The sequence below is a fragment of the Enterobacter sp. CRENT-193 genome, from assembly GCF_002787395.1.
GTDB lineage: Bacteria > Pseudomonadota > Gammaproteobacteria > Enterobacterales > Enterobacteriaceae > Enterobacter > Enterobacter hormaechei_C.
In genome coordinates this window covers 4,162,587-4,392,240 of sequence record NZ_CP024812.1, presented here as the reverse complement: position 1 = coordinate 4,392,240, position 229,654 = coordinate 4,162,587, and the positions used below count along the sequence as shown (strand labels likewise).

General features: G+C 56.4%; 214 protein-coding genes, 12 tRNA genes and 1 riboswitch (2 of these 227 only partly in view). Of the genes, 108 read left to right on the top strand and 118 right to left on the bottom strand.

Annotated elements, in window-relative coordinates:
* The 3 genes in view from sitB to CU081_RS21935 are tightly spaced (each overlapping or abutting the next) and all read left to right on the top strand, a layout consistent with a single transcriptional unit that may run on beyond the window.
* Positions 1–473, top strand: partial view of an iron/manganese ABC transporter ATP-binding protein SitB gene (gene sitB / locus CU081_RS21945; RefSeq protein ID WP_022650559.1) — the 3' portion only. Its footprint begins 334 nt before the window's first position; 473 of the gene's 807 nt are visible here — the last part of the coding sequence; its start codon lies off the left edge, out of view; the stop codon is at positions 471–473.
* A complete protein-coding gene (gene sitC, locus CU081_RS21940) occupies positions 470–1,318 on the top strand; it encodes an iron/manganese ABC transporter permease subunit SitC (RefSeq protein ID WP_022647369.1) in 849 nt (282 codons plus the stop codon). Before sitB ends, sitC begins: the two co-directional genes overlap by 4 nt.
* On the top strand, positions 1,315–2,154 hold the full coding sequence (locus CU081_RS21935; RefSeq protein ID WP_022650560.1) for a metal ABC transporter permease: 840 nt from the start codon (positions 1,315–1,317) through the stop codon (positions 2,152–2,154). Before sitC ends, CU081_RS21935 begins: the two co-directional genes overlap by 4 nt.
* Here the strand turns inward: CU081_RS21935 and entD are convergent.
* On the bottom strand, positions 2,090–2,779 hold the full coding sequence (gene entD, locus CU081_RS21930) for an enterobactin synthase subunit EntD (protein ID WP_022650561.1): 690 nt from the start codon (positions 2,777–2,779) through the stop codon (positions 2,090–2,092). The two genes, CU081_RS21935 and entD, sit on opposite strands and share 65 nt — an antisense overlap.
* 162 nt (positions 2,780–2,941) lie before the next feature.
* On the bottom strand, positions 2,942–5,182 hold the full coding sequence (locus CU081_RS21925) for a TonB-dependent siderophore receptor (protein WP_022650562.1): 2,241 nt from the start codon (positions 5,180–5,182) through the stop codon (positions 2,942–2,944).
* Positions 5,183–5,328: 146 nt separating this feature from the next.
* Here CU081_RS21925 and fes point away from each other — a divergent pair, with 146 nt between their 5' ends.
* From fes to entF, 3 genes are read left to right on the top strand one after another with little or no spacing between them, the layout of a single operon-like run.
* The gene (fes, locus tag CU081_RS21920; protein WP_032645860.1) at positions 5,329–6,528 is read left to right on the top strand and encodes an enterochelin esterase; all 1,200 of its coding nucleotides are present in this window, start codon (positions 5,329–5,331) and stop codon (positions 6,526–6,528) included.
* 10 nt (positions 6,529–6,538) lie between these two features.
* The gene (locus CU081_RS21915) at positions 6,539–6,751 is read left to right on the top strand and encodes an MbtH family protein (RefSeq protein WP_003858806.1); all 213 of its coding nucleotides are present in this window, start codon (positions 6,539–6,541) and stop codon (positions 6,749–6,751) included.
* The gene (gene entF / locus CU081_RS21910; RefSeq protein WP_022650564.1) at positions 6,748–10,605 is read left to right on the top strand and encodes an enterobactin non-ribosomal peptide synthetase EntF; all 3,858 of its coding nucleotides are present in this window, start codon (positions 6,748–6,750) and stop codon (positions 10,603–10,605) included. Before CU081_RS21915 ends, entF begins: the two co-directional genes overlap by 4 nt.
* A 56-nt stretch (positions 10,606–10,661) precedes the next feature.
* Here the strand turns inward: entF and fepC are convergent, their stop codons facing one another.
* Genes fepC through fepD form a run of 3 tightly spaced genes read right to left on the bottom strand, consistent with a single transcriptional unit; the run spans position 10,662 to position 13,452 of the window.
* On the bottom strand, positions 10,662–11,462 hold the full coding sequence (gene fepC / locus CU081_RS21905; protein ID WP_022650565.1) for an iron-enterobactin ABC transporter ATP-binding protein: 801 nt from the start codon (positions 11,460–11,462) through the stop codon (positions 10,662–10,664).
* Positions 11,459–12,448, bottom strand: coding sequence for an iron-enterobactin ABC transporter permease (gene fepG, locus CU081_RS21900; RefSeq protein WP_072139725.1), 990 nt, complete (start codon positions 12,446–12,448; stop codon positions 11,459–11,461). The genes fepC and fepG overlap by 4 nt, the downstream gene beginning before the upstream one ends.
* Positions 12,448–13,452 (bottom strand): Fe(3+)-siderophore ABC transporter permease, encoded by a 1,005-nt coding sequence (gene fepD / locus CU081_RS21895; protein ID WP_022650567.1) that lies wholly within the window; start codon positions 13,450–13,452, stop codon positions 12,448–12,450. Before fepD ends, fepG begins: the two co-directional genes overlap by 1 nt.
* Positions 13,453–13,560: 108 nt before the next feature.
* Here fepD and entS point away from each other — a divergent pair, with 108 nt between their 5' ends.
* Positions 13,561–14,808 (top strand): enterobactin transporter EntS, encoded by a 1,248-nt coding sequence (entS, locus tag CU081_RS21890; RefSeq protein WP_022650568.1) that lies wholly within the window; start codon positions 13,561–13,563, stop codon positions 14,806–14,808.
* A 46-nt stretch (positions 14,809–14,854) separates the two neighbouring features.
* On the opposite strand, the gene fepB is transcribed toward entS, so the two are convergent.
* Entirely contained in the window at positions 14,855–15,814 is a 960-nt protein-coding gene (fepB, locus tag CU081_RS21885; protein ID WP_022650569.1) for a Fe2+-enterobactin ABC transporter substrate-binding protein, read from the bottom strand.
* A 188-nt stretch (positions 15,815–16,002) separates the two neighbouring features.
* Between fepB and entC the strand changes: the two genes are divergently transcribed.
* From entC to CU081_RS21850, 7 genes are all read left to right on the top strand, one after another.
* Positions 16,003–17,178 carry an isochorismate synthase EntC gene (gene entC / locus CU081_RS21880; RefSeq protein ID WP_058647479.1) on the top strand — a complete coding sequence of 392 codons (1,176 nt, stop codon included), beginning with the start codon at positions 16,003–16,005 and terminating at the stop codon, positions 17,176–17,178.
* Positions 17,179–17,187: 9 nt separating this feature from the next.
* Entirely contained in the window at positions 17,188–18,798 is a 1,611-nt protein-coding gene (entE, locus tag CU081_RS21875; protein WP_022650571.1) for a (2,3-dihydroxybenzoyl)adenylate synthase EntE, read from the top strand.
* A gap of 10 nt (positions 18,799–18,808) precedes the next feature.
* Entirely contained in the window at positions 18,809–19,663 is an 855-nt protein-coding gene (locus CU081_RS21870) for an isochorismatase (protein WP_022650572.1), read from the top strand.
* A complete protein-coding gene (entA, locus tag CU081_RS21865) occupies positions 19,663–20,415 on the top strand; it encodes a 2,3-dihydro-2,3-dihydroxybenzoate dehydrogenase EntA (RefSeq protein WP_022650573.1) in 753 nt (250 codons plus the stop codon). The genes CU081_RS21870 and entA overlap by 1 nt, the downstream gene beginning before the upstream one ends.
* Positions 20,415–20,828 (top strand): proofreading thioesterase EntH, encoded by a 414-nt coding sequence (entH, locus tag CU081_RS21860; protein WP_015571173.1) that lies wholly within the window; start codon positions 20,415–20,417, stop codon positions 20,826–20,828. Before entA ends, entH begins: the two co-directional genes overlap by 1 nt.
* Positions 20,829–20,977: 149 nt before the next feature.
* On the top strand, positions 20,978–23,083 hold the full coding sequence (gene cstA, locus CU081_RS21855; RefSeq protein ID WP_015571172.1) for a pyruvate/proton symporter CstA: 2,106 nt from the start codon (positions 20,978–20,980) through the stop codon (positions 23,081–23,083).
* A gap of 114 nt (positions 23,084–23,197) precedes the next feature.
* Positions 23,198–23,395, top strand: a complete 198-nt coding sequence (locus CU081_RS21850) for a YbdD/YjiX family protein (protein ID WP_006809671.1) — start codon at positions 23,198–23,200, stop codon at positions 23,393–23,395.
* Here CU081_RS21850 and CU081_RS21845 read toward each other — a convergent pair.
* From CU081_RS21845 to CU081_RS21830, 4 genes are all read right to left on the bottom strand, one after another.
* Entirely contained in the window at positions 23,392–23,796 is a 405-nt protein-coding gene (locus tag CU081_RS21845; RefSeq protein WP_022647392.1) for a helix-turn-helix domain-containing protein, read from the bottom strand. The two genes, CU081_RS21850 and CU081_RS21845, sit on opposite strands and share 4 nt — an antisense overlap.
* On the bottom strand, positions 23,771–24,073 hold the full coding sequence (locus tag CU081_RS21840) for a type II toxin-antitoxin system RelE family toxin (RefSeq protein WP_022650574.1): 303 nt from the start codon (positions 24,071–24,073) through the stop codon (positions 23,771–23,773). Before CU081_RS21840 ends, CU081_RS21845 begins: the two co-directional genes overlap by 26 nt.
* A 183-nt stretch (positions 24,074–24,256) precedes the next feature.
* Positions 24,257–25,000, bottom strand: a complete 744-nt coding sequence (locus tag CU081_RS21835; protein ID WP_017382507.1) for an SDR family NAD(P)-dependent oxidoreductase — start codon at positions 24,998–25,000, stop codon at positions 24,257–24,259.
* Positions 25,001–25,057: 57 nt separating this feature from the next.
* On the bottom strand, positions 25,058–26,146 hold the full coding sequence (locus tag CU081_RS21830; RefSeq protein ID WP_003858784.1) for an oxidoreductase: 1,089 nt from the start codon (positions 26,144–26,146) through the stop codon (positions 25,058–25,060).
* 159 nt (positions 26,147–26,305) lie between these two features.
* Between CU081_RS21830 and CU081_RS21825 the strand changes: the two genes are divergently transcribed.
* Genes CU081_RS21825 through CU081_RS21810 form a run of 4 tightly spaced genes read left to right on the top strand, consistent with a single transcriptional unit; the run spans position 26,306 to position 31,122 of the window.
* Positions 26,306–27,808 (top strand): sugar ABC transporter ATP-binding protein, encoded by a 1,503-nt coding sequence (locus CU081_RS21825; RefSeq protein WP_022650575.1) that lies wholly within the window; start codon positions 26,306–26,308, stop codon positions 27,806–27,808.
* A complete protein-coding gene (locus tag CU081_RS21820; RefSeq protein ID WP_022650576.1) occupies positions 27,805–28,800 on the top strand; it encodes an ABC transporter permease in 996 nt (331 codons plus the stop codon). Before CU081_RS21825 ends, CU081_RS21820 begins: the two co-directional genes overlap by 4 nt.
* Positions 28,801–28,819: 19 nt before the next feature.
* Positions 28,820–29,884, top strand: coding sequence for a sugar ABC transporter substrate-binding protein (locus CU081_RS21815; RefSeq protein ID WP_022650577.1), 1,065 nt, complete (start codon positions 28,820–28,822; stop codon positions 29,882–29,884).
* Positions 29,881–31,122, top strand: coding sequence for an LVIVD repeat-containing protein (locus CU081_RS21810; RefSeq protein WP_022650578.1), 1,242 nt, complete (start codon positions 29,881–29,883; stop codon positions 31,120–31,122). Before CU081_RS21815 ends, CU081_RS21810 begins: the two co-directional genes overlap by 4 nt.
* A gap of 52 nt (positions 31,123–31,174) precedes the next feature.
* Here CU081_RS21810 and mtnK read toward each other — a convergent pair whose 3' ends face one another.
* Positions 31,175–32,374 carry an S-methyl-5-thioribose kinase gene (gene mtnK / locus CU081_RS21805; RefSeq protein ID WP_022650579.1) on the bottom strand — a complete coding sequence of 400 codons (1,200 nt, stop codon included), beginning with the start codon at positions 32,372–32,374 and terminating at the stop codon, positions 31,175–31,177.
* 102 nt (positions 32,375–32,476) lie between these two features.
* On the opposite strand from mtnK, the gene mtnA reads away from it, so the two are divergent.
* Together mtnA and CU081_RS21795 are read left to right on the top strand one after the other, a co-directional pair.
* Positions 32,477–33,493, top strand: coding sequence for an S-methyl-5-thioribose-1-phosphate isomerase (gene mtnA, locus CU081_RS21800; protein ID WP_022650580.1), 1,017 nt, complete (start codon positions 32,477–32,479; stop codon positions 33,491–33,493).
* A gap of 42 nt (positions 33,494–33,535) precedes the next feature.
* Positions 33,536–34,006: an SRPBCC family protein gene (locus CU081_RS21795; protein ID WP_022650581.1), complete on the top strand. Its 471-nt coding sequence runs from the start codon at positions 33,536–33,538 to the stop codon at positions 34,004–34,006.
* 53 nt (positions 34,007–34,059) lie between these two features.
* Here CU081_RS21795 and CU081_RS21790 read toward each other — a convergent pair whose 3' ends face one another.
* From CU081_RS21790 to CU081_RS21780, 3 genes are read right to left on the bottom strand one after another with little or no spacing between them, the layout of a single operon-like run.
* A complete protein-coding gene (locus tag CU081_RS21790; RefSeq protein ID WP_022650582.1) occupies positions 34,060–34,602 on the bottom strand; it encodes a 1,2-dihydroxy-3-keto-5-methylthiopentene dioxygenase in 543 nt (180 codons plus the stop codon).
* Positions 34,599–35,288, bottom strand: a complete 690-nt coding sequence (mtnC, locus tag CU081_RS21785) for an acireductone synthase (protein ID WP_006809660.1) — start codon at positions 35,286–35,288, stop codon at positions 34,599–34,601. Before mtnC ends, CU081_RS21790 begins: the two co-directional genes overlap by 4 nt.
* Positions 35,285–35,899, bottom strand: a complete 615-nt coding sequence (locus tag CU081_RS21780; RefSeq protein WP_022650583.1) for a methylthioribulose 1-phosphate dehydratase — start codon at positions 35,897–35,899, stop codon at positions 35,285–35,287. Before CU081_RS21780 ends, mtnC begins: the two co-directional genes overlap by 4 nt.
* 122 nt (positions 35,900–36,021) lie before the next feature.
* Between CU081_RS21780 and CU081_RS21775 the strand changes: the two genes are divergently transcribed.
* On the top strand, positions 36,022–37,182 hold the full coding sequence (locus tag CU081_RS21775) for a pyridoxal phosphate-dependent aminotransferase (protein WP_003858773.1): 1,161 nt from the start codon (positions 36,022–36,024) through the stop codon (positions 37,180–37,182).
* On the opposite strand, the gene CU081_RS21770 is transcribed toward CU081_RS21775, so the two are convergent.
* From CU081_RS21770 to citR, 3 genes are all read right to left on the bottom strand, one after another.
* Positions 37,183–37,809, bottom strand: coding sequence for an IbrB-like domain-containing protein (locus CU081_RS21770; RefSeq protein ID WP_022650584.1), 627 nt, complete (start codon positions 37,807–37,809; stop codon positions 37,183–37,185).
* Positions 37,794–39,017, bottom strand: coding sequence for a phosphoadenosine phosphosulfate reductase (locus CU081_RS21765; RefSeq protein ID WP_023315608.1), 1,224 nt, complete (start codon positions 39,015–39,017; stop codon positions 37,794–37,796). Before CU081_RS21765 ends, CU081_RS21770 begins: the two co-directional genes overlap by 16 nt.
* Before the next feature lie 128 nt (positions 39,018–39,145).
* On the bottom strand, positions 39,146–40,066 hold the full coding sequence (citR, locus tag CU081_RS21760; protein ID WP_022650586.1) for a DNA-binding transcriptional repressor CitR: 921 nt from the start codon (positions 40,064–40,066) through the stop codon (positions 39,146–39,148).
* Between the two features lie 621 nt (positions 40,067–40,687).
* Between citR and ahpC the strand changes: the two genes are divergently transcribed.
* Both ahpC and ahpF read left to right on the top strand, forming a co-directional pair.
* Positions 40,688–41,251: an alkyl hydroperoxide reductase subunit C gene (gene ahpC, locus CU081_RS21755; protein WP_003858764.1), complete on the top strand. Its 564-nt coding sequence runs from the start codon at positions 40,688–40,690 to the stop codon at positions 41,249–41,251.
* A gap of 242 nt (positions 41,252–41,493) precedes the next feature.
* Positions 41,494–43,059: an alkyl hydroperoxide reductase subunit F gene (ahpF, locus tag CU081_RS21750; protein ID WP_022650587.1), complete on the top strand. Its 1,566-nt coding sequence runs from the start codon at positions 41,494–41,496 to the stop codon at positions 43,057–43,059.
* A 59-nt stretch (positions 43,060–43,118) separates the two neighbouring features.
* Here ahpF and uspG read toward each other — a convergent pair whose 3' ends face one another.
* Entirely contained in the window at positions 43,119–43,547 is a 429-nt protein-coding gene (uspG, locus tag CU081_RS21745; RefSeq protein ID WP_022650588.1) for a universal stress protein UspG, read from the bottom strand.
* Positions 43,548–43,728: 181 nt separating this feature from the next.
* On the opposite strand from uspG, the gene CU081_RS21740 reads away from it, so the two are divergent.
* Positions 43,729–44,967, top strand: coding sequence for a zinc-dependent alcohol dehydrogenase (locus CU081_RS21740; RefSeq protein ID WP_022650589.1), 1,239 nt, complete (start codon positions 43,729–43,731; stop codon positions 44,965–44,967).
* A gap of 10 nt (positions 44,968–44,977) precedes the next feature.
* Here CU081_RS21740 and yldA read toward each other — a convergent pair whose 3' ends face one another.
* The gene (gene yldA / locus CU081_RS26780) at positions 44,978–45,067 is read right to left on the bottom strand and encodes a small membrane protein YldA (RefSeq protein ID WP_015571155.1); all 90 of its coding nucleotides are present in this window, start codon (positions 45,065–45,067) and stop codon (positions 44,978–44,980) included.
* A 137-nt stretch (positions 45,068–45,204) separates the two neighbouring features.
* Positions 45,205–45,615, bottom strand: coding sequence for a nucleoside diphosphate kinase regulator (rnk, locus tag CU081_RS21735; protein ID WP_003858757.1), 411 nt, complete (start codon positions 45,613–45,615; stop codon positions 45,205–45,207).
* A gap of 262 nt (positions 45,616–45,877) precedes the next feature.
* Between rnk and CU081_RS21730 the strand changes: the two genes are divergently transcribed.
* A complete protein-coding gene (locus tag CU081_RS21730; RefSeq protein WP_003858756.1) occupies positions 45,878–46,498 on the top strand; it encodes a flavin reductase family protein in 621 nt (206 codons plus the stop codon).
* Between the two features lies 1 nt (position 46,499).
* On the top strand, positions 46,500–47,354 hold the full coding sequence (locus tag CU081_RS21725) for a helix-turn-helix domain-containing protein (protein ID WP_022650590.1): 855 nt from the start codon (positions 46,500–46,502) through the stop codon (positions 47,352–47,354).
* Positions 47,355–47,357: 3 nt separating this feature from the next.
* On the opposite strand, the gene ptsP is transcribed toward CU081_RS21725, so the two are convergent.
* The 7 genes from ptsP to dcuC all read right to left on the bottom strand — a co-directional run bounded on the left by ptsP (position 47,358) and on the right by dcuC (position 56,059).
* Positions 47,358–49,853 carry a phosphoenolpyruvate--protein phosphotransferase gene (ptsP, locus tag CU081_RS21720; RefSeq protein WP_022650591.1) on the bottom strand — a complete coding sequence of 832 codons (2,496 nt, stop codon included), beginning with the start codon at positions 49,851–49,853 and terminating at the stop codon, positions 47,358–47,360.
* Positions 49,854–49,875: 22 nt separating this feature from the next.
* A complete protein-coding gene (ypdE, locus tag CU081_RS21715) occupies positions 49,876–50,916 on the bottom strand; it encodes an aminopeptidase (RefSeq protein ID WP_022650592.1) in 1,041 nt (346 codons plus the stop codon).
* Positions 50,917–50,918: 2 nt separating this feature from the next.
* On the bottom strand, positions 50,919–52,001 hold the full coding sequence (ypdF, locus tag CU081_RS21710) for an aminopeptidase (protein WP_022650593.1): 1,083 nt from the start codon (positions 51,999–52,001) through the stop codon (positions 50,919–50,921).
* Positions 52,002–52,012: 11 nt separating this feature from the next.
* The gene (locus CU081_RS21705) at positions 52,013–53,263 is read right to left on the bottom strand and encodes a PTS fructose transporter subunit IIC (protein WP_003858745.1); all 1,251 of its coding nucleotides are present in this window, start codon (positions 53,261–53,263) and stop codon (positions 52,013–52,015) included.
* Positions 53,264–53,290: 27 nt separating this feature from the next.
* Positions 53,291–53,614: a PTS fructose transporter subunit IIB gene (locus tag CU081_RS21700; RefSeq protein ID WP_017382483.1), complete on the bottom strand. Its 324-nt coding sequence runs from the start codon at positions 53,612–53,614 to the stop codon at positions 53,291–53,293.
* A 173-nt stretch (positions 53,615–53,787) separates the two neighbouring features.
* Positions 53,788–54,597: a ribonuclease I gene (rna, locus tag CU081_RS21695; RefSeq protein ID WP_003858741.1), complete on the bottom strand. Its 810-nt coding sequence runs from the start codon at positions 54,595–54,597 to the stop codon at positions 53,788–53,790.
* A gap of 94 nt (positions 54,598–54,691) precedes the next feature.
* On the bottom strand, positions 54,692–56,059 hold the full coding sequence (gene dcuC, locus CU081_RS21690; protein WP_017382481.1) for an anaerobic C4-dicarboxylate transporter DcuC: 1,368 nt from the start codon (positions 56,057–56,059) through the stop codon (positions 54,692–54,694).
* Positions 56,060–56,398: 339 nt separating this feature from the next.
* Between dcuC and CU081_RS21685 the strand changes: the two genes are divergently transcribed.
* The 7 genes from CU081_RS21685 to cspE all read left to right on the top strand — a co-directional run bounded on the left by CU081_RS21685 (position 56,399) and on the right by cspE (position 63,861).
* Positions 56,399–56,800, top strand: coding sequence for a hypothetical protein (locus CU081_RS21685; RefSeq protein WP_022650594.1), 402 nt, complete (start codon positions 56,399–56,401; stop codon positions 56,798–56,800).
* A gap of 53 nt (positions 56,801–56,853) precedes the next feature.
* Positions 56,854–57,147: a copper-binding protein gene (locus tag CU081_RS21680; RefSeq protein WP_003858733.1), complete on the top strand. Its 294-nt coding sequence runs from the start codon at positions 56,854–56,856 to the stop codon at positions 57,145–57,147.
* Positions 57,148–57,158: 11 nt separating this feature from the next.
* The gene (locus CU081_RS21675) at positions 57,159–58,415 is read left to right on the top strand and encodes a TolC family protein (RefSeq protein WP_022650595.1); all 1,257 of its coding nucleotides are present in this window, start codon (positions 57,159–57,161) and stop codon (positions 58,413–58,415) included.
* Complete coding sequence (locus CU081_RS21670) at positions 58,412–59,611, top strand: efflux RND transporter periplasmic adaptor subunit (RefSeq protein ID WP_022650596.1); 1,200 nt, start codon at positions 58,412–58,414, stop codon at positions 59,609–59,611. Before CU081_RS21675 ends, CU081_RS21670 begins: the two co-directional genes overlap by 4 nt.
* On the top strand, positions 59,608–62,724 hold the full coding sequence (locus CU081_RS21665) for an efflux RND transporter permease subunit (RefSeq protein WP_039268737.1): 3,117 nt from the start codon (positions 59,608–59,610) through the stop codon (positions 62,722–62,724). Before CU081_RS21670 ends, CU081_RS21665 begins: the two co-directional genes overlap by 4 nt.
* 161 nt (positions 62,725–62,885) lie before the next feature.
* Positions 62,886–63,461, top strand: a complete 576-nt coding sequence (gene pagP, locus CU081_RS21660; RefSeq protein ID WP_017382475.1) for a lipid IV(A) palmitoyltransferase PagP — start codon at positions 62,886–62,888, stop codon at positions 63,459–63,461.
* 190 nt (positions 63,462–63,651) lie between these two features.
* On the top strand, positions 63,652–63,861 hold the full coding sequence (gene cspE, locus CU081_RS21655) for a transcription antiterminator/RNA stability regulator CspE (RefSeq protein WP_002439184.1): 210 nt from the start codon (positions 63,652–63,654) through the stop codon (positions 63,859–63,861).
* A 220-nt stretch (positions 63,862–64,081) separates the two neighbouring features.
* Here cspE and crcB read toward each other — a convergent pair whose 3' ends face one another.
* Positions 64,082–64,465, bottom strand: a complete 384-nt coding sequence (crcB, locus tag CU081_RS21650; RefSeq protein WP_017382474.1) for a fluoride efflux transporter CrcB — start codon at positions 64,463–64,465, stop codon at positions 64,082–64,084.
* Between the two features lie 67 nt (positions 64,466–64,532).
* Here crcB and CU081_RS21645 point away from each other — a divergent pair, with 67 nt between their 5' ends.
* Complete coding sequence (locus CU081_RS21645) at positions 64,533–65,321, top strand: deaminated glutathione amidase (protein WP_022650599.1); 789 nt, start codon at positions 64,533–64,535, stop codon at positions 65,319–65,321.
* A gap of 125 nt (positions 65,322–65,446) precedes the next feature.
* Positions 65,447–65,650 (top strand): twin-arginine translocase subunit TatE, encoded by a 204-nt coding sequence (gene tatE / locus CU081_RS21640; RefSeq protein WP_003858723.1) that lies wholly within the window; start codon positions 65,447–65,449, stop codon positions 65,648–65,650.
* Between the two features lie 80 nt (positions 65,651–65,730).
* On the opposite strand, the gene lipA is transcribed toward tatE, so the two are convergent.
* From lipA to leuS, 14 genes are all read right to left on the bottom strand, one after another.
* On the bottom strand, positions 65,731–66,696 hold the full coding sequence (gene lipA, locus CU081_RS21635; RefSeq protein WP_006809637.1) for a lipoyl synthase: 966 nt from the start codon (positions 66,694–66,696) through the stop codon (positions 65,731–65,733).
* A 207-nt stretch (positions 66,697–66,903) separates the two neighbouring features.
* Positions 66,904–67,857: a YbeF family transcriptional regulator gene (locus tag CU081_RS21630; protein ID WP_022650600.1), complete on the bottom strand. Its 954-nt coding sequence runs from the start codon at positions 67,855–67,857 to the stop codon at positions 66,904–66,906.
* Between the two features lie 291 nt (positions 67,858–68,148).
* Positions 68,149–68,790 carry a lipoyl(octanoyl) transferase LipB gene (gene lipB / locus CU081_RS21625; protein WP_022650601.1) on the bottom strand — a complete coding sequence of 214 codons (642 nt, stop codon included), beginning with the start codon at positions 68,788–68,790 and terminating at the stop codon, positions 68,149–68,151.
* Between the two features lie 94 nt (positions 68,791–68,884).
* Positions 68,885–69,148: a DUF493 family protein YbeD gene (ybeD, locus tag CU081_RS21620; RefSeq protein WP_003858718.1), complete on the bottom strand. Its 264-nt coding sequence runs from the start codon at positions 69,146–69,148 to the stop codon at positions 68,885–68,887.
* 107 nt (positions 69,149–69,255) lie between these two features.
* Positions 69,256–70,467, bottom strand: a complete 1,212-nt coding sequence (gene dacA / locus CU081_RS21615) for a D-alanyl-D-alanine carboxypeptidase DacA (protein WP_003858714.1) — start codon at positions 70,465–70,467, stop codon at positions 69,256–69,258.
* Between the two features lie 138 nt (positions 70,468–70,605).
* Entirely contained in the window at positions 70,606–71,712 is a 1,107-nt protein-coding gene (gene rlpA, locus CU081_RS21610) for an endolytic peptidoglycan transglycosylase RlpA (protein WP_003858712.1), read from the bottom strand.
* Between the two features lie 16 nt (positions 71,713–71,728).
* Positions 71,729–72,841: a peptidoglycan glycosyltransferase MrdB gene (mrdB, locus tag CU081_RS21605; protein WP_015571139.1), complete on the bottom strand. Its 1,113-nt coding sequence runs from the start codon at positions 72,839–72,841 to the stop codon at positions 71,729–71,731.
* Between the two features lie 2 nt (positions 72,842–72,843).
* Entirely contained in the window at positions 72,844–74,745 is a 1,902-nt protein-coding gene (gene mrdA, locus CU081_RS21600) for a peptidoglycan DD-transpeptidase MrdA (protein ID WP_015571138.1), read from the bottom strand.
* Between the two features lie 28 nt (positions 74,746–74,773).
* Positions 74,774–75,241, bottom strand: coding sequence for a 23S rRNA (pseudouridine(1915)-N(3))-methyltransferase RlmH (rlmH, locus tag CU081_RS21595; RefSeq protein WP_003858701.1), 468 nt, complete (start codon positions 75,239–75,241; stop codon positions 74,774–74,776).
* A gap of 3 nt (positions 75,242–75,244) precedes the next feature.
* Positions 75,245–75,562, bottom strand: a complete 318-nt coding sequence (gene rsfS / locus CU081_RS21590; protein WP_003858696.1) for a ribosome silencing factor — start codon at positions 75,560–75,562, stop codon at positions 75,245–75,247.
* A 268-nt stretch (positions 75,563–75,830) separates the two neighbouring features.
* The gene (gene nadD / locus CU081_RS21585; protein WP_003858694.1) at positions 75,831–76,496 is read right to left on the bottom strand and encodes a nicotinate-nucleotide adenylyltransferase; all 666 of its coding nucleotides are present in this window, start codon (positions 76,494–76,496) and stop codon (positions 75,831–75,833) included.
* On the bottom strand, positions 76,489–77,520 hold the full coding sequence (gene holA / locus CU081_RS21580) for a DNA polymerase III subunit delta (RefSeq protein ID WP_022650603.1): 1,032 nt from the start codon (positions 77,518–77,520) through the stop codon (positions 76,489–76,491). The genes nadD and holA overlap by 8 nt, the downstream gene beginning before the upstream one ends.
* A complete protein-coding gene (gene lptE, locus CU081_RS21575; RefSeq protein WP_022650604.1) occupies positions 77,520–78,089 on the bottom strand; it encodes an LPS assembly lipoprotein LptE in 570 nt (189 codons plus the stop codon). Before lptE ends, holA begins: the two co-directional genes overlap by 1 nt.
* 14 nt (positions 78,090–78,103) lie before the next feature.
* The gene (gene leuS / locus CU081_RS21570; RefSeq protein WP_022650605.1) at positions 78,104–80,686 is read right to left on the bottom strand and encodes a leucine--tRNA ligase; all 2,583 of its coding nucleotides are present in this window, start codon (positions 80,684–80,686) and stop codon (positions 78,104–78,106) included.
* Between the two features lie 214 nt (positions 80,687–80,900).
* Here leuS and CU081_RS21565 point away from each other — a divergent pair, with 214 nt between their 5' ends.
* Positions 80,901–81,383: a zinc ribbon-containing protein gene (locus tag CU081_RS21565; protein WP_003858689.1), complete on the top strand. Its 483-nt coding sequence runs from the start codon at positions 80,901–80,903 to the stop codon at positions 81,381–81,383.
* Positions 81,384–81,439: 56 nt separating this feature from the next.
* Here the strand turns inward: CU081_RS21565 and rihA are convergent, their stop codons facing one another.
* The 10 genes from rihA to miaB form a co-directional block, all read right to left on the bottom strand.
* Positions 81,440–82,381, bottom strand: coding sequence for a pyrimidine-specific ribonucleoside hydrolase RihA (rihA, locus tag CU081_RS21560; RefSeq protein ID WP_003858688.1), 942 nt, complete (start codon positions 82,379–82,381; stop codon positions 81,440–81,442).
* 119 nt (positions 82,382–82,500) lie between these two features.
* On the bottom strand, positions 82,501–83,226 hold the full coding sequence (locus tag CU081_RS21555) for an amino acid ABC transporter ATP-binding protein (RefSeq protein WP_006809622.1): 726 nt from the start codon (positions 83,224–83,226) through the stop codon (positions 82,501–82,503).
* Positions 83,226–83,900 (bottom strand): glutamate/aspartate ABC transporter permease GltK, encoded by a 675-nt coding sequence (gene gltK, locus CU081_RS21550; protein ID WP_003858686.1) that lies wholly within the window; start codon positions 83,898–83,900, stop codon positions 83,226–83,228. Before gltK ends, CU081_RS21555 begins: the two co-directional genes overlap by 1 nt.
* A complete protein-coding gene (gltJ, locus tag CU081_RS21545) occupies positions 83,901–84,641 on the bottom strand; it encodes a glutamate/aspartate ABC transporter permease GltJ (protein WP_015571133.1) in 741 nt (246 codons plus the stop codon). It lies immediately after the preceding gene.
* A gap of 155 nt (positions 84,642–84,796) precedes the next feature.
* On the bottom strand, positions 84,797–85,702 hold the full coding sequence (locus CU081_RS21540) for an amino acid ABC transporter substrate-binding protein (protein ID WP_003858681.1): 906 nt from the start codon (positions 85,700–85,702) through the stop codon (positions 84,797–84,799).
* Positions 85,703–86,085: 383 nt separating this feature from the next.
* Entirely contained in the window at positions 86,086–87,624 is a 1,539-nt protein-coding gene (gene lnt, locus CU081_RS21535; RefSeq protein ID WP_003858680.1) for an apolipoprotein N-acyltransferase, read from the bottom strand.
* A gap of 5 nt (positions 87,625–87,629) precedes the next feature.
* Complete coding sequence (gene corC, locus CU081_RS21530; protein ID WP_003858679.1) at positions 87,630–88,508, bottom strand: CNNM family magnesium/cobalt transport protein CorC; 879 nt, start codon at positions 88,506–88,508, stop codon at positions 87,630–87,632.
* 84 nt (positions 88,509–88,592) lie between these two features.
* A complete protein-coding gene (gene ybeY, locus CU081_RS21525; protein WP_003858677.1) occupies positions 88,593–89,060 on the bottom strand; it encodes an rRNA maturation RNase YbeY in 468 nt (155 codons plus the stop codon).
* Positions 89,057–90,103 carry a PhoH family protein gene (locus CU081_RS21520; RefSeq protein WP_003858674.1) on the bottom strand — a complete coding sequence of 349 codons (1,047 nt, stop codon included), beginning with the start codon at positions 90,101–90,103 and terminating at the stop codon, positions 89,057–89,059. The genes ybeY and CU081_RS21520 overlap by 4 nt, the downstream gene beginning before the upstream one ends.
* Before the next feature lie 163 nt (positions 90,104–90,266).
* Positions 90,267–91,691 (bottom strand): tRNA (N6-isopentenyl adenosine(37)-C2)-methylthiotransferase MiaB, encoded by a 1,425-nt coding sequence (gene miaB / locus CU081_RS21515; RefSeq protein ID WP_003858672.1) that lies wholly within the window; start codon positions 91,689–91,691, stop codon positions 90,267–90,269.
* Between the two features lie 135 nt (positions 91,692–91,826).
* Here miaB and ubiF point away from each other — a divergent pair, with 135 nt between their 5' ends.
* The gene (ubiF, locus tag CU081_RS21505) at positions 91,827–93,002 is read left to right on the top strand and encodes a 3-demethoxyubiquinol 3-hydroxylase (RefSeq protein ID WP_003858670.1); all 1,176 of its coding nucleotides are present in this window, start codon (positions 91,827–91,829) and stop codon (positions 93,000–93,002) included.
* A gap of 108 nt (positions 93,003–93,110) precedes the next feature.
* On the opposite strand, the gene CU081_RS21500 is transcribed toward ubiF, so the two are convergent.
* From CU081_RS21500 to nagB, 12 genes are all read right to left on the bottom strand, one after another.
* Positions 93,111–93,185: transfer RNA gene (locus CU081_RS21500), tRNA-Gln, on the bottom strand.
* A 34-nt stretch (positions 93,186–93,219) separates the two neighbouring features.
* Positions 93,220–93,294, bottom strand: a tRNA-Gln gene (locus tag CU081_RS21495).
* 41 nt (positions 93,295–93,335) lie between these two features.
* Positions 93,336–93,412 (bottom strand) — tRNA-Met (locus CU081_RS21490).
* A gap of 17 nt (positions 93,413–93,429) precedes the next feature.
* Positions 93,430–93,504 (bottom strand) — tRNA-Gln (locus tag CU081_RS21485).
* A 32-nt stretch (positions 93,505–93,536) separates the two neighbouring features.
* Positions 93,537–93,611, bottom strand: a tRNA-Gln gene (locus tag CU081_RS21480).
* A 23-nt stretch (positions 93,612–93,634) separates the two neighbouring features.
* A tRNA-Leu gene (locus CU081_RS21475) sits at positions 93,635–93,719 on the bottom strand.
* A gap of 8 nt (positions 93,720–93,727) precedes the next feature.
* A tRNA-Met gene (locus tag CU081_RS21470) sits at positions 93,728–93,804 on the bottom strand.
* Positions 93,805–94,029: 225 nt separating this feature from the next.
* Positions 94,030–95,694: an asparagine synthase B gene (gene asnB, locus CU081_RS21460; protein ID WP_003858669.1), complete on the bottom strand. Its 1,665-nt coding sequence runs from the start codon at positions 95,692–95,694 to the stop codon at positions 94,030–94,032.
* 250 nt (positions 95,695–95,944) lie between these two features.
* Positions 95,945–96,697, bottom strand: a complete 753-nt coding sequence (nagD, locus tag CU081_RS21455; protein WP_003858667.1) for a ribonucleotide monophosphatase NagD — start codon at positions 96,695–96,697, stop codon at positions 95,945–95,947.
* Positions 96,698–96,742: 45 nt separating this feature from the next.
* Positions 96,743–97,963, bottom strand: a complete 1,221-nt coding sequence (nagC, locus tag CU081_RS21450; protein WP_003858665.1) for a DNA-binding transcriptional regulator NagC — start codon at positions 97,961–97,963, stop codon at positions 96,743–96,745.
* 8 nt (positions 97,964–97,971) lie between these two features.
* Complete coding sequence (nagA, locus tag CU081_RS21445; RefSeq protein WP_003858664.1) at positions 97,972–99,120, bottom strand: N-acetylglucosamine-6-phosphate deacetylase; 1,149 nt, start codon at positions 99,118–99,120, stop codon at positions 97,972–97,974.
* Positions 99,121–99,175: 55 nt separating this feature from the next.
* On the bottom strand, positions 99,176–99,976 hold the full coding sequence (gene nagB, locus CU081_RS21440; RefSeq protein ID WP_003858663.1) for a glucosamine-6-phosphate deaminase: 801 nt from the start codon (positions 99,974–99,976) through the stop codon (positions 99,176–99,178).
* A 325-nt stretch (positions 99,977–100,301) separates the two neighbouring features.
* Between nagB and nagE the strand changes: the two genes are divergently transcribed.
* The 4 genes from nagE to chiQ all read left to right on the top strand — a co-directional run bounded on the left by nagE (position 100,302) and on the right by chiQ (position 106,307).
* Positions 100,302–102,251: a PTS N-acetyl glucosamine transporter subunit IIABC gene (gene nagE / locus CU081_RS21435; RefSeq protein ID WP_003858662.1), complete on the top strand. Its 1,950-nt coding sequence runs from the start codon at positions 100,302–100,304 to the stop codon at positions 102,249–102,251.
* A gap of 169 nt (positions 102,252–102,420) precedes the next feature.
* Positions 102,421–104,088, top strand: a complete 1,668-nt coding sequence (gene glnS / locus CU081_RS21430; RefSeq protein WP_022650606.1) for a glutamine--tRNA ligase — start codon at positions 102,421–102,423, stop codon at positions 104,086–104,088.
* Positions 104,089–104,535: 447 nt separating this feature from the next.
* Positions 104,536–105,933 carry a chitoporin ChiP gene (gene chiP / locus CU081_RS21425; RefSeq protein WP_017694280.1) on the top strand — a complete coding sequence of 466 codons (1,398 nt, stop codon included), beginning with the start codon at positions 104,536–104,538 and terminating at the stop codon, positions 105,931–105,933.
* Positions 105,934–105,980: 47 nt separating this feature from the next.
* Positions 105,981–106,307 carry a ChiQ/YbfN family lipoprotein gene (gene chiQ, locus CU081_RS21420; RefSeq protein WP_003858658.1) on the top strand — a complete coding sequence of 109 codons (327 nt, stop codon included), beginning with the start codon at positions 105,981–105,983 and terminating at the stop codon, positions 106,305–106,307.
* Positions 106,308–106,398: 91 nt separating this feature from the next.
* On the opposite strand, the gene fur is transcribed toward chiQ, so the two are convergent.
* The 4 genes from fur to ybfF form a co-directional block, all read right to left on the bottom strand.
* Positions 106,399–106,845, bottom strand: coding sequence for a ferric iron uptake transcriptional regulator (gene fur, locus CU081_RS21415; RefSeq protein ID WP_003858655.1), 447 nt, complete (start codon positions 106,843–106,845; stop codon positions 106,399–106,401).
* A gap of 291 nt (positions 106,846–107,136) precedes the next feature.
* Complete coding sequence (fldA, locus tag CU081_RS21405) at positions 107,137–107,667, bottom strand: flavodoxin FldA (RefSeq protein ID WP_003858653.1); 531 nt, start codon at positions 107,665–107,667, stop codon at positions 107,137–107,139.
* A gap of 155 nt (positions 107,668–107,822) precedes the next feature.
* Entirely contained in the window at positions 107,823–108,110 is a 288-nt protein-coding gene (gene ybfE, locus CU081_RS21400; protein WP_003858652.1) for a LexA regulated protein, read from the bottom strand.
* A gap of 128 nt (positions 108,111–108,238) precedes the next feature.
* Entirely contained in the window at positions 108,239–109,012 is a 774-nt protein-coding gene (ybfF, locus tag CU081_RS21395; protein ID WP_003858651.1) for an esterase, read from the bottom strand.
* A gap of 183 nt (positions 109,013–109,195) precedes the next feature.
* Here ybfF and seqA point away from each other — a divergent pair, with 183 nt between their 5' ends.
* On the top strand, positions 109,196–109,741 hold the full coding sequence (seqA, locus tag CU081_RS21390; protein WP_003858650.1) for a replication initiation negative regulator SeqA: 546 nt from the start codon (positions 109,196–109,198) through the stop codon (positions 109,739–109,741).
* A gap of 24 nt (positions 109,742–109,765) precedes the next feature.
* The gene (pgm, locus tag CU081_RS21385; protein WP_022650608.1) at positions 109,766–111,406 is read left to right on the top strand and encodes a phosphoglucomutase (alpha-D-glucose-1,6-bisphosphate-dependent); all 1,641 of its coding nucleotides are present in this window, start codon (positions 109,766–109,768) and stop codon (positions 111,404–111,406) included.
* Between the two features lie 103 nt (positions 111,407–111,509).
* Here pgm and potE read toward each other — a convergent pair whose 3' ends face one another.
* The 9 genes from potE to kdpF all read right to left on the bottom strand — a co-directional run bounded on the left by potE (position 111,510) and on the right by kdpF (position 123,442).
* On the bottom strand, positions 111,510–112,823 hold the full coding sequence (potE, locus tag CU081_RS21380; RefSeq protein WP_003858648.1) for a putrescine-ornithine antiporter: 1,314 nt from the start codon (positions 112,821–112,823) through the stop codon (positions 111,510–111,512).
* The gene (gene speF / locus CU081_RS21375; protein ID WP_022650609.1) at positions 112,820–115,018 is read right to left on the bottom strand and encodes an ornithine decarboxylase SpeF; all 2,199 of its coding nucleotides are present in this window, start codon (positions 115,016–115,018) and stop codon (positions 112,820–112,822) included. Before speF ends, potE begins: the two co-directional genes overlap by 4 nt.
* Before the next feature lie 256 nt (positions 115,019–115,274).
* Positions 115,275–115,379 (bottom strand): leader peptide SpeFL, encoded by a 105-nt coding sequence (gene speFL / locus CU081_RS21370; protein WP_003858645.1) that lies wholly within the window; start codon positions 115,377–115,379, stop codon positions 115,275–115,277.
* 277 nt (positions 115,380–115,656) lie between these two features.
* Complete coding sequence (kdpE, locus tag CU081_RS21365) at positions 115,657–116,334, bottom strand: two-component system response regulator KdpE (protein WP_003858643.1); 678 nt, start codon at positions 116,332–116,334, stop codon at positions 115,657–115,659.
* Positions 116,331–119,018 (bottom strand): two-component system sensor histidine kinase KdpD, encoded by a 2,688-nt coding sequence (kdpD, locus tag CU081_RS21360; RefSeq protein WP_022650610.1) that lies wholly within the window; start codon positions 119,016–119,018, stop codon positions 116,331–116,333. The genes kdpE and kdpD overlap by 4 nt, the downstream gene beginning before the upstream one ends.
* Entirely contained in the window at positions 119,019–119,594 is a 576-nt protein-coding gene (gene kdpC / locus CU081_RS21355) for a potassium-transporting ATPase subunit KdpC (RefSeq protein WP_003858641.1), read from the bottom strand.
* A 12-nt stretch (positions 119,595–119,606) separates the two neighbouring features.
* Positions 119,607–121,655, bottom strand: coding sequence for a potassium-transporting ATPase subunit KdpB (gene kdpB / locus CU081_RS21350; RefSeq protein ID WP_022650611.1), 2,049 nt, complete (start codon positions 121,653–121,655; stop codon positions 119,607–119,609).
* Between the two features lie 18 nt (positions 121,656–121,673).
* Entirely contained in the window at positions 121,674–123,353 is a 1,680-nt protein-coding gene (kdpA, locus tag CU081_RS21345) for a potassium-transporting ATPase subunit KdpA (protein ID WP_022650612.1), read from the bottom strand.
* Positions 123,353–123,442 (bottom strand): K(+)-transporting ATPase subunit F, encoded by a 90-nt coding sequence (gene kdpF / locus CU081_RS21340; protein ID WP_003858638.1) that lies wholly within the window; start codon positions 123,440–123,442, stop codon positions 123,353–123,355. Before kdpF ends, kdpA begins: the two co-directional genes overlap by 1 nt.
* A gap of 310 nt (positions 123,443–123,752) precedes the next feature.
* On the opposite strand from kdpF, the gene CU081_RS21335 reads away from it, so the two are divergent.
* From CU081_RS21335 to nei, 7 genes are all read left to right on the top strand, one after another.
* On the top strand, positions 123,753–123,959 hold the full coding sequence (locus tag CU081_RS21335; protein ID WP_003858637.1) for a YbfA family protein: 207 nt from the start codon (positions 123,753–123,755) through the stop codon (positions 123,957–123,959).
* A gap of 598 nt (positions 123,960–124,557) precedes the next feature.
* Positions 124,558–125,970, top strand: coding sequence for a deoxyribodipyrimidine photo-lyase (gene phrB / locus CU081_RS21330; protein ID WP_058647482.1), 1,413 nt, complete (start codon positions 124,558–124,560; stop codon positions 125,968–125,970).
* A gap of 10 nt (positions 125,971–125,980) precedes the next feature.
* On the top strand, positions 125,981–126,724 hold the full coding sequence (locus CU081_RS21325) for a type 2 GTP cyclohydrolase I (RefSeq protein ID WP_003858635.1): 744 nt from the start codon (positions 125,981–125,983) through the stop codon (positions 126,722–126,724).
* A gap of 14 nt (positions 126,725–126,738) precedes the next feature.
* Positions 126,739–127,395, top strand: a complete 657-nt coding sequence (gene pxpB, locus CU081_RS21320; protein WP_003858633.1) for a 5-oxoprolinase subunit PxpB — start codon at positions 126,739–126,741, stop codon at positions 127,393–127,395.
* Positions 127,389–128,321, top strand: coding sequence for a 5-oxoprolinase subunit PxpC (gene pxpC, locus CU081_RS21315; RefSeq protein ID WP_022650615.1), 933 nt, complete (start codon positions 127,389–127,391; stop codon positions 128,319–128,321). The genes pxpB and pxpC overlap by 7 nt, the downstream gene beginning before the upstream one ends.
* Entirely contained in the window at positions 128,308–129,048 is a 741-nt protein-coding gene (gene pxpA / locus CU081_RS21310) for a 5-oxoprolinase subunit PxpA (protein ID WP_022650616.1), read from the top strand. The genes pxpC and pxpA overlap by 14 nt, the downstream gene beginning before the upstream one ends.
* An 18-nt stretch (positions 129,049–129,066) precedes the next feature.
* Positions 129,067–129,858 (top strand): endonuclease VIII, encoded by a 792-nt coding sequence (gene nei / locus CU081_RS21305; protein ID WP_022650617.1) that lies wholly within the window; start codon positions 129,067–129,069, stop codon positions 129,856–129,858.
* A gap of 85 nt (positions 129,859–129,943) precedes the next feature.
* Here the strand turns inward: nei and CU081_RS21300 are convergent, their stop codons facing one another.
* Positions 129,944–131,227, bottom strand: coding sequence for a citrate synthase (locus CU081_RS21300; protein WP_003858624.1), 1,284 nt, complete (start codon positions 131,225–131,227; stop codon positions 129,944–129,946).
* A 639-nt stretch (positions 131,228–131,866) separates the two neighbouring features.
* Between CU081_RS21300 and sdhC the strand changes: the two genes are divergently transcribed.
* The 8 genes from sdhC (at position 131,867) to sucD (ending at position 141,503) form a co-directional block, all read left to right on the top strand.
* Complete coding sequence (sdhC, locus tag CU081_RS21285; protein WP_026080740.1) at positions 131,867–132,271, top strand: succinate dehydrogenase cytochrome b556 subunit; 405 nt, start codon at positions 131,867–131,869, stop codon at positions 132,269–132,271.
* Positions 132,265–132,612, top strand: coding sequence for a succinate dehydrogenase membrane anchor subunit (gene sdhD / locus CU081_RS21280; protein ID WP_003858621.1), 348 nt, complete (start codon positions 132,265–132,267; stop codon positions 132,610–132,612). Before sdhC ends, sdhD begins: the two co-directional genes overlap by 7 nt.
* A complete protein-coding gene (gene sdhA / locus CU081_RS21275) occupies positions 132,612–134,378 on the top strand; it encodes a succinate dehydrogenase flavoprotein subunit (RefSeq protein ID WP_022650618.1) in 1,767 nt (588 codons plus the stop codon). The genes sdhD and sdhA overlap by 1 nt, the downstream gene beginning before the upstream one ends.
* Positions 134,379–134,393: 15 nt before the next feature.
* On the top strand, positions 134,394–135,110 hold the full coding sequence (gene sdhB, locus CU081_RS21270; RefSeq protein ID WP_003858617.1) for a succinate dehydrogenase iron-sulfur subunit SdhB: 717 nt from the start codon (positions 134,394–134,396) through the stop codon (positions 135,108–135,110).
* 223 nt (positions 135,111–135,333) lie between these two features.
* The gene (gene sucA, locus CU081_RS21265; RefSeq protein WP_003858615.1) at positions 135,334–138,141 is read left to right on the top strand and encodes a 2-oxoglutarate dehydrogenase E1 component; all 2,808 of its coding nucleotides are present in this window, start codon (positions 135,334–135,336) and stop codon (positions 138,139–138,141) included.
* Positions 138,142–138,155: 14 nt separating this feature from the next.
* Positions 138,156–139,382: a 2-oxoglutarate dehydrogenase complex dihydrolipoyllysine-residue succinyltransferase gene (gene odhB / locus CU081_RS21260; RefSeq protein ID WP_003858613.1), complete on the top strand. Its 1,227-nt coding sequence runs from the start codon at positions 138,156–138,158 to the stop codon at positions 139,380–139,382.
* 85 nt (positions 139,383–139,467) lie between these two features.
* Complete coding sequence (gene sucC / locus CU081_RS21255) at positions 139,468–140,634, top strand: ADP-forming succinate--CoA ligase subunit beta (RefSeq protein WP_003858611.1); 1,167 nt, start codon at positions 139,468–139,470, stop codon at positions 140,632–140,634.
* Positions 140,634–141,503: a succinate--CoA ligase subunit alpha gene (sucD, locus tag CU081_RS21250; RefSeq protein ID WP_003858609.1), complete on the top strand. Its 870-nt coding sequence runs from the start codon at positions 140,634–140,636 to the stop codon at positions 141,501–141,503. Before sucC ends, sucD begins: the two co-directional genes overlap by 1 nt.
* Before the next feature lie 85 nt (positions 141,504–141,588).
* Here sucD and CU081_RS21245 read toward each other — a convergent pair whose 3' ends face one another.
* Positions 141,589–142,305 carry a GntR family transcriptional regulator gene (locus CU081_RS21245; RefSeq protein ID WP_022650619.1) on the bottom strand — a complete coding sequence of 239 codons (717 nt, stop codon included), beginning with the start codon at positions 142,303–142,305 and terminating at the stop codon, positions 141,589–141,591.
* Between the two features lie 171 nt (positions 142,306–142,476).
* Here CU081_RS21245 and mngA point away from each other — a divergent pair, with 171 nt between their 5' ends.
* The 20 genes from mngA (at position 142,477) to pnuC (ending at position 159,231) form a co-directional block, all read left to right on the top strand.
* Positions 142,477–144,393, top strand: a complete 1,917-nt coding sequence (mngA, locus tag CU081_RS21240) for a PTS 2-O-a-mannosyl-D-glycerate transporter subunit IIABC (protein ID WP_022650620.1) — start codon at positions 142,477–142,479, stop codon at positions 144,391–144,393.
* Positions 144,394–144,416: 23 nt separating this feature from the next.
* Positions 144,417–147,053 (top strand): mannosylglycerate hydrolase, encoded by a 2,637-nt coding sequence (gene mngB, locus CU081_RS21235; RefSeq protein ID WP_022650621.1) that lies wholly within the window; start codon positions 144,417–144,419, stop codon positions 147,051–147,053.
* Between the two features lie 679 nt (positions 147,054–147,732).
* A complete protein-coding gene (gene cydA, locus CU081_RS21230; protein WP_003858601.1) occupies positions 147,733–149,301 on the top strand; it encodes a cytochrome ubiquinol oxidase subunit I in 1,569 nt (522 codons plus the stop codon).
* Positions 149,302–149,316: 15 nt separating this feature from the next.
* Complete coding sequence (cydB, locus tag CU081_RS21225; protein ID WP_058647483.1) at positions 149,317–150,456, top strand: cytochrome d ubiquinol oxidase subunit II; 1,140 nt, start codon at positions 149,317–149,319, stop codon at positions 150,454–150,456.
* Positions 150,457–150,470: 14 nt separating this feature from the next.
* Complete coding sequence (gene cydX, locus CU081_RS21220; protein WP_003858598.1) at positions 150,471–150,584, top strand: cytochrome bd-I oxidase subunit CydX; 114 nt, start codon at positions 150,471–150,473, stop codon at positions 150,582–150,584.
* Positions 150,584–150,874 carry a cyd operon protein YbgE gene (gene ybgE, locus CU081_RS21215; protein WP_003858596.1) on the top strand — a complete coding sequence of 97 codons (291 nt, stop codon included), beginning with the start codon at positions 150,584–150,586 and terminating at the stop codon, positions 150,872–150,874. The genes cydX and ybgE overlap by 1 nt, the downstream gene beginning before the upstream one ends.
* Before the next feature lie 148 nt (positions 150,875–151,022).
* Positions 151,023–151,427 (top strand): tol-pal system-associated acyl-CoA thioesterase, encoded by a 405-nt coding sequence (gene ybgC / locus CU081_RS21210; RefSeq protein ID WP_003858593.1) that lies wholly within the window; start codon positions 151,023–151,025, stop codon positions 151,425–151,427.
* A complete protein-coding gene (gene tolQ, locus CU081_RS21205; protein WP_003858590.1) occupies positions 151,424–152,116 on the top strand; it encodes a Tol-Pal system protein TolQ in 693 nt (230 codons plus the stop codon). Before ybgC ends, tolQ begins: the two co-directional genes overlap by 4 nt.
* A 3-nt stretch (positions 152,117–152,119) precedes the next feature.
* Complete coding sequence (gene tolR / locus CU081_RS21200; protein ID WP_003858589.1) at positions 152,120–152,548, top strand: colicin uptake protein TolR; 429 nt, start codon at positions 152,120–152,122, stop codon at positions 152,546–152,548.
* A gap of 28 nt (positions 152,549–152,576) precedes the next feature.
* A complete protein-coding gene (gene tolA / locus CU081_RS21195; RefSeq protein ID WP_003858583.1) occupies positions 152,577–153,824 on the top strand; it encodes a cell envelope integrity protein TolA in 1,248 nt (415 codons plus the stop codon).
* A gap of 100 nt (positions 153,825–153,924) precedes the next feature.
* Positions 153,925–155,217, top strand: coding sequence for a Tol-Pal system beta propeller repeat protein TolB (gene tolB / locus CU081_RS21190; protein ID WP_017384962.1), 1,293 nt, complete (start codon positions 153,925–153,927; stop codon positions 155,215–155,217).
* 34 nt (positions 155,218–155,251) lie between these two features.
* Entirely contained in the window at positions 155,252–155,773 is a 522-nt protein-coding gene (gene pal, locus CU081_RS21185; RefSeq protein WP_003858578.1) for a peptidoglycan-associated lipoprotein Pal, read from the top strand.
* A 9-nt stretch (positions 155,774–155,782) separates the two neighbouring features.
* Complete coding sequence (gene cpoB / locus CU081_RS21180; protein WP_003858574.1) at positions 155,783–156,571, top strand: cell division protein CpoB; 789 nt, start codon at positions 155,783–155,785, stop codon at positions 156,569–156,571.
* A 161-nt stretch (positions 156,572–156,732) separates the two neighbouring features.
* Positions 156,733–156,808: transfer RNA gene (locus tag CU081_RS21175), tRNA-Lys, on the top strand.
* A gap of 27 nt (positions 156,809–156,835) precedes the next feature.
* A tRNA-Val gene (locus CU081_RS21170) sits at positions 156,836–156,911 on the top strand.
* 3 nt (positions 156,912–156,914) lie between these two features.
* Positions 156,915–156,990: transfer RNA gene (locus CU081_RS21165), tRNA-Lys, on the top strand.
* A 41-nt stretch (positions 156,991–157,031) separates the two neighbouring features.
* Positions 157,032–157,107, top strand: a tRNA-Lys gene (locus tag CU081_RS21160).
* Positions 157,108–157,138: 31 nt separating this feature from the next.
* Positions 157,139–157,214: transfer RNA gene (locus CU081_RS21155), tRNA-Lys, on the top strand.
* 231 nt (positions 157,215–157,445) lie between these two features.
* Positions 157,446–158,489, top strand: coding sequence for a quinolinate synthase NadA (gene nadA / locus CU081_RS21150; protein WP_022650622.1), 1,044 nt, complete (start codon positions 157,446–157,448; stop codon positions 158,487–158,489).
* A 22-nt stretch (positions 158,490–158,511) separates the two neighbouring features.
* Positions 158,512–159,231 (top strand): nicotinamide riboside transporter PnuC, encoded by a 720-nt coding sequence (gene pnuC, locus CU081_RS21145; protein WP_022650623.1) that lies wholly within the window; start codon positions 158,512–158,514, stop codon positions 159,229–159,231.
* On the opposite strand, the gene zitB is transcribed toward pnuC, so the two are convergent.
* Both zitB and CU081_RS21135 read right to left on the bottom strand, forming a co-directional pair.
* Positions 159,228–160,166 (bottom strand): CDF family zinc transporter ZitB, encoded by a 939-nt coding sequence (gene zitB, locus CU081_RS21140; protein WP_022650624.1) that lies wholly within the window; start codon positions 160,164–160,166, stop codon positions 159,228–159,230. The two genes, pnuC and zitB, sit on opposite strands and share 4 nt — an antisense overlap.
* 99 nt (positions 160,167–160,265) lie before the next feature.
* Positions 160,266–160,625, bottom strand: coding sequence for a protein YbgS (locus tag CU081_RS21135; RefSeq protein WP_022650625.1), 360 nt, complete (start codon positions 160,623–160,625; stop codon positions 160,266–160,268).
* A 304-nt stretch (positions 160,626–160,929) separates the two neighbouring features.
* Between CU081_RS21135 and aroG the strand changes: the two genes are divergently transcribed.
* The gene (gene aroG / locus CU081_RS21130) at positions 160,930–161,982 is read left to right on the top strand and encodes a 3-deoxy-7-phosphoheptulonate synthase AroG (protein WP_003858564.1); all 1,053 of its coding nucleotides are present in this window, start codon (positions 160,930–160,932) and stop codon (positions 161,980–161,982) included.
* Between the two features lie 61 nt (positions 161,983–162,043).
* Here aroG and gpmA read toward each other — a convergent pair whose 3' ends face one another.
* The 7 genes from gpmA to modE form a co-directional block, all read right to left on the bottom strand.
* The gene (gene gpmA, locus CU081_RS21125) at positions 162,044–162,796 is read right to left on the bottom strand and encodes a 2,3-diphosphoglycerate-dependent phosphoglycerate mutase (protein WP_003858562.1); all 753 of its coding nucleotides are present in this window, start codon (positions 162,794–162,796) and stop codon (positions 162,044–162,046) included.
* 265 nt (positions 162,797–163,061) lie between these two features.
* Positions 163,062–164,105 (bottom strand): galactose-1-epimerase, encoded by a 1,044-nt coding sequence (gene galM / locus CU081_RS21120; protein WP_022650626.1) that lies wholly within the window; start codon positions 164,103–164,105, stop codon positions 163,062–163,064.
* Entirely contained in the window at positions 164,099–165,247 is a 1,149-nt protein-coding gene (galK, locus tag CU081_RS21115; protein WP_003858559.1) for a galactokinase, read from the bottom strand. The genes galM and galK overlap by 7 nt, the downstream gene beginning before the upstream one ends.
* 2 nt (positions 165,248–165,249) lie before the next feature.
* Positions 165,250–166,296, bottom strand: a complete 1,047-nt coding sequence (gene galT, locus CU081_RS21110; protein ID WP_022650627.1) for a galactose-1-phosphate uridylyltransferase — start codon at positions 166,294–166,296, stop codon at positions 165,250–165,252.
* A 9-nt stretch (positions 166,297–166,305) separates the two neighbouring features.
* Positions 166,306–167,322: a UDP-glucose 4-epimerase GalE gene (galE, locus tag CU081_RS21105; RefSeq protein ID WP_022650628.1), complete on the bottom strand. Its 1,017-nt coding sequence runs from the start codon at positions 167,320–167,322 to the stop codon at positions 166,306–166,308.
* A 201-nt stretch (positions 167,323–167,523) separates the two neighbouring features.
* Entirely contained in the window at positions 167,524–168,996 is a 1,473-nt protein-coding gene (gene modF / locus CU081_RS21100) for a molybdate ABC transporter ATP-binding protein ModF (RefSeq protein ID WP_022650629.1), read from the bottom strand.
* 67 nt (positions 168,997–169,063) lie between these two features.
* Positions 169,064–169,852, bottom strand: coding sequence for a molybdenum-dependent transcriptional regulator (gene modE / locus CU081_RS21095; protein WP_022650630.1), 789 nt, complete (start codon positions 169,850–169,852; stop codon positions 169,064–169,066).
* 127 nt (positions 169,853–169,979) lie between these two features.
* On the opposite strand from modE, the gene CU081_RS21090 reads away from it, so the two are divergent.
* The 4 genes from CU081_RS21090 to modC all read left to right on the top strand — a co-directional run bounded on the left by CU081_RS21090 (position 169,980) and on the right by modC (position 172,834).
* Positions 169,980–170,132 (top strand): AcrZ family multidrug efflux pump-associated protein, encoded by a 153-nt coding sequence (locus CU081_RS21090; protein ID WP_003858549.1) that lies wholly within the window; start codon positions 169,980–169,982, stop codon positions 170,130–170,132.
* Positions 170,133–170,310: 178 nt separating this feature from the next.
* Complete coding sequence (modA, locus tag CU081_RS21085; protein WP_022650631.1) at positions 170,311–171,087, top strand: molybdate ABC transporter substrate-binding protein; 777 nt, start codon at positions 170,311–170,313, stop codon at positions 171,085–171,087.
* A complete protein-coding gene (gene modB / locus CU081_RS21080) occupies positions 171,084–171,776 on the top strand; it encodes a molybdate ABC transporter permease subunit (RefSeq protein ID WP_022650632.1) in 693 nt (230 codons plus the stop codon). The genes modA and modB overlap by 4 nt, the downstream gene beginning before the upstream one ends.
* Positions 171,776–172,834 (top strand): molybdenum ABC transporter ATP-binding protein ModC, encoded by a 1,059-nt coding sequence (gene modC / locus CU081_RS21075; RefSeq protein ID WP_003858541.1) that lies wholly within the window; start codon positions 171,776–171,778, stop codon positions 172,832–172,834. Before modB ends, modC begins: the two co-directional genes overlap by 1 nt.
* On the opposite strand, the gene CU081_RS21070 is transcribed toward modC, so the two are convergent.
* Positions 172,835–173,653 carry a pyridoxal phosphatase gene (locus CU081_RS21070; protein WP_022650633.1) on the bottom strand — a complete coding sequence of 273 codons (819 nt, stop codon included), beginning with the start codon at positions 173,651–173,653 and terminating at the stop codon, positions 172,835–172,837.
* Positions 173,654–173,772: 119 nt separating this feature from the next.
* Between CU081_RS21070 and pgl the strand changes: the two genes are divergently transcribed.
* A complete protein-coding gene (pgl, locus tag CU081_RS21065) occupies positions 173,773–174,768 on the top strand; it encodes a 6-phosphogluconolactonase (protein ID WP_022650634.1) in 996 nt (331 codons plus the stop codon).
* Positions 174,769–174,870: 102 nt separating this feature from the next.
* On the opposite strand, the gene CU081_RS21060 is transcribed toward pgl, so the two are convergent.
* Entirely contained in the window at positions 174,871–176,154 is a 1,284-nt protein-coding gene (locus CU081_RS21060) for a putative acyl-CoA thioester hydrolase (RefSeq protein WP_003858537.1), read from the bottom strand.
* Positions 176,155–176,377: 223 nt separating this feature from the next.
* Here CU081_RS21060 and hutI point away from each other — a divergent pair, with 223 nt between their 5' ends.
* From hutI to hutH, 5 genes are all read left to right on the top strand, one after another.
* Entirely contained in the window at positions 176,378–177,601 is a 1,224-nt protein-coding gene (gene hutI, locus CU081_RS21055; RefSeq protein WP_022650635.1) for an imidazolonepropionase, read from the top strand.
* Positions 177,598–178,536 carry a formimidoylglutamase gene (gene hutG, locus CU081_RS21050; RefSeq protein WP_003858535.1) on the top strand — a complete coding sequence of 313 codons (939 nt, stop codon included), beginning with the start codon at positions 177,598–177,600 and terminating at the stop codon, positions 178,534–178,536. Before hutI ends, hutG begins: the two co-directional genes overlap by 4 nt.
* A gap of 19 nt (positions 178,537–178,555) precedes the next feature.
* Positions 178,556–179,290 (top strand): histidine utilization repressor, encoded by a 735-nt coding sequence (locus CU081_RS21045; protein ID WP_003858534.1) that lies wholly within the window; start codon positions 178,556–178,558, stop codon positions 179,288–179,290.
* Between the two features lie 127 nt (positions 179,291–179,417).
* On the top strand, positions 179,418–181,106 hold the full coding sequence (gene hutU, locus CU081_RS21040) for a urocanate hydratase (protein WP_003858533.1): 1,689 nt from the start codon (positions 179,418–179,420) through the stop codon (positions 181,104–181,106).
* Positions 181,103–182,623: a histidine ammonia-lyase gene (gene hutH, locus CU081_RS21035; RefSeq protein ID WP_022650636.1), complete on the top strand. Its 1,521-nt coding sequence runs from the start codon at positions 181,103–181,105 to the stop codon at positions 182,621–182,623. The genes hutU and hutH overlap by 4 nt, the downstream gene beginning before the upstream one ends.
* A 66-nt stretch (positions 182,624–182,689) precedes the next feature.
* Here hutH and CU081_RS21030 read toward each other — a convergent pair whose 3' ends face one another.
* Both CU081_RS21030 and bioA read right to left on the bottom strand, forming a co-directional pair.
* Positions 182,690–183,166 (bottom strand): kinase inhibitor, encoded by a 477-nt coding sequence (locus tag CU081_RS21030; protein ID WP_022650637.1) that lies wholly within the window; start codon positions 183,164–183,166, stop codon positions 182,690–182,692.
* Positions 183,167–183,213: 47 nt separating this feature from the next.
* Positions 183,214–184,521: an adenosylmethionine--8-amino-7-oxononanoate transaminase gene (gene bioA, locus CU081_RS21025; RefSeq protein ID WP_022650638.1), complete on the bottom strand. Its 1,308-nt coding sequence runs from the start codon at positions 184,519–184,521 to the stop codon at positions 183,214–183,216.
* A gap of 68 nt (positions 184,522–184,589) precedes the next feature.
* On the opposite strand from bioA, the gene bioB reads away from it, so the two are divergent.
* The 4 genes from bioB to bioD are packed head-to-tail and all read left to right on the top strand — an operon-like array spanning position 184,590 to position 188,217.
* Entirely contained in the window at positions 184,590–185,630 is a 1,041-nt protein-coding gene (gene bioB / locus CU081_RS21020) for a biotin synthase BioB (protein ID WP_039268745.1), read from the top strand.
* The gene (gene bioF, locus CU081_RS21015) at positions 185,627–186,784 is read left to right on the top strand and encodes an 8-amino-7-oxononanoate synthase (RefSeq protein ID WP_022650640.1); all 1,158 of its coding nucleotides are present in this window, start codon (positions 185,627–185,629) and stop codon (positions 186,782–186,784) included. The genes bioB and bioF overlap by 4 nt, the downstream gene beginning before the upstream one ends.
* Positions 186,768–187,523: a malonyl-ACP O-methyltransferase BioC gene (bioC, locus tag CU081_RS21010; protein WP_022650641.1), complete on the top strand. Its 756-nt coding sequence runs from the start codon at positions 186,768–186,770 to the stop codon at positions 187,521–187,523. Before bioF ends, bioC begins: the two co-directional genes overlap by 17 nt.
* Positions 187,516–188,217: a dethiobiotin synthase gene (bioD, locus tag CU081_RS21005; protein WP_003858523.1), complete on the top strand. Its 702-nt coding sequence runs from the start codon at positions 187,516–187,518 to the stop codon at positions 188,215–188,217. The genes bioC and bioD overlap by 8 nt, the downstream gene beginning before the upstream one ends.
* Here the strand turns inward: bioD and CU081_RS21000 are convergent.
* Positions 188,180–188,902 carry an ABC transporter ATP-binding protein gene (locus CU081_RS21000; protein ID WP_003858522.1) on the bottom strand — a complete coding sequence of 241 codons (723 nt, stop codon included), beginning with the start codon at positions 188,900–188,902 and terminating at the stop codon, positions 188,180–188,182. The two genes, bioD and CU081_RS21000, sit on opposite strands and share 38 nt — an antisense overlap.
* 749 nt (positions 188,903–189,651) lie before the next feature.
* Between CU081_RS21000 and uvrB the strand changes: the two genes are divergently transcribed.
* Entirely contained in the window at positions 189,652–191,667 is a 2,016-nt protein-coding gene (uvrB, locus tag CU081_RS20990; RefSeq protein ID WP_003858519.1) for an excinuclease ABC subunit UvrB, read from the top strand.
* A 79-nt stretch (positions 191,668–191,746) separates the two neighbouring features.
* Here uvrB and yvcK read toward each other — a convergent pair whose 3' ends face one another.
* Complete coding sequence (yvcK, locus tag CU081_RS20985; protein ID WP_003858517.1) at positions 191,747–192,655, bottom strand: uridine diphosphate-N-acetylglucosamine-binding protein YvcK; 909 nt, start codon at positions 192,653–192,655, stop codon at positions 191,747–191,749.
* A 226-nt stretch (positions 192,656–192,881) separates the two neighbouring features.
* A riboswitch (molybdenum cofactor riboswitch) is annotated at positions 192,882–193,015 on the top strand.
* On the opposite strand from yvcK, the gene moaA reads away from it, so the two are divergent.
* The 6 genes from moaA to CU081_RS20955 all read left to right on the top strand — a co-directional run bounded on the left by moaA (position 193,003) and on the right by CU081_RS20955 (position 196,476).
* Positions 193,003–193,992, top strand: coding sequence for a GTP 3',8-cyclase MoaA (gene moaA / locus CU081_RS20980; RefSeq protein ID WP_003858516.1), 990 nt, complete (start codon positions 193,003–193,005; stop codon positions 193,990–193,992). It overlaps the preceding riboswitch by 13 nt.
* Positions 193,993–194,016: 24 nt before the next feature.
* On the top strand, positions 194,017–194,529 hold the full coding sequence (gene moaB, locus CU081_RS20975) for a molybdenum cofactor biosynthesis protein B (protein WP_003858514.1): 513 nt from the start codon (positions 194,017–194,019) through the stop codon (positions 194,527–194,529).
* 3 nt (positions 194,530–194,532) lie between these two features.
* The gene (gene moaC, locus CU081_RS20970; RefSeq protein WP_003858511.1) at positions 194,533–195,018 is read left to right on the top strand and encodes a cyclic pyranopterin monophosphate synthase MoaC; all 486 of its coding nucleotides are present in this window, start codon (positions 194,533–194,535) and stop codon (positions 195,016–195,018) included.
* Positions 195,011–195,256, top strand: coding sequence for a molybdopterin synthase sulfur carrier subunit (moaD, locus tag CU081_RS20965; protein WP_003858510.1), 246 nt, complete (start codon positions 195,011–195,013; stop codon positions 195,254–195,256). The genes moaC and moaD overlap by 8 nt, the downstream gene beginning before the upstream one ends.
* A gap of 1 nt (position 195,257) precedes the next feature.
* On the top strand, positions 195,258–195,710 hold the full coding sequence (gene moaE / locus CU081_RS20960; RefSeq protein WP_003858509.1) for a molybdopterin synthase catalytic subunit MoaE: 453 nt from the start codon (positions 195,258–195,260) through the stop codon (positions 195,708–195,710).
* A gap of 58 nt (positions 195,711–195,768) precedes the next feature.
* Entirely contained in the window at positions 195,769–196,476 is a 708-nt protein-coding gene (locus tag CU081_RS20955) for a Bax inhibitor-1/YccA family protein (RefSeq protein WP_003858508.1), read from the top strand.
* A 94-nt stretch (positions 196,477–196,570) separates the two neighbouring features.
* Here the strand turns inward: CU081_RS20955 and CU081_RS20950 are convergent, their stop codons facing one another.
* The 3 genes from CU081_RS20950 to CU081_RS20940 are packed head-to-tail and all read right to left on the bottom strand — an operon-like array spanning position 196,571 to position 199,529.
* Complete coding sequence (locus CU081_RS20950; RefSeq protein WP_003858505.1) at positions 196,571–197,533, bottom strand: lysylphosphatidylglycerol synthase domain-containing protein; 963 nt, start codon at positions 197,531–197,533, stop codon at positions 196,571–196,573.
* Complete coding sequence (gene clsB, locus CU081_RS20945; RefSeq protein ID WP_003858503.1) at positions 197,533–198,771, bottom strand: cardiolipin synthase ClsB; 1,239 nt, start codon at positions 198,769–198,771, stop codon at positions 197,533–197,535. The genes CU081_RS20950 and clsB overlap by 1 nt, the downstream gene beginning before the upstream one ends.
* Positions 198,768–199,529, bottom strand: a complete 762-nt coding sequence (locus CU081_RS20940) for an endonuclease/exonuclease/phosphatase family protein (RefSeq protein ID WP_003858502.1) — start codon at positions 199,527–199,529, stop codon at positions 198,768–198,770. The genes clsB and CU081_RS20940 overlap by 4 nt, the downstream gene beginning before the upstream one ends.
* 133 nt (positions 199,530–199,662) lie before the next feature.
* Between CU081_RS20940 and CU081_RS20935 the strand changes: the two genes are divergently transcribed.
* Entirely contained in the window at positions 199,663–200,073 is a 411-nt protein-coding gene (locus tag CU081_RS20935; RefSeq protein ID WP_003858499.1) for a YbhQ family protein, read from the top strand.
* Here the strand turns inward: CU081_RS20935 and CU081_RS20930 are convergent.
* Genes CU081_RS20930 through cecR form a run of 5 tightly spaced genes read right to left on the bottom strand, consistent with a single transcriptional unit; the run spans position 200,035 to position 205,675 of the window.
* Entirely contained in the window at positions 200,035–201,141 is a 1,107-nt protein-coding gene (locus CU081_RS20930) for an ABC transporter permease (RefSeq protein WP_022647506.1), read from the bottom strand. The genes CU081_RS20935 and CU081_RS20930 overlap by 39 nt on opposite strands.
* Positions 201,142–201,150: 9 nt before the next feature.
* A complete protein-coding gene (locus CU081_RS20925) occupies positions 201,151–202,284 on the bottom strand; it encodes an ABC transporter permease (protein WP_100185517.1) in 1,134 nt (377 codons plus the stop codon).
* A complete protein-coding gene (locus CU081_RS20920; RefSeq protein ID WP_022650644.1) occupies positions 202,274–204,013 on the bottom strand; it encodes an ATP-binding cassette domain-containing protein in 1,740 nt (579 codons plus the stop codon). The genes CU081_RS20925 and CU081_RS20920 overlap by 11 nt, the downstream gene beginning before the upstream one ends.
* Complete coding sequence (hlyD, locus tag CU081_RS20915) at positions 204,006–205,001, bottom strand: secretion protein HlyD (RefSeq protein ID WP_022650645.1); 996 nt, start codon at positions 204,999–205,001, stop codon at positions 204,006–204,008. The genes CU081_RS20920 and hlyD overlap by 8 nt, the downstream gene beginning before the upstream one ends.
* Positions 204,998–205,675, bottom strand: coding sequence for a transcriptional regulator CecR (gene cecR, locus CU081_RS20910; protein ID WP_003858489.1), 678 nt, complete (start codon positions 205,673–205,675; stop codon positions 204,998–205,000). The genes hlyD and cecR overlap by 4 nt, the downstream gene beginning before the upstream one ends.
* Positions 205,676–205,879: 204 nt before the next feature.
* Between cecR and rhlE the strand changes: the two genes are divergently transcribed.
* Positions 205,880–207,262 (top strand): ATP-dependent RNA helicase RhlE, encoded by a 1,383-nt coding sequence (gene rhlE, locus CU081_RS20905; RefSeq protein WP_003858487.1) that lies wholly within the window; start codon positions 205,880–205,882, stop codon positions 207,260–207,262.
* A gap of 97 nt (positions 207,263–207,359) precedes the next feature.
* Positions 207,360–209,537, top strand: a complete 2,178-nt coding sequence (dinG, locus tag CU081_RS20900) for an ATP-dependent DNA helicase DinG (protein WP_022650647.1) — start codon at positions 207,360–207,362, stop codon at positions 209,535–209,537.
* On the opposite strand, the gene CU081_RS20895 is transcribed toward dinG, so the two are convergent.
* The 5 genes from CU081_RS20895 to CU081_RS20875 all read right to left on the bottom strand — a co-directional run bounded on the left by CU081_RS20895 (position 209,524) and on the right by CU081_RS20875 (position 214,895).
* On the bottom strand, positions 209,524–210,027 hold the full coding sequence (locus tag CU081_RS20895; RefSeq protein ID WP_022650648.1) for a fimbrial protein: 504 nt from the start codon (positions 210,025–210,027) through the stop codon (positions 209,524–209,526). The two genes, dinG and CU081_RS20895, sit on opposite strands and share 14 nt — an antisense overlap.
* Positions 210,028–210,032: 5 nt before the next feature.
* Positions 210,033–211,022: a fimbrial protein gene (locus CU081_RS20890; RefSeq protein WP_023292952.1), complete on the bottom strand. Its 990-nt coding sequence runs from the start codon at positions 211,020–211,022 to the stop codon at positions 210,033–210,035.
* 22 nt (positions 211,023–211,044) lie between these two features.
* Entirely contained in the window at positions 211,045–213,588 is a 2,544-nt protein-coding gene (locus CU081_RS20885; RefSeq protein WP_072202875.1) for a fimbria/pilus outer membrane usher protein, read from the bottom strand.
* 26 nt (positions 213,589–213,614) lie between these two features.
* On the bottom strand, positions 213,615–214,289 hold the full coding sequence (locus CU081_RS20880; RefSeq protein WP_023324355.1) for a fimbrial biogenesis chaperone: 675 nt from the start codon (positions 214,287–214,289) through the stop codon (positions 213,615–213,617).
* A gap of 69 nt (positions 214,290–214,358) precedes the next feature.
* Positions 214,359–214,895: a fimbrial protein gene (locus CU081_RS20875; RefSeq protein ID WP_003858476.1), complete on the bottom strand. Its 537-nt coding sequence runs from the start codon at positions 214,893–214,895 to the stop codon at positions 214,359–214,361.
* 255 nt (positions 214,896–215,150) lie between these two features.
* Between CU081_RS20875 and ybiB the strand changes: the two genes are divergently transcribed.
* Positions 215,151–216,116, top strand: coding sequence for a DNA-binding protein YbiB (gene ybiB, locus CU081_RS20870; RefSeq protein ID WP_022650652.1), 966 nt, complete (start codon positions 215,151–215,153; stop codon positions 216,114–216,116).
* Positions 216,117–216,228: 112 nt separating this feature from the next.
* On the opposite strand, the gene ybiJ is transcribed toward ybiB, so the two are convergent.
* The 3 genes from ybiJ to mcbA form a co-directional block, all read right to left on the bottom strand.
* Positions 216,229–216,489, bottom strand: coding sequence for a DUF1471 family protein YbiJ (gene ybiJ, locus CU081_RS20865; protein WP_003858474.1), 261 nt, complete (start codon positions 216,487–216,489; stop codon positions 216,229–216,231).
* A 285-nt stretch (positions 216,490–216,774) separates the two neighbouring features.
* A complete protein-coding gene (locus CU081_RS20860; protein ID WP_003858472.1) occupies positions 216,775–217,041 on the bottom strand; it encodes a DksA/TraR family C4-type zinc finger protein in 267 nt (88 codons plus the stop codon).
* Between the two features lie 123 nt (positions 217,042–217,164).
* A complete protein-coding gene (gene mcbA, locus CU081_RS20855; RefSeq protein ID WP_003858470.1) occupies positions 217,165–217,428 on the bottom strand; it encodes a DUF1471 family periplasmic protein McbA in 264 nt (87 codons plus the stop codon).
* 242 nt (positions 217,429–217,670) lie between these two features.
* On the opposite strand from mcbA, the gene rlmF reads away from it, so the two are divergent.
* Positions 217,671–218,582 (top strand): 23S rRNA (adenine(1618)-N(6))-methyltransferase RlmF, encoded by a 912-nt coding sequence (gene rlmF / locus CU081_RS20845; protein WP_023315680.1) that lies wholly within the window; start codon positions 217,671–217,673, stop codon positions 218,580–218,582.
* A gap of 43 nt (positions 218,583–218,625) precedes the next feature.
* Here the strand turns inward: rlmF and ybiO are convergent, their stop codons facing one another.
* The 6 genes from ybiO to rhtA all read right to left on the bottom strand — a co-directional run bounded on the left by ybiO (position 218,626) and on the right by rhtA (position 225,223).
* Positions 218,626–220,836: a mechanosensitive channel protein gene (gene ybiO / locus CU081_RS20840; RefSeq protein ID WP_022650654.1), complete on the bottom strand. Its 2,211-nt coding sequence runs from the start codon at positions 220,834–220,836 to the stop codon at positions 218,626–218,628.
* 120 nt (positions 220,837–220,956) lie between these two features.
* Complete coding sequence (glnQ, locus tag CU081_RS20835) at positions 220,957–221,679, bottom strand: glutamine ABC transporter ATP-binding protein GlnQ (RefSeq protein WP_003858465.1); 723 nt, start codon at positions 221,677–221,679, stop codon at positions 220,957–220,959.
* A complete protein-coding gene (glnP, locus tag CU081_RS20830; protein WP_003858462.1) occupies positions 221,676–222,335 on the bottom strand; it encodes a glutamine ABC transporter permease GlnP in 660 nt (219 codons plus the stop codon). Before glnP ends, glnQ begins: the two co-directional genes overlap by 4 nt.
* 93 nt (positions 222,336–222,428) lie before the next feature.
* Complete coding sequence (gene glnH, locus CU081_RS20825; protein ID WP_003858455.1) at positions 222,429–223,172, bottom strand: glutamine ABC transporter substrate-binding protein GlnH; 744 nt, start codon at positions 223,170–223,172, stop codon at positions 222,429–222,431.
* 361 nt (positions 223,173–223,533) lie between these two features.
* A complete protein-coding gene (gene dps / locus CU081_RS20815; RefSeq protein ID WP_000100801.1) occupies positions 223,534–224,037 on the bottom strand; it encodes a DNA starvation/stationary phase protection protein Dps in 504 nt (167 codons plus the stop codon).
* A gap of 298 nt (positions 224,038–224,335) precedes the next feature.
* A complete protein-coding gene (rhtA, locus tag CU081_RS20810; protein WP_022650655.1) occupies positions 224,336–225,223 on the bottom strand; it encodes a threonine/homoserine exporter RhtA in 888 nt (295 codons plus the stop codon).
* A 354-nt stretch (positions 225,224–225,577) separates the two neighbouring features.
* On the opposite strand from rhtA, the gene ompX reads away from it, so the two are divergent.
* Positions 225,578–226,096, top strand: a complete 519-nt coding sequence (ompX, locus tag CU081_RS20805) for an outer membrane protein OmpX (protein ID WP_003858450.1) — start codon at positions 225,578–225,580, stop codon at positions 226,094–226,096.
* 115 nt (positions 226,097–226,211) lie between these two features.
* Here the strand turns inward: ompX and CU081_RS20800 are convergent, their stop codons facing one another.
* Together CU081_RS20800 and mntS are read right to left on the bottom strand one after the other, a co-directional pair.
* Complete coding sequence (locus CU081_RS20800) at positions 226,212–227,795, bottom strand: phosphoethanolamine transferase (protein WP_022650656.1); 1,584 nt, start codon at positions 227,793–227,795, stop codon at positions 226,212–226,214.
* A 269-nt stretch (positions 227,796–228,064) separates the two neighbouring features.
* Positions 228,065–228,193, bottom strand: a complete 129-nt coding sequence (gene mntS, locus CU081_RS20795; RefSeq protein ID WP_100185516.1) for a manganase accumulation protein MntS — start codon at positions 228,191–228,193, stop codon at positions 228,065–228,067.
* 183 nt (positions 228,194–228,376) lie between these two features.
* Here mntS and mntR point away from each other — a divergent pair, with 183 nt between their 5' ends.
* Positions 228,377–228,850, top strand: a complete 474-nt coding sequence (gene mntR / locus CU081_RS20790) for a manganese-binding transcriptional regulator MntR (protein WP_022650657.1) — start codon at positions 228,377–228,379, stop codon at positions 228,848–228,850.
* Positions 228,847–229,654, top strand: partial view of an anion transporter gene (locus tag CU081_RS20785; protein WP_022650658.1) — the 5' portion only. 302 nt of this gene lie beyond the right edge of the window; 808 of the gene's 1,110 nt are visible here — the first part of the coding sequence; it begins with the start codon at positions 228,847–228,849; the stop codon falls past the right edge of the window. Before mntR ends, CU081_RS20785 begins: the two co-directional genes overlap by 4 nt.

Sequence of the window (229,654 nt, the reverse complement as noted above, 5' to 3'; positions counted from 1 at the left end):
GCCCCAAAGAATGCGATAAGCAGATCGTCACCGACGCCCTGAAGCGCGTGGACATGCTTGAGCTGCGTCATCGGCAGATTGGCGAACTGTCCGGCGGCCAAAAGAAGCGCGTGTTTCTGGCCCGTGCGATTGCCCAGCAGGGCGAGGTGATCCTGCTCGACGAGCCGTTTACCGGCGTGGACGTCAAAACCGAAGCCAGGATCATCAGCCTGCTGCGGGAGCTGCGTGACGAGGGTAAAACGATGCTGGTCTCGACCCACAATCTGGGCTCGGTCACGGAATTCTGCGATTACACGGTGATGGTCAAAGGCACCGTGCTGGCGAGCGGCCCGACGGATATCACCTTTACCGCCGAGAATCTTGAGCGCGCCTTCAGCGGCGTGCTGCGCCACGTGGTGCTCAGCGGCTCGGAAGATCGCATTATTACCGACGACGAACGCCCCTTCGTGGCGCACCGACAGGAGGCCAAATGAACGCGCTTCTCGAACCCTTCGGCTACGAGTACATGCTCAACGCGATGTGGGTCTCGGCGATGGTGGGCGGGCTGTGCGCGTTTCTCTCCTGCTATCTGATGCTTAAAGGCTGGTCGCTGATCGGCGATGCGCTGTCGCACTCCATCGTGCCGGGCGTAGCGGGCGCTTACATGCTCGGGCTGCCGTTCTCGCTGGGGGCGTTTTTATCGGGCGGGCTGGCGGCGGGCAGCATGCTGTTTCTCAACCAGCGCAGCCGCCTGAAGGAGGACGCCATTATCGGGCTGATCTTCTCCTCCTTTTTCGGGCTGGGGCTGTTTATGGTCTCGCTCAACCCGACCTCGGTGAACATTCAGACCATCGTCCTCGGCAATATTCTGGCTATCGCCCCGGAAGATATCGTCCAGCTGGCGATTATCGGCGTGGTGTCGATAGTTATCCTGCTGTTCAAATGGAAAGATCTGATGGTGACCTTTTTTGATGAGAACCACGCCCGCGCCATCGGTCTGCGTCCTGAACGCCTGAAAATTCTCTTCTTCACGCTGCTGGCGGTCTCTACCGTGGCGGCGCTGCAAACCGTCGGCGCGTTTCTGGTGATCTGTCTGGTAGTCACGCCCGGCGCGACCGCGTGGCTGCTGACCGACCGCTTCCCGCGCCTGCTGATGATTGCCGTCGCCATTGGCAGCATCACCAGCTTCCTCGGCGCGTGGGCCAGCTATTACCTGGACGGCGCCACCGGCGGCATTATCGTGGTCGCCCAGACGCTGCTGTTTTTGCTGGCGTTCGTCTTTGCGCCGAAGCACGGACTGCTTGCCAGCCGTCGTCGGGCGCGGGAGGCACACCCATGATGACGCTGCTCCTCGAACCCTTCCAGTTTGCGTTTATGAACAACGCGCTGCTGATTTCACTCCTGGTGGCCGTGCCCTGCGCGCTGCTGTCGGTTTTTCTGGTGCTGAAAGGCTGGGCGTTGATGGGCGACGCCATGAGCCACGCGGTGTTTCCCGGCGTCGTGCTGGCCTGGATGATGGGCCTGCCGCTGGCGCTGGGCGCGTTCGTGGCCGGTCTGTTCTGCGCGGTCGCCACCGGATACCTGAAGGATAACAGCCGCATCAAACAGGATACGGTCATGGGGATCGTCTTTTCCGGCATGTTCGGCGCCGGGCTGATCCTCTATATCGCCGTCAAACCCGAGGTGCATCTCGACCACATTCTGTTCGGCGATATGCTGGGTATTAACGTGATGGACATTCTGCAAAGCGGTCTCGTCGCGGGGCTGATTGCGCTGGTGATTGGCCTGAAGTGGCGCGATTTTCTGCTGTTTTGCTTTGACTATCAGCAGGCGCAGGCGAGTGGCCTGCGCACCCGCTGGCTGCACTACGGCTTACTGTGCATGGTTTCGCTGACCATCGTCGCGACGCTGAAAGCGGTGGGGATCATTCTGTCGATTTCCCTGCTGATTGCCCCCGGCGCCGTGGCGGTGCTGATTACCCGACGCTTTCACATGGCGCTGCTGGTGGCGGTCGCCGTTTCAGCGCTGGTGTCGGTAAGCGGCGTTTATGCCTCGTTTTATCTCGACAGCGCGCCTGCGCCGACCATTGTGGTCCTGTTCGCGATGGTGTTTATCGTGACGTTTGTGGTGACCAGCGTGAAGGCTCGTCGCCAGGAGCGTGTGACAGCAGAGTGATGACCTGTTCGCCGTGCTGCTGCCAGTGCAGGGGGAAGGCGGTGCCTTCTTGAAAGTCTGCTAGTTGACAGGTCAATGCCAGCGTAAGCGTCTTATCGTCGAGCATGGTAACGCGGGCGCAGTCAAAACCCATCCAGGCCTGTACCTGCGGAAAGAGGGCCTTAAACAGGCTCTCTTTGGCGCTGAAGACCAGCGTCAGGGCGAGGGCGAACGGGTATCCCAGGCGGAAAAGCACAGGTTCTTCCTGTGTATCAATGATGCCGTCTTTGATTTCCCTGGCTTCGTTTTCGGAGAGGATCGTTTCACAATCGATGCCGATAAGCGCCGGGTATTGCGTGACGACGGCTATCGCCTGCGTGCCGCTGTGGGTGATGCTGCCGGAAATTCCTTGCGGCCAGAGCGGTTCCCCGCTGGGGCCGATGGCGGGCATGGTGTAGTCAGGTAAGGCGTGCGCGGCGGCGATGCGGCCTGCGAGGTGGTCGGCCTTGCGTTTGCGTCCGGCGTTAGCCAACTGGGCGTGGTGGGGGAGCCAGAGGAGATCGGCATCCGTAAAGGTGGTGGGGTCGAAGGTGATGCGGTGGAGGGTGTGGCCAGCGAGAGAAAATGTGCTGTGGGTGGTGTGCATGGTTTTCCCTTCAGTATTGTGCGGCCTGATGCCCTCACCCCAGCCCTCTCCCACAGGGAGAGGGAGCAAACACTAAAAACGGCAACGGGGTTGCCGTTTTGCTTTTACCTCGCCCTCACCCCGGCCCTCTCCCACAGGGAGAGGGGGAAGTCACTGCCTGTATCAGAACCTCGTATTTACGCTCATGTACCAGGTGCGACCCGGTTCATTATACGTATACGCACCCGCGCCGTACATATACGCACCCGTCGTGGTATTACCCGTGGTCTGGGCGTTACCCGCGCGCCACTGGCGCTTGTCGAAGACGTTGTCCACGCCGCCGGTCAGGCTGACGTTTTTGGTCACGTCCCAGGTCGCGCTCAGACCAACGATGCTGTACGGGCTGACTTCGTCTTTCTCAGACCCGGTCACCGGCTGACCTTTGTAGTTGTACTTCTTCGGCTGCTGCTTGCCGTACCAGGTGAAGGTCGACTGCAATGAGACATCCTGACGTACCTGCCAGCTCAAGGTAGAGTTCAGCGTATACTCCGGGATGATCGACAGACGATCGCCGGTCTCCTTGTTCTTACTTTGCAGCATGTAGGTGATGTTGTTGGTCCAGTTGATGGTGTCGCTGACCGGCACGTTCAGGGAGCCTTCCAGACCTTCCACTACCGCCTTCGGCACGTTTTCCCACTGGTAGATGTCGGTGGTGACTTTGCCGGTGGACGTCTGGCCAATCGGCGCGTAGCCCGCTTCAATCTTGTTGCGATAGTCGTTGCGGAACCAGGTCACGCCAGCCAGCCAGCCGTCGCGTTTCCACTCCAGGCCAATCTCTTTGTTGATACTGGTTTCCGCTTTCAGATCGTCGTTACCCATCATGTAGCAGCCCACGCCGTCGGAGCTGGCGTAGCAGCCCTGGCCTTTACTGTACAGCAGGTAGTTCGGGTTGGTCTGATACAGGCTTGGCGCTTTATAGGCGCGCGCGATGCCCATCTTCAGGGTGAAGTCATCCCCCAGACCTTGCGACAGGTTCAGGGACGGGCTCCAGTTATTACCCACAATAGTATGGTGGTCGAAGCGCAGGGCAGGGGTCAGCATGGTGCTGTCGGTCAGCTCCATGTTGTTTTCGGCAAACAGGGAGAAGATCTCCGCTGACGTGTACGGGCTACGATCTTCGCTCATGCCCGGGATGGTGCCCCCCTGCTGGGTTTGTGTAAAGGAGGTTGAGTCCTTCATGCGCTGCTGGTTCCACTCGGTGCCGAGCGTCAGGTTCTGGTTCACAATGAAATCAATCGGCAGGTTGATTTCGCTGTGCAGCATCACGTCGGCCAGATCGGTATCGGTGAATTTATTGCTGTTGAACAGGCCTTCCAGACCGCCCGCCAACCCTTCACCCAGACGAGAGTTGCGGGTGTGCTCGTACTGCGCCCAGTTGCTGGTGGTGATGCCGTTATCCCAGCCGCCGTTCCAGGTCACGGCGAAGTTCTGACGATAGATACGGTTAGTCTCTTTACCGTAGTTCTTCTTCACCAGCGCGTTGTCGTTGTTGGTGTTCTGCGTGTCGCCCGCATACAGGTTGTTCTGGCGGCTGTAGCCCGCTTCAAACTCCAGCGACTGCATCGGCGCGAAGTCCCAGCGCACCACGCCGTTGATGTCTTTATTTTCCACACCTTCACGGCCTGCGGGCAGGGTGTTGGCGTAAGCGCCCGTGCGGTCAGACTGGTGACCCTGGTTGATATCCCACGCGTCGGCCTGGGTTTTATCCAGGTTACCGTACATGCGGAAGCTGAAATCCCCGCCCAGCGGGCCGCTCAGGCTGAAGTTGGTGCGTTTGGTGGAACCTTCGTCTTTATGCTCTGGCGCGTTCAGGTAGGTGTTCCAGGAGCCGTGCCACTGGTCGTCAAATTTTTTGGTGATGATGTTCACCACGCCGCCCGCCGCACCATTACCGTAGCGGGCAGCAGCCGGGCCACGGATCACTTCGATGCGCTCGATCATCTCCGGCGGGACCCAGCCGGTATCGCCGCGGGTATCACGCTCGCCGCGCCAGCCCAGACGGATGGAGTTGCGGCTGGTGACCGGCTTGCCGTCGATCAGGATCAGGGTGTTTTCCGGGCCCATGCCGCGAATGTCAATCTGACGGTTGTTCCCGCGCTGGCCGCTGGTGGAGTTGCCGGTCAGGTTAACGCCCGGCATGGTGCGGATGATTTCCGCCACGTCGCGCGCTGGAGGGTTTTTGCGGATCTCATCGGCGGTGATGGTCGACACGCCCGGCGCCTGCAAATTCTGCTCGGCGGCGGTGATCACCATGGTGTCTTCGTTCTGCGCGGAGGCGGTGTTATCGTCTGCCATGGCGGGCAGCGCGACACCATAAATCCCTAAATTGACCAGCAAGGCCAGAGAGTGAATCTTCTTATTCATTGTACGTCCCGCTTTTATGGTTATTTAATGAGCGCGCTTCCCACAGCGCGGGCATTACGCTATTGCAAATGCAAATAGTTATCAATAATATTATCAATAAAATTTGCTCTGAAACAAAAAAGTCTGTTAAACATGGGGTTATAAGGGTGACGGCGTTAACAACCGGAAGTGAAGCGTGGTGGCAGACGAAAAACGGGCCGGAACGGGAACGTCATCAGGAAAACTATCGCGTGACATTCTGGTGGCGGGACCCGGCGGGAACGCAGAAAACCTCGACGGTGAAACGCGTCTGGCTCTACGTCACCGGCGTGACCGATCATCATCAAAATGCCCGTCCGCAATCCCTTGAACGTATCCCGGATACCGACGTCTGGCAGTGGCAGGGCGAGTTCAGTCCCGAATGGCGCGGCAGCTACTGTTTTATCCCCTCCGATAACGAAAACGATTTTGCCGATGCAGTGTTTGAAGGCGAGCAGCCGGACCGCATGGCGCTGCGCGAAGGCTGGCGTAAACTGTTGCCGCACGCGGTGTCCGACCCGCTGAATCCGCAAAGCTGGCGCGGCGGGCGCGGGCACGCCGTCTCGGCGCTGGAGATGCCGGAGGCGCCCGTACAGCCCGGCTGGAACCATCCCGATACCCCTTACAATAAGCCTGTCTGTATTGATTGGCACAGCGCGCGTCTGAAGAACCGTCGTCGCGTGTGGATTTTTACCACCGGGGATGAAAGCCCCGAGCGCCCGCTGGCGGTGCTCCTTGACGGGCAGTTCTGGGCCGAAAGCATGCCCGTCTGGCCTGCTCTGGCGTCGCTCACCCATGAAGGCAAACTGCCGCCTGCGGTTTATGTCTTAATTGACGTCATTGACACCGCACACCGCAGCCGCGAGCTGCCGTGCAACCCTGATTTCTGGCTGGCAGTGCAGGAAGAACTTCTCCCGCAAGTGAAAAGCATGGCCCCGTTCAGCGACCGCGCCGACCATACCGTGGTGGCGGGTCAGAGCTTCGGCGGACTCTCTTCCCTCTATGCGGGCCTCAACTGGCCGCAGCGTTTTGGCTGCATCCTCAGCCAGTCCGGATCCTACTGGTGGCCGCACCGCGGCGCGCAGCAGGACGGGCTGCTCATCGAACAACTCAAAGCGGGTGAAAAAACCGCTCGCGGGCTGCGCATTGTCCTTGAGGCCGGGCGCAACGAGCCGCTTATTTTGCGCGCCAACCAGGCGATCTTCGCCGAACTACACACTCAGCAACCGGTTTTCTGGCGTCAGGTTGACGGCGGACACGATGCGCTTTGCTGGCGCGGTGGGCTGACGCAGGGGCTGATGACCCTCTGGCAGCCGCTTATTCAATAACGGAGTCTGTATGGAATTCAGCAATCCTTTCGATAATCCGCAGGGACAGTTCGCCATTTTGCAAAATGACCAGGGGCAGTACAGCCTGTGGCCGCAGCAGTGCGAGTTGCCCGCGGGCTGGCGCGTGGTCTGCGAACCGCAATCTCAGGAGGCGTGCCAGCAGTGGCTGGCGGAACAGTGGCAGACGCTTGAGCCGTTTTATTTTGCGGGGGAGCGCGCATGAACCGTCTCCCTCTTGTCGCCGCCCAGCCGGGGATTTGGATGGCAGAGCAGCTTTCCTCCCTGCCAAACGCCTGGAGCGCCGCGCACTATACCGAGCTGAAAGGCGCTATCGATGCGCCATTGCTGGCAAAAGCCATCGCTGAAGGCATGATGCAGGCCGACACCCTGCGGATGCGTTTTGCCGAAGATCACGGTGAGGTGTGGCAGTGGATCGATGAGGCCATGCTCCTGCCGGAGCCGTCCATCGTGCGCGTTGACTCCCACGACGCCGCCGTGGCGCTGATGGAAGCCGATCTCAAGCAGAACCTGCGCGTCGACAGCGGTCAGCCGCTGGCGTTTCACCAGCTGATCCAGGTGGGAGAAAGCCACTGGTACTGGTATCAGCGGTATCATCATCTGGTGGTAGATGGCTTCAGTTTCCCGGCCATTACGCGTCAGATCGCCGCCATTTACGCTGCGTGGCAGAAAGGGGAACCCGCGCCCGCCTCCCCGTTTACTCCGTTCGCCGAGGTGGTGGAGGAGTATCAGCGCTATCGCGACAGTGAGGCGTATCAGCGCGACGGTGCTTTCTGGGCCGAACAGCGCCAACAGCTTCCTTCTCCGGTCTCGCTCTCTTCCGCGCCCCTGCCTGGACACGCCGCCACCACCGACATCCTGCGCCTGAAAATGGCGATGGACGGACGTGCTTTCAGCCAGCTTGCACAGATGGCAGGCCAGGCGCAGCGTACCGATCTGGCGCTTGCGCTGGTGGTGCTGTGGCTGGGCCGCCTGACCGGACGGCTGGACTACGCCGCCGGGTTTATCTTTATGCGCCGCATGGGCTCCGCCGCGCTGACCGCGACCGGACCGGTGCTCAACGTCCTGCCGCTGGCGGTGAATATTCGCCCGCACGAGAGCCTGCCGGAACTGGCGCTGCGCCTGGCGAACCAGCTGAAAAAGATGCGTCGCCATCAGCGTTACGACGCCGAACAGATCGTGCGCAACAGCGGACGTGCCGCAGGCGATGAAGCCCTGTTTGGTCCGGTGCTGAACGTCAAGGTGTTCGATTATCAGCTGGATATCGACGGCGTGGAGGCCATTACCCACACGCTGGCGACCGGCCCGGTGAACGATCTGGAGCTTGCGCTGTTCCCGGACGAGCAGGGCGGACTGAGCATTGAGATCCTCGCCAACGGGCAGCGTTACGACGAGGCGACGCTAAAGGGTCACGCGGCGCGGCTGAACGCAATGCTGACGCAGTTTGCCGCCAACCCGGACCTGCGCTGTGGCGACGTGGACACCGTATCAGAGCAGGAATACGCCCGGCTGGCGCGCATCAACGATACCGGGCTGGCGCTGCCGTCCACCACGCTGGCGGATCTGGTCGCGGAGCAGGCGAGCAAAACGCCGGACGCCCCCGCGCTGGCGGATGCCCATACTGAACTGAACTACCGCCAGATGCGCGAGCAGGTGGTCGCGCTGGCAAACCTGCTGCGCGCGCGCGGCGTGAAGCCGGGCGACAGCGTGGCGGTGGCGCTCCCGCGCTCGGTGTTCCTGACCCTGGCGCTGCACGGGATTGTTGAAGCTGGCGCCGCCTGGCTGCCGCTGGATACCGGTTACCCGGATGACCGTCTGCGGATGATGCTGGAGGACGCGAAGCCGTCGCTGCTCATTACCACCGACGAGCAGCTTCCGCGCTTTAGCGATCTCTCCGTCGAGACGTTTAGTTACAACACACTATTACCGACCTCGGGTGCTGAACCGCTGCGCCTGGCGAAGCCGGAGCAAACCGCGTACATCATCTTTACCTCCGGTTCGACGGGACGTCCAAAAGGGGTGATGGTCGGCCATACCGCCATCGTTAACCGCCTGAAGTGGATGCAGGATCATTATCCACTGACGGCGCATGACGTGGTGGCGCAGAAAACCCCGTGCAGCTTTGACGTGTCGGTGTGGGAGTTCTGGTGGCCGTTTATCGCCGGGGCAAAGCTGGTGATGGCGGAGCCGGACGCGCACCGCGATCCGCAGGCGATGCAGAGCTTCTTCGCAGAATATGGCGTAACCACCACCCACTTCGTGCCGTCGATGCTGGCGGCGTTCGTCGCCTCGCTGACGCCGGAAAACGCCCACTGTTGCAGGACGCTGAAGCAGGTGTTCTGTAGCGGCGAGGCGTTGCCGACTGCGCTGTGTCGCGAGTGGGAACAGCTCACCCATGCGCCGCTGCACAACCTCTATGGCCCGACCGAAGCAGCGGTGGACGTCAGCTGGTATCCGGCGTACGGCCCCGAGCTGGCGGCGGTGGAGGGTAACAGCGTGCCGATCGGTTTCCCGGTATGGAATACGGGGCTGCGCATTCTGGATGCGATGATGCGCCCGGTACCGTTCGGCGTGGCGGGGGATCTGTATCTCACCGGCATCCAGCTGGCGCAGGGGTATCTGGGACGCCCCGACCTTACCGCCAGCCGCTTTATCGCCGACCCGTTCGCGCCGGGCGAGCGGATGTACCGCACCGGTGACGTTGCCCGCTGGCTGGATAACGGCGCGGTGGAATATCTGGGCCGCAGCGACGACCAGCTGAAAATCCGCGGACAGCGCATCGAGCTGGGTGAAATCGACCGGGCGATGCTGTCGCTGCCGGACGTGGCGCAGGCCGTGGCGCACGCCTGCGTGTTCAACCAGGCAGCGGCGACGGGTGGCGATGCCCGCCAGCTGGTGGGGTACGTGGTTTCTGAATCTGGCTTACCGCTGGACCGCGACGCGCTGCTTGCATCACTCAAAGCCCAGCTGCCACCGCATATGGTGCCGGTGGTGCTGCTGCAAATCAGCGCGCTGCCGTTAAGCGCCAACGGCAAGCTGGATCGCAAGGCGCTGCCGCTGCCGGAGCTGACCAGCAGAACTTCCGGTCGCGCACCTGAGACGCAAACCGAAGTGGCCGTGGCGCAGGCGTTTTCTTCCCTGCTGGGCTGCGCGGTGAACGATATCGAGGCCGATTTCTTTGCCCTCGGCGGCCACTCGCTGCTGGCGATGCGCCTCGCGGCTCAGCTCAGCCGTGCGTTCAGCCGTAAGGTCACGCCGGGGCAGATTATGGTCGCCTCGACGGTAAGCAAGCTTAGCGCCCTGCTGGACTCGCAGATGAGCGACGAGCAGGCGCAGCGTCTGGGGTATGAAACCCTTCTGCCGCTGCGTGAAAGCAACGGCCCGACGCTGTTCTGCTTCCATCCGGCGTCCGGCTTTGCCTGGCAGTTTAGCGTCCTGGCGCGCTACCTCAGCCCGCGCTGGTCCATCGTCGGCATTCAGTCGCCGCGGCCAAACGGCCCGATGCAGCAGTGCGCGGATCTCGATGGGGTGATCGAACATCATCTGAACACGTTGCGTAAGCAGCAGCCGCAGGGGCCGTATTACCTGTTCGGCTATTCCCTCGGCGGCACGCTGGCGCAGGGCATTGCGGCCCGCCTGCGCGAGCAGGGTGAAGCGGTGGCGTTCCTCGGCCTGCTGGATACCTGGCCGCCGGAAACCCAGAACTGGGCGGAGAAAGAGGCCAACGGCCTCGACCCGGCGGTGCTGGCAGAAATCGAGCGCGAGCGTCAGGCGTTTATCGCCGCCCAGCAGGGGCAGGGCTCCAGCGAGCTGTTTAACGCCATTGAGGGCAACTACGCCGACGCGGTGCGGCTGCTCACCACCGCACACAGCGCGCGCTTTGACGGTAAAGCGACGCTGTTTGTCGCCGAGCGAACGCGAACCCAGGATCCTCAGGCCGCGTGGGCGCCGTGGGTGGGCGAGCTGGAGGTCTACAGCCAGGACTGCGCCCACGTGGATATTATTTCACCGCAGGCGTTTGAGAAAATTGGGCCGGTACTGAAGGAAATTTTAGGATAGTGCAAATGCCCCTCACCCTAACCCTCTCCCTGTGGGAGAGGGCCGGGGTGAGGGCATCAGACCGCACGTTTTCCAAGCGGCACCACCAACGGCGTACCCGCCACCGGATCGTCAATAATCATGCAGCGCATGCCGTAGATCCGCGCGATCAGCTCTGGCGTAACAATCTCCTTCGGCGCGCCCTGCGCCACAATCTCGCCGTCGCGCAGCGCAATCAGATGCGTCGCGTAGCGGCACGCCTGGTTTAAGTCGTGCAACACCGCCGCCAGGGTGTACCCCTGCGTACGGTTCAGCTCGCTCAGCAGCTCCAGCAGGTCAATCTGATGGCTGATATCCAGCCAGGTCGTCGGCTCGTCCAGCAGCATGATCGAGGTTTCCTGCGCCAGCACCATTGCGATCCACGCGCGCTGGCGCTGTCCGCCGGAGAGGGTATCGACGCTTTGCTGGGCCAGCTCGGTGATGCCCGTCGCCTGCATCGCGCGCTTCACGGCCTCGTCGTCCTCCTTGCGCCAGCGGGTAAACAGCGGCTGGTGCGGATAGCGCCCGCGGGAGACCAGCTCCTGCACGGTAATATCCCCCGGCGTGGTGGCGTTTTGCGCCAGCAGCCCAATTCGGCGCGCCACCTCTTTGCTGGCGAAGCGCTGGATCTGCTCCCCGTCGAGGAACACGCTGCCCTCAACCGGCGACATCAGGCGGCTCAGCGTGCGCAGCAATGTTGATTTGCCGCAGCCGTTTGGCCCGATAATGGCGGTGAAGTGGCCGTCCGGAATGGCGACGGATAAGTCCCGGGCAATGATTTTTTTGCCGTAGCCGAGGGTCAAGTTTTCGCCGCGCAAGCGGGTGGTTAAATCTGTCATTTCTTGCGTGACTCCTGAACGAGCAAGACGATGAGGTAAATCCCGCCGAGGCTGACGGTCACCACGCCCACCGGCAGTTGATAAGGCGTAAACAGCCGCTGGGCGCAGAGATCGGCGGCCAGCAGTAATACTGCACCGCACAGCGCCGCCTGGGTTAATCCCCAGCGCGCGGTGCCGCTAAGTCGCCGCGCGATATGCGGCGCGACAAGGGCAATAAACGAGATCGGCCCGGCGATGGCGGTAGACGCTGCGGTCAGCAAGACCGCCACCAGCATCAGCATCAGGCGCGAGCGCTCTACGCTCACGCCCAGCGCGCAGGCGCTGTCGTCGCCCATCTCCAGCAGCCGCATGCGCCTGACCAGCAGCAACGCGCCGATAAACATCAGGATAATCAGCGGCGCGGCGGGCCAGGTTTTTACCCACGTCAGACCGTTGAGGGAACCGGCGTACCACAGTCCGGCGGAGAGTGCGGTTTCCAGCGACGCCTGTAGCAGAAGCCAGGTGTTAAACGCCATCAGCATCGCGCGGATGCCGATCCCGATGATGATCAGGCGGAAGGTGTCGATGCCGTTGCGCCAGGCCAGGGCCCAGATAAGCAGGGAGGTGAGAATGCCGCCCGCCATCGCCGTAAAGGTAATGGCCGTGAGATGCTGCCCGAACAGCACCATCGCCACCAGCACGCCGCTCCACGCGCCGGTATTCAGGCCCATCACGTCCGGGCTGCCGAGGGGGTTACGCATCAGCGACTGGAATATCGCGCCGCTGACGCCAAGCGCCGCGCCAACCAGGATCGCCATTGCCACGCGCGGCAGTCGCCATTCGGTGACCACCATGGTGATGTTACGCGGCGCGCTGCCGGTGAGAGCGTGAAAGACCTGCGCGAAATCAAGCGTTACGGCACCGCTTTGCAGGCTCCAGACCGCCAGCAGCAGACAGGCGACGACCAGCAGGGCGACGCTGGTGAGTAAACGACGTGACGGGGCCATCATGCGCCACCCCCGCGTCTGCGTCGTACCAGGAAGATCAGCACCGGCGCGCCGATAAAGGCGCTGACCACCGAGACACGCAGTTCGCCCGGCACCAGCAGGCGGCCCAGCACGTCGGCAAACAGCAGCAGGGCAGGGGTCGCCAGCAGCGTTACCGGGAGGGACCAGCGGTGATCCGCCCCCACCAGCCAGCGCGCCATGTGCGGCATCATCAGGCCGATAAAGGCAATCGGGCCGACCACGGCGGTCGCGCTGCCGCACAGCACGGTGATGGCAAGCAGGCCCGTCAGCTGCGTACGCGCCACGCGGTTGCCGAGGGCGGTCGCGGTGTCACTGCCGAGGCTCAGGCTGTTCAGCGCCCGGCTTAAACAGAGCGCCACGGCGGCAGCGACGCTCGCCGGGATCACCACCACTTTTAAGGTTTCAAGGGTACGAATATCCAGCGAACCCGCCTGCCAGAAGCGCAGCTGGTCATACACGTCCGGGTTGAGCAGGGCGATGCCGTTGGACAAGCCTTCCAGTACCGCCGCGAGCGCTACGCCCGCCAGCGTTAAGCGTACCGGGCTGAGCTGTCCGCCGCCCTGGCTGCCGGTAAACGCCACCACCAGCGAGGCGGCCAGCGCGCCGCAGAAGGCCATCACCAGCTGTTCAGACGGAGAGGTGAAACCAAACAGCGCCGCGCCGAGCACAATGGCGAAACTGGCACCAGAGTTCACGCCGAGAATGCCAGGGTCCGCCAGCGGGTTGCGGGTGAGGGTTTGCATCAGGGCACCGGCAAGGCCGAGCGCACCACCGGCCAGCAGGCCGGCAAGGGTGCGGGGCAGGCGAGCGTCGAGCACGATGGTGCAGTCGGCGCTCTGACAGGTACCGGATAGCGCATCGACAATAACGGACGCGGGCAGCGGTTTTGCGCCGACCAGCAGGCTGAGTGCAATCGCAAGGATTAGCAGTAGCAATAAAACGGGCACGGCAAGGGCGCGCACCGCAGAAGAGGAAAACGACATAGCAACATCCATGATTCGATAATGATAGTGATTATCGTTATCTATCTTATTTGGCTATGTTAGCATGTGCGCCCATGGAATGGGTAGAAATAGACTCAAGGCTTTGTCATGAATCAAAAATCCTGGCTGCTTAACCTCAGCCTGCTCAAAACACACCCGGCGTATCGCGCCGTTTTTATCGCTCGCTTTATCTCCATTTTGTCCCTCGGTTTGCTTGGTGTGGCCGTGCCGGTGCAAATCCAGACCATCACTCACTCCAGCTGGCTGGTAGGGTTATCCGTCACCTTAACCGGCGGGGCGATGTTTATCGGCCTGATGGTGGGCGGCGTGCTGGCGGACCGATACGAGCGTAAAAAGCTTATCCTGCTGGCGCGCGGCACCTGCGGGGTGGGCTTTGTCGGGCTGTGTCTGAACGCCATGCTGCCGGAGCCGTCGCTGGTGGCCATTTACGTGCTGGGATTGTGGGACGGCTTTTTTGCTTCGTTAGGCGTGACGGCACTGCTGGCGGCCACGCCCGCGCTGGTCGGGCGCGAGAACCTGATGCAGGCGGGGGCGATCACCATGCTCACCGTGCGCCTCGGCTCGGTGATTTCGCCGATGGTCGGCGGTCTGCTGCTGGCGACCGGCAACGTGGCGTGGAACTACGGCCTTGCCGCAGCCGGAACCTTTATCACCACCCTGACGCTGCTGCGTCTGCCGCTCCTGCCACCGCCGCCGCAGCCGCGCGAGCATCCGCTGAAGTCCCTGATGGCCGCGATTCGTTTTCTGTTCAGCAACCCGTTGATTGGCGGCATTGCGCTGCTCGGCGGCCTGCTGACGATGGCGAGCGCCGTGCGCGTGCTGTACCCGGCGCTGGCGGGCGAGTGGCAGATGAGCGCCTCAGAGATTGGCGTGCTGTACGCCGCCATTCCGCTCGGCGCCGCGTGTGGGGCGCTGACCAGCGGCAACCTGGCGCAGAGCGCGAGACCGGGGCTGATCATGCTGGTGGCGACGCTGGCCTCGTTTATCGCGATTGGTTTCTTCAGCCTGATGCCGGTGTGGGCGCTGGGGGTGATGTGTCTGGTGATTTTTGGCTGGCTGAGCGCGGTCAGCTCGCTTTTACAGTACACCCTGATCCAGACCCAGACGCCGGAAGGGATGCTCGGGCGCATTAACGGCCTGTGGACCGCGCAGAACGTGACGGGCGATGCAATTGGCGCGGCGATCCTCGGCGGGATGGGGGCGATAATGACCCCGGTGGCGTCGGCGAGCAGCAGCGGGTTTGTGTTAGCGATGATTGGCGCGATCTTACTGGTGACGCTGGTGGAATTGCGGCGGTTCAGGCAGGAGGTTGCGTTGAACGACGGTGCGGCCTGATGCCCTCACCCCGGCCCTCTCCCACGGGGAGAGGGAGGAAAAATGCCTACTTAAACAACGCATTCAATCTGTCTAACACCAGCATCGCGCTGTAATAATCCAGGCGGAACGTCTCCGTTCCCAGCGCCCAGACGCGCTTGTTCTTCACCGACGGCAGATGCGCCAGCAGCGGATTGGCGTAAATCGCATTCACGTCTTTCTGGTCGCCGGCAAACACGAACAGCCCTTCGCCGTTCAGCCCCGTCGCCAGATTTTCTCCACCCAGCTGAATAATGTCGTGGCGCTTGCCCTGGCTTGTTGAGGTCTGCAAACCGGCAGGCAGGTCCGCCAGCGTAAAGCCCAGCTGGTGCAGCAGCTTGCCCTGCGCGGAGTCTGTCGTCCACAGGTTCGCCGTGTGTGCCGCGGCGGTGTAAACGATGGCATTCACCGGCTGTGGCGGCAGCTTCATCTGCTGCTTCACCTGGGCGAGCTGTTTATCGAAGGCAGCGATGCGCTCTGCGGCCTGTCTCTCCTGCCCGGTGATCGTCCCCAGCTGGGTCAGCAGTTCCTGCCAGCTTTTGTCGTCGTAATTGATGATAAGCGTCGGCGCGATGGCGGAAAGCTGATCGTAGAGCGCAAGCGCGGAATCCCCGCCGGTGGCGCTGATCAAAATCAGGTCCGGCATCTGGGCCGCGACCGCTTCGGCGCTCGGCTCGCCGATGTACAGCCGGGCAACCTTACGCTGCTTCGCGATATCGCCCCACTGACGTAAAAAGCCCTGCGCATCCGCCACGCGGTTGTTCGGCGTGGTCGCTCCGCTGGCAATGACCGGCGCGTCAATGGCCAGCAGGGAGCCGGTTAAGGTCACGCTGGTGGAGACAATGCGCGTCGGTTTGCTCTCAAGCGTGTGAACGCCGCGGCTGTCGGAGACCTGGCGCGGCCAGTCGTCGGCGGCGGCTGAGGTTAGTCCTAAAACAAAAAGTCCTGTTAAAAGAAGGGCATTGCGGCAAACGGCAGCGATTTTCACAGAGCGGCATCCTGATTTTATTGAAGATAATGCTTCTCATTTTCAGGGCTGTAGGGAAGGGATGCAAGCGTTTGTCGCACAAGTTATTTGCCCGACGGTTGACAGCGGGGCGATGTGGGATTAGGTTAGCCGACGAAAATATAAATGATAATCATTATTGCTTCTTTTATCATTTTAAGGAGGATGATATGGACACGTCCCTGGCTGAGGAAGTTCAGCACACCGCGACTACGCTGCAAGCAGATATCTTTTTCTTTATGTCGCCTTACCGCAGTTTTACCACGTCCGGCTGTTTTGCCCGTTTTTCTGAACCCGCCGTCGGCGGTGACGATCCGGCGGGTCCCTTTCAGCAGAAATTAGCTCAGGCTTTCCGGAATGCGAAAAACAGCGGCATTGCCCATCCGGTGATGGTAGGGGCGATCCCCTTCGATACCCGCAAACCGTCATCGCTGTTTATTCCGCAACGCTGGCAAACCTTCTCCCGCCCGGCGCGTCAGCAGTCCGCACGCTACGCCTCCGGCGCGCAGACGCTGAACGTGCAACAACGCAGCGAGATCCCGCCGCAGCCGGTTTTCGAGGAGATGGTTGCTCGCGCCGCGTCGCTCACCGCCACGCCGCAGGTGAATAAGGTGGTGCTGTCGCGCCTGATTGATATTGCCACCGACAAACAGATTGATAGCAGCGCGCTGATGGAGCGTCTTATCGCCCAGAACCCGGCGAGCTTTAACTTCCACGTACCGCTGGAAGACGGCGGCGTGCTGCTGGGCGCCAGCCCGGAACTGCTGTTGCGTAAAGAGGGCGCGCACTTTAGTTCGCTGCCGCTGGCGGGCTCTGCGCGCCGTCAGCCGGACGATGTGCTGGATCGCGAAGCGGGCACTAAGCTGCTGGCCTCCGAAAAAGACCGTCACGAGCACGACCTGGTAACCCAGGCGATGAAAACCATTCTGGAACCGCGCAGCCATCATCTGAGCATGCCGGCTTCCCCGCAGCTCATTACCACCCCAACGCTGTGGCATCTGGCCACGCCGGTTGAGGGTGACGCGCGTGAAAACGAGAACGCCCTGACGCTGGCCTGCCTGCTGCACCCGACCCCGGCCCTGAGCGGTTTCCCGCATCAGGCGGCAAAAGAACTCATTGCCGAGCTGGAGCCCTTCGACCGCGAACTGTTCGGCGGCATTGTTGGCTGGTGCGACAGCGAAGGTAACGGCGAGTGGGTGGTAACTATCCGCTGCGCGCGGCTGCATCAAAATACCGTTCGCCTGTTTGCCGGCGCGGGCATTGTGCCTGCTTCCTCCCCGGTGGGCGAGTGGCGCGAGACGGGCGTGAAGCTCTCCACCATGCTCAACGTGTTTGGTTTGCACTAAGGAATACTCATGACCATCCCTTTTACCCGCTGGCCTGAGGATTTTGCCCGGCGCTACCGTGAAAAAGGCTACTGGCAGGATCTGCCGCTGACCCACATCCTGACGGACCATGCGGACAGCGATGCGGTCGCGATAATTGACGGCGATCGCCGCATTACCTACCGCGCGTTTAATCAGGCGGTGACGAATCTGGCGTCCGCCCTTCAGGCGCAGGGGCTGCATCGCGGCGAGACCGCGCTGGTGCAGCTCGGCAACGTGGCCGAGTTCTACATCACCTTCTTCGCGCTACTGCAAATCGGCGTCGCGCCGGTCAACGCGCTCTTTAGCCATCAGCGCAGTGAACTCAACGCCTACGCGGAGCAGATCAAACCCGCCGTGCTGATTGCCGATCGCGACCACGCGCTGTTCGCGGGTGATGATTTTCTCAATACCTTTGTGGATACGCATCGCTCGTTACGCGTCGTGCTGCTGCGCGGTGACAAGGGCGAACACGCGCTGGAAGCGGCGATTGCGCGCCCGGCGGACAACTTCATCCCGAACCCGACGCCCGCAGACGAAGTGGCGTTCTTCCAGCTCTCCGGCGGCAGCACCGGCACGCCGAAGCTGATCCCGCGTACGCACAACGACTACGACTACAGCATTCGCCGCAGCAACGAAATCTGCGGTATCACTGCGCACACCCGCTATCTGAACGCGCTTCCCGCGGCGCACAACTACGCCATGAGTTCGCCGGGATCGTTAGGCGTTTTCACGGCGGGCGGCTGCGTGGTGCTGGCGAACGATCCGAGCGCCACGCTCTGCTTCCCGCTGATTGAGCAGCATCAGATCAACGTCACCTCGCTGGTGCCGCCCGCGGTCAGCCTGTGGTTGCAGGCGATTGCCGACGGCGCGGGGAACGCCCAGCTGAAATCCCTCGAACTGCTCCAGGTAGGCGGCGCACGTCTCTCCGCCACGCTTGCGGCGCGCATTCCGGCGGAAATTGGCTGCCAGCTTCAGCAGGTGTTTGGCATGGCGGAAGGGCTGGTGAACTACACCGCCCTCGACGATGCGCCGGAGCGCATCATCAATACCCAGGGCCGCCCGATGTGCCCGGACGATGAAGTGTGGGTGGCGGATGAGGACGGCAACCCGCTGCCGCGCGGGGAAGTCGGGCGTCTGATGACGCGCGGCCCGTATACCTTCCGCGGCTATTTCAACAGCCCGGAACACAACGCCAGCGCCTTTGATGCCAACGGTTTCTACTGCTCGGGCGATCTGATCGCCATCGACGAGCAGGGTTACATCACCGTGCAGGGGCGCGAGAAAGATCAGATCAACCGCGGTGGCGAGAAGATCGCCGCCGAAGAGATCGAAAACCTGCTGCTGCGCCACGACGCGGTGATCCACGCCGCGCTGGTGAGCATGGAGGACAGCCTGCTGGGCGAAAAAAGCTGCGCGTACCTGGTGGTGAAACAGCCCCTGCGCGCGGTGGAGGTGCGCCGCTTCCTGCGCGAGCAGGGCGTTGCCGAATTTAAGCTGCCGGACCGCGTGGAGAGCGTGGATGCGCTTCCGCTCACGCCGGTAGGCAAAGTTGATAAGAAACAGTTGCGCCTGTGGCTTGCTGAACGCGCCCGGGGCTGAGGAACAGAGAATGGCCATTCCAAAATTAACCGCTTACGCGTTGCCAACCGCCGCAGAGCTGCCGACCAACAAGGTGAACTGGGCATTTGAACCGGAGCGCGCCGCGCTGCTGATCCACGATATGCAGGAGTACTTCCTGAACTTCTGGGGCGAAAATAGCGACATGATGCAGCAGGTAGTGGCGAACATCGCTAAACTGCGCGCGTACTGCAAAGAGCACAATATTCCGGTGTATTACACCGCGCAGCCGAAAGATCAGAGCGATGAAGACCGTGCCCTGCTGAACGACATGTGGGGGCCGGGCCTGACCCGTTCGCCGGAGCAGCAGCGCATCGTCGCTGAGCTGACCCCGGATGAAGCGGACACCGTGCTGGTGAAGTGGCGCTACAGCGCGTTTCACCGCTCGCCGCTGGAGCAGATGCTGAAAGAGACCGGGCGCAACCAGCTTTTGATCACCGGCGTATACGCCCACATCGGCTGCATGACCACCGCCACCGACGCCTTTATGCGCGACATCAAGCCGTTCTTTATTGCCGACGCGCTGGCGGACTTCACCCGCGACGAGCACCTGATGTCGCTGAAATACGTGGCCGGACGTTCGGGCCGCGTGGTGATGACCGACGAGCTGCTGCCGTCCGTTCCGGCAACGAAAGCCGCACTGCGTGAGCTGATCCTGCCGCTGCTGGACGAGTCCGACGAGCCGATGGATGACGAAAACCTGATCGACTACGGTCTGGATTCAGTACGGATGATGGCGCTCGCCGCCCGCTGGCGCAAAGCGCACGGCGACATCGACTTCGTGATGCTGGCGAAAAATCCGACCCTCGATGCCTGGTGGGCGCTGCTCTCCCGCGAGGTGAAGTGATGGCTTTTGATTTTACCGGTAAAACCGTCTGGGTGACGGGCGCGGGTAAGGGCATTGGCTATGCGACCGCGCTGGCATTTGTGGAGGCCGGGGCGCAGGTGACCGGGTTCGATCTGGCTTTCCCTCACGGCGAATATCCGTTTGCTACCGAAACGCTGGACGTGGCGGATGCGGCGCAGGCGAGTGACGTCTGTGGGCATTTGCTCAGCAGCCTTGAGCGGCTCGACGTGCTGGTTAACGCAGCGGGCATTCTGCGTATGGGCGCGACGGATCAGCTTTCGCCGGAGGACTGGCAGCAGACCTTTGCGGTCAACGTCGGCGGCGCGTTCAACCTGTTCCAGCAGACGATGGGCCAGTTCCGTCGTCAGCAGGGCGGGGCGATTGTGACCGTAGCCTCTGACGCGGCGCACACGCCGCGCATAGGCATGAGCGCCTACGGCGCGTCGAAAGCGGCGCTGAAAAGCCTGGCGCTGACCGTCGGGCTGGAACTGGCGGGCAGCGGCGTACGCTGTAACCTGGTGTCGCCGGGTTCAACGGATACCGACATGCAGCGCACCCTGTGGACCAGCGACGATGCGGAACAGCGGCGCATTCGCGGCTTTGGCGAGCAGTTCAAGCTTGGCATTCCGCTCGGTAAAATTGCCCGTCCGCAGGAGATTGCTGCGACCGTGCTGTTCCTGGCATCCGATGCCGCCAGCCATATCACCTTGCAGGATATCGTGGTGGACGGCGGCTCCACGCTGGGGGCGTAATGATCTGGAAACGTCATTTAACGCTCGAGGAGCTGAACGCCACCAGCCTGAATACGATGGTGGGGCACCTTGGCATCGTCTATACCCGCCTCGGGGACGATACGCTGGAAGCGGAGATGCCGGTGGATGCGCGCACCCATCAGCCGTTTGGCCTGCTGCACGGCGGCGCCTCGGCGGCGCTGGCGGAAACGCTGGGCTCGATGGCCGGTTTTCTGATGACCCGTGACGGGCAGAACGTGGTGGGTACGGAACTGAATGCCACGCACCACCGCGCAGTCTCACACGGTAAGGTACGCGGCGTGTGTCAGCCGCTGCATCTGGGCCGTTCCAGCCAGAGCTGGGAGATCGTGGTGTTCGACGAGCAGGGGCGGCGGTGCTGTACCTGTCGGTTGAGTACGATGGTGTTGGGGTAAGTCATTCAGCTGAAAGTGATCGGCTTAACACTGTGGTGTAAATCTCTGGTTTGACCACGCATTATTGCGTTTCAAAGTTGTTAAATTTTATCCGTTGTTCTAGAAACAAAATGTAACATCTCACTGTTTCACAACAACGGACAACAACTATGAACAACTCAGGGAAATACCTTACGTGGGCGGTGCTCTCCGTGGTGGGAGCCTTTGCCCTGGGCTATATCGCCCTCAACCGGGGGGAGCAGATCAACGCGCTGTGGATCGTCGTCGCCTCCGTCTGCATTTATCTGATCGCATACCGTTTTTATGGCCGCTATATCGCAAAGACGGTGCTGGGCGTAGACGGCACGCGCATGACGCCGGCCGTGCGTCATAACGACGGTCTGGACTACGTGCCGACCGATAAAAAAGTGCTGTTCGGTCACCATTTCGCGGCGATTGCCGGGGCAGGCCCGCTGGTGGGGCCGGTACTGGCCGCGCAGATGGGCTACCTGCCGGGGATGATCTGGATCCTCGCGGGGGTGGTGCTGGCGGGCGCGGTGCAGGACTTCATGGTGCTGTTCGTCTCCACCCGTCGCGACGGTCGTTCGCTGGGTGAGCTGGTGAAAGAAGAGATGGGGGCAACCGCCGGGGTGATTGCGCTGGTGGCGACCTTTATGATCATGGTGATCATCCTCGCGGTGCTGGCGATGATCGTGGTGAAAGCCTTGACCCACAGCCCGTGGGGAACCTATACCGTCGCCTTCACCATACCGCTGGCGCTGTTCATGGGGATCTACATTCGCTACCTGCGTCCGGGGCGCATTGGTGAAGTGTCAGTCATTGGCCTGGTGTTCCTGGTGTTTGCCATTATCTCCGGCGGCTGGGTGGCGGAAAGCCCGACCTGGGCACCGTTCTTCGACTTCACCGGCGTGCAGCTGACCTGGATGCTGGTAGGCTACGGCTTCGTGGCGGCGGTGCTGCCGGTATGGCTGCTGCTGGCCCCGCGTGACTACCTCTCTACCTTCCTGAAAATCGGCACCATCGTCGGGCTGGCGATCGGCATTCTGATTATGCGCCCGACCCTGACCATGCCTGCGCTGACCAAATTTATTGACGGCACCGGCCCGGTCTGGACCGGCAATCTGTTCCCGTTCCTGTTTATCACCATCGCCTGTGGGGCGGTGTCGGGCTTCCACGCGCTGATTGCCTCCGGGACCACGCCGAAGATGCTGGCGAATGAAAATCAGGCCTGCCTGATTGGCTACGGCGGCATGCTGATGGAGTCCTTCGTGGCGATTATGGCGCTGGTTTCGGCCTGTATTATTGACCCGGGCGTTTACTTTGCGATGAACAGCCCGATGGCGGTGCTGGCCCCGGCCGGCACCGTTGACGTGGTCGCCTCTGCCGCGCAGGTGGTGAGCGGCTGGGGCTTTGCGATTACCCCTGAAACGTTGACGCATATCGCTAATGAGGTCGGCGAGCAGTCGATTATCTCCCGTGCGGGCGGGGCGCCAACGCTGGCGGTGGGCATGGCCTACATCCTGCACGGCGCGCTGGGCGGGCTGATGGATGTCTCGTTCTGGTATCACTTCGCCATTCTGTTCGAGGCGCTGTTTATCCTGACGGCGGTGGATGCGGGTACGCGTGCGGCGCGCTTTATGTTGCAGGATCTGCTGGGGGTGATCTCCCCGAACCTGAAACGTACCGACTCACTCCCGGCTAACCTGCTGGCGACGGCGCTGTGCGTGCTGGCGTGGGGCTACTTCCTGCATCAGGGCGTGGTCGACCCGCTGGGCGGGATTAACACCCTGTGGCCGCTGTTCGGTATCGCCAACCAGATGCTGGCGGGCATGGCCCTGATGCTCTGCGCGGTAGTGCTGTTCAAGATGAAGCGCCAGCGTTACGCATGGGTGGCGCTGGTGCCAACGGCGTGGCTGCTGATCTGTACCCTGACCGCGGGCTGGCAGAAAGCCTTCAGCCCGGACAACAAGGTGGGCTTCCTGGCGATCGCCAACAAGTTCCAGGCGATGATCGACAGCGGTAAGATCCCGGCACAGTACACCGAATCTCAGCTGTCGCAGCTGGTGTTTAACAACCGTCTGGACGCCGGGCTGACCATCTTCTTTATGGTGGTGGTTGTGGTGCTGGCGTTGTATTCTCTGAAAACCGCGCTGGCGGCGTTGAAAGTCGACAAACCGACGGCGAAAGAGACGCCGTATGAGCCAATGCCTGAGAACCTGGACGAGATTGTCACCCAGGCGAAAGGGGCGCATTAACATTACCAAACCCCCTCACCCCAGCCCTCTCCCCAAAGGGGAGAGGGTGTTAAAGTTCCCTCTCCCCTTTGGGGAGAGGGTCAGGGTGAGGGGAATACAAACGAGAAACTGATTATGTTCGACACCCTTTCCAAAGCAGGTAAATACCTGGGCCAGGCCGCTAAAATGATGATTGGCGTGCCGGATTACGACAACTACGTCGAGCATATGCGCGTCAACCACCCGGACCAGACGCCGATGACCTACGAAGAATTTTTCCGCGACCGCCAGGACGCCCGCTACGGTGGCAAGGGCGGGGCGAAGTGCTGTTAACCCTCTTTCGGTAAATAGAGGCTGATCTGCTCCTGTTTACAGCCGTAAATTGCCGCCAGCTTTTCGCGGGTGCGCTTTTGCGGTCGGGAGTCCAGCGCTTCAAGCTGTGACACGGCGGACTGGCTGATGCCAAGCTTCTCCGCCACCTCCTGCTGGGACATACCGCGTAAAATGCGCCAGGCAGCCTGTAGGCTGACGTTCTCGTTATGCATGATGTCGCACACTTCACCCGGTAAACCTACGTTATCGTAGATGTCTGATTCGTAAGGGATGTCTTCCCAGTCGTTTTCATCATCGTCATCGTACTCAAGCATGGCTAAACGCATGCGAAAATATTCACCGTAGGGTATGACAACATACTGTTTTTTTCCTTCTTCATCCTTGATGAACTGAATAGTCATATTCCGTATGCTCCTCATGAAGGTAGGTAGTGGTTGTCCGGCGTTTTACTGCCACTACGTAGCAGATATCACCCGGCGGGTCTCCGAAGGTGTAAATGACCCTGTAATCACCTAATCGCAACCTGTAGTGGTTTTCGGGAGAAGATAATTTCTTGATATCCGCGACAGGTGATGTTTTATCGTCCATCTTCTTCAGCCTGAATTTAATGCGGTTCTGATATCGAGGATCGATTTTAGAAAACTGCTTCTCTGTTGTTTTAGACCACACAATCTTCATCCGTACCTCCACTGTACGCCCATACAAAATATAAGGAAATAATAAGACTATTAGATAAATTCCGAATTTCTAATGGGGTACTGTAGAGCGGAGAATAACCGCGAGAAAGCGGCAAAACGCGAATCGTCGAGGCGGCTCGAACAGGCCTCTGCCGGGCGACAGAGGCATACAGTAAATTTGCGATCAGGCGTTCAGACCGCCGTCGACATCCAGACCGGTGCCGGAAATTTGCCCCGCAGCCGGGCTGGCGAGGAAGGTGACTGCCGCTGCGATATCCTCCGGCTGGCCGTAATGGCCCAGGGCAATAAGCTGACGCTGAGAGTCAGCCTGCTCGCCGTCTTCCGGGTTCATATCGCTGTTGGTCGGGCCGGGGTGGACCAGGTTGACGGTAATGCCGCGCGGGCCTAAATCACGGGCCAGACCTCGGGTGAGAGAGTTAAGGGCAGACTTGGTCATCGAGTAGACGGCGATCCCCGGCTGCGCCACGCGGTTCGCCAGACAGCTGCCGATGTTGATGATGCGTCCGCCGTCCGACATGTGCACCAGCGCTTCCTGAATGGCGATCACCACGCCGCGGATGTTGACGTTGATCAGAGCGTCGATGTCCGCCAGGGTCATGGACTCCAGCGGGCCGCCGCGCGCAATCCCGGCGTTATTGACCAGAATATCCAGCCCGCCGAGGGAGCGCGCCGCCTGCGTGACCGCATCCTGAATCGCCTGCGCGCTGGCGCTGTCGGCCTGAATCGCCTCGCCGTGTCGCCCCAGCGCGTTGATCTCATCGACGACCTGCTGGGCTTTATCGACGGATTTTTCGTAGGTGATAACCACATCGGCACCGGCGCGCGCCAGCGACAGCGCAATCGCCCGACCCAGCCCGCGGCTGGCGCCGGTAACCAGCGCCTTTTTACCTGTTAAATCGATCTGCATGATGACCTCGTTGCAAGAGTGGAGAGAATCATCATTAGGTATAGCCCGTCGGCGCAATTAACGGCTGAAGGATTCCACCTTCGCAAACGCGGCGCGCAGCACCTCAGGCGTTAACGTCACCGGCAGATAGTGAATCGACTCCACCGGGCGCAGGGTGTGGGCAATGACCTTATCCAGCTCGTCGCGGTTGTGAATATCGACGTCCAGCTCGCGAAGCGTGATTGGCAGGTTAAAGCGCCGGTACGCCGCCACCAGCTGCGCCAGCACGTCGTCCTGGCCGAGCAGGGCGCTCTGGACCAGAATGCCGTAGGCCACCTTGGTGCCGTGCAGGTATTTTTCCGTCTGCGGCAGCACGGTTAAGCCGTTGTGCACCGCGTGCGCCGCCGCCACGCGGGTATAGCGCTCACCCAGACCGCCGACCATTCCGCCTCCGGCAATAATCGCATCCACCACGTCCCGGAACGCCTGCGTCTGTTCGCCGCGCTGCTGATCTGCAAGCGCCTCTTCGCTGCGTTCCAGCAGCACGTCGCGGATCGCCAGCGCACCGTTCAGGCCAAGACGCACGGTCAGCGGCAGACTCTCAGGTTGAGGGGCGAGCACCGCCGCTTCGTACCACTTCGCCAGCGTATCGCCGATGCCCGCCAGCAGGTATTCCGCCGGGGCGTTAAGGATGATCTGCGGCTCCACCAGCACCAGAAAGTTGGCGTCGTCAAAAATCTCAAACTGTAGCGCCTGACCGGCATCGTTGTACCACACGGAGAGCGGGGTCCACGCCGCGCAGGTGGCGGCGATAGTGGGAATGCCCACGAACGGCACGCCCAGACAACGCGCCACGGCCTTGACGGTATCCATTACCGCACCGCCGCCCACGCCAATCACCACGCTGGTTTCACTTCCCGACTCGTTTACCAGATGAGTGACGTCACGCTCGCTGCAATGGCCCTTAAACAACAGATGTTTTGCCCCCGTCGCGTTAAAACTCTGCGGCAGATAAGGGCGTGCGCCCTCGATTGCCCGCTCGCCGTAGATCCACACCGCGCGGGAAAGTTGTTCCGGAGTAAAGAAATTATCCAGGTGTGCAAGGCTTCCCGGATGAGAGAAGTAGTTCGCCGGGCCGGGTACGACGCGGATATCGGTGTTGCTCATGAAGTTGTCCTTTTTTAGCAAGCGCTAACCCGATGTTATGTCTGGACATCCGGATGGCTAATAATATTTCGCTTTATCTTATGCCTTTTCCGTCGTTGTCAGTCAACCGGAGCTGTGAAAAATTCGCTAAATCAGAAGAGTAATGAAGGATTTACGCGGATGGTTTCCAGTCGCCTTGAGATGCGCGGTATCAGCCTGGCCTTTTCCGGCTTTCAGGCGCTGTCGCGCGTGGACTTCACGCTGAACGGCGGGTCGGTGCATGCGCTGACCGGCGCCAACGGCGCGGGGAAATCGACGCTGATGGCGGTGCTGTGCGGGACGCACGACCACTATGAAGGCGAAATCTGCATTAACAACCAGCCGGTAAGCATCCGCGAGCCGCTGGACGCCAAACGGCTGGGCATCCACCTCGTGCAGCAGGAGGTGGACGTGGCGCTGATCCCGGGGTTAAGCATTGCTGAAAACATCATGCTCGACCAGCTGGCGCAGCCAGGGCACCGCTACCGCTGGCGCGACATCCGCCAGCAGGCGCGGCAGGCGCTGGCGCAGCTGGATGTTTCGCTCGACGTTCGCCGCTCCATCGACGGCTGCACGCTGGCTGAAAAACAGCAGATTTTGCTGGCGCGGGCGTTATCTCATCACTGCCGTTTTTTGATTCTTGATGAACCCACCGCGCCGCTTGACGCGCACGAGAGCGAGCGTCTGTTTGCGGTAGTAAGACGTTTGCAACAGCAGGGCATCGGCGTGGTGTTTATCTCACACCGCATTCACGAGCTAAAAGCTATCTGCGACACCCTGACGGTGCTGCGCGACGGCAGGCTGATTGAGTCTGGCCCGATGGCCGATCTCAGCGGTGAAGCGATCGTTGAGAAGATGCTCGGCCACGTGCTGAGCGATATCTACCCGCCCGCGCGCCCGCCGCACGGCGACGAAACGCTGCTGCGGGTAGAAGGGCTGCACGACGACGCGCTGCTGAAAGATATCTCGCTGCACCTGCGCAAGGGCGAAATTCTCGGCATTGCCGGGCTGGCGGGCGCGGGCAAAACCGAACTCTGTAAGGCGCTGTTTGGCGCCAGTAAAAGCCGCGTCGCGAACGGCGAGCTGAACCATCAGGACTGGAAACCGCGCGACCCGGCGGACTCGGTGCTGCGCGGCCTGGCGCTGGTGCCGGAAGAGCGGCGCAAAGAGGGCATTTTTATCGACGAGCCGGTGAGCATGAATCTTGCCGTGTGCGCCGATAACAGCTTCTCGCGCTGGAGCCTGTTCGGCCATCGTCAGGCGTGGCGCTGGGCGGAGGAGGTGATCGCCCGCGTCGGCGTTCGCGCCCGCGGTCCCGGGCAGGTTTTGCGACGTCTCTCCGGCGGCAACCAGCAGAAGGTCGCCATCGGTAAATGGTTGCGTAATGACGCCAGCGTGCTGATATTCGACGAGCCGACCAAAGGCGTGGACGTGAAGGCCAAAACCGATCTGTTTCAGCTTATCGACGGCCTGGCGCGCGAGGGCAAAGGGGTGATTTACGCCTCGGGCGAATTTGCCGAACTGGTCGGGCTGTGCGACCGCATCTGCGTCCTGTGGGACGGGCGCATCGTGGCGGAAATCGCCGGGGCCGAGGCCCGTGAAGAGACACTACTTTATTATTCAACCGGAGGAACGGCGTCGTGAGCAAGGCCCTTTCAGTGAGCGCGGCGGCGTCTGGCCGTCAGCAGATTTTCGATTTTCTCTACAAGTGGGGCATGTTGCTGACCGTCGTCGCGCTGGTGGCCGTTTTTGGCCTGGCGTCGGACAGCTTCCTCGATCCGAACAACATCATTAACATTCTGCGCTCGATTGCCATCGTGACGGTGATTGCCATCGGCGTGTCGATCTCCCTGACCGTCGGCGGGTTCGATCTCTCGGTGGGATCCACCGCGTCGCTGGCGAACGCGCTGGTGATTTCGCTCTTCGTCTGGCACGGCTTCGGCACCACCGAGTCGATTGTAATCACTCTCGCGCTCTGCACGCTGGTCGGCCTGTTTAACGCTTTCCTGATCGTCATCCTGCGCATTCCGGACATGCTCGCCACCCTCGCCAGCCTGTTTGTCATCCAGGGCGTGGCGATGACCTACAGCTACGGCGGGTCGATTACTGAGAACATGGTGCTGCCGAGCGGCGACATGGCGGAAGGCACCATCCCTGCGACGTTCAGCCTGCTGGGACAGGTACCGACTATCGTGATCGTCATGCTGGTGGTGACGGTGCTGGCGCAGCTTGGCCTCTCGTTGACCACTCACGGTCGTCGGATGTACGCCATTGGCGGTAACCCGGAAGCGGCGCGCCTCTCGGGGATTCGCACCACGCGCTACAAGGTGGCGGCCTACGTGATTGCCTCCCTGCTGGCGGGCCTGGGCGGGATTTTGCTGGCCTCGCGTATTGGCTCATCGCAGGTGAACGCGGGCGGCGGTTACCTGATGGATGCGGTGGCGGCGGCGTGGATCGGCTTCTCGCTGGCCGGGTCCGGCAAGCCGAATGCCCTGGGGACCCTGGTCGGGGCGGTGATTCTCGGCGTGCTGTCGAACGGGCTGGTGATGCTCTCCGTGCCGTATTACGCCATGGACATTATAAAAGGGCTGGTGCTCGCGGTAGCGCTGGCGATTACCTACATACAAAAACGCTGACAACACAACGGTATAAAAAATGAAAAAGATTGCACTCTCTTTGGTGGCATTAGGGTTATTCACCGCTCTGCCTGGCTTCGCGGCCACGCCCGCACCGCTCCCGGCGGCCATTGCCAACCATGACGGCCCCATTCGCATTGCGGTGATCCGCAACCTCGGCTCAGACGACAACACCACGCAGTTTGTTGCCGGGGCCATTCAGGAAGGGAAAAAGCTCGGCTTTAAGGTCAGCACCTTTTTGAGCAACGGGGATGACGCTAAATTCCAGGACTTCGTGAACCAGGCCATCAGCCAGAAATATGACGGGATCATCCTGTCGCAGGGCCGCGATCCGTACTCCACCGCGCTGGTAAAAAAGGCGGTGGATGCCGGGATCAAGGTCGCCGTATTTGATACCGCCGTCAATGGCGAGATCCCGGGCGTGACCGTTACCCAACAGGACGATGCCTCTCTGACCAATCTCTCCTTCGGCCAGCTGGCGAAAGATTTCAACGGCAAGGCCAATATCGTCAAGCTGTGGGTAGCGGGCTTCCCGCCGATGGAGCGTCGTCAGGCGGCGTATAAAGAGTTGCAAAAGCAATACCCGGAGATTAAAGAGCTGGAGTCCATCGGCGCGGTCTCCTCTGACGTGCAGGGCGACACCGCCAACAAGGTGGGTGCGATCCTGGCGAAATACCCGAAAGGCAAAATCGACGCCATCTGGGGGACCTGGGATGCCTTCAGCCAGGGCGCGTATAAGGCGCTGAAAGAGAACGGCCGCACCGAGATCAAACTCTACAGCATCGACATCTCCAACCAGGATTTACAGCTGATGCGCGAGCCGGGTAGCCCGTGGAAGGTGAGCGTGGCGGTAGATCCGAAGCTGATTGGCGCGACCAACGTACGCCTGATCGCCAACAAGATTGCCGGTGAAGCCACGCCTGCCACCTACGACTTCAAAGCCGCTGCGATCCCGCAGGCGCTGCTGACCGCGCAGCCGGGGGCGGTGAACGTGGCGTCGCTGGGCAAAATCATTCCGGGCTGGGGCCAGACGGAAGATTTTATCGCGCCGTGGTTTGCGACGCTGGAAGCGAAAAATAAATGAGCATGCTTCCTACGCCAGAATACAGCCGCAATATGCGGCTGATTGGCCATAGCGACCAGGGCGGTCGTCCGGATGGCGTGCAGCTGATGGTGCACCGCGGCTTTGCGTATATCGGCCATATGGTGTCGCAGGGCTTTTCGATTGTCGACGTGCGCGATCCAAAAAATCCGAAACCCGCGGGCTATGTCCCCGCGCCGCCGGGCACCTGGAACGTGCACCTCCAGGCGCATGACGACCTGCTGCTGGTGATCAACGCCCGGGATCTGTTTGCCGATGCCCGCTTCGCCGACGAGAAGGTCTACTACACCCGTCAGGTAGGAGAGACCGTCAGCGACGTTCAGGACAGGGGCTGGAGCGCCGGGCTTCGCGTTTTTGATATCTCCACGCCGGACAGGCCGCGCGAAATCGGCTTTCTGTCGCTGAGCGGCATCGGCATTCACCGCATCTGGTACGTCGGTGGCCGCTGGGCGTACGTGTCGGCGCTGATCGACGGTTTTACCGACTACATTTTCCTGACCATTGACCTGGCGGACCCGCGCAAGCCCGAGGTGGCGGGGCGCTGGTGGCTGCCGGGGATGAACCAGTCCGCAGGCGAACAGCCGGACTGGCCGGAAGGGAAACGCTACGCCCTCCACCACGCGATTATTGCCGGGGATACCGCGTACGGCAGCTGGCGCGACGGCGGCCTGACGCTGCTGGACGTGAAGGATCGCACCCAGCCTAAGCTCATTAGCCACCGTAACTGGAGCCCGCCGTTTGGCGGTGGGACGCACACCGCGCTGCCGCTGCCGGACCGCGATCTGCTGGTGGTGCTGGACGAAGCGGTGCTCGATAACCAGGAAGACGGCGAGAAGCTGATCTGGCTGTTTGATATTCGCGAGCCGTCGAACCCGGTGAGTATCTCTACCTTCCCGCAGCCGGATGAAATCGACTACGTGGCGAAAGGGGCGCATTTTGGCCCGCACAACCTGCACGAGAACCGGCCGGGGAGCTTTGTCAGCTCCACGCTGATCTTCGCGACGTATCAGAACGCGGGCGTGCGCGCGTATGACATTTCCAATCCGTATCGCCCGGTGGAAACGGGAGCGCTGGTGCCCGCGGCGCCGGAGAGGATGATGGATACGCGGCCGAATCGCCCGCAGGTGATCCAGTCGTGTGACGTGTTTGTGGACGCGCAGGGGATTATTTACAGCACGGACTATAACGGCGGGCTGTCGGTGATTGAGTATCTGGGGTGAGTGCGGTTTGATGCCCTCACCCCGGCCCTCTCCCACAGGGAGAGGGAGAAAATCAACTGTACTGCCGCACCCGTGCCACCAGCTCTTCCGCGCTGTCGATGCGGTCGGCAATCACAATCAGCGCTTTACCGAGGGATATCGCGTGGCGCAGGCATTCGTGACGCATCGCTTCATCCTGAATGGTGTCGATATCCGCCACATGGGAAAGCCCGACGCTGCGGCGAATCAGCTCGGTGCCGCAGAATCCGATGGCATCGTGCCAGACCTTTTTCAGGAATGCGGAGGCATAGCCCGGTGCGCTGAGTGCGGCGTCGCGGGCTTTCTCGTTTGCCAGTACCTGGAAGCGCTCCGCAAAGGTGTTCCACAGTTCCTGAATATCGGTCAGGCGCTGCTCGCGCGCGGCGGCGGCATCGCGAATGCCCAGATGCCCCGGCAGGCCGCAGAAGTTGAGCAGCAGGTTGCCGATGGCGGTGCCAACGTCAAAGCCAATCGGCCCGAAATAGCCGAACTCAGCGTCGATGGCCTTCAGGCTGCCGTCGGCCACAAAAATCGAGCCGCTGTGAATGTCTCCGTGCAGCAGGGCTTCGGCGTGCGCGAAAAAGCGGTGCTTGAGGGAGGCCACGGCGATTTTAAGCTGGGCGTCGTCGCGCAGGGCGGCAACATCGTTTTCCAGCTCGGCCGGGTAGCTGTTGCGCGCGTGGATCTGGTACGGATCGTTGAAGAACAGATCTTCGGTGATCTCGCACATCTCCGGGTTGATGAATTTTGCCACCTGCGCTTTTTTCTCGTGCGGATGCAGATAAAAATCGCTGGTGTGGAAAAGGGTGTGAGCCAGATATTCCCCCAGCTGACGCGCTGCCTGTGGGTAATAATTATTTCTGATCAGCTCGCCGCGCCAGATGCGATGGCTGGAGAGATCTTCCATCACCATCACCGCCAGTTCCGGATCAAAGTGGTGGATTTTCACGGTGTGCTGAGGGCTGTGCTGGTAATGCTCGACCAGGGTTTGCGCTTCAAGACGGGCACGATCCAGCGTCAGCGGCCAGGATTCGCCGACGCAGCGTACGTAGGGCAGCGCCTGCTTAACGACGATGCGGCTGACGCCCGCGCTGTCGAAAATTTTAAAAACCAGATTGAGGTTGCCGTCGCCCACTTCCTGCGCCTCTACCAGCGATGACGGATCGTCAAGTCCGCCAAACTGCCTGGCATACTCCACGGCGTCCTGAGCGGTAAAGGTACGGTATTGCGACATGGCCTGCTCCTCAGTTTTGCTAATTAAGACATGTAGACGTCTATACATCTGGATTTCATCCTGACACAATGTGCTACAACAACGCAACAGGGAATCAACGACATGCAGACATTACAGACGACCAGCCTGCGGGTGGCGAATAATCAGCTCTTTATTCTCGACCAACAGGCGCTTCCGCAGGAGAAACGCTGGGTGGATGCCTCGACGGTCGAGGCGCTGGTCGGGCATATCCACGCTTTGCGCGTACGCGGCGCGCCGTTGATTGGTCTCTCTGCAAGCCTGCTGCTGGCGCTGTTAGCGGAAAGCGGCAAAAGCCGCGACGAGCTGGCGGTGGCGATGGAAACCCTGCGCGCATCCCGCCCGACGGCGGTAAACCTGATGAACAACCTCGACCGCATGAAGCCTGCGCTGTGGGAAGAGGATTTCGTTCCGGCGCTGGTGGCTGAGGCGCTGCGCCTGATTGACGAAGACAAACGGCTCTGCGACGCGATTGCAAAAGCGGGCAGCGCGCTGGTGAAGCCCGGCAGCCGTCTGCTGACCCACTGCAACACCGGCGGGCTGGCGACGGCGGGCGTCGGTACCGCGCTGGGGGTGATTGCTCGCGCGCATAAGGAAGGCAAGGTAAGCAACGTCTGGGTGGATGAAACCCGTCCGCTATTGCAGGGCGGCAGGCTGACCGCGTGGGAACTCGGCGAGCTGGGCGTGCCGTATCAGCTAATTACCGACTCCATGGCCGCCAGCCTGATGGCAAAAGGGCAGGTGGACGCTGTGTGGGTGGGGGCAGACCGCATTGCGGCCAACGGCGACGTGGCGAACAAAATCGGCACCTACTCTCTGGCGGTGCTGGCGAAATTCCACGGCATTCCGTTCTATGTCGCCGCGCCGCAAACGACCCTCGACCCGGACTGCCCGAACGGCGACGCGATCCCGATTGAGCAGCGCGCCGCCAGCGAGGTGACGGGCGTGGCGGGAAGCTTTGGCGCGGTGCAGTGGGCGCCGGAAAACGCGCAGGTCTATAACCCGGCGTTTGACGTCACCCCCGCCTCGCTGATTAGCGGCTGGGTGCTGGATACGGGCGTGGTCACTCCGGACGAGGTGGCGGAAGGGAAATTTGCCTGAGTCCGGCTATCCTTTAAGGGGCTCCCTTAAGAGGACAACATCGTGACGCTCGATCCTGAAACAGACTTAAAACTGGAGCGCGTGGTGGACGCACCGCGCGATCTGCTGTGGCTCTGCTGGACTACGCCAGAGCACATCAAAAAATTCTTCATTCCTGCTCCCCATAAGGTGAACGAATGCGACCTCGACCTGCGCGTGGGCGGGCGGTTCAATACCGTGTTTGAGGTGGACGGGCAGCGGATGGATAACCGGGGCGTATTCCTTGAAATCGATCCGGGGAAAAAGCTGGTCTTTACCGACGGCTATACCGAAGGCTGGAAACCGGCCGAGAAGCCGTTTATGACGGCAATTTTGTTGCTGGAAGACGCCGGGGAGGGCAAAACCCGCTATAAGGCGATTGCGCGCCACCCCACGAAGGAAATTCGTGAGCAGCATGAGCAGATGGGCTTCCACGAAGGGTGGGGGATTGTGCTGGATCAGCTGGTGGGGTATGTGAAAGGGCTTAACGCTTAGTGCGCGCTGGTGCCCTCACCCCGACCCTCTCCCACAGGGAGAGGGAGAAAAGATCAGACCAGGCGCGGATACGCATCCGCAATCGCATCCCCGGTAAACTGCGCCACCCAACCCTCCGGGTTATCGAAAATACGAATGGCGGTAAAGTTCGGCTCTGAGCCCATATCAAACCAGTGCGGCGTGCCTGCGGGCACGGAGATCAGGTCGTTTTTCTCGCACAGCACCTGATACACCTCATCGCCGATGTGCAGGCAGAATAATCCCGCCCCTTCCACGAAAAAACGTACTTCGTCTTCGCCGTGGGTGTGTTCGTTCAGGAACTTCGCGCGCAGCGCGTCTTTCTGCGGATTGTCGGCGCGCAGGCTGATCACGTCCCAGCTCTGATAGCCCTTCTCTGCCACCAGTTTGTCGATCGCATGTTGATACGCCGCGATCACGGCTTCAGGCGCGGGATCGTGTCCTAAATCGCGATCCGCAGCCCAGCGTTCAAACCGCACGCCTTTTGCGTTGAGCTGTTGGGCAATCTCGGCGGCGTCGGTGCTGTGCCACTGGTGCTGACTGGCGTCTTTATCGGAATAAATGGTCAATGCGCTCATGAAGGGATCTGCTCCGGATTAATCTCGTCAAACTGGTGGATCTGATGGTGATGGCTTGCGCCGTCATCTTCACCGCGAATCAGTTGCAGGGTGCGAAAACCCGCCTGTTCAGCCGCGTCCAGCTCCTGATGAATATCCGACAGAAACAGGATCTGCGACGGGGCGATGCCCGTTTGCGCCGCAATATTTTGATAAGACTGCACCTCGCGCTTGGCGCCAATGTGGGTATCAAAATAGCCGCTGAATAAGTGAGTAATATCACCTTCGTCGCTGTAGCCAAATAACAGTTTCTGCGCGGCGACGGAGCCAGAGGAATAAACATAGAGATCAATCCCTTGTGCCTTCCACTTTTCCAGCGCGGGCAGTACGTCAGGATAGAGGTGTCCGGTAAAGTCACCGTTGACGTAACCGTCCTGCCAGATGATGCCTTGCAGGGCTTTGAGCGCCGTCGATTTGCGGTCTTCATCCATAAAGGTAAACAGCACGTTGATGAGATCGCTGACGCTGGCATGCGGAGCGCTGATTTCATCGCGCAGGTTGTCCAGAATCGATTTGACCGGCTCGGCGTACTGCTGCGCGGTCACGAAGGCCGCCAGCCGCTCACGCGCGTAGGGGAACAAAACATCATGGACAAAACGGATATCGCTGGTGGTCCCTTCAATATCCGTCACAATCGCGCGAATCATACTCTCTCCCATTGTCGTAAACGCATTTCGCATTCAAATAAGAATTCTAAACCTTCCAGATGACGGCGGGCTTCGGCCACGTCGCGTCCCCAGCAGGTTAAGCCATGGCCGCGCAGAAGAAAACCATAATTAAGCGGGCGTTCCTGCGCGTAATGGGCGATGCGCGAGGCGAGGGCGTCGATGTCCTGGTCGTTATCAAACACCGGGATGGCCACCGTATCCCGATGCGTGGTCTGCCCGGTAAGGGATTTTTGCATCTCGAAACCGGTGATCTTCAGCTCGGCCTCGTTCACCAGCCGCGACAGCACCGTGGCATTGACGGTGTGAACGTGCAGGACGGCGTTAGCTTCGGGGAACAGGCGATAGATGAGGGTATGCAGCCCGGTCTCTGCCGACGGTTTACGGCCAGACGGCGCACGGTTGGTGGCGATTTCAACCTGTAGAAAATCGGCGGTGGTCAGGCTACCTTTATCTTTTCCGGATTCGCTCAGCCAGCACAGGTGTTCATCCTGACGCACGGACATATTGCCGCCGGTAGCGGGCGCCCAGCCTTTAGCGCCAATCCAGCGGCAGGCCTCGACCAGGTGTGTGAGTTGCAGGTTGTCTGTCATTTCCTTTTACCCTCTCGGCCAGGAATATTTATATCGTTTAGACGTCTAAGCGTCTTGATTGCCAAAGACTAACATCGTGTTATAGTGTCAGCAACATAAGTATTACAGGCAGGCACACTACAATGAGCAATAACCCGTTGATCCCGCAGAGTAAACTTCCCAATCTCGGCACGACGATTTTTACGCAGATGAGCGCCCTGGCGCAGCAGCACAACGCCATTAACCTCTCACAAGGTTTCCCGGATTTTGATGGGCCGAAATATTTGCAGGAGCGTCTGGCGTACCACGTTGCGCAGGGAGCCAACCAGTATGCGCCGATGACCGGCGTGCAGACGTTGCGTGAAGCCATTGCGGATAAAACGGCGGAGTTATACGGCCATAAGCCTGACGCGAACAGCGATATTACGGTGACGGCAGGGGCGACCGAAGCGCTGTATGCGGCGATAACCGCCCTGGTGCGTACGGGTGATGAGGTGATTTGTTTTGACCCGAGCTACGATAGCTACGCCCCGGCGATTGAACTGGCCGGCGGCGTGGTGAAGCGCGTGGCGCTCCAGCCACCGCATTTTCGCCCTGACTGGCAGGCATTTGCTGCGCTGCTGAGTGACAAAACCCGTCTGGTGATCCTGAATACTCCGCATAATCCGTCGGCGACGGTGTGGCAAAAAGCCGATTTTGCTGCGCTGTGGCAGGCCATCGCCGAACGTGAAATATATGTTCTGAGCGACGAGGTGTATGAGCATATCTGCTTCGCCGAAGTGGGGCATGCCAGCGTGCTGGCGCATCCGCAACTTCGCGAGCGTGCAATCGCGGTATCGTCATTTGGGAAAACCTACCATATGACCGGCTGGAAGGTAGGGTACTGCGTGGCCCCGGCGGCCATTAGCGCTGAGCTGCGCAAAGTGCATCAGTACCTGACGTTTGCCGTGAACACACCGGCTCAGCTGGCGCTGGCGGATATGCTGCGTGCGGAACCCGGACATTACCGCGAGCTGCCGCACTTCTATCGTGAACGTCGGGATCTGTTTGTGGCGGCGCTGAGCAAAAGCCGCCTGGAAATTTTGCCGTCTGAAGGAACCTATTTCCTGCTGGCCGACTACAGCGCGATTTCCGATCTGGACGACGTGAGTTTCTGCCAGTTGTTGACGAAAGAGGTGGGAGTGGCGGCCATTCCGCTGTCGGTGTTCTGCGCCGATCCCTTCCCGCATAAGCTGATTCGTCTTTGCTTTGCGAAGCAGGAATCGACGCTGCTCGCTGCGGCAGAGCGTCTGGCGACGCTCTGACTATTTCACCGTCCAGGCTTCTGAAAAACGACGGTCTGCGAAGAGTTCGAGCAGACCGTTGATCTGCTTCAGACGCAGCACTTCATCGCTGTCCATACCCAACTCCTGGCCAATTTTCTGCTCACTCCAGCCCATAAGCACCAGTTCTCGCACGATTTCTGACATGGCGTTGATCTGGTGGCGTCCACGCGCGCGGTTGTGACGAATAGTTGCCGCCATGCGATCGAACTTTTCCTGGCGCGCTTTACGCAGGCAGGTAACAGGGAGGTAACCTTTAAGCTGGCGCTTCAGGATCGCCCGGTTACTGCCGATATCATGACGGTGAAAACCATCGACAATTTCGTAGTGCTGTGGCGCATTTTCCGTCACAACGATAGGTTGTGTGAATCCATCCAGCTCCAGTGACTTGCTGAGCAGCCGCTTTTCCGGCGGCGCGACGTTATTTGGGTTGTAATCGTTAGCGGTGATGTTTGTCTTTTTTATCCACAATACGCAATCGACGGGCTGATCGCGAAAAGGGCTGATTTCATGTAATGCCTGACGAAACGCATTAATAGCGGCTATTCGCTCTTCTTCTGAAAGTGCCTGAAGGTACGTTTCCATTTCGGTGATTATTCGTTGTTGCATAAAATCCCCCATTCCTTGCGTTTTGCTTTCACTCTGTCGCTGTAGCGCTGATAGTGTTTAGGCTTATTTGGGCTAAACGAAAGTGCCCGGCACCAATAGTCATTGTTGAGTAAAACCTTACAAATGCGTCGCCAGGAAGGGATATCTTTTGCACCAATGTCACCCTCCTGCGTGTCGGGAATATCGTTCATGCCTCGCTTTTGATACCAGTGGAGATAAACCGCGATTTTGTTGCGGTAATGTTCCGCCGTATTTTGCGGCATGCTGTCGAGTAACAGCATGGCGTATTCGCGCCAGCCGAGATGGTCTGGTTTCAGGATCTTCCGGTGGCCATAAAAATGGTTATCGTGCCCGGCATAAATACCTCCGCTTCGCACGCCGCAGGCGCGTTCACACATCGCCGCCCAGCGTTCGGGTTCAATGACATGATAGAGCCACAAGCCCTGACGCTGTTCCGGGCCAAACGGTTCGCAGATGCGCATATAACGCGGCGGCACCCCCGCCTTGTACATCAGGTCGTATAACGGGTTATAGCAACATTTTGATTTCGCGAACCACGTCCAGATGTCGGCGGTTTTCCAGTCGTACAAGGGGTAGATATACCAGGCGTGCCCACCCGGGGCGACGGTCGTCCAGGGTTTATCGTCAGAAAAGCGCTGCTTACGCGCCGACGCGATAGCCAGAAAGCGGTTGTAAGATTCATCGGCGCGGATCCCCACCATGACGGCGGCAGGACGTTTTTGTGCATACCATTCGGCAAACTCGCGCACGAAGGCTTCAAACGTCATTCCCTGCTGATAAAAATCGAAATAGTGGTAATCGGTAATGGCATCTTCCGGTGGCTGGCGAACCCAGTTTGTCCCGGGTTCCCAGCACTGCCATTCAGGTTGAAACTGTGACAGGGCGTTCTGGGTCGTGAGCGGAAGCGCTACCCACCAGAACTGATGGATAACATCCCGATACAGCGTTCTCATCGTGTCAACATGCTGAATGGTTGAGGAGAATTGCGCTTCCCAGTCCAGAAAGATGACATCTATTTTTCGCTTTAATTGCCGTGCTTTCTGGGCAACGAGATGCAGCATCACGGTAGAATCTTTTCCACCGGAAAAGGAAACGCAGACCCTGGAGAAATTGTTAAGCGTCCAGTCTATGCGTTCCGCAGAAGCGTCTAAAACATTTTCCTGTAAAGGGATTTTATAGATCGACATGATTAATCGCGTCCTGCGTATTAAATGTCTGGAAAAAAACAAAACGATATTATGGAATTATTTGTCCTTAATTTCACGGGGGCATTTTCTTCGGGTTGCCTTATTTGCATTCACCATGCAAATGTATTTTACGCAGACGGCGGAGAAACGCAGAGCTTATGCATTTTTTCAATGAATGTTGAAAAAACAGTGCTATTCAGTGATGAACGGCTGTAGAGCATATAGATCTTTAATTCAGGCAGCTCAAACGGTGGCTCAAGCCTTTTTAATTTCAACGGTTCTTTATATGTTTCATAGATCGACACGGGGATGAAGCCTAACAGATCAGATGAACAGACCATGGAGATGAGAGAGCTAAGGGAGTCCGTACGAAAAGCAATATTTCTTTCCGGAAACGCGTCATTTGCGCGACTCTGAAACTCTTTTACACCCGGATGAGCACTCTGGTAAAAAGTGAATTTCTCCTGGTATAGCACTTCCAGCGTGACTGCGTCAGCGAGCCTTGGGTGGTCTGCTCTACAGATTAAGGCTATCGGCACCGTGGTGAAGTGGGTGCAGACCACAGAGCGATTGTGGATAGGTGCGATAGAGAAGATGAGATCGGCCTTACGATAGGCCAACAAATCTTCCGCTGATTCGGAGGAAATGAGCATGTCTCTTTGCTCTATCTCATAATTCTCTTCAGATATTAAAAGCTTCAACGGTTCGAGCATCGAACCAGGAGACACCATTTGAGAGCAATAGATAACGAACTTTTTTTTGATGTCCGAGTGATGCATCATGTTGATCGTCTGCTCAAGCTGATTGAGATTTTTTTCCAGATGATGATGCAGGTTGGTACCTACCGTGGTTGGCGTAATTCCCTTTCCTGAACGGATAAACAGGGGGTCATTAAGCTGACCGCGCAGGCGTTGCAGCGACTGGCTGACGGCGGATGGCGTGATATAAAGCGTCTCGGCAGCCCTACTGATACTGAGGTGTTGGTAAATGCATTCGAAGATGACTAACAGATTGAGATCGAATTTTTTTAGGTCGTAGAGGTTTGCCATGTTTCGTCCTGAGTGAGTTGAGTTTGCTGTCGTTATCCCATCCTGGAGTACGACAGAGTGAAGTTACCCTTTACAATCCGTGTGAATAACTCGCTTAATTTAAAATTTAAGTGATCTTAATATATCACGGCTTTGGATTATTGAAACATAACTTCAAGACTAATTAAGATAATTTTATCTTTAAAGTTTGATTGAATTATTTGAATGAAAAGTGGTGTTTATATATAGCGTGAAACCCATAATGAAATTAAATTTATAATCTTTCAGAGAACTCTTCGATACTGCCTATCACAGCCATAGGCAGGACTATCCCTCTTATGCATTGCTCAATGCGCGCAGGGGTGCTGTAATCAAAGCGCTGTTACGGCCTTGATACAAGGTATGTAGAGCGCAACGCAACGCCAGCTTCGGCTGGCACTGAATGTACCTGCGGGGAATTCAGGTATCAGGGCCGCCCGTTGAGGCGGCCTTTTTACTTTCAGGCTTTCCTGTAAAAGGTTCACCTTGCTGTCTTGTTGCTGTTGTAAGGTTTGGCTGATTGATTTGATAAAGCATACGCATTAGCCCCGATGGATAAAGTTGGTTACCTTACATCTCAACGAAAACACGGAGGAAGTACAGATGTCTTTGATTAACACTAAAATTAAACCTTTCAAAAACCAGGCGTTCAAAAACGGTGAGTTCATCGAAGTAACCGAGAAAGATATCGAAGGCCGCTGGAGCGTGTTCTTCTTCTATCCGGCTGACTTCACCTTCGTTTGCCCGACCGAACTGGGCGACGTGGCAGACCACTACGAAGAACTGCAAAAGCTGGGCGTAGACGTTTACTCTGTTTCTACCGATACCCACTTCACCCACAAAGCGTGGCACAGCAGCTCTGAAACTATCGCGAAAATCAAATACGCGATGATCGGCGACCCGACTGGCGCCCTGACCCGTAACTTCGACAACATGCGTGAAGATGAAGGCCTGGCAGACCGCGCGACCTTCGTTGTTGACCCGCAGGGCATTATCCAGGCTATCGAAGTTACCGCTGAAGGTATCGGCCGTGATGCATCTGACCTGCTGCGCAAAGTGAAAGCGGCTCAGTACGTTGCTTCTCACCCAGGCGAAGTGTGCCCGGCGAAATGGAAAGAAGGCGAAGCGACGCTGGCGCCATCTCTGGACCTGGTCGGCAAGATCTAAATTTCCGTCGTTTTTCACGCCATAGCTGCGTTGGCGTCGCCTGCTCACCCCGGTCACTTACTTCAGTAAGCTCCCGGGGATTCTCAGGCTAGCCGCCTTGCTCTGACGCGAAATACTTTGGAAATTGTTTCAGTCATGGGCGCTCCCCGCGCCCATTTCATTCCAGCACCATGATGCAAGTTGCATTCAGGCAGCCCGTATAAGGCGGCTTGCATGATGACGTTTTAAGAGAGGGAAGAATAATGCTCGACACTAACATGAAAACCCAGCTCAAGGCCTACCTTGAGAAACTGACCAAACCTGTTGAGCTGATTGCCACGCTGGACGACAGCGCGAAATCGGCAGAAATCAAAGCACTGCTGACAGAGATTGCTGAGCTGTCGCCGAAAGTGACCTTCAAAGAAGACAACACGCTGGCAGTCCGTAAGCCTTCTTTCCTGATCGCCAACCCAGGGTCTGACCAGGGGCCGCGTTTCGCGGGCTCTCCGCTGGGGCACGAATTTACGTCCCTGGTGCTGGCGCTGCTGTGGACCGGTGGTCATCCGTCAAAAGAAGCGCAGGCGCTGCTGGAGCAGATCCGCGATATCGACGGTGATTTTGAGTTTGAAACCTATTACTCGCTCTCCTGCCACAACTGCCCGGACGTGGTGCAGGCGCTGAACCTGATGTCAGTCCTCAACCCACGCATTAAGCACACGGCGATTGACGGCGGTACGTTCCAGAACGAAATCACCGAGCGCAACGTGATGGGCGTTCCGGCGGTTTACCTGAATGGCCAGGAGTTCGGCCAGGGGCGCATGACGCTGACCGAAATCGTCGCCAAAGTGGATACCGGCGCAGAAAAACGCGCGGCGGAAGAGCTGAACCAACGCGATGCTTATGACGTGCTGATTGTTGGCTCAGGCCCGGCGGGCGCGGCGGCAGCGGTCTACTCCGCACGTAAAGGGATCCGTACCGGTCTGATGGGCGAGCGTTTCGGTGGTCAGGTTCTGGATACCGTAGACATTGAAAACTACATTTCCGTGCCGAAAACCGAAGGCCAGAAGCTGGCAGGTGCGTTGAAAGCGCACGTCAGCGACTACGACGTGGATGTCATTGACAGCCAGAGCGCCAGCAAACTGGTTCCGGCGGCGGTCGAGGGTGGTTTGCACCAGATTGAAACGGCGTCCGGCGCGGTGCTGAAGGCGCGCAGCGTGATCATTGCCACCGGCGCGAAATGGCGCAACATGAACGTCCCGGGCGAAGATCAGTATCGCACCAAAGGCGTGACCTATTGCCCCCACTGTGACGGCCCGCTGTTCAAAGGTAAACGCGTCGCGGTGATCGGCGGCGGTAACTCCGGCGTGGAAGCGGCTATCGATCTGGCGGGAATTGTGGAACACGTTACCCTGCTGGAGTTCGCTCCGGAGATGAAAGCGGACCAGGTGTTGCAGGATAAGGTGCGTAGCCTGAATAACGTCGACATTGTGCTCAATGCCCAGACGACAGAAGTGAAAGGCGACGGCAGCAAAGTGACTGGTCTGGAATACCGTGACCGCGTGAGCGGCGATATCCACAGCGTAGCGCTGGCAGGGATCTTTGTTCAGATTGGCCTGCTGCCAAACACCACCTGGCTGGAAGGCGCTATTGAGCGTAACCGCATGGGCGAGATCATCATCGATGCGAAATGCGAAACCAGCGTGAAGGGCGTATTTGCGGCGGGCGACTGCACCACCGTGCCGTACAAACAGATCATCATCGCTACCGGTGAAGGTGCGAAAGCGTCGCTGAGCTCGTTTGATTACCTGATCCGCACCAAAACTGCATAATAAAAGAAAGCAAGACGACACCTGCAATGCCAGAGGCCACCTAAAGGTGGCCTCTTTTTTTATCTGACGACCATCACCGGAATGTGGGTGTGGCGGATCACGCTGGAGGCGTTCGACCCCAGCAGGTGAGTGGTGATGGAAGGGTTACGTGAACCAATCACTACCACGTCGGCATTTAATTCCCCGGCAAGCTCATTAACGGCGTCGCGCACGCTACCGAACCGGACGTGGGTTTTGATGCGGGAAGGATCGATGCTGAAGTGCCCGACCATGGTTTGCAGGCGCGTCTCGGCTTCGTGCTGTAAATGCTCTTCAAAACGACGCACATCAGCAGCGAAACGATGCAGGCTCAGGCTGGCAGAGCCCGGCAAAACATGCAGAAGATGAATAATTCCGTCCTGCTGCGCGAGAAATTCCGCGTGACGTATAGCCTTATCACTCAGTTCCATTTCAAAAACATCAACCGGCATAATGATTGTTTGATACATAACCGTTTCTCCTTGTTAATAAACGCTGAAATCATTCAACCACAAAATATAAATGGTTTCTGTAATCCCGACAGCACTTTTTTATCTCGCCAGGATAAATCTCAAAACAGCCGGATTCCGGGGCAGATCCCGAGAGGTAGCTACCCTTTTATAAGCTTACCCACACCCTTTCGGAGGTTGCATGAAAGCTCTCACCTATCACGGTCCACATCATGTTCGGGTCGATAATGTCCCCGATCCGGGCATCGAACAGCCTGACGATATCATCCTGCGCGTAACGGCCACGGCGATCTGTGGTTCTGATTTGCATCTTTATCGCGGAAAAATTCCCAAGGTCCAGCATGGCGATATCTTTGGTCATGAATTTATGGGCGAGGTGGTGGAGTGCGGGAGCGAAGTGAAGAACGTGCAGAAAGGTGACCGGGTGGTGATCCCGTTTGTAATTGCCTGCGGTGACTGCTTCTTTTGCCAGATGCAACAGTACGCGGCCTGCGAAAACACGAATCGCGGGCAGGGCGCGGCGCTGAACAAAAAGCAAATTCCCGCCCCTGCCGCGCTGTTTGGCTACAGCCATCTTTACGGCGGCGTGCCGGGCGGACAGGCGGAGTATGTGCGCGTCCCGAAAGGCAACGTGGGGCCGTTTAAAGTGCCTCAACTGCTGTCTGACGACAAAGCGCTTTTCCTGTCAGATATTCTGCCTACCGCCTGGCAGGCGGCGAAAAATGCGCAGATTCAGAGAGGCTCCAGCGTCGCCGTATTCGGGGCCGGGCCGGTGGGGCTACTGACCATTGCCTGCGCGCGGCTTCTCGGCGCAGAGCAGATTTTTGTGGTTGATCATCATCCCTATCGACTGCGGTTTGCCCAGGAGCGCTACGGCGCGATCCCGATTAACTTTGATGACGATAACGACGCGGCGGAGAAAATCATTGAGCAAACGGCCGGACAGCGCGGAGTGGATGCGGTGATTGATGCCGTCGGGTTTGAGGCCAAAGGCAGCACCACGGAAACGATCCTCAGTAACCTGAAAATTGAAGGCAGCAGCGGCAAAGCCCTGCGCCAGTGCATTGCTGCGGTGCGGCGCGGAGGCGTGGTCAGCGTGCCGGGCGTGTATGCCGGTTTTATACACGGCTTCCTGTTTGGCGATGCCTTCGATAAAGGGCTGAGCTTTAAGATGGGGCAGACCCACGTCCATGCCTGGCTGGGAGAGCTGCTGCCGCTTATCGAAAAAGGGCTGCTTACACCGGAAGATATTGTCACCCACTATCTTCCGCTGGCTGATGCGGAGCGCGCCTATAAAATCTTCGAAAAACGGGAGGAGGAGTGCCGCAAGGTGATCCTGGTGCCTGGTGCAGACACCCCGGAGGCAGCGCAGCAGAAAGTGAAGGGACTGGTGAATGCCTTCCCCGGCGGCGTTGTGTGAGGTTCCTCACTCACCAGTGGCGCTCAAGGTATAGCACGGCCACGACGAGGATCGCCAGGATGATGAGAAAAACCAGTGTGATAACAAGTATCTCACCCATGACCGTCCCCACGGCACCACAACAGAGTAAGCGTGGATTAAGCGGTTTTTGTCCGATATAACACAATCGGGTGAATTTGCGGAAAGAGGATGCGGGTGCATCCTCTGTGCAAAGCGGGGTCGCTTGTTCAGAAGGGATTAACGCAGGTAATCGCCAGCGGCTTCGGGCTGGTAGAACAGCTCAAGCACTTCCAGGTGAGCTGAGGCACCGCCCGGGAGTTCCCAGTGGATAGTATCGCCTGTGCGCAGTCCAAGCAGCGCCGCGCCCACGGGTGCCAGCACCGACAGTTGCGTGCTGCTGTCGGTCATCTGCGCCGGATAGACCAGCGTACGGGTGAGCTCCTCGCCGGTGGTCAGGTTGCGGAACTTCACCTGGCTGTTCATGGTGACCACATCATACGGCATGGTCTCAGGCGTACACATCTGCGCCCGGTCTAGCTCTTCGTTCAGCGCATCGGCTACCGGCAGCGAGGCGAATTCTGGTTTCTCCAACAGTCGGTCAATACGTTCTGCGTCGAGTTCATTGATGATAATCGTAGGTCTGGACATTTTTACTCCATGTCGTTAATGCTGCGTGTAACGCAGAAACCAATCCAAAAGAAAACCCTCGCCGTCTGGCAGCGAGGGTTTAACTTAGCTGATAATACTGTCTGAAACCGTAAGTTTGAAGTGATGAAGGTCACAATCATGCGCCATATGAATTTTTGGCAATAAACCCGGCGTCCCGATTCACGCTGAACGGAAATTTCGTTACGCTGGAAAGACTGAACCCGGGCAATGCGCGTTGCAGCCCCAGCGTAGAGAGAGCGATATGTACTTTTACCAACCTTCTCAGGGGCACGGCCTGCCGCACGACCCGCTGAACGCCATTATCGGTCCACGTCCGATTGGCTGGATCTCATCCTGTGATAAGGCCGGTCAACTGAACCTTGCCCCGTACAGCTTCTTTAACTGTTTTAACTATCGCCCACCGATCATTGGTTTTTCCAGCAATGGCTGGAAGGATAGCGTGCGGAATATTACCGAAACGGGGGAGTTTGTCTGGAACCTCGCAACGCGCGATCTGGCCGAGGCGATGAATGAAACCTCCGCCACGCTCCCTCATGGCGAGGATGAATTTACCTTTGCCGGCCTGACGCCCGTAGCCAGCCAGCTTGTGAGCTCGCCGCGCGTGGCGGAAAGCCCGGTGAATTTCGAGTGTCGATTGTCACAGTGCATTCAGCTTACCGGCGCGGATGGGACACCGATTGATACCTGGCTGGTGCTCGGCGAAGTCGTAGGCGTCCATATCGCCGAGAGTTTGCTGGAAGAGGGGATTTACCAGACCGCGAAAGCGCAGCCCATTCTGCGTGCGGGTGGACCGACGGCCTACTATGCCATCAGTGATAGCCATCGCTTCGACCTGGTACGCCCGGATGCGCGCAGGGGGTAATATGCGCGCAACCCTGTTGCCCGCCGATCAGCAGTTTTTTGCCGATCTGTTGAGCGGCCTGGTGCTCAACCCACAGCAGTTGGGGCGAGTCTGGTTTGCTCATCGTGGCGCGTCTGACGCTGTCGGAAGCGTGAGCCGCGACTGGCCACGGCTTGACGTCGTTCTTCGCGGGGAATATGGCAACAGACTGGTTGCCGGGCAGCAGCCCCTCCACCAGGGGGAAATGCTGTTTCTTCCCGCCCAGGCCGCCAGCGTCCCGGTGTTTGAACGACCGGTCATGCTGCTGAGCATTCTTTTCGCGCCGTCGTGGCTGGGGCTGGTGTTTCATGATACCCGGCACGGGCGATCCGTGCCTGCGCAGCGACACGTGGAGCTTCCTCACCCTGAACGAGGTGAATGTGCCGCGATGCTGATGGCCCTGACGCACCTGAGCGCTTACCCGCAGGACCAGGCTATTATTCAACCACTGGTGCTGAGCCTGCTGCACTGGTGCCGTAAAGTGGTGTCGTCGCTGCCTGAACCGGGAGTGTCGCGCGGGGATTTCCTCTATCAGAGCATTTGTAACTGGGTGCAGGAAAACTATGCTGAACCCCTGTCGCGGGACAGCGTCGCTTCGCTGTTTAATATTTCGGCTAACCATCTGTCACGCCTGTTCTCTCAACAGGGGACGATGAGTTTTGTGGATTACGTTCGTTGGGTGCGTATGGCGAAGGCGAGAACCATCCTGCAAAAATACCACCTGCCGGTGGGGGAAGTGGCGAAGCGCTGTGGCTATGCCGATAGCGACTATTTTAGCCGTCTTTTCCGGCGCCAGTTTGGCCTGACGCCGGGGGAGTATCGCGCACGCTTTCAGTGACAGTCAGAACGTGATTTCAGCGTTCAACAGATCCAGGATACTTTGCGGCGTCGTTGCTGCAAACAGCGACTCGCGAAATGTTTTATTGACCAGCTTCCGCGCCAGCTGGGAAAAGACCTTCACGTGATTAATCCCTTCCTGAGCGCCGAGCGTCAGCATGATCACCAGCTCGACGTCGCCCAAATCCGACTCCCAGTCAATCGCCTTGTCCAGACGGGCAATGCTGATGCTGGAATGGCGTATCCATTGCGATTTGGTGTGAGGGATCGCCACGCCAAACCCGACGGCGGTAGTGACAATCTCTTCGCGCTGCCAGAGATCTTCTTCAAGCTCGAGCGGGTTTTCGGTCCTGCCATGAATCGCAAGATTTCCGCATAAGAACTGAAGCACCTGCTCTTTTGAGGTCAGCGGCTCATTGACCACGATAGTCTCCAGCGCCAGCAATGGACGCGGCGGCGCTTCCGGTGTGAAATCCGCCAGCAGGGCTTCAATCTCCTCTGCGCTGCGGCTGTCGCAGGCCTTATCTGCCAGCGCCCGGCAGGTCGCCATGTCCAGCTGACGCAACTGGGTTTTTACCGCAGGGATGCGCGGCCCGCTCATGCTGAACTCATCTAAGCCCAGCCCAAGCAGAAGAGGGAGGTAGCGCTGCTCTCCGCCAAGTTCCCCGCAAATGCCGACCCATTTCCCGTGACGATGCGCTGCGGTGACGATCTGGCGAACCATGCGTAAAAAAGACGGTGTGATGGGGTTATACAGCCCCGAAACGCGCGGGTTGTTGCGATCGACAGCGTAGAGATACTGAGTCATATCGTTCGAGCCGATACTGAAGAAATCCACCTCTTCGCAGAAGTGATCGATGATAAAGCAGACTGAAGGCACTTCAACCATGATCCCCAGCGGCAGGCGCGCGGTGTGACGTAACCCCTGTGAGGCCAGGGCGTCACGAACGTTTTGCAGCTCCTGTTTGATCCATAAAATCTGATCGAGGCTGTGCACCATCGGGATCATCAACAGCGCATTGCCGCTTGCGCCTGCGCGTAAGATCGCGCGCAGTTGGGTGCGGAAGAGATCGGCAAATTCGGGATAAATGCGAACGGCGCGATAGCCGAGGAACGGGTTTTCTTCCTGGGGAATGTTCAGGTAAGGGATCTGCTTATCGCCGCCGATGTCCATTGTGCGAAAGATGACCGGCTTGCCCTGCGCGGAGAGCAACACCTGCTGATAGGCTTCGAATTGCTCCTGCTCGTCCGGCGCGGTGTCTCTGTCCATATACAGCATTTCAGTGCGAAACAGCCCGATACCCTGCGCGCCGCAGGTAAACGCCCCGGGCGCTTCCAGCGCGCTGCCGATGTTGGCGGCAATCTCTACCGGTACGTTGTCGCGGGTGAGCGCTGGAAGACCCGCATCTTTGATCTGCTGCTGGTGGCGTCGGTCGGCAAGGCGCTGCGCCACGCTGTAGTAATCATTCACCGCGTCGTTGGGTTCAACGACCAGCACGCTACAGATGCCGTCCAGAATGACCTCTTTTCCCATCAACGGCGCCAGTGAGGCGACCGTTAAACCACTCAGCACAGGCACGGAGGCCGCGCGTGCCAGGATCAGCGTATGCGACGTCCGGCCTGTTTTTTCAAGCACCATGCCTTTCAGGTACTGCGTGTCGAGGCTGAGAAACTGGCTGGGCGTCAGATCTTCCGCCACCAGAATAGTGGGGGCGCTGAGGGTGAATGCAGAGGTTTGCTGCAACTCCGGCCAGGTAATGTTAAGAAGCTGCTCGCTGATGTCGCGAATATCGCTGACGCGTTCACGCAGGTAGTCGCTGGCGGAGAGTGACAGCTTGTCGCAGATCAGCTCCATATTACGAATGATCGCCTCCGCAAGGCTTAGCCGCTCCTCGGCGATCAGTCGGCGTATGGTGCCGCCAAACTCCTCATCCTGGATCAGCGAAAGATGCGCGCTGAGAATGGTTTTACTCTCGCCGTCCAGCCCGCGCAAGCGGTGGTTGAGCTGTTCGGCCAGCGTCGCCAGGCTGTGTTCCAGGCGGGTAATATCTTCCGGCGAGGCGGGGATCTGACAATAACGTTTGAGGTTATCGCTCTGCCAGCCTCGCAGAGTGCCAGCCCCGATGCCACTGGCGAGCGTAATGCCGTGCTGAAGATGGGGAGCAAGCCTTACAAGCGAGCGGGGCAGGGGATGCGCAACGTGCGGCGCGTCGCCGGAGGGAATACTGTCGCTGTCGATAAACGCGCCGGTGAGATACGCCTCCAGCACGCGTCGGGCCTGCTCCTCGTCGCTGCCGTTAATTTCCAGCACGCAGCTGTCATTAAACAGCGTACCGGTACTGATCAGCGCCAGCGAGCTTTTGGCATCCGCGTGAGTGTGAAGCCGTCTGTTGATAAAACGGATGTCGCTGCGCCATGCGCTGCACTGCTCTTTTAACGCCCAGGCCGGACGCGCATGCAGGCCGTTGGGCAGTGGGCAGAAAAATTCAATTGAAAGCATACTTCCTCCTGGCCGCGTGAGATCAGCATCTGAAGTCCGTCAGATGATCCACGGTCTCACGGTTCATGCCTGCCACAAGCGCGACAAGCAGTTGTTGGGTGTGATGAATGTCTTTTTCGTCGGCAATGGATGCCGCGCAGTGCCCGTGTCGGGTAGGGGGACCAAGCACAAGAGTCGGCACGCCAGTGCCGGAGAGATGGATCGCCCCACCGTCCGTACCGCCGTTGCTGAACATGTCTTTTTGCAGCGGGATCCCCTGCGAGCGCGCGATTGTCTCAGCCAGCGCAATCAGTTTGGCTGGGGCGATGAGCGTTTTGTCGTACAGCACCAGCATCGGGCCCGCACCGATCTGGCGATGGTTGGCGCTGCCATAATCGAAATTTTTTGACCAGCAGGCGGTATCCAGCACCAGCGCGATATCAGGATGAATGGCGCGCGTGGCGGTCTGGCCGCCGCGCAGGCCGACCTCTTCACTTGAGCTGGCCACCAGCCAAAGCTCGCAGTCGAGCGGCGTCTGGTGCAGCTCGCGCAGCAGCGCAATCAGCAGGTAACAGCCGAGACGATCGTCGAAGGCTTTACCCATCACCCGATTGTGGGGAAGGGTCTGAAAGGGTGTATCGAACGTCACGCGGTCGCCTGCGTCGATACCGGCGGCGAACACCTCCTCCGCCGACGTCGCGCCAATGTCGACACGCAAATTGTCAACGTTTTCTCCTTTCAGATCCCCATCCAGCAGTCCCGGTATTTTTTCCCCGTTACGCGTGGTGATGCGCACCGGCTGAAGGGTACGGGCCATCATGCGCACGTTGCCGATGGGCAGGACATCAATGGCCCCTTCGCGCGAGACGCTACGCACCATAAAACCGACTTCATCCATATGGGCGCAGACCATCACCTTCGGGCCCCGGCTCTGGTTGACGCGGATAAGCACGGAACCCAGCCCATCAAACTGAACCTCTTTATGGTACTTTTGCGCCTCACTGAGCAGGATGTCGCGCACCTCTTGCTCTGAGGCCGCAATGGCGTCTGCTTCGCTCAGGGCGCGCAGTAAATCTCTGTCCACTCTTATTCTCCCGTCAGCAATAGCCGTTTGTCGAAGGTATAAAGCACCTCGGCGCCCGTTTCCGTCACCAGCACCACATCTTCAATTCGTACCCCGCCCAGGTGTTCAAGGTAGATCCCCGGCTCAACGGTCAGCACCATGCCGGGCTGCAACGGGGTGCGGTCGGTAGGGGAAAAACGTGGATTTTCATGAACATCAATACCAATGGCATGGCCGGTGTTATGCCCGAACTGCGGACCGTAACCTGCACGTTCAATCACGGAACGTACGGCGCTATCGATCTGATGACAGGAAACGCCGGGGCGGATGGCATCAATAGCTGCCTGTTGTGCCGCCAGAACGATCTGGTACACCGCATAGAGAGGGTGTTCCTCCGGCGGCGTGTTTTGCCCGGCGACAAGAAAGGTCCTTGTCATATCCGAGCAATACCCCTGGTGTTGGGCGCCGAAATCAAGGGTGATCATCTCGCCAGGCATAATCACTTTGTCAGAGGCTTTGCCGTGGGGCAGCGCACCGCGCGGCCCGCTGGCGACAATGGTGTCGAAAGAGGGCTTGTCCGCGCCCTCCTGCTTCATAAACCACTCCAGCTCGGCAGCGACTTCACGTTCGCGCATACCGGGCTGAATGAAACGCCGGATGTGCTGTGCGGCGCGGTCGGCAATGCCGCATGCTGCACGGATACGGTCGATTTCGTCAGCGGTTTTTATCTGCCGCAGCGCGTCAAGCGAGGTGCTGCAAAGGGCGGTATTCAGCGTATCGCGCCACAGCACGCCTGTTTGCCAGCTCACGTATTCACCCTCAAAGCCAAGACGGGTGAGAGCTTCCTTCGCAATAATCTGGTTCACCGCCTGCGCAAACGGGTTCTCCGTGTTAAGCAGATGCATCTCATAGCCCGCCGCTCGTGAAGCGATATCGCTGTAGTAACGGAAATCCACCAGGATATGTGCCGCGGTTTGTGTCACCAGCACATATCCCGAACCGGTTGAAATGCCCAGGTGCGGCTGTTTATTCTGGCGCGAAGAGATGAGCACGCCGTCCAGTTTTTCCGCAGCCAGCCAGGCACGAAGCCTTCTCAGTAATTCCATGGTTCACCCCGTTACAGCGTGTCGATAGCGAGTTTCCCGCGCTTGTGCAGACTGTTACGAATAATCACTACCAACAGCGCGGTGATCGCCGCCCCGACCACAATACTGAGCATGTACGCTCCCAGATTGGTGACCAGTGGCCACGCCCAGATCGCCGATTCAGGGAACCACTGCACGGCACCGAGCGCGGTGGCAGTCATTGCACCGGCGATCGCGCCCGCCATATACGCCGGCAGCGTCGCAAGCGGATTTTCCAGCAGGAACGGGATGGCCCCTTCACTGATGCCCATAAAGGCGAGGAACATGGCCGTTTTGCCTTGCGGATAAAGCTGCGGACTAAACAGGCGTTTGCCGGTCAGACGATGGTCAATCAGCGTGGCCAGCCCCAGACCAATGGGCGGAATAACAATCGCCACGGCGCGGGAGGTGATGGGCAGGACATGATCGGTTGTCAGCCCCAGGCCAACAAATCCCGCCGCTTTGTTAATGGGGCCGCCAAGATCAATCGCCGTGGCCGCCGCCATCCCGATGGCGTACATCATGGAGCCCGCCTGACCCGCCGCCAGCAGTACGGTCCGCATACCTGCATTCAGCCAGCCGCCAATCGGCGTGATGATGTAATACATCGCCAGCATTACAAACAGCGCCGAGAGGATTGGGATCAGAAAGGTGCTTTTAAAGGCCAGCAGATACTGTGGAACGTTAATGCGGCTATTCAGCCATTTGACCAGATAGCCTGCGGCTATGGCGATAATCAGCGCGCCAATAAACGTGGAGGGCACGGGTTTGGTGGCAAGCCAGGTCAGTTTTTCCGCATCAAAGTTCAGCACCAGCGTCGGCTGCGTGGCGACAAGGCCACCGATAAACCCGGCCGGGAAGGCCAGTTTTCCGCCGATAGAGTTGGCGACAAAGGCGGCAAACATTGGGATGGCGAAGCTGAACAGCAGCCCGCCGAACGATTCAGTCAGATAGCCAAATTTCAATAGCGAGAGATTGAAACCGGTGAATTTGCCTGAGTTAAGCGCGTCGAGAATACCGGTGTCAGGCGGGATCTCCAGCCAGACGTAGGCGATAAGCTGTGAAATGGCGAGGATAACCCCGCCCATGATAAGTGTTGGCACCATGCGGGATATCCCCGACATAATGTGCTGTGGAAGCTCTTTCCAGAAAGACGCACCGGCGGCAACCGGTGCGGATTTGATGGCAAGAGTGTCACCCTCGTGACTGTCCGGGCGAACCGCGCTGCGTTTTTTAATAGCCATGACGAAAACCCCTGGATGTGAAGATTATTATTGTTCTGCTGCAATCATCTCTTCGATCTCTTTCAGGGTGCCTGCCGCGTTTTTAATGGCGTCCTGAAGCGTAATCTCATACACGTCGCGCGTTTCGAAGCGTTCATTGTCTTCCGGGGTGATCGCGATGGCGTGGATGATAATGTCAGCGTCAGCAATATCCTGCGGGGTCAGGCGATTCTGGATCCCGTCCGCGCCCTGGGTTTCAATTTTTACCTCATAACCGGCTTCCGTCGCCGCGTCTTCCAGCGCCTGGGCTGCCATGAAGGTATGTGCCAGGCCCATCGGGCAGGCGCACAGTGCAATCAGTTTTTTAGCCATGTGAAATTCCTCCTGTAGATAACGCCACGATTATGACGGGGAGGTTTCAGTGATGTTTACCGGATTAATAATGCTTTTGCTGGAAAAATGATGCGTGTGAGCGGAAGTGTGAGGTTAATCGTCATATCACGAAAGCCAATGAAAAACCGGGCAAAAAGTTGCCCGGCGCAGCATCAGTAACCGGCTTTATCAATGACAAACTGTTTGCCGCAGTTGCCCGGATGCGGCTGTGGCGCAAAGGAGCCGGCAGAGAGTGGGTTGTTGATGGTGCTGGCGTTCAGCGAGATCTGCATTTCGGTCAGATAAGCCGGATTGCCGTGGCAGGTAAGCTTGAACGCTTTTACGCTCTGTTTTCCCCAGCTTTTGGCCACGGCTGCATCGAAGTCGCTGCGGCGGACGGTTTTGCCATAGTTTTCCGCCAGAAATTTTCCTGCCGCGCTGTGCTTCACTTCCTGGTTCATGCGCACCATGGTGCCGAAGTAAGCGTCGGGATCAAACCCAAAGCAGACGCCGTGTTTCGCGTATTCATAACGTTCAAGGCAGGAGTTGCCGCCCGCGCCGGGCATCACGCTGTTCAGCTTCGCCGCGCCCGTTAGCGATAGTCCGGTCTCTGCGGCGTCACATTTGCGGCTGGCTTTTGCTTCCGGCATATTCGGAACCGGACGAGTGGCGCAGCCGAAGCGCATCCAGCGGCGTTCATCCACTCCGCGAGCGGCAATCGATTTCGGCAATGCTGGCCATAAGCCGTGGACGGTCAGAAAATCGGTTTTGTTGCTGCTCTCTTTTTGCAGGCGACACTCTTCCGGTTCGTCACGGTTACGTTCGACCATGCTCTGGCAAAATCCGGTTTGCCAGGAAAGGGCCAGAACGTAGCGATCGAAATCGCCGTACTGGGTTGGCTTAAGCGGATCTGCCTGAATTGAGAAGACACAGAGTGCAAGCGCTACTGCGCCAGACGGGATAACGATATCCTTCCTGAACATTTGCTTTCCTGATTGGTTGGGCGCGATTAATTTCTGGGGGTTATTAAAGCACAAAAAGCGCCCGCAGGCGCTTTTTGGAAATCAGGAATTTCGCTTAGGCAGCGCCGGGAACCAGTACTTCGGTGGCGATAATAACGATAATCAGGCCAACCAGCACCGGCACTGACGTGCGTTTTACCACTTCAAACGGAGAGATTTTCGCCATCCCCGCAACCGCAACCACCACGCCCGATACCGGAGAAATGGTACGACCCAGGTTGGAGGCCTGAAGCATTGGGATGGACAGGTAAGCCGGGTTGATGCCGGAGGAGTGTGCCAGCTTAGGGATCATCTCAACAAAGGCGTAGAACGGCGCGTTACCGGAGCCGGTGGTCATCGCCGCCAGCATGGTCAGCACCACCAGCACCAGCATCAGGATAATGCTGGCCGAGCCGAACGAGGTGGCGATAGAGATCAGGCTCTGAATAAAGCCGATGGTGCTCAGCCCCTGGGCAAACACCCCCGCGGCAACCAGCAGCATCACCACGCCCGCGAAGGCATCCGCCATACCGCGGAAGGCTACTTCCAGACCCGTGAACACTTTCTGGGTGTTAAAACCACGAACGAACTCCAGGATGGCCGCCAGCAGCATACAGATCACCAGGATAGTGATGATGTGCAGCTGCGGGCCCCATTTGCCGTCGAAAATAAGCACGCCAATAATCGGCGTGAAGGGCAGGATGGAATAAAACGCCGGGGCGGTAGTGGTGATTTCGCTGACGTCCATCATTTCGTGGCTGACGTTCTCTTTCTTATCGAGATAGCGCTGCCAGAAGAAATGCGCCACGCCCATGCCGAGAATAGCGGTGATGGAGATCGGCAGTGTGGTTTTGAAGGCGAAGTCAATTAGCGACATTTCCGCGGCTTTCGCGGCCAGCACTACGTCACCGGAAGTAGGGGAGAGAATAATCGCCGCCGGAGAGGCGCAAATAGCCGCCGCTGCGCCACGGCTGATCCCGACGTTAACCATTACCGGGAATAAAGTTGCCATTAACAGCACGCCAAGGCCCGTTGCTGAGGAAACGGCTAATGACATCAGACAGGCCAGGAAATAGGCCGCGACCATCAGCAGATAGGGGGAGTTAATATATTGCAGCGGCTTAGAAGCCAGCTTTACCACCATATCATTCGCGCCGATATGGGTCATATAGGCAGCAAATCCGCAGAGCATCATGATCATCATGCCCAGATCGCCGCCGCGGCTCATCAGCAGAATTTTTATATATTCAACAATATCGGTAGCGGTATATCCGGTACTGGCTTCGCTGGCGGGTAAAACCTGATGACCCATTAGCGCGCTAATGATCAGCAGCGTCAGGCCGCCGACAAATAGCACGCCGGTGGCTGAGTAACCTTTAATGATGTAGCGTGCTACACCGACAATGACCACGACTCCAATGAGGAGTTCGAGAAAAGTAAGCATGATTTCCCCTGTTTCCTTGCTGCCCGAGAGACAAATAATCAATAAAAAAGAAGCTGAAATGTGCCGAATAAATGTCCAGTCCTTGCTGATTAAAATCAAGAAAGAGACTACTAAAGGCACTGATGACGATATTTTTGCTAGCCCTGCGTCATTTATATTAAGACGTTATTGACCTGATGAATAGATATTATATGTCATTAAATTGATGGTGAAGTGTTAAGGTTTTGAGTATTACTTGCCGACAATCGATTTAAAACGTAAATCTCTTTAAAACCACTTCTCTTTCATTCTTTTGCCTGCTTATACTCGGTTCACTTTCTCCTGTCCGACGATCTCAATATGTACGCCAGCTGGACATATCGCCTGCGCTTTATCAAAAAACATCTGCTGATGTTTTTGCTGGCGTTTGGCTGGCTGTTGATCCAGACTCAAGTGGCCGTCGCGTCCCATCAATGTTCAATGGATTTGCGCGGCGAGGTGGCCACCATCCAGCATATGGAGATGATGGCGCAACCGGGGCCGCATTATGCTGCCGGTGCTTCACCGCTGTGTGAAAAACATTGTGTGCCGGATCAGGTACAAAAAGATCCTGCCCAGCCGCATCTGGTGGCGCTGCCTGCCGCCATGACCCTGACCTTAACTCCGCCAGAGTGCTCGTCTTCAAGCCATTCTGCGTGGTCCGTTACCCCTCCTGCTGTGGGGCCGCCGGCAACGATCCGCTATTGCCGGTTTCGGGAGTAAAAACCTGTTAATTCGTTGATTTTATTTACTTAACGTTTAACAGGAGTTTTATCATGCGTACCGTATTCCTTTCCGCGCTGGTTGGCGCGTCCGTCTCTTTCGCTTCTTATACCGTTCAGGCAAACCAGACCTGGCAGGGCCGCGGCGTGGTTCAGTCGATCTCTGACAGCGCCGTCATGCTCCGGCACGAGGCCATACCGGAACTAAAATGGCCAGCAATGACCATGCCGTTTACTTTATCTGCCGGCGCTACGCTGAATGGCGCCAAACCGGGGGATGAGGTGACCTTCACGCTTCAGCGTGCGGGTGACGGTTTCCAGATTATCTCGCTGACGCCAGCACGCTAAGCGAGGTCACCATGAAACAACACACACTGAGTCTGTGGCTCGGTGGGGTGTTGTTCGGCCTGTTAACCTCCGCAGCGCAGGCGGAGCCGTGGACGCTCGAACACACCCTGACCGAAGCCCAGCGCTACTCAGCAGAACTCTCCGCCAGCCGTAACGAAGCGCAGGCGCTGGATGCGATGGCGGTTTCCGCCACGCAATTACCTGACCCAAAACTGAAATTCGGCATCGAAAACGTGCCGGTACAGGGCAGCAACGATCGGCGGCTGACGCGCGAAGGGATGACCATGCAGAAGGTTGGCATCATGCAAAGCTACGTCAGCTCAGAGAAGCGGGAACGTAAAGCGCAGACCTTTCAGGCGCAGGCGCGAAGCGTGCTGGCAAAATCCGAGGCCGTCCGCGCCGCGCTTCAGCGTGATACCGCCCAGGCCTGGCTGGATCTGGCGCTGGCCCAGCAGGCACTGAACACGGCCAGAACGCTGGTCCGTGAAACGGAACGTCAGCGCGGCGTGCAGAAGGCGAGCGTCGGGGCGGGAAGCGCAATGCCGGACAGCGTACTGGCCCTGCAAATGATCCTCAGCGCCATGCGCGACAAAGAGACGCTGGCGCAGCGGGATGTGCAGCTGGCGCAAAGCCGCATGCTGGAGCTAACGGGGCACGCTATAACGGAGGTTCGCGGTCCGCTGCCGCGCTATCAGCGTCTTCCTGCCAATGAAAAAACGTTGCAGGAGGGGATCGTCAGGCACCCGGAAGTGGAGGCCGCGCGACGTGAAGCAGAGACCGCGAAAGCGCGTTCAGCGCAATCTGCCGTGGCGGCGATACCCGATGTGGATGTGGAGGTCTATTACGCCCACCGCGCTGAAGGCTATGACGATATGGCTGGCGTGATGTTCAGCGTGGATCTGCCACTGTTCCAGTCAAAACGTCAGGACAAGGATTACGCCGCCGATGTTTCCCGCTCTATGCAGGCGGTGGATCAACTGACGCTGCTCAAGCGCGAACACATTGCCCAGGTGCAAACGCTGGTGGCGCAGTATCAGGCTGCGCAAACGGTGTGGCAGCGACAGCGGGACGAGGTACTACCGTTGCAGCGTCAACGGCTGGCGGTACTGACGGCGCAATATCGCTCTGGACAGTCGGCGCTTCCGGCCCTGCTGGAGGCGCGTCGTGGCGTACTGGATACGGAACTGGCGGTGAACCAGGCGGAGCGCGAAATGGCGCGAACCTGGGCTGCCGTGAACTGGCTGATCCCGCAGGAGCTGGCGCAATGAAAAAAACAACGTTAATGGCGATTGCCATCGCGATAGCTGCCGCTGGCGGCTATTTTGTCGGACAGAAGCAGACGCATCAGCCGGCTGCGGCTGCACAACCCTCTGAACGTAAGGTGCTTTACTGGTACGACCCCATGGTACCCGGTCAGCGCTTCGATAAGCCGGGTAAATCCCCCTTTATGGATATGGATCTGGTCCCGCGCTACGCTGATGAAGCGCAGGCGGCGTCAGGCGTGGCCATCAGCACTCAACAGCAGCAAAACCTGGGGATGAAAACCGCCAACGTTGAGATGCGCCAGCTGGTTTCGCCGTTCTCGGCCTTTGCCACGGTTGCAACGGATGAACGTAACGTCTCGGTGGTGTCAGCTCCGGCCAATGGCGTGGTGTCAAAATTGTTTGTTAATGCACCGCAGCAGCAGGTGAAAGCCGGAGAGGCGCTGGCGCAACTGTGGATCCCGCAATGGACCACCGCCCAGCAGGAGTATCTCGCAGTTCGTCAGCTTGGCGATGCCGCATTGACCCGCGCCGCACGCGAGCGGCTGGCGTTGCAGTTTATGCCGGAAGAGGTCATTCGTTTGCTGGAGCGTAGCGGCAAGCCGCAGACCACGCTCATCCTGCGCGCTGACCGGGCCGGCTATGTGGTGAAGCTGGACGTGCGGGAAGGGGCGCAAATCACCGCAACGGCGCCGCTGTTTGAGATCGCCAGGCTCGATCCGGTCTGGCTGGTGGTCGATTACCCGCAAACGCAGGCGCAGTCTCTGGCAGTGGGCAGCAACGTGGTCGCAACGTCAGAAAGCTGGCCGGGGGAGCAATTCCACGGCACGGTCAGCGAATTGCTGCCGCAGATGGAGACGACCACGCGAACCCTGAAAGCCCGTATCGTGCTGGAAAATTCCGCACATAAGCTGAAGCCGGGTATGTACCTCTCCGTCAGGCGTGCGGAAGAGATGAAAGGCCCGCCGGTGCTGGCGGTGCCGGAAGAGGCGGTGATTAACAGCGGAGAGTCTGCGCGTCTGCTGCTGGCTACCGGGGACGGTTATTTCCGGCCTGTGACGGTGACAATCGGCCTGACGGCGCAGGGCTGGACGGCGATCCTGTCCGGGGTCAAACAGGGCGATAAGGTGGTGACGTCCGGGCAATTCCTCATTGATTCCGAAGCCAGCCTGCGTAGCGTGATGCCGGAGGTGACGCCATGATTGCCGCTGTGATTCGCGCCTCGTTGCGTAACCGCCTGCTGGTGATCCTGGCCGCACTGATGATGGCCAGCTGGGGCTGGTGGGCGGTGCAGCGCGCGCCGCTGGACGCGTTGCCCGATCTGTCTGATGTGCAGGTCATTATCAAAGCGAGTTACCCCGGGAAAGCGCCGCAGGTGATTGAAGATCAGGTGACCTGGCCGCTGACAACCTCCATGTTGTCTGTGCCGGGCGCCAAAACCGTGCGCGGTTTTTCAATGTTTGGTGACGCTTATGTGTATGTGCTGTTTGAGGATGGCACCGATCTCTACTGGGCGCGATCCCGGGTGCTGGAATATTTAAGCCAGGTACAGGCGCAGTTTCCGCCGGGCGTGAAGGTGTCGCTGGGGCCGGATGCGACGGGCGTCGGCTGGATCTACGAATATGCACTGATCGACCGTAGTGGAAAACACAGCCTGGCAGATCTGCGGGCCCTACAGGACTGGACGCTTAAGTTCGAGCTTAAGACGGTACCGAATGTATCTGAGGTGGCAAGTATTGGCGGAATGGTGCGTCAGTATCAGATCGTGGCGGACCCGGCGAAAATGCGCGCGCTGAATATTACCCACAGCCAGCTATCCGGCGCGGTGCAGGCCGCCAATAAGGAGAGCGGCGGCGCCCTGCTGGAGATGGGCGAAGCGGAGTATATGGTGCGGACAACGGGCTATTTGCGCTCGCTGGAGGATTTTCGCAATGTGGTGATCGCTACCCGCGATGGCGTACCTGTCCTGCTGAAAGATGTCGCCACCATTGGCATTGGCCCGGAGATCCGCCGGGGTGTGGCGGAGCTTAACGGTGAAGGGGAGGTCGCTGGCGGCGTGATCGTGATGCGCTACGGGCAGAACGCGCTGGAAACGCTTCATGCGGTAAAAGCGAAACTGAGCGAGCTGCAAAAAACGCTGCCGCAGGGCGTCGAGATTGTTCCGGTCTACGATCGTTCCACGCTGATTGAGGACTCGGTCAAAACGCTGACGCACAAGCTGCTCGAAGAGTTTGCCGTGGTGGTACTGGTGTGTGCGCTGTTCCTGTTCCACCTGCGCTCCGCGCTGGTGGCGATGGTCTCTCTGCCGCTGGGGATCCTCGGGGCTTTTGTGGTGATGCACTATCAGGGCATTAACGCGAATATGATGTCGCTCGGCGGGATCGCCATTGCCATCGGGGCGATGGTGGATGCCGCAATTGTGATGATTGAAAACATGCACAAGATGCTGGAGCAGTGGCGGCATGATAATCCGGGCAAGGAGCCCGCGCCGGGGGAATACTGGCGTCTGGCGGAAAAGGCGGCGGTTGAAGTGGGACCGGCGCTGTTTTGCAGCCTGTTAATCATCACGCTGTCATTTATACCGGTTTTTTCGCTGGAAGCGCAGGAGGGGAGAATGTTCTCGCCGCTGGCGTTCACCAAAACCTGGTCGATGGCCGTGGCCGCCGGGCTTGGGATCACCCTGGTGCCGGTGCTAATGGGCTTTTTCATTCGCGGGAAAATCCCGGATGAGAAGGCAAACCCGATCAACCGCCTCCTGATCCGCCTGTATGAGCCGCTGCTGGACAAGGTACTGACCTTCCCGAAAACGACGCTGGCACTGGCATGTCTGCTGCTGATCGCCACGCTCTGGCCGCTGAGCCGCCTGGGAAGCGAATTTATGCCGCCGCTGGATGAAGGAGATTTACTCTATATGCCCTCCACGCTGCCGGGGATCTCTGCTCGCGAGGCATCACGGCTGCTTCAGCAGACGGACCGCTTGATCAAAAGCGTCCCGGAGGTGGCGAGCGTGTTTGGCAAAGCCGGTCGGGCAGAGTCGGCAACCGATCCCGCGCCATTAACCATGCTGGAAACAACCATCCACTTTAAGCCCCGCGAGCAGTGGCGGCCAGGAATGACGCCGCAAAAGCTGGTGGAGGAGCTCGATAAAACCGTGTCGCTGCCGGGCATTGCCAATGTGTGGGTGCCGCCTGTCCGTAACCGTCTGGACATGCTGGCAACCGGGATCAAAAGCCCGGTCGGCATTAAGGTGAACGGCAATAATATTGCCGACATTGAGCGTGTGGCCCGGCAGATTGAGCAGGTGGTGAAGGACGTTCCGGGCGTCTCCTCTGCGCTGGCGGAGCGTCTGGAAGGCGGGCGCTACGTGGATATTCGTATCGATCGGCAAAAATCCGCGCGCTACGGCGTTTCCGTCGATGAACTGCAAAGCCTGGTCTCCACGCTGGTCGGGGGCGATAACATTGGTGAGGTGATCCTGGGACGCGAGCGGTATCCCATCAACCTGCGTTTTCCCCGCGATTTGCGTGATAACGTCGACGCGTTGCGGGTGTTGCCGGTAGTGACCGCCAGCGGTAGCCAGGTGGCGCTGGGGGAATTGGCCGATATCGTCGTGACGGAAGGCCCACCGATGCTAAAAAGTGAAAACGCGCGCCTTTCCAGCTGGATCTATGTTGACTTGCGCGGGCGCGATCTGAAGTCCGCCGTGGATGAAATGCAAAAACGGGTGGGAGAGAAGGTGGTATTGCCGCAGGGCGTGTCTCTCTCCTGGTCCGGGCAGTTTGAATATCTGGAACGGGCGACCGAGAGGCTCAAAATAGTTTTACCTGTCACGCTGATGATTATATTCGTCCTTTTATGGTTAACCTTCAGGCGGATATCAAATGTCCTGATAATAATGGGGACATTGCCGTTCGCGCTTATTGGGGGCGTGTGGTTATTGTGGCTGCTTGAATATAATTTGTCAGTGGCGGGGGGCGTTGGCTTTATCGCCCTCTCCGGGGTGGCGGCAGAATTCGGCGTAATTATGGTTCTTTATTTGAATCATGCGATCGATAAATATCACAGGCTGGAGCCAGAAGGGGGAAATAGGGTGCTGATGCGGGCGATCCACGAAGGTGCCGTGCTGCGCGTGCGTCCGAAGGTGATGACGGTCGCCACTATTATGGCAGGACTGCTGCCCATCATGTGGGGGAGTGGGAGTGGCTCGGAGGTGATGCAACGTATTGCCGCGCCGATGATTGGTGGCATGGTAACGGCACCGTTATTGTCGATGTTAGTTATTCCCGCACTCTACAAATTGTTACATCAACGTTAAATATGTCAACTGCATGTGCTTATTCAGGCATGCAGTTTATGTATCCTCAGATTATTCCCAGGAACGGGATGGTAATTAGGAATAACACCCATGCTGTTAAGCGTTCATTCAAGTATTCTGTGTTAAGGTCTGCACCGAATACTAAATATGGTAATGGCATTGTGATTGTACGAATTAAATTCCCCCTGATTTTGTTGTTTATTATTGGGCAGTTATCGTTTGCGTCTGCTGTTAATGCAGACAGCAATACAGCGGATAAAGGCTGGTTCACCACCTTCACGGATAACGTCGCGCAAACATGGAATGAACCTGAGCATTACGATCTCTATATTCCGGCCATTACGTGGCATGCACGTTTCGCCTACGATAAAGAAAAAACAGACCGTTATAACGAACGTCCGTGGGGGGCCGGCTTCGGTCAGTCTCGCTGGGATGAAAAAGGTAACTGGCATGGCCTGTACCTGATGGCGTTTAAGGACTCCTACAATAAATGGGAGCCTATTGGCGGTTACGGCTGGGAAAAAACCTGGCGTCCGTTATCAGACGACAACTTCCGTCTCGGGCTGGGCTATACGGCAGGGTTTACGGCGCGTGATAACTGGAAATACATTCCTGTTCCGGTACTGCTGCCGCTTGCCTCCATTGGTTACGGTCCGGCGACGTTTCAGATGACCTACATACCGGGTACCTATAACAACGGTAACGTTTACTTTGCCTGGATGCGGTTTCAGTTTTAACTGAGTTTTTCTGCTAAATCGGCCAAAAAATGCACAGGCATGGAAATGTAAAGAATAAAAATCGGACAGCGAAAATTAACGCGACTTTTGTCACTTTTTATCAAAGATCCGCTGGACAAAACGCCTCACAATTGTTGTACTGATACCCGACACAGCATTTGTGTCGTTTTTTAATGTAAAGGTAATTTTGATGTCTAAGATTAAAGGTAACGTTAAGTGGTTTAATGAGTCCAAAGGATTCGGTTTCATTACTCCTGAAGATGGCAGCAAAGACGTGTTCGTACACTTCTCTGCAATCCAGTCTAATGGTTTCAAAACTCTGGCTGAAGGTCAGCGCGTAGAGTTCGAAATCACTAACGGTGCCAAAGGCCCTTCTGCTGCTAACGTAATCGCTCTGTAATTCAGACGCGTCAGCAAGAATTTCAAAACCCGCTCAATGAGCGGGTTTTTTTTCGTTCTGAATCAACCGATAAGATAGATCTTCAGGAAGCTGGCGACGATCGCGACGCTTAGCAATACCATACCCACGCCTAAGAGATTTTCTTTCATGCTATCACCCTCGTTCAATATTGAGCCAAGAGTGACAGAGAAAAATTAAGCCAACATTAAGGTTGCAGTGCTTAATGTCCGCTGGCGGAGGAAAATAACCAGAATGCGATCGCAGTCATCGCAAACGAGCCAAGCATGTTAACGGCAATGTTCGTCAGCGCCCAGCCCATCCGGCCTTCCTGAAACAGAAACACCACCTCCGCAGAGAAGGTAGAAAACGTTGTTAAGCCGCCGCAGAAGCCGGTTGTAATCAGAACCTTCCACATAGGGTCGATGTTGGTCATGCGATTAAACCAGGCCAGCCCCATCCCAATAATAAACGCCCCGATCAGATTTGCCGCCAGTGTCCCCATCGGAATGGCCTGATGCAGAGGGTTAAACCGCATGCTTAAGAGCCACCGCGCAACGCTACCCGTGCCTCCACCAATAAAAACGGCTATAAGTAGTTGTAACACTGTCAATACCTGCTATTTGCTGTGTAAGTGCGTCGAGTGTAACGCTGTTTTTGACCGGGAGACAATTATGTATGTTGCAGTAGGGCAGTTCGCGGTGACGCCGGACTGGAATGAAAACGCGGATAAATGCGTCTCCCTGATGCATGCGGCGAAGCAAAAGGGGGCGTCGTTGCTGGTACTTCCCGAGGCGTTACTGGCCCGTGATGATGGCGATCCGGATCTGTCGGTAAAGTCTGCGCAAACGCTGGAAGGGGGGTTTCTGAAACGACTGCTGGCCGAAAGCGTTGGCAACACGCTCACCACCATATTGACGGTCCATATTCCGTCCTCGCCGGGGCGCGCGGTGAACACGCTGGTGGCGATACGTGAGGGTGCCATTGTCGCGAGCTACGCCAAACTTCATCTGTATGATGCGTTCAGCGTTCAGGAGTCGCGCCTGGTCGATCCGGGGAGTGTAATTCCGCCGCTGATTGAGGTGGAGGGTTTTAAGGTTGGCCTGATGACCTGCTACGATATCCGTTTTCCCGAGCTGGCGCTGAACCTGGCATTGCAGGGGGCGGAGGTGCTGGTTCTGCCCGCCGCGTGGGTCAAAGGACCGCTTAAGGAGCATCACTGGGCGACGCTGCTGGCAGCACGCGCGCTGGATACCACCTGTTACGTGGTAGCCGCGGGTGAATGTGGTAACAAAAATATTGGGCAGAGCAGGGTTGTCGATCCGCTGGGGGTGACGGTTGTTGCGGCAGCGGAGACGCCTGCGTTATTGCTGACGGAGATAATTTCAGCCCGAATAGCGCTTGCGCGGCAGCAATTACCTGTTCTGCGCAACCGCAGGTTTGCGCCACCGCAATTAATGTGATGTTTTTTTCAACAATGCTTGATTCACCTTGTTACAGATTGCTATTGTGTGCACGCGCCAAATGACCGTTAATACGTTCAGGTTTTTTGGCGGAATGCAGCCTGTTTCATGTAAAGAAGGTATTTATGGGTGAGATTAGTATTACCAAACTGCTGGTGGTTGCCGCACTGGTCGTCCTGCTGTTCGGTACCAAGAAGTTACGCACGCTGGGTGGAGACCTGGGTGCTGCCATTAAGGGCTTTAAGAAAGCAATGAACGATGACGACGCGGCAGCGAAGAAAAGTGCCGAAGATGACATCACTGCACAGAAGCTTTCACACAAAGAGTAATGGCAATGCTGCAAGGCTTGCATAAAAAAACCGGCTCACGAGGCCGGTTTTTTGTTTTACTGTAAATAAATTTTACAGCTTTATTTCACTTCTTCGCCCTTCGCCTGCATATCGGCGTGATAAGAGGAGCGAACAAACGGACCGCACGCGGCATGGGTAAAGCCCATCGCCATCGCTTCGGCTTTCATTTCATCGAACTCATCCGGGCTTACGTAACGCTGTACAGGCAGGTGGTGACGGCTTGGCTGGAGGTACTGGCCCAGCGTCAGCATGGTGACGCCGTGGCGGCGCAGATCGCGCATCACTTCAATGATCTCAGCGTTGGTTTCACCCAGGCCGACCATCAGACCAGACTTGGTTGGAATATGCGGATGGGCTTCTTTAAAGCGTTCCAGCAGCTTCAGCGACCAGTTGTAGTCTGCACCGGGACGTACCTGACGGTAGATACGCGGTACGTTCTCCAGGTTGTGGTTGAACACGTCTGGTGGCGTCGCGGTCAGGATATCGAGCGCGCGATCCATACGGCCACGGAAATCCGGCACCAGCGTCTCAATCTTAATGTTCGGGCTTTTTTCGCGGATGGCGGTAATACAGTCAGCAAAATGCTGAGCACCGCCATCGCGCAGATCGTCACGGTCAACGGAGGTAATAACAACATAACGCAGCGCCATATCGGCAATCGTCTGCGCCAGTTTTTGCGGTTCGTTAGCGTCTGGCGCAACGGGACGGCCATGGGCAACGTCACAGAACGGACAACGGCGGGTGCAGATGGCACCCAGAATCATAAATGTCGCGGTACCGTGATTGAAACATTCAGCAAGGTTAGGGCACGAGGCCTCTTCACAGACAGAGTGAAGACCATTTTTGCGCATCGCCGCTTTGATCCCCTGGATACGCGAAGAGTCGGCCGGAAGTTTGATTTTCATCCATTCCGGTTTTCTTAACAGCGCCTCGCGCTCTGTAGCCACGTTTTTAACCGGGATAAGGGCCATTTTATCGGCATCGCGGTATTTAACACCGCGTTCCATCACAATGGGTTTACTCATAGCGTGCGTGTTCCAGTTGCGAATATCGAAGGAAAGCGTTTCAATTCAAGGGAATGTTGTAATTATCAACTATTTTTGAACGAACGACAGGCAGTATATCATTTAAAGGGGCGATAAAGCAGCCTGCCAGGTCGCCAATTTGTAAAATAGTTGTTGTTTTGTGCCTTTTGCCCCGCTTGCGGCAGGGGCTTGCGCTGAAAGGCGGGATCAGAAAGCCTGGCGGATCACGTTAATGACGTTTTCCAGCACCGGATCGCGCAGGCTTAGCTTGTTGTAATGCAGTGAGATTTCAACAGATTCCGTCGTAAGTTGACTCAATGGAATCCTCTCCAGCGGCCAGCATTTTTGAAGCAAAGCGAAGAGACGCACAGGCATAATACAGAGCAAATCGCTGCTGCCAATCAGGGCCGCGAGGGTAAACATATTGTAACTGCTGAAGCTGATCAGACGGTCCGGGAACAGTTCGTCAATACGCTGGCGCAGCGGATCCGGGCCCTGCCCCTCGGACATAAAGGTTGCATGTTCGTAATGACGCAAATTTTCAGGCGTCAAAGGTGCGCTCAATACAGGATGATTCTGACGACAAACGAGCGCCAGAGAGTCGGTATAGAGAACGTTATGCCCTAATGCTCTGGCCGCGAAGCTGTTGCTGTCGATGATCAGGTCCGTCTGGAATTGCGCCAGCTGAGTTTCCGGATCGTTAACGGGCACATTGCGGATCAGCAGCTGTGGCGCATGCTGTTTAACAGCCTGGTAAATAGCGGGCATGACCAGAACGCCCACAGAGGGAGAGGTGCCTATGGTGATGGTTCGTTGCTTATCGTAACTGCCGGTGAGATCCAGCGCGCCCAGAATCGATTCCAGACCCTGGCTGATGTACTCATGCAGATGGGTGGCGTACGCGGTGGGGGTTACGCCCTGGCCTTTACGAATAAATAAGGGATCGGGAAATATCGCGCGCAATTTTTGAATTGACTGGCTAATAGCAGAGGGTGTGAGATTAAGAATTTTCGCAGCATTAACGATACCTTTGTGGACATATACCGCCTCAAAAATAGTCAATAAATTGAGATCAATATTACGTAAAGTCCGGAAAATTTGCGGCTTATCTTCGCCGCTGGTTTCATTCAGGCGTTTGGCTGGTAAATTAGTAGGCTCCACGCTCTTACTCCGTATCCATTCACAATATGAATGATAGTTGAATTTATTTATTATGCTTGCAGAGATTCGTAAAGTGTTTCGTAAGTTTCCCTTGTTTATCGAAAACAAGCAGTTGGGTGATTATCACGCACGTTACACGATACCCGGTGATGGTACTATTAAGGTTCTAATTAATATGGGACGCTAATATATGGGCGACTCGAAAATATAGAATATGCGGTTTATTGTAAAGCGTAAATGCGGCAATTAAGCAGTGGCTGGTCAAATAACCGAACCACTGCCGGAAGTGTGTTAAGCAGCAATATATTCGTAGTCAGGATTGTTAAGCAGCGCTAAAAACTTCTTCAAAAGCACGGGGCGGATATTCTCAGGCGTGGCGGTAGCGACCCACTGGCGCATTTGCGTCATTTCCATACCCGCATACCCGCATGGGTTGATGCGCTGGAAAGGGGTCAGATCCATATTGATATTCAGCGCCAGCCCGTGGAACGAGCAGCCTTTACGGATACGCAGCCCCAGCGAACAGATTTTCTTCTCTCCCACGTAGACGCCCGGGGCATCGGCGCGAGGATGAGCGTCGATACCGTACTCAGCGAGCGTGTTCACCACGGTCTGTTCCAGTAAGGTCACGAGCTCACGTACGCCCAGCTTTCTGCGTTTCAGGTTAAGCAGGACATACATTACCTGCTGGCCCGGGCCGTGGTAGGTTACCTGTCCACCGCGATCGCTCTGGATCACCGGGATATCACCCGTCATCAATAAATGTTCGGCTTTTCCTGCCTGGCCCTGAGTAAACACCGGCATGTGTTCAACCAGCCAGATTTCATCAGGGGTGGTGTCATCGCGCATATCGGTAAAGTCATGCATAGCCTGAGAGACTGGCTCGTAAGGCTGTATCCCAAGATGGCGAACAAGAATTTTATCCTGGTACAAAAGGACGTCTCCGAAGACAAGGGAGAATAGGTAACGCGGAGTATATCACAGCGGGGAAGTGGGTTACCCGGCAAACCGGGTAACCGCAGAGGGACTACAGCACCATACGAACAATTTCGATATTGCCGAGCTCTTCGTACAGCGTCTCAACCTGCTCAATGTGTGTCGCAGTGATGGTGATTGAGACCGAGTGGTAATTACCTTTGCTGCTCGGTTTGACTGATGGAGAGTAGTCGCCCGGCGCATGGCGCTGTACCACTTCAACCACCTGATCAACCAGCTCAGGTTTCGCCAGACCCATTACTTTGTAAGTAAAAGGGGTAGGGAATTCAAGCAGTTCGTTAAGTTTGGTTTTCATGTCAGCTCCGGCGTGTGTGTAAAAAATAATAACTCCCGCCACGGGGCGGGAGTTTTACTGATACGTAGTATATGGGGATCAAAATCACACTTTCAAGTGTTCAATTTTTAACCAAACCAGTGATGGAACATCAGCTTAATGTAATCAATGATTTTGCCGAAGAAATTGCCTTCAGGAATCTCCTCCAGCACCACCAGCGGGCGTTGATCGATGGTTTTGCCATCCAGCTGGAAGTTGATAGTACCCACGACCTGATTCTTTTGCAGCGGGGCGTGCAGCTCGGTGGTATTCAGCACATAGCTGGCTTTCAGATCTTTCATACGACCGCGTGGGATAGTCAGATAGAGATCTTTGTCCACGCCCAGGGAAGCGCGGTCGTTATCGCCAAACCAGACAGGTTCAGAGGCAAATTCTTTACCGGCTTTCAGCGGGTTCACGGTTTCGAAGAAGCGGAAGCCCCAGGTCAGCAGTTTTTTGCTTTCCGTTTCGCGTCCTTTAAACGTACGCCCCCCCATCACGGCAGAGATCAGACGCATCTGGCCTTCAGTGGCGGAGGCCACCAGGTTATAACCAGCTTTATCGGTGTGGCCGGTTTTGATACCGTCGACGTTCAGGCTGTTGTCCCACAGCAGGCCGTTACGGTTGGTCTGACGAATGCCGTTGAAGGTGAACTCTTTCTCTTTGTAGATAGAGTACTCGTTTGGCACGTCGCGGATCAGCGCCTGACCGATCAGCGCCATGTCACGCGCGGAGCTGTACTGACCCTCGGCGTCCAGGCCGTGAACGGTCTGGAAGTGGCTGTTTTTCAGACCCAGCGCGGAGACGTAGCTGTTCATCAGGCCCACAAACGCGTCCTGGCTGCCCGCGGCAAAATCAGCCATGGCCACGCAGGCGTCGTTACCGGACTGCAAGTTGATGCCACGGATAAGCTGAGAGACCGGAACCTGCATGCCAGGTTTCAGGAACATCAGCGATGAACCTTTGAACACGGGGTTGCCGGTTGCCCACGCATCGTTACCGATAGTCACCAGGTCGGTTTCTTTGAATTTGCCTGCTTTCATAGCCTGGCCGATAACATAGCTGGTCATCATTTTGGTCAGGCTGGCCGGATCGCGGCGGGCATCGGCGTTCTGTTCTGCCAGAACTTTGCCGGAGTTGTAATCAATCAGGATGTAGGATTCCGCGTCGATCTGCGGAACGCCAGGGATCATGGTCTTGATGTTCAGGTCATCCGCGTGAGCTGCGGAGAACGCAGCAGCGCAAAGGGCCGTGGTCAGCGCCATGCGCTGCACAAAACGAGCAGAAAAAGTGGTCTTCATGGTCAGAACTACGACATCCGTGATGGAATTAAAAAAGTGCCTTACTATAGCAAATGCTATACGGGCAGGCATCCGACTTTCATCATGAGAGTGTTAACGTGGTTTACACAAACTGACATTTCGGATACCACCGAATAATTATTTTGCAACAGCGATAAACGACTGGAGCTGCGCCTCGCTCTGCAAACGCTGTTGCAGGGATGCTGCCTGCGATTTGCTGGCAAACGGACCCATCTGGATACGCCATACCGCACCGTTTTGCTCAACGCGGCCTGGCACGCCAAACTGTTTGCTTAAACGCTGCTGATATTGCTCTGCACGGGTCCGATCGCTGACAGCGCCAACCTGAACCACGTAGCTGCCGCTCGCCGTCGCAGGCGCCGCAGTCTGCGTAGCAGCAGGCGCGGTCACCGGGGCGGGTTGTGCAGCGGGTGCAGCAACGACGGGCGCAGGCGCTGGGGCAGGTTCATTTGATTCAATCACGCCCGGCGCTAACGTGGTGGGTGCGCCAAGGAAACCACTGCTTTTCACCGGGGCGCCTGTCGCGTCTTCACTTTGCAGCGTATCGTTGCTGATAGCACGCACTTCACCCTGCGGCTGTGTGGGCTCTGCCGGCGTTGAAGCGCCCCCCATACCACCGCTCAGATCCGGGCGAGCGGGCAGGGCATAGGTCTGTTTCGCGACCGTGGTACAGGCCGTGCCCGGGCCAGACAGCGAACCATCCTGCGCCACGATAATCGGGTCGATACGCACTTTAGTATTGTTTGAGGTGTTCAGACGGTCGGCCGCCGCGCGGGACAGGGAGATCACGCGATCGGTGCCGTAAGGCCCGCGATCGTTGATACGCACCACGATCATTCGGCCATTCGCCAGGTTAGTGATGCGTGCATAGCTCGGGACAGGCAACGTCGGGTGTGCCGCCGTGATCTGCATCGGATCGAAGGTTTCACCCGACGCGGTCAGGTTGCTACCGGGCTCAGCGTCATAGATGGCAGCAAAGCCAGCCTGGCTGAAACGGGAAGGATCCTGAACGATTTTATAGCTTTTACCGTCGCGCTGATAATCCTGATTCACGCTGGCGTTCAGCGGTTCATAAACGGGATCGGCACCGCTAATCTCGACAATCGGGCCATTACAGACCGCAGGCTGCGGCGGCGCGACGGTTGCCTGTTGCTGACCATCATCACTTGTACAGGCGGCAAGTAAACTTGCTGCGATGCAGATCCCCAGCCACTGCTTACGCATTGCGATCCCCTTATTTTTATACGCTTTTGGACAACATTTTCCTGTGGGTATGGATCGACATGACGATACCAAACCCGGCCATCAACACGATCAGTGCCGAGCCCCCGTAACTCACCAGCGGCAGCGGTACGCCGACAACCGGCAGAATCCCACTCACCATACCAATATTTACGAAGACATAAACGAACAAAATCAACATTAATCCGCCTGCCATCACGCGACCAAAGGTGGTTTGGGCGCGTGCGGCAATCCACAAACCTCGCATGATCAGCAGCACGTAGAGTGCAAGCAGAACCAGGATGCCAACCAGCCCTAACTCCTCAGCCAGAACGGCAAAGATAAAGTCGGTGTGGCGTTCCGGTAAAAATTCGAGCTGCGACTGCGTACCGTGCAGCCAGCCTTTGCCGCGCAGGCCGCCGGAGCCAATCGCAATCTTCGACTGAATAATATGATAGCCTGCGCCCAGCGGATCGGTCTCGGGATCGAGCAGCATCATAACGCGCTGACGCTGGTAATCATGCATCAGGAAGAACCAGAGGATAGGGATAAACGCGGCAACCAGCACCACGGCGATACCAATCAGACGCCAGCTCAGGCCGGACAGGAACAGGACGAACAGGCCGGAGAGGGCGATAAGAATCGAGGTACCGAGGTCCGGCTGTGCGGCCACGAGCAGCGTCGGCAGGAAAATCAGCACCAGCGCAATGGCGGTATTTTTCAACGACGGCGGGCAGACGTCGCGGTTAATAAAGCGCGCCACCATCAGCGGGACGGCGATTTTGGCGATTTCCGACGGCTGGAAGCGGACAATTCCCAGATCCAGCCAGCGCTGTGCCCCCTTCGAGATGGCGCCGAAAGCATCTACTGCCACCAACAAAATGATACAGAAAATATAGAGATAGGGCGCCCAGCCCTCGTACACGCGCGGCGGTATTTGCGCCATCACCACCATAATAACCAGACCCATGGCGATCTGGCCGATTTTACGCTCCATCATGCCGATATCCTGGCCGCTGGCGCTCCAGATAACGAGGGCGCTGTACACCAGCAGAGCCAGCAGGATCAGCAGCATGGCAGGGTCGATGTGGATCTTGTCCCACAGCGATTTTTTATTCGGATTATCCGTCATGATTATTGGTCCTCCGCCGCAGCGGCTGCCGGGTTTTCAGCTGGCAGTTCGGTGTTGTTGTCACCCAGCATGATGTGGTCGAGGATTTGACGCATGATGGTACCCACCGCCGGGCCTGCGCCGCCGTTCTCAAGAATCATCGCCACCGCAACCTGCGGGTTATCATAAGGGGCAAACGCCGTCATGAGCTTGTGGTCACGCAGACGTTCGGCAATTTTATGTGCGTTGTAAGTTTCATTCGCTTTAAGACCGAAGACCTGAGCCGTACCTGATTTCGCGGCTACCTTATACGGTGCGCCAGCGAAATATTTGTGCGCCGTCCCGTTAGGGCGGTTGGCTACACCGTACATGCCGTCTTTCGCGATTTCCCAGTATCCGGAATGAATGTCACCCACCGGCGGCTCGTGCGGCTGTATCCATGGCACTTTTTTGCCGTCTTCAACGGTGCTTTGCAGCAGGTGCGGCACTTTCACGACGCCATCGTTGATGAGGATCATCATCGCCTTGTTCATTTGCAGCGGCGTTGCCGTCCAGTAGCCCTGGCCGATCCCCACCGGAATGGTGTCACCCTGATACCAGGGTTTTTTAAAGCGCTTCAGCTTCCATTCGCGGGTTGGCATGTTGCCGGAACGCTCTTCCGCCAAATCTATACCGGTGTAATGCCCGTAGCCGAACTTGCTCATCCATTCAGACAGACGGTCAATACCCATGTCGTAGGCGACCTGATAGAAGAAGGTATCCGCCGACTCCTCCAGTGATTTGGTCACGTTCAGATGGCCGTGGCCCCATTTTTTCCAGTCGCGGTAGCGTTTCTCAGAGCCAGGCAACTGCCACCAACCGGGGTCAAACAGACTGGTATTACGGGTGATGACGCCCGCGCTCAGCGCAGACACGGCGACATACGGTTTAACCGTTGAAGCTGGAGGATAAACCCCCTGCGTCGCGCGGTTTACCAGCGGCGTGTTTGGATCGTTGAGCAGGCCGGAGTAATCCTTGCTGGAGATGCCATCCACGAAGAGGTTCGGATCGTAGCTTGGCATCGAAACCATCGCCAGAATGCCGCCGGTACGCGGGTCGGTCACAATAACCGCAGCACGGCTACCCGCCAGCAGCGTCTCGATATACTGCTGTAGCTTCAGGTCGAGCGTCAGATAGACGTCATGCCCCGCCTGCGGGGGCACCTCTTTCAGTTGTCGGATCACACGGCCACGGTTGTTAACTTCAACCTCTTCATACCCGGTCTGACCGTGCAGCACATCTTCGTAATAACGTTCGATCCCAAGCTTGCCAATATCATGGGTTGCGGCGTAGTTAGCCAGCTTGCCATCTTTATCAAGGCGTTCGACGTCTTTATCGTTGATTTTGGAGACGTAACCAATGACGTGCGTCAGCGCGGAGCCGTAAGGATAGTAGCGGCGTTTATAGCCTTTGACTTCCACACCGGGGAAACGGTACTGGTTAACGGCAAAACGGGCGACCTGCACTTCCGTCAGGTTGGTTTTTACCGGAATGGAGGTGAAGCGGTGAGAACGTGCGCGCTCTTTTTTGAACGCAGCGATATCGTCATCAGTCAGGTCGACAACGCTTCTCAGCGCGTTCAGGGTATCCTGCACGTTATCCACTTTCTCGGGCATCATCTCTATCTGGTAGATGGTGCGATTAAGCGCCAGCGGCGTGCCGTTACGATCGTAGATAATGCCGCGGCTGGGCGCGATGGGCACCAGCTTGATACGGTTTTCGTTTGAGCGGGTCTGGTAATCGGTATAGCGGACAATTTGCAGATTATAGAGGTTGGCGATCAGCACGCCGGTAAGCAGCAAAATCCCCGTAAAGGCGACCAGCGCCCGGCGCACAAACAGCGCGGACTCAGCCGTATAGTCGCGAAAAGAATTCTGTAGTTTCATCCGCTGCTTAAATTACCCTGGTCAGTCATTACTCGCGGTGATAAGGGTGGTTGGTAGTGATGCTCCATGCGCGATACAAACTTTCTGCCACGAGAACCCGTACAAGCGGGTGGGGCAGCGTCAGCGCCGAGAGTGACCAACTTTGTTCTGCTGCCGCTTTGCAGGCGGGAGATAACCCCTCTGGTCCGCCAATCAACAGACTGACGTCCCGACCATCCTGCTTCCAGCGCTCCAGTTCGTGCGCCAGCTGCGGCGTATCCCAGGGTTTGCCCGGGATATCGAGGGTCACGATGCGGTTTTTGCCTGCGGCAGCCAGCATCAGCTCTCCCTCTTTATCGAGAATACGTTTGATATCTGCGTTCTTGCCGCGCTTTCCTGCTGGGATCTCCACCAGTTCGAACGGCATATCTTTTGGGAAACGACGCAGATACTCAGTAAAACCGGTTTGTACCCAGTCCGGCATTTTGGTGCCGACGGCGACCAGTTGCAACTTCACGCATTAACCCCAGAGTTTTTCCAGCTCATACAGGCGACGACTCTCTTCCTGCATGACGTGGACAATCACATCGCCGAGATCGACAACCACCCAGTCAGCGGTCGCTTCACCTTCAACGCCCAGCGGAAGCAGCCCTGCCGCGCGCGATTCCTGAACAACATGGTCAGCAATCGAAACAACGTGACGAGTTGAGGTGCCGGTGCAGATGATCATGCAGTCGGTGATGCTGGATTTACCCTTAACGTCGATAGCGATGATGTCCTGACCTTTCAGGTCATCAATTTTGTCGATAACAAAATCCTGGAGTGCTTTACCCTGCAAGTTTTCCCCCTGGGTGAATGAGATTGTACAACTATGAATTCGTGGCCAGTCAGTATACCTGAACTGACGCCAGTCGCGGGACAAATGTCACCGCCCGGCTTTTGAAGGCGGGTATCATCCCACCCTCCGCCTGAGATTGCATCGCCATTTTTGTAAAACAATTTCTGTAAAGCAGCGATCGGCGGGAAAGTCTGGCAGCGGAGGATATCAGTATGGCTTAGCCTGTCAAGGCAGGATAATCATTAACGGACAATTTCGCCGGCGATGCTCAGACATCTGTACTTTTCTGATACAGACCGTGCGCATGGATATAGGCCAGCACGGGCGAGGGGAGGAGATCGTCACAGTCTAAACCCTGCTGGAGACGCTCGCGGATGAGGGTCGCAGAAATATCAAACCACGGCGTTTCAGCGAGGTAAATTTTCCCGGCGGGGAGACTGTGCAGGTCTTCTATATTGTCCGTCAGATGTGCGTCAAGCCACTGCTGATGCTGCGCGTCGCGCATGGTCAGCGGGTAGCCCGGACGGCGGCAGACCAGCAGATGACTGTTTTCCAGAATGGTTTCGTACTGGTACCAGCTGGGAAAGTTGAGCAAGGAATCCTGGCCGATGATAAACGCCAACGGTTTCATGGGCCCCTGCTCAGCGCGCCACTCCCGCAGCGTTTGCGATGTCCAGGAAGGGGTATCTCTACGCAGTTCACGCTCATCCAGTGTGAAGAGAGGCTTATCGGCGATAGCCAGCGCGAGCATCGCTTTACGCTGCTCGCTGGTTGCTTCTGGCTGAGGACGGTGCGGCGGAACATTGTTGGGCATGATGATCACCCGCTGCAAGCCAATCAAATTCGCGAGGATTTCTACCGGCTTAAGATGCCCATAGTGCACCGGGTCGAAGGTCCCGCCATACATTGCCTGTAAAGAATGCATATCACCCATCGATAAAGACGTCTGCCAGCGCCTTATGGCAGAGCAGCAAAGAGAGACTCTCCAGCTCCGCCCAGACAGACTGACCGTAATCCTGTTTTAACGTCAGTTCGGCGCGCATCAGAAGTTGCACTGCCTGACGCAACTGCTCCTGGCTCAGGCGGTTTATCGCCTCCGTGGTCATCGCCCGACGGTTTTGCCAGACGCGATGTTTGTCGAATAAGGCGCGCAGGGGCGTGTGTGCTGACTGGCGTTTAAGGTTGTTCAGCAGCAGTAATTCGCGCTGGAGCGTACGGAGAAGGATGACCGGCTCACTCCCTTCCAGGCGCAGCTGTTGCAGGATGTGCAGAGCACGTTTACTTTTCGCCGACAGCAGCGCATCAACCCAGTGGAAGGGGGTAAAGTGCGCGGCATCATTCACCGCCTGTTCCACGCGCGGCAGCGTCAACTTGCCATCGGGCCACAGCAGGGCGAGCCTGTCCAGCGCCTGCGCCAGTGCCAGAAGGTTGCCTTCGTAGCAGTAGCACAGGAGCTGACTGGCGGCCTCATCCAGCTGCAAATTGTGCTGCTTTGCTCGCGCGGCAACCCATTTTGGCAGATGCGCCTGCTCTGGAGTCTGGCAGGAGACAAGCACCGCACTGGGGGTTAGCCGGGTAAACCAGGCAGCGTTTTCCTGCGCTTTTGTGAGTTTGTTGCCGCGTACGATAAGCAGCAGATCGCCGTGTAACAAACTCACCAGCATAGCCAGCTGTTCATTGATGGCAGCGTTAGGACCATTCTCAGGCAGCAGGATCTGGATTGTCTGACGAGAGGCAAACAGGCTCATGGCCTGACAAAGCGAGAAGATAGCGTTCCAGTCGGTACTGTTATCGATCTGGAACGTATGATGCTCATCGAAACCCTGCGCGGCTGCCGCATGGCGAACCGCATCAAGGCTTTCCTGGAGTAACAGGGGGTCGTTGCCGAGTAGCAGATAGGCCGCGCGCAGCCCTTCGTTGAGCTGCGCGCGGAGTTGTTCAGGATACAACCTGATCATCAGTTACCCAGAGACGTTGGCATATCCGGCGTGCTGGCATCCGGTGTTTCGATAACGTCAGCGCCTTTTTTCGTCGACGCGGCAATGGCAGGCAGCCTGCGGATCAGCTGTTCCGCGGCCTTATCATACATTTCCTTGATGATAATCTGCTGTTCGGCGTCTTTTGCCAGCGCCGTCTGCGGGTTATCGAAGAACGAGCGGTAGACTTTGGTATTGATAGGGTAAATATCTTTACCTGGCATCAAGACGGCCGCATCAACGGTAAGCACCATCTGATATTCCGCCGTCCGCCCATCCTGGAAGATCGAGGCCGTATCTTGTGACAGCGTTGATTTCAGGACACGGAGCGAAGGAACATCCTGACGTAGGGTTCCCTTCTCGATCAGCTTAACATCGTTCAAACGCAGCTGGTTACGAATGGCCCGGCTCAGCGGTCCGTTCGGATCGGATGAGTCGAAGATCATCGTTTTCATCTGCGCAGGCACTGCCGTGGTGTTGCGCAGGTGCCAGCCGCAGCCAGCGGTGACAAGCACCGCCAGAGATAAGAGTATTGTTGCCAGTTGTCGCACGTTTCCTCCCGCGCTTAGCCAACGACCAGATTCAGCAGTTTACCAGGTACGTAGATCACTTTACGTACGGTAACGCCCTCAAGGTATTTAGCGACCAGATGCTCCTGGCCTGCGCGCTCGCGAACCTGTTCTTCGGTTGCGTCGACCGCGACGGTAATTTTACCGCGCACTTTACCGTTAACCTGCACCACCACCAGCGTGGTGTTTTCCACCATAGCGGATTCATCCGCCACTGGCCACGGCGCATTGTCGATATCGCCTTCGCCTTTCAGCTCCTGCCACAGGGTAAAGCTAACGTGCGGCGTGAACGGGTTAAGCATGCGAACGACCGCCAGCAGCGCTTCACGCATTAACGCGCGATCCTGCTCGCCATCCTGCGGGGCTTTCGCCAGCTTGTTCATCAGTTCCATAATAGCCGCAATTGCAGTATTGAAGGTCTGACGACGACCAATATCATCGGTGACTTTCGCAATAGTTTTATGAACATCACGACGCAGCGCCTGTTGATCTTCAGTCAGTGCAGCTACGTTCAGCGCTGGCGCATCGCCCTGAGAGGTGTGCTCGTAAACCAGTTTCCAGACGCGCTTCAGGAAGCGGTTGGCCCCTTCAACGCCGGATTCCTGCCACTCAAGGGTCATATCTGCCGGGGAGGCGAACATCATGAACAGACGCACGGTATCCGCACCATAACGCTCAACCATCACCTGCGGGTCGATGCCGTTATTTTTAGACTTGGACATCTTGCTCATGCCGGTATAAACCAGTTCATGACCTTCAGCGTCTTTCGCCTTCACGATACGGCCTTTCTCGTCGCGCTCGACAATCGCATCAACCGGAGAAACCCAGTTACGCTCGCCGTTCGCGCCAACGTAGTAGAACGCATCTGCCAGCACCATACCCTGACACAGCAGCTGTTTTGCCGGCTCGTCGGAGTTGACCAGGCCTGCGTCACGCATCAGTTTGTGGAAGAAGCGGAAGTAGAGCAGGTGCATGATGGCGTGTTCAATGCCACCGATGTAAATGTCTACCGGCAGCCAGTAGTTTGCTGCATCAGAATCCAGCATGCCTTCTTTGTACTGCGGGCAGGTGTAGCGCGCATAGTACCAGGAGGATTCCATAAAGGTGTCAAAGGTGTCGGTTTCACGCAGCGCTGGCTGACCGTTGACGGTGGTTTTCGCCCACTCAGGATCGGCTTTGATCGGGCTGGTGATGCCGTCCATGACCACGTCTTCCGGCAGGATCACCGGCAGCTGATCTTCTGGCGTTGGCATCACGGTACCATCTTCCAGCGTCACCATTGGGATTGGCGCACCCCAGTAACGCTGACGGGAAACGCCCCAGTCGCGCAGACGGTAGTTCACTTTACGCTCGCCCACGCCCAGGGAGGCCAGCTTGTCGGCGATGGCGTTGAAGCCCTCTTCGAAGCTCAGGCCGCTGAACTCACCGGAGTTAAACAGGGTGCCTTTTTCAGTCAGCGCTTGCTCAGAGAGATCGGGTTCAGAGCCGTCAGCAGCAAGAATAACAGGCTTGATGGTCAGGCCGTATTTGGTGGCAAATTCGTAGTCGCGCTGGTCGTGACCCGGCACGGCCATCACGGCGCCTGTGCCGTATTCCATCAGTACGAAGTTGGCAGCCCAGACAGGGATCGCTTCGCCTGTCAGCGGGTGAATAGCTTTAAAGCCGGTATCAACGCCTTTTTTCTCCATCGTCGCCATGTCGGCTTCGGCCACTTTAGTATTGCGGCATTCGTCGATGAAGGTCGCCAGTTCTGGATTGTTTTCTGCCGCTTTCTGCGCCAGCGGGTGACCTGCGGCCACGGCCAGGTAGGTCGCGCCCATGAAGGTGTCCGGGCGGGTGGTGTAGACGGTCAGGGTCTGATCGTAGTTCTCAACGTTGAAGGTAATTTCCACACCTTCGGAACGGCCGATCCAGTTGCGCTGCATGGTCTTAACGGTATCTGGCCAGTGGTCCAGATTGTCCAGATCGTTCAGCAGTTCGTCAGCGTAGGCGGTGATTTTGATAAACCACTGCGGGATCTCTTTACGCTCTACTTTGGTGTCGCAGCGCCAGCAGCAGCCATCGATAACCTGTTCGTTCGCGAGAACGGTCTGGTCATTTGGGCACCAGTTAACGGCAGAGGTCTTCTTGTACACCAGGCCTTTTTTATACAGCTCGGTGAAGAACTTCTGCTCCCAGCGGTAGTATTCCGGGGTACAGGTTGCCAGCTCGCGGCTCCAGTCATAGCCGAAGCCCAGCATTTTCAGCTGGTTTTTCATGTACGCGATGTTGTCGTACGTCCACGGAGCCGGTGCCGTGTTGTTTTTCACCGCCGCGCCTTCAGCAGGCAGGCCGAACGCATCCCAGCCGATAGGCTGAAGAACGTTTTTGCCCAGCATGCGCTGGTAGCGTGCAATCACGTCACCGATGGTGTAGTTACGCACGTGGCCCATGTGTAGTCGACCAGAAGGATAGGGAAGCATCGACAGGCAGTAATACTTCTCTTTGCTCTCGTCTTCGGTTACTTCAAAGGTGCGCTTCTCGTCCCAGTGTTGCTGGACTTTTGATTCTATCTCTTCCGGGCGGTATTGCTCTTGCATGGCAGCCAGTGGTCCTGTGTTCAATACAGCTACAAATGTAGCCAATGGATGTGGTAATTCAGATCCGCATAGCATAGCCCAAACGCCCGCGTCAAAACAGCCTTTCACGCAAATGCACTTTGCAGGAATTTACCGGGTCTGTGCTTCACCTGACAAAGCGGCGACGAAATAAGGTCTATTATTAGAGACAGTTACTTACCCGGGAGGCAAAATGATGAACAAGGTTGCTCAATTTTACCGTGAACTGGTAGCGACTCTGACGGAACGGCTGCGTAACGGCGAGCGTGATATCGACGCGCTGGTCGAACAGGCACGCGCACGCGTGACGCAAACGGGTGAGTTAACGCGAACCGAAGTGGAAGAGGTAACGCGCGCCGTGCGCCGCGACCTGGAGGAGTTCGCGCGAAGCTATGAAGAGAGCCAGGACGAGATCGCCGACAGTGTTTTTATGCGGGTAATTAAAGAGAGCCTGTGGCAGGAGCTGGCGGATATTACCGATAAAACTCAGCTGGAGTGGCGCGAGGTGTTCCAGGATTTAAACCACCACGGTGTCTATCACAGCGGCGAAGTAGTGGGGCTGGGGAACCTGGTGTGTGAGAAGTGCCACCACCATATCGCCGTTTATACGCCGGAGGTGTTGTCGCTGTGTCCGAAGTGCGGGCACGACCAGTTCCAGCGTCGGCCGTTTGAGCCGTAGGTAAAAGCAAAACTGTTTGCACCCTCTCCCTGTGGGAGAGGGTCGGGGTGAGGGCATCAGGCCGCAGAATAATAAGCCAGCCGCTCCGCCAACAAATCCACAAACGCTTCCCGATCGATATCCACCATCACCGTGGTATTCGGCTTGTTTCCCGTCAGCGAGTAATAGTCCACCACCGTCATTCCCTGGGTATATTTCCCCTGTGTTTCCACACCAACCCAACGCTCGACCGTGGTAAACATTTCCGGCTTCAGTAGCCAGGCGATGGTGCATGGGTCATGCAGCGGGGCGCCGTGGAAGCCCCACTTCTCGGCTTTGTGATACTCCATAAAGAAGTCGAGCAGCTCTGCCACGGTCGTTGCAACCGGGTTGCCCACAGAACGGAATCGTTCGATGTCCTGCGCCATAATTTGTGCGCGGTGGGTAACGTCCAGCCCCGCCATCACAATCGGCAGGCCCGACTGGAAGACGATTTCCGCGGCTTCCGGGTCAACGAAGATGTTGAACTCCGCGGCTGGCGTCCAGTTCCCCAGCCCCATTGCCCCGCCCATGATGACGATACGGGCGATGTTGCTGTGCAGTTCAGGATGGCTGTTCAGCAGCAGCGCAACGTTGGTCTGCGGGCCGGTCGCCACCAGCGTCACGGGCTCTGCGCTCTCACGCAGCACCTTCGCCATGAGCTCGACGGCAGTGCAGTTTTGCGGTGCGAAATCCGGCTCCGGCAGCGCCGGACCATCCAGCCCACTTTCACCGTGAACGTTATCCGCAATGATCAGCTCGCGCATCAGCGGCTTAACGGCGCCACCTGCGACAGGAATATCGGTGCGTTTCAGCAGCGTCAACATGCGCAACACGTTTCGCAAGGTTTTATCCGGCGTCTGGTTTCCGGCGGAGGAGGTGATAGCTTTTACGTCCAGTTCAGGGGAAGCAAGAGCAAGGACGAGTGCGATCGCGTCATCATGACCCGGATCGCAGTCGAGAATAATTGGCTGTGCCATAGCGTTCTCCATTCTCAGCATTATTTGTGACAAGGTTAACGCTGCGATGTGAAGCCGAATAGAAAAAGAGATCTAAATCGTGAAGCAGTGCGCAATCCGCAGATTGCGCACTAAAAAGATTAATGCAGGATTTTGGCGAGGAAGTCTTTTGCACGTTCAGATTTAGGATTTGCGAAGAACTCTTCTTTTGGTGAGTCTTCAACAATTTTCCCTTCGTCCATGAAGATCACGCGGTTGGCCACTTTACGGGCGAAGCCCATTTCGTGCGTCACCACCATCATGGTCATCCCTTCGTGCGCCAGCTCCACCATGACGTCCAGCACTTCGTTGATCATCTCAGGATCGAGCGCGGACGTCGGCTCATCAAACAGCATAGCCACCGGATCCATGCACAGCGCACGCGCGATTGCCACACGCTGCTGTTGGCCGCCCGAAAGCTGCGCCGGGAACTTATCCGCATGTGCAGACAGCCCGACGCGTTCCAGCAACTTCAGCCCCTTTTCGCGCGCCGCTTTTTTGTCGCGCTTCAGCACTTTCACCTGCGCCAGCGTCAGGTTCTCAATGATGGAGAGGTGAGGGAACAGCTCAAAATGCTGGAACACCATCCCTACGTGGGAGCGAAGCTGGGCAAGGTTGGTTTTGCGGTCATTCACTTTGGTGCCGTTAACGACAATCTCGCCCTGCTGGACAGGTTCCAGCCCATTAACGGTTTTGATAAGCGTGGACTTACCGGAACCGGACGGACCGCATACCACCACCACATCGCCTTTTTTCACTTCTGTTGAGCAGTCGGTCAGCACCTGAAAGTGCCCATACCATTTAGAAACATTTTTCAGGGAAATCATTATACCGTCCTTTTCTTCAGCCAGCTGACCAACAGCGATGCGCTTAAACTAATCACAAAATAGACCCCGCCCGCGAAGAGGATCATCTCAACCTGCGTTCCGTCACGTTCGCCAATGGTGGAGGCGGTACGGAAGAAGTCTGCCAGACTCAGCACGTAGACCAGGGAGGTATCCTGGAACAGGACGATGCCCTGCGTCAGCAGCAGCGGAACCATGGCGCGAAACGCCTGCGGCAGAATAATGAGCTTCATAGACTGCCAGTGCGTCATACCGAGCGCCAGCGCAGCGCTGGACTGCCCGCGCGAGATACTCTGAATACCGGCGCGGATGATCTCTGAGTAGTAGGCGGCTTCAAACATGGAAAACGCCACCATGGCAGAGATCAGGCGGATATCGGTCTTTGGCGACAGTCCCAGTACGTTCTGTAAAAAGCCGGGAACAATCAGATAAAACCACAGCAGCACCATGACCAGTGGAATGGAGCGGAACACGTTAACGTAAGCCGTGGCAAACCAGGCGAGCGGCTTAAAGCTCGACAGGCGCATCACTGCCAGCAGGGTGCCCCAGACAATACCGACGATAATGGCGATAACGGTGATCTTTAAGGTGATTGCCAGTCCATCCAGCAGATAGGGCATGGAGGGAACAATGGAACTCCAGTCAAAATCGTACATTTATTTGCCCCCCAGATTGCCCGGCAGGCGTACTTTGCGTTCAACCAGGTTCATCACCAGCATGATGAATGCGTTAATCAGAACATAGGCGAGCGTGATCGCCGTGAAGGATTCCCATGCGTGAGCGGAATAATCCAGCAGTTTGCCCGCCTGCGCCGCCATATCTACCAGACCAATGGTTGAGGCGATAGCCGAGTTTTTTACCAGGTTCATCATCTCGGACGTCATCGGCGGAACGATGACGCGGTAAGCGTTCGGCAGCAGTACGTAACGGTAGGCCTGAGGCAGAGTCAGGCCCATCGCCAGTGCCGCATTCTTTTGCCCGCGCGGCAGTGACTGTATGGCGGCACGTACCTGCTCGCAGACGCGCGCAGCGGTGAACAGCCCCAGACACAGCATAGAGGAGACAAAAAATTGTACGTTAGGATCCAGCTCGGCCTTAAACCACATGCCGAGATCTTCCGGCAGCAGTTCCGGGATCACCAGATACCAGGTAAAGAACTGCACGATCAGCGGAACGTTACGGAACAGTTCCACATAGAGCGTGCCAATTGAAGAGAGAAAACGGTTAGGGACGGTACGCAGAATACCGAACAGCGAACCGACAAGAAACGCGATAATCCACGCCGTTATCGATAACGCAACGGTAACCTGAAAGCCGCTCCACAGCCAGCCGAGATAGGTGGTGTTGCCGAACGGGGCTTGTTGCAGAAAGATGCCCCAGTTCCAGTCAATTGACATAGTAAACTCCAGAAAAAAAAGGGTAGCAGCGCTACCCTCGAAGATTGGTGAGAAGCTCAATTTTTGCGCTGAGTGGGGAACGACCACTCAACGTATAGTCTGTCCATGCTTCCCGACAATCGAGAGGGCAGGAGATCCCGCCCCTGTCGTTCTAATTAGTTAAGAGCTTTGTCGTTTGGTGATTTGAACAGCGCTTTCATGTCGTCAGACAGTTCAAAGTTCATGTTCAGGTTTTTTGGTGGAATTGGGTTCTTGAACCATTTGTCGAACCATTTTGCCGCTTCGCCGGAGGTTTGCGCCTGAGCGATGGTGTCATCGATCAGTTTCTTGAAGTCCTCGTCACCTTTACGCAGCATACAGCCGTAGGCTTCTTTCGACTGGGCGGTACCGACGATTTCCCAGTTGTCTGGTTTCTTCGCCTTGGCGCGCTCGCCTGCCAGCAGAGCGTCATCCATCATAAACGCGACGGCACGGCCGCTTTCCAGGGTACGGAAGGAGTCGCCATGGTCTTTCGCGCTGATGATGCGCATGTCCATTTTCTTCTCGTCGTTCAGCTTGTGCAGCAGCACTTCGGACGTGGTACCGGAGGTCACGACAACCGCTTTGCCTTTCAGGTCAGCAAAATCTTTGATGTCGCCGCCTTTCTTCGTCAGCAGGCGGGTGCCCACAACGAAGATGGTGTCCGAGAAAGCGGCCTGTTTCTGACGCTCAAGGTTGTTGGTGGTTGAGCCACATTCAAAATCAAATGTGCCGTTTTGCAGCAGAGGAATACGGTTCTGTGAAGTGATGGGGATCAGCTTCACTTGCAGGTCAGGTTTGTTCAGCTTTTTCTTCACGGCTTCAACGATGGCGTTGGAGTAATCCTGTGAATAGCCCACGACTTTTTGCGTGTTGTCGTAGTAAGAGAACGGGACAGAAGATTCACGGTGGCCGACCACGATCACGCCGTTTTTGGCAATCTTGTCGAGAGTGCTTCCTGCTGCCGGAGCGTCTTCAGCGTGGACAACCCCCGCAGACATTCCCATAACCAGCATTGCTGTGGCCAGTTTACGTAATTGCATACCCAACTCCTTTCTTATCAGCGCCAGTGACGCATAGATACCCATTGTGATGTTGTTATATCTCGCGCAATGCGAGTGCAGTGTTATGCAAGCTTGTTAACATTTAGTCTGGCTTAATGTAAAGATTTTGCTGCGTTATTGTTTATTTTTGCGAAGCGCGCCGCACCATTCAGAGGCAATAATCCCTCGTTGCACCGTTTCGGTGCTACCGATGATCTACGCTGGTGCGACAAGGTTGCACGTTAAGCCAGACAGCGTTGATGTAATTAAATAAAGCAACAGGCGTGCCAGAATTGAAGTTTAGGAGGAAATTGTCGGGCGGCGCCGGCGCCGGAGAGCAGGCCGGGTAAGGCGTAGCCGCCACCCGGCAACAGAAGGTAAGGTTATTTACGACGCTGACGCAGGCTCATCAGCACTGCGCCAAAGCCGAACAGCACGGTCAAAATCCACAGCGGCCAGTTCCCGGTGCGCGCGTAAGGGGTGAGCCCGGTAGTTGGCGTGACGTTAGTAGTCAGCACCTCACGGGTAAATTGCGGGATCATGGCCTGGATTTCACCCTGCGGACCAATCACGGCGGTAATGCCGTTATTGGTGCTGCGCAGCAACGGACGCGCCAGCTCCAGAGAACGCATTCGCGCCATCTGGAAGTGCTGCCACGGACCAATCGATTTACCGAACCACGCATCGTTTGAGATGGTCAGCAGATAGTCGGTGTCCGGGCGGAAATTATCGCGCACCTGCTCGCCGAGGATAATCTCGTAGCAAATGGCGGCCGTCAGGGCAAAACCGTGCGCATGCAGCTGCGGCTGAACGTAAGGGCCCCGGCTGAATGAGGACATCGGCAAATCAAAGAACGGTGCCAGTGGGCGCAGAATAGACTCCAGCGGAACAAATTCGCCAAACGGTACAAGGTGGTTTTTGTTGTAACGATTGGTGGAGGTATAGCTGTATTCGCTGCCCTTACCGAGCGTAATGATCGTGTTGTATGTGTCATAGCGGTTCTGCTGATTGAGACGCGCATCCACAATTCCGGTGATCAGCGTACTGCCGCGTGCGCGCAGCAGATCGTCCATCATCTTCAGGAAGGGCTGCTGATTGATCTCCAGGTCTGGGATCGCAGACTCAGGCCAGATGATGAGCTGCGATTTGCCCATCACCTTTTCAGTGGCGTTGGCGTAGATTTTCAGCGTGTTCAGCAGCTGATTCTCATCCCATTTCAGGGACTGCGGGATATCGCCCTGGACCAGAGAAACCTGCGTGGCGCGCGCGGGCTCCAGCGTAAACCACTGGATATAACGCAGCGGGAAGGGCAGGGCAAACAGGATTAACGCGGCAACCAGCGGCTTCCAGTTACGTGTCACCAGGGCCAGCACCAGCAGGCCGCTGACGATCATCAACAGGAAGTTGATGGCTTCCACGCCCATGACCGGGGCCAGGCCTTTCAGCGGGCCGTCTACCTGGCTATAGCCGAACTGCAACCACGGGAAGCCGGTCAGTACCCAGCCGCGCAGAAATTCGGTGATTTGCCAGACAACGGGTGCCGCTATCGCCACGCGCAGCCAGGTCGTTTTTGGCCACAGGCGAGACAGGATGCCCGCGAACAGGCCAGTGTAGAGCGAAAGATAGGCGGCGAGCAGCACAACCAGGAAGACGTTAACCGGCCCCGGCATTCCGCCAAATTGCGCGATACTGACGTAGACCCAGTTGATACCAGAGCCAAACAGTCCCAGCCCCCAGAAGTAGCCGATGGCCGCGGCCTGTACCGGACGACGGTTCAGGGTCAGACCCTGTAGCCCCATCAGGGAGAGAAGAGCGGCAGGCCAGATATCGTAAGGAGAAAAAGCCAGCGTACCGCTGGCTCCGAGTAACAGCGCCAGCAGCAAACGGACGCGCTGGCGTTCTAATAATGGGGCAAATGCCATTTACATTAATCTTCCAGTTTTGGCACCGGTGAGTCGTCCGGCATTCTGACGTGAACCTGAATAATACGTCGGCTGTCAGCCATTGCGACCTTGAACTGGTAACCATCGATGTCAACGGTTTCACCGCGGGCCGGAAGATGGCCGAAGGCCTGCATCACCAGACCACCAATGGTGTCCACTTCTTCATCGCTGAAGCTGGTGCCAAAGGTATCGTTGAAGTCTTCAATGGAGGCCAGCGCGCGCACTGTCCAGGTGTGGCGGCTCAGCTGACGGAAGTCGATATCCTCTTCTTCGTCATACTCATCTTCGATTTCGCCCACGATCAGCTCAAGGATGTCTTCGATTGTGACCAGACCGGAAACGCCACCAAATTCATCAATAACAATCGCCATGTGATAGCGCTGGGAGCGAAACTCCTTCAGCATCCGATCCACACGCTTACTTTCCGGCACAACCACGGCCGGGCGTAACACCTTTTCCATACTGAAGGCTTCGGCATCGCTGCGCATAAACGGCAGCAGATCTTTCGCCATCAAAATCCCTTCAATGTGATCTTTATCTTCGCTGATGACCGGGAAACGTGAGTGAGCCGATTCGATAATCACATCGAGGCACTCGTCCAGCGTCTGGTTGCGTTTCAGGGTAATCATCTGCGAGCGGGGGATCATGATGTCGCGGACGCGCTGGTCGGCGATGTCCATCACCCCTTCGAGCATTTCGCGCGTATCTTCGTCGATAAGGTCGTTCTGCCCGGAATCACGAATCAGCTCCAGCAGTTCATCACGGTTTTTCGGTTCGCCGTGGAAAAGCTGGTTCAGAATGAGGGAGAAAAATCCCTTTTTAGTGGTTGTCGTGTCGCTACTGTGTGAATTGTCGTCGCTCATGGCGTTTGTTAAGGGTTCTCTTGTTAGTTCAACGTTAACCGCCGCGCTATGTCCCTGCGCGGCGGCATGGTAGTCAGTGACTGACTATTCTTTCTCGGCAATGTACGGATCCTCATAGCCCAGAGCAAGCATTATCTCTGTCTCGAGGGATTCCATCTCTTCCGCTTCGTCATCTTCAATATGGTCGTAACCCAGAAGATGCAGGCTACCGTGCACCACCATGTGTGCCCAGTGCGCTTCCAGCGGCTTTTGCTGCTCTTTGGCTTCCTGCTCAACCACCTGACGGCAGATGATCAGATCGCCCAGCAGCGGCATCTCAATGCCCGGAGGGGCTTCGAACGGGAAAGAGAGCACGTTGGTCGGCTTATCTTTCCCGCGGTAGGTCAGGTTGAGCTCATGGCTTTCTGCTTCATCCACCAGGCGAATCGTGACCTCTGATTCTTCCTGAAACTGGGGGATAACGGCATCCAGCCATTTCTGAAACTGTGCCTCTTCTGGCATGCCGGAATTATCTTCACAGGCCAGCTGTAAATCGAGGATCACCTGACTCATTTCTGTTCATGCTCCTGCGCTTCGCGCTTACGTTCTGCGGCCAGTTCGGCCCTGCGCTTCTGATCTGCCTCTTCCCATGCCTCATAAGCGTTAACGATACGCGCGACCACCGGATGGCGTACCACGTCTTCACTGTGGAAGAAGTTGAAGCTGATTTCCTCTACCTCGGCCAGGACTTCGATGGCGTGACGCAGACCCGATTTGGTGTTACGCGGCAGGTCAATCTGGGTGACGTCACCGGTGATAACCGCTTTCGAGTTAAAGCCAATACGCGTCAGGAACATCTTCATCTGTTCGATAGTGGTGTTCTGGCTCTCATCCAGAATGATGAACGCGTCGTTAAGCGTACGGCCACGCATGTAGGCCAGCGGGGCCACTTCAATCACGTTACGCTCGATGAGCTTTTCAACTTTCTCGAAGCCGAGCATTTCGAACAGCGCGTCATACAGCGGGCGCAGATACGGGTCGACCTTCTGGCTCAGATCGCCCGGCAGGAAGCCCAGTTTTTCACCGGCTTCAACAGCAGGGCGGGTCAGCAGGATACGGCGGATCTCCTGACGCTCAAGCGCATCGACCGCAGCAGCAACGGCCAGATAGGTTTTACCCGTACCCGCCGGGCCCACGCCGAAGGTGATGTCATGGTCGAGAATATTGGCGATGTACTGCGCCTGGTTCGGGGTACGAGGCTTAATCACGCCGCGTTTAGTTTTGATGTTGATGGCTTTGCCATAGTCCGGCACGCTCTCCGCGCTCTGCTCAAGCACGCGCGCCTCTTTGATGGCAAGGTGGATCTGTTCAGGTTCAATATCCTGGATCTCTCCGCGCATCGGGGCGGTATCAACATACAGGCTGCGGAGAATATCTGCCGCGGCGTTGACGCAGATTGGGCGTCCGGTGAGTTTGAAATGGTTATCGCGACGATTGATTTCGATACCCAGACGTCGCTCCAGTTGTTTGATGTTGTCATCAAACGGCCCGCACAGGCTCAGCAGGCGAGCGTTGTCTGCGGGCTCAAGGCTAATTTCACGCGTATCTATGTTCAAACTGTTCCTCTTTAATTGGTTAACTGACCTGTGGCCACACGGCGTAATAAAACGGTCATTACCGAAATTATTCACGCCACAGAATAAAGGCGCAAGCGTTGCGGTAGATATTGGGGGTGATGAGAGGAAATACAAGGCCTGCCGGACAGGCAGGCCAGGAGGATCACGGCTGGTAAATACCTACGCCAGAGTCGTTGACCTTGCGGGTGCGAGAGATAACGGATTCCGGAGTCTGTGCAATTCGCAGACCCATTTCGTCCTCAGTGCGTACCACCTTCCCGCGCAGCGAGTTCGTGAGCACTTCGACAATCTCGACGTCCACAAACTTACCGATCATGTCCGGGGTGCCTTCAAAATTCACCACGCGGTTATTTTCGGTTCGACCAGACAGTTCCATGATGCTCTTACGGGAGGTGCCTTCCACCAGAATACGCTGGACAGTGCCGAGCATGCGACGACTCCAGGCGTTGGCCTGCTGGTTGATACGCTCCTGTAGAATATACAGACGCTGCTTTTTCTCTTCTTCCGGTACATCATCAACCATATCGGCCGCAGGGGTGCCCGGGCGCGCAGAGAAGATAAAGCTGTAGCTGACGTCGAAATTCACCTCGCCGATGAGCTTCATGGTGCGCTCGAAGTCATCAGCGGTTTCGCCAGGGAAGCCGACGATAAAGTCGGAGCTAATCTGGATATCCGGGCGCGCTTCACGCAGCTTGCGGATGGTGGACTTATACTCCAGCACCGTATGTGGACGACCCATCAGGTTCAGCACGCGGTCAGAGCCGCACTGGATAGGCAGGTGCAGGAAGCTCACCAGCTCTGGCGTATCGCGATAGACGTCAATAATGTCGTCGGTAAATTCCATCGGATGGCTGGTGGTAAAACGAATGCGGTCGATGCCGTCAATCGCCGCCACCAGACGCAGCAGTTCAGCAAAGCTGCCGGTGGTGCCGTCGTAGTTTTCCCCGCGCCAGGCGTTCACGTTCTGCCCCAGCAGGTTCACTTCGCGAACGCCCTGCGCGGCAAGCTGCGCGATTTCAAACAGGATATCGTCTGCCGGGCGGCTCACTTCTTCACCGCGGGTGTAAGGCACCACGCAGTAAGTACAGTATTTGTTGCAGCCTTCCATGATGGAGACGAAGGCGGTCGGGCCATCAGCGCGCGGCTCTGGCAGACGGTCAAATTTCTCGATCTCCGGGAAGCTCACGTCAACCACCGGGCTACGGCTGCCGCGAACCTGGTTAATCATCTCTGGCAGGCGGTGCAGGGTCTGAGGGCCAAAAACGATATCCACATAGGGGGCTCTCTGGCGGATCAGCTTACCTTCCTGCGATGCGACGCAGCCACCCACGCCAATGATCAGGTCCGGATTTTTCCGTTTGAGAAGCTTCCAGCGGCCTAACACATGAAAGACTTTTTCCTGTGCTTTTTCACGAATTGAACAGGTGTTCAGCAGCAGCACATCGGCTTCTTTCGCATTTTCAGTCAGCTGGTATCCGTGGGTGGTATCCAGCAGATCGGCCATCTTCGATGAATCGTATTCGTTCATCTGACAGCCCCAGGTTTTTATATGGAGTTTTTTAGTCATCGACTTGCTCAGCTCAGGATTGCAAGCCGCGTATTGTAATGCTTTGGTGCGGTTGTGACCAGTATGAAGGTTGTCAACCTCAGGGCCGCAAAAATCCGGTAAACTTAAGGTATTCTTCAATAAGGAATAGTGACCATGACACTCCTGAACACCGAAGTTGCCGTTGTTGGCGGCGGTATGGTCGGCGGCGCACTGGCGCTGGGGCTGGCGCAGCAGGGATTTGACGTAACCGTTATTGAACAGGCGGCTCCGCCGGCATTCGATCCTGCCAGCCAACCGGACGTACGTATTTCCGCCATCAGCGCGGCCTCTGTTGATCTGCTTCGCGGGCTGGGCGTCTGGGAGGCGGTGCTGGCGATGCGCGCGCATCCTTACAGCCGTCTCGAAACCTGGGAGTGGGAAAATGCTCATGTGTCGTTTGATGCCGCCGAGCTGAAACTGCCGCGCCTGGGCTATATGGTGGAAAACAACGTGCTCCAGCAGGCACTCTGGCAGGCGCTGGAGGCGCACCCGAAGGTGACGCTGCGCGTGCCGGACTCGCTGAAAGGCCTGCATCGTCATGAGGGCGGGTATCTCCTGACGCTGGACAACGACGATGAGCTGGCCGTAAAGCTGGTGGTGGGAGCGGATGGCGCGAACTCGCAGGTCAGGCAGATGGCAGGCATTGGGATCCATGCCTGGCAGTACCAGCAGTCCTGCATGCTGATCACCGTTCAGTCAGAAAACGCGCCGGGCGAAAGCACCTGGCAGCATTTTACGCCGAACGGCCCGCATGCATTCTTACCGCTGTTTGATAACTGGGCTTCGCTGGTGTGGTACGACAAACCGGCGCGCATTCGACAGTTGCAGGGGCTGTCCATGGATCAGTTGCAGCGCGAAATCCGCCAGCACTTCCCGAGCCGTCTGGGCAACGTGACCCCGGTTGCCGCCGGCGCATTCCCGCTGATGCGACGCCATGCGTTGCAGTATGCCCGTGAAGGACTGGTGCTTGTGGGGGACGCGGCGCACACCATTCATCCGCTGGCGGGGCAGGGGGTGAATCTGGGATACCGTGACGTCGATGCGTTACTGGATGTGCTGGGTAACGCTCGCGCCCACGCGGAAGCCTGGGCCAGCCATCAGGTTCTGAAGCGCTACCAGACGCGCCGTATGGCGGATAACTTCATTATGCAGTCGGGGATGGATCTGTTCTATGCCGGGTTCAGCAATGATGTTGGTCCGGTGCGTATAGTGCGCAATATTGGATTGATGGCAGCGGAACGTGCCGGTGGTCTGAAGCGTCAGGCCCTGAAGTACGCCCTCGGACTCTGATCTTTATTCCCTCTCCCCGTGGGAGAGGGTTAGGGTGAAGGCATCAGGCCGCACTATTCTGAACAACAAAAACAAAAAAGCCCGCAGAGCGGGCTTGTTTGTTTAAAGTGGCTGGGGTGCAGGGATTCGAACCCCGGAATGCTGGTATCAGAAACCAGAGCCTTACCGCTTGGCGACACCCCAATTGCGTTAAACAAACTGCTTAACGACTTTAAAGTGGCTGGGGTACGAGGATTCGAACCTCGGAATGCCGGAATCAGAATCCGGTGCCTTACCGCTTGGCGATACCCCAACAATGTTCAGTTTACCGAATCGTATTCGATAACGTAAATATGGTGGCTACGACGGGATTCGAACCTGTGACCCCATCATTATGAGTGATGTGCTCTAACCAACTGAGCTACGTAGCCAGTACTGCAATCTTCGATGGCTGGGGTACCTGGATTCGAACCAGGGAATGCCGGTATCAAAAACCGGTGCCTTACCGCTTGGCGATACCCCAATACCGCGGAGAACCGCATGATCGAAGAAATATGGCTGGGGTACCTGGATTCGAACCAGGGAATGCCGGTATCAAAAACCGGTGCCTTACCGCTTGGCGATACCCCATCCGTGCAACGCTTACCTGGGAATGGTGCGGGAGGCGAGACTTGAACTCGCACACCTTGCGGCGCCAGAACCTAAATCTGGTGCGTCTACCAATTTCGCCACTCCCGCAAAAAAGATGGTGGCTACGACGGGATTCGAACCTGTGACCCCATCATTATGAGTGATGTGCTCTAACCAACTGAGCTACGTAGCCATCTTTTTTTCGCGTTACCTTATCGGCGTTGCGGGGCGCATTATGCGTATAGACCCTTGCAGCGTCAACACCTTTTTCAATGAAAATAGCCGGAATGTGACTGTTTGGTTAGGTTGCGAACAGCGAGGCCGAATATTCGACAATTATTGGTTATTAATCGATTTTATGCCGGGAAAAGAGAGGCAAAAAAATCAGGCCCCGGAGGGCCTGATTATAGTCTGGACATTATTTATAAGCAGACTGGTGAACGCCCACCGCGCGTCCTGACGGATCGTTCATCGCTTTGAAGGATTCATCCCATTCAATGGCTTTAGCAGAAGAGCAGGCGACCGAAGGACCACCCGGTACGCACTCGGCTGCGCTTGGAACCGGGAACAGCTCCTCAAAGATCTCACGGTACAAATACGCCTCTTTCGAGGCTGGCGTGTTGTACGGGAAACGGAAGCTCGCAGTTTCCAGTTGTTGATCAGAAACCTGTTTCGCCGCCACCTCTTTCAGGGTGTCGATCCAGCTGTAGCCTACGCCATCGGAGAACTGCTCTTTCTGACGCCACGCCACGCTCGCCGGCAGGTAGGATTCAAAACATTCACGCAGGATATGTTTCTCCATTTTGCCGTTGCCGCACATTTTGTCCTGTGGGTTGATGCGCATCGCCACATCGAGGAATTTCTTATCGAGGAACGGCACGCGGGCTTCCACACCCCAGGCGGACATCGCTTTGTTGGCGCGCGCGCAGTCAAACATGTGCAGCGCCTGTAGCTTACGCACTGTTTCTTCATGCAGCTCTTTGGCGTTTGGCGCTTTGTGGAAATAGAGGTAACCGCCAAACACTTCGTCAGAACCCTCGCCGGAGAGCACCATCTTGATGCCCATCGCTTTGATCTTCCGCGACATCAAATACATCGGCGTGGAGGCGCGAATGGTGGTCACATCATAGGTTTCAATGTGATAGATCACATCGCGGATCGCATCCAGACCTTCCTGTACGGTGAAGTGAATTTCATGGTGCACCGTGCCAAGATGGTTCGCCACTTCCTGGGCGGCTTTCAGGTCAGGTGCCCCTTCCAGACCCACGGCAAAGGAGTGCAGTTGTGGCCACCAGGCTTCAGAGCGCTCCTGATCTTCCACGCGACGTGCGGCGAATTTCTTGGTGATCGCGGAGATCACGGAGGAGTCCAGACCGCCGGAGAGCAGTACACCGTAGGGGACATCTGACATCAGGTGGCTTTTCACTGACTCTTCCAGCGCCTGACGCAGTTCCGCTTTGTCCGTCACGTTGTCTTTCACCGCTTCATAATCAAACCAGTCGCGCTGGTAGTACGGGCGGATCTCGCCGTCCTGGCTCCACAGGTAGCTACCTGCCGGGAACTCTTTGATGGTGCGGCATACCGGTACCAGGGCTTTCATCTCTGAGGCAACGTAGAAGTTACCGTGTTCATCGTGTCCCATGTACAGCGGGATAATACCAATATGGTCGCGGCCAATCAGGTAAGCGTCTTTTTCGCTGTCGTACAGGGCGAAGGCGAACATACCTTGCAGGTCGTCGAGGAACTCCGGGCCTTTCTCCTGATACAGCGCCAGGATCACTTCGCAGTCTGAGCCGGTCTGAAACGCGTAGCGATCGCCGTACTCAGCGCGCAGCGCCTGATGGTTGTAAATTTCACCGTTAACAGCCAGCGCGTGCGTTTTTTTCTCGTTATACAGCGGCTGTGCGCCAGCGTTGACATCAACAATGGAGAGACGTTCGTGAGCCAGAATCGCTTTATCGCTGGCGTAAACGCCTGACCAGTCCGGACCGCGATGGCGCATCAGGCGGGACAATTCGAGTGCTTTTTTACGCAGTTCGCCCGCGTCAGTTTTAATATCCAGTACGCCAAAAATAGAACACATAACCTTCTCCGTTAACCCTGTTGCGTTGTGATGTTGCTTGCTTATGAAAATGCCGCAAAAAGGGGAGGGGGCGCAAGCGTTTTACCGATGTAAACGTAAAAAGTGCAATGGCAATTGCCGAATCTTAAAAAAAGTGTATGCCTTAAGTAATTCTATTGATGATTTCTCAATGAAGAGCTGATTTCGTTAGATGAAGTGATGTTTTCAGACAGCAGAAATGAAAAACCACGCCCTGAGGCGTGGTTCTGAATCAAATAACGTCGATTTCGTCGACAGAGGGGTAAATCCAGCTTGGCCGGAACGGCATCGTATCAATGTCATCAAGCTGTGAAACGCCAGAAAGCACCAGGATGGTTTCAAGCCCCGCCTGGAAGCCAGCAAGAATATCGGTACGCAGGTTGTCGCCCACAATGACGGTTTCTTCTGAGTGTGCCTGCATCGTATTCAGTGCGGCGCGGATAATCCACGGGCTCGGTTTACCGACAACAAACGGCTTACGGCCCGAGATTTTTTCGATACCGGCACACAGCGCACCGCAGGCGGGATAAAAACCGCGACCGTGCGTGTCCGGGTTGGTGGCGATAAAACGCGCACCGTTGGCGACAAAGTAGGCTGCCTTATGCATCATCTCCCAGTTAAAGGAGCGCGTTTCGCCCACGATGACAAAGTCCGGGTTCACGTCGGTGATGGTGAAGCCCGCTTTATACAGCTCGTGGATCAGCGCACCTTCGCCAACGACATAGGCTTTTTTGCCTTCCTGACGCTTCAGGAAATCCGCGGTCGCCATCGCAGAGGTATAGAACACGCTGTCCGGGACGTTGACGCCCGCAGTAGCAAAGCGGTTTGCCAGATCCTGACCAGTCTGTGAAGGGTAGTTCGTGAGAAGAACCAGTGGCATTCCTTTGTCGATGATGCGGTGAAGAAACTCCGCAGCACCCGGCACGGCAACGTTGTCGTGCATCAGCACGCCGTCGATATCACAAATTACATTCTTAATGGTCATGGACAATCCGACATCAAAAAAAGAAGGCGTTACTATAAGATCCGATCAGGATTCCAGCAAATGTTGCAGCAGGATCCCGTTCAGCATGGCACGTTTTACCAGGGCGAATGCGCCAATTGCCGAGCGGTGATCGAGCGTAGATCGCACCACCGGCAAATTCTGGCGAAATGCCTTCAGCGCCTGGGTATTGATGCAGCCTTCAATGGCGGGCAGTAACACTTTTTCGGCTTCAACGATCTCGCCGGCAATCACCACCTTTTGCGGATTAAACAGGTTGATGGCAATGGCGATGGTCTTACCCAGATGGCGTCCTACCTGTTCGATCACTTCGCAAGCCAGCGCATCGCCTTTGTTTGCCGCTTTGCAGATGGTGCCGATCTTACAATCGTCCAGCGTGACGCGGCTCTGGTAACCCTGCTCCAGCAGATGGCGAACGCGATGTTCAATGGCGGCGTTGGCGGCAACGGTTTCAAGACAGCCAAAATTACCGCAGTGGCAACGCTCGCCAAGCGGTTCCACCTGGATATGACCAATCTCGCCTACGTTACCGTTACGACCAATAAAAATGCGGCCATTCGAGATGATGCCCGCACCTGTACCACGGTGAACGCGCACCAGAATAGAGTCTTCGCAGTCCTGGCTCGCACCAAAGTAGTGCTCCGCCAGCGCCAGCGAGCGAATATCGTGACCAACAAAGCAGGTCAGCTTGAAGCGCTTTTCCAGCGCCTCAACCAGCCCCCAGTTCTCTACCTTAATATGCGGCATGTAGCGAATAACGCCGCTTTCCGGGTCAACCAGGCCGGGCAAAATCACCGAGATGGCGATGAGTTCACGGATCTTGCGCTGACAGCTTTCGATAAACTGCGCAATGGTATTCAGTAACGCATGTTCAAGCGTCTCCTGCGTGCGCTCAGGAAGGGGGTAATGCTCTTCGGCAATGGCCTTGCTGCTCAGGTCGTAGAGCGTAAGAGTGGTGTCATGACGTCCTAAGCGAACGCCAATGGCCTGAAAATTGCGGGTTTCCGTGACGATGGAAATCGCGCGGCGGCCCCCGGTGGAGGCCTGCTGATCGACTTCTTTGATCAGGCCGCGCTCAATAAGCTGACGTGTAATTTTTGTCACGCTGGCGGGAGCAAGCTGGCTTTGTTCGGCTATCTGAATGCGTGAGATTGGCCCGTGCTGGTCAATCAGGCGATAAACTGCCGCGCTGTTAAGTTGTTTAACGAGATCGACATTACCGATTTGAGCTTGTCCGCCTGGTGTCATACTTTTACTTACTCAGTGACGACCTCGTTACCATTAACGATGGTCTTAATAATTTTATAATCGTGTGTGAACGCCGTCAGGTTTGCAACCATACCTGGCGCAATACCACCGAGCTGTTTATCGACGCCAATGGCGCGCGCCGGATAAAGCGTGGCCATGCGCAGCACTTCCTCAAGTGCGATGCCGCAATGTTCAACGAGGTTACGTACCCCTTCGATCATCGTCAGAGAAGAACCGCTCAGCGTGCCGTTCTCATCCACACACAGTCCATTCCGGTAGTATATTGTTTTACCAGCAAAAATGAACTGGTCAATATTCGCTCCTGCCGGAGCGGTAGCATCCGTCACCAGGCAGAGCTTGTCGCCTTTCAGGCGTTTGGCGTTGCGGATGTTGGTGTAATCGACATGCAAGCCGTCGGCGATAATGCCGCAGTAGACGTCTGGTTCATCCAGAATTGCGCCAACCAGTCCCGGTTCGCGGCCAGTAATATAGGGCATCGCGTTATAAAGGTGTGTGGCAAATGTAATGCCTGCGCGGAAACCGGCCTTCGCCTCTTTCAGCGTCGCGTTCGAATGGCCCGCAGATACCACAATCCCGGCGGCGGCCAGTTTGCTGATAACGTCCGTGCCGGTCATTTCCGGGGCCAGCGTCACTTTGGTGATCACATCGGCATTGGCGCACATGTAATCCACCAGCTCGGCATCCGGTTTGCGCACGTAGTTTGGGTTATGGGTGCCTTTCTTGACCATATTCAGCCAGGGCCCTTCCAGGTGCAGGCCCAGCGCCTGATTCGGATGTTTTGCCAGGTATTCGCGCATGACGCGGATACCCTGTTTCATCAGGTCATCGCTGCTGGTGATCAGCGTTGGCAGATAGCTGGTGCAGCCCGATTTCTCGTTGGCTTTCTGCATAATTTCCAGCGTTTCAACCGTCACCGCTTCTGCGGTATCGTTAAACTGGACACCGCCGCAGCCGTTAAGCTGTACGTCGATGAAACCGGGGGAGATTACAGCTCCATTGAGTGAACGCTGTTCGATCTCCGGCGGCAGTTCCGCCAGCGGGCAAACACGTTCAATCAGGCCATTGGCGATTACAATCGCATGGTCATCCAGAATTTCATGGCCGGTATAAATCCGACCGTGAGTTAAAGCGTACATATCGACCCCCGGTTAAAAAAAGCGACCGCCCCGGATAAAAGAGGCGGTTATTCAATTACAGACCTTTGATGTTCTCAGCTTCCAGCTCGTTGAAGTATTTCAGCGTTTTCACTTTCAGCTCCATGGTGGACGGTTCGTCACACACGACAACCGCTTTTGGATGCAGCTGTAAGCAGCTGATCGTCCACATATGGTTCACGTTGCCTTCAACGGCAGCCTGAAGCGCTTGCGCTTTCACCGCGCCCAGCACCAGAATCATCACTTCTTCGGCATCCAGCAGCGTGCCCACGCCCACGGTCAGCGCGTATTTAGGTACCTGATTGACGTCTCCGTCAAAGAAGCGGGAGTTAGCCACGCGCGTATCATGGGTCAGCGTTTTAATACGGGTACGGGAAGCCAGTGAAGATGCCGGTTCGTTGAACGCGATATGACCATCGTTGCCTACGCCGCCCATAAACAGGTGGATTTTACCGTAGGAACGGATTTTTTCTTCATACTGACGGCATTCTGCGTCAATATCAGGCGCGTTTCCATTCAGCAGGTTAATGTTTTCAGCCGGAATATCAACGTGATCGAAGAAATTACGGTGCATAAAGCTGTGGTAACTTTCCGGATGTTCCTTTGGCAGGCCGACATATTCGTCCATGTTGAAGGTCACAACGTGTTTAAAGCTAACCTGGCCCGCTTTGTGCATTTCAACCAGAGCTTTATAAGCGGTCAGGGGCGTGCCGCCGGTTGGAAGACCGAGAACGAAAGGACGATCGGCTGTTGGTTTGAACGCGTTGATGCGGTTAACGATATGACGAGCAGCCCATTTTCCGACTTGTTCAGCTGTTGCCAGGGGAATCAGTCTCATTATTCACCTCTAAAGTTTAAGTAAAAGTGGGCGGATGATTAGTGCAACCTGAACTAAGCGTAACCTGGAACCTTTCAGGCCGGATCAATCCGTCTTGATTTTTTGAATGATAAAATAAGTTTTCGTCGTTAGCCAGTGACAGGGAGGGTTTAATACGATATTTGGTGACAATAATCACAAAAAATAGGTGTTTAATTTGCGATACGAATTAATTTTTCACACACTCACACTGCCAGTGAATCATCAACTGTATCTATCGTTCGTGACACAATAAAAACATAGTTTATGCGCGAGTCTTAACAAAGGGTCTCGTAGGGGGAATAGGATGAATATTTTAGGTTTTTTCCAGCGCCTCGGTAGGGCTTTGCAGCTCCCTATCGCCGTGCTACCGGTTGCAGCATTGCTGCTGCGATTCGGGCAACCCGATCTTCTTAACGTGCCGTTTATTGCCCAGGCAGGCGGCGCAATTTTTGACAACCTGGCGCTGATTTTCGCCATCGGTGTGGCGTCAAGCTGGTCAAAAGACAGCGCGGGTGCCGCGGCACTGGCAGGGGCTGTCGGTTACTTCATCCTCACGAAAGCGATGGTAACCATCAATCCTGAAATCAACATGGGTGTGCTGGCAGGTATCATTACTGGCCTGGTGGGTGGCGCCGTGTACAACCGTTGGGCAGGTATCAAACTTCCTGACTTCCTGAGCTTCTTCGGCGGTAAACGTTTTGTGCCGATTGCGACGGGCTTTTTCTGTCTGATCCTCGCCGCCATCTTTGGCTACGTTTGGCCACCGGTGCAGCATGCTATCCATGCGGGTGGCGAGTGGATCGTGTCTGCGGGCGCAATGGGCGCGGGCATCTTCGGTTTCATTAACCGTCTGCTGATCCCAACCGGTCTGCATCAGGTACTGAACACCATCGCCTGGTTCCAGATTGGTGAGTTCACCAACGCGGCCGGCGCGGTATTCCACGGTGATATCAACCGCTTCTACGCAGGCGACGGCACCGCGGGCATGTTCATGTCTGGCTTCTTCCCAATCATGATGTTTGGTCTGCCTGGCGCGGCGCTGGCAATGTACCTGGCTGCGCCGAAAGCGCGTCGCCCAATGGTTGGCGGGATGCTGCTGTCCGTTGCGATCACCGCCTTCCTGACCGGCGTGACCGAGCCACTGGAATTCCTGTTCATGTTCCTGGCTCCGCTGCTGTATCTGATGCATGCGATCCTGACCGGTATCAGCCTGTTCGTCGCCACCCTTCTGGGTATCCATGCTGGCTTCTCCTTCTCCGCAGGCGCCATCGACTATGTGTTGATGTACAACCTGCCGGCGGCAAGCAGCAACGTCTGGATCCTGATGGTGATGGGCCTGATCTTCTTCGTTATCTACTTCGTTCTGTTCAGCGCGGTTATTCGTATGTTTAACCTGAAGACGCCTGGCCGCGAAGATACGAAAGATGATGTTGTGACCAGTGAAGCCAACAGCAATACCGAAGAGGGTTTAACCCAACTGGCAACCAGCTACATTGCCGCTGTGGGTGGCACCGACAACCTGAAAGCGATCGATGCCTGTATTACCCGTCTGCGTCTGACCGTAGGCGACTCCGCGCGCGTGAGCGATGCAATGTGCAAACGCCTGGGTGCGTCTGGTGTGGTGAAACTGAACAAACAAACCATCCAGGTTATCGTGGGTGCGAAAGCCGAATCTATCGGCGATGAAATGAAAAAAGTGGTTGCCCGTGGGCCGGTCGCTGCCGCCTCAACGGATAACGCGCCAGTAGCTGACGCGCCGGTTGCAAAACCGCAGGCTGTGCCAAATGCGGTGACCATCGCTGCGCTGGTTTCTCCGGTGACAGGTGACGTTGTTGCGCTTGAACAGGTGCCTGACGAAGCGTTCGCCAGCAAAGCGGTCGGTGACGGCGTGGCGGTGAAACCAACGGACAAAACCGTGGTCTCTCCGGCTGCCGGTACTATCGTGAAAATCTTCAACACCAACCATGCGTTCTGCCTGGAAACGGAAAAAGGCGCGGAGATCGTTGTCCATATGGGTATCGATACCGTTGCGCTGAACGGCCAGGGCTTTACTCGCCTGGTGGAAGAGGGTGCTGAAGTGGCGGCAGGCCAGCCGATTCTGGAAATGGATCTGGACTTCCTGAATGCTAACGCGCGCTCCATGATAAGCCCGGTCGTGTGCAGCAACATCGACGACTTCAGCGGTCTGGTGATCCAGGCGCAGGGGCAGGTAGTTGCAGGCCAGACGCCACTGTATGAGATTAAAGGCAAGTAATCGCTCCTGAGTAGAGTTATGCCTTTAGCGGCGGGGGATATCCTCCGCCGCTTTTTTTTGCAGCAATTGCCCCCATTATTTTCTTCCGGGACGTTTTAAGGGTTGTCACTACGTCCGGCTTATAAGATCATATGCCGTTATACGTTGTTTACGCTTTGAGGAATCCACGATGAGTGAGGCAGAAGCCCGCCCGAGTAACTTTATTCGTCAGATCATCGATGAAGATCTGGCCAGTGGTAAGCACACCACAGTCCACACGCGTTTCCCGCCGGAGCCAAATGGCTACCTGCACATTGGTCACGCCAAATCGATCTGCCTGAACTTTGGTATTGCGCAAGATTACCAGGGGCAGTGCAACCTGCGTTTCGATGACACCAACCCAGTAAAAGAAGACATCGAATACGTTGAGTCGATAAAAAACGACGTGCAATGGCTGGGCTTCAACTGGTCTGGCGATATCTGCTACTCCTCAGACTATTTCGATCAGCTGTATGCCTACGCGGTTGAACTGATTAACAAAGGTCTGGCATACGTCGACGAATTGTCAGCTGAGGAAATCCGTGAATACCGCGGTACGCTGACTCAGCCTGGTAAAAACAGCCCGTTCCGCGATCGTAGCGTGGAAGAGAACCTGGCGCTGTTTGAAAAAATGCGTGCCGGTGGCTTCGAAGAAGGTAAAGCGTGTCTGCGTGCCAAAATCGATATGGCGTCTCCGTTCATCGTGATGCGCGATCCGGTGCTGTACCGCATTAAGTTCGCTGAACACCACCAGACCGGTAACAAGTGGTGCATCTACCCGATGTACGACTTCACCCACTGCATCAGCGATGCGCTGGAAGGCATTACGCACTCTCTGTGCACGCTGGAATTCCAGGACAACCGTCGTCTGTACGACTGGGTGCTGGATAACATCACCATTCCTGTGCATCCGCGTCAGTACGAGTTCTCTCGTCTGAACCTGGAATACACCGTGATGTCCAAGCGTAAGCTGAACCTGCTGGTCACCGACAAGCACGTTGAAGGCTGGGACGACCCGCGTATGCCGACCATCTCTGGCCTGCGTCGTCGTGGCTACACCTCGGCGTCCATTCGTGAGTTCTGCAAACGTATTGGCGTTACCAAGCAGGACAACACCATCGAAATGGCGTCTCTGGAATCCTGCATTCGTGAAGACCTGAACGAAAACGCGCCGCGCGCGATGGCAGTGATCGATCCAGTGAAACTGGTCATCGAAAACTATCCGCAGGGTGGAAGCGAACTGGTCTCGATGCCTAACCATCCGAACAAACCGGAAATGGGCACCCGCGACGTGCCGTTCAGCGGTGAAATCTGGATCGATCGCGCCGACTTCCGCGAAGAAGCGAACAAGCAGTACAAGCGTCTGGTGCTGGGCAAAGAAGTGCGTCTGCGTAACGCCTATGTGATCAAAGCCGAGCGCGTAGAGAAAGATGCGGAAGGTAACATCACGACCATCTTCTGTACGTACGACGCAGAGACGCTGAGTAAAGATCCGGCGGATGGCCGTAAAGTGAAAGGTGTAATCCACTGGGTGAGCGCGCAGCATGCGCTGCCGGTTGAGATCCGTCTCTACGATCGTCTGTTCAGCGTACCTAACCCAGGCGCTGCGGAGGACTTCCTGGCGGTTATCAACCCTGAGTCGCTGATTATCAAGCAGGGGTATGCCGAGCCGTCTCTGAAAGCCGCTGAAGCCGGTAAAGCGTTCCAGTTTGAACGTGAGGGTTACTTCTGCCTGGACAGCCGTTACAGCACGGCAGAAAAACCGGTATTTAACCGTACCGTCGGTCTGCGTGATACCTGGACTAAGATCGGCGAATAATAACGCTGTCCTGGTCAATGAGAAACAAACGCCGCATAATGCGGCGTTTTTTTATTTAACGATCATGTCGTTAAGCATCGGGATAATCATTTAAAGCCAACATTCCAGGTCAATGTGGTGCTACTTATTTTATTTAAAAAAAGTTTGTTGTTTTCCAAAAAGAGAAACGCTGAAAAATATATTCACAATATCAATGTTACTTACTGAAAATTAGCGCATTCCCCCGCCAGTACTCGCTTCCCGGTAAATGTTACAAAGCGCTACGAAATATGTGCTCTTCGTCATAATCCTGACTTTTGCCTGATTAAAAGGATTGATAATTCGCGTCGCGAAAAATAACCTAAAGACGGTAGTTAATTCGAGGGTATTTCTGACTACCCCTGACCACTTGGTCTTTTCTGTTTTTCGCCGTTTAAGGCGTTTTAATTCGTCAAAGAGGAATAATCTATGCGTACGTTCAGTGGCAAACGTAGTGCGCTGGCGCTGGCTATCGCCGGTGTGACAGCAATGTCGGGCCTGGTGGTTGCGCCAGAGGCAAAAGCAGCAGGTTTCATTGAAGATTCCACCCTCACGGGCGGTATTTATTACTGGCAGCGTGAGCGTGACCGTAAAGACGTCACTGAAGATAAATACAAAACTAACCTTTCTCACTCGACCTGGAACGCCAACCTGGATTTCCAGTCGGGATATGCCGCCGATATGTTCGGGATCGATATTGCCGCGTTCACCGCAATTGAAATGGCCGAAAATGGCGACAGCGGCCATCCGAACGAAATTGCGTTCTCCTCCAGTAATAAAGCCTACGACGAAGACTGGTCCGGCGATAAAAGCGGTATCAGCCTGTATAAAGCGGCTGCAAAATTCAAATATGGCCCGGTCTGGGCGCGGGGTGGTTATATCCAGCCAACCGGCCAGACGCTGTTAGCGCCGCACTGGAGCTTTATGCCAGGCACCTATCAGGGGGCGGAAGCCGGTGCTAATTTTGACTACGGCGATGCGGGGGCGTTGAGCTTCTCCTATATGTGGACCAACGAGTACAAAGCGCCGTGGCACATTGAGATGGACAAGTTCTATCAGAACGATAAAAAAACCAAAGTTGATTATCTCCACTCGCTGGGAGCGAAGTACGACTTTAAAAACGATCTGGTGCTGGAAGCTGCATTTGGTCAGGCTGAAGGCTATATCGATCAGTACTTTGCTAAAGCCAGCTACAAATTTGATATCGCGGGTAGCCCGCTGAGCACCAGCTATCAGTTCTACGGTACGCGCGACAAGGTCAGTGATGGCAGCGTAAATGATATCTATGACGGCACCGCGTGGTTACAGGCGCTGACCTTCGGCTACAAGGTAGGTCAGGTTGATTTGCGTCTGGAGGGAACATGGGTCAAGGCAGAAGGGCAGCAGGGCTACTTCCTGCAACGTATGACCCCAACCTACGCCTCTTCCAATGGTCGTCTGGATATCTGGTGGGATAACCGCTCTGACTTCAACGCCGACGGCGAAAAGGCAGTTTTCTTCGGCGCAATGTATGACCTGAAGAACTGGAACCTGCCCGGCTGGGCAGTGGGCGCGTCCTACGCGTACGCCTGGGATGCGAAGCCAGCGGATATGGCTACGCCAGACGCCTACTACGATCCGAACTACCGTCTGAAAGAGTCTTCATACAGTCTGGATGCGATTTATACCCTTCAGGAGGGCCGTGCGAAAGGCACGATGTTCAAACTGCACTTCACCCAGTATGACAACCACTCCGATATCCCGAGCTATGCGGGCGGTTACGGCAACATCTTCCAGGATGAGCGTGACGTGAAATTCATGGTCATTGCGCCATTCACAATCTTCTGATGAACACGCTGGCGGGCGAGATCCCGCCAGCATGGAGACTGCATATGATGAAAAAAATGGTAATCGTTGCGCTGCTGGCTTCGGGGCTGGTGGCGTGTGCGCATGATCAGGCGCAGAAAGAAGACTCCCGTCTGAAGGAGGCGTATAGCGCCTGTATTAATACTGCCGAAGGATCGCCGGAGAAAATTGAAGCCTGTCAGAGCGTGCTGAATGTGCTGAAAAAAGAGAAAGCGCATGAGCAGTTTGCGACGCAGGAAAATGTTCGCGTGATGGATTACCAGGCCTGTATCCAGGCGCGGAAAACCGGTAACGATCAGGAAGTGGCGAAGCGTTGCGATAAGATCTGGAACGAGATACGCAATAACAATAAATAAGTTGCTTTACGCCCGGTGGCGCAGCGTCACCGGGCTTTTTTCAGGCAAAAAAAAGCCAACCTCACGGCTGGCTCAGAGTATGAACACTCACTTATTTTGCGTCGTGCGCATGTTCATTTTCGCGGCAATCACCTTCAGCGCAGTGACCGTACAGGTACAGGCTGTGGTTAGTCAGGCGGATGCCATGACGGGCGGCGATTTCACGCTGGCGTGATTCAATGGAATCATCGCTAAATTCAATGACCTTGCCACAGTCGAGGCAGATCAGGTGATCGTGGTGGTGCTGCTGAGTCAGCTCGAACACGGATTTACCGCCTTCGAAATTATGACGAGTAACAATGCCCGCGTCATCAAACTGGTTCAGCACACGATAGACGGTTGCCAGCCCAATCTCTTCACCCATATCGATAAGACGCTTATAAAGGTCTTCCGCACTGACATGGTGATTGTCTGGCCCCTGAAGCACTTCAAGGATTTTTAACCGAGGAAGCGTTACTTTCAGGCCAGCTTTCTTTAATGCGGTATTGTTGTCAGTCATGCGGAATCTGTCCTGTTGCTAAACGATTCACTTCAAAAGAAGAAGTGACAGAAAATGCACTTGGGATAATGCGTCTCATTATAGAACTGCCATGGCTAAATGAAAACTGCAAGTCTCAAGCAAAGTATGCTTATAAAAACGTGGTATCACCAACAAACTTGTTCGATGGCACCCACTTTTTACCAGGGGGATATTGTACAGGTCTGGGCGAAAAAGTTAAAAGTTTGTAGCAATTAATTTAATCGGTTTTACCTGGAAAACGGGCGCAACCGGAGTTGCGCCGCAGGGATATCAGGCGTTAAGGATATCGTCCAGGTTCAGCTCTTCACGAACCTGCTTAACCCATTTTTCTACACGCTCAGCGGTCAGCTCTGGCTGACGGTCTTCATCAATGGCCAGGCCAACGAAGTGATCGTCATCTGCCAGACCTTTGGAAGCTTCGAAATGGTAACCCGCCGTTGGCCAGTGACCGACGATCGCCGCACCGCGTGGCTCAATGATGTCGCGAATAGTGCCCAGCGCATCACAGAAATACTCAGCATAGTCTTCCTGATCGCCACAGCCAAACAGGGCAACCAGCTTGCCGTTGAAGTCTACTTCTTCCAGCGTCGGGAAGAAATCGTCCCAGTCACACTGTGCTTCACCGTAGTACCAGGTGGGGATGCCCAGCAGCAGGATGTCATAGCCCTCGAGATCTTCTTTGCTGCTCTTGGCGATGTCATGCACATCAGCAACGTCTTTACCGAGCTGTTTTTGAATGTTTTTTGCGATATTTTCAGTATTGCCGGTATCACTGCCAAAGAAAATGCCGATGATTGCCATGAGTAAAATAACCTCTTGAAACTTAATGGTATGGTGGCGCAAATTGTCCACGGATAAGGGCAATAATAGCAGAACAGGCAACCCTGCGGAAACAGCTATCACGCAGGACTGCACTCTGTGCTACATGAAAAAGGTAATATTGGGGATTTTCTGACTCACGCCTTGCCGCGTAACGTCTCAAGCTGGGCGATCAGCATCTCTTCGATCAGTTCGCTGCGGCTGATGTTGCGCGCGTCAGCTAACTCGTTAAGCGCATCGACGGCATCGGCATTCAGCTTCAGTTCGACACGCTTAAGCCCACGATTTTTATCGCGTTTAAGCTGGTTGCGTTTATTGATACGCAGCTGTTCATCGCGCGAAAGCGGATTCGTTTTCGGTCGTCCCGGTCGACGCTCATTCGCGAACAGATCTAGTGTCGTACGGTCCGTTTGTTCTTTGGCCATGATTCTGAGACTTCGGGGGAAACACGCCGCCCTGCTAATGCCCGGGCGATAAGCGCGCCATCATACATCACCCAAATCCACACGCCAACGACTGGAAGCCCGTCGTCTTCCGGTCGCTGGCTTTTTAATCAATTCGCTGTATCAGTAAGATAGCGGCGAATGGCGCGCAGGACGGCATCCGGTTTTTCCGCGTGTACCCAGTGCCCGGCACCCGCAATGACGTGAGCGCGAGCCTGCGGGAATTGCGCCAGCAGCGCGTCACGGTACGCGTCAGTGACGTAAGGGGAGTTGCCGCCGCGAATAAAAAGGGTAGGGTGCGGCCAGGCGGGGACGGCTTCCCAGCCCACAATATGCGAATACTGATCCCACAGCACCGGGACGTTAAAGCGCCATTGCCCGTCAACAAACGATTTCAGCAGGAACTGGACCACGCCTTCTTCATCAAGATGCTCGCGCATAACGGCAGCCGCCTGTTGGCGGGTTGCGACACCCGCTTCGGTGACCGCATTGATGGCGGCAAAAATCTCATCGTGACGGCGAACGTCGTAATTGACGGGCGCAACGTCGATGACCACCAGCCCGGAAATTCGCTCAGGTGCCAGCGCAGTGAGCGCCATCACCGCTTTACCGCCCATTGAATGCCCGATAAGCGTCGCTTTCTGAATATTATTCGCATCGAGGGTGTCCCGCAGATCCTGCGCCATGGCTGCGTATGTCATCTCCTCCGAGCGCCCTGAAAGACCGTGATTGCGCATATCAACCTGGAGGATCTCGTGATCGGTCACTAAATCGCGCGCCAGCACACCCAGATTATCCAGGCTACCAAACAGGCCGTGAACCAGTACGATGGGAGAATTATTGTTCGGCGATTGTGCAGTTTGCGCTCGGGTATTCAATTTCATGGCAAAGTTCTTTTTTTAGGTTTGTCAGGTTAGGGTATCATGTTGACCATTCTGCCGCCCGGGGGCAAGGATCCAGTTTAATCTGACTTTTGCCGCCAACCTGGTTTGACGCTATCCGCTGTTGGGATTTGACCTTATAATCTCAACGACTTGTATTCAGATAAGATATCGCACTGGATTAAGATGAAAACAATCGAAGTTGATGACGAACTCTATCAGTATATTGCCAGCCAGACGCGGCATATTGGGGAGAGCGCGTCCGACATTTTACGGCGCATGCTTAAAATTTCCGCCGCCTCACAGCCCACTCCTGTCACTAAAGATGTCGTGTCTCAGCCGAGCGTTGTTGCACAAGTAAAACCTGCCGTCATGCCGGCAAAGGACAAAGTGCGCGCGATGCGCGAGCTGCTGCTGTCCGATGAATATGCCGAGCAGAAAAAGGCCGTTAACCGCTTTATGCTGGTGCTGTCTACACTTTACTCACTGGATAACAACGCATTTGCAGAAGCGACAGAGTCGCTGCACGGTCGCACGCGCGTTTATTTCGCAGGCGACGAGCAGACCTTGCTGCAAAATGGCAACCAAACCAAACCCAAACACGTTCCCGGTACGCCATACTGGGTGATCACCAATACCAATACGGGCCGCAAGTGCAGCATGATCGAACATATCATGCAGTCCATGCAGTTCCCGGCGGAATTGATCGAAAAGGTTTGCGGTACAATTTAACCCTTGCATCAGAAGGACCAGGCAATGGCAAATCACAGCCGTGCAGGACAACCTGCGCAACAACGCGATTTGATTAACGTCGCTCAACTGACCGCGCAGTACTACGTGCTGAAACCGGTGGTGGGCAACGCAGAACACGCAGTGAAGTTTGGTACATCTGGCCACCGCGGCAGCGCGGCGCGCCACAGCTTTAACGAACCGCACATTCTGGCCATTGCTCAGGCCATCGCGGAAGAGCGCGCCAAAAATGGCGTCACCGGTCCGTGCTATGTAGGGAAAGATACCCACGCCCTGTCTGAACCTGCTTTTATCTCCGTGCTGGAAGTGCTGGCGGCGAACGGCGTAGACGTGATTGTTCAGGAGAACAACGGTTTCACGCCAACGCCTGCGGTGTCTAACGCTATTCTGGTACACAACAAAAAAGGTGGCGCGCAGGCTGACGGCATTGTGATCACCCCGTCCCACAACCCACCGGAAGATGGCGGCATCAAGTACAACCCACCAAACGGTGGCCCGGCGGATACCAACGTCACGAAAGTGGTGGAAGATCGCGCCAACGCGTTACTGGCTAACGGTCTGAGCGGTGTGAAGCGTATCTCACTGGATGAAGCCATGGCCTCCGGCCACGTGAAAGAGCAGGATCTGGTTCAGCCGTTCGTGGAAGGGCTGGCGGATATCGTCGATATGGCCGCTATCCAGAAAGCCGGTCTGAAGCTGGGCGTGGATCCACTGGGCGGCTCCGGTATTGAATACTGGAAACGCATTGCCGAGCACTACAAGCTGGATCTGACCATCGTGAACGATCACGTCGATCAGACCTTCCGCTTTATGCACCTGGACAAAGACGGCGCGATCCGTATGGACTGCTCCTCCGAATGCGCAATGGCTGGCCTGCTGGCGCTGCGCGACAAGTTCGATCTGGCGTTTGCTAACGACCCGGACTACGACCGTCACGGTATCGTCACCCCGGCTGGGCTGATGAACCCGAACCACTACCTGGCTGTGGCCATTAATTATCTCTTCCAGCACCGTCCGCAGTGGGGCAAAGAGGTCGCGGTGGGTAAAACGCTGGTCTCTTCCGCCATGATTGACCGTGTGGTCGATGCGCTGGGCCGCAAGCTGGTGGAAGTGCCGGTGGGCTTCAAGTGGTTTGTTGACGGTCTGCACGACGGCAGCTTTGGCTTTGGCGGTGAAGAGAGCGCGGGGGCATCCTTCCTGCGCTTCGACGGCACCCCATGGTCAACCGATAAAGACGGCATCATCATGTGCCTGCTGGCGGCGGAAATCACCGCGGTCACCGGTAAGAACCCGCAGGAACATTACAACGAGCTGGCGGAACGTTTTGGTGCGCCAAGCTATAACCGTATCCAGGCTGGCGCCACGTCTGCGCAAAAAGCAGCTCTGTCAAAACTCTCTCCGGAGATGGTCAGCGCCAGCACCCTGGCAGGTGACTCGATCACCGCGCGTCTGACGGCGGCACCGGGTAACGGCGCATCCATCGGCGGCCTGAAGGTGATGACCGAAAACGGCTGGTTCGCCGCGCGTCCATCCGGTACGGAAGATGCGTACAAAATCTATTGCGAAAGCTTCCTCGGCGCTGAGCATCGTCAGCAGATTGAGAAAGAAGCGGTAGAGATTGTCAGCGAAGTGCTGAAAAACGCGTAAGTGGTGTTTGGTGCGGGCTGATGCCCTCACCCCGGCCCTCTCGCACGGGGAGAGAGAGAAAACACTAAAAACGGCAACCTCAGGGTTGCCGTTTTGCTTTTACCTAACTGTGCTTGTTCTTCAATTCAAATCTCGGCGACACCAGACCGTACAGCGTCCAGCCCATAAAGGTCACCATCGCACCATACAGCATCGCTTCCTGGCCGGAGGAATAGAGCGCATAGAAGCTGTAAATTGCGCCAATCAGCGCCACAATATTGGCCGCACGGGCTTTGCGCGGATCAACCTTCGCCACCTTCTGAATAATCACCAGCGCCGCCATCGACAAAATGTACGGAATGATGTTCGTCACCACCGCCAGGTTGACCAGCACGTTAAACTGGCTGTTCAGTGACGGGCTGATGGTCATCAGCGACAAACCACTCTGGAAGATGACAATCGCCAGCATCCCTTGCACTGGCGCATCCGCTTTGGTCACGCGGGAGAAGATTTTCGGGAAATAGCCTTCGTCAGCCGAGGATTTAAACACCTGAGCGATGGTGAACTGCCAGCCCAGCAGCGAGCCGCAGCAGGACATCACCATCAGTCCCATGATCACTTTCCCTACCTCCGGCGTAAACATCTGCGCGAACGCCAGCCCGAACGGCGCCGTGGAGTTGGCCAGATCCATGTTGGGCACAATTCCCGCAATCACGTTGGTCGAGACGATATAGATCACCGCCGCCCCCAGCGTCCCGCCGAGTACCGCGATCGGCACATTTTTCTCCGGGTTTTCCACCACTTCCGCATTCGCACAGGCTGACTCCAGCCCGAGGAAGGCCCACAGCGTCATGGCGATGGACGATCCCACGGCAGTGAAGAACGGTACGTGATGCGGATTCCAGGAGTTGGCGTACAGGGTCGGGCTGAACCAGAACCAGCCGATGATGCACAGGCCGACAACCGGGATAATCACGCCCCAGACGGTAATGCTGCTAAGTTGTCCGGTGATGCGCGCGCCGCCAAAGTTGGCGACGGTACAGATCCACAGCACGCCGATGGTTGCCAGCCCAATCTGCACCGGGGTCAGCGTCGCCCCAAACAGCTCCGTGCCGTAACCGACAGCGGAAATGGCAATCGCCACGTTGGCGATCAGCAGCGACACGCCGTAGGTATAGTTCGCCATAAAGTTACCGGACTTACCGAACGCATATTCGGCATAGCCACCCATCCCGCCGGACTTGCGGCTGAACATTCCGCACTTGGCAAAGGCCCATGCCAGCGCCATCGAACCCACGGCGGTAACAAGCCAGGAGATAATCGAAATCGTCCCCACTTCAGCGAGCTTGGTGGGCAGCATGATGATCCCCGAACCCATCATATTCACCATGGTGAGAATAGTGAGTTGCACCACGCCCATCTTGTTGGCCTTACTCATAATTTTTCTCCTTTCAGCAGCGATGGCTGAGCGGCAGGTTGTTTGATGACGTAGCAGCGCACCTGTTTGCGACCGTCACACTCCTCGACGTAAACCCCCTGTAACTCCGGCGCAAAGCCCGGCAGCAGATTGATCCCGTCTTCCAGCGCGGCGAAGTAGCGCAGCACGGAACCGCCCCAGACTTCCCCCGGAACCACGCACAACACCCCCGGTGGGTAAGGCAGCGCGCCTTCCGCGGCGATACGGCCTTCCGCGTCGCGCAGGGACACCAGCTCGACCTCACCGCGCAGATAGGCATAGTTCGCCTCCTGCGGGTTCATCATGACGCGCGGGAAGTGAGACCTGCGGAACATCTCTTTTTGCAGCTGCTTCACGTTATGGCGGGCATAGAGGTCGTGCATCTCCTGACAAATCTGACGCAGGGTATAATCCGCATAACGTTCCGGATGTTGCTTATAAAGAGAGGGCAGAACCTCTTTCAGCGGCACATCGCTCTGGAGCAGTTTTTCGAAGCGCACCAGCTGGGCGACGAGCTGCTGCAATTTGCCCATGTCCTCCGCCGGGGTGAGCAGGAAGAGAATGGAGTTGAGGTCGCATTTTTCAGGCACGATGCCGTTTTCACGCAGGAAGTTGGCGAGGATGGTGGCGGGCACGCCGAAATCATCGTACTCGCCGGTGCGGGCGTTGATGCCTGGCGTGGTCAGCAGCAGTTTGCAGGGATCGATAAAATACTGATGCTCGGCATATCCCTCAAAGGCGTGCCAGCGTTCGCCCGGAACAAAATGGAAGAAGCGCAGATCGGTTGCAATCTCTGCCGTATCCCAGCTTTCCCATGGACGGCCATCCACCGTCTCTGGCACGAACGGACGAATAAACTGACAGTTCTGAAGGATCAGTTTCCGTGCTTCGATACCGGTCACCACGCAGTCCATCCACATGTTGCGCCCACTTTGCCCCTCGTGCATGCGGGCGTTGATATCCAGGGCGGCAAACAGCGGATAGAACGGGCTGGTGGAGGCGTGCATCATAAAGGCGTTGTTGAGGCGCTTATGCGGGACATAGCGCGCCTGGCCTTTTATATGGCTGTCCTTCTTATGGATTTGCGAGGTTTGCGAGAAGCCCGCCTGCTGCTTATGCACCGACTGGGTAACCAGAATGCCCGGATCGTTTTCGTTCAGCTCCAGCAGCAGCGGCGAGCAGTCGGCCATCATCGGGATAAACTGCTCGTAACCCACCCAGGCGGAGTCAAACAGAATGTAATCGCACAGGTGACCAATCTTATCCACCACCTGACGGGCGTTATAAATGGTACCGTCGTAGGTGCCCAGCTGGATCACCGCCAGACGGAACGGACGTTCATCCCGCGCGCGACCAGGCGCGACCTCTGACACCAGTTCCCGCAGGTAACTCTCGTCGAAACAGTGTGCGTCAATACCGCCGATAAACCCGTACGGGTTGCGCGCCGTTTCCAGATACACCGGCGTCGCGCCTGCCTGTAACAGTGCTCCGTGGTGATTAGATTTATGGTTATTGCGATCGAACAGCACCAGATCGCCTGGCGTGAGGAGGGCATTGAGCACCACTTTGTTGGAAGAGGAGGTGCCGTTCAGCACGAAGTAGGTTTTATCCGCATTAAAGACTTTTGCCGCATGCTGTTGGGCGATGCATGGCGCGCCTTCATGGATCAGCAGATCGCCCATTGCCACGTCGGCATTGCACAGATCGGCGCGGAAAAGCGTTTCGCCAAAGAAATCGACAAACTGGTTTCCGGCCGGATGGCGGCGGAAGAACTGGCCTCCCTGATGTCCGGGGCAGTCAAACGCACTGTTCCCCTGCTGGACGTAATCGACCAGCGCGCGGAAGAACGGCGGGCGGAGCTGGGTTTCGTACTTCTGCGCAGCCGCTTCAAGCTGGCGTCCGTAGTACGCATTGCTGGTGTCGGAGTACTCAAAAACGCCGTGAATACGCGACAGAAATTCAGCCGGAACCCTTTCTTCTTTATGCGTGGCAATAAACACCGGAATACCGAATCCCGTGGCTTCTATTTCTTCTATGGCGCCATTGAAAATATCGCTGACGGCCAGAACCACGGCTGCTACATCAATATAATCCGATGCGGTGATATCCACAATGTCGCGCGAAGTGGTAAAGCATTCAGGGCAGGCACGGCTGACGGCAATTTTTAACGTTTTCATCTTTATCTCTTTATTTCAGGCAATATGGGGCCCTCGACTTCTTGCGGTAAAGAAATCGATTATTTCCGGAAAAAAAAAGCAAAGCGTGTCCGCTGATACGAAATCAGTTAATTGCTTTTTTGCTGAGTAGAATTCAGTCCGCCCGGTTGCGGAGAATCTGAATCACAAGGAATGAGCGCAGGTGTTCACAGGCAACAGCCTGTAAAATAGCGTGTTTCAGGATAACCTGTAAGCAGATGCGCCAGAAGTCGAAGGACTACCGGGCGTTAAAGAGATGAAAGTCAAAACAGTTTCGGTGGGCAAACATCATGATATGTGTTGTCCGCCTTATATGGGGCATTAAACGATTATTGTTTTCCATGTTCAATTTCCTTTCAGTAATTGAAAGCATGGTCATTTTATCCAGGAAAAAGGAATTAACTGTGAAACAGATCACCAATAACCGATCATTTCAGAAATAATTAGTCGTTTTGAGTGAATAACGCAGATCAAAATGCTGTTTTGTTGGCTCGGTGTTAAATTGATGTTTTAATTGTGTTTAAAGAGGGCGAATATAGCCGTGAAAATAATCTCATCGTTATTTTCATGGCTATATTCAGGTTGGTAAGTTTTTATTTAAAATTAAAGTGAATACTTATTCAGATCATAAACCGATATCCGATACCGGTTTCTGTTAATAAATGACGAGGACGCGCGGGATCGGCTTCAAGCTTCTGGCGAAGGTGTCCCATATAAATGCGTAAATAGTGACTATGCTCGACAGCATTCGGCCCCCAGACCTGGCTTAACAGCTGTCGCTGCGTTAACACTTTACCATGGTTATTGAGCAGCACGGCCAGCAGACGAAACTCAATAGGCGTAAGGTGGATCTCTTCTTCTCCTCTTACGATGCGGCGTGCAGCAAGATCGACGCGGATATCGCCAAAGGCGTACACCGGGTCGGAAGGGGAGGTGGCACTGTGTCGACGCAGCGCCACACGAAGCCGGGCCTGTAACTCGCCAATGCCAAACGGTTTGATCAGATAATCATCCGCTCCGGCATCCAGCGCGGCGATTTTATCCGTCTCTTCGGTGCGGGCAGAGAGCACCAGAATAGGCATCTGGCTCCACTGACGCACCTCACGAATAAAATCGATGCCGTCGCCATCCGGAAGTCCCAGATCCAGGATCACCAGATCTGGCTTGCGGGTCGCGGCTTCAATCAACCCTCGTTGAAGCGTTCCGGCTTCATGAACGCGCAAACCGTCGCCTTCCAGCGCGGTACGCAGAAATCGGCTGATAGCGAGCTCATCTTCAACAATCAGAACGTTAATCACAAATCCTCTGGTAATTCATCAAGTTCTGGTGGGCTTTCCAGAGGAAGTGTAACACAAAAGCGTGCCCCACCTTCCGGGCGGTTCTCTGCGGAAATGGTGCCGCCATGCACGTCGACAATCGCCTGGCAGATCGCCAGCCCCAGCCCAACGCCAGGAATGGCGGATTCCTTATTACCGCGCGCAAATTTTTCGAATATGGCGCGCTCCTGTCCGGCCGGAATACCCGGCCCGGTATCCCAGACGTCGAGCCGCAGCACACGTTTATCCACCCTGGCAGCAATCCCCAGCCGGGCCTTTGCCCCGGCGTATTTAGCGGCATTTTCCAGAAGATTAATCAGCACGCGCTCAAACAGCGGGCCATCCACATGGATTAACGTCAGGGGTTCCGGCATGTCCAGCTCAATATGGCGCCCGCCGAGACCCGGCTCCAGCATCTTCAGCGCACTGCCGACAACCTCCTCAAGGGTGAGCCACTCTTTTTTGAGGTTAAACCCGCCGGACTGAATGCGCGCCATGTCCAGCAGGTTGTTCACCAGGCGCGTGGTATTCAGCACGTGCTGGCGAATTTCGCTGGCCTGCATCGCGTGCTTTGATCCTTCCGCCGCCAGATCCAGCGTCAGAATTTCGGACTGGCCAAACAGCACGGTAAGCGGCGTGCGCAAATCGTGAGACAGCGCTGCCAGCAGCGAGTTGCGAATACTTTCGCGCTCGCTTGCCAGCCGCGCCTGCTCTTCGCTGGCGGTGAGCGCCAGCCGTTCAAGGGCGCTGGCGACCAGCAGGGTGAAGGTTTCAAGCAGGCGCTGCTGCTCGGGGATCATCAGCTGACGCAGGTTAGACGGCTCGACGATGACCAGCCCGTGATTTTTATCCGCGCTGCGCAGCGGCAGGATCTGGTAAGGCACGCCGGGCAGCGTGTCGGTGCCGGCGCCGGCAGGTAAACCCTTATCGAAACTCCAGCGGGCAATCGCTTCATCCCAGGGCGTCATCCCCGAAGGGGAGGTCAGCGGGCGAAGGCGCCCTTGTTCGTCGGGGAGCAAAATCAGGTTACTGGCATGAAAGGTCGAACGGATAAACTGCTCGCTGGTCTGCACGATATCTCGCTGCGTGCGGCCAACCGCCAGCGATTTTGACATTTCATACAGATGGCGCGTGCGCTGCTCGCGATAGCGGGCAATGCGTGCCTGGTAGCGCACGCCTGCCGTCAGATTCCCGATCACCAGCCCGACGGTAAGCATCACGGCAAAGGTCAGAATGTACTGCACGTCCGAGACAGCAAGCGTCCCGCGCGGAGCAATAAAGAAGAGATCGAAGCTGATGACGTTGATCACCGTCGCCAGCACCGACGGCCAGCGGCCATAAAAGAGCGCGACCACAACGACGCCGAGCAGATAAATCATGACCAGATTGGCGGCGTCGAAGGCGATGAGCCACTGGCTGGCAATCACCGTAATCAGGGCGCAGAGGACCACGGCCACCATGCAGCCCCGGATCTGAATGCGCCATTTATCGCCAAAGATGCGAGCGTCCGGCGTACGGTTGGGCAGGGGGGCGGGCTTGTCATCCAGCGCGACGATGACTAAATCAAGATCCGGCGCGCGGCGGGCCAGCCTGTCGGCAAAAGATTCGCGGCTAAACCAGCGGCGGTGCTGGCGACGTCCAATGACAATCTTGCCCAGGTTGTGCTCGCGCGCGTAGCGCAGGATGGCTTTATCTTCCTGCGGATCGGACAGGGTTGCGGTTTCGGCGCCCAGCTCCTGCGCCAGCCGCAGCGCGCTCAAAATGGCGCGGCGCTGATTTTCCGGCAGGCCATGCAGCTGCGGCGTTTCGACGTAGACCGCGTGCCAGACGCTGCCAAACTTCGCTGCAAGCCGGGCGGCGGTGCGAACCAGTTTTTCGTTGCCGCTGCCGTGACCAATGCATAACAGAATGGCGTCCCGCGTGTGCCAGACGCGCTCTTGTCCCTGTAGGTCTCGCCAGGCGCGCATCTGGTCATCAACGCGATCGGCGGTGCGGCGCAGGGCCAGCTCGCGCAGGGCAATCAGGTTTCCTTTGCGGAAAAAATGTTCGATGGCGCGTTCGGCCTGGCCGGCAATATACACTTTGCCTTCATGCAGGCGCTGGCGCAGATCGTCCGGCGGCAGGTCAACCAGTACGACTTCATCGGCAGAATCAAAAAACGGATCGGGGACGGTTTCCCGCACCTGGATACCGGTTACGCCGCTCACCACGTCGTTCAGGCTTTCCAGATGCTGAACATTCACCGTGGTGAAGACGTCAATGCCTGCCTCAAGCAGCTCCTCAACATCCTGCCAGCGCTTCGGATGGCGGGAGCCTGGCGCATTGCTGTGCGCCAGTTCGTCCATCAGGATCAGGGCAGGGCGGCGGGCGAGGGCGGCATCAAGATCAAACTCCGTGACCAGCCGCCCGCGATGGCTGATACGCTGGGGCGGCTGCGTCGCCAGCCCCGTCAGCAGCGCAGCAGTCTCTTTGCGACCGTGGGTTTCCACCACGCCGATGAGAATATCAAGCCCCTGCGCCCGAAGCCGCTGGGCTTCCGTCAGCATGGCGAAGGTTTTCCCGACACCCGCGCAGGCGCCGAAAAAAATTTTCAGCTTGCCACGGTGGGCTTCAGCCGTCTGTTCAAGCAGCCTGTCCGGATCCGGGCGCATGGGCTCGTCGGTCATTTAGTTCTTCCTTAGCGCATCCAGCGCCAGATTCAGCTCAACAATGTTCACTACCGGCATGCCGATGAAGCTGACCAGCGGCTTTTGCGTATGTTCTGCAACCAGCTGGCTCACCTGCTCGACGGTCAGCTGACGGGCGGCGGCCACGCGTGGGATCTGCCAGACCACCGCGTCCGGCGTCAGGCTGTAATCCAGCCCGCTCGCGGAGGCGGTGACCAGCTCAACCGGCACCTCACGGCTGGCCTGCGGATTCGCAGCGCGCAGGGCGGCAACGCGTTCAGCAATGGCTTTGTCCAGGTCAGGGTTACTGCCCGCCAGATTGCTGCCGCCGGAGGCCATTGGATTATACGGGCTTTCCGCAGTGGCGGAAGGGCGTCCCTGGAAGTAGCGTGGGTCCGTAAAGTTCTGCCCAATCAGACGCGAGCCGCGGTTTTCACCGTTCTGGATAATCAGCGAGCCGTTGGCCTGATCCTGAAACCACCACTGGCCCAGCGCGGTAGTCATCAGCGGGTAAAGCCCGCCGGTAATCAGAGACAGCAGAATAAACAACAGTATAGCGGGACGTAACATCGTCATTGGATCCACCTTTTAAACCAGCCCGAACAGCGTTAGCAACATGTCGATAACCTTGATCCCAATAAAGGGCACCACCAGCCCACCCAGACCGTAAATCCACAGGTTACGGCGCAGCATGGCGGCGGCCGTCAGCGGCTTATAGCTCACCCCTTTCAGCGCCAGCGGAATAAGAAAGACAATAATCAGCGCGTTGAAGATCACCGCGCTCAGAATGGCCGAGGCCGGAGAGTGCAGGTGCATCACGTTCAGGGCATTTAGCTGCGGGTAGGTTGCCGCAAACGCCGCCGGAATGATGGCGAAATACTTTGCCACGTCGTTGGCGATACTGAACGTGGTCAGCGAGCCGCGCGTCATCAGCATCTGCTTCCCGATGTGCACCACCTCGATCAGCTTGGTCGGGTTCGAGTCGAGATCCACCATGTTGCCCGCCTCTTTTGCCGCCTGGGTACCGGAGTTCATTGCCACCGCCACGTCGGCCTGCGCCAGCGCCGGGGCGTCGTTGGTGCCGTCGCCGGTCATCGCCACCAGACGGCCTTCCGCCTGATACTGGCGAATGAGCGCCAGCTTCGCTTCCGGCGTCGCTTCGGAAAGGAAATCATCCACGCCCGCTTCGGCGGCAATGGCCGCCGCAGTCAGACGGTTATCCCCGGTGATCATCACCGTTTTAATGCCCATCTTACGCATCTGGGCGAAACGCTCTTTTATACCGCCTTTAACGATATCCTTCAGAGCGATCACCCCCAGAACGCTTGCACCTTCCGCCACCACCAGCGGGGTTGCCCCCTGACGCGCCACGCTTTCCACCAGATGGTCGACTTCCGGGGGGAAGTGTCCATTATTGGCTTCAATATGACGGCGAATGGCATCAACGGACCCTTTACGGATCATCCGGTCCTGAATGTTAATGCCGCTCATGCGGGTTTGCGCCGTGAAGGGAACGAACGTGGCGTGCAGGCTTTGTACGTCGCGCTGGCGCAGGTTAAAGCGCTGCTTGGCGAGGATCACGATACTGCGGCCTTCCGGCGTTTCATCAGCCAGCGAGGAAAGCTGCGCCGCGTCAGCCAGCGTTTTTTCATCCACGCCGGGAGCAGGTAAAAAGTCAGAGGCCTGACGATTGCCCAGGGTGATGGTCCCGGTTTTATCCAGCAGCAGCACGTCTACGTCCCCCGCCGCTTCAACGGCGCGTCCGCTGGTGGCGATGACGTTAGCGCCCAGCATACGGCTCATCCCCGCCACGCCAATCGCGGAAAGCAGGCCACCAATAGTGGTGGGGATCAGACAGACCAGCAGGGCGATCAGTACGGTGATGCTGACCGCTGTACCGCCGTAGGCGGAGAAAGGCCACAGGGTCGCCGTTGCCAGCAGGAAGACAATGGTGAGCGCCACCAGCAGAATGGTCAGAGCGATCTCGTTCGGCGTTTTACGACGCTGCGCGCCTTCCACCATGGCGATCATCCGGTCGAGAAAGGTTTCGCCCGGGTTAACGCTGCACTGGATCACCAGCCAGTCGGAAAGAATGCGCGTTCCGCCGGTAACTGAGGCGAAATCTCCGCCCGACTCACGGATCACCGGTGCGGATTCCCCGGTAATGGCGCTTTCGTCTACCGACGCGCCGCCCTCAATCACTTCCCCGTCGCAGGGGATGATGTCGCCGGCTTCCACCAGCACCACGTCACCTTTACGCAGTTCATCCGCCGGTACGTGGTCCATCTGCGCGCCGTATTTAGGTTCGCGTAATTTGCGCGCAAAGGCGGTTTTTTTGACCCCTTTCAGACTGTTGGCCTGCGCTTTACTGCGGCCTTCCGCCAGCGCTTCGGCGAAGTTGGCGAACAGCACGGTAAACCACAGCCACAGGCTGATGGCGCCGGTAAAGGTTGCATTCCCCAAAAGGTGTCCCGTTCCCATGGCAATCGCCAGTACGGTGGTGAGTAAACTTCCAGTCCAGACAATAAACATCACCGGGTTGTGCCACTGGACGCGCGGGCTCAGTTTTTTTACCGCATCCATGAGGGCCTGACGAACTAAGGTCGGTTCGAGCAGGGCCAGTTGTTTACGACTCATGACAAATTCTCCGCAAAATCAGCGTAAAGAGAGATATTCCGCAACCGGGCCTAACGCGAGGGCGGGGATAAAGGTCAGGGCACCTACCAGCAGAACGGTGCCAATCAGCAGGCCGACGAACAGCGCGCCGTGAGTCGGTAACGTACCGGTGGTGGTCGGCTGGATCTTCTTATTCACCAGTGTTCCGGCGATCGCCATGACGGGAATAATCACGCCGAAACGACCGACGAACATGCAGAACGCCAGCAGACAGTTCCAGAACGGTGAGTTGGCGCTTAACCCTGCAAAGGCGCTGCCGTTGTTGTTTGCGGCAGACGAAACGGCGTAAAGCACTTCGCTAAAGCCGTGAATGCCCGGGTTAAAGATGCCGCTGCGCCCGACGTCGGTCATCAGCGCCAGGGCGGTACCGAGCAGCACAAGGGCGGGGGTGACCAGGATCGCCAGCGCGGTTAATTTCATTTCGCGGACGTCGATTTTTTTGCCGAGATATTCCGGCGTGCGGCCGATCATCAGCCCGGCGATAAACACGGCGAGCAGGACGAACAACAGCATGCCGTACAGCCCCGAACCGACCCCACCGAAAACTACCTCGCCAATCTGCATCAGCCACATCGGGATCATGCCGCCGAGCGCGGTGAAAGAGTCATGCATGGCGTTCACCGCCCCGCAGGAGGCCGCCGTGGTGACCACCGCATAGAGGCTGCTGGCAAGAATGCCGAAGCGGCTCTCTTTGCCTTCCAGGTTGATATTGCTGTTAGCCCCCAACTGCATGAAGTGGCTGTTGCCGTTCCATTCGGCCCACATCACCAGTGCTACGCAGACCACGAAGATTAACGACATGGCCCACAGCAGCGTACGACCCTGGCGGCGATCGTTAACTACATCGCCAAAGGCGAAGCAGAGCGCGGTGGGGATCAGGAAGATCGTCAGCATCTGTACAAAATTGGTTAACGCCGTTGGGTTTTCAAACGGATGCGATGAATTGGCGTTGAAGAAGCCGCCCCCATTGGTGCCCAGCATCTTGATTGCTTCCTGCGACGCCACCGGCCCCATTGGCAGGAGTTCCCTGGCCCCTTCAAGCGAGGTGAAAGGGGTATAAGGCAGCAGGTTTTGCAGAGTGCCTTGCTGAATAAAGAACAGGGCAATAATCAGCGCAACAGGCACCAGGATCCAAAGGGTGATGCGTGTGACATCAACCCAGGCGTTGCCGAGAGTGCTGACATTCTGACGGGCAAACGCGCGCATCAGGGCGAAGATCACCGCGATACCGCTGGCCGCAGAAAGAAAGTTCTGCACGGTTAACCCGGCCATCTGGCTGAAGTAGCTGAGCGTGGTTTCACCGGCGTAAGACTGCCAGTTGGTGTTGGTGACAAAGCTGACCGCCGTGTTCAGCGCCAGATGCCAGGATAAACCCGGTAACTGCTGCGGGTTCAACGGCAGACTGCCCTGGAGCATCAGCAGCGTAAAGAGGGCAATAAGCCCCACGATATTCAGAAGCAGTATCGCCATCAGGTATTGGCGCCAGTTCATTTCCCGGTCGCTGATACCTGAAATGCGCCAGAGCACATTTTCAATATTTCGCGTGCCCGGCAATGGCACGTTGTTTATCAGCCGCGCCAGCGCTGTTCCCAGCGGCCTGGCGAGCACAAACAGTACCAGTAAAAAGCTGGCAATAAGCAAAAACGCCTGAGCAGCCATCAGAATGCCTCCGCATTAATCAGGGCATAAATCAGATAACCCAATAACAGGAACACCAGCACGATGCCGGCAATCAGACCTGCACTCACACTCCACCTCCGGGTGACTTTTGTTGTTGTACAAACGGTAGGATTTGTGGCGCAAAGATTTCGCAAAAATCAGAAGGGCAGGTGTAAAAAAAGTATAAAAAAGGGAAAAGCCACAATTTAACTATTGGTAAGTAAATCGTTAACTTTTTTGTAACTTAATTACAGGCATGAATGTAAATATTCACGAAATGGATGAAAATAAGTGGTCGGATGAGTAGTAAAATTACAAACAAAGCGGTATTATTTTAACCAGGTCACAGATTTCACATTTTCCGGAGACGGTTTCCGGCCAACTACAGGGGAGAAAAATATGGATCTTTATAAAGAGTTTCCGGCTCATATCATTTTCATGCGTCGCACTTTCGCCGTTGTGGCTGGCGTGCTGGCCCTGCCGGTGATGCTGTTCTGGAAAGATCGCGCACGTTTCTACAGTTACCTGCATCGCGTCTGGGCGAAAACCAGCGAGAAGCCGGTGTGGATGGATCAGGCCGAGAAAGCAACCTGCGATTTCTACTGATACGGTGTGACATCTTAGCCATAAAAAAACCGCCTACAGCAAAGTGGCGGTTTTTTTGTCCCTCGGGATTCGCGGTCCGTTGGGTAATCTTGCAGCCCCTACCCGGGATTTTTATCATACCCTTCTTTAAAAAGTTCGCAATCCACTTCACCTTTATAAATTCCTAATTTTACTGAAATAACTTACTTTTGGCGTTGGTGTTAATTATGATGCCACGTCCCTTTCCGCCATCTCGCAAATGGGCATCGGTCCTGGGAAAGGTGTATCCATAGCCGTAAAGCAGCCCACCTACCCGGGCTTGTGTCCACCGATTTATCACCGGTGGTGATAGGTGGAGCGGTTAGCAGCAGGGACCGCATAGTGAAACGCTATTTATGCATTGCGTTCACTGTCGCCAGCGCACTCGTTGTAAAGAGTGATAAACCGGATGTGTTTATTGCCTTTACCCCGATAGTGCAGGACAAGTAGCGTTAAGGCCGCCTCGGGCGGCCTTTTTTATTTCATCCCGTCTACACTTCATGGCAAAGTAGTTCAATGCATGCCTTTTTCCTTTTACGGCATGCCCTTACGGACATAATGGACAATTGCCAGGAGTTTTATGCCCACCCATCTGGTTTGGTTTCGCGCGGATTTACGCATTCACGACAACTTCGCTCTCGCGGCGGCCTGCCGCGCTAAAGACGCGAATGTGCTGGCCCTGTTTATCGCCACGCCTGAACAGTGGCGGCAGCATGACATGGCACCCCGGCAAGCGGCACTGCTCAGCGCGTATCTGAATGACCTGCAACATTCACTGGCCGAAAAAGGCATTCCGCTGATCTATAAAGAGGCCCATGATTTTGCCGCTCAGCGTCAGACGGTGCAGGCAATCTGCCAGCAGTACGCAGTAACGCATCTTTATTACAACTATCAGTATGAATTCAACGAGCAGCAGCGGGATCGTCAGCTGGAGAAATCCCTCGCGGGCGTGGTCTGTGAAGGCTTTGATGACAGCGTGATGCTCGCGCCTGGCAGCGTAATGACCGGCAGTCACGAGATGTATAAAGTTTTCACGCCGTTTAAAAATGCCTTTATCAAACGCCTGAAAGAGGGACTACCTGAGTGCGTTACCGCCCCGTCCGTGAGAGGGGAAACGATAACGGATCTGCCGGCGATCAGGCTGAATTATCCCCAGCAGTCGTTCGATGAAACAGTATTCCCCGCCAGCGAGAAAGCGGCTATCGCCCGGTTGCGTCAGTTCTGCGCGCAGGGGGCGGTTGAGTACGAGGCGCGTGGGGATTTTCCAGCGATTGAAGGCACCAGCCGCTTGTCGGCCTGTCTAGCGCTGGGCGCGCTCTCTCCGCGCCAGTGTTTACATCGCCTGCTGGCGGAACAGCCTCAGGCGTTAGACGGGGGGGCGGGCGCAGTGTGGCTGAACGAACTGATCTGGCGTGAGTTCTATCGCCATCTGATGACGTATCATCCTGATTTGTGTAAACATCGGCCCTTTATTCGTTGGACCGAACAGGTACAGTGGCAGTCGAATGAGAAGCTGCTTAAGGCATGGCAGCATGGGCTTACCGGCTTCCCGATTGTTGATGCGGCTATGCGGCAGCTCAATGAAACCGGGTGGATGCATAACCGTCTGCGTATGATTACCGCCAGCTTCCTGGTGAAGGATCTGCTTATCGACTGGCGAACCGGAGAGCGTTATTTTATCTCTCAGCTGATCGATGGCGATCTGGCGGCGAATAACGGCGGCTGGCAGTGGGCGGCCTCCACCGGAACGGATGCGGCTCCCTATTTTCGGATCTTCAATCCGACCACGCAGGGACAACGATTTGACGCCGACGGCGAGTTTATCCGCCGCTGGCTGCCTGAGCTTAAGGATGTCCCGGCCAAAGCCATTCATGAACCCTGGGTATGGGCGGATAAACAGCGTGTTACCCTGAACTATCCCCGTCCCATTGTCGACCATAAACAGGCGCGCGTCGCCACGCTGGCGGCGTACGAAGCCGCCCGAAAAGTTTGAGAGAATGATGATGAAAAACAGTGAACTGGAACGCCTGATTAACGAAAAACTCAACACGGCTTCGTTTAGCGACTACGGCCCGAATGGCTTGCAGGTGGAGGGGCGCGAGACGGTGCAAAAAATTATCACCGGCGTGACGGCAAGCCAGGCGCTGCTGGATGAGGCGGTGCGTCAGGAAGCCGATGCGGTGATTGTCCACCACGGTTATTTCTGGAAAAACGAATCACCGATTATTCGCGGCATGAAGCGCAACCGACTCAAAACGCTGCTGGCGAATGACATCAACCTGTACGGCTATCACCTGCCGCTCGATGCGCATCCTGAGCTGGGGAACAACGTTCAGCTTGCGCAGCTGCTGGGGATTACCGTGATGGGTGAAATTGAACCCCTGGTGCCGTGGGGCGAACTGTCGATGCCAGTTCCGGGTTTGGAGCTGGCCTCGTGGATCGAAGCGCGCCTGGGGCGTCGTCCGCTGTGGTGCGGCGACACCGGGCCGGATACCGTGAAGCGCGTGGCATGGTGCACCGGCGGCGGCCAGGGCTTTATTGACAGCGCGGCGCGTTTTGGTGTCGACGCCTTCATTACCGGCGAAGTCTCCGAGCAGACTATCCACTCAGCCCGTGAACAAGGCCTGCATTTTTACGCGGCGGGCCATCACGCCACCGAGCGTGGCGGCATCCGCGCCCTCAGCGAGTGGCTGACGGAAAATACCGATCTGGATGTGACGTTTATTGATATCCCTAATCCGGCCTGATGAGAGGTAGTTAAGTGCAGCGAGCGCGTTGTTATCTTCTGGGTGAAACCGCAGTGGTTCTGGAACTTGAGCCTCCGGTGACGCTTGCCACGCAAAAGCGTATCTGGCGTCTGGCTCAGCGACTGCCCGAGCTACCCGGCGTGGTTGAAGCTATTCCGGGTATGAATAATATCACCGTGGTGCTGCGTGATCCGCACACGGGGGCGCTGGATGCCATTGAGCGTCTGCAACGCTGGTGGGAGGAGAGCGAGGCGCTGGAGCCGGAATCGCGGACGATTGAGATCCCGGTTGTCTATGGCGGCAAGGGAGGCCCCGACCTTGGCGTGGTGGCCGAGCACTGTGGATTAACGGAGAAGCAGGTTGTGGAGCTGCATAGCTCAGTCGACTATGTTGTCTGGTTTTTGGGATTTCAGCCGGGTTTCCCCTATCTGGGCGGGTTATCGCCCCAGCTGCATACGCCGCGCCGGGCTGAGCCGCGCCTGAGCGTACCGGCGGGCAGCGTGGCGATTGGTGGCGAGCAAACTGGAATTTATCCGCTCGCTTCACCGGGAGGCTGGCAGCTGATTGGGCACACGTCCACGCCGTTATTTGAACCAGGCCAGGACGCGCCCATACTCCTGCGGCCGGGGGATACGCTGCGCTTTATCCCACAGAAGGAGGGAGTATGTTAACGCTTATTCGCGCAGGGCTTTACACCTCGGTACAGGATGCCGGGCGTTTTGGGCTGCGTCAGTCGGGCGTGAGCTACTGCGGTGCGCTCGATCGCCCTTCGCTGGAGATTGCCAACCTGCTGGTAGGTAACGCAGGCAGCACGGCGGCGTTAGAAATTACGCTGGGTCAGTGCGTGATTGAGTTTGGTCAGGAAACCTGGTTTGCCTTAACCGGCGCGGGCTGTGACGCGACGCTGGACGGCAAAGCGGTGTGGACCGGCTGGCGCCTGCGGGCGAAGGCCGGGCAGCGTCTGACGCTCAAGCGTCCTCTGCACGGCGTGCGTAGCTATCTTGCGGTAGCGGGGGGGATCGACGTGCCGGAGGTGCTGGGCTCATCCAGCACCGACCAGAAAGCGGGAATGGGCGGCCATGAAGGACGGCTGCTGCGTGACGGCGATCGTCTGCGGATAAAGACCTCAACGCGCCATTTCACCACCACGCAGGGCGTGAAACAGCTGCTGTGGAGGAACGTGATCCGCGCCTTACCAGGACCGGAATACCAGGAGTTTGATGAAGCCGCGAAAGAGTCTTTCTGGCGCTCGCCGTGGAAGATCAGCCCGCAGAGTAACCGCATGGGTTACCGGCTTCAGGGACAGCCGCTGACCCGCACAACTGACCGGGAGCTGCTTTCCCATGGTCTGTTGCCGGGGGTCATTCAGGTGCCAGGCAACGGACAGCCCATTGTACTGATGAACGATGCGCAAACCACGGGAGGATATCCGCGTATTGCCTGCATTATCGAAGCCGATCGCTACCATCTGGCGCAAATTCCTCTCGGTCAGCCAATTCATTTTGTGCAGTGTTCGCTGGAGGAGGCACTGAAAGCCCGGCAGGATCAGCAGCGTTATCTCGAACAGCTGGCGTGGAGGCTCGATGGTAAAGATTGATTTAAACGCCGATCTGGGGGAGGGCAGCAACGCCGATGCGGCGCTGATGACGCTGGTCTCCTCGGTGAATATCGCCTGCGGGTTTCATGCCGGCGATGCGCAGACCATGCTGGCGAGCGTGCGCAATGCCATGAAAAACGGCGTGGCGATTGGCGCTCACCCCAGCTTTCCCGACCGGGAAAACTTTGGTCGCACAGCGATGGATCTGCCGCCTGAGACGGTTTACGCGCAAATGCTCTACCAGATCGGCGCGCTGGAGGCGATAGTGCGCGCTGAGAATGGCGTGTTGCGCCACGTCAAGCCGCACGGCATGCTCTATAACCAGGCGGCGAAAGATCCGGTGTTGGCGGATGCCATTGCCCGTGCGGTGCGGGACTGTAATCCGCAACTGATTCTGGTAGGCCTGGCGGGCAGCGAGCTTATTCGTGCCGGAGAACGGCTGGGGCTGACTACGCGGCAGGAAGTGTTTGCCGATCGGGGATACCTGCCGGACGGTAGCCTTGTTCCGCGCACGCAGGCCGGTGCGCTGATCACCGACGAAGGTAAAGCACTGGCGCAGACGCTGGAGATGGTGCGCTTCGGGCGAGTAACCTCAACGGAGGGGACAACGGCAAACGTTCAGGCTGATACGGTGTGCTTACACGGTGACGGCGAGCATGCGCTCCAGTTTGCGCGACGCCTGCGGGCGGCGTTCTCGGAAGAGGGCATTGTTGTCAGCGCAGAATAATCATGAAAGGACAATAACATGCCAGAAGGTCCGGAGATCCGCCGCGCGGCGGATAGCCTGGAGGCGGCGATAAAGGGCAAACCTCTGACACACGTCTGGTTTGCCTTTCCTCAACTCAAACCGTTTGAAGCGCAGCTGGTGGGACAGACGGTGACCCACATTGAAACGCGCGGCAAAGCGTTACTCACCCACTTTTCCCATAACCTGACGTTATATAGCCATAATCAGCTTTACGGCGTCTGGCGGGTGGTGGAAGCGGACGAGCAGCCGCAAACGACCCGCGTGCTGCGCGTGCGGCTACAAACGGCGGATAAGGCGATCCTGCTCTACAGCGCCTCTGATATCGAAATGTTAACGCCGGAGCAGTTGCTCACGCACCAGTTCTTACAGCGGGTTGGGCCGGACGTGCTGGATATGCGCCTGACGGCGAGCGATGTGAAGGCCCGGCTGCTATCGCCCACATTCCGCAACCGGCAGTTTTCCGGGCTGTTGCTCGATCAGGCATTTCTGGCGGGGCTGGGAAACTACCTGCGGGTGGAGATCCTCTGGGAAGTCGGGCTGGCACCGCAGCACAAAGCTTCTCAGCTGAGCGATGAACAGCTGGAGGCGCTGTCCCACGCGCTGCTGGACATCCCGCGGCTGTCGTACAACACGCGTGGCATCGTAGATGAAAACAAGCACCACGGGGCGCTGTTCCGGTTCAAGGTGTTTCATCGGGCGGGGAAGAAGTGCGAGCGGTGCGGCGGGATTATCGACAGGATTATGCTCTCTTCGAGACCCTTTTACTGGTGTCCACATTGTCAAAAATAAAAAAGCCGGGTGGCGGCTACGCCTTACCCGGCCTACGTTTCGCATTTGTAGGCCCGGTAAGCGGTAGCGCCACCGGGCTTAACTTTTAGCGCTTCAGGTCAGACTTAAAATCACGCTGCTCGTAGCCGGTATACAGCTGACGAGGACGGGCGATTTTCATGCCTTCGCTGTGCATTTCGTTCCAGTGCGCAATCCAGCCCACGGTACGCGCCATGGCGAAGATCACGGTGAACATGGAAGACGGAATGCCCATCGCTTTCAGAATAATGCCAGAGTAGAAATCGACGTTCGGGTAGAGTTTCTTCTCGATGAAGTACGGGTCGTTCAGCGCGATGTGTTCCAGCTCCATCGCCACTTCCAGCAGATCATCTTTGGTGCCCAGCTCTTTCAGCACTTCGTGGCAGGTCTCACGCATGACGGTCGCGCGAGGGTCGTAGTTTTTGTAAACACGATGACCGAAGCCCATCAGACGGAAGGAGTCATTCTTGTCTTTCGCGCGGCGCACGAACTCAGGAATATGCTCAACGGAGCTGATCTCTTCCAGCATCTTCAGTGCTGCTTCGTTCGCGCCGCCGTGCGCCGGTCCCCACAGGGAGGCGATACCCGCAGCGATACAGGCGAACGGGTTCGCGCCGGAAGAGCCTGCGGTACGGACGGTAGAGGTCGAGGCGTTCTGTTCGTGGTCAGCGTGCAGGATCAGAATACGGTCCATTGCGCGTTCCAGCACCGGGTTCACTTCATACTCTTCGCACGGCGTGGAGAACATCATGCGCAGGAAGTTACCCGCGTAGGAGAGGTCGTTGCGTGGATACACAAACGGCTGACCGATAGAGTATTTGTAACACATCGCCGCCATGGTAGGCATTTTGGAGAGCAGACGGAACGCCGCGATATCACGGTGACGTGGGTTATTCACGTCCAGAGAATCGTGGTAGAACGCCGCCAGCGCACCGGTAATACCGCACATAACCGCCATCGGATGAGAGTCACGACGGAACGCATGGAACAGACGGGTAATCTGCTCATGGATCATGGTGTGACGGGTCACGGTGGTTTTAAATTCATCGTATTGAGCCTGCGTCGGTTTTTCGCCGTTCAGCAGGATGTAGCACACTTCCAGATAGTTGGATTCGGTGGCTAACTGATCGATGGGGAAGCCGCGATGGAGCAGGATACCTTCGTCACCGTCAATGTAGGTGATCTTGGATTCGCAAGATGCGGTGGAGGTGAATCCAGGGTCAAAGGTGAATACCCCTTTGGAACCCAGCGTACGGATATCAATAACATCCTGACCGAGCGTGCCTTTTAGCACATCCAGTTCAATAGCATCATCACCATTTAGGGTGAGTTTTGCCTTTGTATCAGCCATTTACGGTCTCCTTAGCGCCTTATGCTTAAGACTGCGCTTTACCGGATTTGCTTTCAGCTGTTAATCATCGTTACCAGATTGTTATTTGGCTTACCGCTCAGCTCACGAGGAGAAACCAGGGTACAGAGCTATGGCGCCTTGCAGGTAAACGAATGAAATATCAGTGAAACAACAGCAAATCAGCGTTTTTGCAGTCCGAATTATTCAAACCTGTATATCACTAATAACTGTCCTGATAACTTCGGTCAATACCATCACACTGTTACATAACTATTTGTCAGGTGAAAGAGAGACCTCATAACTTTTGCGCATTATATGCCTTTTCTGATGACGTTTGTAACAATATTGTTTAACATTTGTCAAATCAGATGATTAAAATTTAAAAAGATGTTGTTATCGTGACCCCGATCACTGTTCCAGAGAAAACCCAACAAACTGTATGTAGGTTAATTGTAATGATTTTGTGAACGGCCTATACTGCCGCCAGGTCTCCGGAACACCCTGCAATCCCGAGCCACCCAGCGTTGTAACGTGTCGTTTTAGCATTTGGAAGCAATGTTTTGCATGACGCGCAGTTATAGAAAAGGAACGCTGTCTGACCCGCATCGCAGTCCGGAGGAAGGAAACAATAAGAACAGCATGTGGGCGTTATTCATGATAAGAAATGTGAAAAAACAAAGACCTGTCAATCTGGATCTCAAAACGATCCGATTCCCTGTAACAGCAATAGCGTCCATTCTGCACCGTGTTTCTGGTGTGATTACGTTTGTGGCGGTCGGTATCTTGCTGTGGTTACTGGGAACCAGCCTCTCATCCCCTGAAGGATTCCTCCAGGCCTCAGCCATCATGAACAGCTTCTTCGTGAAATTTATCATGTGGGGCATTCTGACCGCGCTGGCCTATCACGTGGTTGGTGGCGTTCGCCATATGCTGATGGACTTTGGCTACCTGGAAGAGACGTTCGAGGCCGGTAAACGTACCGCTAACATTTCATTTGTGATCACTGTCGTGCTTTCACTTCTCGCAGGAGTTCTCGTATGGTAAGCAACGCCTCCGCATTAGGACGCAACGGCGTACATGACTTCATCCTGGTCCGTGCTACTGCCATCGTTCTCACCCTTTACATCATCTATATGATCGGTTTCTTCGCGACCAGCGGGACGCTGACGTGGGAAATCTGGAGTGGTTTCTTCGGATCGGCCTTCACCAAAGTGTTCACCCTGCTGGCCCTGTTCTCCATCCTTATTCATGCCTGGATTGGCATGTGGCAGGTGTTGACCGATTACGTTAAACCGCTGGCGATTCGCCTTCCGCTGCAACTGATTATTGTTGTTGCTCTGCTGGTTTACGTCATTTATGGATTTGTTGTGGTGTGGGGTGTGTAATGAAACTGCCAGTCAGAGAATTTGATGCTGTTGTGATTGGTGCGGGTGGCGCAGGTATGCGCGCCGCACTGCAAATTTCCCAGAGCGGCCAGACCTGTGCGCTGCTCTCTAAAGTATTCCCGACCCGTTCCCACACAGTGTCTGCGCAGGGCGGTATCACCGTTGCGCTGGGTAATTCCCATGAAGATAACTGGGAATGGCACATGTACGATACGGTAAAAGGTTCCGATTACATCGGTGACCAGGATGCCATCGAATATATGTGTAAAACCGGCCCGGAAGCGATTCTGGAGCTGGACCACATGGGTCTGCCGTTCTCCCGTCTGGAAAATGGCACCATCTATCAGCGTCCGTTTGGCGGCCAGTCGAAAAACTTCGGCGGCGAGCAGGCGGCACGTACCGCAGCGGCGGCTGACCGTACCGGCCACGCGCTGCTGCACACGCTATATCAGCAGAACCTGAAAAACCACACCACCATCTTCTCCGAGTGGTATGCGCTGGATCTGGTGAAAAACGCCGATGGCGCCGTGGTGGGTTGTACCGCCCTGTGCATCGAAACTGGTGAAGTGGTCTACTTCAAAGCCCGCGCTACGGTGCTGGCGACCGGCGGTGCAGGCCGTATTTACCAGTCCACCACCAACGCCCACATCAACACCGGTGACGGTGTCGGTATGGCTATCCGCGCGGGCGTGCCGGTGCAAGACATGGAGATGTGGCAGTTCCACCCAACCGGTATCGCCGGTGCGGGCGTACTGGTGACAGAAGGCTGCCGTGGTGAAGGTGGCTACCTGCTGAACAAACATGGCGAGCGCTTCATGGAGCGTTATGCGCCAAACGCGAAAGACCTGGCGGGCCGTGACGTGGTGGCGCGTTCCATCATGATCGAAATTCGTGAAGGCCGCGGCTGTGACGGCCCTTGGGGTCCACACGCGAAGCTGAAACTCGACCATCTGGGTAAAGAAGTGCTGGAATCCCGTCTGCCGGGCATTCTGGAGCTGTCCCGCACCTTCGCGCACGTCGACCCGGTGAAAGAGCCAATTCCGGTTATCCCAACCTGTCACTACATGATGGGCGGTATTCCGACCAAAGTGACCGGTCAGGCGCTGACCGTGAACGAGCAGGGCGAAGACGTGGTCATCCCAGGCCTGTTCGCGGTAGGCGAAATAGCCTGCGTATCCGTGCACGGCGCAAACCGTCTGGGCGGCAACTCCCTGCTGGACCTGGTGGTATTTGGTCGTGCGGTGGGGCTGCATCTCCAGGAATCTATTGCCGAGCAGGGCGCGCTGCGTGATGCGACCGACGACGAAATCGATGCCTCTCTTGAGCGCCTCAACCGCTGGAACGGCAACCGTAACGGCGAAGATCCGGTGGAAATTCGTAAAGCGCTGCAAGAGTGTATGCAGCACAACTTCTCGGTATTCCGTGAAGGCGACGCGATGGCCAAAGGGCTTGAGCAGCTGAAAGCGATCCGCGAGCGTCTGAAAAATGCCCGTCTGGACGACACCTCCAGCGAGTTCAACACCCAGCGCGTTGAGTGCCTGGAACTGGATAACCTGATGGAAACCGCGTTCGCGACCGCGATGTCGGCAAACTTCCGTACCGAAAGCCGTGGCGCGCATAGCCGCTTCGACTTCCCGGAACGTGATGACGAAAACTGGCTGTGCCATTCCCTGTATCTGCCAGAGTCGGAAACCATGACGCGTCGTAGCGTCAACATGGAACCGAAACTGCGTCCGGCGTTCCCGCCGAAGATTCGTACTTACTAATGCGGAGACAGGATAATGAAACTCGAATTCTCAGTTTATCGTTATAACCCGGATGTAGACGATGCTCCGCGTATGCAGGATTACACCCTCGAAGCGGAAGAAGGTCGCGACATGATGCTGCTGGATGCCTTAATCCAGCTGAAAGAGAAAGATCCTACGCTGTCGTTCCGCCGCTCCTGCCGTGAAGGGGTGTGTGGTTCTGACGGTGTGAACATGAACGGCAAAAATGGCCTGGCCTGCATCACGCCTATTTCTGCGCTAAACCGCCCTGGCCAGAAAATTGTTATCCGTCCTCTGCCTGGCCTGCCGGTCGTGCGTGATTTGGTGGTGGACATGGGGCAATTCTATGCACAATATGAGAAGATTAAGCCTTACTTATTGAATAATGGGCAAAATCCACCCGCTCGCGAGCACTTACAGTCTCCTGAGCAGCGTGAAAAACTCGATGGGTTGTACGAGTGTATTCTCTGTGCATGCTGTTCAACGTCATGCCCGTCGTTCTGGTGGAATCCGGATAAATTTATCGGCCCTGCGGGTCTGCTGGCTGCCTATCGCTTCCTGATCGACAGCCGCGATACCGAAACCGAGAATCGTCTGGAAGGGCTAAGTGACGCTTTCAGCGTATTCCGCTGCCATAGCATCATGAACTGCGTCAGTGTGTGTCCTAAGGGGCTGAACCCAACGCGCGCCATCGGCCATATTAAGTCGATGTTGTTGCAGCGCAGTGCGTAAGTAGTGAGAGGGGAGCGCTGTTCCCCTCACCCTAACCCTCTCCCAAAGGGAGAGGGGACAGATTGCAGAAACCTTTAAAAACTGCCCTGAAGTTTAGACAGTTTCTAAAGGTTCCTTCGCGGGCCAAATGAAAAGAGCTCGCAGGTGAACCCCGGCACGTACACGTGGTGTGCGTGGTAGTTTCTACGGCGAAAGTAAGCATAAAAATGCTTAAGGGATCACGATGCAGAACGGCGCAATGAAAGCCTGGCTGGACTCTTCTTACCTCTCTGGTTCAAACCAGAGCTGGATAGAACAGCTCTATGAAGACTTCTTAACCGATCCTGACTCAGTGGACGCAAACTGGCGTTCCATGTTCCAGCAGTTGCCTGGTACAGGGGTCAAACCGGATCAATTCCATTCAAAAACACGTGATTATTTCCGTCGTCTGGCGAAGGATGCCTCACGTTACTCTTCTGCGATTTCCGACCCTGACACTAATGCGAAGCAGGTAAAAGTCCTGCAACTTATCAACGCTTATCGCTTCCGTGGTCACCAGCATGCGAATCTCGATCCGCTGGGACTGTGGCAGCAGGAACGTGTAGCGGATCTCGATCCGGCTTATCACGATCTGACCGAGGCCGATTTCCAGGAAAGCTTTAACGTAGGTTCTTTTGCCATCGGCAAAGACACGATGAAGCTGGGCGATCTGATTGACGCGCTCAAGCAAACCTACTGCGGCTCCATCGGCGCGGAATATATGCACATTACCTCCACCGAAGAGAAACGCTGGATCCAGCAGCGTATCGAATCCGTGGCAGGCCACGCGAATTTCTCAGCAGAAGAGAAAAAACGTTTCCTCAGCGAACTGACCGCAGCGGAAGGCCTTGAGCGCTATCTGGGCGCGAAATTCCCTGGCGCAAAACGCTTCTCACTGGAGGGCGGCGATGCGTTAGTCCCGATGCTGAAAGAGCTGATTCGTCATGCCGGTAAGAGCGGTACGCGCGAAGTGGTGCTGGGCATGGCGCACCGTGGACGCCTTAACGTGCTGGTTAACGTGCTGGGTAAAAAGCCGCAGGATCTGTTCGACGAATTTGCGGGTAAACATAAAGAGCACCTCGGCACCGGTGACGTGAAGTACCACATGGGCTTCTCGTCTGATATCGAAACCGAGGGCGGTCAGGTTCACCTGGCGCTGGCATTTAACCCGTCGCACCTGGAAATCGTTAGCCCGGTGGTTATCGGTTCCGTGCGTGCGCGTCTGGATCGTCTGGACGAGCCGAGCAGCAATAAAGTGCTGCCAATCACCATTCACGGTGATGCGGCGGTCACAGGGCAGGGCGTGGTTCAGGAAACCCTGAACATGTCGAAAGCGCGTGGTTATGAAGTGGGCGGTACCGTTCGCATCGTAATCAACAACCAGGTGGGCTTCACCACCTCTAACCCGCTGGATGCGCGTTCCACCCCGTACTGCACCGACATCGGTAAAATGGTTCAGGCGCCAATTTTCCACGTTAACGCGGATGACCCTGAAGCCGTTGCTTTCGTTACCCGTCTGGCGCTGGACTTCCGTAACACCTTCAAGCGCGACGTGTTCATTGACCTCTTCTGCTACCGCCGTCACGGCCACAACGAAGCGGATGAGCCAAGTGCAACCCAGCCGCTGATGTACCAGAAAATCAAAAAACATCCGACGCCGCGTAAAATCTATGCTGACAAGCTGGAAAGCGAAAAAGTGGCGACGCTGGAAGATGCGACCGAAATGGTCAATCTTTATCGCGACGCGCTGGACGCGGGTGAATGCGTGGTCAAAGAGCTGCGTCCAATGAACATGCACTCCTTTACCTGGTCGCCGTACCTCAACCACGAGTGGGACGAGAGCTACCCGAACAAGGTTGAGATGAAGCGTTTGCAGGAGCTGGCTAAACGCATCAGCACCGTGCCGGAAGCGATCGAGATGCAGTCCCGCGTGGCCAAGATCTATGGCGATCGCCAGGCCATGGCGGCGGGTGAGAAGCTGTTCGACTGGGGCGGGGCGGAAACGCTGGCCTATGCGACGCTGGTTGACGAAGGTATTCCGGTTCGTCTGTCCGGTGAAGATGCGGGTCGTGGCACCTTCTTCCACCGTCACGCGGTTGTACACAACCAGTCTAACGGTTCAACGTATACTCCGCTTCAGCACGTGCATAACGGTCAGGGCCAGTTCAAGGTCTGGGACTCCGTGCTGTCAGAAGAAGCGGTTCTGGCCTTCGAATACGGCTATGCCACCGCAGAACCCCGCACCCTGACTATCTGGGAAGCGCAGTTCGGTGACTTCGCCAACGGTGCGCAGGTGGTTATCGACCAGTTCATCTCCTCCGGTGAGCAGAAGTGGGGCCGTATGTGCGGTCTGGTGATGCTGCTGCCGCACGGCTATGAAGGACAAGGGCCGGAGCACTCCTCCGCGCGTCTGGAGCGTTATCTGCAACTCTGCGCCGAGCAGAACATGCAGGTTTGCGTGCCGTCCACTCCGGCTCAGGTTTACCACATGCTGCGTCGTCAGGCGCTGCGCGGTATGCGCCGTCCGCTGGTAGTCATGTCGCCAAAATCCCTGCTGCGCCATCCACTGGCGGTCTCCAGCCTGGAAGAGCTGGCAAACGGCACCTTCCTGCCGGCCATCGGTGAAATTGACGAGCTGGATCCGCAGGCCGTTAAGCGTGTCGTAATGTGTTCTGGTAAGGTTTATTACGACCTGCTGGAACAGCGCCGTAAGAACGATCAGAAAGATGTCGCCATCGTGCGTATCGAGCAGCTTTATCCGTTCCCGCATCAGGCGATGCAGGAAGTGCTGAAACAGTACGCTCACGTTCATGATTTTGTCTGGTGCCAGGAAGAGCCGCTCAACCAGGGCGCATGGTATTGCAGCCAGCATCATTTCCGTGAAGTGATTCCATTTGGGTCTGCCCTGCGTTATGCAGGTCGCCCGGCCTCCGCCTCTCCGGCGGTAGGGTATATGTCCGTTCACCAGAAGCAGCAACAAGATCTGGTCAATGACGCGCTGAACGTCGATTAATTAAAGGATACATAATGAGTAGCGTAGATATTCTTGTTCCCGACCTGCCTGAGTCCGTAGCAGATGCAACCGTCGCCACCTGGCACAAAAAACCAGGCGACGCGGTAACCCGTGACGAAGTGCTGGTAGAAATCGAAACTGACAAAGTGGTACTGGAAGTACCGGCTTCAGCGGATGGCATTCTGGATGCAGTCCTGGAAGATGAAGGTACGACCGTCACTTCTCGCCAGATCCTGGGTCGCCTGCGTGAAGGTAACAGCGCGGGCAAAGAGTCCAGCGCCAAATCTGAAGAAAAAGCGTCTACCCCGGCCCAGCGCCAGCAGGCGTCTCTGTCCGATCAGACCAACGACGCGCTCAGCCCGGCGATCCGTCGCCTGCTGGCTGAGCACAGCCTCGATCCGGCAGCCATCAAAGGCACCGGCGTGGGTGGCCGTCTGACGCGCGAAGACATCGACAAGCATCTGGCAAAAGCGCCTTCTGAGGCGAAAGCGGAAGCGAAAGCCCCTGCGGCAGCACCAGCGGCACAGCCCGCTCTGGGCGCACGTAGCGAAAAACGCGTGCCAATGACCCGCCTGCGTAAGCGCGTGGCCGAGCGTCTGCTGGAAGCGAAAAATTCCACCGCGATGCTGACTACCTTCAACGAAGTCAACATGAAACCAATCATGGACCTGCGCAAGCAGTACGGTGACGCGTTTGAAAAACGTCACGGTATCCGTCTGGGCTTCATGTCCTTCTACGTGAAAGCGGTAGTTGAAGCGCTGAAACGCTACCCGGAAGTGAACGCGTCTATCGATGGCGATGACGTGGTTTACCACAACTACTTCGATGTCAGCATGGCGGTTTCTACTCCACGCGGCCTGGTGACCCCGGTTCTGCGTGACGTAGATACCCTGGGTATGGCTGACATTGAGAAGAAAATCAAAGAGCTGGCCGTGAAAGGCCGCGACGGCAAGCTGACCGTTGAGGACCTGACCGGCGGTAACTTCACCATTACCAACGGCGGCGTGTTCGGCTCGCTGATGTCTACCCCGATCATCAACCCGCCGCAGAGCGCGATCCTGGGTATGCACGCCATTAAAGATCGTCCAATGGCGGTAGACGGTAAAGTGGAGATCCTGCCGATGATGTACCTGGCGCTCTCTTACGATCACCGTCTGATCGATGGCCGCGAATCCGTGGGCTTCCTGGTTGCCATTAAAGAGCTGCTGGAAGATCCAACGCGTCTGCTGCTGGACGTCTAGTTTTTGCAGTCTTGCCCGGCGGCGCGTTGCTTGCCGGGCTTACAAAAGCACTACCTAACGATTACCTGAAGGATGGATAGAACACATGAACTTACATGAATATCAGGCCAAACAGCTGTTTGCCCGGTATGGCTTACCGGCTCCGGTGGGTTATGCCTGTACTACCCCGCGTGAAGCAGAAGAAGCCGCGTCTAAAATCGGTGCCGGCCCGTGGGTAGTTAAATGTCAGGTTCACGCTGGTGGCCGTGGTAAAGCGGGCGGTGTGAAGGTTGTTAAGAGCAAAGAAGAGATCCGTGCGTTTGCTGAACATTGGCTCGGCAAGCGTCTGGTAACCTACCAGACAGATGCGAACGGCCAGCCGGTTAACCAGATCCTGGTTGAAGCGGCGACCGACATCGCGAAAGAACTGTACCTCGGCGCAGTCGTAGACCGTAGCTCCCGTCGCGTGGTGTTCATGGCGTCTACCGAAGGCGGTGTGGAAATCGAAAAAGTGGCGGAAGAGACCCCGCACCTGATCCACAAAGTGGCTATCGATCCGCTGGCGGGCCCAATGCCTTACCAGGGTCGTGAGCTGGCGTTCAAACTGGGTCTGGAAGGCAAGCTGGTTCAGCAGTTCACCAAGATCTTCATGGGTCTGGCGACCATCTTCCTGGAGCGCGATCTGGCGCTGATCGAGATCAACCCGCTGGTGATCACCACCCAGGGCGACCTGATCTGCCTCGACGGCAAGCTGGGCGCTGACGGCAACGCGCTGTTCCGCCAGTCCGATCTGCGCGAAATGCGCGACCAGTCTCAGGAAGATCCGCGTGAAGCGCAGGCTGCACAGTGGGAACTGAACTACGTGGCGCTGGATGGCAACATCGGCTGCATGGTTAACGGTGCGGGCCTGGCAATGGGCACCATGGACATCGTTAAGCTGCACGGCGGTGAGCCAGCGAACTTCCTCGACGTGGGCGGTGGCGCAACCAAAGAGCGCGTAACCGAAGCGTTCAAAATCATTCTCTCTGACAGCAACGTGAAAGCGGTTCTGGTGAACATCTTCGGCGGTATCGTACGTTGCGACCTGATCGCCGACGGTATCATCGGCGCGGTAGAAGAAGTGGGCGTTAACGTTCCGGTTGTTGTACGTCTGGAAGGGAACAACGCTGAACTCGGCGCGAAAAAACTGGCTGACAGCGGCCTGAATATTATTGCAGCGAAAAGTCTGACGGATGCAGCTCAGCAGGTTGTTGCCGCAGTGGAGGGGAAATAATGTCCGTTTTAATTAATAAAGATACCAAGGTTATCTGCCAGGGCTTCACCGGTAGCCAGGGGACTTTCCACTCCGAACAGGCAATTGCCTACGGTACGCAGATGGTAGGCGGCGTAACGCCAGGTAAAGGCGGCACCACCCACCTGGGCCTGCCGGTGTTCAACACCGTGCGTGAAGCCGTAGAAGCGACGGGCGCAACCGCGACCGTGATCTACGTTCCGGCGCCGTTCTGCAAAGACTCCATTCTGGAAGCGATCGACGCAGGCATCAAACTGATCATCACCATCACCGAAGGTATTCCGACGCTGGATATGCTGACCGTGAAGGTGAAGCTGGATGAAGCAGGCGTGCGCATGATCGGCCCGAACTGCCCAGGCGTTATCACCCCGGGCGAATGCAAAATCGGCATCATGCCGGGCCACATTCATCGCCCAGGCAAAGTGGGCATTGTGTCCCGTTCCGGTACCCTGACCTATGAAGCGGTTAAGCAGACCACCGACTACGGTTTCGGCCAGTCCACCTGCGTGGGCATCGGCGGTGACCCGATCCCGGGCTCTAACTTCATCGACATCCTGAAGCTGTTCCAGGAAGATCCACAGACCGAAGCGATCGTGATGATCGGTGAGATCGGTGGTAGCGCGGAAGAAGAAGCGGCTGCTTACATCAAAGATCATGTGACCAAGCCGGTGGTGGGTTACATCGCGGGTGTGACCGCGCCGAAAGGCAAACGTATGGGTCACGCGGGCGCGATTATCGCAGGCGGTAAAGGTACGGCTGATGAGAAATTCGCAGCACTGGAAGCCGCAGGCGTGAAAACCGTTCGCAGCCTGGCGGATATCGGTGAAGCACTGAAGTCCATCATTAAGTAAGTCCTCTCTGCTCCCCGTATGGGGCGCGTTGAAGTATAAAAAAATGTCCGTTTCGACATGGTTGGCCGCTGTAAAGCGGCCTTTTTTATTGTCTGCGTTTAGCCACCAGAGTGAATTTATAGTCGTCGGAGTTAAACACGTTGCGACTGTACTCAAATACCCGGCCGTCTTTCAGAAAGCCGCGGGAGACTTTTTCCAGAATCGGTTTCGCCGGATCGAGCGCCAGGGCGGCAATCGCCTCGTCCGATGGCATGACTGGCACCAGCTCCTGCTCGCTGCGATCGATAACCATCTTTTTGATCTGCTCAATGTAATGGTATTTCGACTGTTCCATCACTTCCCAGGTGAGGTCGGGGAACATCGCCAGCGGCATCCATGTCTCTTCCAGATTCACCGGCTTTTCCCTGATGAAGCGTACGCGCTTGACGTGCCAGACCTTATCATTTGGATTGAGCGCCAGTTTTGCCGCGAGCCGCTCATCGGCTTTCACCACTTCGAAGACGCTGACGTCGCTGTGCGTATCGACGTTGCGATCCGCTAACTTTTCGTAAAAGCCGGTGAGCTGATAAATATCGTAATTCACCCGCTCCTCTTTTACATACGAGCCGCTGCCCTGAATACTTTCGATGATCTGCTCGTCGGCGAGCAGCTTCAACGCCTGCCGCACGGTGACACGGCTGACGCTAAACGCCTCCTGAAGGCTGGATTCTGTCGGCAGCGCGTCGCCAGGTTTTAACTCACCGGCATTAATTTTCTCGCGGAACGCATCGGCGATCTGCCGGTACATCGGTTTATTGCCCATTGGGTCACGCCTATTTAATACCTTTTCAGGGAATTATGCCTTCAGTGTCGGATTTGTAAATAATACAAATAAGATACAAATTTCGGTGTTAGTGAAAATGATCACATAAATGTCTTATTGGCTCTGCCACAATCCTCCCCAGACAAAAACTTTGGATAGGTGAGGATCTTTATGAACCTGACGACTCTGACCGACCCCCGTGCTGTCTGCGTGCAGGCGCAGTTTAACAGCCGTGATGAGGCAATCCGTCAGCTTGCGACGCGGCTGGTAGCGTTGGGCAAAATAGCCGACGCCGATACGTTTCTGGCAGAGGTTTTCCATCGGGAATCGCTTGGCCCGACGGCGCTGGGCGAGGGGCTGGCCGTACCTCATGGTAAATCAGCGGCGGTAAAGGAAGCGGCTTTTGCCGTGGCCACACTGCGCGAGCCGCTGGCCTGGGAAGGCGTGGACGGACCGGAGGAGGTCGAGCTGATTTTTCTGCTCGCCATTCCTCCCGCACAAGCGGGGTCAACGCATATTCAGGTCCTGACGGAACTGACGTCTCGCCTGGCGGATGACGATCTCAGGGCGCGCGTGATGACGGCGACCAGCGCGGAAGCGGTGCTTGCAGCGCTGGAAACGGCGCCTGAGGCGCAAGAAACCGCCGTTGCGGAGAATGCCCCGACGATCGTCTGCGTTACCGCCTGTCCGGCCGGGATCGCCCATACCTACATGGCAGCGGAATATCTCGAAAAAGCGGGACGTAAGCTCGGCGTCAATGTGGTGGTCGAAAAGCAGGGGGCAAACGGTATTGAGGAACGCATCACCGCGCAGCAGTTGCAGGAGGCAAAAGCGTGTATCTTCGCGGCGGAAGTGGCGATTAAAGAGCGCGAGCGTTTTCAGGGGATCCCCGCCATTTCCGTGCCCGTCGCGGAACCCTTGCGCCATGCGGAAGCGCTCATTGAGCGTGCGCTGGCGCTACAGCCTGTATCCGATGTGCGTCCAGCGCACGTCGACACGGACGCGAAAAAGTGCGTTAAAACCGAACTCAAGCAGGCGCTGCTCAGCGGTATCTCCTTTGCGGTGCCGCTGATTGTCGCTGGCGGCACGGTGCTGGCCGTGTCGGTACTGCTGGCGCAAATCCTGGGCTTGCAGCATCTGTTCGATCAGGAAAATTCGTGGCTGTGGATGTACCGCAAACTGGGCGGCGGGATGCTCGGTATTCTGATGGTGCCTGTTCTGGCGGCCTACACCGCTTACTCGCTGGCGGATAAACCTGCGCTAACGCCAGGCTTTGCGGCGGGTCTTGCCGCCAATATGATCGGCTCCGGCTTTCTGGGGGCCATCGTCGGCGGACTGATTGCGGGCTACCTGATGCGCTGGGTGAAAAACCACATCCGGCTGAGTAGCCGCTACAACGGCTTTCTGACCTTTTATCTTTATCCGGTGATTGGCGTGCTGGGCGCAGGCAGCCTGATGCTGTTTGTGATCGGCGAACCGGTGGCCTGGATCAATAACGCCCTCACCGCCTGGCTTAACGGTCTGTCCGGCGCGAACGCGCTGCTGCTGGGGGCGATCCTGGGCTTTATGTGCTCGTTCGATCTGGGCGGTCCGGTCAACAAAGCCTCTTACGCGTTCTGTCTGGGGGCGATGGCCAATGGCGTATACGGGCCTTATGCGATTTTTGCCTCCGTCAAAATGGTATCGGCCTTTACCGTGACGGCATCAACGATGCTGGCTCCGAACCTGTTCAAACAGTTCGAAATTGAAACCGGCAAGTCCACCTGGCTGCTGGGGCTGGCGGGCATCACCGAAGGAGCAATTCCGATGGCTATCGAGGATCCGTTGCGGGTCATCGGCTCATTTGTTCTGGGGTCAATGGCGACCGGAGCGATTGTCGGGGCGATGGGGATTGGGCTATCCACCCCGGGCGCGGGTATTTTCTCTCTCTTCTTACTGCATGATGCCGGGCTGGGCGGCGTGCTGGCCGCTGCCGGCTGGTTTGGCGCCGCGCTGATTGGCGCCGCAATCTCTACGCTCATTTTACTCCTCTGGCGACGCCAGGCCGTGAAGAGCGGCACCTACGTGACTGAAGACATAACATCCTAAACACGCACTGACAGGAAACGAAGATGAAAGCTGTATCTCGCGTTCATATCACGCCACATATGCACTGGGACCGGGAGTGGTACTTCACCACCGAAGCGTCACGTATTCTTTTGGTCAATAATATGGAAGAGATCCTTACCCGTCTTGAGCAGGACGCAGAATATAAATACTACGTTCTCGACGGCCAGACGGCGGTGCTGGAAGATTATTTTGCCGTGAAACCGGAAAACAGGCCACGCGTGAAGGCGCTGGTGGCGGCCGGGAAGCTGATTATCGGGCCGTGGTATACCCAGACGGACACCACCCTTGTCTCCGGCGAGTCGATTGTCCGAAATCTGATGTACGGCATTCGCGACTGTCTGGCCTTTGGCGAGCCGATGAAAATTGGCTATCTGCCGGACTCCTTCGGCATGTCTTCCCAGCTGCCACACATTTACAACGGTTTTGGCATCACGCGCACCATGTTCTGGCGCGGGTGTTCCGAGCGGCATGGTACCGATAAAACCGAATTTCTCTGGCAAAGTCAGGACGGCAGTGAAGTGACGGCACAGGCGTTACCGCTGGGCTACGCGATTGGTAAGTACTTACCGGAGGATGAGGCCGGGCTGCGCAAACGGCTCGACACGTACTTCGAGGTGCTGGAAAAAGCCTCCGTGACGAAAGAAATTTTGCTGCCTAACGGCCATGATCAGATGCCGCTCCAGCAGAACATCTTTGCGGTGATGGATAAGCTGCGCGAAATCTATCCGCAGCGTCAGTTTGTGATGAGCCGCTTCGAGGAGGTGTTTGACCACATTGACGAGCACCGCGATGAACTGGCGACGCTGAAAGGAGAGTTTATTGACGGTAAATATATGCGGGTGCACCGGACAATAGGCTCCACGCGAATGGACATCAAAATCGCCCACGCCCGGATAGAGCATAAAATCGTCAATGTCCTTGAGCCGCTGGCCACGCTTGCCTGGACGCTGGGCTTTGAGTATCACCACGGCTTGCTGGAAAAAATGTGGAAAGAGATCCTCAAGAATCACGCCCATGACAGTATCGGCTGCTGCTGTAGTGACAAAGTGCATCGTGAGGTGATGTCACGCTTCGAGCTGGCGGAAGACATGGCCGATAACCTGACATGCTTCTATATGCGCAAGATTGTCGACAACATGCCGCAGTGCGAGGAAGACAAACTGGTGATGTTTAACCTCACGCCCTGGCCGCGTGAGGAAGTGATTAACACTACGATACGTCTGCGCGCCAGCCAGTTCCGCCTGCTGGACGATAGGGGGAATGAAATCCCTTACTGCCTGCGCAGCGCGCGTGAAATCGACCCCGGCTTAATAGACCGGCAGATTGTGCATTACGGCAACTACGATCCCTTTATGGAGTTTGATATCCAGCTCAACCAGATCCTGCCATCAATGGGTTACCGCACGCTCTATATCGAGCCGCACGTGGCTGGCAAGCTGCTGGCGCCAGAAACAACGTCGGAGGCATTACTGGAAAATGCTTTCTGGGAAATAACGTTAAACGACGACGGCACCCTGCGTCTGCTCGATAAAGCGTCCGGGCTTATCTATGACCGCGCGCTGGAAATAGAAGAGAGCTCGGATGATGGCGATGAGTACGACTACTCGCCTTCACGGGAAGAGTGGAGACTCACTTCCGCGCAGGGCGAGCATGAGGTTAAGGTGATCCACGAGGCCTGGCAGAGCAGGGCGGTGATCCGCCACCGCATGGCGGTGCCGGCGGATCTCGCTGAACGTTCTGCGCGTCAGCAGACGGGAACGCTTGAGGCAGAGCTCACGGTCACGCTCAGCCATAACAGCCGACGTATCGACATTGAGGCGCGTCTCGGAAATCACGCGGATGACCACCGTGTTCGGGTGTTGATCCCGACGCCCTTCACCGCAGACACGGTGTTAGCTGATACCCAGTTCGGTTCGCTGACGCGACCTGTACAGGATGAAGCGATGGCGAACTGGCAGGAGGAGGGCTGGAAGGAAGCGCCGCTGCCGGTGTGGAATCTGCTTAACTACGCGGTGCTCCAGGAACGGCGTAACGGGATGGCGCTGTTTACCGAAGGGTTACGCGAATTTGAAGTGACTGGCGAGCGTCAAAAAACGTTTGCCCTGACGTTGCTTCGCGGCGTGGGGGTACTTGGGAAGGAAGATTTACTGCTGCGCCCCGGCAGACCGTCCGGGATCAAAATGCCGGTGCCTGATTCGCAGATGCGGGGCCAGTTAACCTGTCGCTTTAGCCTGTTCAGTTTTAATGGTACGCCCGTCAGTGCTGGTGTTGCGCAGCAGGCGAAGTCGTGGTTAACGCCAGTGCACTGTTATAACAAAATTCCGTGGGATGCGATGAAGCTTAACCGCGCCTCTTTCACCACCCCCTGTAGCTATAGCCTGCTAACGCTGCCCCCTAACGGATGCGTACTCAGTGCGCTGAAAAAAGCGGAGGATCGTGACGAGATGATTCTTCGTCTGTACAACCCTTCGGAGACCCGCTCCTGTGACGTGGCTTTGTCTGTGAACCGTGAGGTCCAGGCGTGCTGCGAAACGGACATGAATGAGGTGTACAAGGCGCAAGGGGAAGAGGGCTCAGCCATTACGGGGTCTTTCCGGCCAGGCCAGTCACGTACCTTCAGCATAAAAATTGAAAGGTAATCCTCAAAATAAAATAAAGGCCGCATTCCTGCGGCCTTTATTTCATCAAATAGTCACGAAAGGGTGTTAATTTTAAGATTATTAAAAGTGAATAAAATGTAATCGTTTCGGCAGGTAGCAAAGCGAAAGAAAAATACTGTGAAGCAGATAACATTATATGTTTATCTTCCGGCAAAATGCGTTTTTTCACGCGCGTTAATAAAAATCACAACTGTTTATATTATCCTCTGGCTTTTATAACCATCAACGCCTTTAAATGTACATATCATTAACAAGGTTTTTACTATCCGCACCACAAAGAAACATCATTAACAGCTCTGGCCGTTTTTGATTTAAATCAATGTTTAATCCTTGGAAAAAGGCTCCAAAAGGCGTTAAATTGTTCCCGATCAAAATGGCCGAAAAGTGGTAATTTTGCTATAAATTGATCGCCGTCGAAAAACGTAAATCTGTTCGAATAAAAACCTGTTTATTGTAAGGGTTTTGCAGCGTATTATATTTACGGGATCAATTTGGTTTTTTCTTAACGTATTTGTAACCTTTCATCATTGCTTTTTCCTCTTGTAGAGAATAAGCAACGAAGAAGGGAAGCAGATAACTTTGTATTGGGGCATGCGTGTGGATCCTTATCTAACGGGGTTCACTCTCGGAGTCTTCATGCGATGAGCAAGGAGTCATAATGTTAGACGTAGTCGAACTGTCGCGCTTACAGTTTGCCTTGACCGCGATGTACCACTTCCTGTTTGTGCCGCTGACGCTCGGTATGGCGTTCCTGCTGGCCATCATGGAAACGGTTTACGTCCTCTCCGGCAAACAGATTTATAAAGATATGACCAAGTTCTGGGGCAAGTTGTTTGGTATCAACTTTGCGCTGGGCGTGGCAACCGGTCTGACCATGGAGTTCCAGTTCGGGACAAACTGGTCTTACTATTCCCACTATGTGGGGGATATTTTCGGTGCGCCGCTGGCCATTGAAGGTCTGATGGCCTTCTTCCTCGAATCCACCTTTGTAGGTCTGTTCTTCTTCGGTTGGGACCGTCTGGGTAAAGTCCAGCATATGGCGGTAACCTGGCTGGTGGCATTAGGCTCCAACTTGTCCGCACTGTGGATCCTGGTGGCGAACGGCTGGATGCAAAACCCAATCGCATCTGATTTCAACTTCGAAACCATGCGTATGGAGATGGTCAGCTTCGCTGAGCTGGTCCTGAACCCGGTTGCCCAGGTTAAATTCGTTCACACCGTGGCGTCTGGCTATGTGTGCGGCGCGATGTTCGTGCTGGGCATCAGCTCCTACTATATGCTGCGCGGCCGTGACTTCGCGTTCGCCAAGCGTTCTTTTGCTATTGCAGCAAGCTTCGGTATGGCCGCGATTCTGTCCGTTATTGTTCTGGGTGATGAATCCGGTTACGAAATGGGCGACGTGCAGAAAACCAAACTCGCCGCAATTGAAGCTGAATGGGAAACCCAGCCGGCACCGGCAGCGTTTACCCTGTTCGGCGTGCCTGACCAGGAAGCGCAGGAAAACCGCTTCGCCATTCAAATTCCTTACGCTCTGGGTATTATCGCCACGCGCTCCGTCGACAAACAGGTGACTGGCCTGAAAGATCTGATGGTGCAGCATGAAGAGCGTATCCGTAACGGGATGAAAGCTTACTCGCTGCTGGAACAGCTGCGCGCCGGCTCTACCGACCAGGCCGTTCGCGATCAATTTAACGACGTGAAGAAAGACCTCGGTTACGGTCTGCTGCTGAAACGCTATACCCCGAACGTCTCTGACGCGACGGAAGCGCAGATTCAGATGGCAACCAAAGACTCTATTCCACGCGTTGCGCCGCTGTACTTCGCGTTTCGCATCATGGTGGGTTGCGGCATTATCATGCTGCTGATCATCGCGGCCTCGTTCTGGTCAGTCATTCGTAACCGTATCGGTGAGAAAAAATGGCTGCTGCGCACCGCGCTTTACGGTATCCCACTGCCATGGATTGCTATCGAGTCCGGCTGGTTTGTTGCGGAATATGGCCGTCAGCCGTGGGCGATCGGTGAGGTGCTGCCAACAGCGGTAGCGAACTCCTCCCTGACCGCAGGCGACCTGATCTTCTCCATGCTGCTCATTTGCGGTCTGTACACCCTGTTCCTGGTGGCTGAACTGTTCCTGATGTTCAAGTTCGCGCGCCTTGGCCCAAGCAGCCTGAAAACCGGTCGCTATCACTACGAGCAGTCTGTTGCGACTACTCAGCCGGCACGCTAAGACAGGAGTCATCAAATGATCGATTATGAAGTATTGCGTTTTATCTGGTGGCTGCTGATCGGTGTTCTGCTGATTGGTTTCGCGGTCACCGATGGTTTCGACATGGGCGTGGGCATGCTCACCCGTTTCCTCGGTCGTAATGACACCGAGCGTCGAATCATGATCAACTCCATCGCCCCGCACTGGGACGGTAACCAGGTGTGGCTGATCACCGCAGGCGGCGCGCTGTTCGCTGCCTGGCCGATGGTCTACGCGGCTGCGTTCTCCGGCTTCTATGTGGCGATGATTCTGGTGCTGGCCTCTTTATTCTTCCGTCCGGTGGGTTTCGACTACCGTTCCAAGATTGAAGACACCCGCTGGCGTAACATGTGGGACTGGGGCATCTTCATCGGTAGCTTCGTTCCACCGCTGGTCATTGGTGTGGCGTTCGGTAACCTGTTGCAGGGCGTACCGTTCCACGTCGACGAATATATGCGTCTGTTCTACACCGGTAACTTCTTCCAGTTGCTGAATCCGTTTGGTCTGCTGGCGGGCGTGGTGAGCGTGGCGATGATCATCACCCAGGGCGCAACCTATCTCCAGATGCGTACCGTAGGTGAACTGCACCTGCGTTCCCGCGCTACCGCTCAGGTGGCGGCGCTGGTGACGCTGGTCTGCTTCGCGCTGGCTGGCGTGTGGGTGGTGTACGGTATTGATGGTTACGTGGTGACCTCCGCGATCAACCATACTGCACCGTCTAACCCGCTGACCAAAGAAGTGGCGCGTCAGGCCGGTGCATGGCTGGTGAACTTCAACAATACTCCTGCGCTGTGGGCTATCCCGGCTCTGGGTGTGCTGCTGCCGCTGCTGACCGTGCTGACGTCTCGTCTGGAGAAAGGCGCTCTGGCGTTCGTATTCTCTTCACTGACGCTGGCGTGCATCATCCTGACGGCGGGGATTGCGATGTTCCCGTTCGTGATGCCATCCAGCACCATGATGAATGCCAGCCTGACCATGTGGGATGCAACGTCCAGTCAGTTGACGCTGAACTTAATGACCTATGTTGCTTGCGTGTTCGTACCGATTATCCTGCTCTACACCACCTGGTGTTACTGGAAAATGTTCGGTCGCATCACTAAAGAACATATCGAAAGAAACACCCACTCTATGTACTAAGTAAGGAGCTGAATATGTGGTATTTCGCATGGATTTTAGGGACGCTTCTTGCCTGTGCGTTTGGTGTCATCACTGCCCTGGCGCTTGAGCATGTAGAAGCGACCAAAGCAGGTGAAGAAAAGCACTAATGAATATTATCGCAACCTTATATGCGGTAATGGATAAGCGCCCCCTGAGGGCGCTTTCCCTCATTATGGCATTACTGCTGGCAGGCTGTATCTTCTGGGACCCGTCGCGCTTCGCGGCGAAAACCAGCGAGCTTGAAATCTGGCACGGCTTCCTGATTATGTGGGCGGTGTGCGCAGGCGTGATTCACGGTGTCGGCTTTCGTCCGAAAGCGCTACACTGGCAGGGCATCTTCTGCCCACTGATTGCCGATCTGGTTCTCCTCGCCGGTTTGATTTTCTTCTTCTTCTGAATAAGAAATGTCCGTTAACGTTATGGGCTTACCATGGCCCATAAAAATTTACTCTCCGTTTACTTTCCCCCATTCCAAACCATCATTCCCCCGCGTATAGTAGCGAAGTTTGAAAGCTCCAACTTTTCTTGTATTACCGGGATGTAAAGTGAATACAACGCTGTTTCGATGGCCGGTACGTGTCTATTACGAAGATACCGATGCCGGTGGTGTGGTCTACCACGCCAGCTACGTTGCTTTTTATGAACGGGCACGCACAGAGATGCTGCGCCATCATCACTTTAGTCAACAGGTGCTGTTGGCTGAGCGAGTTGCCTTCGTGGTACGCAAGATGACGCTTGAGTATTTTGCGCCTGCCAGACTCGACGATATGCTCGAAGTTCAAACAGAAATTACATCAATGCGCGGAACTTCACTGGTTTTCACGCAGCGGATAGTCAATGCAGAGAACACGGTACTGAACTCAGCTGAAGTCCTGATTGTCTGTGTTGATCCAACCATAATGAAGCCTCGTGCGCTTCCTAAGTCTATTGTCGCGGAGTTTAAGCAGTGACTGACATGAATATCCTTGATTTGTTCCTGAAGGCAAGCCTTCTGGTTAAACTTATCATGTTGATTTTGATTGGTTTTTCAATCGCATCCTGGGCCATCATTATCCAGAGAACGCGTATCCTTAATGCCGCCGGCCGCGAAGCCGAAGCGTTTGAAGATAAGTTCTGGTCGGGAATTGAGCTTTCTCGTCTGTACCAGGAAAGCCAGGGACGCCGTGATAACCTTTCAGGCTCCGAACAAATTTTCTACAGCGGTTTCAAAGAGTTCGCTCGCTTACATCGCGCTAACAGCCATGCGCCGGAAGCCGTGGTAGAAGGGGCGTCGCGTGCGATGCGCATCTCCATGAACCGCGAACTGGAAAATCTTGAAACGCATATTCCTTTCCTCGGAACCGTTGGCTCCATCAGCCCGTATATCGGCCTGTTTGGTACGGTGTGGGGGATCATGCACGCCTTTATCGCCCTGGGGGCGGTGAAGCAGGCAACGTTGCAGATGGTTGCACCGGGTATCGCAGAAGCACTGATCGCGACCGCAATCGGTCTGTTCGCCGCAATTCCGGCGGTAATGGCGTACAACCGTCTGAACCAGCGCGTGAACAAACTGGAACTGAACTACGACAACTTTATGGAAGAGTTCACCGCGATTCTGCATCGTCAGGCGTTTACCAGCACCGAGAGCAACAAGGGGTAAACCATGGCCAGATCGCGTGGACGAGGTCGTCGCGAGCTCAAGTCCGAAATCAATATCGTTCCGTTACTGGACGTGCTGCTGGTGCTGCTGCTGATCTTTATGGCGACAGCGCCCATCATCACCCAGAGCGTGGAAGTTGATCTGCCGGATGCGACAGAATCACAGGCGGTAAGCACCAATGACGATCCTCCGGTCATCATTGAGGTTTCCGGCGTAGGGCAGTACAGCGTGGTGGTAGAGAAAGATCGTATGGATCAGCTTCCGCCAGAGCAGGTTATTGCTGAAGCGCAACGACGTCTGGAGTCAAATCCGAAGACGGTCTTCTTAATCGGTGGTGCGAAAGACGTACCATATGATGAAATTATCAAAGCGCTGAACTTGCTACATAGCGCGGGCGTTAAGTCAGTTGGCTTAATGACTCAGCCTATTTGATCATCTGCGTAGTTTTTGGGAACCGATAGTGTCAAAGGCAACCGAACAGAACGACAAGCTTAAGCGAGCGATAATCGTCTCCGCAGTGCTGCACGTAATTCTTTTTGCAGCGCTGATCTGGAGTTCGTTCGATGAGCACCTTGATGCATCAGGCGGCGGTGGGGGCTCGTCCATCGACGCCGTCATGGTGGATCCCGGTGCGGTAGTGCAGAACTATAATCGCCAGCAACAGCAGCAGGCGAGCGCAAAACGCGCGGAAGAACAGCGTGAAAAACAGGCGCAACAGCAGGCGGAAGAGCTGCGTGAAAAGCAGGCCGCCGAGCAGGAACGTCTGAAGCAGCTTGAGAAAGAGCGTTTGCAGGCGCAGGAAGCCGCTAAAGAGCAGGCGGAGCAGCAGAAACAGGCTGAAGCCGCAGCGAAGAAAGCTCAGGAACAGCAGAAGCAGGCGGAAGAGGCGGCAGCCAAAGCCGCGGCAGACGCGAAGGCGCAGGCAGATGCTCAGGCTAAGTTAGCCGCAGAAGCCGCGAAGAAAGCGGCTGCTGATGCGCAGAAGAAAGCGGAAGCCGAAGCGGCGAAGAAAGCCGCTGCTGATGCGAAGAAGAAAGCAGAAGCCGAAGCGGCGAAAAAAGCTGCCGCTGACGCACAGAAGAAAGCCGAAGCGGAAGCCGCCAAAAAAGCTGCGCAGGAAGCAGAGAAGAAAGCGGCTGCCGATGCTGCTAAAAAAGCGGCCGCCGCCGAGAAAGCTGCGGCAGAAAAAGCCGCCGCTGCGGAAAAAGCCGCTGCTGATAAAAAAGCGGCAGCTGAGAAAGCCGCTGCTGATAAGAAAGCTGCTGCTGAAAAAGCCGCAGCTAAGAAGGCCGCTGCTGCGGAAAAAGCCGCTGCCGCAGGGGTTGACGATCTGCTGGGCGACCTGAGCTCCGGTAAGAATGCACCGAAAACGGGCGGAGGGGCGAAAGGAAGTAACGCAGCACCGGCAGGAAGTGGTAACACTAAGAACAACGGTGCTTCTGGCGCTGAGATCAACGACTATAAGAATCAGATTGCCGCGGCTATTGCCAGCAGACTTAACGATAAATCGCTCTATACCGGGAAAACGTGCCGACTGCATATTAAACTGGCTACGGATGGTATGGTGCTGAGCGTTGAGTCAGAAGGGGGAGATGAAGCGTTATGCCAGGCTGCACTTGTGGCAGTGAATCAGGCAAAACTGCCAAAACCTCCATCACAGGCTGTCTATGAAGTGTTCAAAGACGCTTCTCTGAACTTTAAGCCATAAGCAGAGCTGCTGTTATCGGGTTCTGATAGTTTTGTGTATTTGAGTTTGTTAACCTTCTGCTAAATTATCCAGGACTTATTGTTCGGATAAGGGAGATATGATGAAGCAGGCATTACGATTAGCTTTTGGTTTTTTAGTACTGTTGACGTCAGCAGTGCATGCCACAGTAAGCATCGACATTACCGACTGGAACGACTCAGCGCGTCCAATCGGTGTCGTTCCGTTCCAGTGGGCAGGCCCGGGCGCTGCGCCTGAAGATATTGGCGGCATTGTTGCAGCTGACCTGCGTAACAGCGGTAAATTTAACCCCTTAGATCGTTCTCGTCTGCCGCAGCAGCCGGGTACAGCTCAGGAAGTTCAACCTGCTGCATGGTCTGCACTGGGTATTGATGCCGTGGTTGTCGGACAGGTTACTCCTGCGCCAGACGGCGGCTATAACGTCGCTTATCAGCTGGTGGATACTGGCGGTGCGCCGGGTACCGTTCTGGCTCAAAACACGTATAAGGTGAACAAGCAGTGGCTGCGTTATGCAGGCCACACGGCGAGTGACGAAGTGTTTGAGAAGCTGACCGGTATTAAAGGTGCGTTCCGTACCCGTATCGCGTACGTAGTACAGACCAACGGCGGCCAGTTCCCTTATGAGCTGCGCGTCTCTGACTACGATGGTTACAACCAGTTCACCGTACACCGTTCACCACAGCCGCTGATGTCTCCGGCATGGTCTCCGGACGGCTCTAAGCTGGCGTACGTGACCTTCGAAAGCGGCCGTTCCGCGCTGGTCATCCAGACGCTCTCTAACGGTGCTGTGCGTCAGGTTGCGTCATTCCCACGTCACAACGGTGCGCCTGCGTTCTCTCCGGACGGTACCAAACTGGCGTTTGCCCTGTCTAAAACCGGTAGCCTGAACCTGTACGTGATGGATATTGGTTCTGGTCAGATCCGTCAGGTCACGGATGGTCGTAGCAACAACACTGAGCCAACCTGGTTCCCGGACAGCCAGAATCTGGCATTTACGTCTGACCAGGCAGGTCGTCCACAAGTTTATAAAGTGAATATCAACGGCGGAGCAGCGCAGCGTATTACCTGGGAAGGTTCTCAGAACCAGGATGCTGACGTCAGTGCCGATGGTAAAACAATGGTAATGGTCAGTACTGCGGGTGGTCAGCAGCACATTGCCAAACAAGATCTGGTAACGGGGGGCGTACAAGTACTGTCGTCAACGTTCCTGGATGAAACGCCAAGTCTGGCACCTAACGGCACCATGGTAATCTACAGCTCTTCTCAGGGGATGGGATCCGTGCTGAATCTGGTTTCTACAGATGGGCGTTTCAAAGCGCGTCTTCCGGCAACTGATGGACAGGTAAAATCACCTGCCTGGTCGCCGTATCTGTAATAATAATTAATTGATTACTAAAGGAATCTTAGAAATGCAACTGAACAAAGTGCTGAAGGGGCTGATGATCGCTCTGCCTGTTATGGCAATCGCAGCGTGTTCTTCTAACAAGAACGCAAGCAATGACCAGAGCGGCGAAGGCATGATGGGTGCCGGCACCGGTATGGACGCTAACGGCAATGGCAATATGTCTTCTGAAGAGCAAGCGCGTCTTCAGATGCAGCAGTTACAGCAGAACAACATCGTTTACTTCGATCTGGATAAATACGACATTCGTTCTGACTTCGCTGCAATGCTGGATGCGCACGCAAACTTCCTGCGTAGCAACCCGTCTTACAAAGTCACCGTAGAAGGTCATGCGGACGAACGTGGTACTCCGGAGTACAACATCTCCCTGGGTGAACGTCGTGCAAACGCTGTTAAAATGTACCTCCAGGGTAAAGGCGTTTCTGCTGACCAGATCTCCATCGTTTCTTACGGTAAAGAAAAACCAGCAGTACTGGGTCACGACGAAGCGGCTTACTCCAAAAACCGTCGTGCCGTACTCGTTTACTAAGAGAATTGCATGAGCAGTAACTTCAGACATCATCTGATGAGTCTGTCGTTACTGGTTGGAATAGCGGCCCCCTGGGCCGCTTTTGCTCAGGCACCAATCAGTAGTGTCGGCTCAGGCTCGGTAGAAGATCGAGTCACTCAACTCGAGCGTATTTCTAACGCTCACAGCCAGCTTTTAACTCAACTCCAGCAGCAGCTTTCCGATAACCAGAATGATATTGATTCCCTTCGTGGTCAGATCCAGGAGAGTCAGTATCAGCTTAATCAGGTTGTGGAGCGCCAGAAGCAAATTTTGTTGCAGATGGATAGCCTGAACAGCGGCGGAGCAGCAGCACAGCCAGCAGCAGGCGATCAAAGCGGTGCGGCGACGCCTGCACCTGCGGCAGATGCCTCCGCGTCGTCTGGTGCGCCTGTACAGAGCGGTGACGCGAATACGGACTACAACGCGGCCATTGCCCTGGTGCAGGACAAATCGCGCCAGGACGATGCTATCGTTGCGTTTCAGAACTTCGTTAAGAAGTACCCTGATTCCACTTACCAGCCAAATGCGAACTACTGGCTGGGTCAGTTGAATTACAACAAGGGTAAAAAGGATGATGCGGCGTTTTATTTTGCCTCTGTGGTGAAAAATTACCCAAAATCACCGAAAGCGCCTGATGCGATGTATAAAGTCGGCGTGATCATGCAGGATAAAGGCGACACTGCAAAAGCCAAAGCGGTTTATCAGCAGGTGGTTGCGAAATTCCCGGGTACAGACGGCGCCAAACAGGCGCAAAAACGTTTGAGTTCGATGGGTTGATTATCGCATGACCAGAAATCGCGTCATTTCTGGTCGTGCAGCATGATTCCTAAGCAGTTAAGTGATCTTCATCGAAATTTTTGTTGCGCAGAATTCTTAAATCAGTAATATATGCCGCCGTTGCCACGGGATATCAAACAACGTGAAAGCAGCGCAAAAGTGGGTCGTTAGCTCAGTTGGTAGAGCAGTTGACTTTTAATCAATTGGTCGCAGGTTCGAATCCTGCACGACCCACCACTTAAAGCAGTTCCGGCAGTACAGAGTGGGTGATTAGCTCAGTTGGTAGAGCATCTCCTTTACACGGAGGGGGTCGGCGGTTCGAGCCCGTCATCACCCACCACTCGGGTCGTTAGCTCAGTTGGTAGAGCAGTTGACTTTTAATCAATTGGTCGCAGGTTCGAATCCTGCACGACCCACCAATTTTATTGGTACCGAGTGATAATTCAGGCAACACCCGAATGGGTCGTTAGCTCAGTTGGTAGAGCAGTTGACTTTTAATCAATTGGTCGCAGGTTCGAATCCTGCACGACCCACCAGCCTGAATAGATTTGAAGTACATCCCGTAAGGGGTCGTTAGCTCAGTTGGTAGAGCAGTTGACTTTTAATCAATTGGTCGCAGGTTCGAATCCTGCACGACCCACCAATGTAAAAAGGCGCCCTAAAGGCGCCTTTTTGCTATCTGTCGTTCCCCAGGGCCTTGCAGGTCGGGTAAGGCGAAGCCGCCACCCGACAAATGCTGCCGGCACCAATTCCCGATGACATTCCACCTAATATTCGCTATCTTGTTTAGTATATAAAACACCATTGCCGTCATTTTTGCTATCTACCGCAAAACAAAGGCAATATTGTTAAGCCAGTAAAACGAGAAGCCATAATGAGTGTGATGTTTGATCCCGAAACCGCAATCTATCCCTTCCCGCCAAAGCCTGCTCCGCTAAGCCGGGATGAAAAACAGTTCTATCGAGAGAAAATCAAGCGCCTGCTTAAAGAGCGTGATGCGGTGATGGTGGCGCATTACTACACCGACCCGGAAATTCAGCAGCTGGCGGAAGAGACGGGCGGCTGTATCTCAGATTCCCTGGAAATGGCGCGTTTCGGTGCTAAACATCCTGCCTCCACCCTGCTGGTTGCAGGTGTGCGCTTCATGGGCGAAACGGCAAAAATTCTCAGCCCGGAAAAAACCATACTGATGCCGACGCTGAATGCCGAATGCTCCCTTGACCTCGGTTGCCCGATTGATGAGTTCACCGCCTTCTGTGATGCCCACCCTGACCGTACCGTGGTGGTCTATGCCAACACGTCTGCGGCGGTGAAAGCCCGGGCGGACTGGGTAGTGACGTCCAGTATTGCCGTTGAGCTGATTGAACATCTGGACAGCCTGGGGGAGAAAATCATCTGGGCGCCCGATCGTCACCTGGGAAACTACGTACAAAAACAGACCGGTGCGGATGTGCTGTGCTGGCAGGGGGCCTGTATCGTCCACGATGAGTTCAAGACCCAGGCGCTGACCCGGATGAAAGGCTTATACCCGCAGGCCGCGATACTGGTGCACCCGGAATCTCCGCAGTCGATCGTCGACATGGCGGACGCCGTCGGCTCAACCAGCCAGTTAATTAACGCGGCAAAAACGCTGCCACACAAGCAGCTCATCGTGGCGACCGATCGCGGTATCTTCTACAAAATGCAACAGGCCGTGCCGGAAAAAGAGCTGCTTGAAGCGCCAACCGCCGGAGAAGGGGCGAGCTGCCGAAGCTGCGCGCATTGCCCGTGGATGGCGATGAATGGGCTCAAAGCGATTGCGGAGGCGCTGGAGAACGGTGGCGCAGCGCATGAGATCCACGTGGATGCCGCTCTGCGTGAAGGCGCGTTAATTCCACTTAACCGTATGCTGGATTTTGCGGCTACACTACGTACTTAACTTATTACGTCCCGGAGAAAAAATGGATTTTTTTAGCACACAGAACATCCTGGTTCATATCCCGATTGGTGCGGGCGGCTATGACCTGTCGTGGATTGAAGCGGTGGGTACGCTGGCCGGTTTACTCTGTATCTGGCTGGCCAGCCTTGAGAAGATCAGCAACTATGCGTTCGGGCTGATAAACGTCACGCTGTTTGCGATCATCTTCTTCCAGATCCAGCTCTACGCCAGCCTGCTTCTACAGCTGTTCTTCTTCGCGGCCAATATCTATGGCTGGTACGCCTGGTCTCGGCAAAACAGCCAGCAGGAGGCGGAGTTGCAAATCCGCTGGCTGCCGTTGCCAAAAGCCATCGCCTGGTTCGCGGCCTGCGTGGTGGCTATCGGCTTTATGACCGTCTTTATTGATCCGGTATTTGCCTTCCTGACGCGCGTGGCGGTCTCGGTCATGTCGGGTCTGGGATTAAATGTGACGATGCCTGAGCTTCAGCCGGATGCCTTCCCGTTCTGGGATTCCTGCATGATGGTGTTGTCGATTGCCGCAATGATCCTGATGACCCGTAAATACGTTGAGAACTGGCTGCTGTGGGTGGTCATCAATGTCATTAGCGTGGTGATTTTTGCCCGCCAGGGTGTTTATGCCATGTCGCTGGAGTATATGCTCCTGACCTTCATTGCTCTCAACGGCAGCCGCATGTGGATTAACAGCGCGCGTGAGCGTGGCTCTCGCGCGCTTTCCCGTTAATGGTGATGTGCGTGTGAGTGGCCGGACTGCGCCTCGTTAAGGTGGCAGTCTGGCCCGCTGCAAGGCTGGTACTCCATCTGGATAGTGGAGTGCGCAATCTCATAGTGATGCTCGAGGAAATGCCGAATACGTTCAAGCAGCGCATCGTGATCGTGGGGCGGAATAACCTGAACGTGCAGCGTCATCAGCGGTTTCTCACCCACCAGCCAGACGTGAACGTGGTGAACGTTACGGACTTCAGGAATGGAACGACTCAGGTTGCGCTTCAGTTCGCCAATATCCAGTGATGTGGGCGCGCCTTCCAGTAGCTCATTTACGCTCTCCTTCAGTAGCCGCCAGGCGCTGCGCAATACCAGGCACGATACCAGCACGGAAAGAATCGGGTCGATAGGGGTCCAGCCTGTGCCCATAATGATCAGCGCGGCCACAATCGCACCAACAGAACCCAGCAGATCGCCCAGCACATGAAGCGCCGCGGCCCGTACGTTCAGATTTTTTTCACTGCTGCCGCGGTGCAATATCCAGAACGCCAGAATATTGGCGACCAACCCGGCAATGGCGATAACCATCATTGTCGTCCCGGCTATCGGTTGTGGATGCCGAAAGCGCTGAAAAGCCTCCCAGACGATAAGAATAGTAATGACCACCAGTGCAATCGCATTCACAAAGGCGGCAAGCGTGGTCAGTCTGAGCCAGCCAAAGGTGTGGCGGGTATTGGGAGGGCGACGGGCAAACTGCACGGCCAGCAGAGCAAACAGGAGCGCGGCAGCGTCGGTCAGCATATGCCCGGCATCGGCCAGCAGCGCCAGCGATCCGGATATCAGCCCGCCGGTGACCTCAATAATCATAAAGGTGGCAGTGACGCCAAAAGCCAGCAAAAGCCGTTTGGCATTTTCATCGCCAGTGGAGTGGGAATGGGAGTGGGAGTGCGCCATGGTATCGTTCCTGATTTATTATTATTTTTAGTGTAGCGTTTTTAAGAGCTTAAATAAAAAAGGAGAGCATTCGCTCTCCCTGTTTTACCTTATGGAAGGTTACTGGGTAGTACCGTCCGTTTTGGTATTGGCTTCGCTGCCCACTTTGTCATTCGGGTCCGGGCATTTCCCGTCTTTACAGACTGAGTTTTTATGCACCTCGTCGGTAGTCATACCCTCATGGTTCATCGTGCCTGTGTTCGTCCCGCCAGTATTGGTATTGCCCGTGTTGATATTACTGTTATCAACATTGTTTGGCGCGATATTCTGTTTTGCATCCGGCGCAACCTGGCCTGCTTCGGCAGCGGCATTCGCGTCGCCGTTGCTGCCGGATGAGCCTGCATCAGCAGCCAGTACGCTACCGCTTGCCAGGGTAAGGGTTGCCGTCAGGAAAAGCGTAGTCAGTTTCGTCATTTTCATCATGGTGCTCCTGTTCTTATCGTTACGCTGGATAACATTCTCCAACAGTGCATCTTGTTCAGTGGCGAAAGATTCCGGACTCCTGAATTTTGTCAGGATGGAATCGCTTATAAATATTTAAAAACAGTCGTTACAAGTAAAAAGCTTAGGCCAGATCTCATTTTTCGCTATTTTGTTGCGTATTTTAGGCGAATTCCAGGAATTATCTGCGCGAAGTGTAAAAGCCCGTTTACACTTCGTGGCCGACAAGTTAGATTGAAAGGATTGCTTTCATTACTAAAGATATGGCAGAGCCGGAAAGAAGATGAATTATCAGAACGACGATTTACGCATTAAAGAGATCAATGAGTTATTACCTCCCGTAGCGCTCCTTGAAAAATTCCCCGCCACCGAAAATGCCGCCAACACGGTGTCTCATGCCCGCAAGGCGATCCACAAGATCCTGAAAGGTAGCGACGATCGTCTTCTGGTAGTGATCGGGCCATGCTCCATTCACGATCCTGCTGCGGCCAAAGAGTATGCGTCGCGTCTGCTCGCCCTGCGTGAAGAGCTGAAAGGCGAACTGGAAATCGTGATGCGCGTTTATTTCGAAAAACCGCGTACCACCGTGGGCTGGAAAGGGTTAATCAACGATCCGCATATGGACAACAGTTTCCAGATTAACGACGGCCTGCGCATTGCGCGTAAGCTGCTGCTGGAGATCAACGACAGCGGGCTGCCTGCTGCCGGAGAATTCCTCGATATGATCACCCCGCAGTATCTGGCTGACCTGATGAGCTGGGGCGCTATTGGTGCGCGTACGACTGAATCTCAGGTTCACCGCGAGCTGGCGTCTGGCCTGTCATGCCCGGTGGGTTTCAAAAATGGCACTGATGGCACCATCAAGGTCGCCATTGACGCCATTAATGCGGCGGGCGCGCCGCACTGCTTCCTGTCGGTGACCAAGTGGGGCCACTCGGCTATCGTGAATACCAGCGGTAATGGCGATTGCCATATCATACTGCGCGGCGGTAAAGAGCCTAACTATAGCGCTAAACACGTAGCGGAGGTAAAAGCAGGGCTGGAGAAAGCAGGTCTGGCACCGCAGGTGATGATCGATTTCAGCCATGCCAACTCCAGCAAACAGTTCAAAAAGCAGATGGAAGTCGGCGCAGATGTGTGTCAGCAAATCGCCAGCGGTGAACGCGCAGTGATTGGGGTGATGATTGAGAGCCATCTGGTTGAAGGCAACCAGAACCTGGAGGGCAGCGAGCCGCTGGTCTACGGTAAGAGCGTGACGGATGCCTGCATTGGCTGGGACGATACCGATGCGATCCTGCGTCAGCTGGCGGATGCGGTTAAAGCGCGTCGCGGCTAAGTATGTCGCGGGTAATAAAAAAGCGTGGATTTCTCCACGCTTTTTTTATGTCCGGCAAATATTACTTCGCTTTACCCTGGTTCGCCACGGCTGCCGCTTTTGCAGCGATTTCGTCGGCGTTACCCAGGTAGTAATGTTTAACTGGCTTGAAGTTTTCGTCGAACTCGTACACCAGCGGCACGCCGGTAGGGATGTTCAGCTCGAGGATTTCATCTTCACCCATGTTGTCCAGGTATTTCACCAGCGCACGCAGGGAGTTACCGTGAGCAGCGATAATGACGCGCTCGCCGCTTTTCAGGCGTGGCAGAATGGTTTCGTTCCAGTAAGGCACAACGCGGTCGATGGTCAGCGCCAGGCTTTCGGTCTGCGGCAGTTCAGCCTCAGTCAGCTTCGCGTAACGCGGATCGTGGCCCGGGTAGCGCTCGTCATCTTTGCTCAGCTCTGGAGGCGTAACCGCAAAACCACGACGCCACTGCTTAACCTGCTCGTCACCGTATTTTTCTGCGGTTTCCGCTTTGTTCAGACCTTGCAGCGCACCGTAGTGACGCTCGTTCAGTTTCCAGGATTTCTCAACCGGCAGCCAGGCCTGATCCAGCTCGTCCAGAATGTTCCACAGGGTATGGATGGCACGTTTCAGCACAGAGGTGTAAGCAAAGTCAAAGGTGAAGCCTTCTTCTTTCAGCAGTTTACCTGCCGCTTTTGCTTCGCTCACGCCTTTCTCGGACAGATCAACGTCATACCAACCAGTGAAGCGGTTTTCGTTGTTCCACTGGCTTTCGCCGTGGCGCACCAGGACAAGCTTAGTATTAGCCATTTCTTACTCCTCAAGCATTTTGAATGATAACAATTCTCATTATATTGCCGTGACTGTGCCAGCAGCAACGCTTAACCCTAACCATAGCGAAAATAGTTCGAGAGTGTAAGATGCATGTGAATCCAGGGTTATGATTTTGTCTGCGATCGCCGCTATTTTCAGCAAGGCGGAGATAAAAAAGCCCTCGCGGTGAGGGCCAGGCTTTTTTGCCGGATGGCGCTTCGCTTATCAGGCCTACATTTGTAGGCCCGTGCGCCGCCGGACATTAAGCGCGCGGAATGAAATGATACTCGGTGACGCTTACGTACTCTTCACCCGGACGTAGCACGCAGTCCGGCTGCGGCCATTCAGGATGGTTAGGACTGTCTGGCAGGAACTCGCTCTCCAGCGCCAGGCCTTGCCAGGCGCCGTAGGCGTCATGTTCGCGCGCCGTGGTACCCTCCAGATAGTTACCGGAATAGAACTGTAGGGCGGGGGCGGTGGTGTAGACCGTCATCTGTAACTTCTCATCAGCAGACCAGACCTGTGCGGCAGGTTGAGAAAGATCGCCTTTCGCCTGCAACAGGAAAGCATGGTCGTAGCCTTTCACCTTGCGCTGATCGTCATCACTCAGGAAATCCTGGGCGATGGTTTTCGGCTGACGAAAATCAAAGCTATTACCGCTTACCGGTTTCAGCCCCTGATAAGGGATACCCATCTCATCGACCGGCAGATACTCGTCCGACAGGATCTGGAGTTTGTGGCTGCGGACATCGGTCTGATTACCGTCAAGGTTGAAATAGGCGTGGTTAGTCAGGTTGACCGGGCACGGCTTATCGACGGTCGCGCGGTACTCAATGGCGATGCGATTATCTTCGGTCAGGGTGAAGCGCGCCGTTGCGGTGAGATTGCCCGGGAAGCCCTGGTCTCCATCGAGGGAGTCCAGAGAGAACCAGACCTCAGCGTCATTTTGCTGCACAATCTTCCAGCGACGTTTATCAAACCCTTCCGGGCCGCCGTGCAGCTGATTTTCGCCCTGGCTGGCAAGCAGGGAATACGTTACGCCGTCCAGCGTAAACCGGCTTCTGGCGATGCGGTTAGCGTAGCGGCCTATGGATGCGCCCAGAAAAGCGGTCTGCTCGATATACTGCTCCGGCGATGCGCAGCCGAGCAGGGTTTCGCGCACGCTGCCGTCAGGCATCGGTACGCGGGCAGAAAGTAACGTTGCGCCCCAGTCCATCAGCGTAACCACCATCCCGGCGCTGTTGCGCAGGGTTAACAGGCGATACGGCAGACCATCCGGTGCGAGTGTAGGTATTTCGTTTAGCACTGTCCGGCTCCTTGTGATGCTTTACAGACGTAGAAAGTTTCTTTGATGCCCGTTTTGGCTTCGTACTGCTTAGCCACGGCGTCCTGGACGGCAGGGACCAGCTCTTCCGGCACGAGGGCGACGACGCACCCGCCAAATCCGCCGCCGGTCATACGCACGCCGCCTTTGTCGCCAATCGTGGCTTTCACAATTTCAACCAGGGTGTCGATTTGCGGCACGGTGATTTCGAAATCGTCACGCATGGAGGCATGCGATTCGGCCATCAGCTCGCCCATCCGTTTCAGGTCACCTTTCGCCAGCGCGGAGGCGGCTTCTACGGTACGGGCATTTTCGGTCAGTATATGGCGCACGCGCTTCGTGACAACCGGGTCCAGCTCGTGGGCGACCTTGTTAAATTCATCAAGTGAGACATCACGCAGGGCTGGCTGCTGGAAGAAGCGCGCGCCGGTTTCGCACTGTTCGCGACGGGTGTTGTACTCGCTGCCCACCAGGGTGCGTTTGAAGTTGCTGTTGATGATCACCACAGCCGCACCTTTAGGCAGCGGAACCGCTTTGGTCCCGAGGGAGCGACAGTCAATCAGCAAAGCGTGTTCTTTCTTGCCCAGCGCGGAAATCAGCTGATCCATAATGCCGCAGTTGCAGCCCACGAACTGGTTTTCCGCTTCCTGACCGTTCAGGGCGATCTGCGCCCCGTCCAGCGGCAGATGATAAAGCTGCTGGAACACGGTGCCGACCGCCACTTCCAGAGATGCGGAAGAGCTTAATCCCGCCCCCTGCGGCACGTTGCCGCTGATCACCAGATCGGCCCCGCCGAAATTCTTGTTACGCTTTTGCAGGTGCTTCACCACGCCGCGAACATAGTTCGACCACTGCTGGCTGTCGTGGGTCACGATCGGCGCATCGAGGGAAAATTCGTCAATTTCGTTGCCGTAATCCGCGGCGATTACTCGCACATGACGATCGTCGCGTTTCGCACAGCTGATCACCGTCTGGTAGTCGATGGCACACGGCAGGACAAAACCGTCGTTATAGTCGGTGTGCTCGCCGATCAGATTAACGCGGCCTGGCGCCTGGATAACATGGGTGGCAGGGTAGCCAAATTTTTCAGCAAACAGGGATTGTGTTTTATCTTTCAGACTCATTTTTAGACTCCTGATTCGCGGTAATGGACGTCGCTAACGGCACGCAGACGTTCTGCCGCCTGTTCCGCCGTCAGGTCGCGCTGGGTTTCCGCCAGCATTTCATAGCCCACCATGAATTTACGTACCGTTGCTGAGCGCAGCAGCGGCGGGTAGAAGTGTGCATGTAACTGCCAGTGTTGATTCTCTTCGCCGTTAAACGGCGCGCCGTGCCAGCCCATGGAGTAGGGGAAGGAGCACTGGAAGAGGTTGTCGTAGCGGCTGGTCAGTTTTTTCAGCGCCAGCGCCAGGTCGTCACGCTGGGCGTCGCTGAGTTCGGTAATGCGCTGAACATGGGCTTTCGGCAGCAGCAGCGTCTCAAATGGCCACGCCGCCCAGTAAGGGACTACCGCAAGCCAGTGTTCGGTTTCCACCACGGTACGGCTGCCATCCGCCAGCTCACGCTGGGTGTAATCCACCAGCATAGGCGAACCGTTCTGGGTGAAATACGCTTTTTGCAGTCGGTCCTCACGCTCGGCTTCGTTCGGCAGGAAGCTGTTCGCCCAGATCTGACCGTGCGGATGTGGGTTGGAGCAGCCCATCGCCGCGCCTTTATTTTCAAACACCTGCACCCACGGATAGCTCTGGCCCAGCTCCGCGGTTTGCACCTGCCAGGTGCTGACCACCTCTTTCAGGGCATCCACGCTCAGCTCCGGCAACGTTTTGCTGTGATCGGGCGAGAAGCAGATCACGCGGCTGGTGCCGCGGGCGCTTTCGCAGCGCATCAGCGGGTCATGGCTTTCCGGCGCGTCCGGCGTATCGGTCATCAGCGCGGCAAAGTCGTTAGTAAACACGAAGGTGCCTTTGTAGTCCGGGTTTTTATCGCCCGTCACGCGGGTATTGCCCGGGCAGAGGAAACAGTCCGGATCATGCTGCGGCAGCGTCTGTTTGGCAGGCGTCTCTTGCGCCCCCTGCCAGGGGCGCTTGGCGCGATGCGGTGAAACTAAAATCCATTGCCCGCTGAGCGGGTTAAAACGACGATGCGGGTGATCGACGGGATTGAATTGCGTCATGACAAATCCTTAGTCCGGATAGCCCTGCGGATGGCGTGATTGCCAGTGCCAGGTATCCTGTGCCATTTCATCGAGCGTGCGGGTGACACGCCAGTTGAGCTCTTTATCCGCTTTGGTGGCATCGGCCCAGTAAGCCGGGAGGTCGCCATCACGGCGGGGAGCGAAGTGATACTTCACCGGCTTGCCGCAGGCTTTACTGAAAGCATTCACCACATCCAGCACGCTGCTGCCAATCCCGGCGCCGAGGTTGTAAATATGCACGCCCGGTTTGTCCGCCAGTTGCTGCATCGCCGCCACGTGGCCGTCGGCCAGATCCATGACGTGAATGTAATCGCGCACGCCGGTGCCATCTTCGGTGGGATAATCGTTACCAAAAATCGCCAGGGAACCGCGACGCCCTACGGCAACCTGCGCGATATACGGCATCAGGTTGTTAGGAATGCCCTGCGGATCTTCGCCCATATCACCTGAAGGATGCGCGCCGACCGGGTTGAAGTAGCGCAGCAACGCGATGCTCCACTCAGGCTGGGCTTTTTGCAGGTCGGTCAGGATCTGCTCTACCATCAGCTTGCTTTTGCCATACGGGCTTTGCGGCGTACCGGTCGGGAAGCTTTCAACGTAAGGAATTTTTGGCTGATCGCCGTAGACGGTTGCGGAAGAGCTGAAGATAAAGTTTTTAACGTTGGCCGCACGCATGGCGGAGATCAGACGCAGGGTACCGTTGACGTTGTTGTCATAGTACTCAAGCGGTTTTGCCACCGATTCGCCAACCGCTTTCAGGCCCGCGAAGTGGATAACGGTTTCAATCGCGTGATCGTGAAGGATTTCAGTCATCAATGCTTCATTGCGGATATCGCCTTCCACGAAAGTCGGCTGTTTACCCGAAAGGCGTTCAATGACCGGCAGCACGCTGCGCTTACTGTTGCACAGGTTATCAAGAATGACAACATCGTGGCCGCTTTGCAGCAGTTGCACACAGGTATGACTTCCTATGTAACCGCTACCACCTGTTACCAGAACTCGCATATTTCGCTCCATTAGGCTTATGGTATGAATTAACCATAGCATATCAGAGACGCGAAAAGTGTGACATGGGATAAAATAGTGGTATCGTTTACACTGGTTTTCACACGCGCTTTTTCTCAGACTGAGTGCATTGTAGATCAAAGAGATAGAGATGTATTGTTGCAGGTTGTCTGAAAAGCGGAGGGCAGCGCCCTCCGAGCGTTAATCGATTTTGCTCAGCAGGTAGCGGTATTGCTCGCCGTCAGGCACAAATTCCAGCCGATGGGTGATGCAGGACGGGGCATCTTCAGCATGGTGGGACACAAACAGCAGCTGGGTTTCACCTTCGCTAATCAGGACATCCACAAAGCGGCGGATCAGCTGACGGTTGAGCGGATCCAGCCCCTGCAACGGTTCATCCAGAATCAGCAGCGTAGGGTGCTTGACCAGCGCGCGGACGATCAATGCCAGCCGCTGCTGCCCCCACGACAGGCTGTGGAAGGGTGCATCGGCGACCCGGTTATCCATACCCAGAATATCCAGCCACTGCTGCGCCAGCTTGTGCTGCTTGTCGGATACCGCCTGATAAATACCAATGGAGTCGAAGAAGCCAGAGAGGATCACGTTTCGCACCGTGGTGCTCACCCGGTAGTCCAGATGCAGGCTGCTGCTGACATAGCCGATGTGCTTTTTGATATCCCAGATGGTTTCCCCGCTGCCGCGGCGACGGCCGAACAGGGTGAGATCGTTGCTGTATCCCTGCGGGTGATCCCCGGTGATCAGGCTCAGCAGCGTGGATTTACCCGCCCCGTTGGGGCCGACGATCTGCCAGTGCTCACCAGGATTAACCGTCCAGCTGAGGTGATTAAGAATAGGGCGATCGTCGTAAGCAACCACCCCATCGCGCAGCACAATGCGCGGCTGGTCAGGATCCAGCCCGTGGCGCGCCGAAGGCGCATCCGGCTCCGGCAGGGCAATACCGTCCAGTTTCTCGCTGTGGGCCAGCTGCGCAATCAGCGCCTGCCGAAGCAGTACGGCTTTCTCGCCGGTTTCGGTCAGGCTACAGTCCGCCAGCACGCCTGCATAATGTACGAAATCCGGGATCTCATCAAAGCGGTTCAGGACCAGTACAAGGGTGTATCCCTGCTGGTTAAGCGACGCCAGCAACGCTGCCAGCTGCGCGCGGGACTGTACATCCAGTCCGTCAAACGGTTCATCCAGGATCAAGAGTTCCGGCTCGCTCATCAGCGCCTGACACAGCAGCGTTTTGCGCGTCTCACCGGTAGAAAGATATTTGAAACGGCGGTTAAGCAGGGCGGTAATGCCAAATTGCTCCGCCAGCTGCTGACAGCGGGCAGGATCTTTTATCTCATCCTGGATAATTTCCGCCGTCGTGCGGCCGGTATCTTCTTCGCCGGGGCTGAGCAAATCGGTATTGTTACGCTGCCACTCATCGCTGACCAGCTTTTGCAGCTGTTCGAAGGAAAGGCGCGTCAGCCGGGTAAAGGTGCACCGACGTTCACCCTTCAGTTGGGTTATTTCGCCAGCCAAAGCGCGGGCCAGCGCGGATTTTCCGCTGCCATTAGAGCCCACAAACGCCCAGCTTTCTCCGGCGCGAAGGGTTAACTCTGGCAGCGATAAGGTACGGGTATCGCTAAGACGAAACGTGCCTTGCGAAATATGCAATGATGACATGTGTTATCCCATTTTTTGCAGCAACAGATGTCAGGGATACTCAGTGTAAGCAGGGTTGTCAATGCGCTTAGCACAATGTGGCGATAATTACCCTGTCTGCATTGAAATATGCGGTCACCACAGCACCTTCGTCTAATTCGGTCGCGTCGTTCACCGGAACGGTGGCGCAGAGCGACTGTCCATCCGGCAGGGTCATCAGCACTTCACACTGTTCTGCGCCGCGCTCGATGTGGCTGATGCGTCCCCGCAGCTGGTTGTCGGCCTCTGCGGCCTGCTCAGGGTTAAGCGTGATGCTGATCCAGGGGGCTTTGAGTAATACCAGCACCTCCTGACCTTCGTTCAGCCCAAGGCGTTGACCACTTTGCGCGGTGATGGCGGCTTTCAGGCGCGTCGTGCCGTCCGCGAGCAGGATCTCAATATGCTCCTGCACCTGCGAATGATCGCGCCCCGTCACCGTACCAAACCACTGGTTACGGGCGCTGGTCTGCAAAGAGAAACGGGAGATGGCGCCCAGCAGGCTGTCCAGCGGCAGGTTGTCGTCATCGCTCAGCACATCAAATGCTTTTTGCTGGATCTGCGCCAGTAAATCGTAGAGCTGGATCAGACGTTGCCCGTAACGCGTCAACACGGCGCCGCCGCCGCCTTTCCCGCCGGTGGCGCGCTCAACCAGCGTGTGTTCACTCAGGGTGTTCATGTCGTTAATCGCATCCCAGGCGCTTTTATAGCTGATGCCGGCGTTTTTTGCTCCCTGGCTAATCGAGCCAGTTTGTTCTATTTGTTTTAACAGGGCGATACGTCGCGGATCGGCGAAAAGCTTCTGCTGAAGTCGTAGGGTGAGGAGAATTTCGGCCTGCATAACAGTGTCCCGGCAAAAAGGCTATTGTGACCCAAATGCCCGGGGGCGGAAAGCGCACCGCACAAAAGGGGATGTTTTTCTTACTTTTCAGGGTAGAATAAGCCGTTCACAAGATCTGGAGAAAACCATGTTAGAGTTGTTGAAAAGTCTGGTATTCGCGGTAATCATGGTGCCAGTAGTGATGGCTATCATCCTCGGTGCCATCTACGGCCTGGGTGAAGTGTTCAACGTCTTTTCGAACATTGGTCATCGTCGTGACCAGCCTAAAAAGCAGCAATGATTTCCTCCAAAACGCCCGGCCAGCCCGGGCGTTTTGCTCTCAAGTTTATTCCTCTCCCGCCGATATCTTTTACAACGTTCCTTGAGTTTACGCATTAATGGGTACGATTTAGCGCTAGGAACGCCTGCGATATATCGTTATATTTATTTGTATATAACGATACGCACAGGAGCTTCAAATGGCACGTTCATGGGTACGCCTTTTCGCAGGGGCAACGCTGACTCTCTCACTCACCGGCCACGCGCTGGCGGATGAAGGAAAAATCACGGTCTTTGCGGCGGCGTCGCTGACTAACGCGATGCAGGATATTGCTGCGGTATACAAAAAAGAGAAAAACGTCGAGGTGGTCTCGTCGTTTGCCTCCTCGTCCACGCTGGCCCGCCAGATTGAAGCGGGGGCGCCCGCGGATCTGTTCATCTCTGCCGATCAGAAATGGATGGATTACGCGGTGGAGAAAAAATCTGTTGATACGGCTACCCGCGAAACGCTGCTGGGAAATAGCCTGGTGGTGGTTGCACCCGCAAACAGCAAGCAGGGCGACATCGCCATCAACAAACAGACGGACTGGACCCGTCTGCTCAACGGTGGTCGTCTGGCGGTGGGCGATCCGGAGCATGTTCCTGCCGGGATTTATGCGAAAGAAGCGCTGCAAAAACTTGGCGCATGGGAAACCTTATCGCCGAAGCTGGCTCCCGCAGAAGATGTGCGTGGCGCGCTGGCGCTGGTGGAGCGTAACGAAGCGCCACTCGGGATCGTTTACGGCTCCGATGCCGTCGCCAGTAAAGGCGTGAAGGTAGTGGGTACCTTCCCGGAAGACTCGCATAAGAAAGTGGAATATCCTGTTGCGATAGTTGATGGGCATAAAAATGCGAGCGTGACGGCCTTCGTTGACTACCTGAAGGGGCCGGAAGCGTCCGCTATCTTTAAACGTTACGGATTTACGACTCACGAATGATATTGACCGAACCTGAATGGCAGGCCGTGCTGCTGAGCCTGAAAGTCTCTTCCCTGGCGGTTGCGCTGAGTTTGCCCTTTGGGGTGTTCTTTGCCTGGTTACTGGTTCGCGTGAAGTTTCCAGGCAAAGCCCTGCTCGACAGTGTTCTTCATCTTCCGCTCGTCTTGCCGCCTGTGGTGGTCGGCTATCTGCTGCTGATCTCCATGGGGCGACGCGGCGTTATTGGCGAGTGGCTGTACGACTGGTTCGGACTGACCTTTGCTTTCAGCTGGCGCGGCGCGGTTCTGGCCGCGGCGGTGATGTCTTTCCCGCTGATGGTGCGCGCTATCCGCCTGGCGCTGGAAGGGGTGGATATCCGGTTAGAACAGGCCGCCCGCACGCTGGGCGCAGGCCGCTGGCGGGTATTCCTGACCATTACGCTTCCGCTTACGTTACCGGGCATTATCGTCGGTACGGTGTTAGCCTTCGCCCGCTCGTTGGGTGAGTTTGGCGCGACCATCACCTTTGTGTCGAACATTCCCGGCGAGACGCGGACCATCCCGTCGGCCATGTATACCCTGATTCAGACCCCGGGCGGCGAAGGTGCGGCGGCCCGGCTGTGTATTATTTCGATTGTGCTCGCTCTGGTCTCGCTGCTGGTGTCTGAGTGGCTGGCGCGCCTCAGCCGTGAACGGATGGGGAAATCGTGATGCTGGAACTCAACTTTACGCAAACCCTGGGCAGTCACACCCTGACGCTGAACGAAACGCTGCCTGCCAGCGGTATCACCGCCATTTTTGGCGTGTCCGGGGCGGGGAAAACGTCTCTGATTAATGCGATTAGCGGCCTGACGCGTCCCCAGTCTGGCCGTATTGTGCTAAATAACCGCGTCTTAAATGACGCGGAGAAGAAGGTCTGCCTGTCACCGGACAAACGCCGTATCGGCTATGTGTTTCAGGATGCGCGCCTGTTTCCGCACTACAGCGTTCGCGGGAACCTGCGTTACGGCATGGCAAAAAGCATGGCCGGACAGTTCAATAAGCTGGTGGCGCTGCTGGGCATCGAACCGCTGCTGGATCGTCTGCCGTCGTCGCTGTCGGGTGGTGAAAAACAGCGTGTGGCGATTGGCCGCGCCCTGTTAACCGCGCCGGAACTGCTGCTGCTGGATGAGCCGCTGGCCTCGCTGGATATTCCGCGCAAGCGCGAGCTGCTGCCGTATCTGCAACGTCTGGCGCGGGAAATCAATGTGCCAATGCTCTACGTCAGCCATTCGCTGGATGAGATTTTACATCTGGCCGACAAAGTGCTGGTGCTGGAAGCGGGCAGGGTGAAGGCATTCGGCAATCTGGAGGAGGTGTGGGGCAGCAGCGTTATGCATCCATGGCTGCCAAAGGAGCAGCAGAGCAGCATTCTGAAGGTGAGCGTGCTGGAGCACCATCCGCACTACGCGATGACCGCGCTGGCGCTGGGCGATCAGCATTTGTGGGTGAATAAGATCGATACGCCGATTCAGTCCACGTTACGGATCCGCATTCAGGCGTCGGATGTCTCATTGGTCCTGCAACCGCCGCTGCAAACCAGTATCCGCAATATTTTGCGCGCAAAAGTGGCGCAGTGTTTTGATGATAACGGCCAGGTGGAAGTGCAGCTGGAAGTGGGCAGCAGAACGCTGTGGGCGCGCATCAGCCCGTGGGCCAGGGATGAGCTGGGTATCAAGCCTGGCCTGTGGCTTTACGCGCAAATCAAGAGCGTTTCCATAACCGCCTGATCACAGCAGGTGGGTATAGATATACTGCGCGATGCTGTCGGTGGTGTTATCACCAATCACCACGTCAGCGCGCGCTTTCACCGCGTCATCGGCATTACCCATCGCCACGCCCGTTCCGGCCGCTTCCAGCATGCTGATGTCGTTATAGTTATCGCCGAAAGCAATTACGTCCTGCATTGATCCGCCCTGCGATTCAACGAACTGGGTCAGACGCCTTCCTTTGCTGTTGCCTTTGCGGGCGATATCCACCTGATCGTGCCAGGACCATTCACATTCCAGACCCAGCGTATGCTCGACAAGTTTTGCGAAGGTATTCAGTTTGGCGGTGTCTTCATCGGTCAGGGCAAATTTCCAGATTGCTTCGACGTCTTCCGCCGCCTTGCGCAGGGAGGAAACCTGAGTAAACACCGGACGCTGCGCTTCCGGCAGAGACAGAGCCCAGTTGCTGGTGCGGATCACATGGCCGGTAGGGCGTTCATACACCATGGCGTTATCCACATACATCAGGCCGTGAATGGCGTGCTCATCCAGTAAATCAATCAATTGCAGCGCCTGCGTAACGGGAAGCGGATCGGAGGCTAAAACCTTTTTTGCCTGATAATCATACAAATAGGTGCCATTACAACAAATTGCAGGTGTATCTAAGCCCAGTGCCTGATAAAAAGGATGAATGGCTACGTGATGTCGACCCGTTACGATGAGAAGTTGATACCCCGCTTCCTGGGCTCGTTTGAGGGCCTCAAGAGAAGAGGGGAGCAGGGTTTTCTGAGGGGTAAGCAGTGTTCCGTCTAAATCCAGGGCAATCACTCGCGAGGTCATTTTTTCTTCCGGGTTAATGTTGAATTTAAGGTCTGTCGGGATGGTACACCGAGAGCGGAACCCTGCAAAATCCCGGACTACAATTCAGCATTCACCGTTAAAAATAATCAGGAGTATTCATGAAACAAACCGTTTATACCGCCAGTCCTGAAAGTCAGCAGATCCATGTCTGGCGTTTGAATACAGAAGGTTCGCTTACGCTGGTTCAGGTTGTTGATGTGCCAGGCCAGGTGCAGCCGATGGTCGTCAGCCCGGATAAACGTTTTCTTTATGTCGGCGTACGCCCCGAATTCCGCGTACTGGCATACCGCATCTCCCCGGATGACGGCGCGCTGACCTATACCGCAGAAGCCCCGCTGCCGGGCAGCCCGACCCATATTTCCACTGACCATAAAGGCAACTTTATCTTCAGCGGCTCCTACAATGCAGGCTCCGTGAGCGTCACCCGCCTGGAAGACGGTATTCCCGTTGAAACCGTCGACGTGGTAGAAGGGCTCGAAGGTTGCCACTCAGCCAACATTTCGCCGGATAACCGCACGCTGTGGGTGCCAGCGCTTAAGCAGGACCGCATCTGCCTGTTTACCCTGAGCGATGACGGCCATCTGGTCGCGCAGAGCCCGGCGGAAGTCACCACCGTGGAAGGCGCAGGCCCGCGCCACATGGTCTTCCATCCGAATCAGCAGTATGCCTATGTCGTTAACGAGCTGAACAGCTCGGTAGACGTGTGGGAGCTGAACGATCCTAACGGGCAGATCGAGTGCGTACAGACGCTGGACATGATGCCATCTGATTTCTCCGACACACGCTGGGCGGCAGACATTCACATCACGCCGGATGGCCGTCACCTGTATGCCTGTGACCGTACCTCCAGTCTGATCACCGTCTTCAGCGTCTCTGAAGACGGCAGCGTTCTGGCAGTTGAAGGCTTCCAGCCGACAGAAACCCAGCCGCGCGGCTTTAATGTCGACCACAGCGGCAAATACCTGATTGCGGCGGGGCAGAAATCCCACCACATTGCGCTCTATGAAATCCAGGGCGTGCAGGGTCTACTGGAAGAGAAAGGACGCTATGCGGTCGGACAAGGGCCGATGTGGGTTGTGATTAACGCTCATTGATCCGTAGACGAAAAAAAACCTCGCAAATGCGAGGTTTTTTATGCGCGGTTAATGCATGTGGCAGGCCGGGTAAGGCGCAGCCGCCACCCGGCAGCAGGCATTTTACTGCTTCGGCTCAGCAACCACTTTGCTACCCAGACCGCGGTTGTTGTATTCCCACATGCGGTTGAAGTTAGCGTCGTTCAGGTTACGCTGCACGTTGTCTTTATCATCCACCGTGCCGGTGTTGCCGGAGAAAGGACGTTTCGAGATCGCCGCATCCGCCCACGGTTTCGCCATGTTAAAGCCTTCGTTAATCACGCTGTCGCGGATCACGACCTGGCCGTTAGTGGCGGAGTCCACGTCCAGAGAGCGACCAAGCTGCGCCACGCCATCGCCAGCAGCAGTAAAGCGGCTATTCACGGCCAGGAAGCCATAGAACAGGTTAGACTGCGTGGCCGGTGCAAAGACGTAACCTTCCTGCTGCGTACGTGAATTCACCACGCGGAAGTCGGTGTTATCAAATACCACCGCGCCGCGACCGGAGACCATATCCACGTCGCCTTCAATGTAGCTGTTGGTGACCAGAGTACGCGTCAGACGGTTGTTCTGAAGGGTATTCTGCACGCCGCTGTTGGTCACGAAGAAGGTGTTCTGGCGGCCCAGGATATTGACGTTGTTAATCTGTACCTTGTCGCCATCGCTACGCAGCGCCACGGCCTGATGATTACCTGCGTCAACGCTGTCGCCCAGGGTGTTCTGAATGGTCAGGTTTTGCAATTGCAGGCCATTGTTTTGTGACCAGAATACCGCCGAACACATCACGCCAATGGTGGCGGCACGCTTGCGCTGGCAGTTATCAAACATATACCACGCCGGTTTACCTGGCATGTATTTACCGGCCGGGTTCACCAGATGGCGCCAGGTGGTGCTGTCGATCTCTGAATCAATCGCCAGGCCAATTTTTACGTCGACCGCTTTTTCGCCCAGGCCGTAAAGTGTAATGCTTCCCGGTGCCGCCGGAACATAAACGGTTCCTTCGTATTCACCCGGCAGGATGGCAATGTACTGACGAGATGCGCTGTGTTTGGTGATTGCGGCATCAACGGCTGCCTGAATAGAGGTGTGTGTAACGCCCTGCGCCCCGGCCGGGCCGACAACGAAGTCTGGCTGTTTCGGCAGGTTAATAGAAGAAGGCGTCCACGGGGCTGCATTGGGATCCATCGCCGAGAAATAGTGCGCACGGGTGAAGTTCTTCGCTTCAGCCGCTGACAGGATCGGACGGGAAGCGGTGCCCGGAGCAACCTGCTCAGAAGGTTGCTGATCCGGTGGAGTTGAACTGCAAGCGGATAAAGTCACGCCAAAGGCGAGTGCCAACGCCAGACGGGAAATCCTGGAAATATTCAAGGTAATGCTCCTGGGTATGCAAGTCTTATCTGGATAGACGAAATAGCCTGCTTTTTTATACTAAGTTGAGCGAAACGGGAAGATAAAAACCGGAAAAGTTGCATTTTTGCCCGCAGGCGACGGGAAAGTCATCACAAATAAATAACATTTTCCCCCAATGCGGTTGACAGCAGGCGGCAGATGAAAATAAATGTCTATACAACCCATGACAAGTGGAAGGCACATGCAGCAGCTTAATCCCGATGATGTTATATGGCGAAATGCGCGACTGGCAACCCTGGCGACAGGCGAGGCGGAACCCTACGGCCTGAGAGAACAACATGCCCTCGTTGTGCGCGGCCAGACGATTCTGGCCATTATTCCTGAATCCGAGATCCCCTCCGGGCATTGTCAGTGTGTCGATCTCGACGGGCGTCTGGTTACTCCCGGCCTGATCGATTGCCACACCCACCTGGTGTTCGGCGGCGATCGTGCAGCGGAATGGGAGCAACGGCTTAACGGCGTGTCATATCAGACCATTAGCGCGCAGGGCGGCGGAATTAACGCCACGGTCACGGCCACCCGCAACAGTTCGCCGGAAACGCTCCTGACGGTGGCGCAGCAGCGACTCCAGCGGCTGATGAATGAAGGCGTAACGACCGTTGAAATCAAATCAGGATACGGTCTGAATGCCGAAGCCGAAGAGAAAATGCTGCTGGTTGCCCGCCAGCTCAGCCTGAATAATCTGGTCGATATCAGCCCGACGCTGCTGGCCGCGCATGCCGTTCCTGCCGAGTACCGACAGGATCCGGATGCCTATCTGGCGCTGGTCTGTGAGCAGATCATGCCCACGCTGTGGCAAAAAGAGTTATTTGAAGCGGTGGACGTGTTTTGTGAAAACGTCGGCTTTACCCCGGCGCAAACCGAGCGCCTGTTCCGGGCCGCCGCCGCGCTCGGGATCCCGGTAAAAGGGCATGTAGAACAACTGTCGAATCTTGGCGGCGCGGCGCTGGTCAGCCAGTATAAAGGGCTGTCGGCCGATCATATTGAGTTTCTCGATGATGCAGGTATTCAGGCGATGGCGCAAAGCGGCACGGTGGCGGTATTGCTCCCCGGCGCGTTCTATTTTCTTCAGGAGCGCCAGCGTCCACCGGTGGCGCAGCTCAGAGAGCAGGGTGTGCCGATGGCGGTGGCTACCGACTACAACCCGGGCACCAGTCCGTTTGCCAGCCTGCATCTGGCAATGAACATGGCCTGCGTCCAGTTTGGCCTCACGCCGGAAGAGGCCTGGGCTGGCGTGACGCGGCATGCGGCGCAGGCGCTAGGACGTGCTGCGACGCACGGGCAGTTAAAGCCCGGTTATGTGGCTGATTTCGTCGTCTGGGAGGCGAATCATCCGGTTGAGATGGTTTACGAGCCGGGGCGGAATCCTTTGTATCAACGCGTGTTTCGGGGGCAGGTAGCATGAAACTGTGGCATCCCGTCTCCCCGCAGGTCTGGCAGGGGCGTGACGACAGCGCCGAGTCCAGCACCGCGAAACGTCTCTTCCAGACCATACAGCAGCGCGAACACTTTTCTCCCGTGCCGTCAGGCATTGCCCTGCTGGGCTTTGAATGTGATGAAGGGGTTAAGCGTAACCAGGGCAGGCCCGGTGCTGCACAAGCGCCCGATGTGTTGCGCGGCGCGCTGGCGAATATGGCGAGCCATCAGGGGCATGCGCGCCTCGTGGATATGGGTTCTGTTTATGTTGAAGGCCACGCGCTGGAGGCGGCACAGCAGGCGCTGAGCGAGGCCATAACCGCGTGCCAGCAATCCGGGATGCGTACTCTGGTTTTCGGCGGTGGACATGAAACCGCCTGGGCGCACGGGCGCGGCGTGCTGGACGCCTTTCCGAACGATCGCATTGCGGTGATCAACCTGGATGCGCACCTCGATTTACGCAAGGCTGAACGGGCAACGTCCGGCACGCCGTTCCGCCAGCTGGCGCACTACTGCGCGTCTCAGTCTCGGGTGTTTCACTACGCCTGCCTGGGGGTAAGCCGTGCGGCGAATACTCAGGCGCTGTGGGAGGAAGCTGAGCGGTTGAACGTGACGCTGGTTGAAGATCTCGATTTTCGCCGGGATGCGCTATCCGCGCTGGATAGCGTGCTTACGCAGGCAGACCGGGTTTATCTCACCGTTGACCTCGATGTGCTGCCTGCCGCAGAAATGCCCGCCGTGTCCGCCCCTGCGGCGTTGGGGATCCCGGCGCTGGATCTGTTCCCGGTGATTGAGCGTATCTGCCGAAGCGGTAAACTACAGGCGGCGGATCTGGTGGAATTTAATCCGCACTACGATCGGGACGGTCAGGGGGCGAAGCTTGCCGCCCGACTGGCCTGGCAAATTGCTCACTGGTGGGCATAACAACATTCAAGGAGTCATGATGTTTTCACGCTCGCCCCTGCCGCAGCCGAGCCCTCCCGCGCCTTTTTACGAAAAGGTGAAGCAGGCGATCAGCGAAAAAATCGCAGCCGGCGTCTGGCGCCCGCATGACCGCATTCCGTCCGAAGCCGAACTGGTCGCGCAGTTTGGCTTTAGCCGAATGACCATCAACCGCGCACTGCGTGAACTGACCGATGAAGGGTTGCTGGTGCGCCTGCAAGGGGTCGGGACATTTGTGGCGGAGCCAAAAGGACAGTCGGCGCTGTTTGAAATCCGCAGCATTGCCGATGAAATTGCCGCCCGCAACCATCAGCACCACTGCGAGGTGCTGGTGCTTGAAGAGACGCAGGCCAGCGCCGAACAGGCCATCGAGCTGAACGTTACCGAGGGCACCCGGATTTTCCATTCGGTGATGGTGCACTATGAGAACGACATTCCGGTCCAGATTGAAGATCGCTGCGTCAACGCGGAGCGGATACCGGACTATCTGAATCAGGATTACACCCAAACCACACCGCATGCGTATCTCTCGCTCGTCGCCCCGCTGACGGAAGGGGAGCATATCGTGGAAGCCGTGCGCGCCACGCCGCAGGAATGCGAGCTGTTGCGTATTAAAGAGCACGATCCCTGCCTGCTGATCCGCCGTCGTACCTGGTCGTCCTCGCAAATTGTGTCGCATGCGAAGCTGCTGTTCCCGGGAAATCGCTACCGGTTGCAGGGCCACTTTATGTCATAAGTTTTATAAGCGTGATCGCTAACGCAATATAGCAAAATTGTATCTTTTTTGTTAAATCCGACCTTGTGTGTGCTTGTCTATACAAGTATATCTAAATGCATCATCTGTCCCTTATGAGGAACACACAATGTCGTCAGATAAATACCGCAAGCAGGATGTCCGCGCCGCGCGCGGCACCACGCTCACCGCAAAAAGCTGGCTCACCGAAGCACCGCTGCGCATGTTGATGAACAACCTTGATCCTGAGGTAGCAGAAAATCCCCACGAGCTGGTGGTCTACGGCGGCATTGGCCGCGCCGCACGCAACTGGGCGTGCTATGACGCGATTGTCGAGTCTTTGACGAATCTCGAAAACGACGAAACGCTGCTGGTGCAATCCGGCAAACCGGTTGGCGTATTCAAAACCCATAAAAATGCGCCCCGCGTGCTGATTGCCAACTCCAACCTGGTGCCGCACTGGGCGACGTGGGAACACTTCAACGAGCTGGACGCAAAAGGGCTGGCCATGTACGGCCAGATGACCGCCGGTAGCTGGATCTACATCGGCAGCCAGGGGATTGTGCAGGGCACCTATGAAACCTTCGTGGAAGCGGGCCGTCAGCACTATAACGGCTCACTGAAAGGCCGCTGGGTGCTCACCGCCGGACTGGGCGGCATGGGCGGCGCGCAGCCGCTGGCCGCGACGCTGGCGGGCGCGTGCTCCCTGAACATTGAGTGCCAGCAGAGCCGCATCGATTTCCGTCTGCGTACCCGCTATGTCGATGAACAGGCCGACAACCTCGATGACGCGCTGGCGCGCATCAAAAAGTACACCGCTGAAGGCAAAGCCGTGTCGGTTGCCCTGTGCGGCAACGCGGCGGATATTCTGCCGGAACTGGTGGCGCGCGGCGTGCGTCCGGATCTGGTCACCGACCAGACCAGCGCTCACGATCCGCTCCACGGCTATCTGCCAAAAGGCTGGACGTGGGAAGACTACCAGCAAAAAGCGGAAACCGATCCTGAGGGCACGGTACTGGCGGCTAAACGCGCCATGGCGGAACACGTCTCCGCGATGCTGGCCTTCAGTAAGATGGGTATTCCGACCTTTGATTACGGGAATAACATCCGCCAGATGGCGAAAGAAATGGGGGTGAATAACGCCTTTGACTTCCCCGGCTTCGTGCCCGCCTATATCCGTCCTCTGTTCTGCCGCGGCATTGGGCCGTTCCGCTGGGTTGCCCTGTCCGGCGATCCGGAGGATATCTACAAAACCGATGCCAGAGTGAAAGAGATTGTCGCCGATGACGAACACCTGCATCGCTGGCTGGATATGGCGCGCGAGCGCATTAACTTCCAGGGCCTGCCGGCGCGTATCTGCTGGGTCGGGCTGGAGTGGCGGCAAAAACTCGGCCTCGCCTTTAACGAAATGGTGCGCAGCGGCGAAGTCTCCGCGCCGATCGTCATTGGCCGCGACCACCTGGACTCCGGCTCTGTCGCCAGTCCGAACCGTGAAACCGAAGCCATGCGCGACGGCTCGGATGCGGTCTCCGACTGGCCGCTGCTGAATGCCCTGCTGAACACCGCCAGCGGCGCGACCTGGGTGTCGCTGCACCACGGCGGCGGCGTCGGGATGGGCTTCTCCCAGCACTCCGGGATGGTCATCGTCTGTGACGGAACTGATGAAGCGGCCGCGCGTATCGCTCGCGTGCTGCACAACGACCCGGCAACCGGCGTGATGCGTCACGCGGATGCGGGTTACGAGATTGCCATTGATTGTGCCAAAGAGCAGGGCCTGAACCTGCCGATGATCCCCGCCACACAAGGAAAGCCTGCATGAACGCGTTAACACTTACTCCCGGCTCGCTGACGCTCCAACAGCTGCGTCACGTCTGGCGTCAGCCGGTGACACTCTCCCTTGATGAAAGCGCCCACCGTGCCATTAACGACAGCGTGGCCTGCGTGGAGGCGATTGTGGCGGAGGGGCGCACCGCCTACGGCATCAATACCGGGTTTGGCCTGCTGGCGCAGACCCGCATCGCCACGCACGATCTGGAGAATTTACAGCGTTCGCTGGTGCTGTCGCACGCGGCGGGGGTTGGCCAGCCGCTGGACGATGAGATCGTCCGCCTGATGATGGTGTTGAAAATCAACAGCCTGGCGCGTGGGTTTTCCGGCATTCGTCTGAGCGTGATCCAGGCGCTGATGGCGCTGGTCAATGCGGAAGTTTATCCGTGGATCCCGGCGAAGGGCTCCGTCGGCGCCTCCGGCGATCTGGCGCCGCTGGCGCATATGTCACTGCTCCTGCTGGGTGAAGGCCAGGCGCGCTGGCAGGGCGAGTGGCTGTCTGCGAAAGAGGCGCTGAAAAAAGCCGGTTTAACGCCGATTACCCTCGCGGCAAAAGAGGGGCTGGCGCTGCTCAACGGCACGCAGGCCTCGACCGCTTTCGCGCTGCGCGGCCTGTTTGAAGCGGAAGATCTGTTCGCCTCCGCGGTGGTGTGCGGTGCGCTGACCACCGAGGCGGTGCTCGGCTCGCGTCGTCCGTTCGACGCGCGTATTCACGAGGTGCGCGGCCAGCGCGGTCAGATTGATGCCGCTGCCATGTACCGCCACGTACTTACTGATACCAGCGACATTGCCGATTCGCATCACAACTGCGAGAAGGTGCAGGATCCGTATTCCCTGCGCTGCCAGCCGCAGGTGATGGGCGCATGCCTGACGCAGCTGCGCCAGGCGGCAGAAGTGCTGCTGGTGGAGGCCAATGCGGTGTCCGATAACCCGCTGGTGTTTGCCCAGGAAAACGAGGTGGTTTCTGGCGGCAACTTCCACGCCGAGCCGGTGGCGATGGCGGCAGATAATATCGCGCTGGCGATTGCCGAAATCGGGGCGCTGTCTGAGCGTCGAATCGCGCTGATGATGGATAAGCACATGTCCCAGCTGCCACCATTCCTGGTGCGTAACGGCGGCGTGAACTCGGGCTTTATGATCGCCCAGGTCACCGCCGCGGCACTGGCAAGCGAGAACAAGGCGCTGTCGCACCCGCACAGCGTGGACAGCCTGCCAACCTCAGCCAACCAGGAAGATCACGTGTCGATGGCCCCGGCTGCCGGGCGTCGTCTGTGGGAGATGGCCTCTAACACCCGCGGCGTGCTGGCGGTGGAGTGGCTGGCGGCGTGTCAGGGTATTGATTTGCGCGAAGGGCTAACATCCAGCCCGCTGCTGGAGCAGGCGCGTCATACGCTGCGCGAGCACGTTACGCACTACGATGACGACCGCTTCTTTGCGCCGGATATTGATAAGGCGATGCAGCTTCTGGAAGAAGGGCGGCTGGTGGGGTTATTGCCTTCCGTGCTGTGATTTTTACCCTCACCCTAACCCTCTCCCTGTGGGAGAGGGCCGGGGTGAGGGCATCAGCCCGCACGATTACGAATACATCGCCGTAATCGACGCGCTACCCAGCGAATGGAAATGCACGTTAAAGCCTACCATCGCGCCGCTCGCCCCTTCGTCGACCTCAATCTTGTCAACATCCAGCGCGTGCACGGTGAAGATATAGCGGTGCGTTTCCCCTTTTGGCGGCGCCGCGCCGCCGTAGCCCGCTTTGCCAAAGTCAGTGCGCGTCTGAATCGCACCGTCAGGCAGAGCAACCAGATCGGAACCGGAGCCCTGCGGTAATACGCGCGTGTCGGCGGGCAGGTTTGCCACGATCCAGTGCCACCAGCCCGACCCGGTTGGCGCATCCGGATCGTAGCAGGTCACAACAAAACTTTTGGTTCCCGCTGGCACATCGTCCCACGCCAGATGGGGAGAGATATTATCCCCCTGATAACCCATCCCGTTAAACACGTGAAGTTCCGGCAGCTTTTCGCCGTCGCGCAAATCTTTACTGATGATTTTCATCCGATTTTCCTCGTTACTCACTCATTCAGAAAGTGTAACGCATGGGGTTAAATCGCGAAATGCGCTGAAGTGTTAACGGCTTCAACCACTGCCCCGGTCAGCTTGCGGAGCTGATCCGCAGAAATGCTGTACGGCGGCATGAGGTAAATCAGCTTACCGAAAGGTCGCACCCACACGCCCTGGTCAACGAAGAAGCGCTGCAACGCGGCCATGTTCACCGGATGCTTTGTCTCGATTACCCCGATGGCGCCCAGTACGCGGACGTCCGCGACGTATTCCGCCTCCGCCGCCGCGCTTAACTGCTGCTTCAGCTGCGCCTCAATCGCCGCCACCTGCGTCTGCCACGCGCCGCTCTCCAGAATGGCGAGGCTTTCGCTTGCCACGGCGCAGGCCAGCGGGTTTCCCATAAACGTCGGGCCGTGCATAAAGCAGCCCGCGTCACCGTCGCTGATGGTGTCGGCAACCTGGCGCGTGGTAAGCGTGGCGGAGAGCGTCATGGTGCCGCCGGTGAGCGCTTTCCCCAGGCACAGAATATCCGGCGCGATCCCCGCATGCTCGCAGGCAAACAGCTTCCCGGTACGGCCAAAGCCGGTGGCGATCTCATCGGCAATCAGCAAAATTCCTTCGCGGTCGCACATCTTCCGAATGCGCTTCAGCCACTCGGGGTGATAGATCCGCATTCCGCCCGCGCCCTGCACAATCGGTTCGAGAATAACGGCGGCAATCTCGTGGCGATGGGCCGCCATCAGCCGCGCGAAGCCCACCATGTCCATCTCGTCCCATTCGCCGTCGAAGCGGCTCTGCGGGGCTGGCGCAAACAGGTTTTCCGGCAGGTAGCCTTTCCACAGGCTGTGCATGGAGTTGTCCGGATCGCACACCGACATCGCCCCGAAGGTGTCGCCGTGATAGCCGTTGCGGAAGGTGAGGAACCGCTGGCGCGTTTCGCCCTTCGCATGCCAGTACTGCAACGCCATTTTCATCGCCACTTCCACGGCCACCGAGCCGGAGTCGGCCAGGAAAACACACTCCAGCGATTCAGGCGTCATCGCTACCAGGCGACGGCATAAATCCACCGCGGGCTGATGTGTGATCCCGCCAAACATCACGTGTGACATCTGGTCAATCTGCGCTTTCATCGCCGCGTTCAGACGCGGGTGGTTGTAGCCATGGATCGCCGCCCACCAGGAGGACATCCCGTCAACAAGCCGCTCGCCGCTGGCGAGATGCAGCTCGCAGCCGTGGGCAGAGGCTACCGGATAGACGGGAAGGGGGCGGGTCGTGGAGGTGTAAGGGTGCCAGATATGCTGCTTGTCGAAGGCGAGATCGTCCTGGGTCATAATCGACTTGTAAACCATTTTGAAAAGTTTTAGGTTTACAAGTATAAACCGAACCGACAATTAACAAAACCCTTTGGAGAAGCCCGATGGCTCACCACGCACGCTGGACGATGTCGCAAGTCACTGAATTATTCAATAAACCTTTCCTGGAGCTGATGTTTGAGGCGCAACAGGTGCACCGCCAGCACTTCGATCCGCGTCATGTTCAGGTCAGCACGCTGCTGTCGATCAAAACCGGGGCTTGCCCGGAAGACTGCAAATATTGCCCGCAAAGCGCGCGCTATAAAACCGGTCTCGAATCCGAGCGCCTGATGGAAGTCGAGCAAGTGCTCGACTCCGCGCGCAAGGCCAAAAACGCTGGCTCGACCCGCTTCTGCATGGGTGCGGCGTGGAAAAACCCGCATGACCGCGACATGCCCTATCTGGAGCAGATGGTGAAGGGGGTGAAGGAGATGGGGCTTGAAGCCTGCATGACCCTGGGCACGCTGAACGAGGAGCAGGCGCAGCGTCTCTCGGCGGCGGGGCTGGATTACTACAACCACAACCTCGATACCTCGCCGGAGTTCTACGGCAACATCATCACCACGCGCACCTATCAGGAGCGTCTGGACACGCTTGATAAAGTGCGTGATGCGGGGATCAAGGTCTGTTCCGGCGGGATCGTGGGACTGGGCGAGACGGTAAAAGATCGTGCCGGCCTGCTGTTACAGCTGGCAAACCTGCCGATCCCGCCGGAAAGCGTGCCCATCAACATGCTGGTGAAGGTAAAAGGCACGCCGCTGGCGGATAACGAGGACGTGGATGCCTTCGATTTCATCCGCACCATCGCGGTGGCGCGCATCATGATGCCGACCTCTTACGTTCGCCTCTCTGCCGGTCGTGAGCAGATGAGCGAGCAGACCCAGGCGATGTGCTTCATGGCCGGGGCCAACTCCATCTTCTACGGCTGCAAACTGCTGACCACGCCAAACCCGGAAGAGGACAAAGATGTCCAGCTGTTCCGCAAGCTGGGGCTGAACCCACACCAGACCGGGGTACAGGTGGGGGATAACGAGCAACAGCAGCAGCTGGAGCAGCAGATTTTTAACGCCGACACCGACCAGTTCTACAACGCGGCAGCCGTATGACCTGGCAGGCACGTATCAGGACCGCGCTCGACGAGCGGCGGGCGGCGGATGCGTTTCGGGTGCGCAGGGTAGTGGAAAACGGTGCAGGCCGTTTTCTCACCCGGGAAGGAGAGCGGTTCTGTAATTTCTCCAGCAACGATTATCTGGGACTGAGCCAGCACCCGCAGATCGTTCGCGCCTGGCAGCAGGGCGCGGATCGTTACGGCGTGGGCAGCGGTGGCTCCGGGCACGTCAGCGGCTACACCACGGCGCATCAGGCGCTGGAGGAAGAGCTGGCCGACTGGCTGGGCTACCCGCGGGCGCTGCTGTTTATCTCCGGTTTTGCCGCGAATCAGGCGGTGATTGCCGCCCTGATGGGCAAAGACGACCGCATCATCGCGGACCGCCTGAGCCACGCGTCTCTGCTTGAAGCGGCCAGTCTCAGCCCGGCGCAGCTGCGGCGTTTTGCCCATAACGATGCCTCTCAGTTGAACGTCCTGCTGGGTAAACCCTGTTCAGGGCTTCAGCTGGCGGTGACGGAAGGGGTATTCAGCATGGACGGCGACAGCGCGCCCCTTGCCACCTTGCATGACGTCGCAAAACAGCAGAACGCCTGGCTGCTGGTCGACGATGCCCACGGCATTGGCGTCACCGGCGAGGAGGGGCGCGGAAGCGCGCACCAGCAACGCGTCAGGCCGGAACTGCTGGTGGTCACCTTCGGCAAAGGCTTCGGCGTCAGCGGCGCCGCGGTGTTGTGCAGCGAGCCGGTGGCCGATTACCTGGTGCAGTTCGCCCGGCACCTGATCTACAGCACCAGCATGCCCCCGGCGCAGGCCGTGGCGCTCTCTGCGTCGCTTGCGGTGATCCGCGGCGAAGACGGCGCTGAACGCCGGGCGCGCCTGGCCGACCATATTCAGCGTTTTCGCCGGGGGATAAGCGAGCTGTCTTACCGGCTTACCGACTCGCACAGCGCCATTCAGCCCGTGATTGTGGGTGAAAACCATCGGGCGCTGATGCTGGCACAGGCGCTACGAGAACGCGGGCAGTGGGTCACGGCGATCCGCCCACCCACCGTGCCACCAGGCACCGCGCGCTTGCGTCTGACGCTCACGGCAGCGCATGAGCCGCAGGATATCGATACGCTTCTGGAGGCACTGTATGTCTCCCGTCAATAAACAGGCCGTTGCCGCCGCGTTTGGCCGGGCAGCGCAAAGCTATTCACGGCACGATGAGCTGCAACGCCTGAGCGCCCGCGGGCTGCTGGCCGCGCTCGGTGACGGGCGTTTTGCGCAGGTGCTCGACGCAGGCTGCGGGCCAGGCGGCAATAGCCGTTACTGGCGCGCAACAGGTAGCCACGTCACGGCGCTGGATTTATCCGCGCAGATGCTGGATGAAGCCCGCCAGCAGCAGTCAGCAGACCGTTATCTGGTGGCCGATATCGAGGCCATCCCGCTGGAGGATGCGCTGTTTGACCTCGTCTGGAGCCATCTGGCGGTGCAGTGGTGCGCCAGCCTGCCGCAGGCCCTACGCGAGTTATACCGCGTGGCGCGGCCCGGCGGAGCGGTGGCCTTTACCACCCTGCTGGAAAGTTCGTTGCCGGAGCTGAATCAGGCGTGGAGGGCAGTGGATGCACAGCCTCATGCCAACCGGTTTCTCTCGCACGAACAGGTCACTCAGGCGCTGGCAGGCTGGCGCTATCGCAGCGTGGTCCAGACCGTCACCCTCGAATTTAGCGATGCGTTAAGCGCCATGCGATCGCTTAAGGGCATAGGCGCGACGCACCTGCACGCCGGACGGGAGAAGAAACCCCTTACCCGCGGCCAACTCCAGCGTCTCGAGCTGACCTGGCCGCAGGAGCGGGGCCGGTTCCCGCTCTCTTATCATCTTTGTCATGGGATTATTGAACGTGACTGAACGTTATTTTGTTACCGGCACGGACACTGAAGTCGGTAAAACGGTTGCCAGCGCCGCGCTGTTGCAGGCGGCGCGTCTGCTGGGGAAAACAACTGCCGGGTATAAGCCCGTAGCCTCCGGCAGCGAGATGACGCCGGAAGGCTTACGCAATACCGATGCGCTGGCGCTACAGCGTAATAGCAGCCTTGCGCTGGCCTATTCTGCGGTGAACCCCTATACCTTTGCTGAACCCACCTCGCCGCACATCGTCAGCGCCGATGAAGATCGTCCGATTGATTTTTCGGTGCTCTCTTCCGGGTTACGCGACCTGGAAACGCAGGCCGACTGGGTGCTGGTGGAGGGGGCTGGCGGCTGGTTTACCCCGCTGTCCGACGAGCAGACATTTGCTGACTGGGTGCAGGCCGAGCAGCTTCCGGTCATTCTGGTGGTCGGCGTGAAGCTTGGCTGTATCAATCACGCCATGCTGACCGCTCAGGCCGTGCAGCAGGCCGGGTTGCGTCTGGCAGGGTGGATTGCCAATGACGTGGTTGCGCCGGGTAAACGTCATGCTGAGTATCTGGCGACGCTGAAGCGGGGGCTGCCTGCGCCGTTTCTCGGCGAGATCCCGTGGCTTGCCGACGGCGCAGAGCAGGCGGAAACCGGACGCTATCTTGACCTTAGCGCCTTATGTCCCGCGCCATCCAGTGCGCAATAAGGTCGTCATCCAGCTCGTTAACGTGGCCCTGTGCCACGTTACGCCCGCGATAGAGCATGCAGAAACGATCCGCTACCCGGCGGATAAACGACAGCTGTTGCTCAGCTAACAGCACCGTCATTCCCAGCTCCCGATTCAGCCGCACCAGCAGCTGCCCCAGCCTGCGCGCGAAACCATGCCCTGCGCCATGCATGGGCTCATCCAGAATCAACACGCGCGGGCGATTAACCAGCGCACTGGCGAGGGCCAGCTGATACTGGTCGTCAGGGGACAGCGAAGAGGCACGGCTCTGTCGCAGCGGATAGAGCTCCGGAAACAGGGCATACACGTCACTTTTTGATGTCGGGTCAGGTTTCCCTGTCGCCCGCATAGCGATATGCAGATTTTCATCGACGGTCAGCTGGGAAAATATCCGCCGATCCTGCGGGACGTAGCCTATCGTCGGCGGCGCCGTGAATGCTGACGCAGGGCTGAGCAAATTACGCGGCGGCGCGCCAGCCTCATGCCAGATGATGGTGCCGCTCTCAACGGGCACCTTTCCGGTAATGCAGTTCATGAGCGTGGATTTACCCATGCCAGGCAGGCCAACAATGCCCGTACAGATGCCTTGCGGGAAATCGATATTCACGTTCCATAGCGTATGTTGGCTTCCGTAAAACTGATTTACAGCACGCAGACTCAACATCTTTCTCTCCTTAAAAATGTGTGGGGGTGATGCACAGAGTGATGTCTGCAAAACGCCTGCCAGGAACTTCATAATGATTAAAAAAAGGCCATTTTTAGGAATAACTCACTATCAAAAGCAGTACGTTTATACGAAATGCACATTCCCGGTGCCGCGTATGTCGAATCGTGGTGCAGGAGAAATGACAGAATTGTGATTAAGATCTCGCCAGTTGCTTATGAAAAAATGAACGTTTTTCAGGCAAAAAAGAGTGATAAAAATTTTTTACTGCCGCTTCGTGGGAAAAACCGGGAATTTGCTGAAGTGCATGCTGTACGGGCTGGAGGCAGTTATCCACTATTCCTGTGGATAACCTTGTGCATTAGAGTTAGAAAACACGCGATAAGCGAGAGAATACGCGGGTTACGACCAAATTGATGGGAAACGCGGCTTAATAAATTAGTCTTTATTTTTTAACGAATTAGATAAAAGCAATTCCCTCAACGCCAGCGACACCTGTTGCCATAAAACTTTCATAACCGCCCTTGACAAATGTTAAAAAAGTAATAGTTCTGGGGATAACCCCCTGAGGCTGGTGTTTTATTTTGTCACAGTCGAAATTTGGCTCGCGAACGCTCTAATCCTCTCTGCGCTACGCTAAATATCCTGACACGCTACTGGTTTTTCATCCAGTGTTTTTTACTGGCAATCCTGGCCACAACGAGTAAAATTACTCACCTGCCGCTTATTCTGTCATCAGGTCGTCGCCCATGAGTAAACCGTTTAAACTGAATTCTGCTTTCCGTCCTTCCGGGGATCAGCCCGAGGCTATTCGTCGCCTGGAAGAGGGGCTGGAGGACGGGCTGGCGCACCAGACTCTGCTGGGGGTTACCGGTTCGGGCAAAACCTTCACCATTGCCAACGTCATTGCCGATCTCCAGCGTCCGACGATGGTCCTCGCGCCGAACAAAACGCTGGCGGCGCAGCTGTATGGTGAGATGAAAGAGTTCTTCCCGGAAAACGCGGTGGAGTATTTCGTCTCCTACTACGACTACTACCAGCCGGAAGCCTACGTTCCCAGCTCCGACACGTTTATCGAGAAAGATGCCTCGGTGAACGAACATATCGAGCAGATGCGTTTGTCGGCGACCAAGGCGCTGCTGGAGCGTCGTGATGTGGTGGTGGTGGCCTCGGTGTCGGCGATCTACGGCCTGGGCGATCCGGATCTCTATCTCAAGATGATGCTGCACCTGACGCAGGGGATGATCATCGATCAGCGGGCGATTTTGCGCCGTCTGGCGGAGTTGCAGTACACCCGTAACGATCAGGCGTTCCAGCGCGGGACCTTCCGCGTGCGCGGCGAGGTGATTGATATCTTCCCGGCGGAATCGGACGACATGGCGCTGCGCGTGGAGCTGTTCGACGAAGAGGTTGAACGCCTGTCGCTGTTCGATCCGTTGACCGGTCACGTCGAGTCGGTGATCCAGCGCTTCACCATCTACCCGAAAACGCACTACGTGACGCCACGCGAGCGTATCGTGCAGGCGATGGAAGAGATCAAAATTGAGCTGGCGGACCGCCGCAAGGTGCTGCTGGCGAACAATAAGCTGCTGGAAGAGCAACGCCTGAGCCAGCGTACCCAGTTCGATCTGGAGATGATGAACGAGCTGGGCTACTGCTCCGGCATCGAAAACTACTCGCGCTACCTCTCCGGGCGCGGGCCGGGCGAAGCGCCGCCGACGCTGTTTGACTACCTTCCGGCGGACGGCCTGCTGGTGATCGACGAATCCCACGTTACGATCCCCCAGATCGGCGGGATGTACCGCGGTGACCGCGCGCGTAAAGAGACGCTGGTGGAGTACGGGTTCCGACTGCCGTCAGCGCTGGACAACCGTCCGATGAAGTTTGAAGAATTTGAGGCGCTTGCTCCGCAGACCATCTACGTATCGGCGACGCCGGGCAACTACGAGCTGGAAAAATCCGGTGATGACGTGGTGGACCAGGTGGTGCGTCCGACCGGGCTGCTGGATCCGATTATCGAGGTGCGTCCGGTGGCGACGCAGGTGGACGATCTGCTCTCGGAAATACGTGCCCGTTCCGCCATCAACGAGCGCGTGCTGGTTACCACGCTCACCAAACGTATGGCGGAAGATTTGACGGAGTATCTGGAAGAACACGGCGAGAAGGTGCGGTATCTGCACTCGGATATCGATACCGTGGAGCGTATGGAGATCATCCGCGATCTGCGTCTGGGCGAGTTCGACGTGCTGGTAGGAATTAACCTTCTGCGAGAAGGTCTGGATATGCCGGAGGTGTCGCTGGTGGCGATTCTGGACGCGGACAAAGAGGGCTTCCTGCGTTCCGAGCGCTCGCTGATCCAGACTATTGGCCGCGCCGCGCGTAACGTCAACGGGAAGGCGATCCTGTACGGGGATAAAATCACCCCGTCGATGGCCAAAGCGATTGGCGAAACGGAACGTCGTCGCGAGAAGCAGCAGCGCTATAACGAAGAGCACGGCATCACGCCGCAGGGGCTGAACAAGAAGGTGGTGGATATCCTGGCGCTGGGTCAGAACATTGCGAAGACCAAAGCGAAAGGCCGCGGCAAGGCCCGTTCAGTGGTGGAAGAGGATACCGTCGCGCTGACGCCGAAAGCGTTGCAGCAGAAGATCCACGAGCTGGAAGGGCAGATGATGCAGCATGCGCAGAACCTGGAGTTCGAAGAGGCTGCGCAAATCCGCGATCAGCTGCATCAGCTGCGGGATCTGTTTATTGCGGCATCGTGAATTTTTTGCCCGGTGGCGTTTTCTCCCTCTCCCTGTGGGAGAGGGCCGGGGTGAGGGCATCAGGCCGCACAAAACGAACCTAACCTAATGCCTGAATCGCCTTCTCCAGCGCCTCGCGTAGCAGATGGCGGTCGTGGCGATATTTAATATCGCTGGCTTCCAGCGGCTCCTGTACCACCACGCGATCGCCAATCCCTGATACATCCACTTTCGGTCCGACCACGACACCATCGATAATTTTCTTACCAACGTACTGTTCCATCAGGTCCAGCTTATCCGCCAGCGACAGGCTTGCCGCCGCCGGGCTGAGTTCGCGGCCTAAATTACCGATATAGACCATGGGCGCAGGCGTTCTGCGCAGCGCCTGCGCCAGCTCTTTCACCAGCAGGATCGGCATCAGGCTGGTGTAAAAACTTCCCGGCCCAATCAGGATCAGATCGGCCTCGCCAATCGCTTCTACCGCTTCACGCGTTGCGGGTACGCTGGGGTAGGTCATCAGCTCTTTTGGCGGCAGAAGAAGCTGGTCGATATTCACTTCACCATACACTTCGTGATCGCCAGCATCGATCGCCATCAAATCTACCGGCTGTTCGGACATTGGGATCAGGAACGCATCCACTTTTAGCAGGTTACGAATTAAATTGATCGCTTCCAGAGGGCGCACGCTCAGGTGATCCAGCGCCTTTAACATCAGATTTCCAAGGTTATGGCCTGAAAGTTCGCCATTCCCGCCAAAACGGTACTCAAACATCGCCGAGGCCACGCTTGGCTCAGTGATGAGCTGGTTGAGGCAGTTGCGCATGTCGCCCCAGGCTATCCCGCCTTCAGCACGTCGGATCCGCCCGGTTGAGCCGCCGTTGTCCGTTGTTGTCACGATGCCCGTCAGGCGTGAGCCCAGTGACGATAACGACGACATAACCCGTCCCAGCCCGTGACCTCCGCCAAGAGCGACCACGCGGTCCAGATCCGCAAAAGTGCGATTGCGCATACTTATTCCTTATCCTGTTAAGCTTGCGTCACAGTAACGCAACTACTCCTAAAAGACGATGCCTCTCACAATCCATAATGACGTATATCAATGCGAAAGCGCTGTTTTTGCGTATTCTGTAGTGAAAATGCACGATAACATCGTTATGTATAAATTTATATAGCGAAAAGCGACAATGGCGAAGTGGCGATTTCCACGCTACTATCGCCATAACCACGTTTTCAAAACTGAAAACATACACTCTAGCCCTGGCGCCTGTGTCGAGAGATATGGCGCCCTGGCCGTGGCGGATTTGCCACCAGGGTACAGAAAGAAATGACTGTGCCTCCCGATCTGGAAAGGTGTACATGGCTTCACAACTTACTGATGCTTTCGCGCGTAAGTTTTACTACTTGCGTCTGTCGATTACCGATGTGTGCAACTTCCGTTGCACCTACTGCCTGCCCGATGGCTACAAGCCGGGCAGCGTCACCAATAATGGCTTTCTCTCCGTGGATGAAGTACGCCGCGTTACGCGTGCGTTCTCGGAACTCGGCACGGAAAAAGTGCGTCTTACCGGGGGAGAGCCCTCCCTGCGTCGTGATTTCCCTGACATTATTGCCGCCGTGCGTGAAAACGAACGTATCCGCCAGATCGCGGTGACCACCAACGGTTACCGCATGGCGCGTGACGTGGCGTACTGGCGCGATGCGGGGCTGACGGCGATCAACGTCAGCGTGGACAGCCTTGATGCCCGGCAGTTTCACGCCATTACCGGTCAGGACAAGTTCCGCCAGGTGATGGACGGCATCGATGCGGCGTTTACCGCCGGGTTCGAAAAAGTCAAAGTCAACACGGTGCTGATGCGCGACGTAAACCACCATCAGTTGGACACCTTCCTGGCGTGGATTAAATCCCGTCCCATTCAACTGCGTTTTATCGAGCTGATGGAAACGGGCGAGGGCAGCGAGCTGTTCCGCCGTCACCATATTTCCGGCATGGTGTTGCGCGACGAGCTGCTGAAACGCGGCTGGATCCATCAGATCCGCCAGCGCAGCGATGGCCCGGCGCAGGTTTTTTGTCATCCGGATTATGAAGGCGAAATCGGCCTGATCATGCCCTATGAAAAAGACTTCTGTGCCAGCTGCAACCGCCTGCGTGTCTCCTCCGTTGGCAAGCTCCATCTTTGCCTGTTCGGGGATGGCGGCGTCGATCTGCGCGATTTGCTGGAAGATGACGCTCAACAGGACGCGCTTGAAGCACGCATTTCCGAGGCGCTGACGCACAAAAAGCAGACCCATTTCCTGCATCAGGGCAACACCGGCATTACTCAGAACCTGTCCTATATCGGCGGGTAATCAGGCTTTAGAAGGAACCAGAAGATGAGTCAAGTAAGCGCGGAATTTATCCCGACACGCATTGCTATTCTTACCGTTTCCGAACGTCGTGGTGAAGAGGATGATACCTCCGGCCACTGGCTGCGCGAGGCGGCACACGAAGCCGGACACCAGATTGTTGATAAAGCGATCGTCAAAGAAAACCGTTACGCCATTCGCGCTCAGGTCTCACAGTGGATTGCGAACGATGACGTCCAGGTGGTGCTGATCACTGGCGGCACCGGCTTTACCGCAGGCGACCAGGCGCCGGAAGCGCTGCTCCCGCTGTTCGATCGCGAAGTGGAAGGCTTCGGCGAAGTGTTCCGCATGCTCTCGTTTGAAGAGATTGGTACCTCTACGCTTCAGTCCCGTGCTGTCGCGGGGGTGGCGAACAAGACGCTGATCTTCGCCATGCCGGGGTCGACCAAAGCCTGCCGCACCGCGTGGGAAAACATTATTGCCCCGCAGCTGGATGCTCGTACCCGTCCGTGTAACTTCCATCCCCATTTAAAGAAATAAGCTATGTCACAACTGACCCACATAAACGCCGCTGGCGAAGCGCATATGGTGGATGTCTCCGCCAAAGCCGAAACGGTGCGCGAGGCGCGTGCTGAAGCGTTCATCACCATGCTGCCGGAGACGCTGGCGATGATTATCGACGGCAGCCATCACAAGGGTGATGTGTTTGCCACCGCCCGTATCGCTGGTATTCAGGCCGCTAAACGTACCTGGGACCTCATTCCGCTCTGCCATCCGCTGATGCTCAGCAAAGTGGAGGTAAATTTGCAGGCGCAGCCGGCGCATAATCGCGTGCGTATCGAGTCCTTGTGCCGCTTAACCGGGAAAACCGGCGTGGAGATGGAGGCGTTGACGGCGGCCTCCGTGGCGGCGCTGACCATCTACGACATGTGTAAAGCGGTGCAGAAAGATATGGTGATTGGCCCGGTGCGTCTGTTGGCAAAAAGCGGCGGCAAATCCGGCGATTTTAAGGTAGAAAGCCATGATTAAGGTGCTTTTTTTTGCCCAGGTCCGTGAGCTGGTCAATACCGACAGCCTGACGCTGGACGGCTCTTTCGAAAACGTCGCCGCCCTGCGCGCGCATCTGGCGGCGCAAGGCGACCGTTGGGCGCTGGCGCTGGATGAAGGCAAACTGCTGGCCGCCGTGAATCAGACGCTGGTGGAGTTGACCCACCCGCTGGCCGATGGGGACGAAGTGGCCTTCTTCCCGCCGGTAACAGGGGGTTAAGATGACGGAAACCCGAATTCTGGTCGGCCCTGAGCGCTTTAGCGTCGGTACCGAATACAGCTGGCTGGCAGAGCGCGATGAAGACGGCGCGGTCGTGACGTTTACCGGAAAAGTGCGTAACCACAACCTCGGCGACAGCGTAAAAGCGCTGACGCTGGAGCACTATCCGGGGATGACCGAAAAATCACTGGCGGCCATTGTCGAAGAGGCGAGAGGCCGCTGGCCGCTGGGACGCGTTACGGTTATCCATCGCATCGGCGAAATGTGGCCCGGCGAAGAGATTGTGTTTGTCGGCGTCACCAGCGCCCATCGCGGGAGTGCATTTGCGGCGGGGGAGTTCATCATGGATTATCTTAAAACCAAAGCGCCGTTCTGGAAACGTGAAGCGACGCCGGAAGGTGAGCGCTGGGTGGAATCACGCGACAGCGATAAGCATGCCGCCAGCCGTTGGTAACAGGTTTACGTGGATGTGTTAGTCTTAACATGTGTGTTTACTTAATCAGGAGTGAATCATGGACCGATTTCCGCGTTCCGATTCGATAGTTCAGCAGACCCGTAGCGGGCTGCAAACCTACATGGCTCAGGTATATGGCTGGATGACGGTTGGCCTGCTGCTTACCGCGTTTATCGCGTGGTATGCGGCAAACACGCCTGAACTGATGATGTTTATCTTCTCCAGCAAAATCACCTTCTTTGGGCTGATTATTGCGCAACTGGCGCTGGTATTTGTGCTCTCCGGGCTGGTGCACAAGCTCAGCTCGGGTATGGCGACCACGCTGTTTATGCTCTATTCGGCGCTGACCGGGCTGACGCTTTCCAGTATTTTCATCGTTTACACCTACTCCTCCATCGCCAGCACCTTTGTGGTGACCGGCGGGATGTTCGGTGTGATGAGCCTGTACGGTTACACCACCAAACGTGACCTGAGCGGCTTCGGCAACATGCTGTTTATGGGGCTGATTGGGATTGTGCTGGCGTCGCTGGTGAACCTGTGGCTGAAAAGTGACGCGCTGATGTGGGCGGTGACCTATATCGGGGTGGTGATCTTCGTGGGCTTAACCGCCTACGACACCCAGAAGCTCAAAAACATCGGTGAACAAATTGATGTTCGTGACAGTTCAAACCTGCGCAAATACTCGATTCTGGGCGCGTTGACGCTTTATCTGGACTTCATCAACCTGTTCCTGATGCTGCTGCGTATCTTCGGCAACCGTCGTTAGTGAGGGTGGCGCTGTCTGATGCCCTCACCCTGACCCTCTCCCACAGGGAGAGGGAACAAACCCTAAAAACGGCAACGAAGTTGCCGTTTTGCTTTTATTTTGCCATTGCCTTCTCGTTCTTCGCGCGCAGCTTCTTGGCCCGACTCTCCAGCACCAGATAACAGACCGTTGCCAGCGCCAGCGGCAGGAAGTAGTAGATCATGCGGTACGCGAGCAGGGCGGCGATAATCGTCCCGTGAGACACATGCTCCCCCGCAAGCAGCGCGATAAACACCGCTTCCAGTACGCCAATACCCGCCGGAATATGCACAATCACCCCGGCAATACTGCTTACCAGCAACACGCCCAGCACAAAGAAGTAATTCACATCTTCGCCAATTAACAGCCAGATAATGGCCCCCATCGCCATCCAGTTGGCGCTGGAAACCACCATTTGCAGGACGGCAAACTTCCATGACGGCAGCACCAGCTTCTGGCCTTTAATGGTCATGTGACGACGTTTGGCAAAGGCGCAGGCCCACAGGTAGGCCGCGATGATCAGCAGCAGTACGATGCCCAGAATGCGCAGAGTGGCCTCATCGATGTACCAGTGCGCAGGCAGCTGCACCACGCCGATGGTGAAAATCACCCCGCCCAGCAGAATATACCCCAGCCAGTTGGTGGTTATGCTTAAGGAGAAAATACGCGTAATGGTGCCGCCCGGTAAGCCAAGGCGGGAGTACAGGCGATAGCGCATACCAATCCCGCCCACCCAGGTGCTCAGCGTCAGGTTAAAGGCGTAGCAGATGAATGACACCAGCATAACCTGCCGTTTGGCAAGCTTATGACCGCAGTAGGCGCGTCCCAGCAGGTCATAGCAGCCGTACATCAGGTAGCTCACAATCACCAGCCCAACGGCACCCAGCAGGACTGTCCGGTTGTAGTTGCGAATAACTTTCCACACCTCTTCCCAGTCCACCTTCTGGGCATACACCACTAGCAGGACCGCGACGGCAATAAAGAACAGCCAGGTCAGGATTTTTTTCGCCAGCCGCCAGCGAGGATGAGATTTTGACATCAGGTTTTCCCTCCATCTTCCGCCTCTACGCGGTCCTGGGTTTCCATTTCGGGTTGCACAGGCGGATCCACCAGCGCCAGTTTCGGCGTATGCGCGGGCAGCCAGCCCACCATGGCCGGGAAGTGGCGCAGGAAGTGGAACACCACCACGCCGATGCCCACGTTCCACCAGCTCCGTTTCGGCACCATGGACTCATCCACACGCACGCAGTCTTTATTAATAAGACCCTGAAGGTTATCGCGCAGGGTGTGATTAAACTGGCGATCGTGGATGATGAGGTTCGCTTCCAGATTCAGCGATAAGCTCAGCGGATCAAGGTTGCTGGAGCCGACGGTCGCCCAGTGGTCATCCATCACGGCGACTTTGCCGTGCAGCGGGCGGCGGCGATATTCATAGATCTGCACGCCGCTTTTGACCAGATAGCGATAGAGCAGACGCGCGCCCACCTTCACAATCGGCATATCGGGCTCACCCTGCACGATAAGCTTCACGCTCACGCCGCGTCGGGCCGCGTTGCGCATGGCATGCAAAATCCGGTAACCGGGGAAGAAATAGGCGTTGGCGATAATCACCTCGCGCTTCGCGTTCGCCAGCATCTTCAGGTAATGACGCTCGATATCGTCCCGATGCTCCTCGTTATCACGCCAGACGAACAGGGCCTGCGCCTCGCCGGGCTTGCGGTTCTCCTCCGGGCGATGACGGCGTCGCCACCAGCGGCGGACGGCCTCCTTGCCGGGTAAGTTTTCCAGCACGAACAGCTGGATGTCCTGCACTACCGGCCCTTCGATACGGATCGCGTAGTCCTGTTTCGCTTCGGGACCGTAATCCGACATATGCTCGGCGGAGTAGTTAATGCCGCCAACGAAGGCCACCGTTTCATCCACCACCACAATTTTGCGGTGCATACGGCGGAACAGGTTGGTGCGCATGCCGAACAGACGCGGGCCGGGATCGTAATAGCGGAACACCACCCCTGCGGCGGTGAGCTCGTTAACAAATTCGTCGCTGAGATCCGGCGAACCATATCCGTCGAGCAGGACCTCGATTTTTATACCGCGACGAGCGGCATGCAGCAGTGCGCTATGCAACTGCCTGCCCACGTCATCTTCAAACCAGATAAACGTTTCCAGAAAGACTTTCTGCTGTGCGTGGCTAATCGCCTCAAAAACCGCCGGATAATAGTTATCGCCATTTTCCAGCAGCGTAATACGGTTACCTTCCTGCCATGTGCATTTCATAAGTGGATCTCCGCGCTGAGTGGGGCATGGTCGGAGAGATGTCGCCAGTTGAGTAAAGCCAGCGCCGTCGGGCTGCTGGCGTGGGCATTTTTTACGTAGATACGGTCAAGGCGCAGCACGGGGAAGCGCACCGGAAACGTTCGCGCGGGACGACCGCGTGCGCGGGTAAAAATCTCCTCCAGCCCCGCATTCACCTTCAGCGGATGGTTGGCACGCTGTCGCCAGTCGTTGAAATCACCGGCCACCACCACGGGCTCGCCCTCCGGCAGCGCATTTGTCCAGTCTGCCAGCATCTGTAGCTGGGCCTGACGGTGGGCTTCACGCAGGCCAAGATGAACACAGCCTACATGAACGGGAAAATCGAGCTCTGGGGGGGTGATACGACAGTATAACAGCCCGCGTTTTTCACTCTCGCCAACGGAGACGTCCCGGTTCTCATAATGCTCGATAGGAAAACGCGACAGCACCGCGTTACCGTGATGCCCCTCCGGGTAGACCGCATTGCGCCCGTAGGCGTAATCGCTCCACATGGTATCCGCCAGAAACTCGTAGTGGGGCGTGTCGGGCCAGTTTTCGAAATGCATCGGGTGCACTTCATGCGCGCCCATGACCTCCTGGAGGCAGACAATATCGGCGCTGACGGTGCGTACCGCGTCGCGCAGCTCCGGTAAAATGAAGCGGCGGTTAAATGCTGTGAAGCCCTTATGAATGTTTATCGTCAGCACCTTAAGCGAGAAATGCTGCGTTTTTTTGCTCATAAACACCTTCCTGGGTGACTATCCCGATGAAAATAAAGTGTAGTAGGCGTCACAAAAAGATGCGGCGTTACGGAATTTTCCGTAAAGTGCGGTAGTCTGAATTAGCAGAGAAAAATCCTTCAGGAGAGAAGCCATGAAGTGGCAACAACGCGTTCGTGTCGCAACCGGTTTGAGTTGCTGGCAGATAATGTTGCATTTACTGGTCGTGGCCGTACTGGTGATGGGCTGGATGAGCGGCACGCTGGTGCGTGTTGGCTTAGGGTTATGCGTGGTTTACGGCGTGACCGTGCTGTCGATGCTGTTTTTACAGCGTCACCACGACGCGCGCTGGCGCGAAGTGGGAGATGTGCTCGAAGAGCTCACCACCACCTGGTATTTTGGTGCGGCAATGATCGTCCTGTGGCTGTTGTCACGCGTGCTGCAAAACAACCTGCTGCTGGCCCTGGCGGGTCTGGCTATCCTCGCAGGACCCGCGGTGGTGTCGTTGCTCACCAAAGAGAAAAAGCTACGCGATGTTTCGTCTAAACATCGCATAGGCCACTGAGCCCGTAGTGGCCGCGATGACCAGTAGCGGCCACAAACTTCCCCACACAATATCCAGACTCGCATCCTTCAGATAGATCTGCTTGGTGATATCCGTGAAGTGACGAATCGGGTTTATCCACGTCAAATCCTGTAACCACACCGGCATGTTCTCCACTGGCGAAACGTACCCAGAAAGCAAAATCGCCGGCATCATAAAGACAAACACCCCAATAAACGCCTGCTGCTGCGTTGAGCATAGCGCGGAAATCAGCAGCCCAAACCCCACCAGCGACAGGCCGTAAATCACCATCGTGAAGTAAAACAGCGCCAGCGATCCGGCAAACGGGATCTGGTACGCCCATATTCCCACCCCCAGCACGATGGTGGCCTGGAACGTCGCGACAATCAGTGCCGGCACCGCCTTGCCGACAAATATCTGCCAGGTGGCGAGCGGCGAGACCAGCAGCTGATCCAGCGTGCCCTGTTCGCGCTCGCGGGCGACGGAGAGAGAGGTCACAATCATCACTCCGATGGTAGTGATCATGGCGATCAGCGACGGCACCACAAACCACTTGTAGTCCAGATTCGGGTTATACCAGTTGCGCACCACCAGTTCGCTGTTGTTGGGTTTGGGTTTGCCCGCCATCAGCTCCTGCTGGTAGTCCTTCACTACCTGCTGCAAATAGTTCGCCGCAATCTGGGCGCTGTTGGAGTTACGCCCGTCGAGGATCAGCTGCATCGGCGCGGTCTGGAAGGTATCCAGATTGCGGGAGAAATCCGCCGGGAAGCGCACCAGCAATAATGCTTTCTGCGTGTCGATGGTGGGCTGGATCGCCTGCGGGCTTTGCAGCAGCAGGACATGGGTAAAGGCTTTGGCGCGGGCGAAACGCTGCGTCAGCTCGACGGAATGCTTGCCATTGTCTTCGTTGTAAATGGCGATGGTGGCGTTGGTGACCTCCAGCGTGGCGGCAAACGGAAACAGTACAACCTGAAGCAGCACCGGCAGCACCAGAATGGCGCGGGTCTGCGGCTCGCGCAGCAGGGATTGCAGCTCTTTGCGGATCAGTGTCCATAAACGGTGAAACATGCGCGCTCCTTAATCTAACCGCCGTTTGGTTTTCATCCACGTCAACCCGATAAACATCACCGCCGACGCCATTAAAAACAGCGTGTTGATAATCAGCACTACCGGAATATTCCCCGCCAGGAACAGGCTTTGCAGCGTGCTCACGAAGTAGCGCTCCGGGATAATGTAGGTCACGGCGCGGATGACGGCAGGCATACTGTCTATCTGGAAGATAAACCCTGAGAGCATTATTGACGGCAGGAAAGCGGCGTTCAGCGCCACCTGCGCGGCGTTAAACTGGTTGCGGGTGATGGTGGAGATGAGCAGCCCCATCCCCAGCGTGCTGAGTAAAAACAGGCTTGTGATAAAGAACAGCACCACCAGCGAGCCGCGGTACGGCACGCCGAGGATAAAGACGGACACCAGCATGCAGAGCAGCATCGCCAGCATGCCGAGGAAGTAGTAGGGAATAAGCTTGCACAGCAGCAGCTCGACGCGCGTCACTTCAGTTGAAAGCAGCGCCTCCATGGTGCCGCGCTCCCATTCGCGGGCGATCACCAGCGAGGTCAGAATCGCGCCGATCACCGTCATAATAATCGTTACCGCGCCCGGAATAATAAAGTGCTGGCTGATGGCGGCGGGGTTAAACCAGTAGCGTGTCTGCACGTCAATCAGCGGTTCAAACTCCTCCCCCCGGTCTTCGGCGCGCTGCATCTGCCACAGCTGCCAGATCCCCTCCGCGTAACCCTGCACAAAGTTCGCGGTGTTCGGCTCGCTGCCGTCGGTGATCACCTGAATTGGCGCATCGGCGCCCGGGCGTGCCATGTTAGCGGCAAAATCGACCGGAATGACGATCAGACCGCGAATTTTTCCGGCCTGCATTTTCTGGATCAGTTCCTGCCGGCTGTCGCTGATGGTGGCATCGATGTAGGGCGAGCCGGTCATGGCGTGGGTGAAGTCCAGCGCCTCTTCGCTCTGCTGCTCCAGCAAAATCCCGACCCGCAGCTTGCTGGAATCGAGGTTAATCCCGTAGCCGAAAATAAACAGCAGCAGCAGGGGGATCACCACCGCAATCAGCCAGCTGCTGGGATCGCGCACGATCTGACGCGTCTCTTTAACGCACAGGGCGCGCACCCGGCGCCAGGAGAGGGCGTTACTGCGCATGAGTATTCTCCTTATCCCAGTCGTGAATGAGGGTGATAAACGCCTGCTCCATGGTCGGGTCTGGCTGCGCGTCGTCGGCGGCCTGCGCTTTCAGGTCATCCGGCGTGCCGTGGGCAATCAGCTTGCCGCGATAGACCAGCCCGATACGGTCGCAATACTCCGCCTCGTCCATAAAGTGGGTGGTGACCATCACGGTCACGCCTTTTTCCACCATGCTATTGATATGCAACCAGAATTCACGGCGGGTGAGGGGATCCACGCCTGAAGTCGGTTCATCAAGAAACAGGATATCCGGCTCGTGCATCAGTGAGCAGGCCAGCGCCAGCCGCTGTTTGAAGCCAAGCGGCAGAGCGTCGGTAGCGTGTGAGGCGATATCGGTCAGGCCGAAGGCGTCGCACATGCGGCCGATCTTCTCATTCTGTGCCCGTCCCCGCAGGCCGTAGACGCCGGAGAAAAATCGCAGATTTTGCTCCACCGTCAGGTTGCCGTAGAGCGAAAACTTCTGCGCCATATAGCCCAGGTGCTGGCGCGCCTTGCCGGAGCTGACTTTGAGATCCATGTTCAGCACCAGCGCTTTGCCGGAGGTTGGTACCAGCAGGCCGCACATCATTTTAAAGGTGGTGGATTTCCCTGCGCCGTTCGGCCCGAGCAGGCCAAATATCTCGCCGCGCTTCACGGCAAAATTGACGTTATCGGTGGCGGCGAAATCGCCGAATTTTTTGGTGAGCGATTTCGCTTCTATGACCGTTTCGCCCGGCGTACCTTCCACCGTGTGCAGAATGGCGCCAAGCGGTGATTCTGAGGTTCCCGCCCCGCCCAGCAGATCGATAAACGCATCTTCAAAGCGCGGCGCGGTCTCTGTCATGTCGATCTCAGGCATCCCCTGCGCACGCCGGATATCGTCGGCGGTGGCCTCTTTTTTGAGGATCACGCGCACCGAACGGCCCTGAATCATCCCGTCGCTCACCTGGGGCAGCTTCAGCACCCGTTGCAGCAGCGTGCGGTTGGATTCCTGCGCGCTGTGCAGCAGAAAACTTCGCCCGGCCATGGTTTGCGTCAGCTCGGTGGGTTCGCCCTGATAGAGCAGTTCGCCTTCATTCATCAGCAGCACGTCGCGGCACTGTTCTGCTTCATCAAGGTATGAGGTACTCCAGAGGATCAGCATGCCGTCACCCGCCAGCTCGTGCACCATCTGCCACAGTTCACGGCGGGAAATCGGGTCCACGCCGACGCCGGGTTCATCCAGCAACAGCACCTTCGGTTCGCCCACCAGCGTGCAGGCCAGCCCCAGCTTCTGCTTCATCCCGCCGGAGAGCTTGCCCGCCAGCCGGTCGGTGAACGGGCCGAGCGAGGTAAATTCCAGCAGGCGGGCGAAGGTTTTCTCCCGGGTTTCGCCGGTGACGCTGCGCAGGTCGGCGTACAGGTTGAGGTTTTCCATTACCGTCAGGTCTTCGTACAGACCAAACTTCTGCGGCATATAGCCGAGCATGCCGTGGAGCGCCGCGTCGTCTTTGATCGGATCGAGGCCAAGCACGCTGGCACTGCCTTCATCCGGCTTCAGCAATCCCGCCAGTATCCGCATCAGCGTAGTTTTACCCGCGCCGTCCGGCCCCACCAGCCCGGTCACATAGCCTTTCTGAATCGTACAATTCAGCGGTGCGACCGCCGGTTTAGCCATTCCCGGGAAGCGTTTGACCAGATTGTTGAGCTGGATAACCGCGTCATTCATGTCGTTCCCCGTCGTTTAAGGTCACGGTAACAGGCATGCCCTGACGCAGCGCGTCGTCCGCATCGGTGACGATGATGCGCAGGCGATACACCAGGTCGGTACGCAGGTCCGGGGTTTCAACGGTTTTTGGCGTGAACTCGGCGGTAGGAGAGACGAAGCCCACTTTGCCGTGATAGGGCTTGTCCGGGCGACCGTCGGTATAGAGCAGCAGTTCGCGGCCCGGCTGCATCTGGCCAAGATTCGGCTCATCAATGTAAGCGCGCACCCACACCGGACGGGTTAAGGAGAGCGTTAACACGGTGCTGCCCGCGCTGAGCATGCTGCCCGGCTCCACGGCGCGGGTCATCAGCGTGCCGTCAGACGGGGCGATTAACGTGGTGTCGTGCAGATCCAGCTCCGCCTGGGCTAACTGCGCCTGCGCCTGCTCAAGGCTGGCCTTCGCCTGGGCAATGTCCTGCGCACGGTTACCGGTGCGGTACTGGCTTAGCTTATCCTGGGCAGATTTCAGCGTCGCCTGTGCCTGGTCGCGGGATGAGCGCGCGTTTTCCAGGTCGTTGGCGGAAATAGTACGGCTTTTCCATAAGCCTTGCTGACGGTTATAGAAATTCTGCGCATAGTCATAGGCGGCTTTTGCCTGCTTAACGGCAGCGGCCGCCTGGGAGATCTCTTCGTCACGATAGCCCGCCAGCATCAGGTCGTATTGCGCCTGTGCGACGGAGACGCCTGCTTTTGCCTGCATCAGCGCGTTCTCAAACGGGGCTTTGTCCAGCATCCCCAGCGTCTGCCCGGCTTTGATGGCATCGCCTTCGTCAACGTTCAGCGAGGCCAGCCGTCCGCCAACGCGGAAGCTCATGTTGACGTTGCGGATATCCACGTTGCCATACAGCGTCAGGCCACGATCCTGCTGGCTCTGATACCACAGCCAGCCGCCTGTTCCCGCGGCAAGCAAGACAACAACCACCAGAATGATGGCGACAGGTTTTTTCATGACTTCTGGCTCCTTTGCGTTAAGCCTTGCAGGATCAGATCAACGTGACAGGTAATGACCTGGCTAATTTGCGCGGCTTTATCCTCATCGAATTGTGTCCAGCCCGTACGTAACAGGATGGTCTCACGCCCCAGACGGAAGGCGAGCACTTCGCCCAGCAGGGCGTGGGTATGCAAAATGGTGTCGGTATCGCTCGCGTCCCGTCCGGTATAGGCGGCGATCAGCCGGGTCAGATGGCTGTGCATCGGGGCGATCACCTGATCGTGCACCAGCTGGTACGCGGCAGTGGGGGAGAGCTGCTCGCGGGAGATAAATTTGCTCAGGTTCAGCGTATCGTCGTGCGTCAGCAGGCGGATCATGTTGTGACAGGCGTTAAGGATCAGCTGGCGGATGGCAGCCCGGTCAGGCTCTGGCTGGCTGAACAGCGCGGTGGCTTCTTCCACGTGCGGGCGAAAGCTGGTGCCGATAAAATCCGCGATCCACTGGGCGCAGGCGAGGTATAAATCCTCTTTTGAACCAAAATAGTAGGTGATGGCCGCAATATTCTGCCCGGCCTGAGCGGCGATATCCCGCGTGGTGGCATGCAGACCATACTCGCCAAACTGCGCCAGCGCGGCGGCGATAAGCTGACTTTTCGCCTGTTCGCCTTTGGTTGTCGTTGGGGTTGTATTCATAGCAGCATTAAAAATTAATCAATCGATTGATTAAGATTATGCCTGATTTGCGCAAACGTCGAGTCATCGCCGGGGATATTTTATGCGCCACGTCACAAAAGCTGCTACACTCCGCACCTTCGCGACATTGTGGTTTTTGTCCTTCTATTCGTTATATCTCCCTGAAAACTACACCTGTGATGGTCGGGGCGGTTCGGAGTTTTTATGTCTTTTGATTCCCTTGGTCTGAACCCGGAAATTCTGCGCGCCATCGCAGAGCAGGGCTACGTTGAGCCAACCCCTATCCAGCAGCAGGCCATTCCGGCCGTTTTGCAGGGCCGTGACCTGATGGCAAGCGCGCAGACCGGTACCGGTAAGACCGCGGGCTTTACCCTGCCGCTGCTGGAGCTGTTGGTAAAAAACCAGCCGCACGCCAAAGGCCGTCGTCCGGTGCGTGCGCTGATCCTCACCCCAACCCGCGAGCTGGCGGCCCAGATTGGCGAGAACGTGCGTGAATACAGCCGCTACCTCAACATTCGTTCGCTGGTAGTTTTCGGCGGGGTAAGCATTAACCCGCAGATGATGAAGCTGCGCGGCGGCGTGGACGTGCTGGTGGCAACGCCGGGGCGTCTGCTGGATCTGGAACACCAGAACGCGGTGAAGCTCGATAACATCGAAATTCTGGTGCTGGACGAAGCCGACCGTATGCTGGATATGGGCTTCATCCACGACATTCGCCGCGTGCTGGCGAAGCTGCCGACGCGTCGTCAGAACCTGCTCTTCTCCGCGACCTTCTCCGACGAGATCAAGGCGCTGGCGGAAAAGCTGCTGCATAACCCGCTGGAAGTGGAAGTCGCGCGCCGCAACACCGCCTCCGAGCAGGTGACGCAGCACGTTCACTTCGTAGATAAGAAGCGCAAGCGGGAGCTGCTCTCCCAGATGATCGGTCAGGGCAACTGGCAGCAGGTGCTGGTCTTTACCCGCACCAAGCACGGCGCCAACCACCTGGCGGAACAGCTGAATAAAGACGGCATCCGCAGCGCGGCGATCCACGGTAACAAGAGCCAGGGCGCGCGTACCCGTGCGCTGGCGGACTTTAAATCTGGCGACATTCGCGTGCTGGTGGCAACCGACATCGCCGCACGCGGTCTGGATATCGAAGAGCTGCCGCACGTGGTGAACTACGAGCTGCCAAACGTGCCGGAAGATTACGTTCACCGTATCGGCCGTACCGGCCGTGCGGCGGCAACCGGGGAAGCGCTCTCTCTGGTTTGCGTGGATGAACACAAGCTTCTACGCGACATTGAACGCCTGCTGAAGAAAGAGATCCCGCGCATTGAAACCCCGGGCTATGAAGTGGACCCGTCGATCAAAGCCGAGCCAATTCAGAACGGTCGTCAGGGTGGCGGACGCGGTCAGGGCGGCGGTGGTCGCGGTCAGCAGCCGCGTCGTTCAGAAGGTGGCGCGCCGAAATCTTCGGGCAAACCGCCGCGTCGTAATAACGACAGCAAACCAGCCGGTGAAAACCCGTGGCGTAGCGGCGAAGGGAAACCGGCAGGCGAGGGGCAGCGCCGACGCCGCCCGCGTAAACCTGCTAACCCGCAGTAATCTGGAAGCCCGGTCGTAAAGCCGGGCTTTTCTTTTTGCGGCAGCGGAGAGAAAGTGCCACAATAGTGGCTGTTTATACAGTATTTCAGGTTTTCCGATGGCTTTAACCGCTGCGCTGAAAGCGCAAATAGGCGCCTGGTATAAGGCGCTACAGCAGCAGATCCCCGATTTTATCCCCCGAGCGCCGCAGCGGCAGATGATTGCCGACGTGGCAAAAACGCTCGCCGGGGACGACGGGCGACATCTGGCGATTGAAGCCCCGACCGGCGTCGGGAAAACCCTGTCGTATCTCATTCCCGGCATCGCCATCGCGCGGGAGGAGGACAAAACGCTGGTGGTCAGCACCGCCAACGTGGCCTTGCAGGATCAGATCTTCAGCAAAGATTTGCCGCTGCTGCGCAAAATTATCCCCGATTTACGCTTCACCGCCGCCTTTGGTCGCGGGCGCTACGTCTGCCCGCGCAATCTGGCGGCGCTGGCCAGCAGTGAACCCTCCCAGCAGGATCTGCTCGCGTTTCTTGATGACGAGCTAACGCCAAACAACAAGGCGGAGCAGGAGCAGTGCGCAAAGCTGAAGGCCGATCTCGACGGCTACAGGTGGGACGGCCTGCGTGATCACACCAGCCAGGCGATCGGCGACGACCTGTGGCGCAGGCTCAGCACCGATAAAGCGAGCTGCCTGAACCGCAACTGTCACTACTACCGCGAGTGCCCTTTCTTTGTTGCCCGGCGTGAGATTCAGGAAGCGGAGGTGGTTGTCGCCAACCATGCGCTGGTGATGGCCGCACTGGAGAGTGAAGCGGTCCTGCCGGAGCCCAAAAACCTGCTGCTGGTGCTCGATGAAGGTCATCATCTGCCCGACGTGGCGCGGGATGCGCTGGAGATGAGCGCGGAAATTACCGCCCCGTGGTTTCGCCTGCAACTGGATCTGTTCTGTAAGCTGGTGGTAACTTGCATGGAGCAGTTCCGCCCGAAAACCACGCCGCCGCTGGCGGTTCCGGAGCGGTTGAGCGAGCACTGTGAAGAGGTGTACGGCCTCATCGCCTCGCTGAATAACATTCTTAACCTGTATCTCCCCGCCACCCAGGAGGCAGAACACCGCTTTGCGATGGGGGAGTTGCCGCAGGAAGTGATGGAAATTTGTCAGCAGCTGGCGAAGCACCTTGAAAAGCTGCGCGGGCTGGCGGAGATGTTCTTAAATGATCTCAGCGAGAAAACCGGTACCCATGACGTGGTGCGTTTGCACCGCATTCTGCTGCAAATGAACCGTGCGCTGGGCATGTTTGAGGCGCAGAGCAAACTCTGGCGGCTGGCCTCAATGGCGCAGGCGTCCGGCGCGCCGGTGACAAAGTGGGCCACCCGCGAAGTGCGAGACGGGCAGGTACATCTTTTCTTCCACTGCGTGGGCATCCGCGTGGCCGATCAGCTGGAAAAGCTGATCTGGCGCAGCGTGCCGCACGTGGTAGTGACGTCGGCGACCCTGCGTTCACTGAACAGCTTCTCAAGGTTGCAGGAAATGAGCGGCCTGAAAGAGAAAGCGGGGGACCGTTTTGTGGCCCTGGACTCGCCGTTCAACCACTGTGAGCAGGGCAAGCTGGTGATCCCGCGCATGAACTATGAGCCGCTTATCGATAACGAAGAGCAGCATATTGCGGAAATGGCGGCCTACTTCCGCGAGCAGGTTGAGAGTAAAAAATACCCCGGTATGCTGGTGCTGTTTGCCAGCGGCCGCGCGATGCAACGCTTCCTGGAGCACGTCACCGATCTGCGCTTGCTCCTGCTGGTGCAGGGCGATCAGCCGCGTTATCGGCTGGTGGAAACCCACCGTAAACGCATTGATAACGGCGAGCGCAGCGTGCTGGTGGGGTTACAGTCCTTTGCGGAAGGGCTTGATTTGAAAGGTGACTACCTGACGCAGGTGCATATCCATAAAATTGCCTTCCCGCCCATCGACAGCCCGGTGGTGATCACCGAAGGCGAATGGCTGAAAAGCCTGAACCGTTATCCGTTTGAAGTGCAAAGCCTGCCTGCGGCGTCGTTTAACCTTATTCAGCAGGTCGGGCGCTTGATCCGTAGCCACGGCTGCTGGGGCGAGGTGGTGATTTATGACAAACGACTGCTCACCAAAAACTACGGCCAACGGCTGCTGAATGCGCTGCCGATCTTCCCGATTGAGCAGCCAGAAGTGCCGGAGGTAAAAAAACGCCCGGCAAAACCCTCTGCCGGGCGTACAAAAAGCATCCGTGCAAAGAGGCGCGGTCCTACTGGTAAGTGAATGTCACCTGAATCACGCTGCTGAACGTCCCGGCAGTGACGGGCATTGAGGTGGCGTAGTAGCGCGCGGACAGGGGAAAGGTTGCCGTGTGGTCGCTCGGATTGATGGCGGCGTTAAAGGCGGCCTGCGGGGCAATCAGTATTTTGTCCTGCCGGTCTGCCAGCTCCAGCGCCAGCCCCTTTGCGCTGCCGATATTGGCTAATTTAGTGGGGTGCGTGCTGTCCGCCTGTCCATAGAAGTAGGCGGTGGCAAGCGCGAGGCTTGGCGGGCAGTGGGATACTGACAGGGAGAAGTCTTTCCACTCGCCGGTATCGCCCACGTCTTTAAAATCACCGGATGCCGCCTGACCTAAATCCACCGTCAGGTTCCGGCTGGCGCTGTCGATGATGCAGGTATTGGCGTAAATGTTACCCGTCATCTGGATCTGAATATCCTCGGCGTGTGCCTGGGCGATCAGCCCCAGCGCCAGAAACGCAATTATCTTCTTCATGTCAGTTACTTATAAGCAAGCGTGATGGTGGCAACGGTGTTGGCCGGACCGGGAGTGACCACGTCGCTGACCTGCTCGTAACGCACCTCAAACGGTATGGTCAGCGTTTCGTTGGCAATGGCTTCGCTCCGGGTGTTAACGTAGGTATCAAAGGTGGCGATATTGTCGTCGAACAGCATTCGGACACCGACGCCCGTCGCGACGCCGGTCTGCTGCGTGAGTTTCAGCACCCCTTCGAAGGCCGTTTCATAGCCGTTTGAGCTGGTAATTTTCACTTCAGGCTGTACGGTGCTGTTGCAGTTCACCGTGACGTCAAAGTTTCGTGCCGGGGAAGAGAGCATCCCCACGCTGATAAAATCGCTGACCGGGAAATCCCCCAGATTGACCGTCAGGTTTTTCGGCAGGACGGAGCAGGTGACCTCTTTCAGAATAACGTTGCCTGCATAGGAGATGGTGTTGGGATCGCCCAGCCCTTCGTGGTGATAAACCCCGATCCCAAAACGGGTCTGACTTTGATTCAGCGTGCCTGACGCTACGGTATCGCTGGTTTTGACCAACTCCAGCGTAACGTCGAAATTAAAGGTCTGTTTGCCATCGCTGGAAACATAACCCAACGGCGTTCCTGTGGAAATGCAGTTAACGCCTCCGGCTCCGCTGATGCGCTGCCCCTGATCGTTCATCAGGGCCACACCGATCCCAGGGACTCCCGAATCGTAGACACCCTTCAGGCCTGGAATCTCAGACCCAGTGCCGTAGTAACAAGAGACAATTTCCAGCCCCTTATCTTCCGCATTGTCACAATTACCGGCGATATGGGCGATTTGCTCTGTACCCGGGATCGTTTCGCCAACGGCCAGCGTGGTGGGAACGGAGATAGAGGCCACGTTGATCATTTTCGGCAGGTCTGGGGTAGTACAGGTCGCCTTCGCATGCGGCATAAATAACGCGGCGGTTCCCAGAACCAGTAAGAAAAAGCACTGTTTAATCATTTGCATAATCGTTAGCCTGAACGGTGGATCAGTGACACTGCGCGGCAGCGTTAATGATGCTGGTTTTCTCTTTCTCATCCGTTAGCGCATAGTCAGCGACGCAGTGCTCGTTCGCCCCCTGTCCCCAGGAAACGTAGAGATGCCCTTGCTGCGGCAGACCAGAGAGGTAGGTCTGGCCGTCATTCCCGACAATAAATTCGCTGTCCTTATCTTCGGTGGTGACCGTTGCGCCGAAGGGCAGCGGTTTACCCTTTTGCGTAAGCGTCATCAGGACGCGGTTACCCACGCGGGTGTTAAAGCTGGCGCGCACCACGGCCCCGCGGGTTGGCGTCACGATCTGCGCCGCGTGGGTGACGTCGGCGTTGTCCGGTAGCGTTTCGGTATCCAGCGCGATGGTGTTGCGGCGATACGCGGTAACAAACGGCACGACGGTGTAGCCGCGGAAGTCGGTCTCGACGCCCGTCTGGTTCGTGATATGGGTTCCGTGCGTGCCCGGCGCTTTCACCAGCGCGATGGTGTCACCGAGCGGCTGGCTCAGGGTGATTCCGTTCGCATGGGCAACCACGCCGCCCTGCAAACCGACGTTCAGGGTCTGCTGATACTTATCCTGACTGACGCCTGCGCTCACTTCGCCATATGTCGCTTTGTAATCGGCGTTGATGCTGGTGGAGTTACCGCTGCCGATGCTGCTCAGCCCTTCCTGGATGTTCCAGTTCAGGTTGTCCTCTTTCAGCGCCGTGCCGTTCAGGCCGATGTTCTGCGTCGTGCCGTCTTTGGTGTTGTTCAGGTTGTAGGTGGCCCAGGTGTTATGCATCCAGCGGTCCAGCGGCACCGAGACGCTCAGCGAGAACTGGTTGTCGTTTGTCACCTCGTTACCGTCTTCATCGCTGTCCTGGGTGTTTTTGTTCATGCTGTAGCTGAGGCTGTAGCTCACCCCGTGCCAGCTATTGTTGTAGCTGACGCTCAGGGAGGTCATGTTCTGGCTCTGGCTCCAGTAAGTTTCCTTCACCATGCTCAGCGTGACCGACCCCCAGCCTTCTGGCAGCGTCTGGTCAACGGTGGCTTCGGTACGGGCGCGGCGCTGCTGGGGAGCAGACCAGTCGTCGGAGCGGGTATACGACTCCATGGTGTCGTCCAGGGTGTAAAACCCCTTGCTGTTATAGCGATAGCCCGCAAGGGTAAAGTTGGTGCCCGAACCGGCGAAATCTTTGCTGTAACGGATGCGCCATGACTGACCCTTGCTGGACTGCTGTTTTTTCAACAGGGCTCTGGCGCGGGTTACGTCAATGGAGAACGCCCCCAGATCGCCCATGTTTTTCCCGACGCCAGCCGCCTGAGACTGGTAATGGCTGCTCTGCTGCACGCCACCGTAGGCGGTGAAACCGTAGGGTAAACCGTAGATGGCGCTGCCCTGGGCAAACGGGGTCTTCTCGACGTCGTTGTCATAAGAACGGTAGCGTCCGGCAGTCACGCTGTAGCGCAGATTTTTTTCACGCTGCAATACCGGCACGGAGGCAAACGGCACGACGAAATGGCTTTCGCTGCCGTCGGTCTCTTTCACGGTGACCTGGAGATCGCCGCTGCTGCCGGTGGGGTAGAGATCGTTAATTTCGAACGCGCCGGGGGCGACCGTGTTCTGATAAATGATGTAACCGTTCTGGCGTACCACCACCTGCGCGTTACTGTGGGCGCTGCCGCGAATAATAGGGGCATAGTCTTTCTCGCTGTCCGGCAGCATGTCGCTGTCGGATTTTAGCTCCACGCCGGTATAGGGGACGCTGTCAAAAACGTCGGAAGGTGAGGTGCTTTGGCCCACCGTCACGTCACTTTTCATCGCCACAATATCGCGTTGCGCATAGGTATAAACGGAGGTGAATTTCTGTTCCTCCTCATGACCCGTGGTGCTGCGATTCCAGGTGGAGTAGTTACGAACGCGCCATGCCCCGATGTTGAAGCCGGGACGCAGGTTAACGTACTGGCTGCTGCTATTCTCTTCACCCTGCTGGCGCGCATGGCTCTGGCTGGCGTTGACGCTGTAATTAAGCAGGCCCGCGTTGATCCCTTCGTCAAACTCTTTCGGGTCGATGTAACCGCGAGGTACCTGACCGAGCGCCTTTTGCGGAATGCTCAGCAGCAGCTGCTGATTGCGCACGCGAAAGGTCGCGGATGCCGAAGGGATGGCGTGTAGATCGGCGCACTGACCTTCTGCTCTCAGCTGCGGATATTTTTGCGTTTTGATCCCGAGGCTCTTTAATTCGTCCAGTGTAAAACAAGGCTGGAGCGTGCTGGTGCCCTGTGGATCTTTAACTAAGTTGAAGGTCACGTCGCGGGTATCAATTTTATTGTTATTGATAAAGATCGCGACCTGATATTTACCTGGTGCCTGGCCGGGACCTTTTTCATAGACAGACAGATCGGTCTTTCCCTGCTGCGGGTTATCAATGTCCAGCAGGGCAGGGTTAAAATAATCATCAGCCAAAACCTGCTGCGCAAAGATCGCCATTGCCAGGCAACAAATAGCCATCAGCAATGACGAAAATCGGCAGGTGAACGGCTTTTTATGGCTGTACATGATGATTTTATTACCGGGTAATACGATTAATGAACGGGTTTAGACCATGTCTGACTGATGCTGCCGTAATCGGTAATAATGGAATACGCGACGGTAGAACCTCCGACGTTGCCAGGTAAAGCAAAATGCGTTTCAGTTTTCGGCACAGCCCAGGTGGCTTTTTTGACTTTCTGTCCATTCAGGGTGACGGTCTGAAAATTCATAAAGAAAGGTGTGGGATTATTCACCACTAAATCATTCCCTTCGCGATGCCATTCAAGTTTATCGGCCACATCTTCTGGTCTGCCTTTTACCGCTGACGGGCGATAGAGCAATTTAATGCGGGTATTAATGGCAATTTGCAGCGTATTTACCCCTTCGACATGCTTCGAGGACGGGATCGCTTTAATATTCAGCCAGTACAGAGATTCCCTGTCTTCCGGTAAATTTCCTCCCGTACGGACTACGCGCAGGACGTTATCCTCTTTCGCATCCAGTCGAAAAAGCGGCGGGGTGATCAGGAACGGGGCTTTGGCCTGGTTTTTACCGCCAGAATCGACCCAGGACTGCACCAGATAATCCGTGGTATCCGGGTTTGAAAGACCGAGAGATGATTCCTTTTTATCTCCCTGATAGACCAGCCGGGTGCCATTAATCACGACCCCCGCCTGTGCCGAGGCTGCTACCAGTAAAAGAATGCTCAGTAAATAACCGTGGCGCATAAAGATTTCTCAATAAAAAGATGAGATATTAATGCTCGCAAAAGCATTAATATCTCAGGATTGATAAGATCAGTTATAAATAACGGTGAAGGTTGATACAGAGTTAGCAGGGCCCGCGGTGACTGCCGCCTGGGTTTGAATATAACGCGCACCGAACTCCAGATCGTTAACCGCCGTGCCGGAGGCTAAAGGATATTGCTTCGAAGGGGTATACAGGCTGACAGGCTGCCCGGACGTGTCAACCAGCTGAATAGCCACACCGGTAGCTGCATCGGTATCGGGCGTTAACGCCAGCGCGGCATTATTATCCGCATCCGGGGTACCACCGAAGTTAATCGCTGCCGAGGTTACGGTTTCCGGACAATTGGTTAACTTAATATCAAACTTCGTTAATGTGCTGGTAGAGCCTGCACCGGTAAATACCGTTTTAGATACTTTTCCCAACTGAACATCTAATGGATTACTTAATCCATTCACGACCTGGCAAGCAGAATCGATAATTTCTCCGGTGAAATTAATCTGCCCTTCACCGTTGGTTGCCGCAAATGCAGATGCAGAACATCCCACCGTTGCGGCGATAAACAACCCTAATGCAACCTTGTTCATAGTAAATCCCGATATGTTTCTGGCAAAAACGTTGCCTGGACGTTTTCACCGTTGACCTTTAATGACTTTTCGATGTTTATTTAATCAAAAAAAGGACAGAGACGAATCTTTTGTCCCAATCACAAATATTGCAAATAATGCTTGAGTTTATTTTTTTATCTGAAAACAGCAGGTTGATAATGATCACAAAACACTATCGGGTGCGTGTCCATCGGGCTATATTGTTAACAAGATGATGCTGTCAGGAGAAATGTCGTGGATTACCGCAAAATTATCAAAGAGGTAGGGCGTGGGAAAAACCATGCTCGCGATCTGGACCAGGAAACGGCCCGTGCGTTGTACACGCATATGCTGAATGGCGACGTGCCGGAGCTGGAAATGGGCGGCATTCTGATTGCGCTGCGCATCAAAGGGGAAGGTGAGGCGGAGATGCGGGGTTTTTATGAGGCCATGCAGTCGCAGACGATGCGTTTAACCCCGCCCGTCACGAAGCCGATGCCGATAGTGATCCCGACCTACAATGGCGCGCGTAAGCAGGCAAACCTCACGCCGCTGCTGGCTATTCTGTTGCAGAAACTCGGTTTCCCGGTGGTGGTGCATGGCGTGAGCGAAGATCCAACGCGCGTGCTGACAGAAACCATTCTGGAATTATTAGGCATCGAACCTACTCTCCATGCTGGCCAGGCGCAGGCCAAACTGGAGGGGAACCAGCCGGTCTATATTCCCGTGCGCGCGCTCTGCCCGCCGCTGGAAAAGCAGCTGGACATGCGATGGCGAATGGGAGTACGTAACAGCGCCCACACCCTGGCGAAGCTGGCGACGCCGTTTGCCGAAGACGCCGCGCTACGTCTTTCCAGCGTCTCCCATCCGGAGTACGTGACGCGGGTCGGACAATTTTTTGCCGAAATCGGCGGGCGGGCGCTGCTGATGCACGGGACGGAAGGGGAGGTTTATGCCAACCCGCAGCGTTGTCCACAGCTGATGCTGATTGAGCCTGCCGGGACGCGGGTCGTACTGGAACGTGGGGAAGAGAACTGCGATGTGATCTTGCCCGAGTCAAAAGATCCGCAGGTCACCGCGCATTGGATCGTACAGTGTCTGGCCGGAAAGGTGCCGGTTCCTCAGTCGATCAAGCTGCAAATGGCCTGCTGCCTGCTGGCGGCAGGGGAAGTGGCATCCGTGGAAGCCGGATTGCAGCGCGTGGCACAGTCGTTTAAGTAAAAAAAAGCCCGTCCAGTGGCGGACGGGCAAACAAGGGTAACAACAACAGGGTCAATGAGGGTTGGAGCATCTCACCAGAGGGTATGGTGAGGGTGGAGCATAATTCGTTCGATTACTTGTAGATAACCGCAGTACCGCTCAGTTTGTTATTACCGTTAGTGGACGTGATGGTGTATCCACTTGCGCCGGCAGCGGCTGCTTTTTCCGCCAGTTTGGCTTCCAGACCGTCCAGCGTGGTCGCGCCTTCAGCACTCACCACCCCGATTTTGTTCAGATCCTGTGCCTGAGTAGAGGAGACTGGCTCTACGGCGAAAGCGCCGAAAGAGAGAGCGGACAGGGCAACAGCGGCAACAGCATATTTGATGGTTTTCATAGGTCAATTCTCGCAGGTTATTCTGTTAAAGGGACGATGTTCCGTCGATGTGATAAGTATCACGGTTTTTAGCGGAAGATAAAATCGAAGAGAATTGACGTGGTTGCTCAAAAAAATTGAATGACAAATAACTTATTGATTATTAATAAATTCAGAAGCGGAATTGACACTTCTTGTGGATGCGCTTTACAGAAGCCATCGGAAGGGCACGATTTGCTACGCGTTTCGCTAAAAGTCGTGAGCGTAAAGTAAACGGCTGGCGCGGTTAACTTCGGTAAAGGAAAGTCAACGTAACTGGCTGTCTTTCGATCCTCTGCGATTATATCCTGAATGTGTCGCATTTTTCGAATCTTTCTCCTGCTGACAGGCAATACATAGCCGTACGCCAGGAATGGCTTTACGCCGTGCCTCAGGAATCGGATCTCCGCACTCTTCGCATTCCGTCAAACTTTCGCCGCGTGGAATTTCACCGCGAGCACGCGCGACCGCATCTTCAATAGTACTGTTGATCTGTTCGTTAACGGCGTCGTCATTCGCCCAGCCGGAAGCCATCATGTTCTCCTGATCTGTTTAAGCCATTCATCTTAATATGGGGTTAAAAAACGCACAGTCAAGGCGAAGGAAGGGAATGAGAACTGCATCTGCCTGGCAGATGCAGTGTGGGAAGGAAATCGATTATTTATAGATGGTCGCGGTGCCGTACATATGGTTATCGCCACCGGCAGCGTTCACCACGAAGCCTTTAGCCCCTTCCTGACGCGCTTTTTCGGCCAGCTTGTCCTGAAGGTCATCAAGGTTGCTTGCCCGGCTGACAGAGACCGTCCCCGCCGCACGTAGCTGGCTGGTGTCGTTGCTGTCTGTCAGAGGTTGAACGGACCAGGCTGAGAACGATGCGCCTGCCAGCGCACCCGCAATAATAAAGGTCAGATATTTTTTCATAATCACATCCTCAGGGGAAACAACAGGTGATTCCTCTTAAGTTTAGAAGCCTGACGCGTGTGATTTAGCGCAAAAATTTGATGATGATCTGCTTATTTTTTGAACGATAAATTCTGACAATTTGTTGACAGATCATAGACATACAGGTCGATGATTTTTGTCGTTTTTTTGTGCGACTCAGACAGATATTTACCCCCGCGCCGTCACAGGGTATCTTACGTGGCTGTTTAAAGGAGAATGCCATGACTTCCCAAAAGCCGGGATTGCACCCGCGTAACCGCCACCGTAGCCGCTACGACATGAAAGCCCTGTGCCTGAGCTGCCCCGAATTGCAGGATTTTATTGTTCAGACACCAGCCGGTGAACCGTCGGTAAACTTTGCCGATCCGCTGGCGGTTAAGACGCTGAACAAAGCGCTGCTGGCCCATTTTTATGGCGTTACGCACTGGGACATCCCAGATGGCTTTCTCTGCCCACCGGTGCCAGGACGTGCGGATTACGTCCATCATCTTGCCGATCTGCTGGCGGATGACAATGGCGGCGTGGTGCCAAAACAGGCCACCGTGCTTGATATCGGTACGGGCGCGAACCTGATCTACCCCCTGATAGGCGCACATGAATATCAGTGGCGGTTTACCGGTAGCGAGATCGGTGCCGAGGCCTTCGCCAGCGCGCAGGCCATTATCAACGCTAACCCGGGGTTAAGCCGGGCCGTTCGTCTGCGTCGTCAGAAGGATGCCGCTGCTATTTTCAACGGCATTATTCATAAGAACGAACAATATGATGCCACCCTGTGCAACCCGCCATTCCACGACTCCGCCGCCTCCGCTCGTGCGGGAAGTGAACGCAAGCGGCGTAACCTGGGCCAGGCTGAAGATGGCGCGCTGAACTTTGGCGGCCAGCAGCAGGAGCTGTGGTGCGAGGGCGGGGAAGTGGCATTTATTCTGCGCATGATTGCCGAGAGTAAGGGCTTCGGTCGTCAGGTGAAATGGTTTACCACGCTGGTCTCCCGTGGCGATAACCTGCCGCCGCTTTACCGCGCGCTGACCGACGTCGGCGCGGTGAAAGTGGTTAAAAAAGAGATGGCGCAGGGCCAGAAGCAGAGCCGCTTTATTGCCTGGTCCTTTATGGACGATAACAAACGCCGCAAATAATCGTTTCTCTGGCCGGGTAAGGCGAAGCCGCCACCCGGCTCGTTTACAGCGTCGGCTCCTGCGGAGGGAGCGGCGAAGCGGGCGGCGACAATACCTGATACGTCTGCACCGGCGCTCTCACGTTCGCCAGATCGAAGTGTTTTTTCACCATGCTGTCGAGGGCGAAGCGCACCGTCCACTGCTTCAGCGGCTGGGTGGTGAACGACACGCGCAGGGTAAAGGCAGTGTTCGTCAGCCCGACGATGCCCGCGAACGATGGTTCACCAATCACCAGCCCGCGAATATCCTCCATCTCCATCAGTTCGTTCACCGCATCCCGCAGCGCCTGCTTCGCCTTATCTGCATCTTCGTGACGATCGACATCATAATTCGCCACCACCGAACCAATGCCGCGCACAAAGTTGGCAAAGGTGGTGATCGATGACCACGGAATAATGTGGTACGCGCCGGTATCCTGACGCACGCCGACGGAGCGAATGGACATCCTCTCGACCGTGCCGGTGAGCGGACCGATGGTCACCAGATCCCCGGTATTCATCCCGTTCTCAAACTGGATAAAAATGCCGGTGATAATATCCTTCACCAGCGTCTGAGAACCGAAGGAGATCGCCAGCCCCAGCGCACCGGCACCCGCCAGCAGCGGGGCGATATTCACGCCGATTTCCGACAGCACAATCATGATGGTGATGGTACTGATGATCACCGCCAGCGCGTTGCGGCACAGGGTTAGCAGCGTGCGGGCGCGGGCGCTCGGTAGCGGCCTGCCGTGGACATCCGACACCAGACGGTTTTCGATAAGGCTTGCCAGCAGCGTCCAGCCGACGGCGGAGAAAAACAGGATCAGCGCGATACGAATAAGAATATCAACGGTCTTTTCCCCCGCGCCGTTATGCAGCCAGTTCCAGAAATCAAACAGCCCCCACGCGTTCAACAGCAGCATAATTGCCACGCAGACCGTCAGAATACGCGCCACCTTCAGGGATACGGTCATCCAGCCATTCACCCGCTTTTGCAGTTCCGGGTAGTTACGCTGAACCTGCGGCGACAGGGTGATCGTTTTCGACAGCCAGCGGGAAAGCAGGCCAGAGACAAAGGCCGCGATGCCGATAATCGCCAGGCTTTTGAACGTCGCCCCCATCATAAATTTCAGGCTATTGCCCGGGTCGAACAGGGAGAAGAAACAGAGCACAATAAAATAGGCGCTGGCCAGCCAGTGCCACACCAGCGCAAAGGCGCGAATAAAGAGGCTGAAAAAGGAGAGGGAGCGATCGGCCAGGTGCAGCAGGCTGTCGGTGATCGCTTTTTTATTGTGGAAGATGAGGTACAGCGCCCAGACGGTAATGCACAGCATGATCAGCACGTTCGCCAGCGCCCCGAACTGCACGTTAACCTGGTTGGAAATAATCGGCACGGCAACCAGCAGGCCATAACCAATCAACCCGCTCAGCACGCTAAGCCGCACCGCCCAGTATTTGGCGCTCTGATCCGAAATGGCGAAGGGGCGAAGGTCCGGCACGCGTGGGCAGAAGATCAACCGCAGGAGGGCTTTAAAGAACTCAATCAGGGCAAACGCATTGAGGAACAGTCCCTGCTGAAACGCGATGGTTTTGTTTCCGGTATTAAGTCGGTCAGCCAGCAGCTGACCGACAAACAGCGTCAGGGCCAGCAGCAGCAAATCGATGACAAACGCCCCGGTAATCATTGCCGGAAGATGCAGCCAGCTGCTTTTATGCTGATTCTTTTTGCGTCCCCACTGGCCCATTTTCCGGTAAAGCGGCCAGACAGACAGGCGCAACAGCCAGTAAAAAATGAAGACGGCGCCAGCCAGAATAGCAAACTGGGTAGCGGCTGCGGAAAAGGTGTGAGGATTAAAAGGCTTATGTGAGGTGCCAACCAGGTTGCGATAGAGCTGGGCAAAACGCGACGACAGGGCTTCCCCGTAGCGGCGACTGATGTCGGTGACGTTTTCCAGCACCGTCTTTTCTTCTTCGGCTTCCGGCGGCGCAATAGCAGGAACCGGATCCTGAGGCGGCGTGGCGGCCACCTTCCTCAGCTGATCGATCAGCTCCTGCCGGGACGTGTCGTTCTCAAGCACGTCGGCAAGCGCGCCGTAAGCGGCTTTTTTCTTTTCAGCGTCTGGCTCTGGCGGCGCATTTTGCTGGGTGGCGGTGGTTCCGGTGGTGACGCCGGGAAGGGTTACAGCAAGTGATGGCGCGCTAAACAGGCTAAACAGTAGCAACAGGATCCACGGCACGGCGTCCTCCGACAAAAATATCGTGCAAAATGATAAGTATAGAGCGCGCGGAGCGGAGGGAAGTTTTTGGGAACAATCCGGCATAAAAAAGCCGGGCATGCCCGGCTCTGTGTGTGGTTATCAGGAGACGTGTTGCAGGAACTCCTGAAGGCGCTGGCTTGGTGGGTTCGCAATCAGCGTCTGCGGATTACCGTCTTCCGCGATGCGGCCCTTATCAATGAAGATCAGACGGGACGCCACTTTTTCGGCAAAGCCGATTTCGTGGGTAACGATGACCATCGTCATGCCTTCTTCCGCCAGATCCTGCATAACTTTCAGCACTTCGTGACGCAGCTCCGGGTCGAGAGCCGACGTTGGCTCATCGAACAGCATCATCTTTGGCTTCACTGCCAGCGCACGGGCAATGGCCACGCGCTGCTGCTGGCCGCCGGACAGCTCGGAAGGATAGTGGTGGGCACGCTCCGCCAGACCAACCTTCGCCAGCAGATCTTTTGCCAGCGCTTCCGCTGCCGCTTTGCTGGCCCCGCGCACGCGCAGAGGACCAAACATCACGTTTTCCAGCGCCGTGAGGTGCGGGAACAGGTAGAACTGCTGGAACACCATGCCCGCTTCCTGGCGGATCAGGCGCTCGTCCACTTTCGGATCGTTAACCTTCAGACCATCGACGATCAAATCGCCGCTGGTGATCTCCTCGAGCTTGTTAATGCAGCGCAGCAGGGTGGATTTACCGGAACCCGACGGCCCGATGATCACCACCACTTCACCCTGCCTGATGTTCAAATCGATATTGTGCAGCACCTGGGTTGGGCCAAAGTGCTTGGAAACGTTTTTAAATTCAATCACAGGATTTTCATCCTTCTTTCAAGACGACGCAGAACAAAGCTCAGGACAAGCGTGATAATCAGGTAGACAACGGCGACCGCACTCCAGATTTCCAGGGCGCGGAAGTTACCCGCGATGATCTCCTGGCCCTGACGGGTCAGCTCGGCCACGCCGATAACAATAAACAGCGAGGTGTCTTTGATGCTGATGATCCACTGGTTACCCAGCGGCGGCAGCATGCGGCGCAGCGCCAGCGGCAGAATAACGTGGCGGATCGTTTCGCGACGGGAAAGACCTAACGCCAGGCCAGCTTCACTGAACCCTTTATGAATCGACAGCACCGCACCGCGGGTAATTTCCGCAATGTAGGCGCCGGAGTTGATCATGATGGTGACAACGGCGGCGCTGAACGGGTCGATGCGCAGGTCGGTGAAGGCCATCGGCAGGGCGAAGTAGATGAACATGACCTGCACCACAATGGGTGTGCCGCGGATCACTTCGATGAAAACCAGTGCGATGTGATTTGCAATCCAGCCACCATAGGTGCGGGCGAAACCGGCGACAAGACCGATAATCAACCCGCCAACCAGACCGAGGACCGAAATCCACAGGGTCATTTTAGCGCCTTCAAGCAAGAGTGGAATGGCAGGCCAGATGGCGCTCCAGTCAAACTGCATGATGTATTCCTGTATACCGTGGTGAAAAACGAAAAACGTAGGCCCGGTAAGCTTAACCGCCACCGGGCGTTACAAACCTGAAGTCAGGTGAAATTATTTAGGCTCGGTACCGAACCATTTTTTGTAGATTTCGTTATAGGTGCCGTTCTCTTTCAGGGTTTTCAGCGCGCCGTTAACTTTGTTACGCAGGTCGTCGCTGCCTTTCGGGAATGCAATACCGTACTGCTGAGCTTCCAGAGAATCACCTACCGCTTTGAACTTGCCGTTACCGGCAGTTTTGATGAAGTAAAGGATGTTAGGCGTATCGTGCAGCACCGCATCCGCGCGGTTGGTGCCCAGTTCCATGTAAGCGTTGTCGATGTTCGGGAACTGACGCAGGTCTTTGGTTTTGATGTTGGCTTTCGCGTAATCCACGGAGCCGGTACCGCTCTTCACGGCGACCACTTTACCGTCGAGATCTTTCACGCTTTTCACATCGTTGTTATCCGCTTTCACCATCACCAGCAGGCCGCTTTTGTAGTAGCCGTCAGAGAAATCGATGGCCTTTTTACGCTCTTCGGTAATGGTGATGCCTGCCAGCGCCAGGTCAACGTTTTTGGTTTGCAGTGCCGGGATAATGCCGCTGAAGTCCATTGGCTTCAGGGTGTAATCCAGTTTGAGTTCTTTTGCGACAGCGGCCCACAGATCCACGTCAAAACCAACGTATTTATCACCCTGTTTAAATTCAAACGGTACGAACGCCGTGTCCGTCGCCACAACCAGTTTGTCGGCAGCCTGCGAGGACACCGCAAACGCCAGGGTAAGTGCAGCCAGTGAAACTTTTAATACAGACTTCATAGCATTTCCTTTTATATCCACGGGGCGATCCCCTGCGAGAACCTCAGGCACAATGAAAAAATCATGCCAGTTTTACAAGCTGTTGTTTTGCAAAGGGGATGATGTCACGCATTGCACGAAAAGCGTGGCAATCCTGCCAGGTTGCACCAGAATGGAGCACCGTTTTGGTGCGCTTCGTTAAGGTCTTCTGACAGGGGGATATTTAGCGCAGAATCTGACGAAAAAACAATCTTCCGTTAACGGTTGTGTGAGGTGATTATTACATTTTATTCACTTTTGCGGCCGTTGCGGGCAAAAGTGCGCACCATAAATGTGCAAAACCCCCGCCAGGGGCGAGGGTTATTCGGAAAATCCGCAGGGATTATTCGATGTTGGACTCAATGAACCACAGGAACTGATCCAGGTCACGTGATGCGGCAGTGAAGATATCAGCAGTATCTTCATCTTTGGCTTCGCCAATCGCTTTACGAACATCGTTCGCCACAATCGCGTAACGGTCCGCCAGCTCTTTCAGGTGATCCTGAACGGTATGGATATCCAGCGGATAGCTTTTCAATGGCGTTTTGCTGTTGATCACCTGTGTGGTACCCAGTGCCACGCCACCCAGCTGTACGGCACGTTCGGCCATGGTATCCAGGTGAGTCACCAGTGCTGTGCGGAAGCCATCCAGCATTTCATGAACGGCAATAAAGTTTGCACCGCGCATATTCCAGTGAGCCTGTTTGGTGATCAGCGAAAGATCGATGAACTGGACCACCTGGCGATTCAGCAGCTCAATGGTCGCTTTTTTATCGCTATCCGATACATCGTTACGGGTATAAAGCAGATTAGACGCTTTCGTTTTCACCAGTTTAGCGGTACTCATAATCTCATATCCTCTTGATGTTTGTGTCCCAGGTAATTACGGGACTAAGTATAGCACCGGATTTTTTCTCTGCGGTTTGGCTCTGCCTATTGGTTTAATAGTGAAAGTAAGATTGTATTATCAACTGATTGAAAAATAATTAGTTTATTAAAGTTGATACAGATCAATCTTAATTCATTCTTCGGGAAGCCGGGCAGGTGAAATATTTTGGCAATACAAGATAGTTTGTAAGAAATTATTTGAAGTACTGACGAGGCGTATATTCTGCATGGCGGGTTAGCCATGCAGAATTTAAGGCCTAGTTGAGATCGATTTTTTGCACTTTAGGTTCCGGGCGCATGGTCAGGGTGGAGCCCATTGACGCCGCGATAATGGAACAGAGCGCCAGCGTTTGTACCAGGGTCAGGGTTTCACCGAGGAAAATCATTCCTGAGATGGCGGCCAGCGCGGGCTCCATGCTCATGAGCGTACCAAAAATGCGTGTGGGCAGGCGCGTCAGGGCGATCATCTCCAGAGAGTAGGGCAGGGCCGTAGAGAGAATGGCAACCGCCAGACCAACCGGCAGGATTGACCACTGCCATATTGAGTCTGTCGCTTGTGCCATTCCGATTGGGACAAAGATTACGGCGGCAATTAGTGAGCCTAAGGCGACCGTCGCGGGGCCGTGCTCTTCGCCCGCACGCTGGCCAGTGAGAATATACACCGCCCAGCATGCCCCCGCGCCCAGCGCCAGAGCTGCCCCTGTCAAATCGATTTGTGAAACGCTTTGCCCGAGCGGCAGCAGGAACCATAGCCCCAGCACGGCCAGTATGACCCAGATAAAATCTACCGGACGACGAGAAGAGAAGAGGGCAACCGCCAGCGGGCCGGTAAATTCAAGCGCGACCGCGATCCCCAGCGGGATAGTCTGAATAGAGAGATAGAACATGTAGTTCATCCCTCCCAGTGCCAGCCCATAAAAAAGCAAAGGCAGTCGCTGCTCCTTTTTAAACCGTAGCCGCCAGGGTTTAAAGATAACCACGAGGATCAGGGTGCCTAATGCGATACGCAGCGCCGTGACGCCGGGCGCACCAACCAGCGGAAACAGCGATTTTGCCAGCGACGCGCCGCTTTGTATGGACATCATCGCGATAAGTATGACTGCCACCGGCATCCAGACCGACGATTTACGGGGTAAACCTGGCATCCTTTCTCCTGTCAATTTTTGTCAAAAGAGGTAAAAGTGGCAGTGTAATGGAAATAAGCTGCGACGGTTGAGCTACTGTTGAAAAAAATCCAGGGAAAATCCGTAAAATGAGGAAAGGTTGATGCTTTTATCGCCTGAAAGATTAGGAATAATCTGGATGAACTTTCTGGCGATGACGCGCACTATTAGCGTTTGAAGGTGAAAATCTGGAGTTATTTTAACAAGATAGCTGGTGCTGGAAATGTTCTGTTACAGGAAAGGTCGCATTAGACATCGTGAATGACAAAGAGTTTCACAGATTTTTTTGATATATTTAAAACTTACGGACTTACTTGAAGCACATTTGAGGTGGTTATGAAAAAAATTGCATGTCTTTCAGCACTGGCAGCTGTTCTGGCTGTTTCCGCAGGTACCGCTGTAGCGGCAACTTCTACTGTAACTGGTGGTTACGCTCAGAGCGATATGCAGGGCGTGATGAACAAAACCAACGGTTTCAACCTGAAGTACCGTTACGAGCAAGACAACAACCCGCTGGGTGTGATCGGTTCTTTCACTTACACCGAGAAAGATCGTACTGAAAATGGCTCTTACAATAAAGGTCAGTACTACGGCATCACCGCGGGTCCTGCTTACCGCCTGAATGACTGGGCAAGCATCTACGGTGTTGTAGGTGTTGGCTACGGTAAATTCCAGCAGACCGAAAACCAGGGTCTGAACCGTACTGCAAGCAACAGCGACTATGGTTTCTCCTATGGCGCAGGTATGCAGTTCAACCCAATCGAAAACGTTGCTCTGGACTTCTCCTATGAGCAGAGCCGTATCCGCAACGTTGACGTTGGCACCTGGATCGCGGGCGTAGGTTACCGCTTCTAATCACTTCGGTGAGCCAGTAAAAAATCCGCCCAATGTGGCGGATTTTTTTGTTTGTACCCTCTCCCCGTGGGAGAGGGCCAGGGTGAGGGCATTAGCCCGCACGAAACGGCAGAAATTACTTACTCTTAATATCGAAAATATCCGTCCCCAGATGGTTATAGTCGACTTTCTGTAACTTAAAGTTGGTAATGTAGACTGGTGGGCCCTTCTTCCCGGAGATAAACGGGTAATCATTTTTTATCTCTTTTGCCTTAATCCCCGTCCACTGTGAGAAGAATTTCAGGAAATCGTTCGCGGAACGGCGCGCTTTTATAATGCGATGCGTTTTGTCATCACTCGACAGCACCATAAACGGTACCTGGAAGTTCTGCTGGAACTTGTCATCGTGGGCCAGATACTGCACCTCTTTACCGCGCTCCTTAAACGCCAGACCATGGTCAGAGAAATAGACCATCGAGAAGCTGTCGCCGCTGTTGCGCAACTGCCCGTACAGCTTGCTGAGGAGATCGTCGGTTTGCGTCATGGTGTAGAGGTAGCAGGACGTCTCTTTGGATTGCACAAACTCCGCATATTTTCCCCCGGTACGATCGCATGCCTGCGGGTGTGACCCCATCAGGTGCAGGACAATCAGCTGCGGCTGGGTGCGCTGGGTGGCAAAGACCTGCGCCGTCATTTTTAGCAACGCTTCATCTTTTGTGTTTTTATCGGCTTCGAAATCACCGCTTTTCAGGAACTGTACCTCGTCGGCACGCTTCGCGATGCTGGCGATGGCGGTATCATATTCGCCGATCTGTCCCTGATTAGAGAACCACCATGTCTGAAAACCTGCCCGGTTGGCCAGGGTGACAAAATTATCCTGAAACTGCGGTTTTCCATCCACCACGCGGTTGAGCGTCAGACCGAGTGATTTCTGCGTCGAGCCGCTGGCCGCCACGTAGTCGGTAAACAGCGTACCGTTAACGACGCTGGCAAACGGCGTGTTATCCCAGTGACCGCCAAACGCGCCGAGCGCATCGCGACGCGCGCTTTCTCCGATCACCACCACGTAGGTGTGATACTTTGGTTTCACCGCCAGCACGTTCCAGGTGTCTTTCATGGTGGAAAGCTCGGCCATACGTGCCTGCTCGTCGAGCACTTCCTCGTTATTCACCACCACGTCTTTGACGAAGCGAAACACCGGATACCCGGTATCTTTAAGCTTAAACACGCCGCCCCAGGCCAGATTTTGTACCGGCGCAACAAAAAACGTCACCACGCTAAAGGCCAGGCACAGGCTTTCAATTTTACCCCATGCTTTTTTCCCGACGGGCTTACGGCGAACCGCAATCACGCCGAGGGCAAAAATGAAAAGGCCAACCACGTAGTTGTACCACGGAAAGATCGTCAGGATCTCTGTGGACTCTTCCATATTGGTGGAGTGGAGCGCCAGCAGGGTATTAAAGTTTGGCGCGCCATAGGCCTGGCCAAACGGGAAATAGGCGGCAGCAACCAGAGAACAAATCCCGATAAGCACCTTCTGCATGCGCGGTGCGCTTCGCCAGAGAAGGTGAAGAATACAGGTGAACCCGACGGCATAAAGCAGGCTAAAGGGGTAGCCAAGAGCAAAGTTAATCAACAGCGATTGCAAAAAATAGAATCCCGTCCACGGGCTTAAGCCCCGGCTGCGGGTAACAATTGTATCAATCAGGGTTACGTTCATAGATCACTATCACGAAAACGCCATGTGCTCACCCTGGCGTCAAGGGTCAAAGCCTGCCGGACAGTGCGTGGAAAGGGAATGAGAGGTCCGCTTCAGCGAGCCGCAAATTGTGCAGGGCTGCAAGAAGATAGTGCGAGCGTGAATTAAGGTCAACAGTTGCTAAACAGATGTTTTGCGAAGGGGGCTGCAAATACGCAAAAATAATCGGGAACAGGCCAGCTTACAGCGAAAGTGTGACAGGAAAATGAAGCGGCGTACCGCGACGCCACTTAGTGGGAAGAGTTGTCGTCCTGCTGGGGTTTGGCGTTAAACATATCGCACAGCATGTTCAACAGCATCAGGCGCACTTTAAAAGGAGAGTGGGTAAACACGTTCATACACCTCTTGAATTCAATCATAAGACCTCCTGATTCATGATCCCTTCGATCCGTGAAGGGTGACTGCATTACATACAGATATAGCACAGGCTATATTGTATAGCTATGGCTAATTCGTTAATTTTTTGTGCTTGTAGAGCTATGGTTTACAATGTGCGCTCCGTTACAGGGCGCTGGAAGCGTCAACCCCATTGAGGAAGCACAATGAACCGTCGCGCAGGTAAGCCAACAACAAAAAAAACGACGCAACTGGTGAACGTTGAAGAGCATGTGGAAGGCTTCCGCCAGGTGCGCGAGGCGCATCGCCGGGAGCTGATTGATGATTATGTCGAACTGATCTCTGATCTGATTCGTGAGGTTGGAGAAGCGCGCCAGGTGGATATGGCCGCACGCCTTGGGGTGTCGCAGCCAACCGTTGCCAAAATGTTAAAACGTCTGGCGTCGGTCGGGCTGATCGAGATGATCCCCTGGCGCGGGGTGTTTCTCACCGCTGAAGGCGAAAAACTGGCGCAGGAGAGCCGCGAGCGCCATCAGATCGTCGAGAATTTTTTACTGGTGCTGGGCGTCAGCCCGGAAATTGCCCGTCGGGATGCCGAAGGTATGGAACACCACGTCAGCGAAGAGACGCTGGTGAAGTTCCGCGAATTTACGCTCAAATACGGTCCCTCCGCTGAATGAACATCCCCGGCTTGCAGGCCCTGAAACGCGATCGCTTTTTCCATCTTTTACTTATCACTGGCGTTGGGCTCAGCGTCTTTGTGCCCTTCACGCCGCACACCTGGCCGGCGGCCATAGACTGGCGCACCATTATTACCCTGAGCGGTTTGATGATGCTCACCAAAGGCGTGGAGCTGAGCGGCTATTTTGACGTGCTGGGGCGCAAAATGGTGCGCCGCTTCGCCACCGAGCGCAAGCTGGCCCTGTTCATGGTCTTTTCGGCGGCGCTGCTGTCGACGTTTCTCACTAATGACGTGGCGTTGTTTATCGTGGTGCCGCTTACGCTCACGCTGCGTAAGCTGTGCGAAATACCGGTTACCCGTCTGATTATCTTTGAAGCGCTGGCCGTCAATGCGGGCTCGCTGCTCACGCCGATCGGTAACCCGCAGAACATTCTGCTGTGGGGACGCTCCGGCCTGTCGTTTACCGCATTTACCGGGCAGATGGCGCCGTTGGCGCTGGCGATCGTGGCGTCGCTGCTGGCGGTGGGCTGGTTTGCTTTCCCGAATAAATCGTTGCAGTACCACAGCGGTACAACCGGGCCCCAGTGGCAGCCGCGTCTCGTCTGGAGCTGCCTGGGGCTGTATATCGTTTTTCTTATCGCGCTGGAGTTAAACCAGGCGCTGGCTGGCGCGCTGCTGGTGGCGTGTGGCTTCCTGTTCCTCGCCCGGCGGGTGCTGGTGAACGTTGACTGGACGCTGCTGCTGGTGTTTATGGCGATGTTTATTGACGTCCATCTGCTGATCCAGCTCCCGGTATTGCAGA

What these genes read in the sequence shown, in the direction of transcription:
- glnP (WP_003858462.1), bottom strand. Translation starts at nt 222,335, where the DNA reads ATGCAGTTTGACTGGAGCGCCATCTGGCCTGCCATTCCACTCTTGCTT.
- CU081_RS20955 (WP_003858508.1), top strand. Translation starts at nt 195,769, where the DNA reads ATGGACCGATTTCCGCGTTCCGATTCGATAGTTCAGCAGACCCGTAGC.
- uspG (WP_022650588.1), bottom strand. Translation starts at nt 43,547, where the DNA reads ATGTATCAAACAATCATTATGCCGGTTGATGTTTTTGAAATGGAACTG.
- CU081_RS21540 (WP_003858681.1), bottom strand. Translation starts at nt 85,702, where the DNA reads ATGCAATTACGTAAACTGGCCACAGCAATGCTGGTTATGGGAATGTCT.
- CU081_RS21645 (WP_022650599.1), top strand. Translation starts at nt 64,533, where the DNA reads ATGTATGTTGCAGTAGGGCAGTTCGCGGTGACGCCGGACTGGAATGAA.
- modA (WP_022650631.1), top strand. Translation starts at nt 170,311, where the DNA reads ATGGCACGTTCATGGGTACGCCTTTTCGCAGGGGCAACGCTGACTCTC.
- kdpA (WP_022650612.1), bottom strand. Translation starts at nt 123,353, where the DNA reads ATGGCTGCTCAGGCGTTTTTGCTTATTGCCAGCTTTTTACTGGTACTG.
- CU081_RS21850 (WP_006809671.1), top strand. Translation starts at nt 23,198, where the DNA reads ATGTTCGACACCCTTTCCAAAGCAGGTAAATACCTGGGCCAGGCCGCT.
- glnS (WP_022650606.1), top strand. Translation starts at nt 102,421, where the DNA reads ATGAGTGAGGCAGAAGCCCGCCCGAGTAACTTTATTCGTCAGATCATC.
- mngB (WP_022650621.1), top strand. Translation starts at nt 144,417, where the DNA reads ATGAAAGCTGTATCTCGCGTTCATATCACGCCACATATGCACTGGGAC.
- modF (WP_022650629.1), bottom strand. Translation starts at nt 168,996, where the DNA reads ATGTCATCATTGCATATTTCGCAAGGCACGTTTCGTCTTAGCGATACC.
- entD (WP_022650561.1), bottom strand. Translation starts at nt 2,779, where the DNA reads ATGCACACCACCCACAGCACATTTTCTCTCGCTGGCCACACCCTCCAC.
- yldA (WP_015571155.1), bottom strand. Translation starts at nt 45,067, where the DNA reads ATGGGTGAGATACTTGTTATCACACTGGTTTTTCTCATCATCCTGGCG.
- phrB (WP_058647482.1), top strand. Translation starts at nt 124,558, where the DNA reads ATGCCCACCCATCTGGTTTGGTTTCGCGCGGATTTACGCATTCACGAC.
- CU081_RS20880 (WP_023324355.1), bottom strand. Translation starts at nt 214,289, where the DNA reads ATGCGCCACGGTTATTTACTGAGCATTCTTTTACTGGTAGCAGCCTCG.
- sdhD (WP_003858621.1), top strand. Translation starts at nt 132,265, where the DNA reads ATGGTAAGCAACGCCTCCGCATTAGGACGCAACGGCGTACATGACTTC.
- chiP (WP_017694280.1), top strand. Translation starts at nt 104,536, where the DNA reads ATGCGTACGTTCAGTGGCAAACGTAGTGCGCTGGCGCTGGCTATCGCC.
- sucD (WP_003858609.1), top strand. Translation starts at nt 140,634, where the DNA reads ATGTCCGTTTTAATTAATAAAGATACCAAGGTTATCTGCCAGGGCTTC.
- cecR (WP_003858489.1), bottom strand. Translation starts at nt 205,675, where the DNA reads ATGAATACAACCCCAACGACAACCAAAGGCGAACAGGCGAAAAGTCAG.
- CU081_RS20950 (WP_003858505.1), bottom strand. Translation starts at nt 197,533, where the DNA reads ATGTCAAAATCTCATCCTCGCTGGCGGCTGGCGAAAAAAATCCTGACC.
- CU081_RS21840 (WP_022650574.1), bottom strand. Translation starts at nt 24,073, where the DNA reads ATGAAGATTGTGTGGTCTAAAACAACAGAGAAGCAGTTTTCTAAAATC.
- leuS (WP_022650605.1), bottom strand. Translation starts at nt 80,686, where the DNA reads ATGCAAGAGCAATACCGCCCGGAAGAGATAGAATCAAAAGTCCAGCAA.
- ybeD (WP_003858718.1), bottom strand. Translation starts at nt 69,148, where the DNA reads ATGAAAACCAAACTTAACGAACTGCTTGAATTCCCTACCCCTTTTACT.
- moaB (WP_003858514.1), top strand. Translation starts at nt 194,017, where the DNA reads ATGAGTCAAGTAAGCGCGGAATTTATCCCGACACGCATTGCTATTCTT.
- corC (WP_003858679.1), bottom strand. Translation starts at nt 88,508, where the DNA reads ATGAGCGACGACAATTCACACAGTAGCGACACGACAACCACTAAAAAG.
- CU081_RS20925 (WP_100185517.1), bottom strand. Translation starts at nt 202,284, where the DNA reads ATGCGCAGTAACGCCCTCTCCTGGCGCCGGGTGCGCGCCCTGTGCGTT.
- entE (WP_022650571.1), top strand. Translation starts at nt 17,188, where the DNA reads ATGACCATCCCTTTTACCCGCTGGCCTGAGGATTTTGCCCGGCGCTAC.
- nagD (WP_003858667.1), bottom strand. Translation starts at nt 96,697, where the DNA reads ATGACCATTAAGAATGTAATTTGTGATATCGACGGCGTGCTGATGCAC.
- nadA (WP_022650622.1), top strand. Translation starts at nt 157,446, where the DNA reads ATGAGTGTGATGTTTGATCCCGAAACCGCAATCTATCCCTTCCCGCCA.
- modE (WP_022650630.1), bottom strand. Translation starts at nt 169,852, where the DNA reads ATGCAGGCCGAAATTCTCCTCACCCTACGACTTCAGCAGAAGCTTTTC.
- CU081_RS21135 (WP_022650625.1), bottom strand. Translation starts at nt 160,625, where the DNA reads ATGAAAATGACGAAACTGACTACGCTTTTCCTGACGGCAACCCTTACC.
- gltK (WP_003858686.1), bottom strand. Translation starts at nt 83,900, where the DNA reads ATGTACGATTTTGACTGGAGTTCCATTGTTCCCTCCATGCCCTATCTG.
- galT (WP_022650627.1), bottom strand. Translation starts at nt 166,296, where the DNA reads ATGACGCAATTCAATCCCGTCGATCACCCGCATCGTCGTTTTAACCCG.
- CU081_RS21245 (WP_022650619.1), bottom strand. Translation starts at nt 142,305, where the DNA reads ATGGGCAATAAACCGATGTACCGGCAGATCGCCGATGCGTTCCGCGAG.
- CU081_RS20885 (WP_072202875.1), bottom strand. Translation starts at nt 213,588, where the DNA reads ATGTACAGCCATAAAAAGCCGTTCACCTGCCGATTTTCGTCATTGCTG.
- sdhA (WP_022650618.1), top strand. Translation starts at nt 132,612, where the DNA reads ATGAAACTGCCAGTCAGAGAATTTGATGCTGTTGTGATTGGTGCGGGT.
- rihA (WP_003858688.1), bottom strand. Translation starts at nt 82,381, where the DNA reads ATGGCACAGCCAATTATTCTCGACTGCGATCCGGGTCATGATGACGCG.
- CU081_RS21335 (WP_003858637.1), top strand. Translation starts at nt 123,753, where the DNA reads ATGGATCTTTATAAAGAGTTTCCGGCTCATATCATTTTCATGCGTCGC.
- ypdF (WP_022650593.1), bottom strand. Translation starts at nt 52,001, where the DNA reads ATGGAATTACTGAGAAGGCTTCGTGCCTGGCTGGCTGCGGAAAAACTG.
- CU081_RS21070 (WP_022650633.1), bottom strand. Translation starts at nt 173,653, where the DNA reads ATGACCTCGCGAGTGATTGCCCTGGATTTAGACGGAACACTGCTTACC.
- kdpB (WP_022650611.1), bottom strand. Translation starts at nt 121,655, where the DNA reads ATGAGTCGTAAACAACTGGCCCTGCTCGAACCGACCTTAGTTCGTCAG.
- nagC (WP_003858665.1), bottom strand. Translation starts at nt 97,963, where the DNA reads ATGACACCAGGCGGACAAGCTCAAATCGGTAATGTCGATCTCGTTAAA.
- CU081_RS20940 (WP_003858502.1), bottom strand. Translation starts at nt 199,529, where the DNA reads ATGAGCAAAAAAACGCAGCATTTCTCGCTTAAGGTGCTGACGATAAAC.
- modC (WP_003858541.1), top strand. Translation starts at nt 171,776, where the DNA reads ATGCTGGAACTCAACTTTACGCAAACCCTGGGCAGTCACACCCTGACG.
- CU081_RS21700 (WP_017382483.1), bottom strand. Translation starts at nt 53,614, where the DNA reads ATGGCTAAAAAACTGATTGCACTGTGCGCCTGCCCGATGGGCCTGGCA.
- pnuC (WP_022650623.1), top strand. Translation starts at nt 158,512, where the DNA reads ATGGATTTTTTTAGCACACAGAACATCCTGGTTCATATCCCGATTGGT.
- ompX (WP_003858450.1), top strand. Translation starts at nt 225,578, where the DNA reads ATGAAAAAAATTGCATGTCTTTCAGCACTGGCAGCTGTTCTGGCTGTT.
- cstA (WP_015571172.1), top strand. Translation starts at nt 20,978, where the DNA reads ATGAACAACTCAGGGAAATACCTTACGTGGGCGGTGCTCTCCGTGGTG.
- CU081_RS21815 (WP_022650577.1), top strand. Translation starts at nt 28,820, where the DNA reads ATGAAAAAGATTGCACTCTCTTTGGTGGCATTAGGGTTATTCACCGCT.
- mntR (WP_022650657.1), top strand. Translation starts at nt 228,377, where the DNA reads ATGAACCGTCGCGCAGGTAAGCCAACAACAAAAAAAACGACGCAACTG.
- nagA (WP_003858664.1), bottom strand. Translation starts at nt 99,120, where the DNA reads ATGTACGCTTTAACTCACGGTCGGATTTATACCGGCCATGAAATTCTG.
- CU081_RS21030 (WP_022650637.1), bottom strand. Translation starts at nt 183,166, where the DNA reads ATGAAAATCATCAGTAAAGATTTGCGCGACGGCGAAAAGCTGCCGGAA.
- sitC (WP_022647369.1), top strand. Translation starts at nt 470, where the DNA reads ATGAACGCGCTTCTCGAACCCTTCGGCTACGAGTACATGCTCAACGCG.
- CU081_RS20860 (WP_003858472.1), bottom strand. Translation starts at nt 217,041, where the DNA reads ATGGCTTCCGGCTGGGCGAATGACGACGCCGTTAACGAACAGATCAAC.
- CU081_RS20890 (WP_023292952.1), bottom strand. Translation starts at nt 211,022, where the DNA reads ATGCAAATGATTAAACAGTGCTTTTTCTTACTGGTTCTGGGAACCGCC.
- moaC (WP_003858511.1), top strand. Translation starts at nt 194,533, where the DNA reads ATGTCACAACTGACCCACATAAACGCCGCTGGCGAAGCGCATATGGTG.
- pxpA (WP_022650616.1), top strand. Translation starts at nt 128,308, where the DNA reads ATGGTAAAGATTGATTTAAACGCCGATCTGGGGGAGGGCAGCAACGCC.
- moaA (WP_003858516.1), top strand. Translation starts at nt 193,003, where the DNA reads ATGGCTTCACAACTTACTGATGCTTTCGCGCGTAAGTTTTACTACTTG.
- CU081_RS21780 (WP_022650583.1), bottom strand. Translation starts at nt 35,899, where the DNA reads ATGACAGACAACCTGCAACTCACACACCTGGTCGAGGCCTGCCGCTGG.
- mtnC (WP_006809660.1), bottom strand. Translation starts at nt 35,288, where the DNA reads ATGATTCGCGCGATTGTGACGGATATTGAAGGGACCACCAGCGATATC.
- mntS (WP_100185516.1), bottom strand. Translation starts at nt 228,193, where the DNA reads ATGATTGAATTCAAGAGGTGTATGAACGTGTTTACCCACTCTCCTTTT.
- CU081_RS21925 (WP_022650562.1), bottom strand. Translation starts at nt 5,182, where the DNA reads ATGAATAAGAAGATTCACTCTCTGGCCTTGCTGGTCAATTTAGGGATT.
- CU081_RS21830 (WP_003858784.1), bottom strand. Translation starts at nt 26,146, where the DNA reads ATGAGCAACACCGATATCCGCGTCGTACCCGGCCCGGCGAACTACTTC.
- citR (WP_022650586.1), bottom strand. Translation starts at nt 40,066, where the DNA reads ATGGCAAACCTCTACGACCTAAAAAAATTCGATCTCAATCTGTTAGTC.
- entH (WP_015571173.1), top strand. Translation starts at nt 20,415, where the DNA reads ATGATCTGGAAACGTCATTTAACGCTCGAGGAGCTGAACGCCACCAGC.
- gltJ (WP_015571133.1), bottom strand. Translation starts at nt 84,641, where the DNA reads ATGTCAATTGACTGGAACTGGGGCATCTTTCTGCAACAAGCCCCGTTC.
- ahpC (WP_003858764.1), top strand. Translation starts at nt 40,688, where the DNA reads ATGTCTTTGATTAACACTAAAATTAAACCTTTCAAAAACCAGGCGTTC.
- CU081_RS21835 (WP_017382507.1), bottom strand. Translation starts at nt 25,000, where the DNA reads ATGCAGATCGATTTAACAGGTAAAAAGGCGCTGGTTACCGGCGCCAGC.
- aroG (WP_003858564.1), top strand. Translation starts at nt 160,930, where the DNA reads ATGAATTATCAGAACGACGATTTACGCATTAAAGAGATCAATGAGTTA.
- nadD (WP_003858694.1), bottom strand. Translation starts at nt 76,496, where the DNA reads ATGGGTGATATGCATTCTTTACAGGCAATGTATGGCGGGACCTTCGAC.
- CU081_RS21790 (WP_022650582.1), bottom strand. Translation starts at nt 34,602, where the DNA reads ATGAGCGCATTGACCATTTATTCCGATAAAGACGCCAGTCAGCACCAG.
- hutU (WP_003858533.1), top strand. Translation starts at nt 179,418, where the DNA reads ATGTCGTCAGATAAATACCGCAAGCAGGATGTCCGCGCCGCGCGCGGC.
- ybiJ (WP_003858474.1), bottom strand. Translation starts at nt 216,489, where the DNA reads ATGAAAACCATCAAATATGCTGTTGCCGCTGTTGCCCTGTCCGCTCTC.
- mtnK (WP_022650579.1), bottom strand. Translation starts at nt 32,374, where the DNA reads ATGTCGCAATACCGTACCTTTACCGCTCAGGACGCCGTGGAGTATGCC.
- dinG (WP_022650647.1), top strand. Translation starts at nt 207,360, where the DNA reads ATGGCTTTAACCGCTGCGCTGAAAGCGCAAATAGGCGCCTGGTATAAG.
- modB (WP_022650632.1), top strand. Translation starts at nt 171,084, where the DNA reads ATGATATTGACCGAACCTGAATGGCAGGCCGTGCTGCTGAGCCTGAAA.
- odhB (WP_003858613.1), top strand. Translation starts at nt 138,156, where the DNA reads ATGAGTAGCGTAGATATTCTTGTTCCCGACCTGCCTGAGTCCGTAGCA.
- CU081_RS21825 (WP_022650575.1), top strand. Translation starts at nt 26,306, where the DNA reads ATGGTTTCCAGTCGCCTTGAGATGCGCGGTATCAGCCTGGCCTTTTCC.
- seqA (WP_003858650.1), top strand. Translation starts at nt 109,196, where the DNA reads ATGAAAACAATCGAAGTTGATGACGAACTCTATCAGTATATTGCCAGC.
- ybfE (WP_003858652.1), bottom strand. Translation starts at nt 108,110, where the DNA reads ATGGCCAAAGAACAAACGGACCGTACGACACTAGATCTGTTCGCGAAT.
- dacA (WP_003858714.1), bottom strand. Translation starts at nt 70,467, where the DNA reads ATGAAGACCACTTTTTCTGCTCGTTTTGTGCAGCGCATGGCGCTGACC.
- bioB (WP_039268745.1), top strand. Translation starts at nt 184,590, where the DNA reads ATGGCTCACCACGCACGCTGGACGATGTCGCAAGTCACTGAATTATTC.
- zitB (WP_022650624.1), bottom strand. Translation starts at nt 160,166, where the DNA reads ATGGCGCACTCCCACTCCCATTCCCACTCCACTGGCGATGAAAATGCC.
- CU081_RS21730 (WP_003858756.1), top strand. Translation starts at nt 45,878, where the DNA reads ATGTACTTTTACCAACCTTCTCAGGGGCACGGCCTGCCGCACGACCCG.
- pxpC (WP_022650615.1), top strand. Translation starts at nt 127,389, where the DNA reads ATGTTAACGCTTATTCGCGCAGGGCTTTACACCTCGGTACAGGATGCC.
- CU081_RS21665 (WP_039268737.1), top strand. Translation starts at nt 59,608, where the DNA reads ATGATTGCCGCTGTGATTCGCGCCTCGTTGCGTAACCGCCTGCTGGTG.
- moaD (WP_003858510.1), top strand. Translation starts at nt 195,011, where the DNA reads ATGATTAAGGTGCTTTTTTTTGCCCAGGTCCGTGAGCTGGTCAATACC.
- CU081_RS20895 (WP_022650648.1), bottom strand. Translation starts at nt 210,027, where the DNA reads ATGAAGAAGATAATTGCGTTTCTGGCGCTGGGGCTGATCGCCCAGGCA.
- cydB (WP_058647483.1), top strand. Translation starts at nt 149,317, where the DNA reads ATGATCGATTATGAAGTATTGCGTTTTATCTGGTGGCTGCTGATCGGT.
- mrdA (WP_015571138.1), bottom strand. Translation starts at nt 74,745, where the DNA reads ATGAAACTACAGAATTCTTTTCGCGACTATACGGCTGAGTCCGCGCTG.
- CU081_RS20930 (WP_022647506.1), bottom strand. Translation starts at nt 201,141, where the DNA reads ATGTTTCACCGTTTATGGACACTGATCCGCAAAGAGCTGCAATCCCTG.
- entA (WP_022650573.1), top strand. Translation starts at nt 19,663, where the DNA reads ATGGCTTTTGATTTTACCGGTAAAACCGTCTGGGTGACGGGCGCGGGT.
- uvrB (WP_003858519.1), top strand. Translation starts at nt 189,652, where the DNA reads ATGAGTAAACCGTTTAAACTGAATTCTGCTTTCCGTCCTTCCGGGGAT.
- rhlE (WP_003858487.1), top strand. Translation starts at nt 205,880, where the DNA reads ATGTCTTTTGATTCCCTTGGTCTGAACCCGGAAATTCTGCGCGCCATC.
- fepG (WP_072139725.1), bottom strand. Translation starts at nt 12,448, where the DNA reads ATGGCCCCGTCACGTCGTTTACTCACCAGCGTCGCCCTGCTGGTCGTC.
- hutG (WP_003858535.1), top strand. Translation starts at nt 177,598, where the DNA reads ATGAAACTGTGGCATCCCGTCTCCCCGCAGGTCTGGCAGGGGCGTGAC.
- rlpA (WP_003858712.1), bottom strand. Translation starts at nt 71,712, where the DNA reads ATGCGTAAGCAGTGGCTGGGGATCTGCATCGCAGCAAGTTTACTTGCC.
- CU081_RS21555 (WP_006809622.1), bottom strand. Translation starts at nt 83,226, where the DNA reads ATGATTTCCCTGAAAAATGTTTCTAAATGGTATGGGCACTTTCAGGTG.
- speFL (WP_003858645.1), bottom strand. Translation starts at nt 115,379, where the DNA reads ATGGAAAACAATAATCGTTTAATGCCCCATATAAGGCGGACAACACAT.
- ybfF (WP_003858651.1), bottom strand. Translation starts at nt 109,012, where the DNA reads ATGAAATTGAATACCCGAGCGCAAACTGCACAATCGCCGAACAATAAT.
- galE (WP_022650628.1), bottom strand. Translation starts at nt 167,322, where the DNA reads ATGCGAGTTCTGGTAACAGGTGGTAGCGGTTACATAGGAAGTCATACC.
- kdpC (WP_003858641.1), bottom strand. Translation starts at nt 119,594, where the DNA reads ATGACGATGTTACGTCCCGCTATACTGTTGTTTATTCTGCTGTCTCTG.
- ahpF (WP_022650587.1), top strand. Translation starts at nt 41,494, where the DNA reads ATGCTCGACACTAACATGAAAACCCAGCTCAAGGCCTACCTTGAGAAA.
- moaE (WP_003858509.1), top strand. Translation starts at nt 195,258, where the DNA reads ATGACGGAAACCCGAATTCTGGTCGGCCCTGAGCGCTTTAGCGTCGGT.
- CU081_RS21770 (WP_022650584.1), bottom strand. Translation starts at nt 37,809, where the DNA reads ATGCAACAACGAATAATCACCGAAATGGAAACGTACCTTCAGGCACTT.
- CU081_RS21685 (WP_022650594.1), top strand. Translation starts at nt 56,399, where the DNA reads ATGTACGCCAGCTGGACATATCGCCTGCGCTTTATCAAAAAACATCTG.
- cydX (WP_003858598.1), top strand. Translation starts at nt 150,471, where the DNA reads ATGTGGTATTTCGCATGGATTTTAGGGACGCTTCTTGCCTGTGCGTTT.
- bioF (WP_022650640.1), top strand. Translation starts at nt 185,627, where the DNA reads ATGACCTGGCAGGCACGTATCAGGACCGCGCTCGACGAGCGGCGGGCG.
- CU081_RS21090 (WP_003858549.1), top strand. Translation starts at nt 169,980, where the DNA reads ATGTTAGAGTTGTTGAAAAGTCTGGTATTCGCGGTAATCATGGTGCCA.
- fldA (WP_003858653.1), bottom strand. Translation starts at nt 107,667, where the DNA reads ATGGCAATCATCGGCATTTTCTTTGGCAGTGATACCGGCAATACTGAA.
- ybgE (WP_003858596.1), top strand. Translation starts at nt 150,584, where the DNA reads ATGAATATTATCGCAACCTTATATGCGGTAATGGATAAGCGCCCCCTG.
- miaB (WP_003858672.1), bottom strand. Translation starts at nt 91,691, where the DNA reads ATGACTAAAAAACTCCATATAAAAACCTGGGGCTGTCAGATGAACGAA.
- CU081_RS21725 (WP_022650590.1), top strand. Translation starts at nt 46,500, where the DNA reads ATGCGCGCAACCCTGTTGCCCGCCGATCAGCAGTTTTTTGCCGATCTG.
- sdhB (WP_003858617.1), top strand. Translation starts at nt 134,394, where the DNA reads ATGAAACTCGAATTCTCAGTTTATCGTTATAACCCGGATGTAGACGAT.
- CU081_RS21325 (WP_003858635.1), top strand. Translation starts at nt 125,981, where the DNA reads ATGAAAAACAGTGAACTGGAACGCCTGATTAACGAAAAACTCAACACG.
- cspE (WP_002439184.1), top strand. Translation starts at nt 63,652, where the DNA reads ATGTCTAAGATTAAAGGTAACGTTAAGTGGTTTAATGAGTCCAAAGGA.
- bioA (WP_022650638.1), bottom strand. Translation starts at nt 184,521, where the DNA reads ATGGTTTACAAGTCGATTATGACCCAGGACGATCTCGCCTTCGACAAG.
- mrdB (WP_015571139.1), bottom strand. Translation starts at nt 72,841, where the DNA reads ATGACGGATAATCCGAATAAAAAATCGCTGTGGGACAAGATCCACATC.
- CU081_RS20800 (WP_022650656.1), bottom strand. Translation starts at nt 227,795, where the DNA reads ATGAACGTAACCCTGATTGATACAATTGTTACCCGCAGCCGGGGCTTA.
- CU081_RS21810 (WP_022650578.1), top strand. Translation starts at nt 29,881, where the DNA reads ATGAGCATGCTTCCTACGCCAGAATACAGCCGCAATATGCGGCTGATT.
- sdhC (WP_026080740.1), top strand. Translation starts at nt 131,867, where the DNA reads ATGTGGGCGTTATTCATGATAAGAAATGTGAAAAAACAAAGACCTGTC.
- glnH (WP_003858455.1), bottom strand. Translation starts at nt 223,172, where the DNA reads ATGAAGTCTGTATTAAAAGTTTCACTGGCTGCACTTACCCTGGCGTTT.
- ubiF (WP_003858670.1), top strand. Translation starts at nt 91,827, where the DNA reads ATGACACTCCTGAACACCGAAGTTGCCGTTGTTGGCGGCGGTATGGTC.
- CU081_RS20920 (WP_022650644.1), bottom strand. Translation starts at nt 204,013, where the DNA reads ATGAATGACGCGGTTATCCAGCTCAACAATCTGGTCAAACGCTTCCCG.
- entF (WP_022650564.1), top strand. Translation starts at nt 6,748, where the DNA reads ATGAACCGTCTCCCTCTTGTCGCCGCCCAGCCGGGGATTTGGATGGCA.
- lnt (WP_003858680.1), bottom strand. Translation starts at nt 87,624, where the DNA reads ATGGCATTTGCCCCATTATTAGAACGCCAGCGCGTCCGTTTGCTGCTG.
- CU081_RS21000 (WP_003858522.1), bottom strand. Translation starts at nt 188,902, where the DNA reads ATGTTGAGTCTGCGTGCTGTAAATCAGTTTTACGGAAGCCAACATACG.
- cydA (WP_003858601.1), top strand. Translation starts at nt 147,733, where the DNA reads ATGTTAGACGTAGTCGAACTGTCGCGCTTACAGTTTGCCTTGACCGCG.
- tolR (WP_003858589.1), top strand. Translation starts at nt 152,120, where the DNA reads ATGGCCAGATCGCGTGGACGAGGTCGTCGCGAGCTCAAGTCCGAAATC.
- lipA (WP_006809637.1), bottom strand. Translation starts at nt 66,696, where the DNA reads ATGAGTAAACCCATTGTGATGGAACGCGGTGTTAAATACCGCGATGCC.
- hlyD (WP_022650645.1), bottom strand. Translation starts at nt 205,001, where the DNA reads ATGAAAAAACCTGTCGCCATCATTCTGGTGGTTGTTGTCTTGCTTGCC.
- potE (WP_003858648.1), bottom strand. Translation starts at nt 112,823, where the DNA reads ATGAGTAAGGCCAACAAGATGGGCGTGGTGCAACTCACTATTCTCACC.
- CU081_RS21300 (WP_003858624.1), bottom strand. Translation starts at nt 131,227, where the DNA reads ATGGCTGATACAAAGGCAAAACTCACCCTAAATGGTGATGATGCTATT.
- speF (WP_022650609.1), bottom strand. Translation starts at nt 115,018, where the DNA reads ATGAAAACGTTAAAAATTGCCGTCAGCCGTGCCTGCCCTGAATGCTTT.
- holA (WP_022650603.1), bottom strand. Translation starts at nt 77,520, where the DNA reads ATGATCAGGTTGTATCCTGAACAACTCCGCGCGCAGCTCAACGAAGGG.
- nagB (WP_003858663.1), bottom strand. Translation starts at nt 99,976, where the DNA reads ATGAGACTGATTCCCCTGGCAACAGCTGAACAAGTCGGAAAATGGGCT.
- CU081_RS21845 (WP_022647392.1), bottom strand. Translation starts at nt 23,796, where the DNA reads ATGACTATTCAGTTCATCAAGGATGAAGAAGGAAAAAAACAGTATGTT.
- pal (WP_003858578.1), top strand. Translation starts at nt 155,252, where the DNA reads ATGCAACTGAACAAAGTGCTGAAGGGGCTGATGATCGCTCTGCCTGTT.
- mngA (WP_022650620.1), top strand. Translation starts at nt 142,477, where the DNA reads ATGAACCTGACGACTCTGACCGACCCCCGTGCTGTCTGCGTGCAGGCG.
- clsB (WP_003858503.1), bottom strand. Translation starts at nt 198,771, where the DNA reads ATGAAATGCACATGGCAGGAAGGTAACCGTATTACGCTGCTGGAAAAT.
- CU081_RS21870 (WP_022650572.1), top strand. Translation starts at nt 18,809, where the DNA reads ATGGCCATTCCAAAATTAACCGCTTACGCGTTGCCAACCGCCGCAGAG.
- dps (WP_000100801.1), bottom strand. Translation starts at nt 224,037, where the DNA reads ATGAGTACCGCTAAACTGGTGAAAACGAAAGCGTCTAATCTGCTTTAT.
- entS (WP_022650568.1), top strand. Translation starts at nt 13,561, where the DNA reads ATGAATCAAAAATCCTGGCTGCTTAACCTCAGCCTGCTCAAAACACAC.
- hutH (WP_022650636.1), top strand. Translation starts at nt 181,103, where the DNA reads ATGAACGCGTTAACACTTACTCCCGGCTCGCTGACGCTCCAACAGCTG.
- rna (WP_003858741.1), bottom strand. Translation starts at nt 54,597, where the DNA reads ATGTTCAGGAAGGATATCGTTATCCCGTCTGGCGCAGTAGCGCTTGCA.
- ybeY (WP_003858677.1), bottom strand. Translation starts at nt 89,060, where the DNA reads ATGAGTCAGGTGATCCTCGATTTACAGCTGGCCTGTGAAGATAATTCC.
- entC (WP_058647479.1), top strand. Translation starts at nt 16,003, where the DNA reads ATGGACACGTCCCTGGCTGAGGAAGTTCAGCACACCGCGACTACGCTG.
- dcuC (WP_017382481.1), bottom strand. Translation starts at nt 56,059, where the DNA reads ATGCTTACTTTTCTCGAACTCCTCATTGGAGTCGTGGTCATTGTCGGT.
- CU081_RS21670 (WP_022650596.1), top strand. Translation starts at nt 58,412, where the DNA reads ATGAAAAAAACAACGTTAATGGCGATTGCCATCGCGATAGCTGCCGCT.
- CU081_RS21765 (WP_023315608.1), bottom strand. Translation starts at nt 39,017, where the DNA reads ATGTCGATCTATAAAATCCCTTTACAGGAAAATGTTTTAGACGCTTCT.
- kdpD (WP_022650610.1), bottom strand. Translation starts at nt 119,018, where the DNA reads ATGACCGACGAGCCCATGCGCCCGGATCCGGACAGGCTGCTTGAACAG.
- CU081_RS21775 (WP_003858773.1), top strand. Translation starts at nt 36,022, where the DNA reads ATGAGCAATAACCCGTTGATCCCGCAGAGTAAACTTCCCAATCTCGGC.
- tatE (WP_003858723.1), top strand. Translation starts at nt 65,447, where the DNA reads ATGGGTGAGATTAGTATTACCAAACTGCTGGTGGTTGCCGCACTGGTC.
- hutI (WP_022650635.1), top strand. Translation starts at nt 176,378, where the DNA reads ATGCAGCAGCTTAATCCCGATGATGTTATATGGCGAAATGCGCGACTG.
- CU081_RS21915 (WP_003858806.1), top strand. Translation starts at nt 6,539, where the DNA reads ATGGAATTCAGCAATCCTTTCGATAATCCGCAGGGACAGTTCGCCATT.
- CU081_RS20875 (WP_003858476.1), bottom strand. Translation starts at nt 214,895, where the DNA reads ATGAACAAGGTTGCATTAGGGTTGTTTATCGCCGCAACGGTGGGATGT.
- CU081_RS21565 (WP_003858689.1), top strand. Translation starts at nt 80,901, where the DNA reads ATGAACAAGGTTGCTCAATTTTACCGTGAACTGGTAGCGACTCTGACG.
- pgl (WP_022650634.1), top strand. Translation starts at nt 173,773, where the DNA reads ATGAAACAAACCGTTTATACCGCCAGTCCTGAAAGTCAGCAGATCCAT.
- CU081_RS21935 (WP_022650560.1), top strand. Translation starts at nt 1,315, where the DNA reads ATGATGACGCTGCTCCTCGAACCCTTCCAGTTTGCGTTTATGAACAAC.
- mcbA (WP_003858470.1), bottom strand. Translation starts at nt 217,428, where the DNA reads ATGAAAAAATATCTGACCTTTATTATTGCGGGTGCGCTGGCAGGCGCA.
- fepD (WP_022650567.1), bottom strand. Translation starts at nt 13,452, where the DNA reads ATGTCGTTTTCCTCTTCTGCGGTGCGCGCCCTTGCCGTGCCCGTTTTA.
- CU081_RS21675 (WP_022650595.1), top strand. Translation starts at nt 57,159, where the DNA reads ATGAAACAACACACACTGAGTCTGTGGCTCGGTGGGGTGTTGTTCGGC.
- fur (WP_003858655.1), bottom strand. Translation starts at nt 106,845, where the DNA reads ATGACTGACAACAATACCGCATTAAAGAAAGCTGGCCTGAAAGTAACG.
- galK (WP_003858559.1), bottom strand. Translation starts at nt 165,247, where the DNA reads ATGAGTCTGAAAGATAAAACACAATCCCTGTTTGCTGAAAAATTTGGC.
- mtnA (WP_022650580.1), top strand. Translation starts at nt 32,477, where the DNA reads ATGCAGACATTACAGACGACCAGCCTGCGGGTGGCGAATAATCAGCTC.
- rhtA (WP_022650655.1), bottom strand. Translation starts at nt 225,223, where the DNA reads ATGCCAGGTTTACCCCGTAAATCGTCGGTCTGGATGCCGGTGGCAGTC.
- bioC (WP_022650641.1), top strand. Translation starts at nt 186,768, where the DNA reads ATGTCTCCCGTCAATAAACAGGCCGTTGCCGCCGCGTTTGGCCGGGCA.
- nei (WP_022650617.1), top strand. Translation starts at nt 129,067, where the DNA reads ATGCCAGAAGGTCCGGAGATCCGCCGCGCGGCGGATAGCCTGGAGGCG.
- sucA (WP_003858615.1), top strand. Translation starts at nt 135,334, where the DNA reads ATGCAGAACGGCGCAATGAAAGCCTGGCTGGACTCTTCTTACCTCTCT.
- CU081_RS21045 (WP_003858534.1), top strand. Translation starts at nt 178,556, where the DNA reads ATGTTTTCACGCTCGCCCCTGCCGCAGCCGAGCCCTCCCGCGCCTTTT.
- ptsP (WP_022650591.1), bottom strand. Translation starts at nt 49,853, where the DNA reads ATGCTTTCAATTGAATTTTTCTGCCCACTGCCCAACGGCCTGCATGCG.
- pgm (WP_022650608.1), top strand. Translation starts at nt 109,766, where the DNA reads ATGGCAAATCACAGCCGTGCAGGACAACCTGCGCAACAACGCGATTTG.
- chiQ (WP_003858658.1), top strand. Translation starts at nt 105,981, where the DNA reads ATGAAAAAAATGGTAATCGTTGCGCTGCTGGCTTCGGGGCTGGTGGCG.
- rlmF (WP_023315680.1), top strand. Translation starts at nt 217,671, where the DNA reads ATGACTTCCCAAAAGCCGGGATTGCACCCGCGTAACCGCCACCGTAGC.
- nagE (WP_003858662.1), top strand. Translation starts at nt 100,302, where the DNA reads ATGAATATTTTAGGTTTTTTCCAGCGCCTCGGTAGGGCTTTGCAGCTC.
- yvcK (WP_003858517.1), bottom strand. Translation starts at nt 192,655, where the DNA reads ATGCGCAATCGCACTTTTGCGGATCTGGACCGCGTGGTCGCTCTTGGC.
- CU081_RS20935 (WP_003858499.1), top strand. Translation starts at nt 199,663, where the DNA reads ATGAAGTGGCAACAACGCGTTCGTGTCGCAACCGGTTTGAGTTGCTGG.
- gpmA (WP_003858562.1), bottom strand. Translation starts at nt 162,796, where the DNA reads ATGGCTAATACTAAGCTTGTCCTGGTGCGCCACGGCGAAAGCCAGTGG.
- tolB (WP_017384962.1), top strand. Translation starts at nt 153,925, where the DNA reads ATGAAGCAGGCATTACGATTAGCTTTTGGTTTTTTAGTACTGTTGACG.
- CU081_RS21705 (WP_003858745.1), bottom strand. Translation starts at nt 53,263, where the DNA reads ATGGCTATTAAAAAACGCAGCGCGGTTCGCCCGGACAGTCACGAGGGT.
- rnk (WP_003858757.1), bottom strand. Translation starts at nt 45,615, where the DNA reads ATGTCCAGACCTACGATTATCATCAATGAACTCGACGCAGAACGTATT.
- sucC (WP_003858611.1), top strand. Translation starts at nt 139,468, where the DNA reads ATGAACTTACATGAATATCAGGCCAAACAGCTGTTTGCCCGGTATGGC.
- fepC (WP_022650565.1), bottom strand. Translation starts at nt 11,462, where the DNA reads ATGACAGATTTAACCACCCGCTTGCGCGGCGAAAACTTGACCCTCGGC.
- cpoB (WP_003858574.1), top strand. Translation starts at nt 155,783, where the DNA reads ATGAGCAGTAACTTCAGACATCATCTGATGAGTCTGTCGTTACTGGTT.
- CU081_RS21740 (WP_022650589.1), top strand. Translation starts at nt 43,729, where the DNA reads ATGAAAGCTCTCACCTATCACGGTCCACATCATGTTCGGGTCGATAAT.
- CU081_RS21680 (WP_003858733.1), top strand. Translation starts at nt 56,854, where the DNA reads ATGCGTACCGTATTCCTTTCCGCGCTGGTTGGCGCGTCCGTCTCTTTC.
- asnB (WP_003858669.1), bottom strand. Translation starts at nt 95,694, where the DNA reads ATGTGTTCTATTTTTGGCGTACTGGATATTAAAACTGACGCGGGCGAA.